This is a genomic window from Pseudomonas silesiensis (genome assembly GCF_001661075.1).
Lineage (GTDB): Bacteria > Pseudomonadota > Gammaproteobacteria > Pseudomonadales > Pseudomonadaceae > Aquipseudomonas > Aquipseudomonas silesiensis.
The window spans coordinates 2947895-3178580 of the sequence record NZ_CP014870.1; the positions used below are offsets into that span (position 1 = coordinate 2947895).

The window sequence follows — 230686 nt, forward strand, 5'->3', positions numbered from 1 at the left end:
TGCTCCAGCCAGGCGAGGGTTTGATCGAAGAACGCCCGGCGTTGACCCAGTTCGGGCTGGCAACGCTGGCCGTCATCCGTCCAGGCGACGTTTTCGGGAGATAACAGCAGGTGCAAGTCGTAGCGTCTGGCCAGCAGTGCCTGTTCGATCCAGGCGGGGCAGTCACCAAACAGGGTCTGGCTCCAGAGGATGTTGCTCAGCAAGTGAGTGTCGAGCAGCAGTAACCGCGGCTGTCGGGCACGGGCCTCGTCCTCCCATTGCAGCTGTCCGCGGGCTATATGGGGAATATCGGCCAGGCAGGTGTCGCGCGGGTTCTGCTCGATGAACCAGCGGACATATTCGTCCACCAGGACGCCGCCGAAATGCGCTTGCAGCTGCGCCGCGAGCCAGCTCTTGCCACTGGATTCGGGCCCGGTGAGTACCAGGACTTTCATGTGCGCAATACCGGGTCGGCGCGCCATTCCCGCCAGCCTTGCACGGCGATCAGCAAAAACAGCGCGTAGAGGCCGGCGGTCAGGTACATCCCCTTGTAGACAAAAAGGCCGACGAAAACCACATCGAGGGTGATCCACAGTGGCCAGCATTGCACGCGCTTCTGCGCCATCCAGACTTGGGCTACCAGGCTGAAACCGGTGAGCGCCGCATCGAGCCAGGGTTGGGCGGCATCGGTCCAGTGGGCCATGGCAGCACCCAGCAGCAGGCTGCCCATCGCGCCGACGGCCAGGCTGAGCGTTATGGATTGACCATCGAGCTGGCTGATTTGCCGCCCTTGACGGGTTTCGCCCGCGCGCGTCCATTGCCACCAGCCGTACAGTTGCAGGGCGGCATAAATCACTTGCAGCAGCATGTCGGAATACAGCTTCACTTCAAAAAAGATCCAGCTGTAGAGCAGCACCATGACCAGGCCGATTGGCCAGCACCAGGGGTTCTGTTTGACGGTCAACCAGACGGCAATGACACCGAGGGTGGCGGCAAACAGTTCAAGCCCGGACATGGGGGTTCCTTGGGGAAAGTTGGGGAGGGGGATTGTAACGGGTAGGCGTGGGTGGCGGGTTGTTCGATCGTGTACATATCCGTTGCGGTTTCTGGTTTCTTTGATCGTGGGCATATCCGGTGCGGTTGCTGGTTTCTTTGATCGTGTACATATCCATTGCTGCGGTAACGGCTACTTAGGGTTTCGCCCTTACGGCGACTCACTTTTTTTTCAAACGCCAAAAAAAAGTAAGCAAAAAAAGGCTCGCCCCAAGCGTCCGGCCCCTCGCTAGGGCTCGGCGTTCCTTCGCTCCGGTGTCCATCCGGGGACACAGCCCGCAGGTTGGCTTCGCTACGACCTACATGCAGCGTGTTCGACTGCGTCGAACGGCGCTGCGCGCCACTCCCCGGATGAACACCTCCACTCAGCCTCCCGATATAGGTGCGGGTGGATCAAGATCAAGAGCTGCAGGCGAGCTAACGCTCGGCCTGATGAGTGGTGATAAGCGCTAGTGTACCCGGACCCCTGTAGGAGCGAGCTTGCTCGCGATGGTCGTTAACGATAACGCGTGTTTACTGGTTAAACGCGGCGCTCTTGGGTCCATCGCGAGCGAGCTCGCTCCTACAGGGGGACGCGTACGCTTCAAAGGATAGGCCGGCCGGTAGGCCGCCTCGCTTTGGCTTTGGCGGTGCACGCCCCATCGAGAGGCCGAGTGGAGGTTCTGCGTAGTGGGCAACCCGGCATGGATGCCGGGTTAGCCGCCCCCGGCCATGGATGGCCGATGGCGGCGGGCCCACGGAGCAGGACCGGAGCGAGGGCATGCCGAGCCTAGGCGAGGCACCGAACGAAAGGGGCAAGAGCGCTTGGTTACTTGGCGCTCTTCCAAGTGACCCGCTGTAAGAGCGGAACCATCAGCGGCCGTTACCGCAGCAACGGATATGTACCCATCAAAAGCCAGCAAAAAGCGCTACACCCGAAACTGCCTGAGCAACCCGTTCAACTGCTCACTCAGTTCCTTGAGATGCACACTGGCCAGGCTCGATTGTTCCGCCGCCAGCGCCGTGCTGTGGGACAAGCCGGCCGCCTGGGTAACGTTCTGGTTGATGTCCTCGACCACATGGGCCTGCTGCAGGGTTGCGCTGGCGATGGAGGCGTTCAGTCCGTTGAGGTTGCGCAGCGCCTGGCCAATGGCATTGAGGCTCGCACCGGCCAGTCCGGCCTGTTCGATGGTCAACTGCGAGGCGCGACTGCTGTCACCGATCACCTTGACCGCCGCTTCGGAATGACTTTGCAGACGCTCGATCATCGACTGGATTTCAGCCGTGGATTTCTGCGTTCGCTGGGCCAGCAGCCGCACCTCATCGGCCACCACCGCAAACCCGCGCCCTTGCTCGCCGGCCCGGGCCGCTTCGATGGCGGCGTTGAGGGCCAGCAGGTTGGTTTGCTCAGCGATGGAACGGATCACTTCCAGGACGCTGCCGATCTGCGTGCTTTCGGCGGCCAGGGTGCGAATCACGTCTACCGCCTGATCGATAGTGGAAGACAGCTTGTCGATCTGTTGCAGACTGCTATCGATGTTGACCTGGCCCTGCTGCGCCTGAGACTCGGCATCGCGCATTTCGCTGGCGGCGTGCTCGGCATTCTTGGCCACGTCCTGCACGCCGTAGGTCACTTCGTTGATGGCCGTGGCCACCTGTTCCATCTGTTGGGACTGCTGCTGGCTGCGTTGCTGGGCCTGAGCGGCATCGTTGCCCAACTCGTTGGAAGACTGGCCCAGGGCGTTGGCAGAGGCCTGCAGTTCGCTGATCACCTGGCGCAGTTTGGCGGTGAAGGCATTGAAGTGGCGAGCCAGTTGTGTGACTTCATCCTGGCCGTGGGTGTCGAGGCTGCGGGTCAGGTCGCTTTCGCCGCTGGCGATGTTGGCCATGGCGTTCACGGCTTGCTGAAGCGGACGCACGATGCTGCGGGCAATCAGGATCACCAGCAGCGTCATGATCAGGGCGATCACCAGGCCCATGAACGAGGCCTTCCAGGCCTGGGCGTAAAATTCGTCCTGCATGTCATCGATGTACACGCCCGAACCGATCACCCAGCCCCAGGGTTCGAACAGTTTGACGTAGGAGGTTTTCTCGACCGGGGCGCTGGCACCCGGTTTCGGCCAGCGATAGTCGATCGTCCCGGCACCCTTGGCCTTGGCCACGGCGACTATTTCGTTGAACAGCGCGAAACCGTCCGGATCGCGAATCGTCGAGAGGTTCTGTCCATCGAGTTTCGGATTGGTCGGGTGCATGACCATGACCGGCGTGAGGTCGTTGATCCAGAAATAATCGTTCTGGTCATAACGCAGGCCGCGAACGGCCGTCAGCGCCTGCTTCTGCGCAGCTTCCCGGGTCAGGGTACCGGCGGTTTCCAGGCTTTGGTAATAACTCAGAATACCGCTGGCGGTCTGCACCACATGCTGGGTTTTCTGTGCCTTGGCGTGATACAGGTCCTGGTGAATCTGTTTGAGCATCAAGGTGCCCAGCGTCATCAACATCAGGACGGCCACGATCAAAATGAGCCACAAACGTCGGCTGATCGACAAATTGCGCAAGCTGTTCATAACGCTGTCACTCCGGTTTCTTGTTCTTGTCATAATTGATCGCCAGCCTTCAACCACGCGATGCCGGACAGGCCTGGAAGCCTCAATCCTTATAAAGGCGGCAGCGTTAATCGGGCTTGTCTGATAGGATTTCGGCCCCGCGCGGAAAAACCTGAGTCTAAGTTGATTTTTCACGGAATTTTTATGGTTTTGTGGGGGAATTGCGCGCGCGGGACTTCATCTGCACTGATCACAGTGGCGTTCTGAAAATATTAACGGGGCATGCCGTGGCGCATCGCTTCTTGGGGGATTGATGGATCTTTGGACCGCCTTTCAGGCATTGATACTTGGCGTTGTTGAGGGACTAACGGAATTTTTGCCCATTTCCAGTACCGGGCACCAGATCATCGTGGCCGACCTGCTCGATTTCGGGGGTGAGCGGGCCATGGCCTTCAACATCATCATCCAGCTCGGCGCGATCCTGGCGGTGGTGTGGGAGTTTCGCCGCAAGATCTTCGATGTGGTCGTCGGCTTGCCGACCCAGCCAGGCGCTCGACGCTTTACCGCGAACCTGCTGATCGCCTTCATGCCGGCGGTGGTATTGGGGGTGATTTTCGCCGACCTGATCCACCATTACCTGTTCAACCCGATCACGGTGGCCACGGCGCTGGTCGTGGGCGGCGTCGTCATGCTGTGGGCTGAACAGCGTCAGCATGAAGTGCATGCCCACACCGTCGACGAAATCACCTGGAAAGACGCCCTGAAAATCGGCTTTGCCCAGTGTCTGGCGATGATTCCTGGCACCTCGCGCTCCGGCTCGACGATCATTGGCGGTTTGCTGTTCGGCTTGTCGCGCAAGACCGCCACCGAGTTCTCGTTCTTCCTGGCGATGCCGACCATGGTCGGCGCAGCGGTGTACTCGGGCTACAAATACCGCGACCTGTTCGTGCCGGCTGATTTTCCGGTGTTCGCCATCGGCTTCGTCACCGCGTTCATCTTCGCGATGATTGCCGTACGCGGCCTGCTCGTGTTCATCGGCAGTCACAGCTACGCGGCGTTCGCCTGGTATCGCATCGTGTTCGGCCTGTTCATCCTCGCCACGTGGCAATTCGGCTGGGTCGACTGGACCGCCGTCACGCCATGAACGACGCCAGCGCGCGCAACAAACCCGGACGCGGGTCCGGGGGCGAGCTTCGCCGTCCCCGGCTGAAGCTGCTGGTGTTTGCGATCCTGTGCGCGCTGCCGCTGTCGGGTTCGATGACGATGTGGCTGGGTGGCATTTCGCGGGTGCCCCTGGCGGCCTATGGCATTGTCAGCGGGCTGGCGTTCCTGCTGTATTGGAGCGACAAGCGCAAGGCTCGGCTCGATCGCTGGCGCATACCGGAAAACCTGTTGCATGCAGTGGAACTCGCCGGAGGCTGGCCAGGCGCCTTGCTGGCCCAGCAGGTGTTTCGGCACAAGACGCGCAAGCTTTCGTTTCAGCTGCTGTTCTGGATGATCGTGCTGCTGCACCAGGTGTTCTGGATCGACCAGTTGTTCCTTGGCGCACATCTTTTCGCGTTGCTTTAAAGCAGCAGTCCGACCTGGGTGCGCTTGGGTAACTTGCGCACCACCAGTTGATGGGAGCGTTGCAACAACGCTTGCAGTTCTTGGGCGCCGAGCGGGTAGGGCGTCGCCATGATGATCCACTGCGCTCGCGCCAGATAAGGCGCCGGATGAATCCCCGGACGGTCGCAATGACCGAGAAACAGATCCTTGTCGACCTTGAACGCCAGGGATTCGCCCCGCAGGTTCTGCAAGGCGAACATCTTGTTCCCGGCAATCGAAAACACCCGCACGCCGCCCCACTTGTAGTCTTCCCGCGCACCGGGCAATGCCAGGCAGAACTTCGCCACATCCTCTTCGCTCATGCGTGCGGCTTTCATAACAATCGTTCCCCACAGGCGTTGAATGATTCGATCAAATGGTCGATCCAGGCGCGCACCGCCGGCATCACCCCGCGCCGATGAGGGTAGACCGCTTGCAGCCAGCCGCCAGGCAACGACCAGTCAGGCAGCAACTGCACCAGTGAGCCGTCTGCCAGCGCTTGCTCGCAATACATCATCGGCAACATGGTAAAACCCTGGCCCGCCAGGGTGCAGGCCTTGCGCACGATGAAATCGTCGATACCCAATCGTGCTTCGAGGGTCAGGTCGACGCTGTTGCCCTGTTGGTCGAGCAGGCGGATGTGCACCATGCGATCGGCTTCCAGCGCGCCAAGTACCGGGAGATTTTTCAGATCTTCAGGGTGGTTGATCTCACGGCCGTGCAGGAAGGCGGGGCTGGCGACCATCGCCATTTGCGCCTGACGCAGGCGTCGGGTGACCAGCAAGGGGTCTTCGTCGCCCAACTCCCGCACGCGCAGGGCGACGTCGACGCCCTCGGTCACCAGGTCGACCCGACGATTGAGCAACATGACCTCCAGTTGAACTTTCGGGAACTTTGCCAGGAAATCGCTGATCACGTTCGGTAGAATTTCGTGAGCCAACCCTACGGGACAGGACACCCGCCAATTTTCGAATTTTGCCTAACAATGAACAGGTTAGGTTGATCCGTGATTTGATAAATTGTCAAAAAGTCGAATTTAACGCAAAGAAATCCGGCTTTTCTCGGGCACCTAAACCCTAGTCAAATCCACGATAGCGGATCGTGTCATCTATCCCACAAAGCTGCTTCGGCGACGCACGTCAGATTATTTTCCCGCAACATTATGTGGAATGTTTTGTGGCTACGCGAAAGAAATCACCCTGTTTTAGACGCTCCCGTAGCCGTCAAACCGCGCGTTGAAGCAGGCGTAGCGAGGAGACCAACATTTCAAACTAGTTTATCTGAGTGCACACGTTCATTCGTCCTTCCGCTCTGCATTCTTTCCGTGGCTGATTACAAAGTTCGATCTCCACACTTATTGAAGGCCTGCTCTAGATGATCTAGCCATGCTCGAATTGCGGGTAGCACACCGCGTCGATGTGGATAGGCGGCCTGTAGCCAGGCCGGCGGGCAGTGCCAATCAGGTAGCAGGCGTACTAACGCGCCACTAGCAAGTTCAGCTTCACAATACATCATCGGTAGTACAGTGAACCCCAGCCCGGCCAAGGCTGCTTCTTTGCGCATTTCGAAGTCCTCCACGCCCAGCCGCGCGGGCATTACCAACTCGAAGCGTTCGCCTTTTGAATTGTGCAATCGAGTACGGGCAAGACGATCTGAGTCAAGAGCACCAAGGAAAGGCAAAGTAGTCAGCTCTCTTGGATGACTAAAGTTGTGCGCTTTAGCAAATATTGGAGAGGCCACCACTTCAGTGTGGGCTTCTCTCAGGCGGCGGGTCACGAGATTTGGCTCTTCGTCTCCGGTCTCCCGTACCCGCAGTGCAACGTCAATGCCTTCGTTGATCAAATCTACACGACGATTAACTAAGAGCAAATCTAGTTGTACCTGCGGGTATTGCAGCAGAAAGTCTCGTACAAGCGGACTAAGAAATTGACTGGCTAAGCCCACGGGACTGCTGACTCGCAGCGGCCCTCGTGGCTCAGCTGTGACGCTGGCAACCACCTCATCGGCCAACTCAGCCTCAAGCAGCATCGCCTGGCAGTGGCTCAGATAGCGCTCACCCAGTGCGGTGAGTTGCATCTTGCGGGTCGTGCGTTGTAGCAGTCTGGCGTTCAGGCGCGCCTCAAGCTCTGCGATGCGTCGCGACAGTCGGGATTTAGGTACACCCAAAAGGCGTCCGGCGGCCGCGAATCCGCCAGCTTCGACGACTTTGGCGAAATAAAATAGATCGTTCAGATTCTTGGGATCGCCGACTGTCACTTGAGTTAAACCTATCCGAATCAGTAGGGGGTGATAGTACGATGAAAAGGCGGGCTTCCAATTCAGAATTCAAAGCTTGAAGTCGAATAACGACGAGGGCGACCGGATCCCGTAAATTCTGCTTCGATCGTACTTCACGCGTCACGCCTCTCGACCAGATCAATCATTTCCATAATCAGGCTCATACTCCGATACCAATAAACACGTTGTCACTCATCGATGAGCATCCTTGCCAGCCTAGGGCCGGTAACACCACACTACGGGCGTGTCAGCGCTACCGACTGTGCCAAATCGAAAACGATACGGGCACGCCAAAACCCGGCACCCTGGTTTTCGGCCTGTATCAATGCTTGATTCAGCAGCTCATTCACATATTTGCGTGATGACGGCGTAGCGTCTTTGAGCAGCAGTTGTCCCTTGACTCTCAGCAGTTCTGGCAGAAACCATCGCTCATCACGCGACGAGGCAATACGTATGGTTTCATCGATCGTCGCCAGGGCCTGCTGGTTCAAGCCCAGCATCGCCATCCCTTGCACACCTTCGCAACGCAGCAGGCTATAAAACGGACTGGCGCCTTGCTGGTCCATTTCGCTCAATGTTTCACTCAGTCCGCGTAAACCCTCCTCTGGCTTATCCTGACGAATCAGGAGAATGCTTTCGAAGCATCGAGTGAGTTGGCGCCAGATCGGCAGGTCATGCCGAGCGATGCTTTTCTGCATCGTGGCGAGATGAATACTCACCCTGGATAGATCGTCGGCGATCAGCGCCATTGGCAAGGCACTAAAGCATAGGGTGTACCAGAGGGTTGCGGGGTGATTGAGGGTGATGGACTTCGCTACATTCTCGTCGATATGCAATAGAGCCTGGTTAACCTCACCTTGCAGCAGCTCAATATGCGCCTTGATACCGTGCGCCCCTGACTATGTCCTCGTACCGCGATCGAGACTCGACGATTTCACAACGGCTTACCGGGAAGCAATACAGCGTTTATTCCCAAAGCTTGAGGACAATCTGGACTATACGAGCATCATCAATGATCGACAGCTGCAGCGACTCACCGGCTATATCCTCGATGCGGAACAGAAGGGCGCCGAGATTATTCCGCTGTTCCCGGCTCTTCAGGGGAGGCGGTTACCACACACGCTCATTTTGAATCCCTGCGACGACATGGACGTCATGCGCGAGGAAATATTCGGCCCGCTCCTGCCCGTTGTGACCTATGATCGGATCGAAGAGGCCTTGCACTACGTAACAGAGAGGCCCCGGCCACTGGCTCTCTACTATTTTGGCCATGACAGGAAGGAGCAGGAGCGAGTGCTTTACCAAACACACTCAGGCGGTGTATGCCTGAACGACACGCTGATGCATGTAGCGCAGGACGACTTGCCTTTTGGTGGTGTCGGGCAGTCGGGAATGGGGCACTATCACGGGCACGAAGGTTTCCTCACGTTCAGCCACGCAAAAAGCGTGTTCAGCAAGGGCGGAATCAACTCTGCGCGATTGATATATCCACCCTATGGGAAAACCATCCAGAAAATTATCTACTGGCTGTACCTGCGATGATTGACCTAGCAATATGGAATTTGACCATTCCTGTCGGAACACCTTCCAAGGTTATTGATACCCCGCGTTTGGTAGGCGGTTATTCGGATCGTTACTTTCGATCCGGCAACACCCTTTTTTTCTGGTCACCGGTGACGGGGTCTACCACCTCCAAGTCAGAGTTTCCGCGCAGCGAGCTACGTGAGACGTTTAATGATGGACGTTTACGCAACTGGACCTATCCGGAAGCCGACAATGCGCTGAAAGCTACATTAGCCATCAACCAGATGCCTTCTTCCGGCAGGGTTATCATTGGGCAGATCCATATTTACCAGGGCAAAGGTCCGTTGCTGAAGGTCGAGTACCTGTACGACGCAGGTAAGAAAAGGGGCGATGTTGTCGCCAAATATCGGCAAAAACCCGGCAGCGACGACATTGCCGTCACCATCGCCAAGGACATTGCCCTTGACGAGCGTTTCTCTTATAGCGTGAATTTGAGTTCCGCCGGTTATCTGAAAGTCAGCGCCGAAAACTACAGTTGGGGTCAGCAGTTGAGTTCGAGCTGGAAGAACAAAAAGCTATACTTCAAGGCCGGCGTCTATACCCAAGACAACACCGGCTATAACGATGAAGGCGCCAAGGCGACTTTCTATAAACTGGATGTTGGCCATCAGAAAAAATGAGCGCGCTCGTGATTGCTGCCCGTCACCACAGGTAGCTCGCTACTCAGTGAGGCTGGAGAGCTTCTATCTCTGGTCGCTGGTTTCAGGGACATGCGGAGCCAAAGGATGACGGCATTAAGAGAGTTGGGTTAGGGAGCAGGCAGAGAAGGCAGAGAAGGCAGGGTAGGGCACTGAACGTGACCTGCTATCACTCACGCAGGAAGGGCATTCTGCTAGCTTGACAACTTTTTGGGTTTTTTGGTCTTTCTAGGAAAACATTGAGGTCTTGCATGCGGGTCACTCGATTGTTCTATCAGTGGGACGAACTATCGCATTGTTGCCATCTAATCAGCTATTGGTTTCGCCTGTAGGATGATCTCCATCAGATCGCCATGAGCGGTCCTCACTTGGAGATCCCACATGAAATTGCTGCATATCGATTCGAGCATTCTTGGTGACAACTCGGCTTCCCGTCAGTTGAGCAGCGAAGTCGTCAAAGCCTGGCAAACCGCCGAGCCGAGCGCCGTGGTGACTTACCGTGACCTGGCTGCCGATGCCATCAGCCATTACTCTGCCACCACCCTGGTGGCTGCCGGCACCACGGCTGAACTGCGCAATGCCGCACAACAGCACGAAGCCGAGCTGAGTGCCCAGGCGCTGGCTGAATTCCTTGCCGCCGATGCCGTGGTAGTTGCAGCCCCGATGTACAACTTCACCATCCCGACCCAGCTCAAGGCGTGGATCGACCGCATCGCCGTTGCCGGTCAGACCTTCCGCTACACCGAAGCCGGCCCTGAAGGCCTGTGCGGCAACAAGAAAGTGGTGATCGTGTCGACTTCCGGCGGTCTGCATCTCGGTCAGGCCACTGGCGTTGCCCACGAAGAGTACTTGAAGGTGATGTTTGGTTTTCTCGGCATCACCGACATCGAGTTCGTCCGCGCCCATGGCCTGGCGTACGGTGATGAAGTACGCACCAAAGCCATGAGCGATGCACAGGCGCATATCAGCGAGCAGCTGTTCGACGCCGCATAAGGCGCAGGCAAGCGGCCTCAAACAGCTCGGGCAACAGGCAAAAAACTCTGTATTCTGATCACGCAAGTGCCAGATGCGGAGTTTTTTGTATCTGGGTGTTGCAGGTTCTGGCCCGGGATATGCAATCCAAGGTTGCCGTTTCCGGTCACGTAACAGGGTGGGGCACCCTATGAAGCGTCTTTGTGCAAGTTTACTGATGTGTCTGCTCGGCAGCCTGAATCCAGTGCACGCCGCCCCTGCGCCGCATCCGCACTGGAGCGTCGGTTTCCATGAGATGAGCTTTCTCGATCCGCTGGATCAACAGCCGATGCGCGCCATCGCTTTCTATCCTTCCAGCGACAAGGAACACACCAGCACACTCGAGGGCTATACCGTCGAAGCCGGCGAAGACACTCGCGTGGCCATCGGTCGTTTCCCGATGCTGATGCTGTCCCATGGCAACACCGGAACCCCGCTGGCCCTGCACGATCTCGCCACCTCGCTGGCGCGCAAGGGGTTCGTCGTGGTGGCGGTGATCCATCCTGGCGACAACTCCAGGGACCACAGTCGCCTGGGTACCTTGAGCAATCTGTACGGCCGGCCGATCCAGGTTTCCCAGGCCATCACAGAGGCCCTGGGCGATCGCATGCTCGCGCCCTTCGTCAACGCCAACCAGGTCGGCGTGATCGGTTATTCGGCAGGTGGGGAAACCGCATTGATCCTCTCCGGTGCGACGCCTGACCTGGACCGTCTGCGCCGCTACTGCCAGGAGCGGCCGGATGATCGCGATGCGTGCAACACTCAAGGCGAATTGATCGTTGACCGCGATGACCTGCAACCGGTGGCAGACCCTCGGGTGCATGCCTTGCTGCTGATGGCGCCGCTGAGCCTGAAGTTCGGGCGCCATACCCTGGCCGACGTGCATGTGCCGGTACTGCTGTACAGCGGCGACGGCGACAAACTGGTGGCATTCGACAAGAACGCCGCAGCGCTGGCGCGCAAGCTGCCGATCGCGCCGGACTTCAAGTTGCTGGCCGGGGCGGGGCACTTCGTGTTCATGGCGCCTTGTACCGAAGAACAACTGGCGGCGATGCCTGCCTTGTGCACTGACGCTGACGGCGTCGATCGCAAGGACATTCACCGCACCATGATTTCTGAAGCGGGGCGGTTCTTTTCCCATGCGCTGGGCAAACCGGACAGGGCCGGCATGCAAACCGCCGATCAATAAGGTACACGCTGTCCCCCTGTAGGAGCGGGCCGCGTCTGTCAGGCCATTGCGCGGCGTTTCAGCAGCAAGGTCAAACCGAGTCCGCTCACCGACAACAGCGCCGCACTGAAGAAAATCCACGAATACCCCAGGTTCAAGGCGATTGCCCCCATCAATGGCCCGGCAATCGCCAGCGCCAGGTCGAAGAACACCGCATAGGCGCTCAACCCTGCGCCGCGACTGGAATTGGGCACCTGCTTGATCGCCTCCACACCCAGTGCCGGGTACACCAACGACAAGCCGAAGCCGGTCAGCCCTGCGCCGATCAACGCGTAAGTGGTCGAGGGCGCAAGCCATAGCAGCCCCAGGCCCAGGGTTTCAATGCTCATGCAGGCAATGGCCGAGGTGAATCCACCAAAGCGGCCGATGCTGGAAATGAACAACAGCCGCGCCAGGATGAAACAGACGCCAAACACCGTCAGGCAGTAAGCCGCGCCGACCCAGCCGCGGCTGACGTAATACAAAGTGATAAAAGTGGTCAGGGTGCCGTAGCCGATGGAGGCCAGGCTCAGGCTCGCGCCAAACGGCGCAATGCGCCCGAACACCGCCCAGAATGGCAGGCGTTCGCCGCGAATCACCGGTACCGAGGGTTTGTTGCGGATCAGCAGCAATGCCGCCAGCGCCAGCAGTGACAGTGCGATACCCAGGCTGGCGAACCCCAGCTCACCGACCATCACCACCCCCAACGGCGCACCGATGGCGATGGCACCGTAGGAGGCGATGCCATTCCAGGAGATCGAACGGGCAGTGTGCTCAGCGCCGACCTGGCCCATGCACCAGCTGATGGTGCCGACGCCGATCAGGCCCTGGGCGACCCCCAGCAACAAGCGGCCGGCAATCAGGATCAACAGGCTCGGCAGGGGAAAACTTTGCAGCAGCGTTGAGATCAAGGTCAACACGCCACTCAACACAATCCCCGAAAGCCCGTAAACAATCGCCCGCTTGGTGCCGATGTTGTCCGACATGCGCCCGGCCATGGGCCGGCTGAGCAGGGTGGCGAGATACTGGCAGCCGATGGTCATTCCCGCCACGACGGCGCTGAAGCCCAGCTGTTCGTGCACATAGCCCGGCAAGACGGCGATCGGCAGGCCGATGCACAGGAAGGCAATGAAGGTATAAAAGACGATGGAGACGATCTGCAGGGTGATCGCCAGGGAGCTTTGCGGGGGCAGTTGCTGCACAGACATAGGGCTCGTTCGCGGGCGGCGGTAGGAGAATTGCATCATGGCTTGGGTCGGGAATAAAAGGAAGCAGGCTAACGATGTTGATTGAGATCCGGGCTGCGTCTTCAGTATTGGCTGTCAGGGCCTCTTCGCGGGCAAGCCCGCTCCCACAGGGTTTTGTGCTGTACACGGGCTTTGTGTACGACATAAACCCCTGTGGGAGATTCTATGGTTGAGGGGAAGCCTCAACCTGCTTTCGGTTGGTATTCGCTCTGCCCTTTCAGCAGGGCGAATACGATTCGAGCGAGTTTGCGAGCCAGTATCACCAGCGCTTGCGTGGTACTGAATCCTCGATCCCTTTGCTCCTGGTAAAACCCGTTCCAGGTTGACGTACGGCTGGCCGACATGGCCGCGTTGTGCAGAAGTCGGCGTGCCTCGGGATCTCCACGTTTGGTCAAGCTCCTTCGACCGTCTTTCTGTCCTGATTTCGAGACTCGCAAATCCATTCCTAGAAAAGCGATGAATGCGTCCGCGTTTCTGAAGTCGCCTCGTTGAAATGCCGCGATCAGGCGAGCGCCCGTCAGAAATCCGATCCCTTCAACTTTCATGCAGCGCTTTAACTGAGCGAGTAAGCCAGCCTCTTTCAAGTGATCATTGATCATCTTTTCAACCAGCACCTCAAGCTTCTGCATTGATGCTACTTGCGCGGCAAAGGCTGTTTTGAGGAGCGGTTCATTCGACCAGCTTTGCACCAAGCCAACTCGGGCCTGAACCAATGCAGAACGACGGCGAAAAAGACTCAAAAGCCTGCGATACAGGGGGGAAGGCGGGATCCATGGATGCAACTCTTCGTGTTCGTTCTTCAGGTAGCGAGCGAGCAATTTGGCATCCAGCGCATCGGTCTTCGCACGAATTTTCACGCCTTTGCGGTAATGGCTCAGCTCATAGCCATCCACCATGTAGATCGTGCAGCCGGCCTCATGGGCCAGATCGGCAAACTCTAAGTGATAGATATTGGTGGACTCAATGGCGACTTCGACAGCCCCTGGCAAGCCCTTCAGCCATTGCTTGATCGCCGTCTTGTTGTTGGGAATCGTCTCAAGCAGATCCAGCTCAGCTTGAAAGATCACCAACTCATTCTTGGCGACATCGACGCCAACGATTGGCATCAGGACAGAAACTGGCATTGCCATTGAAATTCCCCCGAGATATGGTTTTGAACACTTGAAGGGCTCACCCAGGGGCGCAGGCTTGTTCCTATCGTCGGTCTTAGCCTGATGCATTCTTTATCGGCGCTTGAGTGAAAGGAGGAGGGGCGAAATCTCCCACGGATCTGTACTGCGTCAACAGTCAGAATCGGGCTTTGTCCCTTCTCCTCCCTTCAAGTCCTAGCATACAAGCGGGCTTGCCCGCGAAGAGGACCTCAGCACCGGCAAAATCATCGGCCATGAAATGCAAAAAGCCCCGTCACAAGGACAGGGCTTTTACTTGCATCTTGCAGCTTGAAACTAATCGCTGCTGTTAGAACACCACACCCTGACTACGCAGGTAGTCATCATAAGTACCGCTGAAGTCGATCACGCCGCTGGCGCTCAATTCGATGATGCGGGTGGCCAACGACGATACGAACTCACGGTCGTGGCTGACGAAGATCAGTGTGCCCGGGTAGTTCTCCAGCGCCAGGTTCAGCGCCTCGATGGATTCCATGTCCAGGTGGTTGGTCGGTTCGTCCATGATCAGCACGTTCGGCTTTTGCAGGATCAGCTTGCCGAACAGCATGCGACCTTGCTCACCACCGGAGATCACCTTGACCGACTTGAGGATCTCATCGTTGGAGAACAGCATCCGGCCGAGGGTGCCGCGAACGATTTGCTCGCCGCCCTGGGTCCACTGACCCATCCAGTCGAACAGGTTGCAGTCGTCTTCGAAGTCGTGTGCGTGGTCCTGGGCGTAGTAGCCCAGCTCGGCAGCGTCGGTCCATTTCACGGTGCCGGCATCCGGAGTCAGTTCATTGACCAGGGTGCGCAGCAGGGTGGTTTTACCGATACCGTTCGGGCCGATGATCGCCACGCGCTCGCCAGCTTCAACCTGGAAGCTGAAGTCCTTGAACAGCGGCTTGCCGTCGAAACCCTTGGCCATGCGCTCGACGATGACCGCCTGACGGTGCAGCTTCTTGGTTTGTTCGAAACGGATGAACGGGCTCACGCGGCTCGAAGGCTTGACCTCGGCCAGCTGGATCTTGTCGATCGCCTTGGCGCGGGAAGTGGCCTGCTTGGCTTTCGAGGCGTTGGCCGAGAAGCGGCTGACGAACGATTGCAGCTCCGAAATCTGCGCTTTCTTCTTGGCGTTGTCCGACAGCAGTTGCTCGCGGGACTGGGTCGCCACGGTCATGTACTCGTCGTAGTTGCCCGGGAACAGGCGCAGCTCGCCGTAATCCAGGTCAGCCATGTGCGTGCACACGCTGTTCAGGAAGTGACGGTCGTGGGAGATGATGATCATCAGGCTGGAGCGCTGGGTCAGGATGTTTTCCAGCCAGCGGATGGTGTTGATGTCCAAGTGGTTGGTCGGTTCGTCGAGCAACAGCACTTCCGGATCGGAGAACAGCGCCTGGGCCAGCAACACGCGCAGTTTCCAGCCCGGGGACACTTCGCTCATCGGGCCGAAATGCTGCTCGATGCCGATACCCAGGCCCAGCAACAATTCACCGGCACGGGATTCGGCGGTGTAGCCGTCCATTTCGGCGAACTCGGTTTCCAGCTCGGCCACGGCCATGCCGTCTTCTTCGGTCATTTCCGGCAGCGAATAGATGCGATCGCGCTCGGCCTTGACCTTCCACAGCTCCTCGTGGCCCATGATCACGGTATCGATCACGGTGAATTCTTCGTAGGCGAACTGGTCCTGGCGCAATTTACCCAGACGCACGTTCGGCTCGAGCATGACCTGGCCGCCGGACGGCTCGAGGTCGCCACCGAGGATTTTCATGAAAGTCGACTTGCCGCAACCGTTGGCGCCGATCAGGCCGTAGCGGTTGCCCGCGCCGAATTTGACCGAAACGTTTTCGAATAGCGGCTTGGCGCCGAACTGCATCGTGATGTTAGCTGTAGAGATCAAAGGTTTTTCCTGCGAAGCATTCAGAGTAGCTAGGGGTGCGGCAGTACCGATTCAGTACCCGTTTCCGGTATTCAAACCACGGGAAATGCATCCCGGTCAGAAGCGGAAGGTCCATCTGGCAATAAGTGGACAGCAGCATATGGAGCGCTTGGCCCGAGTCGAAGTGCGCTGATACGGCTTCATTTCCGTCATCAACCAAGGGGGGCGCGTAATGTTTGGCGGCGATTGTACTGGTCTGGCTCTTTAAACGATAGGGCGTTGAGGCCATACGGCTACTTTGAGGCCATCGGGGGACAGATTTTCACCCCTGAATGCTAACAGCTTGTTACAGTCGGTGGCTAAAATGCCATCTTTGGTCCAGAGGCCGACAGTCGGCCTGCGCTCAGGGACGCGCCGCCGGCACCGCCGTTTCGATATCAGACGCTGCACAAGGCCCCTCGCCGCAACGCATCCAGGGGACGCAGTTTGTTCACTTCTGACGTGTGACGATTTCCCGTGAAGCTCATCATTGCTGTGATTTATGTTGTATCGATTGCATACGTTCACTTGCGCGGACGCGTGCGGCACAAATTGGGCCGCCAGCTGAGTGATCACTCGACGTTTCTGGCACCGGTCAATTGCGTCCTTTACCTGTTCTCGAAAACCCCCGACAGGCCTTATCTCGACACCGCCGATTTCCCTGACTTGAGTCCGTTGCAGACCCATTGGCAAGACATTCGCGCCGAAGGCCTGCACCTGCTCCGCGCCGGCGAGATCAAGCGCTCCAGCCAGTACGACGATGTCGGCTTCAACTCGTTCTTCAAGACCGGCTGGAAGCGCTTTTACCTGAAGTGGTACGGCGACAGCCACCCTTCGGCCATGAAGCTCTGCCCGCGCACCACTGAACTGGTGCAGAGCATCGGCTCGATCAAGGCGGCGATGTTCGCCGAGCTGCCGCCGGGCGCCAGGCTGGTCCGCCATCGCGACCCGTATGCCGGTTCCTATCGTTACCACTTGGGGCTGGACACGCCGAACGACGCCGGTTGCTACATCAACGTCGATGGCGAAAGCTACCACTGGCGCGACGGTGAAGCGGTGATCTTCGACGAGACCTTCATTCATTACGCCGAAAATACTACCGATCAAAACCGCATTATTCTGTTCTGCGACATTGAGCGGCCAATGAAGTATCGCTGGGCGGCTGCGTTCAATCGCTGGTTCAGCCGCACTGTGATGGCGGCGGCGGGCTCGCCGAACGATGTGGGCGACAAGACCGGTGGTATCAACCGCCTGTTCGGCAAAATCTACAAGTTTCGCCTGCGGGCCAAGGCGCTGAAGAAGCGCAATCGCAAGCTTTATTATCTGGAGAAGTGGGCGATTCTGGGAGGGTTGCTGGCAGTATTTGTGCTGATCTGAGTTCAGCGTTGTTGCATACGGCCCCATCGCGGGCAAGCCCGCTCCCACAGGTCCAGTGTCTGCCGCCGAATATGTAGCTAACACTGAACCCTGTGGGAGCGGGCTTGCCCGCGATGGGGCCGGCACATCAGCCGAAAAACTGTCGGGTACCTGATAATCGGTCAGCCACTGGAACGCTTTGAAGTTTTTTTGGCCGGCGCCGGCTTGTCGCTCGATTTCGCTTTCGCTGCAGGTTTGGCAGCCGCCTTGCCCCCCAGACTACGCTTAAGCAGTTCAGTCAAATCAATCACATCCGCAGTTTTGCGCTCCTCTTCACCCGTCGCCGTTTCCACGTCCTCGATCTTCCCTTCATGGGCCTTTTTCTCCACGAGCGCCATGATCTTGTCTTCGAAACTGTCGCGATAGTCTTCAGGGCTCCACTCGGCGCTCATGTCTTCGACCAACCGTTTGGCCATGTCCAGTTCGCCCTTGACCAGCTTCGCACTGGTGACGTCGCTGCCCAGTTCGAGCGTTTCCAGGCTGCGCACTTCGGCCGGCCAGCGCAGCATCACCAGAACCATGGCCGACTCCAGAGGCATCAGCGCTGCCAGGTGCTGGCGAGTATGCAAGACCACATGGGCGAGGGCGACCTTGTTGGTTTTGCTGAGTGTTTCGCGCAACAGCGCGTATACCTTGCCGCCGCGTTTATCAGGTGCAAGGTAGTAAGGTGTGTCGATGTTTTGCAAAGGGATCTGATCACTGTCGACAAAAGAAAAGATGTCGATGGTTTGCGTGGACAGCGGGTGCGCCGACTTGATTTCCTCTTCGCTGAGTACCACGTAGCGACCCTTTTCGTACTGCACACCCTTGACGATGTGCTCTTTGGTGACTTCCTTGCCGGTGACCTTATTCACGCGCTTGTAGCCGACCGGCTCCATGCTGCGGCTGTCGAGCCAGTCGAAATCCACCCCTTGGGAAGACGTCGCCGAAACCAGCGCGACAGGGATATGCACCAGCCCGAAACTGATTGCGCCTTTCCAGATTGCCCGTGCCATCGTTGTCTTCTCCCAAGTGATGATCAGGTGACCCGTAGCCCGGCGCAAAAGTTTCAGCCGCTTCAGGCCGCGTCTCGTGGGCGGATCAGCGGTACGGTCAAAGGGTGTTACATCTTGCCGGGGAGGTTTTGATTAACAAATGCGAACCCCGGGCGTAGCGTGCTATCGAAGACTCTATCCACGCTGACCTTCAGAGGCCTCCCGATGAACCGATTAATGCTTGGCATCGCCGCGTTGGCATTGAGTGGTGTGCTGAGCCATCCGGCCCAGGCAGACGCATCATCATTACGGCTGGCACAGAGCCCGACGGGCCATTCAGGCAATCCCTACAACAGCCCGATTCGCCGTGCCAACCCCAACAGCATGCAGGGCACCCAACCCGGCGCTCCGATCATACGCGGGCCAAACACCGTACCAGTTCCGCGACCACCGACCCTGGACAACGGCGGGATTGGCAACCGCTATCCCCAGGACAGAACGGTTCCCTCCAGCCCACCGACATTCATACCCAATCCGCCTCATCGAGACGCAGGCACCAGCAACCGTTGAACGGCAAGACGCAGGTCTGCCAGCCATTCTGACGACAAAAGGAATCGTGCATGTTGCGTAAAACCTTCCTGGCCACACTCTGTGCCAGCACCTTGATCACGGCGATCGCACCGGTGTATGCCGCGCCCATTCAAGAACTGAAAAGTGAACAGGGCACCCTCGAAGTCACTCCGATCGTCGAGGGCCTGGATCACCCGTGGGCCCTGGCGTTTCTGCCCGATCGCCAGGGCATGCTGGTGACTGAACGTCCCGGCAACCTGCGGCTGGTCAGCGCTGACGGCAAACTGTCGGCCCCGCTCGACGGCGTGCCGAAGGTCTGGGCCAAGGGGCAGGGCGGCTTGCTTGATGTGGTGCTGTCGCCCGACTTCAAGCAGGATCGTACGGTCTACCTGTCATACGCCGAAGGCGGTGGCAAGGGCGACAAGGCCGGAACAGCGGTCGGCCGCGGACAATTGTCGCAAGACCTGAAGACAATCAACAACTTCAAGGTGATCTTCCGCCAGGAGCCCAAACTGTCGGTGGGCAACCATTTTGGATCGCGTCTGGTGTTCGACCGCGACGGTTATCTGTTCATCACCCTGGGTGAGAACAACGACCGGCCGACGGCCCAGGACCTCGACAAGCTGCAGGGCAAGGTCGTGCGCATCTATCCCGATGGCAAGGTGCCGGACGACAACCCCTTTGTCGGTCAGACCGGCGTGCGCCCGGAGATCTGGTCCTATGGCCAGCGCAATCCACAAGGCGCGGCGCTCAACCCCTGGACCGGCGTCTTGTGGGAAAACGAGCACGGCCCCCGGGGCGGCGACGAGATCAACATTATCGAGCGTGGCAAGAATTACGGTTGGCCGCTGGCAACCCACGGCATCAACTATTCCGGCCAGCCAATTCCGGAAGCCACGGGCAAGACTGCCGAAGGCACCGTTGCGCCACACCATGTCTGGGAAAAATCACCGGGCCTGAGCGGCATGGCGTTCTACGACGCCGATCGCTTCCAGGCCTGGCAGCACAACGTGTTTATCGGCGCGCTGGTCACTCAGGAGCTGATTCGCTTGCAGTTCGACGGCGACAAGGTGGTTCACGAAGAACGGTTGATGGGTGAACTGAACAAACGCATTCGCGACGTGCGGCAGGGGCCGGACGGCTATTTATATGTGTTGACCGATGAGGATGACGGGGTGCTTTACAAGGTCGGTCTGAAGTAAAGATCGTTCGTCGTGTCCGTGAGCAAGCCTGACCCACAGGGTCTGGGCCAATGCAATCAGCCCGACGGTAGTGATATGGGTCAAAGAACTCGTTTTTTAGTCTTGCGTGTGGGTGGGGTCGGCAGATACTGAATCAACGTCGTTACAAATTTTATGCCGTGAATCTTGCAAATTGCAGGGTCGCCATCAGCCTTTATTGCATTTTGCATGAAAAGGCCGGCTGACAGAGCAGCTAATTCATTGAATTTACCGATGAGCTGCACGGCGAAATTCGCGGCATGTTTTATGCTGTAGCTGGCCATGAGCTGACCGGCTTTTTATTTGAGTCAGCGGCTAAACCGGAAAACACTCAGATGAGGACTTGATAAAGCCCGCAGGGAACATGAGCGGGGGATTGGTACTGATCGACGTGGATGTTTGATTGGCATTCTCATATTAAGGAGAGGGTCGTAATGTTTCTTTCTGCCTTGGAACTTCGAAACATCATCGAAAGCAGTTTTCTTCCGAAACGTTGTCAATGTACGCTGACACCGGAACTGTCGATGACGATTAAAGTGTATTCCGATCGTGAAACCGATCACCTCGATCTGATAAAGACGGGTATAGATGCTAAACATCTCAATGGCTGCAGGGAAATCAATGAGTTGATTACCGAGTTGCGGGAAGACATGCAAAAAAGGGCCGATGTGCAGCCTCTGCATCCTGACAGGAAAGCGCTTTAACCCACGGCTTCAAGACTTGCGCCGGGTCTGGAGAGCAGCCAGACCCGACGCCATCTTACGATTGGATAGCATGCCCGAACCGATATGGCGAGCGAGCCATTCGCCGAGAAAATCTGGTTGCCTGATCAGCTTTGCATACTGCAAGCGTCGGATAGTTTTCGATAAGTGATTTGAGCAGGCTGGCCTGACGTGTCGATGTATTTCATTTCGGCTGTAATGACTTCGCAATACAAAGTCGTGGGCTCGGTCAAGGAGATGACCTTGGCGATGTGCAATGGCATCCCGTAGTGATACGCAGGGACTTGGGTTTGGGTCGAGGACGTATCGGCGGCCTGAGCAAGACCGGCGAAGGCGGTGCAGGCGAGGGCAACTGTCGACAACAATGTGCGCGTGTTCATGAACGGTCTCCAATGCAGGCGAAGAGTCAGCTCGACGTAGCGTCGAACCTGCCGCACTGGGCGTCAGAGAGATCTGAGGGCGTGCGGTCCAGTAAAGTTTTGGACCGCAGCGTTAACAAATGGTTAAGCCGGCTGAATGCCACCTGTCGGCGGTTTCCTTTTCTTTAAAGCGTTGCGACTTGCCGTCGATAGCGTTCGTAGGCCAGCTGACTGGCCGCCACATTACCTGCAATCGGCAGGGTTTCGCTGGCCGGATCGAGCTTCACGCAGCGCTCGCACACGTCCGCCAGGCTGTGTTCATGGCCGTTTGCCCAAGACGTGCACCACGCCGCCTGAATCGCAGCGCCCAGCGCCGCGGCTTCGCTTTGCCCGGTGCAGATCACTGGCGTGTTCATGATGTCCGCGACGATCTGCCGCCACACCGCGCTTTTCGAGCCGCCGCCGATCAGGCAGATGCTGTGGCTTTGCAGGCCATTGCGGCGCAACACGTCCAGCCCATAACGCAAACCGTAGGTCGTGCCCTCTACCACGGCGCGACACAGGTTGGCCTGGGTCAGGTTGGTCATGGTCAACCCCAGCAGGCTGCCCGTGGCATGGGGCAGGGCCGGCACCCGTTCACCGTTGAGAAACGGCAGCATGCACACGCCTTCGGCACCGATCGGCGCTAGTGCGACAAGCTCGTTGAAGCGCTCGATATCCAGTTCGAACAACTCGCGAATCACCCCGGTGGCATTGGTCAGGTTCATGGTGCAGATCAGCGGCAGCCAGCCACCGCTGGACGAACAGAAGGTCGCGACCGAGGCGTCCGGACTGACCTTCGGCTGATCGGCATAGGCGTAGACCGTTCCCGAGGAACCAAGGCTCATGGTGATTGCGCCGGGCTTGATGTTGCCGGTGCCGATGGCGCCCATCATGTTGTCGCCACCGCCGCTGGACACCAATGCCAGCGGGTTGATACCCAAGTGTTCGGCGATGTGCGGCAGGACGGTGCCAACGGCCTGGTGGGCGTCGATCAGCTCCGGCAACGCGGCTTGCAGGCGGCCGCTGGGGTCGATGTCGCGCAGCAGCTGTAAGTCCCACTGCCGGGTGCGAACGTTGAAATAGCCCGTGCCCGAAGCATCGCCATACTCGCTGCAACTGCGGCCGGTGAGCCAGTAGTTGAGGTAGTCGTGGGGCAGCAGGATGCGGGCGATGCGGGAAAACACTTCCGGGTGCTGTTCTTTGGTCCAGAGCAGCTTTGACACCGTGTAACCCGGAGCGATCACCACGCCGAGGCGTTCCAGCGAGCCTTCTTCGCCGCCCAGATGGGTCAGCAGGCAGTCGTTCTGCGCCGTGGATTCGGTGTCGCACCAGAGTTTGGCCGCACGCAATACCTGGCCTTTATCATCGAGCAGGACCAGGCCGTGTTGCTGGCCCGAGACGCCGATCCCGAGGATGTCCAGGCCGTCGACGCCGGCCGCGAGCAGCGCTTGGCGAGTGGCGCAAGTGAATGCTTCCAGCCATTGCGCCGGGTCCTGTTCGCGACGGCCATTGGCGCCGCTGATCAGGCTGTGCGCCGCGGCGCCCTGGCCGAGCACCTCACCGCTGTGCGCATCGAGGATGAGGGCCTTGGTGCCTTGGGTGCCGCAGTCGATGCCGAGGAAGAGTTGTTGGTTTGCCATGGAGGATCCTTTGGATCGTCAGGTCGATATCAGTACACATTCAACATTTATGTTGTTTGTCAGTCAGCCATCGCGGGCAAGCCCGCTCCCACAGGTTTCTCTGGTGTACACGGGATTTGTGTACGACATAAAACCCTGTGGGAGCGGGCTTGCCCGCGATGACGATAGCAACTTCACTGCAGGACTCAGGCGAGTACTCGCTCGAGGGTCTTGGTCACTCCAACCTCCCGCAAACTGTTACAGCACCACTCGAACGCCGCCACAAACTCCGGCGAGTTAGGTATCGCCGCACCAAAAATCTCCTCAACCGCCAACAACCGCTGGGTGATCAACGCATCATCGGCCACCAATGCCTGGCAAAACGCCGCGCGTGGATCTGGAATCGAGTACGTATCGCCCTGCTCATCCACCCCCTTCAAATACAACGCCCAGGCCGCCACTACCAGCGCCGCACGCTTCGTCTCGCAGTCAGCGGCAATCAAACCATTGATGGTCGGCACGGTGAACTTGGGAAACTTAGACGAACCGTCCGAGCACACACGCTCCAGCTGATCGGCAATCGCCTGATTGGAGAAGCGTTCGACCAGGGTGTTCTTGTAGTCGGCCAGGTCGATTCCCGGCACGGGCGACAGCTGTGGCGTCACGTCCAGATCCATGTAGGCGCGCATGTACCGGACAAACAGCGGGTCGTTCATGGTTTCGTGGACGAAGCGGTAACCCTTCAGGAATCCCAGGTACGTCAGGGCCAGGTGGCTGCCGTTGAGCAGTTTGATTTTCATGTCTTCGTATGGCGTGACGTCGTCGGTAAACTGTACGCCGACCTGTTCCCAGGCCGGACGCCCGTTGACGAACTTGTCTTCCAGCACCCATTGCGCAAAGGGTTCGCAGACCACCGGCCAGGCATCATCGACGGCATGCCTGTCCGCCAGTTGCAGGCGATGTCCGGTGCTGGTCATCGGGGTGATGCGGTCCACCATGGCGTTAGGAAAACTGACGTTGCTGTCGATCCAGTCGCGCAGCTCGGCATCGCGCAGGGCAGCAAAAGCCAGGAGCGCCTTGCGGGTGACCGCGCCGTTGTGCGGCAGGTTATCGCAGGACATCAAGGTGAATGCCCGCGTGCCGGCGGCACGGCGCTTGACCAGGGCGGCGCAGAGAAAGCCGAGCACGGTTGTCGGTGCATCCGGATGCGCCAGGTCATGTTGGATCTGCGGCAAATGGGCCATGAATTCGCCGTTGCTGTCGTCGATGCAGTAGCCACCTTCGGTGATGGTCAGAGAGACAATGCGAATCTCGGGGCTAGCCAGCTTGTCGATCAGCGCCTGGGCGCCGTCTTCGGCCAGCAGCATGTCGCGGATCGCGCCGATCACCCGGACTTCGGTGTCGTCGGTGTCGCCCAGCTCAAGCAGGGTGAACAGGTAATCCTGCGCCTTCAGGTCATCCCGGGCGCGACGGTCTTCGGCGCGCAGGCCGACGCCGCAAATGGCCCAGTCCAGATCCTTGCCGGTGTTCATCAGGGCGTCGGTGTAATACGCCTGGTGCGCGCGGTGGAAACCGCCGACGCCGATGTGCGCGATGCCCTGGCGGGTGTCGCTCAGGGTGTAGGCGGGCAGGCGCACCTCGGAGGCGAGGTGATGCAGATTCTGTTTGTTCAGTTTCATCACAGGCTCTCTGAGTTCAGGCGGCAACGCGCAACGGACGGGTCAGCGCCACGCCGTCGGCATCGAATAAATGGCAGTGTCCGGCGTCCAGGTGCAGGCTCAGGGTTTCGCCATAGCGGCTGGCCAGGTCGCCGCGCACGCGCAGGGTCAAGGCTTCGCCGGACGCGGTCACGACGTGGCAGAAGGTGTCGCTGCCCAGGCGTTCGCTGACGTCAGCGGTGACCTGCAGGCTGCAGTCGCCGGGTTGCGCCAGCTCGAGGTGTTCCGGGCGGATGCCCAGGGTCACGGCGCCGCCGACGTTCAGGGTGGCGCCGGTGAACGGCAAGGTGATGCGGGTGCCGGCATCCAGCAGCACTTCGCAGCCGTGGCGCTCGACGCGGGTGACCTTGCCTTTGAGGAAACCCATCTTCGGCGTGCCAAGGAAGCCAGCGACGAACAGGTTGGCCGGCTGGTGATAGAGCTCCAGCGGCGAGCCGACCTGTTCGACCCTGCCGCCATTCAATACGACGACCTTGTCGGCCAGGGTCATGGCTTCGACCTGGTCGTGGGTCACGTAGATCATGGTCGCTTGCAGTTCCTTGTGCAGCCGCGACAGTTCCAGGCGCATTTGCACCCGCAGGGCGGCGTCGAGGTTGGACAGCGGTTCGTCGAACAGGAAGATTTTCGGGTTGCGCACGATCGCCCGGCCGATGGCCACGCGCTGGCGCTGGCCGCCGGAGAGTTGCTTGGGTTTGCGCTCGAGCATCGGCCCGAGTTCGAGGATGCGCGCGGCGTCGTTGACCTTTTTCTCGACCTCGGCCTTGGGCACGCCGGCCAGGTCGAGGGCGAACGACATGTTCTTGCGCACGCTCATGTGCGGGTACAGGGCGTAGGTCTGGAACACCATGGCCAGGTCGCGCTTGGCCGGGCTGACTTCGGTGATGTCGCGGCCATCGAGCTCGATGGTGCCGCCGCTGACTTCTTCCAGGCCGGCGATCAGCCGCAGCAGGGTGGACTTGCCGCAGCCCGAGGGGCCGACGAAGACCACGAATTCCTTGTCGCGCACTTCCAGGTCGATGCCCTTGATGATGGAAAAGCCTTCGAAGCCTTTTTGCAGGTTCTTGATTTTCAGGTTGGCCATGGTGGTGGGCCTCCGTTTGTTGTTATTCAAATTGTGCCGGGCCGGGCTATTCCTGTAGGAGCGAGCTTGCTCGCGAAAAACCCGCAGGCACCGCGTTCTTCTGGGCAGTGCGCGTTATCGTTCACGTTTTTCGCGAGCAAGCTCGCTCCTACAGGGGGCGCGTTCTTCCAGGCAGTGCGCGTTATCGTTCACGTCCATCGCGAGCAGGCTCGCTCCCACAGGGAGGGCATCTCCCACAAGGGGGCTATCTTCATTTCACCGCGCCAAACGACAGGCCGCGCACCAGTTGTTTCTGGCTGATCCAGCCGAAGATCAGGATCGGTGCGCAGGCCAGGGTCGAGACCGCCGACAACTTGGCCCAGAACAGCCCTTCGGGGCTGGAGTACGAGGCGATCAGGGCGGTCAGCGGGGCGGCCTGGGACGAGGTCAGGTTCAGCGACCAGAAGGCTTCGTTCCAGCACAGGATCAGCGACAGCAACACCGTGGAAGCCAGGCCGCCCTTGGCGATCGGCAGCAGCACCCGGACCATTTCCTGCCACAGCTTCGCCCCATCCAGGCGCGCGGCTTCGAGGATGTCCCGGGGAATGTCCTTGAAGTAGGTGTAAATCATCCAGACCACGATCGGCAGGTTGATCAGGGTGTAGATCACGATCAGCGCGATGCGCGTGTCCAGCAGGCCGAAACTCTTGGCCAGCAGGTAGATCGGCATCAGCACGCCCACCGGCGGCAGCATCTTGGTCGAGAGCATCCACAGCAGCGTGCCCTTGGTGCGCTGGGTTTCGTAGAACGCCATGGAGTAGGCGGCCGGCACCGCGATCAGCAGGCACAGGGCGGTGGCGCTGAAGGAAATCACCACCGAGTTCCAGGCGAAACTGACGTAGTCGCTGCGCTCGTTGATGTGCAGGTAGTTCTCCAGGGTCGGGGTGAAGATGAACTGCGGCGGCGTGGCGAACGCATCGATTTCGCTCTTGAAGCTGGTCAGCACCATCCAGAAGATCGGGAAGAAGATCAGGATCGCGATGGCCCAGGCCAGGGTGCCCAGCAGCAGGCTTTGCAGACGACGGGAGTGTTGAAGGGTCATGGCAATGGCCTCAGGCTTTGTCGGTCAGGTTTTTGCCGATCATCCGCACCAGGACGATGGCCGCGATGTTGGCGATCAGCACCGCGATCAGGCCGCCGGCGGAGGCCATGCCGACGTCGAACTGCACCAGCGCCTGGTTGTAGATCAGGTAGGCGAGGTTGGTCGAGGCGTAGCCGGGGCCGCCGTTGGTGGTGGTGAAGATTTCGGCGAACACCGAGAGCAAAAAGATGGTTTCGATCATCACCACCACCGCGATGGGGCGGGCCAGGTGCGGCAGGGTCAGGTGCCAGAAAATCGCGATGGGACCTGCGCCATCGAGGCGCGCGGCTTCCTTCTGCTCCTGGTCGAGGGACTGCATGGCGGTCATCAGGATCAGGATCGCAAAGGGCAGCCACTGCCAGGAGACGATGATGATGATCGACAGCAGCGGGTAATGCGCCAGCCAGTCCACCGGCTGCGCGCCGAACAGTTTCCAGACGTAGGCGAGAATCCCCGACACTGGGTGGAAAATCAGGTTCTTCCAGATCAGCGCGCCGACGGTGGGCATGATGAAGAACGGCGAGATCAGCAGCACCCGCACCAGGCCGCGACCGAGAAACTCACTGGCCTCCAGCAAGGCACTGATCAACACGCCGAACACCACGCTGATCAGCAGCACGCTGCCCACCAGCAACAGGGTGTTGGTGGCGCCGGGCATGAACCCCGAATCGCTGAGGAAGTAGCTGAAGTTTTCCAGGCCGACGAACTGGTTTTCCCCGGGGTAGAGCAGGTTGTAGCGGATCAGCGAAAAGTAGACGGTCATGCCCAGCGGCACGATCATCCACAGCAGCAACAGCGCCACCGAGGGGCTGACCAGGAACCAGCCGGGGTTGGCCAGGCGGCTTTTACGCAGGGGTTGGGGAAGGTCGATGTGAGCTTTGGCGGTTGAAATATTCATGGTGATAGAACCAATAAGGAACAGACAAATGAAGATCTACTGTAGGAGCGAGGCTTGCCAGCGAACAGACAAATGAAGATCTACTGTAGGAGCGAGGCTTGCCCGCGAAGGCGGCTTGTCTGACACACCGCCTTCGCGGGCAAGCCTCGCTCCTACAGGGGGGGGCGGGCGGGGGTTATTTGGGATACCCGGCGCGCTTCATTTCACGTTCGGTGGTTGACTGGGCGGCAGTCAGGGCCTGGTCGACCGTGGTCTGGCCGATCAGCGCCGCGGAAAACAATTTGCCGACCTGGGTGCCCACGGCCTGGAACTCGGGAATGGTCACCAACTGAATACCGATGTACGGCACCGGTTTGGCGCTCGGCTTGCTCGGGTCCGCCGCTTTCAGCGACTCTAGCGTCACCTTGGCGAATGGCGCGGCCTGCAGATAGGCCTCGCTATAGGTCGAGGCCCGGGTGCCTGGCGGCACGTTGGCGATGCCGTCTTTTTCCGCGACCAACGCCCCGTACTCCTTGGAAGTGGCCCAGGTGCTAAAGGTTTTCGCCGCGTCCTTGGCCTTGGAACTGGTCGGAATTGCCAGGGCCCAGGAATACATCCAAGCCGAGCCCTTGTCGGTGGTTTCGTGCGGTGCGTAGGTGAAGCCGACATGTTCGCTGACTTTGCTCTGGGTCTTGTCGGTGACGAAGGAACCGGCCACGCTGGCATCGACCCAGATCGCGCACTTGCCGCTGTTGAACAGCGCCAGGTTTTCGTTGAAACCGTTACTCGAGGCGCCCGGTGGGCCGGATTTCTTCATGGTGTCGACGTAGAAATTCAGCGCGTTCTTCCATTCCGGGCCGGTGAATTCCGGCTTCCACTGCTCATCGAACCAGCGCGCACCATACGCATTGGCGACGGTGCTGATGAGCGCCATGTTCTCGCCCCAGCCGGCCTTGCCGCGCAGGCAGATGCCGTACTGTTCCTTATCCTTGTCGGTGAGCTTGCCGGCGAATTCGCCGATCTGGGTCCAGGTCGGACGTTCGGGCATGGTCAACCCGGCGTTCTTGAACAGGTCGGTGCGGTAATAGGTGATGGAGCTTTCGGCGTAGAACGGCAACGCGTAAAGCGTCCCCTTCACCGAGAGGCCGTCACGTACGGAAGGGAAGACATCGTCGAGCGCGTAGCTGGCCGGCAAGTCCTTCATCGGCTCCAGCCAACCCTTGGCGCCCCAGAGTGCGGCTTCGTACATGCCGATGGTCAACACATCGAACTGGCCACCTTGAGTGGCGATGTCGGTGGTCAGGCGTTGGCGCAGGACATTTTCTTCCAGCACCACCCAATTGAGCTTGATGTCCGGATGCTCGGCCTCGAAGGTTTTCGAGAGCTTTTGCATGCGGATCATGTCGCTGTTGTTGACGGTGGCGATGGTCAGGGTCTGGGCGCCGAGGCTGACGCTGCTGAGGGTCATGCAGGTGAGGGCTAGCAGAGCGTTTACAGAAGGTTGCATCGTGCACTCCTTTTCTGCACCTGGCGGGTTGCAGAAGGATGGTTATTGTTTTTGTGTCTTCCGAAGGCAGGAAGAATGTGCACTGATTACAACGTTCAATTGATGGCGTGACAAATCATCGGTCACACTTGAGTTGATACTATTTTGCACTGGGCGTGAGGGCGAGAGGTGCTGGGGACGGGTTTTGTGCGCTCGTTCTCGATCGAATCCGTACAGGTTTTAGCCGGAAAAGTTGACTTGCACCGCCGCTCCCACAGGGATAGGTGTTAACCCAGATTCTGTTCGGTCAAACGCTGCACCGCCAACTTGCGATAGTGCGACGGCGTCATGCCTTTGAGCTGCTGAAACCGCCGATTGAAATTGGAAATATTGTTGAACCCCGACTCGAAACACACATCGGTCACCGGTTTGTCGCCGTCGGCCAATAATTCGCAGGATTTGCTGATGCGCAGGCGATTGACGAATTCGATGAAGCATCGCCCGGTGGCTTGTTTGAAAACCCGGCTGAAGTAGGTCGGCTTCATGCCCAGGTGCTCGGCCACTTCCTCCAGCGGCAGATCCCGGGCGTAGTGGGCGAAGATGTAGTCCACGGCCCGGTTGGTGCGATCGATGTTGTGCTCGTCGGCCAACTGGGGCGTCGTGGCGCCGGAAAGCGTTTGGTAATCGTCGCAGGAGGCCAGCAGTTCCAGCAGAATGAAAAAGTGCCCAAGCCGGGTCACACCCGTCGAATCGGCGATACGCTGCATTAGGTCCATCGCCTGGCGGATGGTGCGTTTGCAGCGGAATTCGATGCCGTACTGCGCACGCTCAAGCAGCGGTATCAGGGTCTTGAACTCAGCGAACACCAGGTGCCCGCTGTCGAACAATTCGTCCGTAAAGTTGACCAGCATGTCGCGCTTGGGCACTACTTCGTCTTCGGCGACCTGGCTGATCCAGTTGTGGGGCAGGTTGGGGCCGGTGAGGAACAGGGATTCGGGATAGAAGTTGCCGATGTAGTCGCCGATGAACACCTTGCCGGAGCTGGCGACGATCAGGTGCAGTTCGTATTCCTTGTGGAAATGCCAACGCACCAGGGGGCAGGGAAAGCCATGCTGGCGATAGATGATGGACAACCCGTTGTGGTCGTCCATCAGCTCGTAGGAAGGGTCGGTAACTCTGGCAGTCCGGGTCATTTCAGTGCGCTTTTGTTGTTATCGCCCGCTGATCATGCCTCGTTCCAGCCGGTTAATGCTACCCGGTGGTTCGTCAAGTGATCAGACGGTTTTTCGCTTCAATCCATTGCGACATGTATTGAGTGCTCTTGTGCTGATGATGGCGCAGCATGCTGCCGGTGAAGTTATCCCTTCTGATGGACGAGAGGTGCAGGCGGCATTCGTTGATTCGGGCAATCAATGCCGGGCCGTGGCGGGTGCGCTGATAACGACTGGCCAGTAGTTGCAATCCTTGCGCTTGTGCATCCAGCCAGCGGGTCTTGTCCTTATAAAGTTGCACGGCGTTATCGGCGAACGCCTGGGCCGTCCGGGTCACCGCCCCTGGCCACGGCTCGTCGCCGTGCATGGCTTCTGCGCCGATCGGCGTGGTGACATTCGGCGTCCCGCACAGCATCGCATCAACGAGCTTGCCTTTGATGCCCGCCCCAAAGCGCAACGGTGCCAGGCACACACGCGCCGCCGACATGACTTGCAAGGCATCTTCCGCCCAGTTCATCACATGAAACCCTTGGGCCGCATTGTGCAGCGCAGTGGCCTTGGGCGGTGTATAAGCGCCGTAGATGTGCAACTGAGCACTTGGCAGCTGCTCGCGGATCAGCGGCCACAGGGTGGTTTTCATCCAGAGCACCGCGTCCCAGTTCGGCGCATGGCGGAAATTGCCGATGCTGAGAAAGTGCGCCCTTTCCTCAAAGGCCGCTGGCGGCGCGCTCGGCAGGTCGACCATCAGCGGGCACCCGTGCAGCAAGTTGCGCGGCACCTTGAATTGTTCGACCAGCAACTCGATTTCCACATCGGAAATCATCAGGTTCAAGTCACAACGATAAATCGCGGCGATCTCCCGTTTGGCCAGATCGGTCCCGGCCATGAACTCGAACTCTGCACGCAAAGCCTTGGCGAACAACTCGCTGAAATCATCGGCGTCGTCACTGGCCTTCAAACGCTCCTTGAGCCGTAGATGGCGGGCATCGCGCAGGCTTTGCAGATCGGAAGTCTCCAGTACACGCAAAGCATCAGGACACTGTTGTTCAACGCGCCAGCCGAATTGTTCTTCCATCATGAACCGATCGAACAGCACGACATCCGGCGCCAGTTGGCTGATGAAGCTGTCGAAACTGCTGTTGTTCAATTCGATCGGCACTTCGCGTATGCCCAGGGCCGCCAGGTCTGCCCGGTGTTCGCCAGTGCCCGCCGGACTGCTGAAGGTAATGTCCCAGCCTTGCTCCAGGAACGTCTCGAGAATTTGCATCATATGCCCGCCAGCCGCCGAAGAGCGGGGCTCGGGCCAGACGTAACCAATGACCAGGACTTTGGTTGCGCGGGGCTGACTCATGAATGGACATTCCTTGAAACGAGGGCAGGGGACAAAATCGGGGTGCGATTAAACCACAGGCCATGGCAAACCCCGTTGCCGTGTCGGTGCAGATCAGGCGTTGTTGAGCATAACTCTGACCTTGTCGCGCAGCTGCTCGATGGAGAACGGCTTGCCAATTACCTGCATCCCATCAGGTACCTCAATGCTTTCGGCATAACCACTGGCGAAAAGGATCGGCAGATCCGCACGCAGCATCCGCGCCTGCGTGGCCAGTTCACGGCCATCCATGACCGGCAGACCGACGTCGGTCATCATCAGGTCGATGTGCTGATCTTCGTCGTTGAGAAATTCCAGTGCCTGTTCGCTGCCATCGGCCTCGAGCACCTTGAACTCCAGTTCCTCCAGCACATCGACGATCAGCATGCGGACGATGGCATCGTCTTCGACGACAAGGATGATGGACGCATCAGGGGACATAGTAAGGGATCTCAAAGGTTGAAAAAGGCGGTGGCCGGTCGATCGAAATCGCCGGGCTCTTGCATGAGTAAGTAGCGGATCCCGACAAGTTCCCGGCGCTGATGAAAAAAGGATGGCTGGCAAGGATAACCGCTCCTTCGCGCCGGAGCAGCTGAATGTAGGATTTTGCGCGAAAACCTGTCAGAAAGTTGGATCGTCGTGGCGGTTTTGGGGCAAACTCCGTGGTTTTCAACAGATCGACAAGGCTTCCCCATGACCTCCGCGTCTTCGGTTGACGAGCAACGATTTCGTAAACTCCTGAGCCGCAACGTGAGTCTGCCCTTGGGTGTCGGCGTACTCAGTGCCGTGTTCTTCGTTTCGCTCATCGCCTATCTGCTGTCGGTGATCCAGTGGGTCGAGCACACCGACCGGGTGATCAATAACGCCAATGAATCGATAAAACTGACCGTCGATCTGGAAACCGGGATGCGCGGCTTCCTGCTCACGGGCGATGAGCAATTCCTTGAACCCTACGAAACGGCGAAGCCGCGAATCGCGGTCGCCCTCAAGACCTTGCTCGATCTGACGGCGGATAACCCGGTGCAAACCGACCGCCTGCACCGGTTGCAGGCTTTGCAGGATGAATGGGCCGCATACGCCACGACCATCATCGAGTTGCAGCGCTCACGTGGGGACTATCGCGCCGCAGTCAAGGCCGGGCAGGGCAAACGCCTGACCGATGAGATCCGCAAACAATTCGAAGACGTGATCGACATGGAGCAGCAGTTGCGCACCGCGCGCAACGAGGAAGTACGGCGCACCACCGTCTGGAGCATCGTCCTTTATATGCTGTTCATCGCAGGGATCAGCGCATTGCTGGCCTACATCGGCCGCCGGGATCTGCTCAACCTTTCACAAAGCTACAGTGCCAACCTCGCCGCGCAACAGGCCAGCGCCCGTCGCCTGGAACAGCAGGCCTGGCTGCGCAACGGCCAGACCGAACTGGCCGAACAAGTGCTGGGGCAGCTGTCGCTCAATGTGCTCGGGCGCAACATTCTGCAGTTTTGCGCGCAGTACCTCGGTACGGCGGTCGCCGCTATTTATGTCCGTGAAGAACACGGCGGTCTCAAGCGCATTGCCTCTTATGGCCTCTCCCGGGAACAGGAGGCGCTTGACCAACAGATCCACAGTGGCGAAGGCATTGTCGGCCAGGTCGCGGAACAGGCTCGCTTGATCCGCCTCGACAACGTACCAAGTGACTATTTCAAGGTCAGCTCCGGCCTCGGCGAAGGCTTGCCCCATAGCGTGCTGGTGGTGCCGACCAGTGACGATGACCGGATCAACGGGGTGATCGAACTGGGTTTCCTGCGTCCGCTCGACGAGCGCGATGTCGAACTGCTTGAACTGATTGCCGGCAACATCGGCACGTCCATCGAAGCCGCGCGCTATCGCCAACGCCTGCAGGAAGTGCTGGCCGAAACCCAGCAGCTCAACGAAGAGCTGCAGGTCCAGCAGGAGGAACTCAAGACCGCCAACGAAGAACTGGAAGAGCAATCGCGGATTCTCAAGGAGTCCCAGGCACACCTGGAAACCCAGCAGGTCGAGCTTGAGCAGACCAATGAGCAACTCGCGGATCAGGCGCAGATCCTGGCCGATCAGCGCGACGCCATGGACCTTAAGAACACGGAACTCAATCAGGCGCAGATCCAGCTCGAAGAACGCGCCGAAGAGCTGCAGCGTTCGAGCAAGTACAAGTCCGAATTCCTCGCCAACATGTCCCATGAGTTGCGTACGCCGCTGAACAGCTCATTGATCCTGGCCAAGTTGCTGGCGGAAAACCCTCAGCAAAACCTCAGCGCCGAGCAAGTCAAATTCGCCGAGTCGATCTACTCCGCCGGCAATGACTTGCTCAACCTGATCAACGATATTCTCGACATTTCCAAGGTCGAGGCCGGCAAACTCGAGGTGCGTCCGGAGAACACCAGCGTCGCGCGTCTGGTGGAAGGGTTGCGCGGGATGTTCCAACCGCTGGCCGCAGACAAGAGGCTGGACCTGCAAGTCGAATTGCAGCCGGGCGCGCCGACGATGATCTATACCGACCGCCAGCGCCTGGAGCAGGTCATCAAGAACCTGCTCTCCAACGCGGTGAAATTCACCGAAAAAGGCTCGGTCAGCCTGACAGTGGCCAACCAGCCTGGCGACGGTATCGCCTTTGTCGTTCGCGACTCCGGGATCGGCATTGCCGCGGACCAGCAGGACAGCATTTTCGAAGCCTTCCGCCAGGCCGATGGCACCACCAACCGCCGCTACGGCGGCACTGGCCTGGGCCTGTCGATTTCCCGCGACCTGGCGGCATTGCTCGGCGGTTCCATCAGCGTCACCAGCGAGCCAGGGCAGGGCAGTGTATTTACCCTGGTCTTGCCTCGGCAATACGTTGAACCGGGGGATGAGCCGGTCGAACCGATGAAGGCCTCACCGGTGGCCATGACCCCGAGAGTCACGCCCGCCGCGCCGGTGCCGCTGATCGCCGCTGTGGATATCCCGCGTTTCGACGACGATCGCGCAAAGGCGCCCTTCACCACGCGTTGTATCCTGGTGGTAGAAGATGAGCCCAACTTTGCGCACATCCTCTACGACCTGGCCCATGAATTGGGTTATCAATGCCTGGTAGCCCACGGGGCCGACGAAGGCTACGACCTGGCCAGGGAGTTCATCCCGGACGCCATCCTGCTGGACATGCGTTTGCCGGATCATTCCGGATTGACTGTCTTGCAGCGACTGAAGGAACACGCGCAAACCCGGCACATTCCGGTGCATGTCATTTCGGTGGAAGATCGCGTCGAAGCCGCCATGCACATGGGCGCCATCGGGTATGCGGTCAAGCCGACCACCCGCGAAGAACTCAAGGACGTGTTTGCCCGCCTCGAAGCCAAGCTGACCCAGAAGGTCAAGCGTGTGCTGCTGGTTGAAGACGACGACGTGCAACGCGACAGCATTGCCCGCCTGATCGGCGACGATGACATCGAAATCACCGCCGTTGGCCTAGCGCAGGAAGCGCTGAACCTGCTGCGCACGACCGTTTTCGACTGCATGATCATCGATCTCAAACTGCCGGACATGCTTGGCAACGATCTGCTCAAGCGCATGTCCACCGAGGATATCTGCTCGTTCCCGCCGGTGATCGTCTACACCGGGCGCAACCTGACCCGGGACGAGGAAGCCGAACTGCGCAAGTATTCGCGTTCGATCATCATCAAGGGCGCGCGCTCGCCCGAGCGTCTGCTGGATGAGGTCACACTCTTTCTGCACAAAGTCGAATCCGGGTTGTCCCATGAACGGCAGAGGATGCTCAAGACCGCGCGCAGCCGCGACAAGGTCTTCGAGGGCCGCAAGGTGCTGCTGGTGGACGACGATGTGCGCAACATCTTCGCCCTGACCAGTGCGCTGGAACACAAGGGTGCGGTCGTGGTCATTGGCCGTAACGGCCGTGAGGCGATTGAACGCTTGAATGAAATCGAGGATATCGATCTGGTGTTGATGGATGTGATGATGCCGGAGATGGACGGCTTCGAAGCCACCAGCCTGATCCGCAAGGACCCGCGCTGGCGCAAGCTGCCGATCATTGCGGTGACGGCCAAGGCCATGAAGGACGATCAGGAGCGCTGTTTGCAGGCCGGCTCCAACGATTACCTGGCCAAGCCCATTGACCTGGATCGCCTGTTCTCGTTGATTCGCGTGTGGTTACCGAAGATGGAACGCATTTAGTGGAAAGCATTTATTCCGGGGAGCGCAATAGCGAAATCGAATTGCGCTTGCTGATCGAGGCGATTTACCTCAAGTACAGCTACGACTTTCGCGATTATTCCGGTGCGTCGATCAAGCGTCGCGTCCACCACGCGTTGACCCAGTTTGAATGTGCCACTATTTCGGCGTTGCAAGAAAAGGTGCTCCACGATCCGACAGCGTTCATGCAATTGCTGCAGTTGCTGACGATTCCGGTCAGTGAAATGTTCCGCGACCCCTCGCACTTCCTCGCCATCCGCCAGGAAGTGGTGCCGTTGCTCAAGACCTATCCTTCGATCAAGATCTGGATCGCCGGTTGCAGCACCGGTGAAGAAGTCTATTCGATGGCGATTCTGTTGCGCGAAGAGGGCCTGCTCGATCGCACCATCATCTACGCCACCGACATCAACCCGCGTTCGCTGGATAAAGCCAAGCAGGGGATTTTCTCCATGGAGAATGTCCGCGCCTACACTCACAACTACCAGCAGGCAGGTGGCCAGCAGTCGTTTGCCGACTACTACACGGCAGCCTATGGCTACGCCATTTTCGACAAAACGCTGTGTGACAACGTGACCTTCGCCGACCACAGCTTGGCGACCGACAGCGTCTTTTCAGAAACTCAATTAATTTCATGTCGTAACGTATTGATTTACTTTAATAAAAAGCTTCAAGATCGCGCTTTCGGTTTGTTCCATGAGTCCCTTTGCCATCGGGGATTTCTGGTGCTGGGCAGCAAGGAAACCCCGGATTTCTCAGCGTATGGCAACCAGTTCGATCCCCTGATCAAACAAGAACGGATCTACCGCAAATCATGAACAGAGCAAAGGAATTGCCTTGTATGGAAGCGATTGTGATCGGCGCCTCGGCGGGCGGCGTGCAGGCGTTGCTCACGCTCCTCGGCCCGCTGCGCAAAGGTTTCGTCCTGCCGATCATAGTGGTGCTGCACCTGCCTGAAGCAGGTCGCAGCCAACTCGCCGAAGTCTTCGCGCGAAGAGTGGCCCTGCCGGTGCTGGAAGCCCGGGACAAGACGCCGATCCAAGCGGGGACCCTGTACTTTGCCGGGCCCGGGTATCACTTGTCGGTGGAGCAGGACCGCAGCTTTTCCTTGAGCCTGGAGGACCGCGTGCATTATTCGCGTCCCGCCATCGATTACCTGTTCGAGTCGGCTGCCGATGCGTATGGCCAGGCGCTGGCCGCGGTGTTGCTGACCGGCGCCAACCGCGACGGCGCGCACGGCCTGGCCAAGGTCAAGCATCGTGGCGGCCTGACCATCGTGCAGGATCCTGACGAAGCCCAGGTCGCGACCATGCCCTTGGCCGCGCTGGATACTCTGGCGCCAGATCACATCCTCCCCCTGCGCGGCATCGGCCGTCTGCTTGTCGAGCTGGAACGAATAGCATGCTAAGTAATATCCAAGCCAAACTGCTGATCGTCGACGATTTGCCGGAAAACCTGTTGGCGCTCGAAGCGTTGATCAAGCGTGAAGACCGTATCGTCTATAAAGCCTTGTCCGCTGACGAAGCCTTGTCCCTGCTGTTGCAGCACGAATTCGCCATCGCCATTCTCGACGTGCAGATGCCCGGCATGAATGGCTTCGAACTGGCCGAGCTGATGCGTGGCACGGAAAAGACCCGGAACATTCCGATCGTGTTTGTCAGCGCTGCCGGGCGCGAATTGAATTACGCATTCAAAGGCTACGAAAGCGGTGCGGTGGACTTCCTCTACAAGCCGCTGGACATCCACGCGGTCAAGAGCAAGGTCAACGTGTTCGTCGATCTGTTCCGCCAGAGCAAGGCGATGAAGCAACAGGTCGAAGCGCTTGAGCGAAGCCGGCGCGAGCAGGCAGCACTGCTCGAGCAGTTGCAGAGCACCCAGCTCGAACTGGAACAGGCGGTGCGCATGCGCGATGACTTCATGTCGATCGTCGCTCATGAAGTCCGCACGCCGCTCAATGGCCTGATTCTCGAAACCCAACTGCGCAAGATGCACCTGGCCCGGGATAACGCTGCGGCGTTCACCCTGGAAAAGATGCACGCAATGGTCGATCGCGACGAGCGGCAGATCAAAAGCCTGATCCGACTGATCGAAGACATGCTGGATGTGTCGAGAATTCGTACCGGCAAGCTGTCGATCCGGCCAACGCGCTTCGACTTGTCTGCGCTGGTTGAAGATTTGTTACAGAACTTTGCTCCACAGATCGAAGCCGCAGAGTCCTCGGTCACCCTGCAGGCCGGGCATCCGGTGGTGGGGCACTGGGACGAGTTTCGCATCGAACAGGTCATTTCCAATTTGTTGACGAACGCTTTACGGTACGGCGCCAAGAGTCCGATCACCGTGAAGGTGTACAGTGAGAACGGCCAGGCGCTGGTGGAGGTGCAGGATCTTGGAATCGGCATTGGTGAAGAGAACCAGAAGCGCATTTTCCAACAGTTCGAGCGGGTCTCGGCTAAACATGCCGTCGCCGGGTTGGGCCTGGGGTTGTTTATTTCAGAACAGATAGTGACCGCCCATGGCGGTTCCATTACCGTCCAGAGCCGGATTGGCGAAGGCGCCTTGTTTCGCGTTTGTCTGCCGCTGTAGGAAAACAGCCAGCTAAACGCAACCTCTGATCGACCCCACGGTCGTATCAGCAGCTATTGACCGAACAAAGGCTTCCCATGAGTGAAGATGCACAAGACGTCGTACTGATCGTCGAAGATGACCCCTCGATATTGATGGTGCTATCGGCCTATCTGTCGGGTGAGGGCTACCGGGTGCTGCAGGCCGAAAACGGCGAGCAGGCCTTCGAAATCCTGGCGAGCAAGCCGCACCTGGACATGATGATCACAGACTTCCGCTTGCCTGGGGGGATCTCGGGCGTACAGATCGCCGAACCCGCGGTGAAGCTGCGACCTGAGCTGAAGGTGATTTTCATCAGCGGCTATCCACAGGAAATCCGCGAGACTGACAGCCCGATCACCCGAAAGGCGCCGATCCTGGGCAAACCGTTCGACCTGGATGTGCTGCAGGAGCTGATGCAGGAAATGCTTTCGTAGGAGCGAGCGGTGCGGCGATCCGACTTGCCCGCGAAGAACGATAACGCGGTGTGTCAGACGTGACGCCTTCGCGAGCAAGCTTCGCTCCTACAAGAGAGGGGGGTCAGATCCGGATCATCTCCCGCACCTTCGCCGTCAACAGGTCAAAGGTGAACGGCTTGGTGATCATCTGCATGCCCGGGTCCAGGAAACCGCCGCGCACCGCGGCGTGTTCGGCGTAGCCGGTGATGAACAATACCTTGAGTTCAGGCCGGTACTGCCGGCCGATTTCCGCCAGCTGCCGGCCATTCATGCCGGGTAAGCCGACATCGCTGATCATCAGGTCGATCCGTTGCGCCGAATCCAGGATCGGTACCGCACTGTCGGCATCCGCGGCCTCGACAAAGGCGTAACCCAGCTCGCTCAACACGGTACTGACCAGCACCCGCACCGCCGGGTCGTCTTCGACGATCAACACCGTTTCGCCGTTTTGCGCGGACGGAGCGTGATGGACGTCTGCCGGAACATCCCGGGGCAGATCGCCACCGAAGCGCGGCAGGAACAAGCTCACCGTGGTGCCGTTGCCCACTTCGCTCTGGATGGCGACGTGGCCGCGGGATTGTTTGCTGAAACCATAAATCATCGATAACCCGAGGCCTGTGCCCTGGCCGATCGGCTTGGTGGTAAAAAACGGGTCGAAGGCCCGGTTGATGGTGCTTTGCGGCATGCCACAGCCGGTGTCGGTGACGCTCAGCATCACATACTCGCCCGGGTCGAGGTTGCTGTGGGCCTGGGTGAAGGCGCGGTCCAGATGCCGATTGCTGGTTTTCACCACCAGTTGGCCACCATCGGGCATGGCATCCCGTGCATTGATCACCAGGTTGAGCAGGGCGCTTTCCAGTTGGTTGGGGTCGGCCTCGGCCACCCACAGCTGTTCACTGAGCTGCATGTCCAGCTGAATGCTTTCGTTGATGCTGCGCTGCAGCAACTCACCCATGGAAACCACCAGGGTGTTCATCTGCACGGGTTTGGAATCGAGCGACTGGCGCCGGGAGAAGGCCAGCAGGCGGTGGGTCAGGCCGGCCGCGCGGTTGGCGGAGGTCACCCCCAGATCGATCAGGCTGTCCAGGTCGTCTGTACGGCCACGGGCCAGGCGCCGGCGCAGCAACTCCAGGCTGCCGATGATACCGGTCAACATGTTATTGAAGTCATGGGCGATGCCGCCGGTGAGTTGGCCGACCGCTTCCATTTTCTGTGACTGGCGCAGGGCTTCTTCGTTGTTGCGCAGCTGTGCGGTGCGTTCCTCGACCTGCTGTTCGAGGGTTTCGAGGGTGTTCTGCAACCGCAGCTCGCTTTGACTCAGGTCGATCAACCGATCCCTGGCTTCGTACTGTCGTCGTCGCCCGCGCAACGCGGTGGTCACCAGGCTGATCAGGGTCACGGGATGAAAAGGCCGCTCGAGAAAGGTGACATTGCCCAATTGTGGACCGAAGCGCGAGGCGGGGTTCTGTTCCGGGCCGCCATGATAGGTCAGCAAGACAATCGGCAAGTCCGACCAGGCCGGCTGTTGCTCGATCAGGCCGAGCAACGGCTCAAGATCGCTGCCCAGCAACGCCTCGGAAGAGATCAACAGCAGGCCTGCGCCTTGCGTCAACTCGCTGCAAAGGCCCGCCAGATCGCGGGTGATGACGCCGTCGAAACCCGCTTCGTTGAGCATCATCAGGGCAATCTGGCTGTCACGTCCCAGCGGTGCCAGAATGATCGCGCGCTCGGACATTGCTTCCATGACCGTCACGGGAGGTCTTCCCCGAGCAACGGATTGCTCGCACCCATATAAGTCGGGACTCCGCGCAATACGCCCTGGAACGCGTCCAGCGGTTCGCCGATCGTCATGCCCTGGCCGCTGATGCGGTATTCACGAATGGTCGATTCATGGCTGCCGGTACGTTTCTTGATGATCGAAATCGCTCGGCGAACCTTGCCCAATGCTTCGAAGTAACGCAACAGGATGACCGTATCGGCCAGGTAGGTGATGTCTACAGGGGCTTGCATGTCACCGACCAGTCCGTGCTGGGCGACGGTCATGAAGGTCGCGGCGCCCCGGCGATTGAGGTACAGCAGCAACTCGTGCATGTGCAGCACCAGGGCGTTTTCTTCAGGCATTGCCGCCTGATAGCCATTGATGCTGTCGATCACTACAGTCTTGATATCACGCTGGTCGACGCAACGGCGGACCCGGTGGGAAAACTCGCCGGGGGACAGTTCGGCGGCATCCACTTGTTCGATCAGCAGGTTACCGGTGTCTTGCAGGGCTTTCAAATCGATGCCCATGTTGTTCATGCGTTCGAACAGCAACCCCAGTTCTTCGTCAAAAATGAATAGGGCCGCTTTCTCGCCCCGTGCCACGGCCGCCGCGGCGAAGATCATCGAGATCAGCGATTTGCCGGTACCGGCCGGGCCGAGGATCAAGGTGCTGGACCCGGTCTCGATGCCGCCGCCGAGCAGGGCATCCATTTCCTTGATGCCGCTGGTCAATTGCTGACGGGAATATACGCCGCGATGTTCGGCGGCGACCAGGCGCGGGAACACGTGGACGCCATCGCCCATGATGGTGAAGTCGTGGAAGCCGCCGCGGTACTTCTGGCCACGGTACTTCACTACGCGGATCCGCCGGCGCTCGGCGCCATAGTTGGGGGTCAGTTCTTCCAGGCGAATCACGCCGTGGGCAACACTGTGCACGGTCTTGTCGAGGGATTCGGTGGTCAGGTCATCGAGCAACACCACCGTGGCGTCATAGCGCACGAAGTAGTGTTTGATCGCGAGGATCTGGCGCCGGTAGCGCAGGGAGCTTTGGGCCAGCAGGCGGATCTCGGACAGGCTGTCGAGTACCACGCGAGTCGGCTTGACCCGCTCGACCACTTCGAAAATCTGCTTGGTGGCTTCGCCAAGTTCCAGGTCCGAGGAGTACAGCAGGCTTTGCTGATGTTCGGCATTGAGCAGGCTTTCCGGGGGTGTCAGCTCGAAGATGTGGATGTTTTCATCCAGCTCCCAGCCATGGGACAACGCGCCCTGGCGCAGTTCGCGCTCGGTTTCCGACAAGGTGATGTACAACGAGCGTTCGCCGGCTCGCGCACCGGCCAACAGAAAATGCAGGGCAACAGTGGTTTTACCTGTGCCGGGTTCACCTTCGAGCAAAAACACATGGCCGCGGGACAATCCGCCGGCCAGGATGTCATCCAGACCTTCGATGCCGGTGGCGGCTTTTGCACTGAACAACTCGTTAGACGTAGACAAATAATGCCCTCTCAAGATCAGGGGAGACGAGGCAGCAGGCCTGAAGTGCCTGAATGGACTGCCTGATCACTTGACCTTTTGCCGCGAAGAGCGTTCAACACTTTTTGCTGTGGGTTGGCACGGGACTCGTTTACGCGGTCGCGGTCGGACGAACTTTTATAGCCCCTGCTGCAACGCCGGGTCGTCGGGGTTGAGCTGTTCCAGTTGCGCCAACAGAATCTGCACGTTCTGCAGTTGTCCGCTTTCCTTCCAGTAATTGATCAACAACACCCGGGCCCTGCGGTCGGCCGGGTGGCGCTGGACGATTTCCTGCAGCTGTTTCTGCGCCGCTTCCAGCTCCAGTTCGCCGTGCAGCGTGGTGGCCAGGTCGTAGCGGTAATCGCTGTTGTCCGGCTCCAGTTCCACCGCCTTGGACAGGCCGAGCAGGGCGAATTCACTTTGCCCGTGATGCAGCAGCCAGAGCCCCAGGGCATGTTGCAGGTAAGCCGAATCGGGTTGCGCCTTCAACTGTTTGGCCAATAGCAACCGGGCGGCTTCGCTCTGGCCTTGTTTGTCCAGCACTTCAATTTGCATCACCAGCGCGGGGAGGTTGCCGGGGGCAAGCCGCAAGACGTGCTCCAGCGCCTGTTGCGCTTCTTTCAACTCGGCATTGTGCAGGTGCAGTCGAGCCAGTTGGTAGTGATTGTCGGCGCTTTCCGGCTGGCTTTTCAGGTCCTGCTCCCAGGCGTCGATGGCGTGTTGCAGCGGCCCGAAATACAAACCGAGATCGTCTGGCGAAAGCCCCAGCAAGGCGTTCACGGCGGCATAGCGCACGCGCTGGTCGCTGTCATCGAGCAGCGGGCCCAACAGCAGGCTGCGTTGGCCGCCGGGCACCAGGCCGCTGATGCTGTTGATCGCCGCCACGCGCACGTCCGGCGATTCATGCTGCAAGTCCGCATCCGCCAGTTTCAGGGCCACGGAGCTGGGGTAGTTGGGCAATTCGGCATGCAGCCAGATGCGTCGCTTCGGTGAAAGGTCCGGGCGCGCCAATTGCTGGTACAGCACCCGGGCCGCACCTGGTTGACCCGCGCGCGCCTGGTCGAGGGCTTCGGTGTAGCCGCGCTTGATCGCAGCCGGCACCGCGGGGGTGGTGCTGCGCAGAAAAAACCAGGCAAGGCCGATGGCGAACAGAACGCAGAGGCTGATGATCAGATAGCGGCGGGACTGGGGCATGCAGGAATCCGGGAGCTGGCAAGCTGTTGCAGAGCCGCCAGCTTCGGTCAGGAGGGGCCGTGAGTCAATTCCTGACGCCAACATCCTGACTGAAATCTGTCGAGGCAACACAGCAATGACTACGCTTGCTGGAGATGACCCAACGGGCATTCCCATGCAAGCGCTGCTTTTATACTTCAAGGCGATGCTGAACCCCGGGCGCGGGGTGCTGCTGTTCGCCTTGCGGACGATCGCCGCCGGGCTGTTGACCCTGTACCTGGCCTTCCTGTTCGACCTCGACCAACCCAAGTGGTCGATCATGGCGGTGGTCATCGTCAGCCAGCCGTTGGCTGGCATGGCCCTGGCCCGCAGTTTCGGCCAGGTCATCGGCACCACCCTCGGGGCCGTCGTGGCGGTATTGATCATGGCGATCTTTCCCCAGGCGCCGTTGCCTTTCATCCTCACGCTGGCCCTGTGGCTGGCACTCTGTACCGCCGGCGGTACCTTGTATCGCTACACCAGTTCCCAGGCGTTTGTGTTGAGTGGCTACACGGCGGTGATCGTGGCGCTGCTGGCGGTGCCTGACCAGGACGGCACCTTCCTGCTGGCCGTGACCCGTGTGACCGAAACCCTGTTGGCGGTGGCTTGCGTGTGCGTGGTCAGCTTGCTCACGGCGCGACCGGAAGCCGTGGCCCGGGATTATTTCGCCCGGATCGATCAAGTGATCAAGCTGCTCGCGACCCATGCGGCCGCCGTCATTCGCACCGAGGAAAGCGAGGCCGACTTCCGCCGGCGGCAGATGAAGCTGTTGGGCGAGATCAGTGCCCTTGAAGGGGTACGGCGACATTTGTACTTCGATGCGCCTCGCCTGCGTAGTGCCAACGGTCTGGTGCAGTTGCTCGGCAATCAATTGGTGCTGCTGACCTCGCGGCTGATGGCGTTGCGTCACCAGCGGGAACTGCTATTAGAACGCTGGAAAGGTGCACTGCCCGTCGACTCACAGCGCCTGCTTGCCGAAGAACTGGTGTTCCTCGATGAAGTGGCCCGACAGGGGCGCTCGTTATCGACCGAGGCCCGCCACCATTTCACTGCGCTGCAACAACGTTTCGATGAACTGGCCTACCGCTCTGAACGACTGGCCGAAACGATGCCGGCCACGTTGCGCTCCCTGGCGTGGTCGCTGCGTTGGGAGCAGGCACGGATGTTGGAGCAGCTGAATCAGATCCTGGACCTGAGCGACGCGATTCAGGAGGGGCGTGAAGCCAGTTGCGTATTTCGCGGCCAGGATAATCCGTTGCATCTGGATTTCACCCTGGCGGCGATGAATGCGATCCGCGCATTTACCGCGCTGCTGGTGGCCGGTCTGATCTGGATCGAGACCGCGTGGGACGGCGCGAGGGGTGGAATGATCGTGGTAGGGGTTCTGTGTTCCTTGATGGCGACTTTTCCGCGACCGCTACTGGCCGCCCAGAGTTTTGCCAGGGGGCTGGCCCTGGCGCTGGTGGTCTCGGCGCTCTATCAGTTCATGTTGGTGCCCATGATCAGTGACTTCGAGTTGCTGGCCTTGCTGCTGGCGCCGTTGTTGTATGCCGTCGCGGTGGGATTGGCCAGTCCGGCAACCACGGGCACGGGCATTGGTCTTGGGCTGTTGACGTTCCTGTTGCTGGGGCCGCAAAACGTGGGGACAGGCCAGAACACCGCGATCCTGTGGTTCGAATTTGCGGGCGCCTATGTCTATGCCGTCACGCTGGCGTTGAGTGTCTACGTCCTGATCTTTCCATTCAGGCCCGATTTGCGCATACGCCGGCTGTTTACCGAGAACCGCGAGCAGGTCTACGCTTTGCTGAAGACACCCGCCGCCGATGAGCAACAATTTGCCTTTGAAAGCCGCATGGTCGATCGCCTGACCATGATGTTGGGACTGTTGCCGGCTACCCCTGACAAACAGTCCGGCGAGCTGTTCGAAGTCAGCCTCGGGTGCATGGCACTGGGTGTTGCCTTGAACCAGCTCAGACAACAGGGTCAAAGCAATACGTTGCTCAGTACCGATCAACAACACCGGTTGCTGGCAGCTGTGCGTGAAACAGGACGATGGGTCGCCGGGCGCCCCGGAATTGACCTTGAACAGCTGCTGGAAACCTTGCGTGTCCTGGGCGATGAAATGGACGACCTGCATACAGACGTGCATGAACACCTGTGGTCGGTATTCAGGATGCGCGTGGCGCTGCTGATCGTGGTGTCGTTCCTGCAGCGATACCCCGGCTATTTTCAACCCGCAGGCGTGGAAGGAGTACCCGTCCTTGCCCATTGATCTGGAAGTAGGTGGCGTCTACTTGCCACCGATCGCTCAGGCCTTGCTGCTGGCCTTGCCGATTTTCCTGCTGCTGGACTGGACCTTGCGCCGCCTGGGGGTGCTGGGTTTCGTCTGGCACGAGGCCTTGTTCGAAGGCGCGTTGTACGCCTGCGTGTGCGCGACGCTGATTCTGCTGATGGGAGCCTGACGCAGTGAAGAAGATTATGCCCCGACTGGTGACGGCGGCGGTGGTCGTGCTGGCCTTTGTGCTCGGCTGGTTCGCCTGGGAGCATTACACCCGTGCGCCCTGGACCCGGGACGCGCGAGTACGCGCCGATGTGGTGACGCTATCGGCGGACGTCGCGGGTCGCATCGTCAGCCTCGCTGTCCAGGACAATCAACATGTGGAGAAGGGGCAGTTGCTCCTGGAAATCGACCCGGCGCGCTATGTTCTGGCGGTGGAGCACGCCAGGCGCTCGGTGGAGGTGGCGAAAGCGGCCCTGGGTCAATCCGAAGCGACGATCGTCGCCAGCGGCGCACTGCTCAGGCAGCGGCAGAGCGAAGAGCGCCGGCGTCGCACCCTCAAGGATCGCGCTGCAATCTCCGGCGAGGAGTGGGAGAAATCCAGCACGGACGTGGCGGTGGCGCAGGCTGAGTTGCTGCGCAACCAGGCCATCCTGGGGCTGGCCCAGGCCAACGTGCAACTGTCCATCGCGGCATTGACCCAGGCGGAACTGGATTTGCAACGCACCCGGGTCGAAGCGCCTGTCACCGGGTACGTCACCAACCTGCTGACCCGCCAGGGCGACTATGCCACCGCCGGTGGGGCGCTGTTGGCGCTGGTGGACAGCGACTCGTTTTATGTCAGCGGCTACTTTGAAGAAACCAAGTTGCCGCGAATCGAGGAGGGCGACCGGGTCCGGATCGAATTGATGAGCGGGGAAACCTTCGGCGGCACGGTGAAAAGCATTGCCTTCGCCATCGCCGACCGGGAAAACCTGCCCGGAGGCCGATTGTTGGCCAACATCAATCCCAGCTACACCTGGGTCAAACTGGCGCAGCGGGTGCCGGTGCGGATACAGATCGATGCCGACTATGCGGGTAAAAACCGCCTTCGCGCCGGGACCACGGCCACCGTCACCGTCCAGGAAAACCACACTGACGCAGGCACCCATAACCCCCTGTAGGAGCTGTGCGCAGATTCTGTGACTGGCGCAGAACCTGTAGGAGCCCGGCTTGCCGGCGAAGGGGCCCGAACAGACACCACAAAACCTTCAGAAAAAAAACCCCGCGACCGAATGAGGCGCGGGGCTAAAAGTCTGGTTGGTTGCGGCCAACCAAAGGAACTCGTTGCTAAGTTACTTGCTAGCGACTGTCTCTGGTTGCCAGCCACCGCCCAATGCCTTGTAAATCGCGACAATCCCGCGATACAGATCGACTTCCGCCTGGGCCTGGGTGTCTTCCGCGGCCAGGCGCTCACGCTGGGCATCGAGCAGGACGAGGAAGTCCGCCGTGCCTTCGCGGTAACGGATTTGTGCCAGGTCGGCGGCGGCACGGCTCGATTCACTCTGGCGAATCAGCGAAATCAGGCGTTGCTGACGCTTGCCGTAGTCGCTGAAGGCGTTTTCCGATTCTTCCAGTGCCAGCAGCACTTGCTGTTCGTAGGTCGCCAGCGCGCCTTCGGCTTCGGCATCGGCGCCGCGCAAACGGGCGCGCACACTGCCCAGGTCGAACGCCGCCCAGGTGATGCTCGGGCCCAGCGCCCAGGCGTTGGCCGCCGAGGAACCGATCTGCGAACCGCGCCCGGCGGTGAAGCCGAGGAAGCCGCTGAGGCTGACCCGCGGGAACAAGTCAGCCTTGGCCACGCCGATACGCGCCGTGGCCGCAGCCAATTGGCGTTCGGCGCTACGGATGTCCGGACGACGTTGCAGCAGTTCACCCGGATCACCGATCGGCAGGGCTTTGGCAATCGCCGGCAAGTCCTTGGGACTGAGGTCGACGCTCAGCTTGTCCGGACGTTCACCCAGCAGCGTGGCGATGCGGTTTTTCTGCCGGACCTGTTCCGCCTGCAGTTGCGGCACGCTGGCTTCCACAGACGCCAGGCGCGCATCGGCACGGACCACATCGAGCTGATCGCCCACGCCGGCATCACGCAGGCTTTCGGTGATCTTGCGCGATTCCTGCTGGTTGTTCAGGTTGGCCAGGGCGATCTTTTCCCGCAGTTGCGCACCGCGCAGTTGACCGTAGGCGTCCACCAGTTCGGCAATCATGCTGACTTGCAGCTGGTACAGATCGGCTTCGGCGGCCTGCTGCCCGGCGTCGCTGGATTCCAGATTGCGCTGGATGCGACCGAACAGGTCCAGCTCCCAGGCCATGTCCAGCCCCAGGTCGTAGCGTTCGCTGTTGACCCGGTCGGTGGTCTGGCCGGGAATCTGTCCCTTGCCCAGATTACTGCTGGCGCGACTGGTGATGGTCGGCATGGCGTCATTGCTGGCGTCGTCGCGGATCGCCCGTGCCGCTTTCCAGCGGGCGAAGGCGACGCGCAGATCACGGTTGCCTTGCAGCGATTGCGTCACCAACCGGTTGAGGGTCGGGTCTTCGAACTGCTGCCACCAGATGCCTTCGAAGCGAGCGCGGTCGAAGTTTTTCTGCCCGGCGGCGCCATCGGTAGCATGAGTGATGTTGGCCGGCTCGGTGGCCGGGGTCTTGTAGTCCGGGCCGACGGCACAGGCACTCAGGGCCAGCACCAGCAGGCTCGGCAGAAAGGCTTTCAGGCTCATTGTTGCGCCTCCAGTTTCAGCGCCTTGGCCGCTTTGCGTTTCTCGCCGCGCTCCACGAAATTACGAATCAACACGTAGAACACCGGCGTCAGCAACAGACCGAAGAAGGTCACCCCGAGCATCCCGGAGAACACCGCCACACCCATTGCGTGACGCATCTCGGCACCGGCACCGCTGGAGAACACCAATGGCACCACACCCATGATGAACGCGAAGGAGGTCATCAGGATCGGCCGCAGACGCAGGCGGCACGCTTCGAGTACTGCTTCGAGCGGGCTCATGCCTTCGTCCTGCTGTTTATCCTTGGCGAACTCGACGATCAGAATCGCGTTCTTGCAGGCAAGCCCCACCAGTACGATCAAACCGATCTGGGTGAAGATGTTGTTGTCGCCTCCCGATGCAATCACCCCGGTGATGGCCGACAACAGGGTCATCGGTACGATCAGGATCACCGCCAGTGGCAGGCTCCAGCTTTCGTACTGTGCCGCGAGTACCAGGAACGCCAGCAATACGCAGAGCGGGAACACGAACAGCGCAGTGTTGCCGGACAGAATCTGCTGGTAGGTCAGGTCGGTCCATTCGTAGGTCATGCCGTTGGGCAGTTCTTCTTTGAGCAGTTTCTCGATGGCTTTTTCCGCCTGGCCGGAGCTGTAGCCCGGGGCAGCGGCACCGTTGATTTCGGCGGTGATGAAGCCGTTGTAGTGCATCACGCGATCCGGGCCCGAGGTGTCGCTGACCTTGATGAAGGTCGCCAGCGGGATCATTTCGCCCTTGTTGTTACGCACTTTCAGCTGACCGATCTGGTCCGGCTCGAGACGGAACTGTTGCTCGGCCTGAACGTTGACCTGATAGGTGCGACCGAAGCGGTTGAAGTCGTTGGCATACAGCGAACCCAGGTAGATCTGCAGGGTGTCGAAGATGTCGCTGACGGCCACGCCATGGGTCTTGGCTTTTTCCCGGTCGATGGCGGCATCGACCTGGGGCACGTTCACCGTGTAGCTGGTGAACAGGGCGGCCAGTTCCGGTACGTTGTGGCTTTTGTTGATGATGTTCATGGTTTCTTTGTACAGCTCGTCATAGCCCAGGTTGCCCCGGTCTTCGATCTGCAGGCGGAAACCGCCAATGGTGCCCAGGCCTTGTACCGGCGGCGGCGGGAAGATCGCCATGTAGGCTTCCTGAATCCCGGCGAACTGGCCGTTCAACGCACCGGCAATCGCACCGGCAGACATGCTCGGGTCTTTACGCTCGTCGAAGGGTTTCAGGGTAACGAAGACGATGCCGGCGTTAGGGCTGTTGGTGAACCCGTTGATCGACAGGCCGGGGAACGCCACCGCACTTTCCACGCCAGGCTGTTTCAAGGCCAGGTCGGACATGCGCTTGATCACGTCTTCGGTACGGTCCAGGCTCGAGGCATCTGGCAGTTGCGCGAAGGCCACCAGGTATTGCTTGTCCTGGCCGGGGACGAAACCGGTCGGGGTGCTGGAGAAACCGAAGAACGTCAGCACCATCAGGCCGGCGTACACCAGCAGGGCGATACCGCTGCTGCGGATGACCCGGCCTACCGTACCGACATAACTGTGGCTGGCCTTGTCGAAGAAGCGGTTGAACGGACGGAACAACCAGCCACCGAAAATCTTGTCGAGGACCTTGGAGAAGCGGTCTTTCGGCGCGTCATGGCTCTTGAGCAACACCGCTGCAAGGGCTGGCGACAGGGTCAGCGAGTTGAAGGCCGAGATCACGGTCGAGATCGCAATGGTCAGGGCGAACTGTTTATAGAACTGCCCGGTCAAGCCGGAGATGAAGGCCGCCGGGATGAACACTGCACACAACACCAGCGCCGTCGCTATGATCGGACCGGTCACTTCGCGCATCGCACGCTTGGTCGCTTCGACCGGCGTCAGGCCCAGTCCGATATTTCGCTCGACGTTCTCCACCACCACGATCGCATCGTCGACCACGATACCGATCGCCAGTACCAGCCCGAACAGCGACAGGGCGTTCAACGAGAAGCCGAACAGGTGCATCACGGCAAAGGTACCGATCAGCGACACCGGCACCGCCACCAACGGAATGATCGAGGCGCGCCAGGTCTGCAGGAACAGGATCACCACCAACACCACGAGGATCAGTGCTTCGAACAGGGTGTGAACCACCGCCTCGATGGAACCGCGCACGAAGATCGTCGGGTCATAGACGATGCTGAAGTCCATGCCTTCCGGGAAGCTCTTCTTCAGCTCCGCCATCTTGTCGCGCACTTCGTTGGAAATCTCGATCGCGTTGGAACCCGGACGCTGGAAGATCGGGATCGCCACCGCCGGCTGGTTGTTCAGCAAGGAGCGCAGGGCGTATTGGCTGGAGCCCAGTTCGATGCGAGCGATGTCTTTCAGACGCGTGATTTCACCGTTGTCGCCAGAGCGAATGATGATGTTCTCGAACTCTTCTTCGGACACCAGGCGACCCTGGGTGTTGACCGACAGCTGGAATGCCGTGGCATTCGGTGCCGGCGGGGCGCCCAAGGCACCGGCCGCCACCTGCCGGTTCTGCTCACGAATCGCCGTCACCACATCGGTGGCGGTCAGGTTGCGCGAAGCGGTCTTGTTCGGATCGAGCCACACCCGCAGCGAATAATCGCCCATGCCGAACAGCTGCACGTCACCGACACCGCCCAGGCGCGCCAGCTCGTCCTTGATGTTGAGCAAGGCGTAGTTGGACAGGTAGAGCATGTCGTAGCGTTTGTCCGGCGAGGTCAAGTGCACAACCATGGTCAGGTCGGGCGATGCCTTGTCGACGGTGATACCGATGCGCGTCACTTCCTCGGGAAGCTTGGGTTCGGTGCGGGTCACACGGTTCTGCACCTGCACCTGCGCGTTGTCCAGGTCAGTGCCCAGGGCGAAGGTGATGGTCAGGGTGATCTTGCCGTCGGCGGTGGACTGCGAGGACATGTACAGCATGTTCTCGACACCGGTGATGGCTTGCTCCAGGGGAGCGGCCACGGTTTCACCGATGACTTTGGGGTTGGCGCCCGGGAAGTTGGCGCGGACCACCACGGTCGGTGGCACCACTTCGGGGTATTCGCTGATCGGCAACTGGAACAGCGAGATGGCACCGGCGATCAGGATCAGCAGCGACAGCACCGCTGCGAAGATCGGCCGTGAAATGAAGAATTGGGAAAAATTCATCGTAGGGATCCCTTAACCGCGTGGTGTCGCAGCAGCCACTTTCACAACCGCACCCGACGCGACCTTGGCAGGTGCGACTTGGGGCAGGTTGCTGGCTTCCAGCGCTTGTCGTTGTTGAGCCAGAGCGGCGAGGGTTTCCTGGCTGGCCATCGGGATCACTTCAGGGGTGACCGGCGAACCAGGACGTACACGTTGCAGGCCCTTGACGATGACGGTGTCATCCTTGTTCAGGCCGTTGCGCACGATGCGCAAGCCTTCGATCTTCGGACCCAGCTCGACCGAGCGATACACGGTCTTGTTGTCGGCATCCATCACCAGCACGAACTTCTTGCCCAGGTCGGTGCCGACCGCTTCGTCGTTGATCAGCACGGCGGAGTAGGTGCCGCTGCCGACCAGTTTCAAGCGCGCGTAGAGACCCGGGGTATAAGTACCGTCAGTGTTATCGAACACCGCGCGGCCACGGATGGTGCCGGTCTTCGGGTTGACCTGGTTGTCGACGAAGTTCATCACGCCCTGGTGCGGGTTGCCGTCTTCGTTGGACAGGCCGAGGTAAACCGGGGTGGTGGCGCCACGTTTACCCTCGCGGGCGAGGGCGGTGTACTTGAGGAACACGCGCTCGTCGGCGTCGAAGTAGGCATAGACCTTGTCGGTGGACACGACGCTGGTCAGCGCGGTGGTATCGGCGGTCACCAGGTTGCCCGCGGTGATTTCCGCACGGCTGACACGGCCACTGATCGGTGCGGTGACGCGGGTGAAGCTCAGGTTCAATTTCGCCAGATCAAGCTGCGCCTGGAGTGCGCCGACGGCGGCGCGGGCTTCCTGGGCAGCGCTGGTGCGCGAATCGGCCAGCTCGGCGGAAATCGCGTTGCTGGTGCGCAAGCGTTCACCGCGGCGGGCTTCGTTCTCGCTGCGGGTCGCGTTGGCGCGGGACTGGGCAACCAGGGCTTCGAGTCGGCGGACCTCAGCCTGGAACGGACGCGGGTCAATCTGGAACAGCAGGTCGCCTTTCTTGACCAAGGCGCCTTCGGTGAAAGCCACTTCATCGATCTGGCCGGAGACCCGAGGCCGGATCTCCACGGTTTCCGGGGCTTCGAGGCGCCCGGTGAATTCGTCCCATTCGTTGACTGGTTGTTCCAGTACCTTGGCCACACTGACCTTGGCCGCGGGCAGCGTGGCGGCGGTGTCCGGAGCCTTGCCGCAGGCGCTCATCACCAACATGGCCAACAGGGCCAAGGGGAAGCGCATATGTTTGAGAGATTGTTCCATGGATGCATCCGCCAATGTATTGAGAATGGACGGATGATGCTCGGCGAGCTGGTATCTCACGAATCGAATGAGGCAAAGGTAACTATCATTCGGAATGATATAAGCGCGAAGTGAGCCCTCTAGTCTGCACCTTTCGTTAGGGGGCTATCAATTGGAATGATGACAAATCACTGTTGCGGGGAACGCAAAAGACGGGTTCAAAACTGCATGGCGTTTTTCTCGGGCAAGGTGGATCGCCGCATTGCTCGTGTCCCGCAATGATATAACCGGTTTAGTCGCAGACCTCGCGAACGGCCTTCCTGGCAGCCTCGAGCTCCGCTGATCGCGGTGCCCGCTCCTCGAGCACTTGCGCATGTGACAGCGCTGCGTCACACAGTGCCTCCTGGTTCCGGCTCTCCTGCTGCGACCAGCCGTAGTACCCGCACACCGCCAGCACGGCGAACGCGAGCTGCGCTCCACGGCCCGCCCAATCCATCCAGTCGACGCCCGCCAGGGCCTTTCTGATGTTCATCGCGGTCCCTCGTTGTGCTGTGCTCCAGTCTCTTTTGGCCACTCGCAAGGGGGGCGAGCGACCTCGAAAGGGGAACCCTGAAAGATCCCAGTATGGCGCTGGCTGGCTTTCGATGTACCTCCATATTGGGATCGGATGTAAAGCAGGGCTCCTGGTTGGAGGGGCAATCTGAAGTTGTTCGCAGGCGGCGCCTGCGACCGACCGCAGATTCAGCGCAAGTGCACGTAGGTACCCGGCGCAGCCTCAGCCGCAGCATAAGCCCTGTTGCCCAGTTTACGGGGAGCCTTTTTATGAGCGCCCGAGCGTGCCTGCAGCCAGGCCAGCCAATGGGTCCACCAGGAGCCTGCCTGTTGACTGGCAGCTTCCATCCACTCCTGAGCCTCGACTGGCAGCTCGCTGCCGGTCATGAAGCGCGCCTTGGGGTTGCCCGGCGGGTTGAGGACGCTCTGGATATGCCCGCTGTTGGACACCACGAACTCGCCCTGACCGCCAAACAGATGCATGGAGCGGTAGCAGGCGTCCCACGGGGTGATGTGGTCGGTCAGGCCTGCAACGCAGTAGAAGTCACTGGTGACCTGACTGAGGTCTATCGGTGTGCCGCAGACCTCCAGAGCACCGGCGCGGGCGAGGGGATTGGTCTGGTACATGTCAATGAATTCGCCGTGCAGCGTGGCCGGCAGGTTGGTTGTGTCGTTGTTCCAGTAGAGGACATCGAATGCCGGCGGCTCGTTGCCAAGCAGGTAGTTGTTGATCCAGTAATTCCAGATCAAGTCATTGGGGCGCATCCAGGCGAAGACTTTGGCCAGCTCGCGACCTTTCAGCACGCCAGCCTGAGAGGAACGGCGCTTGGCGGCCACTAGCGACTTCTCGTCGGCGAACAGCCCGACCTGGGTGTCGGGGCGTATGTCCAACATACTGACCGCCAGGGTAAAGGCATTGACCTTTTTCTCGTCCAGGGCAGCGTAGTGGCCCAACAGCGAGGACAGGGTGCAGCCACCGGAGCAGGCTCCGAAGGTGTTCAGGTCGGCGCTGCGGGTTATCGCAAGAACCGCGTCGATCGCTTCCTTCAAGGCTTCCACGTAGCTGGACAACCCCCATTCACGCTGTGCCTTGCCCGGATTGCGCCAACTGACAGCGAAGGTCTGGATACCGCTGTCGAGGAGAAAACGGATCAGGCTCTTCTCCGGCGTCAGATCAAACAGGTAGAACTTGTTGATCTGTGGCGGTACCACCAACAATGGACGCGCCTGCACCTGCTCAGTACGGGGCTTGTACTGGATCAGCTCCAGCACCTCATTGCGAAACACCACCGCACCTTCGGTGATGCCCAGATTGTGGCCCACCTCGAAAGCCGTCTTGTCCACCTGGCTCGGCATGCCGCCGTTTTCGATCAGGTCCCGGGTCAGCTGCGAGAAACCATCCAGAATGCTCTTGCCGCCGGTTTCAAAGAAGCGCTTGAGCGCTGCCGGGTTGGCCAGGGTGTTGGTCGGCGCCATCGCCTCGGTCAGCAGGCCAATGACGAACTGACCACGATGAGCATCCTGCTCGCTAAGGTTGCTGGTGCTGATCCAGTCGTTCATCTCCTGACACCAGGCCAGGTAAGTCTTCATGTAGCGACGGTATAGCGGGTTGCGCTGCCAGGTCTGCTCGTCGAAACGTTTGTCTGCCGCTGCCGGCTTGAGCTGCGAGCGGTCGAGCAGGACATTTTTCAGCTCGACGCCGAATGCCGCCATATGCCGAGCGCTGTGCACGGGTTGCTTCAACACTTGTCGCAGGACCATGCGGGCGGTGCCGAGCAGATCGCGCCGGCGAGGACCGAACGCCGGATTCAGGCTCAGCGTGTGCATCGCAGTTTGCTGGGAGAGGTCTTTATTTTTCTTGTTCATTCATGACACCCGGTAAGGCACCCAAGACGGGCGCCCGGAAGTTGTATGGCTGCGGGCAAGCGGCCGAGCCGTGTGCCGGCCGGGCGAGCCGCACAAAGGCAGGGTTTGCCACGCAGATTTTGTGAAGTTTATAGACGGGGGGGCGGCCAGCATTTCATTGGGCGACAACGTTTTTTCAATTCATGACAATCCATGACCTTTGATCCGGGATTGTGCACGGCGTTGCCTGAGTGCAGCTTTTGGCCGTTCTCTGCCAGTTGTCACTACGGCGTGTGCTGGTCGGCACGGATGCAATTCGGGGGCTGAAGTGGTCGTCAGGCCCGCGGAGCTCATCGAAATGGGCCCCGCAGGTGCTTATGGATGACCAGATGCCCCTGAATATTAAGCGGGACGCGGTGCCTCAACAGGCGGGGTGCCGTCGTGAAACATCGTCTTCAGTTGAGCGCGCAGTTCCGGTGAGTCGGTGTGCTTGTGAACGCTGACTGCATGCTGTGCGGCGGCCTCGAGCAGTTCGCTTTCAGAGTCCGCGGACAGTGCGACTGAGCATTGGGAATCGCTCGGAAACTCGCGGCAGTCGATGTATTTACGCGCCATGATAGGTTCCTCCCTATGACGAAGGCAGGCCGTGGCCTGCGTGAACGATCGCTCGAAGCGTCACCCCATGCATCAAAGGCAATTGCGTGTCACATCGAGTGTGCCGACCCTTGAAGTATAGGCCCACCCGATGTCAGGGTAGTTGTGCCAGGCATGGAAAACGGTCGTGCGCAAACAGGTAGCGGATCACGCTGGACCGGTACCCGTCCGGGTCAGACTCCAGTGGGGCATTGATGGCATCCAGGTGTATATTGATAGTGTCGATCCAGATGGTTGAGGCGCTCGCAAATCGTCGGTGACGTGAAAGGCGAGAGCGCTGGGGGAGCTGGATATCCCGGAACGTTTGGAGGTGTTACATGAGCCAATATCAACGACTCTTCTTGATAGCCGGTCCAGCCATGCGTCACACGCCGGCGTTGGAGCGAGCGGTCGCCATTGCCGAAGCCACCGGCGCAGCGCTGCACATCACGGTGTTTATCGAAGACTCCAACCTCTTGGGCCTGATGAACGCCGGTGCGCGTTTTCGTGAGGCCTGTCAGAAAGAGAACGAAACGTGGCTCAAGGATGAGGCCGATCTGATCCGCGGGCGCGGGGTGATGGTGAGTACCGAAGTGATTGTTACGCGCACCGCGCTGCAAGAAATACTTCGGCATGTGGCAGAAATGCAGCCGGACCTGGTGATCAAGGACGTGCACCACGAGTCGGCGCTCAAACGCGTTTTCATTACGCCGCTGGATTGGCACCTGTTGCGCGAATGTCCGGTGGCTGTGCATCTGGTCAGCGAAGTCAGGTGTCCACTTCCGCGGGTGGTCGTGGCGGCAGTCGATCCGTCACAACCCGAGACTCAGATCACTGGCATCAACGACCGCATCATCCAGGCGGCGAACGGATTGTCGATGCAATGCAGCGCGGAGCTGCATCTGCTGCATGCCTACGATCTCTCGCTGACACATATCTCCGACGCAGGCGCCGGGGCAGTGACGATGCCAGGCTTCAGCAGCGATGTGCGCAAGTCACTGCAAAAGTCATTTATCGCATTGGCCGCCCACTACGGCGTGCCCACTGAGCGACAACACTTCGTTGAAGGGCCGCCTGGCAAAGCGCTGGCCGACTTTGCAGCGCATCACCGGGCCGATGTGATCGTCATGGGAAATGCGCATCGCAAGGGACTGGGCAAATGGGTGGGCAGCACGACGGAGCATGTTCTGTATCAAGTGCCCTGCAACATTTTCGCCGTTACCGGGTCTGCGGATCAGTGAATGGATTCGCTATCGGACAAAACAGGAGACTGCGGATATTGCGCCAAGAATGGCTTACTTGCCCTTGGTCGGCGAAAACCTGACTAAAGTTCCGTTATTATAAATCGCTATTAACTTACGAGCGATTCGTAATTGCCGGCTAAAACCTCGTACCCACTGCACAAGCTCACTCTAAAAAAGTTCAATTAAACATTTTAAATATCCAATTAGTGAACTATACCGAAAAGTGCAATCGCTCCTGGCTCTTTGAAAAACAGCGTCGGCATTGTCTTGCCGGGGGTCAACACTTTGAACAGGGCAAGGAGTGTGCGATGGCTGATTCGAGCAAGAAAATGGGCCTGATGGGGCTCACCACCCTGGTAACGGTCAACATGATGGGGTCGGGCATCATCATGCTCCCCACCAACATGGCCCAACTGGGTGCCGTCTCGCTGTTGTCGTGGATTTTCACAGCGATCGGCTCGATGGCCATTGCCTACTGCTTCGCCCAGTGCGGGGTGTTCTGCTCGCGTTCCGGCGGCTTGTCCGCCTACACCGAAGAGGCTCATGGGAAGTCGGGGTTCTTCCTCTGCTCGTACCTGTACTTCCTGTCCCTGGCGATCGCCAACGTCGCCGTCGCGATCTCGGCGGTGGGCTACATGAGCGCCTTCCTGCCCTGGCTGAGCAGTGGTGCCATCCCGCTATTCGTCGGCACGGTCGGGCTGATCTGGATCACCATCATCGCCAACTTCGGTGGCCCAAGCATCACCGGCAAGATCGGCGCGATCACCGTGTGGGGCGTGATCATTCCGGTGGCGGGCCTGAGCATCATCGGCTGGTTCTGGTTCGACGCCAACGTGCTGGAGGCCGCCTGGAACCCCAACAACCTGGCCATCTCCGAAGCCATCGGCAAGGCCATTCCCCTGACCCTGTGGGCCTTCCTCGGCATGGAATCGGCAGCCCAGGCCACCGATGCGGTGGAGGACCCCAAGCGCAATGTGCCGCTGGCCTGCCTGTTCGGCACTCTCGGTGCAGCCACTGTCTACGTGCTGTCGACCACGGTCATCCAGGGCATCATTCCGAACGCCGAACTGGCCAACTCCTCGGCGCCTTTCGCGCTGGTCTACGCCAAGATGTTCAGCCCGCTGGTGGGTAATATCGTCATGGCCCTGGCGGTCATGGCTTGCGTGGGCTCGCTGCTGGGCTGGCAGTTCACCCTGGCCCAGACCGCGAAGATGACCGCCGACCAGAACCTGTTCCTCAAGCTGTTCAGCAAGGTCAACGCCAGCGATGCGCCCGTGGTCGGCATGATCGTCTGCGGTGTGCTGCAGACGCTGATGGCGGTGTCGACCATTTCTCCCGATGCCGCTGCCCAGTTCAGCAAACTGGTCAGCCTGGCGGCCGTGACCAACCTGATCCCTTACATCACGGCGCTGACCGGTTTGCTGGTGATCATGCACAAGGCCCAGGTGGGGCCCGCGGTGTACTCGCGCAACCTGGTGGTGCTGCTGGTGGCGGTGGCCTACTCGTTGTATGCGCTATACGCCTGCGGCAAGGATGCGGTATTGGGCGGCACGCTGGTGCTCGCCTTTGGTTACCTGCTCTATGGCTTCCTCGCCAAGCGTTTCGTCGACGCGCCAACCGTCACCCAGGCCAGGACCGGCAATGTTTAGGCATGGCAATCAGGACTGCTCAGACTTGTACACGGGGAACCGGACATGAACGTACCACTTGCAAAAACCATTCGCCTGCTGCTCGCCCTGGTGTTCACCGCGCTGCCGATGGTGGCGAGTGCCAACACCCTGGAGCGCATCCGCACCAGCAATGCCTTTACCCTGGGCTACGTGCCCGACCTGTCGCCCTTCAGCGTTCAGGATGGCGACAAAGCCAGCGGTTATGCCATCGACCTGTGCCTGAAGATCGCCGACAAGCTCAAGACCGAACTCAACCTGCCCAACCTGCAGTTGCGGTACCAGCCCGTCACGGTCGCGGAAGAGACCAGCGCGGTGAAACTGGGCAAGGTCGACATCCTCTGCACGCCGACCCCGCCAACCCTCGAACGGCGCAAGACCATCAGCTACTCGATACCGGTGTATACCGCCGGCCTCTCGGTACTGGTGCGCAAGGATGCCGCCGAACCGCTGCTTAACGCGCTCAACGGCAAGGAGGCCAACCCCGGCCCGACCTGGCGGGGTACGATCAACCGCGGCCTGGCCAACCAGACCTACGCCACCATCGAGGGCGGTGTGACCGAAGACTGGATTCGCGAGCGGATGCGCATGCTTGGCGTGATCGCTTCACTGGTGACCGTGGCCAACATCAACGAAGGTGCCAGCCTGGTGGCCGCGCGCAAGGCCGATGCGTTCTTCGCCGAGCGCATGCTGCTGAAAAACCTGGTGGCCAAGGGGGATGCCAACAATGACCTGATGGTCCTGGACCGCATCTTCGAGTTCGCCCCGGTGGCGATGATCGTCGAGCGCGGTGACGAAGACTTCCGCCTCCTGGTCGATATGGCCCTGAGCGAGGCTTATCGTTCCGGTGCCATCGAGCAGGAGTACGACAAGTACCTGGGCGGGATCGACGCGACGATGAAAAAGCTGTTCCGGGTGTATGCATTGCCCTGAACAGCGTTCAGGAAAAACAAGGAAGGGAAGTCCCGCACGATTGGTTTTGGATCAAGCAGGGTGATTTGATATATATCAACATCAGTCACATTCCAGCGGAGCAACCTGAGTTAACGCTGGTGCTTGATCCGGCGTGGACGCAACGGCCGAGCCCTGCGATGAGCAGCGACAGGCGTTGAAATCCCTCTGCCTGGAGTCAGATCGTGAGCCAGTATGAACGGTTGTTACTCATCACCCACCTGGCCCTGCGCCATTCTCCGGCGATCGACCATGCAGCAGCGCTGGCCAAGGCCAGTGGTGCAAAGTTGCATATCATGGCGTTGATTCCTTCGTTAAAACTGTTGTCACTGCTCGAAGAATGCGATCGGAAACCAGTTCGCGAGCGTTACCTGCAGGACCATCGCGACTGGTTGAAGGACCAGGTCAGAAAATTCCATGGCAGAGGGATCGAGGTGACCACCCAGTTGGCTTGGGCTGATGACATGGAGCAAGACATCCTTGAACATGTCAGGGAACTGCAGCCCAACGTGTTGATCAAGGAAATCCAACACGACGCATCACTCAAACGCGCGTTCTTCACTCCGCTGGACTGGCACTTGCTGCGCCACTGCCCGATACCGGTTTATCTGGTGGGCGGCGTTCGTCATGCCTTGCCGCGCAAGGTCGTCGCGGCGGTTGATACGACGGCGGGCGACTCTGAAAACAAAGAACTGAATGACCATATCGTCCAACAGGCTTCCAGTCTCGCGCAACAGTGTGATGCCGAATTGCATTTGCTTTATGCCTATGACATTTCGCAAGACTATCTGGAGGAATTGGGCGGTGGCTTGAAACTGTCGGAGCTGACCAATTGGCGGCGCAAAAAGTTGGAGAAATCGTTCCTGGAACTCGCCGGCCGATACGGTGTTCCCGCGGACCGTAGGCATTTCGTACTGGGGCATCCTGTTACGGCGCTGAGCGAGTTCGCCAACAAGCATCAAGTGGATGTGATCGTGATGGGCCGGGTCCAGGACCAGGGTCTGGTCAAGCTTCTGGGCAGCACGACTGAACATATTCTGTACCAGGTGCCTTGCAGCGTTCTGGCAGTCTAGCGCGGACGCTTCCTATAACAGCTGGTGTGGTAGTGAGGATTTGATATGAACGTCTTGCTTAATGAACTGCACGCTTATCATCATGAGGTTGCTACCAAAATTACTCAGATCAAAGCATTGGTGGGTAGGCTGAAGCATGAATCTGCTGGTGCCGATGACTTCAAGCAGTTGTTCAAGATGCTGGAAGCCTTGCATGGTGACGCAGAGCGACGCCATCATGAAAATGAAGAGCTTATTCGGCGGGCACTGCTAGCGACTGATGCACCGATCCACCAACGGGTCAAGGATATCGAGCGAGATCATCTGGCATTTGGGCGTATTGCTGGACAGCTCAAGATGTTGGAAGACTCAACTCAGGAGGCAAGAGTGATCGCTGACACTATCGAAGACTTCATCAGGAAATACTACGATCATATGGAAGCTGAAGAGAGCATTTTCTTTCCGATGGCTGATAAGTGGTTATCAGACATCCAGTGGGAGGAAACAAAGCGTCAATGGCATTAAGAGGGGGATGACGGCGCCCATGTCTAAAGGGAACAAAATGTGTTGGGTTCGTTGCGGCCAAAGATAATTCATGAAATCCGCCTACGAGACCCTACGTTACGACTAACCTAATTGATCAAAACTCCTGTTATACAAAAATAACAATGAGGCTAGTCGATGGAGATCTCGCGTTGGGCATTACTTTGTTTTTTACCCGGTGCATTTACGACACCCGCTTTTGCAGCAGACGCACAAAAAATATTCTCCCAAGGTGGGTCTAATCCAGGAGCCATCGCCTGCTCAACCTGTCATGGTGCGGATGGCTTAGGGATGCCTTCTGCGGGTTTTCCAAGGCTTGCAGGCCTACCTGCTGATTACCTGACGAAGCAAATCTCTGATTTCCGCTCAGGTTCAAGGAGCAATCCAATAATGCTTCCAATCGCTCAGGCGTTGAGCGAAGACGAATCAAAAGCCCTCGCAGTTATGCTCGCCAAGATGCCAAGTCCAGCAGTAAAACCAGTGAATCGTGCGCACGTAGCGAAAGGACCAGGGGAAATCCTGGCTTTGAGAGGCGCATGGGATCGGAATATTCCCGAGTGCGTAGCGTGCCATGGTCCAAGTGGTATCGGTGTCGGTGCCACCTTTCCGCCACTCTCCGGTCAGTCGGCTCAGTACCTCAAATCACAATTGAATGCCTGGCGGCAAAATACTCGAAAAAATGATCAAGACGATCTCATGGGCCACATTGCGCGCTCACTCACCGATACCGAGGTCGAGGCTGTTTCCCAATATTTTGCTGAGCTCAGTAAATAGAGGCCTAGCCATGAAATCCGTCATTGTTGCACTTATTACTTTCAACATTATATCAATGGCTTGTGCTACTGAAATTGTAGAACCAACCGCACCACCCAAAATCCCGAATCCAACTCAGAATCAAGCTCCCACATTTCTCCCTCCCGCGGAGGAGACGCTACCTGACAATGCTTTTGGTCGATTAGTCCAGCAAGGCCACGCGATCTTTGTAGATACGAAAGCCAACGCATCCGAGTTCGTAGGAAACGGATTAAATTGCACCAACTGTCATTTAGAGCAGGGAAGAAAAGCCGACTCTGCCCCTCTTTGGGGGGCTTACACAATGTACCCGGCCTATCGAAAAAAGAACGACAAGGTCAATACCTACGCTGAGCGCTTACAAGGGTGTTTTCAGTTCAGCATGAACGGGAAACCGCCTCCAGCTGACAGTCAAGTCATCTCTGCTCTTACCGCATACTCATATTGGCTCGCAACTGGCGCACCTACAGGGCAAGAGCTGCCTGGACGTTCTTACCCCGAGATTCCTGAACCTACCGGAGGTTTCGATCTCGCCAAGGGAAAGGCAATCTACGCTAGGCAGTGTTCTGTATGCCACGGAGATGAAGGTGAAGGCCAGAAAGCCGGGGGCGACTATGTGTTTCCACCGCTATGGGGTAAAGATTCATTCAACTGGGGTGCGGGGATGCATCGAATCAATACCGCAGCCGGCTTCATAAAATCGAACATGCCCTTGGGTAAGGGGGGAACGCTTTCCACCGATGAGGCATGGCACGTTGCAGCCTATATGAACAGTCACGAACGACCAAAAGACCCAAGGATGATTGCCGGCTCTGTCGAGCAGACCAGATTAAAATTTCACGCGAATGATGGGGTCAATCTCTATGGGCAAAAGGTGAATGGAGTGATAGTCGGCCAAGGTACTGAGTGAGTCAGTACTGGCCCACACCTATTGCGCCTTGCGGTAGGCATTATTTGCTCTGCACTACTCGAACATGTGCATGGCTTATAGCTTTGTAGACGCGAATCGATCTTAAAATCGGCCACCAGTCATATAGAAAAATCTGCAGCGGTCGCCACATTGCCACCCAGCCAACGATCATCAGACTTTCGCGCGCTATGCCGACTACGGCGCTAGCACTAAGTTGGCCGATGACATCGGCTGCAACCAGGCAAAGGGTAACAAAGCCGATGCCGATCAACAGGCTAATGCGGCCTTCTCGAAGGAGGCGCTTCAACTCGCTGCGCGCGAGACCTGCTTTATGATCAAAGTAGTTGTGGATTGCCTCGACCATGATCGTACTTGGATCGCCTTCTGTTGGCAGGTGCTCAAGGTGGATTGTGATACGAAGCAGGCTATCCGACGGAAACTCTGCTGCCCAGGTCTCGATGAACGCTTCAGCTTCGCGATCAAGATCCTTGTTAAGAAAAGGTGTCGGATCCATCGAGTTGAACAACTGTCCAAGTTCGCTTACCCGGAGTTGAAGGTGATGCTCATGGTGATGTTTTTTTTTCATGGCATACTCGATTATCATGCATTGACAGTTTCGAGTCGCGCGACTCGTTTGCGCGGCGCCTCTGTTCTAGCACAGCGCACTGACCGCCGCTGGCATCACCCTCAAATTCCAACTCCAATTTACACTACAGCCTGCCGGTGAACGGCGAGCTAGAGAGAACGTGATTGGCGCGGGCGGATTATCCGAGGAGGACAGCCATGAACGAGGAATTGAGAGGGATCGTATCAGCTGATGAGATTCAGCATCAGCTGATACGTCTGGATACCCTCGTGCGACTGCACTTTGATCAGGACGACGGCACGTTGAGCAGTCGCTAAGGTGGCTCGAGTTGATTCAAAACGATCTCAGTCGAGCTCGGCAACGCGCCGCAGCGCAGGTGCCCATTAGTTTTTCTTCTTGATTAGCTTTCCTATGTAGTACTTGAGGCTAAAACGATCTTTAGGCCTTGGCTTGTAGTGTGTTTTGTTTCTTTGTGCAGGGTCGGCCACCACGGTTGCTGCGGTGTAGTAATAGAGCGCTATGGATCTACGAGTGATGTGTGGCGGAGTCGTTAATGGTTCAGGATGCCCGTGATTGCTGTCCTTGTCTGTGTTGAAAATTACACAGCGGTTATAAATCGGCAGGATTTTTTTAAGGCAAGTCTTCATGTCGACATCCCAAAGCTCCAAATTTCCGCCGTATTCTTCTTGCCAGTCTTTGTTCAGATAGATAATGGCGTTCAGTCTTCGGTGGATATTGAGTTTCTTGTTGAGTCGGAAGTCCGAGTGAACGCCAAGGTAGCCACCACTTTTTGTTTCGTGCAGCCCGCCACCGGTGAAATAGGGGTCGGGTATCAAGCCCTCAATGCCCGTCAGTTTTTCAAGAAACTGCAACATGGGCGCGGAGTTAAAGGCGTTGAAAACAGCCTTCAGATAGGGCGTGCATTCGTTGGGGCTGATTTGGCGTTTATTTTGACCTTTATAGCCACGTTCGTAGAGCATTTCGTTGGCGGTGGGCTCGACTGGAAAGTTCGAACAAATATTTGCAATCAGGTCTTCCGGTAGAAAGTTATCGATGACGATGTGTGGAAATGGGGTGGCCTGGACGTAGCTATTTGCTAGCGATTGACCGAAAGCACTGGCCGCTTCTTGGTCGAAATCAAGCTCGGGGGAATGGGTGATGGATAGCCTGTTAATGTCGGGTGTCATCGCAACTCCAACGAGAAAATATAAAAATCTTTAAACGCCTTCAGGCAGCATAGCAAACATTACTCATTGCGTGCTTTGGGTGTTTGGCTTTTGCTTTTTTCATTTGTCAGGCGCTGAAGGATATTGTTGTACATAATGGTTCGTCGATGCGTCGTTTCATAACCACCCGCCGCTGCGACAGTGCCCGACTGGATGTGATCAAGATAGTTGAATATCTTGCGTGGCGACAAACGCTCAACAACATAACCAAGTTCGGTCATACGGTCTTGGAGGGTATAGCCAGGCACTCGATCATCCATCAAAAAATTCATGCCGAGCTGTTTGATCAGCTTGCAGTTCCATAATGTACAGAAGCTTTTAAGATAAACCTCCCTGTACGGTTTTGGCTCTCTGGAGCGTAGCCCCATGGAAAGCTTCATACGTCTGAAGTGATGTTTTAACAGTCGCGAACTGAATCGCCAAAGCGTTCTAGCGGTGCCGCGATTTAATTGTTCTACGCATCCAACGGCTACGACATTCGGATTAGATATGCACTTGTTTAACATCATCGAAAACACATTTTTATCGAAAATAAACGTATCAGTGTGCAGCAGGAATACATAGTCAGTGTCGATACGTTCCAACGCCATGTCGAGTGCTTTGCCATGCGCGATATGGCCAAATTCCTTTTCCGGAGTGCTTCGCTCGATCAGATTGATCCAGTCAAGTTCGCGTAAATACGTTGTGCTTTCATCGGCAGAGTAGTTATCAACCACCCATACTGGAATGCCGGTATCGATCGCATATTGGTGCAATAGATCCAGGCAGATTTTGGTAATTTCTGGTGTTTTGTAGTTGACAATGACAATGCTGAATGGCTTTTTGTCTTTGGTGGAAAAATCAGTGCCTTCCATTATGTATTTGCTCGATAGGGTTTTAAAGATAAGTGCGGATAATAGTCGCGCCTGTACAGAGCTGTCGCTTGTTATTATGCTCGCCAAATTAACCTGATCAGAAATCATACCTTTATTAAGTCGCTGGGCAGCTGATGAATGTTTATCGCTAGTATAGCCCCATGGCGAGTAGCGAATACGACTTTAATCGTACAAGATAGCCACTATGTAAGTAAATGTTTTTGAAAGGTTTTTTTACACTTGTAGGTCTGTTAGAGAAATATTCTTGAATGGAAGTGAGTTGGGTTACCGTGCAGCGTCAGATGCATGGTTACTTCATGCGGCGTATCGCATCTGTATAGACTGAAAACGTCATGAATGGAGGTGAGTGACGCCATCAATTCGACTTCCTGATTGTGACATATTTTGAAACAAGCCAACGTCTCAATCGGTTGATCCTCCGGCATGGCAATGCACGAAACGTGGGGGGCGGGCAGGGGAACGCACGCTTCATTAGGTGTTTTTGGAGAGGTGTTTTTGGAGGACGCCCCCGCTAGACCACTGCGCCAAACAAGTGCCCCACCAAGGCCGTAATGCCCATGGCCAGAGCCCCCCAGAAGGTCACGCGCCAGGCGCCGGTCATGACGTTGGCCCCGCCAGCCTTGGCGGCAATGGCGCCCAATATCCCGAGAAACACCAATGACATGCCCGATATCCAGGGCACCACGCTGTGCTCCGGCGCGACAAACGTCACCGCCAGAGGCAGCGCGGCACCCACCACGAAACTGGCGGCGGAGGCGAGGGCAGCCTGCAAGGGTTTTGCGGTGAGGGTGGCGCTGATGCCCAACTCGTCCCGGGCGTGAGAGCCCAGTGCGTCATGGGCCATCAATTGATCGGCCACTTGATGCGCCAGTTCGGGTGATACGCCGCGATGCATGTATATGTTGGCGAGTTCGATGTGCTCGGCTTTCGGGTCGCTTGCCAGTTCTGCCCGTTCGCGGGACAGATCGGCCCGCTCGGTATCGGCCTGGGAATGCACGGAAATGTACTCACCAGCGGCCATGGACATGGCGCCGGCCATCAACCCCGCCATACCGGTGACCAGCAAAGTGGCGTGGCTGGCGTTGGCGGCTGCGACGCCGATCAGCAGGCTGGCGGTAGAGACAATCCCGTCATTGGCGCCCAGGACGGCGGCGCGCAGCCAGCCGATACGATCGCTTCGATGTGCCTCGGTGTGCCTGTGCATGAATTTCATTGTTTAAGGGGACTCCCTGTCATTAGGCGGTTCACGTCGGACGGGTTCCGAGCGGGCCGGCAATCGGCCGTCAGCGGGCTTCAATTTGCGCCTGCAACTGGCCGCCGACAATGGATATTTCTTTGAACTGTTGCCCTTCGCGCAGCACGAACAAAGCATCCATCCCGCGTTCCTGAGCCAGGCGTGGGCCCTCGGTTTCCCCCAGGACCATCAGCGCCGTGGCCCAGGCATCGGCGAGCATGCACGAGGCCGCCACCACGGTGACGGCGGCGAGCGGGTTGCACAGCGGCGCGCCGGTGGCCGGGTTCATGGTATGAGCATAGGAATGACCGGCCACATCGACCCAATGTCGATAGTCCCCGGAGGTCGCGATAGCGGCATCGCCAAGTTCCATCACGCCCATGACTTCACGCACGTCCCGGCTGGGCTTTTCCAGGGCCACGACCCAGCACTGGCCGTCAGGTTTGACGCCCCGGGCGCGCATTTCGCCATCGATGCCGACCAGGTAGCGGGTGATGCCCAAACCCTCCAGGCAACGGGCCAGTTCATCCACGCCAAAACCTTTGGCGATGCCACTCAAATCAAGGTTCAGCGGCACGCGCTTGCGCACCTGATTGCCTTGCGGCTCAACCACTAATGCGGCGCTGGCTAACAGCCGGGCGCGCGGCGCAATCGTGCCGATCGCCTGCTCTGTGACCGTTTGCTCCCCTGGGCCGAAGCCCCAGGCGTTCACCAGGTCACCGACAGCGATGTCGAAGGCGCCGCCGGATTGCTGACTGACGCGCAATGCAGCAGACAGCACCGTGGCCAGATCCTTGGGCACCGACACCCATTCCTGCTCGGGGGCGGCATTGAGGCGGTTGAGGTCCGAGTCGGGTTTCCAGGTGGACATTTGCTGGTCCACCCGGGCCACGGCGCGGGCCAGGCGCTGGCCAACTTCGTCGGTATCGATCCCGGCCCCGGCATAAAACAGGGCGGTGTAGCGGGTGCCCATGGTTTCGCCGTTCAGGCTATAACGCTGCAACTCAGTAGACATCTTCACGGTAGCGTCCTTGTGCCTTGAGGGTCAGCACACTCAGGTTGAGAGGCGCCAACACTTCATCAAGGGCCTGCATCACGCCTTTGGCCATTTCGCGACTGCCACACACCAGCACTTGGGCACCTTTTTCAATCAGCCGGCGCAAGGCCAGGGCATCGCCGATCAGCCGGTCTTGCACGTAGCTGCGGTCCTGGACCTGAGAGAAGGCGGCGCGCAGAGCCGTGAGGCGACGGTCCGACAAGTATTGGTTGAGCTCCGGTTCATAGAGAAAGTCCGAGGCGGGGTTGCGCCCGCCCCAATACAAGTGCATCGGGTGTCGGGCCTTGTTGTTGCGGATAAAACCGGCCAGAGGACCGATGCCGGTACCGGCGCCGATCAGGATCACCGGGTGCGTGCCCGAAGCCGGACGAAATTGCGGATTGGGCTGGATAAAAGCTTCGATCTGCGCGCCGATGTTCAGGCCATGAAGGAATTCCGAACACACGCCACCGTTGTGTTTACGCACACAGATCTCCAGCACTCCGTCCTGGGAGCCGCTGGCCAGCGAGTAGAAACGCGGGACCGGGCTGCCGGGGGGCACAATCCCGACCAGGTCGCCGGCCAGAAAACCCGGCAGCTCGCCGCAGGCTTTGAAGCGCAGGATGTGGGTCGGCGCATTTACCTGTTCGCCATAGGCAATCCGCTCTGTCAGCTGCAATTGATGGGTACGCGGCTGCTGCGGGGTGTGAACCAGCGCCAGCTCCTGCCCCAACACGTCGCCCAACGCATGACCCCAGCGCGCAAACTCCTGAGAGGACTGGCGGTTGACGGTTTCCAACCCCAGCAATGGCGAGCCACCGGCCTGCAACATCGCGTCCTGCACCTGATGGGCGTACTGACAGAACTGCGCAAACTGGCGGTCGCCCAGACCTAGCACAGCAAAGGGCAGGCCGGGTTTGAGGCCGGTTTTGGCCAGCCGCGTCAGGAACTGCGAAGCCGAGGCCGGCGCATCGCCGTCACCGTGGGTCGCGGTGAGGATGAACACCCGTTGGGCATTGCGGTAATCGCCTACCCATTCATTCATTGCCGCGCTATGCACTTGATGGCCACTCTGGTGCAAGGCGTCGTGCAAGGTTTTGGCAAAGCCCCAAGTGCTGTTGTTTTCACTGCCCACCAGAATCACGCTGTCGGCGGAGTGGGCAGGGCTGTTGTGGCGAATGTTCGGGCCAGCCTTGCGGCGACGCCACCACAACAGGATGCCGGTCACGCTCATCAACGGCACGCAGAGGGCGCAGAGCCCCAGCGGCAGGCCCAGCCACCACAGGCCTTCGCCGGTGTGCAGCTGATAGATCCATTCGTAGAGGTTTTGCATCGAGTCGTGGGCTTGATAGGACAACAAGGCGCCGCTGGCCTGATCCACGTAGCCGTCGCCCTGGGCCGTGCGCAGGGAAAACACATCGTGCGGGTTGCCGGGGCTCGGGAAGACCAGCTCGCGCAGGTCGTTCAGGTCGGTGGCCTGTAAGGCTTGCAGCTTCGCCACCGGCAAGGCCGGGCCGGCGCTGACGTGGGCGGGGAAGGCGGGCTCACTCTGACTGCCGTCGGCGATAAAGCCAAAAGTGGTGGCGGACATGTAGAGCCCGCTCAATGCCGACAGCAGCAGCCCGAGCAAGGCCAGTCGCCCGACTTCAGCATGCCAGCGCTGGCTGAAGGTGCCCCGCAGTGGCCGCAGCAGGTTGCGCCAGCCGCCCAGGCGCCGGGCCAGCAATAGCGCACCGGACACCGACAGCATCAGCATGAACAGCGCGCCGACACCCGACACCCCATGGCCCGGCGTGCCAAGAAACAGCGAGCGGTGCAGGTCTTTCACCCACCGTGAGAACGTGGATGGCTCGTAAGGTCCGAGGCTTTTGCCGGTCAATGGGTCGACCTTTTCAGCCCCGGCCTGACCGTTCTGGTTGTAGTAGACGATCACCGTGCCGGACGCTGTGCGCTGGATCTGCTCCACGCCCGGAAAGTGGCTGGCAACGCGCCCGGCCAGTTGGCCGACGTTGAGTTGTCCGGCAGGAGTGGACGTGCTGTGCAGGCGTTCCAGGGCCGGGTCGACAGACAGGATCGCGCCGCTGATGGCCAACAACATGACCAGCAGGGCGGCGATCAGGCCAGGTAGGGAATGGAACTGACGAAGCATGTTCAGCCTCCAGAAATGGCGGGTGCTACAGATCGTAAGTGAAGGACTCGACGTAGGTACTGCCGGTCGCCGGCTTGCCGGCGCCCTTGGATGTCAACGGCACGCTGACATCGGCGCGAGCGTCGCGTTTGTCCTCGACGGCGCTGTCGATGCGGATCTGATACCCGGCATCAATCAGGGTGTCTGCCAGTTCGACGCTGACTTTAAGCGTGCGCCCACTGCCGACACTGGCGCCGCTGACCCCGTCAAACTCGCTCGGGTTCATCCCGCTGCCACGGGCCCAGTCGCCCAGGTGCTTGTAGTACTTGGCTTTCTTGCCGGCCACCCAAAGGGTTTTCTGGTATTGGCCATTGGCGTCGGTCACGTAGATCGCCAGATAGGCATCATTGCCGTTGTAGTCCTTGAGCTGTGTGGTCAAGGTCACTTCACGGGCCTGGGCCAGACCCGGCAGGGCAATGGCGCCGGCAAGGCAGGTGGCTGCGATGATCTTTTTCATGAGGGTGTCCTTTTGATCGTTAGGTCGAGAGCCTGGACCTGCTTGCTGACAGCAACCTGAAGCGCAGGGAAAACTCATCGACAGGTGAGGCGTCATTCGGTGAGCGGGCTGCCGAGGTAATCCCTGGCATCGCCGTCGTCGCGAAAATGGATCTCGAGTGTGCGCAAACGCAGCGAGGCCGGTGAGTAGCTGGCTTCGATGGCGTTGCCTTTTCGATCCAACCCCTTGAGCTCGTAACAACCGTCGTCGACCTTGATGCGTTGCACGCTCCAGCCGTATTGCCGCTCGACCTGCTGACGCAAGGTTTCGCGCGGTTGCCAGTCGCTCACCGGGTCGCTGCAATCGTCATCGGCCAGGGCGTAAGCACTGAGCAGCAGGCTCAACAGCGTGGCACTGGCAATAAAACCTGATTTCATGATCTGTCTCCTGCCGAGGTCGGCGTCTGTGGCATACCCTAAGGTGCATTCCTGACAACCAGCTGAATCTTCAGATTCACGTCAGGTAAGGCGATTAAGGTGCTGCACGACAACCATCACAGGGGGTGCCAGATGCGGGTTTTATTGGTCGAGGACGCAGCAGGGTTGGGGGAGGCGGTGCGCGAACAGATCGCTGATGATGGCCACGCCGTCGATTGGGTGCAGCGCCTGGATCATGCGCGCAATAGCGTGCGCACTACGCCTTACGACCTGATCCTGCTGGACCTGATGCTCCCGGATGGTCGCGGGCTGGATTTTTTGCGTCAACAACGCTCGGCAGGAGACGTGACCCCGGTGATTATCCTGACTGCGCAAGACCAGATTTCCGATCGTATTGCTGGCCTCAATGCTGGCGCCGACGACTACCTGGTCAAACCGTTCGACTTGTTTGAACTCTCGGCCCGTGTGGCGGCGGTGGCCCGGCGTTACAGCGGCAATCCCAATCCGCAGATCAAGCTCGGTGATTTGCAGGTCGACATGAGCGCCCGCACAGTGCAGCGGGCCGGCGCAACGGTGGACCTCACGGCGCGAGAATGGGCGCTGTTCGAGGCCTTTGTGCAGCGCCCCAGCGCGCTGCTGTCCAAGTCGCAACTGGAAGAGCGGCTGTATGCTTTCGGCGCCGAAATCGAGAGCAATACCATCGAGGTCTATATCAGCCGTTTGCGTAAAAAACTCGGGCGCGACCTGATTGAAACCGTGCGGGGCATGGGCTACCGGTTGATGTCCGCATGAAGCCGTCGTCAAGCCTGCAAAAACGTCTCGGCCTGGGATTGACGCTGGGCACCACCTTACTGTGGCTGGCGGCGACCGTCGGTGCCTGGCTGGTGGTGCAACATGAATTGAACGAGGCGTTCGACAGCGCGCTGGAAGAAACCGCGCAGCGCATCCTGCCCCTGGCCGTGCTGGAAATCAGCAACCGGGAAAATCCCCGTGAGGCGCAACATGTTGCCACCCTGAAAATGCACAAGGAATACCTGACGTACCTGGTGCGCGATGCCCAGGGCCAAATCCTGATGCAGTCCCACGACGCCAACCCGAAGATCTTCAACCAACATCCGGCCGAAGGCTTTTCAACCACAAAAAAATACCGTCTGTACGGCGCCAGTGCGCTACGTGAAACAGTGTTTATCGAGATTGCCGAACCTCTGGAACACCGCCGTGAAGCGGCACGTGAAGCGTTGCTTGCCTTGTTGTTGCCATTATTGGCGCTGATTCCCATCAGCCTGTTGGGCACGTGGTTGTTTGTGCGCATCAGCTTGCGCAGTGTATTGGCCTATCGTCGTGCCGTGGAGGCTCGAGGGGTAGGTGATCTGTCGCCGATCAGCGGGGCGCGATTGCCGGCGGAAATCGCACCACTGGCGGAGGCGGTCAATCATCTGCTGGAGCGCTTGCGCAAGGCCTTGGAGAGCGAACGCAGCTTTACTGCCAACAGCGCCCATGAACTGCGTACGCCACTGGCGGCGACCCTGGCGCAAATCCAGCGACTGCACCATGAGGCGCCCGAGGGCCCGTTGCGAGTACGTGCGGCGAAAATCGAAAACGCGTTGCGCGACCTGGCGCGACTCTCGGAAAAACTCATGCAACTGGCCAAGGCCGAAGGCGGTGGCCTGTTGTCCGAAACGCCTCAGGACCTGATTCCGTTGCTGGCCCATGGGGTCGACGAATGGAACCAACGCAGCGGCCAGCGCATTGCGCTGCAGTTGCCCAACCAGGCTTGCGTTTACTCGACCATCGACCCGGACGCTTTCGGCATTTTGCTGCGCAACCTGATTGAGAATGCGCTGAAGTATGGTGCAGCGGATCAACCGGTCGAAGTCAGTCTCACCGAACAGGCCCGACTACGGGTGATCAATGGCGGCCCAGCGGTGCCGGCGCCGGTTTTGCAGCACCTGACCGAGCGCTTTGTGCGAGGTCACAGTGAGATCAGCGGTTCAGGCTTGGGCTTGGCGATTACCAAAACCATTGTGCAGGGAGTCAATGCGAGAATGAATTTGGTCTCGCCAGCAACAGGTCGTCGCGACGGTTTCGAGGTATGCGTCTGGTTACCGCTCGCATCAACTATTGAAGTCTGAGGTCACCTTGGCAGCCGCTCGCGTGCTCGACGCAACCCGCTCTCCACGTTCAACCCTTCACGCACGGACGCCGGAACCTTGGGATTGCTCACAACGGCCTTGCCCAGCGCAGCGTCGGTGGGAGCCAGAAGAGTCGCCAGTATTGCCAATTCCAACGGCGGTACCTGTGGGAACAGCCAGATGCCGACCAGCCAACCACTAAGCATGGCAGCCCTATCATCAATAAGCGCAGCGGCAATCCTTCGTGCGCTCTTAGGACTTTAAGGTTGGCGTTGGCTGCATCTAATAAAGCTCAGGAATTCAGTGGACTTTGACGGAAGGCAATGGACTGTTTTTTCTGGTAATTTATTGTTTTTAAACGATTTAATGGAAGTCTGTGGAATTCACTTGAAGACTATCCGGATCCCCAAAAAACATTTTGACTGGGCTCTAGGGCGGTGGTTTCAGGCTGTAAAAAATTAGTGATGCCCCCATTTTTGCCCCCAATGAAACGGAAGGCCTGCGCGGCCCCGGGAAGAAGCTCGGCCCAGGGCCTGATTACCCTGGCCACCTACGGCGTTGGCATGCTGATCGGTTTCTGGGTCGCGGGCCATGTCTCTGATTACTACGCCACCCCTGCGGGTCACCAGTGGCAGAGCATCTGGTTGTTCCCGGCGTTCTTTTCCCTGGGTGTGGTGCTGGTGTTCATGTTTGCCTTTCGCGATGCGCGGCGGTCTGAGTTGGCGCCTGCCAAGGCTTGAGCGGTTATGACTTGATAACAACCCACCATGAAATGGCGATGCGCGGGGCGGGCGAAAACTGAATGGCGAACCGAATGCCTTTCAGAGCCCCGCGTTGGACAGTGCGATATCAGTCGTGAGCGAGTGACACCGAGAGATCACGCCACGCCGCCAGTTCCTCATGACGCTTCTGAAGTTCGTCTTTAAAAGTCACGTGTAAGCCCAAGGGGGCAACCTCAAGTGCCAGGCATTCAGTGATGCCCTCGACCCCATATCTGGTCGCACAATAGGCCGAGGCAACTCACCCTCTGTAAACGACCGCGTGGTCCGCTGACTGTCTGAAATGCTCAGAAGAATCCTTGGAATAGGCAGTGATGCCGACAAAACGGGCAAATGATCCCGGCAGGTGCGCCGCATACTGAAACCAGGATTCACCCGGGGTATCGACGGGTTTAACCAACGTCTATCCCATGGCAGCAATTTACAGATAGGACCCGATCATGCAGCAGGATAATAGAGGCACATCAGAAAACGCATTCCAGGATCATCCAGGCTTCAGTCGCCGTAACGTTTTGATTGGCGGGGCGGTCGTTGGGGCCGGTTTGAGTGTTGCACCGCTGTCCTGGGCAGCCTCACCGGATAGCGCAAAAGGCGCTGGCAGCTCAGTGAGCGGAGTGCGAGTCACAAATAAGCGCAAGCTTGGTTCGCTGGAAGTCTCGGAACTCGGTGTCGGGTGCATGAACATCAGCGCCAATTATGGGGCGCCTGCAGACAAAGAGCAGGGCATCAAGGTCATCCGAACGGCCCATGAACAGGGCGTCACTTTTTTTGATACGGCCGAAGTGTATGGGCCGTACACCAATGAAGAATTGGTAGGTGAGGCGCTTTCCCCGTTTCGTAACGAGGTAGTAGTCGCGTCAAAATTCGGTTTCGACATGGATGCCGGCGGCGCACTCAATAGTCGCCCGGAACATATCCGGAAGGTGCTTGAGGGCTCGCTGAAGCGGCTGCGCACCGACCGTATCGATCTTTACTATCAACACCGAGTCGATCCAAACGTACCGATCGAGGATGTTGCGGGTACGGTCCAGGACCTTATAAAAGAGGGCAAGGTGTTGCACTTCGGTCTCTCGGAGGCAAGTGCAAGCACCATTCGCCGAGCGCATGCCGTTCAGCGTGTGACTGCGGTCCAAACCGAATACTCCGTCATGGAGAGAAGCGTCGAGCACAACGGAGTACTTGATACCTGTGAACAACTGGGTATCGGTTTCGTGTGCTGGGGCCCGCTGGGCATGGGCTTTTTACCCGGCACACTGAATGGCAGTACACGGTTCGACGCCAACACCGATTTACGTTCCGGGTTTGAACGATTCACGCCTGAGAACCTGTCAGCAAACGAGCCGATCATTACTTTGCTCAGGAAGTTCGCACAGGAAAAGCATGCCTCTCCTGCCCAGATATCGCTGGCGTGGTTGCTCGCGCAGAAGCCCTGGATCGTCCCGATTCCAGGCACGCGCAAGCTCGATCACCTTCAAGAGAACCTGGCATCCGTCAGCGTGAAGCTGACGGCCGCCGAACTGATGGAAATGGATGCAGCTCTGGCAAAGCTAAAAGTGCACGGTGGTCGAATGAGCCCAATGCATATGCGTGCCGTCGACGTCACCCAGTGACCGTCAGAATGTGAAAGCCGCTGAAGGCGTCCAGTAGCGATTTTCCTCCACCCGGCGCGTTTTGGCGCGGGGTAGAGAAGGGCGTCATTGATCAACCCATTTGTATCAGGTACTCAAATGAATCAGGTTACGCGTAAGGTGTTCGAGCCGTTTGTGTTCGACAACGGAATCGAGTTGCGCAATCGCGTGGCAATGGCCCCCATGACAACGTGGGCCGGCAACGCGGACGGTACTGTTTCCGACGAGGAAATTGCTTACTACCAGCGTCGGGTAAACGGTGTCGGTCTGGTGATCACCGGTTGCACGCACGTGCTCGCCAACGGTATTGGATTCACCGACGAATTTGCAGCGTTCGACGATACATTCGTTCCCAGTCTCAAGCGATTGGCCAAGGCCGCGAAGAGCGGTGGTGCAACGGCAGTGCTGCAGTTGTTCCACGCAGGTAACAAGGCCGTTTTGGAGTTGGTGCCGGACGTTGTCAGCGCCAGTGCAGTGAGCATTGACGCAGGGCCGTTCAGCGTTAGCGCTACCCCACGCGCAATGACCCAGGAAGAAATCCACGACGTTATCCTGGCGTTTGGTGAGGCGACACGTCGTGCCATCGAGGCTGGATTTGACGGCATAGAACTGCATGGCGCCCACGGATTTCTGATCCAGAACTTCTTTTCTCCAAAGTTCAACCAGCGCGATGACGAGTGGGGCGGCTCACTAGAGAACCGTCTGCGTTTTCCATTGGCGGTTGTGCATGAGGTTCATCGAGTCATCAAGGCACACGCTGATCGACCGTTCCTGTTCGGCTATCGCATTTCGCCAGATGAATCTGGCGAAAATGGATTGCGCATCGACGACACCTGCGTGCTTGTCGATGGACTGATCGAAAGCGGTATCGACTATCTCCACGTCTCGTTGGGAAGCGTGCTGGAAACGGTGACTGTCGACGGACAGGGCGACCAGACCACGGCGAAGGTGATTCTGGATCATGTCGACGGACGCATTCCAGTGATTGCCGCCGGGCAGATCAAGACGCCCCGCCAAGCCGAGTAAGCGCTTGAACTCGGCCTGTCGCTCGTCGCGGTTGGACAGGGCCTTGTCATAAATCCTGACTGGGTGGAACTGGCAGAAAAAGGCCACGACGATCAGATTCAAAAGGCGCTGAACCCGGCACGCGTTTCGCAGATCGCAATTCCGCCAAAACTGTGGGGCGTAATCGTGGCCACCACGGGTTGGTTCAAGCTCCAGGGCGCACCGTAACGTAGATTTGGCCGTGGTGCGCAGCTGCGAACCTCAGTCAGCGTGCCTCTGCCACATGGGCTCTAGGCTCATTTCTGACACCAGCCCCACCCTGAGAAAGGCAATCCCGCCGCTCCTCAATCTCCCGTATTTGAGATCGCTTGAATCTAGCAAAGATGCCACTCGATCGAGCAAACACAACCGCTCTGCATTTCACATACTCCCAAGGTGCCTCAAGACCTGCCTGCGCTGTAGGCCGGTGGCGGGTGTTTCTGTGGAAAGTCGAACATACAGGCGAGTAGCGATATGCAAAACAACAGCATCCGGTTTGCGTGCAATGGCTGCGGGATCTGCTGCAAGGGGCGGTTGGTTCCACTGACGTTGAACGAGACAAGGCAGTGGCTGGAAAGAGGGCATGAGGTCGCGATCATACTGGAGGCGTTTGAGCAATCCATCTGGACTGCTGGGCCGCAACAGTTTGCCCACGCCGCAGGACGCGCAGTCGAGGTGCCTTGCGGTAATTCCCATGTGCGGGCCGTTGCAGTGTTTGCGGGCAATGCGCTGGTGCAATGTCAAAGCCTCGGTGATGACGGTCGTTGCGGTATCTACGAAGAGCGGCCGCTGGTGTGCCGTATATACCCGGCGGAAATCAATCCGTTCATTGCCCTTGATCCGGAAAACAAGATTTGCCCGCCCGAAGTCTGGGAGGAGGGTGAAGTGTTGTTTACAGATCGGATCGTTGATCCGGTTCTTGCTGATCAGATTGAACGCTCCCGCCAGGCTGACAGAGAGGATGCGCAGGCAAAAATTGCGCTGTGTGAAACCTTGGGGCTGAACGTGGCTGCATGGAAAGGAAATGCGCTGGCGGTGTACTTGCCAGATCGCCAGCAGCTCGCCGAGGCGATTGCCCGCTACGATGCTGGAAAAGTGGGACCTGCTCGTTCCAACTGGAAGGTCCGCGTCGATGCTCCGGCGTTGCGCCAGCAGCTTCACCAGGTGGGCTTGGCGTTTGATGACCAACTGCCAACTGACTACATTTTTCATGCGCTGTAGGTACCAGCCGTTCTGATTGATTCGGGCAGCTTTCATTTCTGAAATATATTGAAATATCTAGGTCTGCGGGGTTGATGCTGCTTGATAAGCGTTGAATCAAGCAATCAATCGCGTTGATCGGGCAAGAAGTGAGGCTCGTTGGCGCAGCATACTGAGGTCATGGAGCTCGATCTGTTTCACATGGCGTGCCAACCGTCGGCCAAAGCGCTGCTCTTCAGCTCCTTCAATGTCGTCGCGCAGGTGCAAGCGCAGCGCTTGTCGACGTGAGCAACACGAATGATTTTCAGGGGGGGGGGCTGTGTTCATTGCCTTCAGTATTGCCGGGCTTAACGCGTGACAATGATGTTCGGGATGCACAAATGGGTAGATGTATTGCCGAGCGAGCGGGCCGCGCTGCGCCTGGGGTTCGCCTTTCATTTTTGCGTGCTTGCCAGCTATATTTCCCAAGGCGGATGCCACGCAGCGACGGCTATTGTCGCCTTGACTCATGATCCTCGACTTGACGACCTGACCTTGCTCGAAGCCGTCAGGACACCCGCATTTTATATCGGCGCCATGGGCTCCCGGCGCACCAGTGAAAAGCGCATGGAAAGGGTCAGACGAATCGGCGGGCTGGACGACGATGCGCTTGATCGCATCCATGCGCCGATCGGACTCAAACTGGGAAGCAAGACCCCGGCAGAGATCGCACTTGCGGTCATGGCCGACATTGTTCGGGTGAGTAACGGCGTGAGCCGTGCCCATCTCTAAGTCTGGTTTTTTTGGGATTTGAATGTGAATAGCGATGTGTCAAACGACCAAGTCATGACTGACATCACGCGTCTCGCTAAATCGGTCAGCCAGTTGGTTCCTTGCGATGGTGACCGCATTACCGACATTCCCGGTCTGAGCCTGCATCGGCGTAAAGCCGTTACGGCGCCCATGCATTGTATCTACGGCCTGGGAATTGGCGTGACCTTGCAAGGCGGCAAGCAGGTGATCGTCGGCAGTGAAGTCCTCTCCTATACACCCGGCGAGTCGATGGTGACCAGTGTCGATCTCCCGGTCACTTCCCATGTTACTCAAGCCAGCGTGCTCAAGCCATTCCTCGGCATGATGCTGGCACTCGACAGCACCACCGTGATGCAGGTCGCCGAGCGCATGCGGTTATCGCAGCGTATGCGAGATGACGCGTTTCGTCCCGTGACCGTACAGCCTTTGGATGTGGGGGTGCTGGATGCGCTGAGGCGCTTGGTGGACCTGCTCAAAGAGCCCCACTGGATTGAGACCCTCGCTCCGCTGATCAAGGAAGAGATCATTGCCCGGCTGTTGAACGGAACCCATGGCCCGCAGTTGCTGCATGTGATTGCCGCCGGTTCACCCAGTCAGCAAATTGCCAAGACATTAGCCTGGCTCAAAGTTAATTTCCGTCAGACGTTGCGCATGGATGATCTGGCGGCACAAGCGCATATGAGTCCTTCCACGTTTCGCCAACACTTTCGGGCCGTGACCGGGATGAGCCCGCTGCAGTATCAGAAGCAGTTACGGCTACAAGCAGCTCGACAGTTGATGCTCAGCCAGAATATCGATGCAAGCAGTGCGGGCGGGCTGGTGGGGTATGAAAGCTCATCGCAGTTCAGCCGCGAATACAGTCGCCTGTTCGGAGAACCACCTCAGCGCGACATCAAGCGGATTCGCCTGTGACGGAATCAGTGGCGTGTGAGAGGAGCCTCTAACCAGGACGTTTGCAGCGTCCTGTTCGGCTCCCTCGCACGTATCCACTGGCAGGCACATAACCCCCCTCATTTCTCCCGGCCAACGCCCCACCTCGAACCGCTGGGTGACGTTGACGGGGTCTGGCTTCGCTTCGTCGATTTATGTCAGCTTGAAAGGCAGTTCGCGTATTGGCTTACCCGTCAGACTGGCAATGGCGTTTGCAAAAGCGGGGGCCAGGGCCGGCAAGCCGGGCTCACCCATGCCGGTAGGCGGTTCGGCGCTCGGTACGACATGGACCGCGAACTCGGGCATGTCGGTGATGCGCGGAACGCTGAAGTCTGCAAAGTTGCTTTGCTGCACGACGCCGTCTTTCAAGGTGATGGCATTGCCTGGCAAACACATCGACAAGCCCATCAGCGCCGCGCCTTGCACTTGGGCCTCAACGCTGCGTGGGTTGACGACCAGGTTGCAATGGACACCGGCGGTCACGTGGTGCAGTACCGGGCGACCGTTCTGCACTGAGGCTTCCACCACATAAGCCACTACCGAACTGAAACACTCATGGACCGCAACGCCCCACGCGTGTCCGGCAGGCAGTTGACGTTTGCCATACCCGCTCTTGTCCACCGCTAATTGCAGCGCTTCGCGATGGCGCGGGCTTTGCTCGCCAAACAGCTTCATTCGGTATGCCACCGGGTCTTGCTTCGTCGTTCGCGCAATCTCGTCGAGCAATGTCTCCATCACAAAGGCCGTGTGGGTAGAGCCCACGCTGCGCCACCACAGCACGGGTACGTTGAGCTTGGGATGGTGGACTGTCAGCCGCATCGGTAGGGGATAGGGGTCACGCATGCCTTCTGTCGCCGTCGGGTCAATGCCGTTCTTAATCTGTCCTCCAAACATCGTGTCGGTAAGGATCGATTGCCCGATCAAGACATGGTCCCACGCCACCACCGTGCCGCTGTCGTCAAAGCCTATACGCGCGCGATGCAGGTGCATGGGGCGGTAATAGCCGCCCTTGATATCGTCTTCGCGGCTCCAGAGAGTCCGTATGGGAACATTCAGCCCAACTGACCGTGCGGCTTTAGCGACTTCACACGCCTGCACGATGAAATCACTGGTGGGCACACCACGCCGGCCAAAACCACCGCCGGCCGTTTGCACGTTGATTTGAATGTGCTCGGGTTTCAGATTCAGTACCTTGGCCGCTGCGGCACTGTCACCCCCCGGAAACTGAGTGCCAACCCACAGTTGTGCGCCCTTATCGGAAATCTGCACGGTGCAGTTCAGCGGTTCCATGGGCGCATGAGCCAGGTAGGGAAATACGAACTCTGCCTCCAATTGATGCTTGGCTGTAGCAAGCGGTGCCATGTCGGCGTCAAAGTGGACCAAGCCCGGTTGCCCCGCTAACGCCCGGTACTGGATCAGTTGCTGTTCGCTGTCTACCTTCTCGACGGTGGCCAGGTCCCATTGCAGCTTCAATGCGTCGCGTCCAAGCTTCGCCTGCCAGTAGCCATCGGCAATCACCGCGACACCTTCGGCGCCGCCGTCCAGAGGTACTCGCAACGCGGCTTTTACCCCTTTAATTGCGCGTGCGGCGCTGTCATCCAGGGAGGCGATTTTTGCACCGAACACCGGTGGGCGCGCAACGACGGCAGTGAGCTGTCCGGGCAAGTGCATGTCGATGCCGAAATCCTGCTGGCCACTGCTCTTGGCCTTGGCATCGATGCGCGTAGTGGCCTGGCCAATGATGCGGAAATCCCTGGGATCCTTGAGCGTGACCTTGTCGGGCACGGGCAACGCCATCGCAGCCTCTGCCAGTTCCCCGTAACTCGCTTTAAGGCCTGCCGGGCCAAGCACCATGCCCGCTTGAGTGCTAAGGCGCGTGACCTCCACGTTCCAGCGTGCGGCCGCTGCAGCGAGCAGCATGGCCCGAGCGCGCGCACCCAGTTCGCGGTACTGGGTGTAGCTGTTTTTGATCGAATTGGAGCCGCCGGTGAGGTGCATGCCGAAGACCGGGTCCTGGTAGGCCGTGTTGTTATTGCCGTTGCGGCTACGCACGAGACTCCAGTCGGCATCGAGTTCCTCAGCGAGAATCATCGGCAGTCCGGTCTGAACGCCCTGACCGAACTCCAGCCGGTTGATCGTTACAGTGACCTGACCGCTGGAGTCGATCTGCACGAATGCAGAGGGTTGCTGACTCGGTTTGAGCAGCGCAGCGTCACCGCCAGTGGCTTCCTGCGCCAGCGCCAAGTGCGGAAAGGCACCCAGAGCCAGGCCGCCAATCCCGACGATTTTGAGGAAACTGCGGCGTGGAAGTGTGAAGGCACCGTCGGCTTGGTCGCGTTCGAGTAGGTGTTGCAGGGAACGCGGAAGCTCTTGGGAAAAGATGTCGTTCAGCATGGTGAGCTCCGGTCAGGCAAGGACTTTAGCGGCATCCGCCACCGCCGCGCGAATACGGGCGTAGGTACCGCAGCGGCAAATATTGCCCGCCATGGCTGAATCGATCTCGGCAGCGGTGGGTTGCTTGCCTTTGGGTTGGACTTTTAGAAAAGCCGTCGCGCTCATGATTTGACCGCTCTGGCAGTAGCCACATTGCGCCACGTCGTGCTTGACCCAAGCCTCATGCACGGCAGCACCGACCGGGTCGCTGCCATTTGTCGCCGCTTCGATGGTGGTGATCTTGCGACCCTCGGCCGCTGCTATTGGCGTCACACAGGATCGAATGGCCTGACCATCCAGGTGAACAGTGCAGGCGCCGCACAGCGCCGCGCCGCAGCCAAACTTAGTGCCGGTCATCCCCAAGGTGTCACGCAGGGTCCAGAGAATGGGGGTGCTGGGATCTACGTCAACCGTGTATTCACGGCCATTGATGGTGAGGACGCTCATGATAGGACAGCTCTCCGGAATGTGTGAGCAGCAGCTTGCTCTTAATAACGGCTAACTATAGAGCTGTGCCTGCGGGCCTGATTGCACAATCCGAGCAAATAATTGCCCAATCATTGACCTTGCTGTGCGCTGAGTTGCACCGGGTCGGTTTCGATAAGCGTTCTGGACACGATCATCGACTTTGTCGTATTCACGTATTTCTGAAAATGGGCAGATGCGATGTGGCTTTTGTAGGCCGCTTCGTTTGCATAGATTTCGAAGAAGTGAAGGCGGTTCGGGTGGTCCTTTTCCGCCACCGAATAAATCGCGAGCACGCCTGGCTCAAGGCGAACAGAGTCAGCTATTTCCTCCTTGACCGCCGTTTGGTAAGCCGCCAATTGAGCAGGGTCTATCACGAGTTGTGCAATCCGCACGACTTTTTCGGTCGGCTCCGCGGCCAACACCGAACCTACCCAAATGCATCCAACTACAACAGCTATACGCAGGACCGACATGTGCATTTATTCCAGATAGCTACTAATGTGGCATTCTCGGGACGTTGAGCAAGCCCTGGGGGCATCCTTTTCAAACCATCCAATGCATGCCCTCAGATGTGCCCCCAATGTAGCAATCCACTGGAAGTGAATGGAGCTCCATGGTTTGTGGAAAGGCAGAAGTGATCAGCCGAACAGCCTGCCAGACGACGCCTAAAGACTTTCAGGGTCGCCAAAAAACATCTGAATCCGCGACCTCAACCATCGCTCCCCCGGATCATTGTCCTGGGACCCGCGCCAGGCCATGTGCAACTCAAAACTGCGCACCGGCAATGGCGGATCTTCAGCCCGCACACCGCCGGCCGCCGTCAACGCTTCTGCTGTGTAATCCGGCACGGTGGCGACAATATCGGTGCCGCTGAGCAGGGTGCTCAGCCCGTTGAACTGCGGTACCGCGAGCACCACATGGCGTTTGCGCCCGAGCTTTTCCAGTTCTTCATCGATAAAGCCGCTCAGGTCGCCGGCGAACGACACCAGCGCGTGGGGCCGCGCGCAGAAATCATCCAGGCTCAAGGGCCCCGGCACGGTGTCGGCGCGTAGCAGCTTGGGCATGCTGCGGCGCAGCACTTTGCGCTTGGCGTTTGCCGGCAGGTCCGCGGTGTAGCTGACGCCGATGGAAATCTCGCCCGAGGCCAGCAGGCTCGGCATCAGGATGTAGTTGGCCCGCCGCACCACCAGCACGATCCCCGGCGATTCGGCGCGCAGGCGCTTGAGCAGCATCGGCAGCAGGGCGAATTCGACGTCGTCCGACAGGCCGATGCGGAAGACCGCGGTACTGGTCGCCGGGTCGAATTCCGCCGCACGGCTGACGGCGGTGGAAATCGAATCGAGTGCCGGGGAGAGCAGGGCGAAGATTTCCACCGCGCGAGCGGAGGGCTCCATGCTGCGGCCCGTGCGCACGAACAATGGATCATCGAACAGCCCGCGCAGGCGCGAGAGCGCCGCGCTGATGGCCGGCTGGCCGAGGAACAGCTTCTCCGCAGCGCGGGTCACGCTGCGTTCGTGCATCAATGTTTCGAATACGATCAACAGGTTCAGGTCGACACGACGCAGGTCATTACGATTCATCTGGAGTCCTGGCAGAGTCCGGGCTTGACGGGAGCGGCCATTTAAGAACAATGACCGGCATGAATCTTACGGGGAAAGGCTGCTACTCTGCACCGAATAATTCAGTTTCACTGGAACGGAGCCGCCAACCGTTGATCCTTTCGATGGTGCGGAATCAATGACAGGCATGTCGACTATTAATAGCCACTGATGGTCTTGGGTCCAAAGCCCGGATAGAGTTCAGGGCATTAGAGGTTTCTTTGACGAGGTTTGCGATGTCACGCACGATCCGTTTTCACAAGTTTGGTCCAGCCGAGGTGCTCAAATGCGAAGAGCATGCGGCCGCTCTGCCTGCGCCGGGCGAAGTGCAGGTGCGCGTCGAGGCGATTGGCATCAGTTGGTACGACATCCTCTGGCGCCAGAACCTGGCATCGTCCCATGCTCGCCTGCCTTCTGGGCTTGGCCATGAGATGGCCGGCGTAGTCACCGCGCTCGGCGAGGGTGTCGATGACCTGGAAATCGGTGACAAGGTCGCCAGCTTCCCGGCCGAGAGCCCCAACGATTATCCGGTTTATGGCGAACAGATCGTGCTGCCGCGCTCGGCGCTGACCCGTTACCCGGACGTTCTGACCCCGATCGAAGCCAGTGTGCATTACACGCCGCTGTTGATCGCCTATTTCGCCTACGCCGATCTGGCACGGGTCAAGCCTGGGCAATTTGCCCTGGTCACCGACGCCAGCCACTGCGCCGGACCTTCGTTCGTCCAGTTGGGCAAAGCCTTGGGTGTGCGGGTGATTGCCGCGACCAAGACGGCGGATGAACGGGAATACCTGCTGTCGCTCGGCGCCGAAAAAGTCATCGTCACCGAAGAACAGGATCTGCTGATGCAAATCAACAAGATCACCGATAACCGTGGCGTGGACGTGGTGTTCGACGGACTCGGCGGCCCACAGATGTCGCTGCTTGGCGATGTGCTCGCGCCTCGTGGCAGCCTGGTGCTCTACGGCCTGCAAGGCGGTAACCAGACGCCATTCCCGGCCTGCGCAGCGTTCCAGAAGAACATTCAGTTCTTTGTGCACTGTATCGGTAACTTCACCGGCAAGCCGGAGTTGGGCATCATTCAGGACCAGGCTGCGCTGCAACGGGCCTTGCGCGATATCAACCAGCTGACCGCGGACCGTGTGCTGCTGCCGCTCAAGACCCGGGTGTTCCCGTTTGCCGAGTTTGTCGAAGCACACCGCTACATGGACGAATGCCCTTGTCGCGAAAGGGTCGCCCTCCAGGTCGAACCTGCATAAGCTCCTCAAGAGTCCGTGCCCTCCACGGACTCTTTCGTTTCTGCCACACGCCCTTCACATGAGACGTCCCATTGCCCTGGCAGTGGGTCAGTTCAGCAACTGAGCTGGTTTTTGCTCTCAATCTGTATCTTCTAATCAGCTAATAAGCCCTGATAATTGAATGATTACTTTCATCTCAAGGAATGAGTCATGGCCGGGTCTCAGGCTGATACTTTTCAATACGCCTCATTGATGCATGTTCGAGCACTAGCGGCTCGTAAAGCCGTTGCCCAAAAAACAGGGGTAACTTCCTTCCTTATTTCTTGTACTCAATGTCTGTGGGACGCTGTCGGACATTTCCTAGGACGTCCAGTATTGCCCCATGGCGCCGTATTTAGCGGGCTTCGCGGCGGCCTGTGCTTGGTCAACGTTGAAGCAGCCGTGACCCATTCCAATTAATTACCAAAAATTTAAGTGTTAGCATTTTGCAATAAAGACCGGCTTTCAGGCACGGGCTGGCGATCCATTGCACGGTGCCTATGTTTGTTTATGCACTGTTGAACTTACGCGTACCAGGTAAATGAAGATGACCAATATCCATGAACAAGCGATGACCTATGTCTATCAACAAGTACTGCAACGACTGCTGAGTTTCTTCTCTCGCGCCGAACGCACGGCATTGCAGCTGCTGATTCAACGCCTGGTGGTGGCGGCGGGGGGGATGGAGCGAATTGGCGACTACAAGGTGCTGGCGATCCAGTCCGGATCGCGTGACAGTTGCTATACCTTGGCACTGCTGCGAGCTGCACAATTGAGTATCGCCGGCCGCGCGCCCGCCACCTTCCGGTTACGCGTCGCTACCCTGCGCTTGAACGGCGACAGCTCCACGGCCCTGGAGAACATCCACCGCAGCCACAGTGCCTTGTTTCTCTATGACGATCCACGGGTCGAAGTCCTGATGGTCGAGCATCGGGAGGTCCTGCCGTTCGATCACCTGGCGCCGATCTCCGAGGCCGGCCGGGAATTCAATCGGCTCAACTTGTTGATGGTCGGGCATCGTCGAATCTGGAACGGGCCGCTTGATCTGTGGGACGACGGGTATCTGGCCACCGGCGAGTTCTACGGGCAAATCGCCCGCTGGGACAGCGGTGTCGATGCACTGCTCAGCAGCGACAGCCCTCGCCAGCAGAAGCGCTTTATCGAGGGGTTGAGGCGTGCGGCAGCGAAGGCCGGGCTCAGACCCTCGAATCACCATGAACCCGGCTACGAAGGGTTGTTCTCGCTGCTCGATGAATTGGGTAGCGACAGCTATCGCCGGTTGTATCCCGAAGACGACCGCGCTGCGTGGCGTCCTGCCGAGCGTTTTGAAGCCTGCCGTCGTACGACGTATATCGACATTCACGACCTGCTGGTCACCAACCTGGAAGAGCGCTGGCCGCTGTTGACCGAGTTTCTCGGTTTTCAACCGGACGAACTGTCGGCTCAGCTGCGGGACAACGATTACGTCAGCCTGCCTGTCTGCGCACACCTGCAGGGGTTGCAAGCGTGCTTCGTGCACGGCCATAGCTACGAGGCGGGCGTGGCCGACTACCTGCAATGGGCCCTGGTGATGATGCGTCGCAAGCAACTTCCCCAGCGATTGGGCGAGCAGGCGGTGGCGGCATTTGGCAACCCGGCGACCTCGGCCGAGCAGCGCGCACGGGCAGTGGCCGAGGTACAGAAGAGTCTTGGCTTGAGCGAGGCGCAGCTGGTGTGTCTGCTGTTCGCACCTTTTGGCGACAGCGGAGCAGCCCTTGAGCGCTTCCTGCGTCAGTGCCACCCCGGCATGCTCGTGGCGTTGCCTGAGTTGCACCGGGCCATGCAAGGCAATCCGGTGCCGGAGCAAATCGCGCAATGGATGGTCGACGTCAGCGGGCTGCCGGTCAATCTGATCGGCACGCTGTATCGCATGGGCCCGGTACCTGCCCCGGCGTTGCCGATGCAGGCCACCCTGTATGACGATGACTGCGCCGTGGGGGGCGAATGGTCGGCGGGACAGTGAAAGGACCAAGAGAAACCGACTTCGCCTATCAGGCGGTGTACCGCTACCTGACCAACCTGATCGAGGAACCGGCCAGCGACTCTCGAGTGCGCTTGCCATCGTTGCGCCAGTTGGCGGACCGCTTGAGCGTGTCGATCTCGACGATTCAGTACGCTTACTCACTGCTGGAGAAGGAAGGGCGCGTGTACTCGATCGCCAAGTCGGGTTATTACGCGCTACCCGTGTCCTCCATCACGGTGCCCGGCAGTGGCCATGACTTGCTCGAAACGGTCTATGTGAATGCCAGGCGTCCCGGCATGCTGGTCTTGAGCGCCGATGAGCCGGCGTTGTTGCAACCCCTGGACCGGCCATTGCTGCTGCTGGAGAGGGAATTGCTGCGCCAGTATCCGCGCCAGCCACAATCGTCTTCGCAGCCTTGCGGAGAGCTGGAACTGCGTGCGGCGCTGGCCGCGCGGTATACCACCTCGCCACTGCGTTGCTGGCACGCCGATGACGTGTACATCGGCGCAGACCTGCGTGGTGTGCTGGAAATATTGATCGCCGTGCTGTGCCTCAAGGACGCCACGGTGCTCGTCGAGTCGCCCTGCGACTGGGTGATTCTGCGCCTGTTGCAGGCTGCGGACGTGGAGGTGATCGAGCTGCCGCTGCAAGCCTGCGGCGGTCTGGACGTCGAGCGCCTCAAGGAGTTGCTGGAAACCAGGCCGGTACGCCTGGTGATGCTCTCATCCTCAGTGAACATGCCACGGGGCAGCCTGGCGCCCGACGACAACCGACACCTTGTCGCGCAGTTGCTGGCGCAGCATGACAGTTGGGTCCTGGAAAACGACTGCTACGGTGAGCTCGGATTCGAGCCGGACGGGCTGCGGTTTCGCGACCTGCTGGACCCTGAACGGCTGATCGTGTTTTCCACGTTCGAAAAGGTCATCGGGCCCGAGGCACCCTACGGTTACCTGCTTTCGCGGCATCTGCGGGTTGAACTGCAACGACAGTTTTTGTTGCGCTCCTTTCGCCTGTCACCGATTCGACAGAAAGCCATCGCCCGCTTGTACGGCAATGGCCGTATCGACCATCACCTGCAGGTGTTGCGGCGGTTACTCAAGGATCGAAAAGTGCAGATGACCCAGCTGCTGCAGGAGCGTCTGGGCGATGCCTTGCAGTTCGTCGATCCCCAGGGCGGTGCGACGATCTGGGCCCGTTCACTGCGCCAGGTCGATGTGCATCGAGTGTTTCAGCGTCTGCTCAAGCACCAGGTGGTGATCGCGCCGGGAGAACTGTTCAGTCTTCAGGGGTTGCACTCGCAACATCTGCGCCTGAGTCATACGTTCGGCGGCGATCATGATCTCGCTGCCGTACTGGGTCTGCTGGGGGATGCGTTGCGTCTGGAAGCGATCGACTGATCCGTTCGCGAAGCCGTCGCGTTTTATCGCGTCGCTTCGGGGATCGTTAATATCGCGCTGCGGTCAAACTGCCAGTAAACTGCGTCCCTATTCCTGACCACTCTATTCCCGAGGTTTTGCAATGACACTCAGTCCTTTTGCGGGCAAACCGGCACCGGCAGAACTGTTGGTCGACATCCCGCGACTGGTAACGGCCTATTACACCGGCCAGCCTGATGCCGCCATCTCCACCCAGCGCGTAGCCTTTGGCACGTCCGGGCACCGAGGCAGCTCGTTCGACTTGAGTTTCAACGAATGGCACGTACTGGCGATCAGCCAGGCCATCTGCCTGTACCGCGAAGCCCAGGGCATCGATGGCCCGCTGTTCGTCGGCATCGATACCCACGCGTTGTCCACGCCGGCCGGGGCCAGCGCCCTCGAAGTGCTGGCCGCCAACGGCGTGACGGTGATGATCGCCGAAGGTGACGAATACACCCCTACGCCTGCCATATCCCACGCCATCCTCTGCTACAACCGCGGACGCACGTCGGGCCTGGCGGATGGCATCGTGATCACGCCGTCCCACAATCCACCGCAAAGCGGTGGCTATAAATACAACCCCACCAACGGTGGCCCGGCCGATACCCACATCACCAAGTGGATCGAAGCCAAGGCCAACGAACTGCTCGGCAACAAGCTGGCCGGCGTCAAGCGCATCAGCTACGAGCAGGCGTTGAAGGCTGGCACCACCCATCGTCACGATTACCTCAACACCTATGTGGCCGACCTGATCAACGTGATCGACTTCGATGCCATTCGCGATGCCAAGCTGCATTTGGGCGTCGATCCGCTGGGCGGAGCAGGGGTGCGCTACTGGTCGGCGATTGCCGAGCATTACAAGCTGGACCTGGAAGTGGTGAACAAGCAGGTCGATCCGACCTTCCGTTTCATGACGGTCGATTGGGATGGCCAGATCCGCATGGACCCATCGTCCCCCCATGCGATGCAAGGTCTGATTGGCTTGAAAGAACGCTTCGACGTAGCGTTTGCCTGCGACCCGGATCACGACCGCCATGGCATCGTGACCCCGTCCGGCGGCCTGCTGGCGCCGAACAATTACCTGGCGGTGACCATCGATTACCTGTTCCAGAACCGTCCGCAGTGGCGCGCCGATGCCGCCGTGGGTAAAACCGTGGTCAGCAGCGGCCTGATCGATCGCGTTGCCAAGCGCCTGGGCCGTCGTCTGTATGAAGTCCCGGTCGGCTTCAAGTGGTTTGCCGATGGCCTGTTCGACGGTTCACTGGGCTTTGGTGGCGAAGAAAGCGCCGGCGCTTCGTTCCTGCGCAAGGATGGCAGCGTCTGGTGCACCGACAAGGATGGCTTGATCCCGGCCTTGCTGGCCGCTGAAATGACTGCTCGTACCGGGCGTGACCCAAGCCAGGCCTATCGCGCCCTGACCGATGAACTGGGCGAACCGTTCTCGGTGCGGGTCGACGCCAAGGCCAACCCGGAACAGAAAGCCTTGCTGAGCAAGTTGTCGCCGGATCAGGTCACCTCCACTCAACTGGCGGGCGAAGCCATTCAGAGCATTCTTAGCCATGCACCAGGTAACGACCAGGCCATCGGCGGCTTGAAAGTCATGACCGAAAATGGCTGGTTCGCGGCGCGGCCGTCGGGTACGGAAGACATCTACAAGATCTACGCCGAGAGCTTTGTCAGTGACGAGCATCTCAAGCAGTTGGTGGCCGAGGCCCAAACCCTCGTGGATGGCGCTATTTCCGCGAAGTGACTGAGTACGCCATCGTCGGAACGCCGCCCGGAGCCAGCTCGCTCCTACAGTTTCCTTACTGACTGGCACTACCCAATACGGTCGCCCCCTTTTTTACCCCGCACTCACACGATCAAGCCAGATCCACCAGCACGATTTCACTGTCCTCGATCGCCGTCACCCGCAACACCTGCTCATCGGCCACCGCCACACCGTCTCGAGCTTGTGCGCGCAACCCATTGATTTCAATGACTCCAGTCGCCGGTACCAGGTAGGCACGACGGCCATTGTCCAGGCGATACTCGGCGGACTCCCCGGCTTTCAGATTAGCGGCCACCAGTCGAGCATCAGCCCGAATCCGCAGGCTCTGATCGTCGCCGGACTTGCCGCTGGCCAGGGTCACGAAACCTTCGCGCTGACCTTTCGGGAACGGCTTGGCGCCCCAGGACGGTGCCAGACCCGATTCGTTCGGGATGATCCAGATCTGGAAGATCCTGGTCTCGGTTGCCTCCAGGTTGTACTCGCTGTGGGCGATCCCGGTACCGGCGCTCATGACCTGAACGTCGCCCGCTTCGGTTCGACCTTTGTTGCCCAGGTTATCCTGGTGGGTGATTGCACCTTCACGTACATAGGTGATGATTTCCATGTCCCGGTGGGGGTGTTGCGGGAAGCCCGTGCCGGGGGCAATCACGTCATCGTTCCATACCCGCAGGTTGCCCCAGTTCATGCGGTCCGGATCGTGGTACTCGGCGAATGAAAAGTGGTGGTGGGCATCCAGCCAGCCATGGTGGGCGCCGCCCAGGGAGTTGAAGGGTCTGAGTTCGAGCATGATCGTCTCCGCAAGGGGTGATTGATGACGAGCATCATCTGCCAGCTACCGATCGATAAAAAGCGTAAAAAATGCCTAAATACAATCGAATTAGTCGATGATTTAAGGGCTTGAGCCTTTCTCATCCAGCCTTCACTTCAGCGCATAAGCCAATGACCTGTAAGCATTTCACTAGAACTCAATGGAAAATGCAGACACCATAGCGCTCAACAGCCTCACACCCTGGAGTCAGTCCGCGTGCCGCAACACACCCCCGATCTTCCTCCTGAACTTCGTCCGCTGGCCGAGATGCCATTGCTCAAGCGTCTGGCCGCCCGGTTTTTTGGCCATGGCCTGACGCGTCTGCGCGCTCAACATCGCGCGTCCTGGCTGCATGGCCAGGCGGACGGCTTTCGCAGCGGGCATAGCGCCGGCGTCGATTACGGTTATAAGGAAGGCAAGCTTGAAGGGCTCGAGGAGGGCCGGCAGGTATTGCTGATCCGCGATTCACGTTCCACCGAGCACCGTCCACCCGCTGTCGATGACCATCTCTTCGACGATTGGCGCCTGCCGCTGAGTGCCGAGCTGAAGAAGCGCATGAAGGCTGACGTCGCCCGGCTGTTGCCGCCTTACGCCCAGCCCAGCACCGCGCAGTGGAAGATGATTTTCAGCGACACCCCCTCGACCTCGGTGATTGCCGGGGCGGGCGCGGGCAAGTCGACAACCCTGGTGCTGCGGATTTTGCTGTTGAACCACTATCTGGGCTTCGAGTTGAGTTCGATGACGGTGGTGACCTTTACCCGGGAATCGCGCAAGGACTTCATCAACAAACTGGTGGAACTGTTTGCGCTCTGGGGGCGGGCGCTGAGTCTCAAGGAGGCGCGGGACCTGGTGCGCACTTTCCACTCGCGCATCCTGCCGATGGTCCGCAGCCTGGCGGGCTTCGAGCGGCTGCAAGCCTTTGAAAACCTCAGCCACCGTGTACAAGCAGGCGATGAGGAAGTCGACAGCAATCCGTTCGACCTGCGCATCAACGACGCCCAGCGCCAGCAGCTCAACGCCTGCTATCACAGCCTGCACACCCGGGATGAGCGTTTTCGTGAACTGATCAAGCCTTTGTCGCGTCACGCCTTGCAACTCAAGGAGCTGGAGCGTGATCACCCGGACGTGCAAAAACGCATGGCCGTGACCGAGCTGGCGGCCAAACGTGATGAAGAGCTGTGCGATGTCATTGAAGACCTGTGGTTTCGCGCCGGTGCCTGGCCGATTCAGGGCATCGAGCCCAATCGCCAGACGTTCGATATCAATGGCGCCACCTTCCATTGTCACGGCTATATTCCGAGCCTGGACGCCTGGGTGGTGCTGGGATTCGACTCACGGGAAAACCCCCAGGTCAGCCGGCCGAACGCCAAGCTTTCCGTACGCGCGGAGTGGGCGGTAAAGCGCACCCTGTTTCAAGCTTTCTGTCGCAAGCCATTGATATGGCTGGACAGTTATGAGTCATCAAGACGTGTGTTGGCCTCGCTTGCAGGGGATGCCAGCGCAGGGCCCGGCTTCGATTACAAGGTCAAGGGCGAGCTTGCTTCGGCGCCGTTGCTGGACTGTTTCGTGGCGGCAGCGGGGTTTATCGAGAATCTCGGCCTGGATGTTCCCGGCGCCGTGGGGCAGATGAGTTTTGCCAAGGACGACCCGGACCGGTTTTTCTTCGAGGCCTTGAGCCTGTACTGGCGAGCGCTGGAAGATCATCTGCTCGACCAGAAACCACCGGTGATGACTTACAACCGGATGTTCGCCTTGTTCAGCGAGCATTCGCCGGAAAACCTGAAACTGTTGAGCGATGAGCTGTTGCGGCCGATGTCGCACCTGATGATCGATGAGTTCCAGGACGTTTCGCCGCAGATCGTCTCCTGGATTCGCGCCAGCCTGGCCGAGATCCGCAGTCGCGGGCCAGCCATGCATGTGGGACGTGGTGCGCAACGTTCGTCGTTGCTCTGTGTCGGCGATGACTGGCAGTCCATCTATGGCTGGCGCGGCAGTTCGCCGACCTATTTCATGGAGTTCAGCAAGGAATTTCCGTCACCGGGCACGACCAGGGTCATGCTCAGCGACAACTACCGCAGTCACCAGCACATCATCGATGCCGCCGAACATATAGTGCGCGCCGCTCCGGCGATCGCGGGCAAGAAGGCCAAGGCCAGCGGCGAGCCGAAGGCGTTGCTGCCGGTCAATGTGCTGGATAGGGACGATCAGGGGATGGCCGCGCGCTTGATGGAACACTATGGAAAGGGCGATTCAATCTTGATGCTATATCGAAAAAGTAGTGATAAAGCATTGATAGAGCAGCATATTCAGTCTGTAGTTAATGTGGATTCTAGCTTGCCGTATGAGGCGCGGCGGCTGAAACAATTGACCTACCACAGTGCCAAGGGGCTGCAGGCGGACGCGGTGTTTCTGCTGGGGGATTGTCAGCACCTGACCAGTTCACCCTACAAGAACCAGGTCTACCGCATGGCGGGTCTGGGGAAGGCGGGCGACAGCGAAGCGTATGACAACGCGCAGAAAGACGAGATCCTGCGGCTGGCTTATGTCGGCATCACTCGGGCGGTGAGTCATTGCTACTGGTATGTCGACGGTCAGGACACCCAGGCGGCCAACCTGCCCAAGGCCTCCGACCGGATAGGTAAGGGCAAGGCGTTCTTCGTCGATCATCGGCAGGGCAAGACATCGGCGTGAACCTCAAAAGCGGCAGCTCCAGGTGGACGCAAATCCCTTGTAGGAGCGAGCTTGCTCGCGATGGTCGTTAACGATGACGAGGGCTGCCTGGATGAACGAGGTGCCCTCGGTTTTTTCGCGAGCAAGCTCGCTCCTACAGGGGCTTGTTGTCTAGGTAATCAGCCTTCAGGCATAACTCCTGAGTGCCATCGGTGGAATGAAAGCCTCCAGCTCATCCTCCACCGCTTCGATAATTCGCTCTACATCCGCCGCATTCATGACCGTCGCGCAGGGAATACCGGCGATGGCGATCATGGTCTCACCACTCGCACGGTCAAACAGACGGGCAATCATACTGCCCGGCGCATCCATGCTCGCCTCGAAACCCATGGGATGAAAATGCCAGCGCATCAGCTGGCAGGCATTTGGAAAGGTGACTTTGTTATAAAACCCTTTGTTCATGTGTAGCCCGCCTTCTTCATCGAGCGCTTCCGTTAGCTCATGTTAGGAGGGAAGAGCCTTCATTGGCTCAACCGGTGACTGCCATTAAAAGTAGCATCTGCATGTGAAAATACTGTGGATTTCTCAGGCCGTTTAGCGATTGGTTCAGTTTTTTTTGACGCAAGTCACTCTTGGCTGGTTTTTTCGGTCAAGGTCACTATGGATTGGTCATTGTCGCCGAGGTGGAATTTCGGCAAGCTCGGCTTTTTTCCTCGAGTCGCTTATGCACGCCGATGATGATGGTCCGTTGCAAACCCAGGCTACGGGCGAGACGGTGATGCGTTACCACCTGCGCTGGAAACACCGGGATCTGGACGGTGTCCTGGCGCTGTTTCACCCCGATGTTCAATACAACGATTTTTTCCAGAACCGGGTGATGGGCCTGGACGAATTGCGTGAGTACGTACGCAGCAGCATGCCCCGCGATCCCGATGAAGCCCTGGAGCACTCCGACCGTATTCGCCTGGACGGCAACACCGCGTTCATTCAATACCGCATCACCCTGCGTGGCGGCGAAGGCCTGGTGTCGTTCCGGGCCAGCGAGGCGATTACCGTACGTGACGGGCTGATCTGGCAGGTCAACGAATACGCCTCCCTGGTGCATGAGCAGCCCGCCAGCAAAGCCGCCGGCAGCCAGCGCCCGGCTGTCAGCCGGCTCGGTCTGTCGCCACGGCAGCTGAGTTTCATGGCGCAAGACCTGCAGCAGTACTTCCAGAAACGCCAGCCCTATCTCGATCCCGAACTCGACCTGCAGCGGGTGGCCGGGGAATGCGGATACAGCCGCAACCAGATTTCCTATCTACTGAATCAAGTGCTCGGCCAGAGCTTCTACCGCTACGTCAACCAGGCGCGACTGCAGCATCTGCTCACGGCGCTGGAAGGCGCCACGCCGCCGCTGCGCATCGACGAACTGGCCTTTGCCGCCGGCTTCAATTCACTGTCGGCGTTCTACAAATGCTTCCGCCAGCACACCGGCCTCTCGCCCAAGGCCTATGCCAAACAAATTTCTTTGCGTGCACGCGCGCAAGACATCCTCTAGCTCCACGCAATAGGATCGACGCCATCGAAGTTTGAGTGGCGGAGTCTGGCATGTCGGCGTGGCGCACTATCAGTTTGTGGATGGATCAACTCGACGAGCCCTTGTTGGCGCGTCCGGCGCTGGAACGGGATCTGGACGTCGACGTGGCGATCATTGGCGCGGGGTACACCGGCCTCTGGACCGCGTATTACCTCAAGCGCCAGGCGCCCGAGCTGAACATTGCCATCGTCGAAGCGCAGACCGCCGGCTTTGGCGCTTCGGGCCGCAATGGCGGCTGGTTGATGGGGAACCTGTTGGGCGAGGATCGCTTGCTGGCCGACCTGTCGTCCGAACAGCGCCGGGCTTCGTTTGATCTGTTGCACAGCATCGCGGACGAAGTGGCGATTGTCCTCGAACGCGAAGGCATCGACTGCGATTACCGTAAAGGCGGAGCCTTGTATTGTGCCGCCCGTTATCCGGAGCAGGAAACCAGCCTGCGCCATTATCTGGACGGACTGTACCGCCAGGGTCTAACCGAAAACGATTATCGCTGGCTCAGCCCCGAGCAGCTGGCGCAACAGGTCCGGATCGCCAAACCTTACGGGGGGATCTACGCACCGCACGTCGCGACTCTTCACCCGGCCAGGCTGGTGCGGGGGCTGGCCCGGACAGTCGAGCGCATGGGCGTGGCAATCTACGAGAACAGCCCGGTCACCCACTGGCAGTCAGGTGGCCTGCGCACGGCGAAAGCCGGGGTTCGCTGCCATTGGATCGTGCCGGCGGTGGAAGGCTACGCGGTCACGCTGCCGCCGTTGGGACGCTATCAGTTGCCGGTGCAAAGCTTGATCGTCGCCACTGAACCGCTGTGCGCGGCGACCTGGGATGAAATCGGCCTGAGTCGCGGCCAGGCCTTCAGCGAAAGCAGCCGTCAGGTCACCTATGGCCAGCGCACGGCAGACAACCGCCTGGTGTTCGGCGCGCGCGGCGGTTATCAGTTCGCCGGCAAACTGCGCCACGACTTTGACCTGACCCACAGCGAGGTCGAGTTACGGCGCTATCTGTTCGGCGAACTCTTCCCTCAACTCAAGAGCGTGCGAATCACCCATGCCTGGGGCGGCAATCTGGGCATGTCCCGGCGCTTTCAGCCGCACATGCTTTGTGACCGCACGAGCGGCATTGCCTTGTCCGGTGGTTACGGCGGGGAGGGGGTGGGTGCCAGCAACCTCGGCGGGCGGACGCTGGCCGACCTGATTCTGCAACGGGACAGCGAGCTGGTACACCAGCCGTGGGTCATCCCCCAGGGCGGTCTCGAGGCGCTCAAGGCCTGGGAGCCGGAACCCTGCCGCTGGCTCGGTTACAACGCGATCATCCGCAGCTTCGTCCACGAAGACCAGACCCTGGCCAACCCGGCCACCGCGCCGTGGCGGCGCAAGCTCGCCAGCGGCGTGGCGGGTTTCATGGAAGGTTTCATGCAGTAAACGGCGCGCTCTTCATCTATATAGGCTTTATCGACAGGTACCCCCATGGGCATTACTCAATTCAAGAACACCGCAACCCTGAAGCTGGACGAGTCGAACCCGGTCGCCGTGCCATTGGGCACACCGGTGGCGGTGGCCTCGACCACCAGTGTCGAACGCGACGACGGCGTCGAAACCGGCGTCTGGGAATGCACCCCAGGACGCTGGCGGCGCCAGATCGTCGCCCAGGAGTTCTGTCACTTCATCCAGGGACGCTGCACCTTCACCCCGGATGACGGTGAAACCCTTTTCATAGAAGCCGGCGATGCACTGATGTTGCCTGCCAATAGCCTCGGTATCTGGGACATCCAGGAAACCGTGCGCAAGACCTACGTCCTGATTTTTTGATCCTCTGATTGCCTGCAAACACTCCAATAAAAAGAACAATCCCTAGAGGAATTGACTCATGATCCGAAAGACCCTGACTCTGGCCCCCTTGGCACTTGTCGCGACCCTCGGCCAGGCGGCCGAAACCGTCAAGATCTACAACTGGTCGAGTTACATCGCCCCGGACACCACGAAAAACTTCCAGAAGGAAACCGGTATCGGGTTCAGTTACGACGTCTACGACAGCAACGAAACCCTCGATGGCAAGTTGATGACCGGCAACTCCGGCTACGACGTAGTGTTCCCGTCCAATCACTTCATGGCGCGGCAGATTCAGGGCGGGGCGCTGAAGACGCTCGACAAGAGTCAGTTGCCGAATTGGAAGAATCTCAATCCGGTGCTGCTCGACGCCTTGCAGACCAACGATCCGGGCAACGAACACGGATTCCCGTACCTGTGGGGCAGCACGGGCATCGGCTACAACATCGCCAAGGTCAAGGCGGTATTGGGTGATGACGCGCCGGTGGATTCCTGGGACCTGATTTTCAAGCCTGAGTACATGGAAAAACTGCAGAAGTGCGGCGTGGCCATCCTCGACAATGGCCCGGAACTGCTGCCAGCAGCGCTGAACTACCTGGGACTGCCGCATCACAGCAAGAACCCGGATGACTATAAAAAGGCTCAGGCGCTGTTGCTCAAAGTCCGGCCGTACGTCAGCTATTTCCACTCGTCCAAGTACACGGGCGATCTGGCCAATGGTGACATCTGCGTGGCCGTCGGTTTCTCCGGGGACATCCTGCAAGCGGAAAGTCGTGCCAAGGAAGCCAACAACGGCATCGAGATAGGCTATTCGATTCCCAAGGAAGGCTCCGCGATCTGGTTCGACATGGTCGCCATGCCTGTTGATGCGCCGGATGAAAAGGCCGGTTATGCCTTCATGAACTACCTGTTGCGGCCGGACGTCATGGCCGGCATCAGTAACCATGTGCGTTATGCCAACGGTAACCAACAGGCTGACAGCCTGATCGACCCGGTGATCAAGAATGACACCAAGGTCTACCCGAGCCCGGAGATGATGGGGAAATTGTTTGCGCTGGAGGCGATGCCGCTGAATGTCGACCGGGTTCGCACGCGGGTGTGGAACAAGATCCGGTCGGGGAGCTGACGAACACGTCGCCTGATACACAGCCTTCGCCGGCAAGCCGGCTCCTACAGGGTTCAGCGTTGACCACAAACCATCGGTACGCCACTGATCGTGTAGGAGCGAGCTTGCTCGCGATGGACGTTAACGATAACGCTGGATGCCTGGCACCCCGCGGTGTTCTCAGGTTCTTCGCGAGCAGGCTCGCTCCTACAGGGACCCAATCAACGCCGATCCAGCCACACCGTCTGGGCATTGCAGAACTCGCGGACGCCGAAATGCGACAGCTCCCGGCCAAAGCCGCTTTTCTTCACGCCGCCAAAGGTCACCCGCGGGTCGCTGGCACAGTAACCATTGATGAACACGCCGCCGGTTTCCAGTTCGCCGGCCATCTGCTGCGCCAGTTCGACGTTGCGCGTGTAGATGGTCGAAGCCAGTCCGAACTCACTGTCATTGGCCAGCGCCAGGGCATGGGCGGCATCTCGTGCGGTGATGATCGAGGCGACCGGGCCGAACAGTTCCTGCTTGAACGAGGTCATCTGGTCAGTGACATCGGCGAATACCGTAGGCTCGTAATAGTTGCCAGGACCTTCAGCCTTCTTGCCGCCCAACAGCAAGGTCGCGCCTTCTTCCAGGGTGTCGCGGACTTGCTGGTCCAGTTCATCACGCAGATCAAAGCGGGCCATGGGACCGATGTAGGTGTCTGCAGCCAGTGGATCGCCGACGACCAGTTGGCGGGTGGCTTCGACGAACTTGCGCGTGAATTCCTCGACGATGCCCTGCTCGACGATCAGGCGCTTGGCTGCCGCGCAGACTTGCCCGGTATTCTGGTAACGGCCAATGACGGCGGCTTTGACTGCTTCGTCCAAGTCGGCGTCGTTGAGCACGATGAACGGGTCCGAGCCACCCAGTTCCAGTACGCATTTCTTCATGGCAGCACCGGCCTGGGCGCCAATGGCCATGCCGGCGCGCACGCTGCCGGTGAGGGTCACCGCAGCGATGCGTGGATCGGCGATCGCCGTGGAGACGCCGTCCGGAGTGACATTGATCACCTCGAACACGCCTTCCGGGAAGTTGGCACGCTGCAAGGCATCGCGCAGCAGGTAGGCCGATCCCATTACATTGGGCGCATGCTTGAGGACGTAGGTATTGCCGGCAATCAAGGCTGGCACCGCACCGCGCAGCACCTGCCAGATCGGGAAGTTCCACGGCATCACCGCGAGAATCGAACCCAGCGGGCGATATTCGATGCGCGCCTTGCCACCTTCGACCAGTGTCGGCTCGGCGGTCAGCATGGCGGGGCCGTGTTCGGCATACCATTCGCACAGCTGTGCGCACTTTTCGATTTCGCCGCGGGCCTGGGTGACCGGCTTGCCCATCTCCACGCTAATCATGTTCGCCATCGTCGCGGCGTTGTCGCGCAGTGTCCGGGCGAGGACGACCAGGGCCCGGGCACGTTGCTCGACCGGTGTACGGCGCCAGACCGAAAACCCGGCAGCGGCGCGGGCGAGGGCGGCATCCAGGTCTGATGCGGACTGGAAAGGGTAGTGGCCGATCTGCTCGCCAGTGGCGGGATTGATCGAAATGGCATGGGTGACGCTGGAAACCTGGGTCATGGCACCGTCCTGCTGGGTGGGTATAGGCTCAGATTAAGCTGGCGGACGAATTCTGGAAACTGAATAATACTGAGCACATCGTTCACGTTTGGAGAATGACTTGGATCTGGTACAGCTCGAGATTTTCAAAGCCGTGGCCGAGCACGGCAGTATCAGCGTGGCCGCCCAGCACATTCACCGGGTGCCTTCGAACCTGACGACGCGGATCAAGCAGCTGGAGCTGGATCTGGGCGTGGACCTGTTTATCCGCGAGAAAAGCCGTCTGCGGCTGTCTCCGGCCGGCTGGAGTTTTCTCGATTACGCCCGGCGCATCCTTGACCTGGTCCAGGAAGCCCGGGCCACGGTGGCGGGCGAGGAACCTCAGGGCTCGTTCCCCTTGGGTTCGCTGGAGAGCACCGCGGCGGTACGCATTCCCGAGCTGTTGGCCGCCTATAACCAGCGCTACGCCAAGGTCGAACTGGACCTGTCCACCGGCCCTTCCGGGACCATGATCGACGGTGTGCTGTCGGGCCGGCTGGCCGCCGCCTTTGTCGACGGTCCGGTGTTGCACCCGGCACTGGAAGGGGTGCCCGCGTTCGAGGAAGAGATGGTGCTTATCGCGCCGCTGAACCATGGCCCCATTCTTCGCGCACAGGACGTCAATGGCGAGAGCATTTATGCCTTCCGCTCCAATTGTTCCTATCGGCATCATTTCGAAAGCTGGTTCGCCAAGGACGCCGCGGTGCCTGGGCGGATTTTCGAGATGGAGTCCTATCACGGCATGCTGGCCTGCGTCAGCGCCGGGGCCGGCCTGGCGCTGATGCCGCGCAGCATGCTCGAGAGCATGCCGGGGTGCGCCACGGTGAGTGTCTGGCCGTTGTCGGAGTCGTTCCGGTTCCTGCGCACCTGGCTGGTGTGGCGCCGGGGTACGGTGTCGCAAAGCCTGACCATGTTCGTGCGCCTGCTGGAGGAGCGAGGGGTGGTGCAGGAGAACGCGTAGCAAACGGGAGCAGGTTGCTGCTCCCTTTGCATGCCCGGCGCTGAAAAAGCTGGTGGCAGTTCGCGAGTGCGGATGGCTTGGGCGGCGGGTTATCGGGTCGCGGCTAGATCACCCCGGCTGCACGCATTTGTTCGATGCGGTCCGCCCCCAGACCCGGTTTCCTCATGTGGGGTATCTCTCTTGTTATTAGAAAGAGCGCGGCAGCCCGAGCAGGTGTTCGGCGACGTACGACAGGATCAGGTTGGTGGAGATGGGGGCGACCTGGTACAGCCGGGTTTCGCGGAACTTGCGCTCGACGTCGTATTCGCAGGCGAAACCGAATCCGCCGTGGGTCTGCAGGCAGGCGTTGGCGGCCTCCCAGGAGGCTTTGGCGGCCAGGTACTTGGCCATGTTGGCGCTGGCCCCGGCGTTCTTGCCGCTGTCGTATTCCTCACAGGCGCGCCAGCGCATCAGGTCGGCGGCCTCGATCTCGATATGGGCTTCGGCAATCGGGAATTGCACGCCCTGGTTCTGCCCGATCGGGCGCCCGAAGACCACGCGATCACGGGCATAGGCGCTGGCTTTTTCGATGAACCAGCGACCGTCGCCAATGCACTCGGCAGCGATCAGCGTGCGTTCGGCGTTGAGGCCGTCGAGGATGTAGCGGAAGCCTTTGCCTTCCTCCCCGATCAGGCTGTCGGCAGGGATTTCCAGGTTGTCGAAGAACAGCTCGTTGGTCTCGTGGTTGACCATGTTGGCGATGGGTTGCACGGTCATGCCGTTGCCGATGGCTTCACGCAGGTCGACCAGGAAGATCGACATGCCTTCGGACTTTTTCTTCACCTCGGCCAAGGGCGTGGTGCGTGCCAGCAGGATCATCAGGTCGGAATGCTGGACCCGCGAGATCCATACTTTCTGGCCGCTGATCACGTACTTGTCGCCGCGCTTGATGGCGGTGGTCTTGATCCTGGTGGTGTCGGTTCCGGTAGTCGGCTCGGTGACACCCATCGATTGCAGGCGCAATTCACCGCTGGCCAGTTTCGGCAGGTAATAGCTTTTCTGCGCCTCACTGCCGTGACGCAACAGGGTGAACATGTTGTACATCTGCCCGTGAACGGTGCCGGAGTTGCCCCCGCACGCGTTCACTTCCTCAAGGATCACCGAGGCTTCGGCGAGACCGAGGCCGGAGCCGCCGTATTCGACCGGGATCATCGCCGCGAGCCAGCCGGCGTCGGTCAGGGCCTTGACGAAGGTTTCCGGGAAGCCTTTGTCTTCGTCGACCTTGCGCCAGTAAGCCGCATCGAATTCGGCGCACAGGGCGCGTACGCCCTCGCGGATGGCCGTGAGTTCTTCAGAGTTGCGGGCAGTCATTATTATTCTCCTCAGCGCGTCACGCACGGCATCTGCCCTGCGTGACCGGGTCCGGGCAAAGAGCAATCAGATCGGGTTGAAACCCAGGGCAGCACGAAAGCGATTCTTGACGTAGTGACCGTCACGGGGTGGCAGCACCCGTGGCGGGTTTTGCGCCTTGATCTTGATCGTCGCGAGCTTGACCCCATCACGGGTTGCAAAGCGCTCGCGCAGGTCGTGCACGCCTTCCATGTCGCGGATTTCATCGGTCCAGCTGAAGCCGCACGTCTTCGCCACCTGGTCCAGGGAGATACCAAAACCGGCGTGACTGACCTGCATGCCGGTTTCACCAAAGTGACCGTTATCCAACACCGCGATAGTCAGGTTGGCGGGTTTTTGCAGCGCTACTGTGGCCAGCGCCCCGAACCCCATGAGCAGCTCGCCGTCACCGGTGACCACCACCACCGACTTGTCCGGCTGGGCGTTGGCCAGGCCGAGGCCGACGGTGATGGCGCTGCCCATGGCCGCCCACAGGTAATAATTCAGATCGTTGTCCCCGGCAGCCATGACGTCGTAGGACGCCGAGCCCAGGCCGGTCACCACCAGCACGTCTTTACGGTCGGCCAGCAAAGCCTTGACCACTTCGCGGCGGCACAGGCTGTGGTTTGCGCTTACTTGACCCATTTCTTTTCTCCAATCAGGCGCTGACCGAGCAGCAGGGCAGTGGACGAATCACCGTTGAAGGCCATGGTCGCGGCACCATGCAGCAGCGGGGCGACATCTTCCGGGACGTCAGCGCGCCAGGTCATGACTTTCATCAGGTTCAGGGAGGCTTCAGTGGCTTGGCCCATGGGGTTCTGCCAGGCGTTGAACTCGGCCCAGTCGCCGCGCATGGTCACCACCATCAACAACGGGAAGCCGGCGCAGACTTGCAGGGCCAGGGTGTTGATGCAGTTGCCGACGCCGCTGGACTGCATCAACAGCGCGCCGCGTTCTCCACCCAGCCAGGCGCCGGCGAGGTAGCCGATGCCTTCTTCTTCGGTGGTGAGGACGACCGCCTTGATGTCAGGGTCTGCGTACGACATGCGGATGGCCGCCGAGTGACCTGCATCCGGTACGAAGACCACGTGTTTGACGTCGTGGGCCTTGAGCACGCGAAACACGTCCTCCTGCCAGTCTTGTCCTACGGTGTGTTCGGCTTCTGTTGACATGCCAATCTCTCCCAAGCAGTGCTGCTTTTGTGTTTTCACACATTCTGGGAGTGCTGGAAGTGAACTGCGACTACCGTTTTTGTCTTTGAGATATGCCCGATTGGTATAGCTTGGCTGACCCCGGATCAACGCTGGCTGTAGGAGCAAGCTTGCTCGCGATGGACGTTAACGATAACGCGGGTTTCCTGGATAAACACGACGCACTCAGGTTCTTCGTCGGAACGCCGCCCGGAGCGAGCTCCTACTTCAAGGGGGCGCGGTATCCGTTATGCATTGTTTCAGTCGATCCGAATCCGTGCCGCTGCCTTCGCTGTGATCAATGTCGCCGTTGGCATCGAGGTAGATGTGTGTGTTGGGCCATTTCGGGGTTATGTTGACGCAGTGTCGGAGATCGCCATCGTTCCACCAGGAAATTTCCATGAAGAACTTCTCATCTGGAGACAAGAAGCCGTAATCACGTGTGCCGCCCCCAGGTTGCATCCGTCCTTTGAATATCCGGTGCTGTACGTTCCAGATGTACTTAAGTTGCTCCTTCGCGTCTTTGGAGTAGTGAACGGTCACAGTAGGCAATGCAATATCCCAATGGGTGATGGCCAGAAACAAAGCCGGGATCCACAGCCATCGCATGTACCGAGTTCGGGGTTTACTTGCAGATGTGGACACGAATTCCATCCCCCCAGTTCACGGGTGCAACCGCAAGCACTTCATTCATGATCATCTTCGCGGTGATCCCCCCGTTGGGGTGCTGCTTGTAGAGTTTAATGCCGATACTGATTGAGACTCTGTCAGCAACATCGTCCCATGACCGAAGCTCCGTCCATGGACTGGCCGTTGGGCGAGGGCCGGGGAGTTTTCTCTCCTGGTTGGGCTTTGCCAGTTCGGCAACCTTTCTCGCAGAGTCCGAAACTATCTGTTCAGCTCCAGCGCCATCCAGCAGCACACTTTCCGAGAGCCCACCTGCAATACCGACGTATCCATAGTGAATGTTCGACCAGATATCGTAGTAGTACTCGTACTTCCCTTGCTTATGTCGCACGACACCGTTGTACATTGCCTCCAGCTTCGGCTTGTGATCCCACTCCATATTTTGACCCACTTGCTTAGTCCAGATCGCCATCGCCTCCAGCTTTTTCGCCAATGCGATGCTATTGAAATTCGGTGGTCCGGCCAGTCTGGCGTACCAGGGTAACGCCCGAAACTCCCTGGCCTGCGCGCTGCTGTCGTAGTCGATCAGCTCCTTCATTTTCAACACGGCTGGATGCTGGATGTTTCGATTCATCTCGCCTGCGATGTAGGCGGCAAGCTCTTCCATCTGGTCAGGATGATTGCAGCCCGCAGGACTACTAGTAGCTGCGCTGGAGTTGGCGAAAGGAGTAGCGGCTTTTTCTGCAAGCTTTGAATTGGCCGATTGGGCCCTTGTCATTGGGGTGCTATCTGGCTGGGCTGCTGACCGAGCACCTGTTCCGGAAGCTCGCGATCTTTCGATCGGTGCAATAAGCCGGTTGCTGCCCGGCGGGCAATCGCAGCGGATTTCCGCCCCGTCCAGCACGGTCGGTATCCCATTCCATTTCATGGCGGGCAGGCTGTCGATGATGACGCCGGCTTTGCCGCATTGCTTGCACGGGGTGGTTTTATCCCCGAGCCGCAACACCCCGCGTCCGCCTTGTGTCGCATTGGGCAAGCTACTGATGCACACCGCTCCGGTGGTCGTCAGGTCACCGTGCAGCCCTTGTCCAGATCCGTTGGCAGTGCCACGTCCCATCATTCAATCCTCGATGGGAGCTGTTCGCTGAAGCCGGCAAGCGGCTGCTGCGTGAACGGTGATTGATTCAGAGTGAGGAGAAATGCAGAGGAGGGTTCGTTGGTATACGACAGTTGCGAGAGTGAGCTCATTTCCATGATCCTGATCCTTGGGTGTTTTGGCTGCTTCTCCCTTATCGCCTGGGCAATGACATCGATAAGAGGATGGAAAATCAGCAGGCCGTACCCTAGAAACATGGATATCGGAAGTAAGCAGGGCATTTCCCAAAATAACGTAATACCAATGAATTTAGCGGGTAGGAATTTTCAGTGCGCCAAGGCGTTGTCACACGGTGACGCAAGAAAGGGCCCCTGGATGACAGGAGCCCTTTTAAACGACCTATCGGTCATCGTCAGACCCTGGCAGCGTCCGGCCTTACTGAACCCTTCAACCCGGTCCGCTCTTCGATCTCTCCGGAACCGCTGATGTACCCATAACGCGACAGGTTCGGCATCAGCATCGAGGCGATGAACGTGATGCTCACAATCGCCGCGACGTAGAAGAAGAAATACTCCTCGACCCCCTGTGAACGAAGCGACAAGGCCACATATTCCGCTGTGCCGCCGAACGCCGCATTGCCGACGGCATACGGAAAGCCCACTCCCAGAGCACGCACCGCAGGCGGGAACAGTTCGGCTTTGACGATCCCGGCAATCGGGGTGTAGAGCGACGCGATGGCCAGGCCGCCGAACACCAGCAGGAACGCCATGAACGGGCTGCTGACCGACTGCAGCGAATAGAGCAGGGGGATCACCAGCAGCATGGCCAAGCCGGAAAACATCAGCATGTGCGCCTTGATCCCGATACGGTCGGCAAGCAGGCCAAACAACGGCTGGCAGAACATGAAGCCGACCAGGGCGGCGGTCATGATGAAGCTCACCGTTTCCGGACTGAAGCCGGCGGAGATCACCAGGAACTTCTGCATATAGGTGGTGAAGGTATAGAAGTACAGCGACCCGCCGATGGTGAAGGCCACCACCAGGGCGACAGCGCGCTTGTGCTTGAACATGCCGCGCAACGAGCCGGCATCCTTGCGGTTCATGTCTTTTTTGGTCGCGGTTTCATGCATGGCGCGACGCAGGTAGACCACCACGATCGAGCTCAGGGCGCCGATGAAGAAAGGAATCCTCCAGCCCCACTCGCGTAATTCCTCGCCGGTGAGGGTTTGCTGGAGAATGACCACGGTCATCAAGGCCAGCAGTTGTCCGGCGATGATGGTGAAGTACTGGAAGGAGCCATAGAAGCAGCGCCGACCCGGTGTGGCGATTTCACTGATATAGGTCGCGCCGGTGCCATATTCCGCACCTACAGACAGTCCTTGAATCAACCTGGCGACTACCAGCATCACTGGCGCGGCGACGCCGATCGTTTCATAGGTCGGCATTACCGCGATCAGCAGCGAGCCGGCGCACATCATGAACACCGAAATGATCATCGAGACCTTGCGGCCGCGAGTATCGGCAATCCAGCCGAAAATCCAGCCGCCCAGAGGGCGCATGAAAAAGCCGACGGCGAACACGCCGGCCGTTGCGAGCAGCTGGCTGGTGGTGTCGCCCTTGGGGAAAAACGAAGCCGCAAAGTAGATGGCGGTGTAGGCATAAATGAAAAAGTCGTACCACTCCACCAGATTGCCTGAGCAGGCACCCATGATGGCCCTGACGCGATTCGGGCTTTTGTAATGAGAGGCGTGATGAACCATGGCGCAAACCCTCGAATCTTATTCTTGTAGTGAGTCGAGCGCTTGGGCGCCGACGTTGACTGCAAGCTACCCCAGAGTCCCGAGGTGAATAAGCCGTCAGCCCGGCCTAACTGATATACCGAAATTCTATAGCTCGCCCTGCAGCCCGACGGGCCGGGGGCAAGCTCGTCTCCACCAGCGCCAGGCCCCCGGCGGCAAGGGCCTACAGCATTCCAAGAGGCGCCGATGCGTTTACACTGGCAGCACGCTCGGCGCATTTCGCGCCGGGCCCGACTTTGACTGGCCTGGCAATGGATGTCGTTCAACTCAAGACCCTGATTCACGTGGCCGAACTGGGCAGTCTCAGCAAGGCCTCCGACCGGCTGCACATCGCGCAACCGGCGCTCAGCCGCCAGATTCGATTGCTGGAAAAAGAACTCGGCACCTACCTGTTTGACCGACATGGGCGCGGCATGGAAATTACCGATGCCGGTCGGGAAGTGTTGGCGCATGCCACCCGGATCATGGAAGAAATGGAGTCCATACGAAGCTCAGTGGTGGGGGGCAAGGCGTCTTTTCGCGGAACGGTGGTCATCGGTACGACACCGACAGTCGCCGAAATCGTCACCGTGCCCCTGGTGCGCAAAATCAAAGAGGCTCATCCGGATCTCGCCATCAGGTTTTCCTCGGCCTACAGCGGTTACCTGCTCGATTGGGTGCAACGTGGCGAACTGGAGCTGGCGATCTCCTACGATCCGCAACCCCTGCATACGCTGCGGATCGTGCCGGTGATGATGGAAAACCTGCTGCTGATCGGTCCCGCCAGTGCCAACCTGTGCCTGGATACGCCGGTGTCGTTCGAGTCACTGGCCGAGCAGTCGCTGGTGTTGCCGAGCGCCAAACACAGCCTGCGGGTGATCCTGGATAACTGTGCGCGGGAAGTCGGGATCAAGCTCCAGACCAGCGTCGAAGCCGACTCCTTCGGCGCCATGATCGATCTGGTCCGCAATGGCTTCGGTTTCACTGCGTTGCCTTTGGCATCGATTTACCGGCAAGTCGAAGCAGGCGTGCTCAGTGCCGCGCCCCTGGTCGATCCCGTACCGATGCGCAAACTGGTCCAGGTCTTTCCCGCTGACAGGCGAGTCAGTCCGGCGGCGAAATTTGTTGGGGATGCGTTTATCGAGATAACCGCCGATCTGGTCAATCGCAAGATATGGGCCGGGCACCTGCTTTGAATTGGTGTCGATCAACTGATAGCCATGTAATGGCATTTACACTAGCCAAGTCCGAAAAAAGCAACTTGTTCAACAAAAAACAACTTGCCGATATTTAATATTTAAATTGCTGATTGTCGGACAATTACTTGAATCGGCTAATCCGGAAATTATATTTCGGCAGCGCATGCGTTGTTCTCGGGCGTTTGCGGGCGCAACTCGATTTGACGTCAAAAAAACACTAGACGGTTGATTTCAAATTGTGTCAGTTTTCTTTCGCCTTCACTGGGCGAGTGACAGGACGATCTCGCCAGAGATTGTCGTTATCCGAAAAAAACTGCTCCATAGCCAAACAAGGAAGTGTGTTTATGTCGAAAGTAAAAAACACCGCTATTGATTCCGCCGAACAGGGATTCCAGCCATTGCAATCACTGGCTGTCCCCAGTTCCGCGTTCAACCAGGTCAATAGTTTCAGCCACCAGTATGATCGAGGCGGCAACCTCATGGTCAATGGCAAACCCTCGTTCTCCGTTGACCAGGCCGCCACCCAACTGCTGCGCGACGGCGCGGCCTATCAGGACAAGGATGGCAGCGGCAAGATCGAGCTCACCTACACGTTCCTGACCTCGGCATCGTCGAGCACCATGAACAAGCACGGGATCACCGGGTTCAGCCAGTTCAGCGCGCAGCAAAAAGGCCAGGCGGTGCTGGCCATGCAATCCTGGGCCGACGTGGCCAATCTCACCTTTACCGACAAGGCCAGCGGTGGCGACGCTCACATGACCTTCGGCAACTACAGCGGCGGCCAGGACGGCGCGGCGGCCTTTGCTTACCTGCCAGGTACGGGGGCGGGATATGACGGTACTTCCTGGTACCTGACCAACAGCAGCTACCCGGTGAACAAGACGCCGGAGCTGAACAACTACGGCCGTCAGACCCTGACTCACGAAATCGGCCATTCCCTGGGCCTGGCTCACCCTGGCGACTACAACGCCGGCGAAGGCGCACCGACCTACAACGACGCCTCCTACGGTCAGGACACCCGCGGCTACAGCGTCATGAGCTACTGGAGCGAAAGCAATACCAGCCAGAACTTCAGCAAGGGTGGCGTCGAAGCCTATGCGTCCGGCCCGTTGATGGATGATATTGCGGCCATTCAAAAGCTCTACGGTGCCAACGCCAGCACCCGAACCGGGGACACCACCTACGGCTTCAATGCCAACGCCGGTCGCGATTTTTTGAGCGCGTCTTCGTCGTCGGACAAGGTCGTGTTCTCGGTGTGGGATGCGGGCGGCAAGGACACCCTGGACTTTTCCGGATTTACCCAGAACCAGAGGATCAACCTCAATGAGGCCTCGTTCTCCGACGTTGGCGGTATGGTAGGCAACGTGTCCATCGCCAAGGGAGTCGCCGTCGAGAACGCGATTGGCGGTTCGGGCCATGACCTGCTGATCGGTAATGGCCTGTCCAACGAATTGAAGGGCGGTGCCGGCAACGACATCCTGTTCGGCGCGGGCGGTGCCGACAAGCTGTGGGGCGGCGCCGGTTCAGACACCTTTGTGTTCGCGGCCCGCAGCGATTCGAAACCGGGCGCAGTCGACCAGATCCTCGATTTCGTCAGTGGCCTGGACAAGATCGACCTGACCGGCATTACCAATGGCTCGGGCCTGCATTTCGTGAACGCGTTCACCGGTGCGGCCGGCGATGCGGTGTTGACTTCTTCGGGCGGCAACAGCCTGTTGTCGGTGGACTTCTCCGGGCTGGGCGTGGCTGACTTCCTGGTCAGCACCGTGGGCCAGGCGGCTTACTCCGACATCGCTGCGTGATGTGAAGTGAAAAGGAGAGCGGCGCACACGCGCTGCACTCTGCCCCTTGATCGGAGCCAAGTGCCTCATGATCCTTTACAGCTTCACCGACCGCACAATCGCGTTGCTATTGGCGACGTTCATCATGTTTTTTGGAGATTCAACCATGGCGAGCAGCCTGAAACTGGCGGACCCGTCGGAACTGGCCGGCAAATGGCAGGCGACCCTGTTCGCCAGAGAGGACTCGCCGCAATCCCCGGCGTTGCAGGACACCCCGGCAAACCTGTGCATCCTTGAGCTTAAAGCGAACCAGACCCTGGGTGAGGGCGCCGGTTGCCTGAGCGTCTGGCTGGGCGAGCAAGTAGCCGGTTGGTTCACCGAACCCGACGGCATTGCAATCACCGGGACAGAAGGCTCAAAGATACTGTTTTTCAGTCGGCAGCGCGTTGGGCTTTATCGAGGCACTTTAAAATCCGGGCTAGTCATTACGCTCTCGCCAGAAGTGCATTAAGTCCATCCGCCGATCGATAGCGTTACAGACCGCAGAATAATAAGTTGTTATTAAGTTGTAAGCAGTACTCACAATAAAAAGATCCGGCAGACCTCGCCAGCCATGGCAAGGGCTGACACCTCAGGAAGACCCCATGAAGATGGCAAAGAGCACGGCTACTACGCCGTTAATCAAGGCGCTGGGCGACTATAAGAGCATCCTGATCAGCGTCGGTTGTTTTACCGCACTGATTAACGTGCTGATGCTGGTTCCGTCGATTTATATGCTCCAGGTGTATGACCGCGTATTGTCGTCGCAAAACGAAACGACGCTGGCCATGCTGACTTTAATGGTCGTCGGGTTCTTTGCGTTCATCGGCCTGCTGGAGAGTGTGCGCAGCTTCATCGTCATCCGTATCGGTAGCCAACTGGAGCGCCGTTTCAACCTGCGGGTCTATCAGGCCGCGTTCGAGCGCAACCTGTTCAAGGGCGAAGGCAACGCCGGGCAAGCCTTGGGCGACTTGACTCATATTCGCCAGTTCGTCACCGGCCCGGCATTGTTTGCCTTCTTCGATGCGCCGTGGTTTCCGGTCTATCTGTTGGTGATTTATCTGTTCGATGTCTGGCTTGGCGTGTTTGCCACGGTGGGTGCAGTGTTGCTGATCGGCCTTGCCTGCCTCAACGAATCGATGACCAAAAAGCCCTTGGGCGAAGCCGCCGGCTTTTCCCAGAAGTCCAGCCAGCTGGCCACCAGTCACCTGCATAACGCCGAAACCATTCAAGCGATGGGCATGCTCGGAGCGCTGCGCAAGCGCTGGTTTGAGGTGCATTCACGCTTTCTCGGCTTGCAGAATCAGGCCAGTGACACCGGCGCGGTCATCAGTTCCCTGAGCAAGACCTTGCGGCTGTGCCTGCAATCCCTGGTGCTGGGCCTCGGCGCGTTGCTGGTGATCAAGGGCGACATGACCGCCGGGATGATGATTGCCGGCTCGATCTTGATGGGGCGGGTACTGAGCCCCATCGATCAGCTGATCGCCGTGTGGAAACAGTGGAGCGGCGCCAAACTCGCTTACCGCCGACTTGATGACTTGTTGCGCGCCTTCCCGCCGAGTGACGAGGCCATGGCGCTACCAACCCCGAAAGGCCAGATCACGTTCGAGCAGGTCAGCGCCGGTCCACCGGGACAACGGGCGGCGACCTTGCACCTGGTCAGTTTCAGCCTGGGCGCCGGTGAAGTGCTGGGGGTGCTCGGAGCGTCCGGTTCCGGTAAATCGACCCTGGTCCGGGTGCTGGTTGGCGTCTGGCCGACGCTGGGCGGCACCGTGCGGCTGGACGGCGCGGATATTCATCGCTGGAACCGCGACGACCTCGGCCCCTACATCGGTTATCTGCCGCAAGACATCGAGCTGTTTAGCGGCAGCATCGCCGAAAACATTGCGCGCTTCCGTGAGGCAGATCCACAACAAGTGGTCGAAGCCGCGCAACAGGCCGGTGTCCATGAATTGATCCTGCGCATGCCCCAAGGCTACGACACCCTGCTCGGCGAAGACGGCAGCGGTCTGTCCGGCGGCCAGAAACAGCGTGTCGCCTTGGCCCGCGCCCTGTACGGCAAGCCACGGCTGGTGGTGCTGGATGAACCGAATTCCAACCTCGACACCGTCGGCGAGGCCGCATTGGCGGGGGCTCTTGCGCAAATGAAAGCCCAGGGCACCAGCGTGATTCTGGTGACTCATCGCTCCTCGGCACTGGCCCAGGCCGACAAGCTGTTGGTGCTCAACGAAGGGCGCCTGCAAGCCTTCGGTCCGGGTCAGGACGTGCTCAAGGCCCTGTCCGGCGCTCAGGAACAGCCGCGGGAGAAAACCGCGCAGGCACCGGGCGGGCTCAGCATGAGCCGGCAGTACCAGCCCTCGACCAGGATTTCGGGTGTATGAGTCAAATCAGTGAAGCCAGCATGGAACACGACTACATCGCAGAACGCCCCGAGCGTGACGCGCACTTTTTTGCACGCCTGGGCTGGATGCTGGCGATCGTCGGCGCCGGCAGTTTCTTCACCTGGGCCAGCCTGGCGCCGCTCGATCAGGGCATCCCGGTGCAAGGCACCGTCGTCGTCTCGGGCAAGCGCAAAGCCGTGCAAGCGATGAGCAGCGGTGTCGTCAGCCAGATCCTGGTACGCGATGGGCAGGTGGTGAAGCAGGGCCAGCCACTGTTCCGGCTCGATCCGACCCAGGTCGCGGCGGACGTGCAATCGCTGCAAGCGCAATACCGCATGGCCTGGGCCAGTCTGGCCCGCTGGCAGAGCGAACGGGACAACCTCGAGCAGGTGAGCTTTCCTGCCGAACTGAGCAATGATCCGGATCCACGCCTGGCCCTGGTGCTGGAAGGTCAGCGGCAATTGTTCAGCAGCCGCCGCGAAGCGTTTTTCCGCGAGCAGGCCGCCTTGCGCGCCAGCATCGAAGGCGCCGGTGCGCAATTGGCCGGCATGCGCCGCGCCCGCGCTGACTTGAGCGCCCAGGCCAGCTCCCTGCAACAACAGTTGAGCAATCTTCAGCCGCTGGCGGATAACGGCTACATCCCGAGCAACCGGCTGATGGAGTACCAGCGCCAGTTGTCGCAAGTCCGGCAACAGCTGGCAGAGAACAGCGGCGAAAGCGGTCGGGTGGAGCAGGGCATTGTCGAATCGCGTCTCAAGCTGCAACAACAGACCCAGGAGTATCAGAAAGAGGTCCGCACTCAGTTGGCCGACGCCCAGCTCAAAAGCGTCACCCTGGAAGAGCAACTGACCTCCGCCGGGTTCGACCTGCAACACAGCGAGATCATCGCTACCGCCGATGGTATCGCGGTCAACCTCGGGGTTCACACTGAAGGCGCGGTGGTACGCCAGGGCGACACCCTGCTGGAAATCGTGCCCCAGGGTACCCGCCTGGAAGTGGAGGGACGCCTGCCGGTCAACCTGGTCGACAAGGTCGGCACGCACCTGCCGGTGGACATCCTGTTCACTGCGTTCAACCAGAGCCGCACGCCGCGGGTGCCCGGCGAAGTCAGCCTGATCTCCGCCGACCAGATGCTCGACGAGAAAACCGGTGCGCCATATTACGTATTGCGCAGCAGCGTCAGCGACCAGGCCATGGAAAAGCTCAACGGCCTGGTGATCAAGCCCGGCATGCCCGCGGAAATGTTCGTGCGCACCGGTGAACGTTCTCTCCTCAACTATTTGTTCAAACCGTTGCTCGACCGGGCAGGTTCCGCGTTGACCGAGGAATAAGGATGTTCGGCTGTATGAATAAGCTTTCGATGCTCGCCATGACCCTGGCGTTGCTGACGTGGGACAGTGCGCTGGCCATGGGACCGTTCGACATTTATGAACAAGCGTTGCGCAACGACCCGCAGTTCCTCGGCGCGATCAAGGAGCGCGACGCCGGCCTGGAAAACCGCGCCATCGGCCGTGCCGGGCTGTTACCGAAGCTGGGTTACACCTACAACAAGGGCCGCAACGCCTCGAAGGTCACCTACCTCAACGATCGCGGTCGCAGCCAGAGTGATGATCGCAACTACAGCAGTTACGGCTCGTCATTGACCCTGCAACAACCCTTGCTCGACTACGAGGCCTACGCGACGTATCGCAAAGGGGTGGCGCAAGCGCTGTTCGCCGACGAAGACTTTCGCGACAAAAGCCAGCAATTGCTGGTGCGCGTGCTGGAAAGCTACACCCAGGCGCTGTTCGCCCAAGACCAGATCGACATTGCGTTGGCCAAAAAGAGCGCCTTCGAACAGCAATTCCGGCAGAACGAGCACATGTTCCGCCAGGGCGAGGGCACGCGTACCGATATTCTCGAGGCAGAGTCACGTTACGAACTGGCCACCGCCGAGGAAATCGAGGCGCGCAACGAGCAGGATGCGGCCTTGCGTGAACTGGGCGCGCTGATTGGCGTGCCGGCCATCGACATCAACGACCTCGCGCCGCTGGACCAGCGCTTCCAGACCTTCACCCTGCAACCGGCCAACTTCGATACCTGGCACGAGATGGCCGTGGCCAACAACCCGAACCTGGCGTCGCAGCGCCAGGCCGTGGAAGTGGCGCGTTACGAAGTTGAACGCAACCGCGCCGGACACCTGCCCAAAGTCAGCGCCTACGCTTCGGCCCGCCAGAACGAATCGGAAAGTGGAAACACCTACAACCAGCGCTACGACACCAACACCATCGGCATAGAAGTCAGCATGCCGCTGTACGCCGGCGGCGGGGTTTCGGCCTCGACGCGTCAGGCCAGTAGAACCATGGAGCAGGCCGAGTACGAACTGGACGGCAAGACCCGGGAAACCTTGATCCAATTGCGTCGGCAATTCAGCGCCTGCCTGTCGGGCGTGAACAAATTGCGCGCCTACCAGAAAGCCCTGAACGCTGCCGAAGCGCTGGCGGTGTCAACGCGGCAAAGCATTCTGGGCGGTGAACGGGTCAACCTCGATGCGCTGAACGCCGAACAACAGCTCTACACCACGCGCCGCGACCTGGCCCGGACCCGATACGACTATTTGATGGCCTGGATCAAATTGCACTACTACGCCGGGACCTTGAGCGAGCAGGACCTGGCCCGGGTGGACGAGGCGTTTGGCCAGGGGCCGACGACTCGGTAGCGCCTGAAAATCTCTGACAATTCCAACAACAAGAGAGGCAAGACCCATGGGTGTGTATGACTATAAAAACCTCGGCACGGCAGACGCCAAAGCGTTGTTCAGCGACGCCATGGCGATCACGCTGTATTCCTACCACAACCTCGACAACGGCTTTGCCAGCGGTTACCAGCACAACGGGTTCGGCCTTGGTTTGCCGGCGACCCTGGTCACGGCGCTGATTGGCGGCGCGGATTCCCAGGGCGTCATCCCCGGGATCCCCTGGAACCCGGACTCGGAAAAAGCCGCCCTGGATGCCGTGCAAAAGGCCGGCTGGACGCCGATCAGCGCTGCGCAACTGGGCTATGACGGCAAGGTCGATGCGCGCGGAACCTTCTTCGGCGAGAAGGCCGGTTACACCAGCGCCCAGGTGGAGATCCTCGGCAAGTACGACGCCCAAGGCCAACTCAGTGAAATCGGCATTGCCTTTCGTGGCACCAGCGGGCCTCGGGAAACCCTGATCAGCGATTCGATCGCCGACGCGATCAACGACCTGCTGGCAGCAATGGGGCCGAAGGACTATGCGAAAAACTACGTGGGTGAAGCCTTTGGCGAGTTGCTCGGCGACGTCGCCGCGTTTGCCCTGGCCAATGGCTTGTCGGGCAAGGATGTGCTGGTCAGCGGTCACAGCCTCGGCGGGCTGGCGGTCAATAGCCTGGCAGACCTGAGCAACGACAAATGGTCGGGGTTCTACAAGGATGCCGATTACATCGCCTACGCCTCGCCAACCCAGAGCAACACTGACAAAGTGCTCAATGTCGGTTACGAAAACGACCCGGTGTTTCGGGCACTCGACGGCTCGTCGTTCAACCTGTCCTCGGTGGGCGTACACGATGCCGCCAAAGCCTCGGCGACTGACAACATCGTCAGTTTCAACGATCACTACGCCTCGACGGTGTGGAACGTCTTGCCGTTTTCGATCCTCAACATCCCGACCTGGATCTCGCACCTGCCCACCGCTTATGGCGACGGCATGAACCGGGTGCTGGCGTCGACGTTCTACGACCTCACTGGCAAAGACTCGACGATCATCGTTGCCAACCTGTCGGACCCGGCCCGGACCAACACCTGGGTCCAGGATTTGAATCGCAACGCCGAATCCCACAAAGGCAGCACCTTCATCATTGGCAGCGAGGGCAACGATCTGATCCAGGGCGGCCAGGGCAATGATTATCTGGAAGGCCGTGCCGGCAACGACACCTTTCGCGATGGCGGCGGCTACAACATCCTTTTGGGCGGGCAGGGCAACAACGTGCTGGACCTGCAGCAGTCGGTGAAAAACCTCGATTTCGCCAATGACGGTGCCGGCAACCTGTATATCCGCGACGCCCATGGCGGTATCAGTATCACCCGGGACATCGGCAGCCTTGTCAGCAAGGAATCGGGATTTCTGTGGGGGCTGTTCAAGGATGACGTGACCCACAGTGTGACCGCCGATGGCCTGGCGGCCGGCAATGACCTGACCCGGTACGCTTCATCGCAAAAGGGCGGGGCAGGTGCCGATACGCTCACGGCTCACGCTGGCGGCGACTGGTTGTTTGGCCTTGAAGGCAACGATCACTTGATCGGTGGCAAGGGCAACGATGTGTTTGTCGGCGGGGCGGGTAACGATCTGATGGCAGCGGGAGGCGGGAGCGATACGTTCCTGTTCAGTGGCGGGTTTGGGCAGGATCGGGTGGTGGGTTACCAGGCGGACGACCAGTTGGTGTTTCTGGGGGTTCAAGGGGTGAAGCCGAACGATGATTTCCGGGCGCATGCCACGACGGTGGGGCAGGACACGGTGCTGACGTTTGGCGGGGATTCGGTGACGCTGGTCGGGGTCGGGCTGGAGAGTTTGGCTGGTGGGGGGATTGTTATCGCCTGAAGCTGATGCGGCGCCTGTAAGGGCCACTTCGCCTGCAAGCCGGTCTCGCTTCCACAATGGAACACCGATTTGTGAACGACGGTGATCCCTGTGGGAGCGAGCTTGCTCGCGTAGAACGATGACTCGGTTGTCAGTCTTGCTTGGAAGATGAACGATAACGCGGTCTTCAGTCTTCCTTGCGCACGTTAGCCACCTCAGCAGCCCTGACCTTCACCTTCGCTCCGGAGATATCTTCAAACTCGTAAAAACCGTCCCTGGTCTCGGTGTCCGGCATGTCCTTGGTCAAATACTGGGTGCCGTTCTGCAGGGTCACCACCGTTGCCGTCGAGCAACCAGCCAGGGCCAGAAAGGCCGCCACTACCAAGGGCAAACCCAGAGTCTTGATATTCATAACCACCTCTCTTCCTTAAAAAAACAATACGGCTGCTTCGATCGAGCCTTATCGCCACTGTACCTCTAAGGCGGTTGGTGCGAAGGAATGGCAGAAAGTTCGACAGACGGCAAAAAAATAAGCCGATTGACCGCCGCTTATCCTTTTCCGTTTGCACCGCACCGGGAGTAGCTGGTATCTGTACGCATAACCAGTACTCGCTCGCCATGGCCCTTTTTCCAGTGACCGCAAACCCCCTCGATGACCCGTTCTACTACTTGAACAACTTTATGCAAGTGCTTGATTGGCTTGAGCATCGCTATGCCGATGTGTTGAGTGTTGAGGAGAAGCGGTTCATCCACGACTTCAACCAGCTATCCCGGCCGTCCAGAGCGCTGCTGGTGCGGATGGTGATGCGCAGGGGCATACACTTCCGGGCGAGCAAGCTGCAGTACCCCGAGATCGGCGACACCGCGAGCGCTGCCGGCCCGTTGTTGGCGCTGGGCTGGATCGACGAGCAGGCGCCGCTGTCGGTCGAAGCACTGTTCGAGGTGCTGCTCAAGGCAGAAATTCTCCAGTGCCTCGGCGCGGCCATCGATCTGCCCAAGGGCAAGAAGACCGATTGGCTGCCGGCATTGAGCGTGCAGTTTCCCGAAACCCGATGCTTCAGCCAGTGGTGCGTGCCATTGGATGATCGGCTGTTCAGCCTGACCATCATGGGTCTGTGTGATCGCCTGCGCCTGATGTTCTTTGGCAATCTTTATCAGGACTGGTCGGAGTTCGTGCTGGCCGACCTCGGCATCTTTACCTACGAAAAAGTCGAGTTCTGCGCTGACTCCCGGGGCTTGCGCAGTCGCGAGGACGTGGACGCCTGCGTGTTCCTGCATGACTGTCAGCAGCGCTTCGAAGCCGGCGAAGCGCTGGCCGGCATTGTCGAGCAGGTCAACGGGCTGGCGCTGGGCAATCCCTGGCTGCAACGCCGTCGCGACAAACTGTTGTTCCAGATGGGGCAATATTGCGAACGCACCGCCGATTTCGCCACGGCCCTGAGCATCTACCGCGAGTGCGCCTGGCCCGGCGCGCGGTGGCGCCTGATCCGCGTGCTGGAGCGCTGCGGCGAGTATCAACTGGCGCTGGACCTGGCCAGCCATGCCGAGCAAACAGCGCAAAGCGCCGCCGAACAACAGCAGTTGCTGCGGGTATTGCCCCGCCTGCGGCGCAAGCTCGGCGGGCCGCCCATCAAGCGCGCGTCCCGCCGGGACATGCTGCGCCTGGACCTGCAACTGCCCAGGACCGATCCGGCGCTGTCGGTGGAATATCACGTCCAGGCACACCTGGCACAGGAGTCGGCACCCGTGCATTACGTGGAGAACAGCCTGGTCAACTCGCTGTTCGGGCTGCTGTGCTGGCCGGCGATTTTCGCGCCGTTGCCGGGCGCGTTTTTTCACCCCTTCCAGCGGGGGCCGGTGGACCTGCTCAATGAAGATTTTCATCTGCGCCGGGCCGACCTGTTCCAGGCCTGCCTGGCCGAACTCGACGACGGACGTTACCGCCAGACCATCCGTGACCGTTATGCCGCCAAGTGGGGCGTGCAATCGCCGTTCGTGTTCTGGGGCGTATTGAGCGAGGAGTTGCTCGACCAGGCCCTCGATTGCCTGCCGGCCGACCACCTCAAGCACTGGTTCCATCGTCTGCTGCTGGACATCAAGGCCAATCGCGCTGGCATGCCGGACCTGATCCAGTTCTGGCCGCAAGACAAGACCTACCGCATGATCGAAGTCAAAGGCCCCGGCGATCGCCTGCAGGACAACCAGTTGCGCTGGCTGGAGTTCTGCCATGAGCACCAGATGCCGATTGCCGTCTGTTACGTGCAATGGGCGGAGCAGAGCGCGTGAGTTATAGCATCGCGGTACGTGCGTTGTGCGAGTTCACCGCCAAGGTCGGCGACCTTGACCTGCGCTTCACCCCGTCGCCGACTGCACTGGAAGGCATCGTCGGGCACCGCACCGTGGCGTCCCGGCGCAGCGAGGGTTACCAGAGTGAAGTCGCGCTCGAAGGCCGGTATCAAACGTTGGCGGTCAAGGGCAGGGCGGACGGCTACGACCCGGGGCAAAATTGCCTGGAAGAGGTCAAGACCTATCGCGGCGACTTGAGCAAGCAGCCCGCCAACCACCGTCAGCTGCACTGGGCACAAGCCAAGATCTACGGCTGGCTGATGTGCCGGAAGCTGGCGCTTTCGCAGATCAACCTGGCGCTGGTGTACTTCGACATCGTCAGCGAAAAGGAAACCTGCCTGGTCGAGGCCTTTGACGCGCCAGAGCTTGAGCTGTTTTTCCAGCACCATTGCCGTCTGTTCCTGCAGTGGGCCGAGCAGGAAATGGCCCACCGCGAAGCACGCAATCGTGGGGCGCAGCAACTGGCGTTTCCCCATGCCGACTTTCGTCCGGGGCAGCGTCATCTGGCTGAATCGGTGTTCAAGGCGGTCAGTACCGGTCGCTGCCTGATGGCCCAGGCGCCCACGGGGATCGGCAAGACCGTCGGCACCTTGTTTCCGATGCTCAAGGCCCTGGCGCCGCAGCAACTGGACAAGGTGTTCTTCCTGACTGCGAAAACCCCGGGCCGCAAGCTGGCACTGGACGCCGCGCAAGTCATTCTCGACAGTGCCGAAGCGCCACCCCTGCGGGTGCTGGAAATGATTGCCCGGGACAAGGCGTGCGAGCATCCGGACAAAGCCTGTCATGGCGAGTCCTGCCCGTTGGCCCGGGGTTTCTATGACCGATTGCCCGCTGCGCGCCAGGCCGCCAGCGAGCTGACCCTGTTGAACCAGGGCGCCTTGCGCGAGGTGGCGCTGGAACACGACGTTTGTCCGTATTACCTGAGCCAGGAAATGGCCCGCTGGGCCGATGTGGTGGTTGCCGACTACAACTACTATTTCGATTTCAGCGCGCTGCTGTTCGGGCTGGCCCAGGCCAACAACTGGAAAGTCGCGGTGCTGGTGGACGAAGCGCATAACCTGGTGGAGCGCGGGCGGCAGATGTACAGTGCCAGCCTCGACCAATCGACCTTCAACGCGGTGCGCAAAACCGCCCCGCCAGCGCTCAAGACCGCCTTGCAGCGGGTCAACCGGCAGTGGAATGCCCTGCATGACCTGCAGCCCGGAGCCTATCAGGCGTACGACAAGGCGCCGGAAAAACTGCTGCAGGCCCTGTCATCCTGCAGTGCCAGTATCGGCGACTACCTGAACGATCATCCCCAAGGCCTGGACAGCGCCTTGCAAAGTTTTTACTTCGACATGCTGCAGTTTTGCCGGGTCGCCGAACTGTTCGATGAACAGTTCCTGTTCGACATCAGCAAGCGTGACCTCGAGCGCAAGAAACACCTCTCGCAGCTGTGCCTGCGCAACGTGGTGCCCGCCGGCTTCATCCGCCCGCGCCTGACAGCGGCGCGCAGCACCGTGTTGTTTTCCGCGACCCTGAGCCCGCGGCATTACTACGCCGATCTGTTGGGCTCGCCAGCGAACACGGTATGGATCGATGTCGAATCACCCTTTCACGCCGATCAGCTGCAAGTGCACATCGTCAGCCAGATCTCCACCCGGTTCGTTCATCGCCAGTCGTCCCTGGCGCCGATCGTCGAGCTGATCGCCCAGCAATTCAGCCAGCGCCCCGGCAACTACCTGGCATTTTTCAGCAGCTTCGATTATTTGCAGCAAGTGGCGCAGTTGCTGGCGCAAAGACATCCCCATATCAACCTGTGGGCGCAGTCTCGGGGCATGGCGGAAGGGCAGCGCCAGGATTTCCTCGATCAGTTCACCGCCGACAGCCAGGGCATCGGTTTTGCCGTGCTGGGCGGAGCGTTTGGCGAAGGCATCGACTTGCCCGGCGCGCGCCTGATCGGTGCGTTCATTGCCACCCTCGGGCTGGCGCAGCTCAACCCGGTCAACGAGCAATTGAAGCATCGTATGGCCGCGATTTTCGGCGCCGGGTATGACTACACCTACCTGTTCCCGGGGGTGCAGAAAGTCGTCCAGGCGGCGGGCCGGGTGATTCGTACCCAGCAGGACCAAGGGGTCGTCATGCTGATCGATGACCGGTTTGGCGACAGCAAGGTCAAGCAACTGCTGCCGCGCTGGTGGACGATTGCGCCCGCGAAACGTATCGCGCGGCAACCCCCTGAGCAGGCCGTCATCCAAGGCACAGGCCAGGGTTGCGCACAGCCCGCGTTGTTTTGAGCTTTTCAAATTTTCCGTTTGTCCCATACTCCACAGAAACATCCATGACGTGAGAGATCGATGAGCGAAGATCGAAGCAAAGCCACCAGTATCGATGACAGTCGTTTCCGTCTGTTGATCGATGCTGTGATTGACTATGCGATCTACATGATTGATCCCGATGGCATCATCACCAGCTGGAACGCTGGCGCCAGGCGTTTCAAGGGGTACGAGGAGGCGGAGATTCTCGGCCAGCACTTCTCGCGTTTCTACACCGAAGAGGATCGACGCGCGGGTATGCCCCAGCGCGCTTTGAACACGGCTATCACCGAAGGGCGTTTCGAGGGCGAAGGCTGGCGGGTGCGCAAGGACGGTACGCACTTCTGGTGCCACGTGGTCATCGACCCGATTATCGATCCGTCGGGTACGTTGCTGGGATTCGCCAAGATCACCCGGGACCTCACCGACCGCAAGATGGCCGAAGAAACCCTCAAGCAAAGCGAGCAGCAATTTCGCCTGTTGGTGCAAAGCGTCACGGATTACGCGATCTATATGCTCGCCCCGGACGGACGCCTGACCAACTGGAACCTCGGGGCCCAGCGGATCAAGGGCTACTTGCCCGCAGAGGTGATCGGGCAACATTTTTCGATGTTTTATACCCCGGAAGACCGCGAGGCTGGCGAACCGCAACGGACCCTGTCCATTGCCATCCGTGATGGGCGGTTCGAAAACAAAGGCTGGCGCGTACGCAAGGACGGGACGCGGTTTTTGGCGCACGTCGTGGTCGATCCGATCTGGGGCGATACCGGCACGTTGCTCGGCTTTGCCAAGATCACCCGTGATATCACCGAAGTGACCCAGGCTCAGCAGGTGCTCGAGCAGACCCGCGAGGCGCTGTTCCAGGCGCAGAAAATGCAAGCCATCGGCCAGCTGACGGGGGGCATTGCCCACGACTTCAATAACTTGCTGACGGTGATCCTCGGCAATCTGGAAATCGTGCGCAAGCGCTTGGGGGACGACCCGCGCATTACCCGGTTGGTGGATAATGCCACTCAGGGCGCCATGCGTGGCGTATCGTTGACCCAGCGTATGCTGGCATTTGCCAGGCGCCAGGAACTCAAGGCCGAACCCGTCGAGATCCCGACGCTGGTGCAAGGGATTTCCGGTTTGTTGCGCAGCTCCCTCGGACCTTCGGTGGTCCTCGAAACCCACTTTTCACCCGAGCTTGAACCGGTCCTGGCCGACATCAATCAGCTTGAACTGGCAGTACTCAACCTGGCGACCAACGCCCGGGATGCCATGCCCCATGGCGGGAAAATGGTGATCAGTGCCCGAACGGTCGAGGTTTGCGACCAGCTCCAGTTCACCCCGATGTCAGGCCGCTATGTCTGCCTGAGTATCAGTGACACGGGGGAAGGCATGGATGAGGCCACCCTGGCGCTGGCGATGGATCCGTTTTTCACCACCAAGGGGGTGGGCAAAGGCACGGGCCTGGGGCTGTCGATGGTGCATGGTTTTATCGAACAACTGGGTGGACGATTCATACTCAAGAGCCAGATAGACAAGGGCACCACCGCCGAACTGTGGATACCTGTCGCCACGACCGGTTCGGTTGCCATGCCCGCAACCGAGGAGGACACCGCAACCACGGTTCCTCGCCTGTGTGTGCTGGTGGTGGACGACGACAGCCTGGTGTTGACGAGTACCAGCTTGTTGCTCGAAGACCTCGGGCATCGGGTGGTCAGTGCAGTGTCCGGGGCGATGGCGCTGAAAGCGATAGAAGTGGAACCTGCCATCGACCTGGTCATTACCGACATGGCCATGCCGCAGATGAATGGGGCGCAACTGGCGCAGGCCATTCGAACCCTGAAACCAGACTTGCCGATCATCCTCGCGACCGGCTACGCCGAACGGCTGGAAGGCTTTGCCATGGAACTGCCGCGGCTGTCCAAACCCTATACCCAGCTCAATCTGGTGGAGATCATCGCCTCGACCATGAAATGATCACCGCGCCTTTGTAGGAGCCGGCTTGCCGGCGAAGGTGTTTTCATAGGCGCTACAAGGCTCGAAACTGCCTTCGCCCGCAAGCCGGCTCCTACATGATCACCTGTGCAATGAAATCATCAGGTCGTGGAGTGAGCATTTTTCCTGAAGCCACGCAGATTCATGGCGCACAGGCAAAATTGCAATACGATCAGGGCATAGGCCTGAGTGTGGTACCCCCATATCACCCACAACACGTTGCTCACGATAAAACAGATGAAGCCCGAGACCCGGCGTTCAGGGTTTTGCGAACCGATCAGCCACGCCGCCAGCACTGTGACCAGCATGGCTGGCCATTGCACCCAATCGAGATAATCCATTGCTGTCCTCTTGTGTGGTCAATCCAGATGAACTTGTCAGCAGCGGTTTCTTCTAAAGGTCTTTGCAGCCCTTGTGTGATTCCTGTGCCAAGAATACTGACCGAGGCCCCGGCCGAAGAAACCCTCACCGAACACAATGCCAAAATGTTTGGTTCGCCCAAGGAGCGTCTGGATTTCTATCGCAGGGAGATCCAGTACGAAACCAGCATTCTGGCCAATCGCACCGACGCCTACCTTGCCGCGCAATCGTTTTTGCTGATCGCCTTTGCCTCCTGCATGTCCAACCTCAACCCGGAATGGGGCAAGCTCTTTACCCTGGTGGTGCCTCCATTCCTGGCATTGTTGGGGGTGCTCAGTTCGCTCAACGCGTGGCCGGGTATTCGCGCGGCATACGACATTATTGATCATTGGCATTTCAAGCAGAGTGAGTTGTTGCGCAGCGAGCCTTTGATGGGCCTCGCCTATGATGAATCGCCGTTGTTCAGTGAGATGGAATCGTCCCATAAGGGCTACCGCAAATCCTTGTTGTTTTCGGTGCGTACGCCGTGGATTTTTGCCACCTTCTGGGTGTTGCTGGGTACCTATGCGGTTTATATCCAGGTGACGAATCCCGGGGGATGAACCGGGCGGAAAAAGGTCGGCGGGTCACGTGGAAAAACCCCTGTGGGAGCGAGCTCGCTCGCGATGGACTGAAGAACAGCGCGTTCATTCAGACAGCACGCATTATCGGTGACGTCCATCGCGAGCAAGCTCGCTCCTACAGGTGTCCGTCCGCTTTGCCAGCGGTAGAACGCACCATCAAGCCGCCATGTTGCCCGCGCTCATTTCTTTCTTGTACTGGGCCTTCAAGGTTTCCATTTGCGCCCCCAGCTCTTCCAGGGTGGCTTTGCCCAGCAGCTTTTTCGCCTGAGGAAACATTTCCGTCTCTTCCTCTTCGATATGATGCTCCAGCAGTTCCTTGACCACTTTCACCCGACCGGCGAATTCGGGCGTCGAGGGGTCGGTGACTTTCAAGTCGGGCAGCACCAGTGAATCGACCGTGCGATGTTCTTCCTTGGCTTCGTAATACATCACGTCCTGTTCCTTGCCCCCGGCTTTCTTGTACGCCGGGTACAAGACTTCTTCTTCAAGACGGGTATGAATGGTGATCTCCATCTCCAGCTTGGCCAGCAGTTCGCCGCGTTTTTTGATACCACGCTCGGTGGATTCGCTTAATTGGGTCAGGATGCCCTTTACGCGTTCATGGTCGGCTTTCAACAGGTCTATGGCGTTCATGGTCGAGTCTCTCAACTAGTCAGGGGATGAGCGCGAACGGTCTCAAGGCCGAAGGTCGCTCCTGGTACTGGAGCATTTGTCGTGCCCGTTATCGATCTCTTTTAACCTGCATATAAATCAATAAGATAAGTCAGCTGATGGCAAACTGAAGTCGTGCAGGCTGCATGAGTCTGGAAATTGACTCATGCACTTCGCGGCGTCGCCTTTTACCCTGTTGATAGTGTGATTTTCAGCCTTGACCGCTGATCTGATTCGCCAATCATGCAACTGAACTCGAGCTGCCGCATGCACCTGCTGTTACACCCTGGATTCGGCTTCCCGGTGCAAACGTTGCGCGTTTTGCGTAGACGGCGAAACCGGAGGGAAATCCGCGTTCAGCACGCGCAAGTGTTCGATCGCTTCCTGGAACTTCAGGTTGGCCTTCCTGCGTATGTCCAGATAACGATCGAACAGCTCCCCATCCATCTCGCTGTCCTCGAGCAACTCGAAGGCGCTGCGGCTGAGCGCCTGGGCTTCGGCGAACATCTGTCTATTGCGTTCCAGGGCGAACGCCCGGCAGGCTTTGATTTCTTCGCAAGTTGAATAGTGAATCATGACCAGCACCTTATTTCTCGAGGTTCCTTTTTCTAGGCTTGGGGCCACAGGGGGACCGAACCTGAACCATCCCGCCGTCCAGAATCCGGGGGGATTAAGCGTGTGACCTGCCGGATTGCCCAAGGATTTCAAATTTATGCAGGCGAAAATTCGATGATTCCAGCGATAAAAGCTCAGCAGTAAATCAAATATCCTGTTTTTTACGCCGTTCATATCGAGCCAGGATCGGCTGGGTGCTGATTCCGTGAACCAGGATGCTCAGCGCGACCACGGACAAGGTCAGATCGATGCACAGCGTTGCGATGGACGGCGCCAACCCATGGTTCAATGCATAAAACAGATAGAACAAACTGCCGATACCGCGAATGCCGAACCAGCCGATCAGCAGGCGCTGGCGCATGTCCAGCAAACCACCCCAAGGCATGGCGACCACGCTCAACGGTCGAATCAGGCAGAACAACCCGCCGGCAATCGCCAATGCGCGCCAATCCCAGTGAGCGACCAGCACCACGCCGAGCAGCGTCACCAGGAACACTTCCATGGCCCGCTCCACCAACCCCCCGAAGGCGAGCATGTCGCTCATCATGATGCCCGCTGCAACCTGAGTGTCTTCAAGGAGTGCGGTGTCACCGTGCACGGCATGCTGCGGCTCGACGTTCTGATGCCCGACAACGGGTTGAACCAGGTGCTCGGCGGGAAGCTCGTCCGTACCCGTGGACTTGACCTCTTCCTGACGCAGACCCAGGCCCGCCGCGAACACCGACAGGAAGCCGTAGCCATGAATCGACTCGGCCACCACATACGACAGGGCGATCAAGGCCAGGGCCAGGTAATCGTTCGGTGAAAGGGTGCTGTCGTCATTGTGGATCCGCAGCGACAAGGTCACCCGGCCAATACCGCGTCCCATCCAATAGCCGGTGAGCAGGCCGGCAGGCACTGCCCATAGCACACTGCGCAGCACCCAATCGCCCAGCCAGCCAGGATTGCCATCGTGCTGCACCAGCAGCAGACCAAGGATCACGAAGGGAAAGGCAATGCCGTCATTGAGCCCGGCCTCACCCGACAGGCCGAAGCGCACCCTGTCATCATCCCGGGCGTCGTTGACTTGCACCAGGGAGGCAAGTACCGGGTCGGTGGGGGCCAGGATCGAGCCGATCAGCACCGAAGCCCCCCAAGGCAGCTGGAAGGCGTAGTGCAACAACAGGCAGACGCCAGCGATGGTCAACAGCATCACCGGACCGGCCAGCCCAAATGCAATCCGCCAGTTTTTTTCCCTGAGTGGCGAGCGCAACTTAAGGCCGCAGACGAATAGCGAAAACAGCACCGCGACTTCAGTCAGGTGCTCCATCCAGATGGACGCGTCCGTGGTATCCAGTTTCAACAGCCCGAGTCCCGCCGGGCCGATCACCACCCCCAGTACCAGGCACACGGCGGAGGTGGTCACCGGCATCCAGCGCAGGTACGACGAGGTCAGTGCCAGCGTCAGCAGCACTGCCCCTAATACCGCCACCCAGACAATGAAACTCATGATTGGTGTTCACTGCGGGCGGCGTGGGCCTCAAGGGCGGAAGTCATCAACCGACAGTCGCGCGCAGGTATTCAGGCGTCAACAGGTTGAACCAGATCAGGATCATTTCCACCAGGATGGTGACCAGCACCAACAACCCGACCCCCCAGACGCAAGCCGCATTCAACAGGCCTTGTTCCTTGCGCTCGTGCATGAAGGTCGGCAGGCCGACGAACAGCAGGAAGGTCGAATACAGCGAGGCGGCGCCCAGCACGGCGATCGCCAGCCAGCGGCTCGGGTACAGGCCGGCAATGCCGGCGAGGAAAAACGGGGTCACGGTATAGGCCGCAAACCCGATGCATTGATTGACGGTCGGCCGCGAGTCGAACGTGCGCGACATCCATCTGATGAACAATCCCATCAGCGCCACGCCGGCGACGATGGTCACGTAGAGCAACCCGCACAGTTGCAGGGCACTGCCGGCGCTGAGCTTGACGATTTCATTTTCGGCCAGGCTCCAGCCGACATAGGTGGTCCCGATAAACAGGCACACGGGGGGAATCAAGGCCAGCAGCAACAAATGAGCGAGGTAATGGCGCGGATGCGCTTCTTCTTCCTTGCGGATATCCGTCCACGCGAAGTTCGGTTGGGTGAACAGCTTGACGATAGGTGCGGACATGACGACCTCCTGGGCTGGAGCGGCCCGTGACAGGGGCCCTTAGTGTATTGAGGGGGAAGTTTTGCCACGGGTTCATTTTTTCTGCGCAAGCGTAGGGCGGGCTCCGATAGAGGGAATGTTTGCAGGTGGTCAAGGTCAACCGAGCAGTTCCCAGCCTGGATAATTTGCCATGAACGTCAGCCAATCGGTGGTCGAGTACCTGCGTCAAAACGACTTGCTGCTGAGCACCGCCGAGTCCTGTACGGCCGGCAAGATCATCACGCTGCTCGCAGAAGTGCCGCACAGCGGGGAACTGATCGAAAGCGGCTACGTGGTCTATTCCCCCGAGGCCAAGCAACGATTGCTCAACGTCAGCCCTGAGACCATCGAAACCTTCAACCTGACCAGTTGTGAAGTTGCCCGGGAAATGGCCTCGGGTGCTCTGCGCGACAGCACGGCCAATGTCGCGGTGGCGACCACCGGCATCCTTGGGCCGGAAGACGTCGATGGCATTCCGGCCGGCACCATTTGTTTCGCCTGGGCCTTCCAGACGCCGCAGGGGCGTAGGGTTTTCAGCCAGCAATCGCGGTTCTTCGGGACACGTTCAGAGGTCCAGTTGTTGGCCGCCGAGCATGCCTTGAAGCTGCTGCCGCATTTCCATCAGCGGGCACTGGCCGGCGAGCAGGACCCGGGAGCACTCGATGAACGATGAGTCCGGCCATACCGATTACCGCAACCGCGACTATCCCGTACGTGAAGATATGGCGTACCAGGTCAAGGTCTGGCGATTCGAGCGTTGGGGCTGGTACACCTTGGTATTGCTGGTGGTGCTGGCGTTGCTCGGGCTGTTTTCGCGCGGGCCGCTGAGCACCCGGGATGTGCAGGGCGGTGACGGCAAGGTCCGGGTGCAATACGAGCTGTTCCATCGCAATGGATCGACAAACCCCATGCAGCTCAGCGTGATCGGTACGCCCGATGCCATGGTCGAACTGGAACTGTCCGGAGCGATGCTGGATGGCTTCAGCATCGAGAGCCTGCAGCCGGAACCCATCCGTGCCGTCAGTGCCGGAGAAGGCATGAAGTTGTGGGTCCAGACCGACGCGCAAGGCCGGGCCAACCTGCATCTGACCTTGCGCGGAGATGGGCTGGGGCTGTTTCACAGCCGTATCGCTTCACCGGGCGCCACCGCGGTGGACTTCGATCAATTCATTTTCCCATAGGTGACCTTATGGACTCGGTATTGCGCGCGACTGTGATGTATCTGGCGCTGATGGTGCTGTTCAAGATCGCCGGCCGGCGCTCCCTGGCCGAGTTGACGACATTCGATTTCGTGCTGTTGATGATCATTGGCGAGGCGACGCAGCAGGCGTTGCTGGGTGATGACTTTTCCATGACCAACTCGATGCTGGTCATTGTCACGTTGATTGCCATAGACGTCGGCCTGTCGCTGCTCAAACAGCGCTCGCAATGGGTTTCGCAGTTGATCGATGGCGGGCCGACGATCATCGTCGAGAATGGCAAGCTGTTGCACAAGCGCCTGCGCCACGCGCGATTGATCGAGGCCGACGTCATGGAAGCCGCGCGTTCCAGCCAGGGCATCGAAACCCTGGATCAAATCAAGTTCGCGATCCTGGAACGCAACGGCAAGATATCGGTGATTGCCATGTAGGAGCGAGCGGTGCGGCGGTCCGACTTGCCCGCGAATCGGGCGCTTCGGTGTCTCTGTTGTACCGCGTTATCGTTCTTCGCCTGTAGGAGCGAGGCTTGCCCGCGAACCAGGCGCTGCGGTATATCTGTTGTACCGCGTTATCGTTCTTCGCCGGCAAGCCTGGCTCCTACAGGGCCAGGCGTGCGTTGGCATTCAAAGCATCGGTTTACCGCCGGTAATACCATAACGCTGGCCCGTGATGTAACTGGCTTCGTCCGAGGCCAACAGCACATAGATCGGCGCGACTTCAACAGGCTGCCCCGGCCGCCCGAGAGGCGTCTGCCCGCCAAAGTTCTGCACTTCTTCATCGGGCATGGTCGAGACGATCAACGGCGTCCAGATCGGCCCCGGTGCCACGCAGTTCACCCGGATGTTCTTCTCGCCCAGCATCTGCGCCAGGCCCGCGGTGAAGTTGGCGATTGCGCCCTTGGTCGTGGCGTAGGGCAGGAGCGTCGGTTTGGGCATGTCCGAATTGACCGAACTGGTGTTGATGATCGAACTGCCGGGTTGCATATGCTTCAGCGCGGCCTGGCAGATGCGGAAAATCGCGGTGATGTTGACATCGAAGGTCATGACCCATTCGTCGTCGGGAATGTCCTCGAAGTTTTCGTGGGTCATCTGGAACGCGGCGTTATTGACCAGCACATCGATCCGGCCGAAGCGTTCGACTGTCTTGTCTACCAAGGCCTGGCATTGTTCCTTTTGCGCCAGGTCGCCGGGCAGCAACAGGCATTGCCGTCCGGCCTGCTCGACCCAGCGTGCGGTTTCCTGTGCATCTTCATGTTCGTTGAGGTAGGCCACCACGACATCCGCACCTTCACGGGCGAAGGCAATGGCGACGGCGCGACCGATGCCGCTGTCGGCGCCGGTGATCAGGGCGATCTTGCCCTCCAGCCGGCCCGAACCTTTGTAACTTTGCTCGCCGCAGTCCGGGTAGGGGTCCATTTTCTTCTGGGAGCCAGGGACTGGCTGGCCTTGTTTGGGGAAGGGTGGTTTTGGATAGTCATTCATTGGGAAATCTCCGTTCTCGAGGTAGCAGAGTCAGAGGGTTGACCCTGGTGTTTTGCCTTGAGTTCGGTTGGATTTCGGAGGCTGTCGAATCTCTCAATCCCAACAGATAACCCTGTGGGAGCGAGCTTGCTCGCGATGGCGGCCTTACAGTCAACAACTGTGTTGAATGTGATGGCCTCATCGCGAGCAAGCTCGCTCCCACAGGGGGGGGCGCTGCCTTGAGGGGCGTGTCAGGCCTTGCGATTGCGTAAACTGCGCTCCATCCGCGCAATGCCTTCTTCCAGCAACGCCCGCGGGCAGCCGAAATTCAGGCGCACGAACTGTTGGCCGTCATCGCCGAAATCCAGGCCGGCACTGAGCCCGACCTTGGCCTGTTCGAGGAAGAATTGCTGCGGGTTGTCCAGCCCCAGCGCTGAACAATCGAGCCACGCCAGGTACGTGCTTTGCGGCACATTCATGGTCACGCCCGGCAACCGGGTGCGAACGGCGTCGACCAGGTAATCGCGGTTGCCTTGCAGATAAACCATGAGCCCGGCCAGCCAGGGGCCCGCTTCGCTGTAGGCGATGCGGGTGGCTTCCAGGCCCAGCGGATTGACGCTGTCGACCAGGCCGCAGCGCGCGTGGTTGACGCGCTCGCGCACGGCTTTGTCCTGAATGATCATGAACGAGGTCTTCAGCCCGGCAATGTTATAGGCCTTGCTTGCCGACATCAGCGTGATGGTGCGCCTGGCAATTTCAGGACTCAACGTGGCGATCGGCAGGTGCACGCGCCCATCGAAGCACAGTTCGGCGTGGATCTCGTCGGAGATGATCCAGGCGTCCTGTTCCAGGCAGATGTTCGCCACGGCTTGCAGTTCTTCCCGTGGGAACACCTTGCCCAGCGGGTTATGCGGGTTGCTCAACAGCAGGGCGCCGCCGCCTTCCAGGGACTGGCGCAAGGCCTGCAGTGGCGTGGCATAGGTACCGTCAGGCAGGGCGTCGAAACCCAGTTCGACCTTGTTCAGCCCCCAATGCCCCGGCGCATGGCGCAACGGCGGGTAGTTGGGGGTCTGGACCACGACATTCTGTTGTGGCTGCACCAGTGCATGCAGGGCCATGTTGAAGCCCGACTCCACGCCCGGCAGGAAGATCAGCTCCTGGGGCTCGACGCGCCAGGCGTACTTCTTCCACAGGTCGGCAACGATGGCATTGCGCAAGTCGTCCTGCGCCACGCTGTAGCCGAGCAACGGATGCTCAAGACGTTTTTGCAGGGCCTGGATGATCACCGGCGGCGCGGCGAAGTCCATGTCGGCGACCCACATCGGCAATACGTCGGCCGGGTAACGGCTCCATTTGGTACTGCCGGTGCCGTGGCGGTCGAACACCTGATCAAAATCGAAAGTCATGCTCATCTCATAAAGGCCGGGATTAATTCGGCAGACATGATAAGCGCCAAGCCACTGTAGGAGCGAGACCGGCTTGCTCGCGAAAGCGGTGAATCAGGCGACATCAATACCGACCGGCACGCCGCCAACCCCTGTAGGAGCTGGCTTGCCAGCGAAGACGGTGGCACAGGCAACGAAAATGTCGGATGTGAAGACCCCTTCGCCGGCAAGCCAGCTCCTACATTCCGGGGGTGTGACAGAAAGATGGAAATTGCCCGACTGTCGGTTTTCACACAATCGACCAAAGCATTGTCTACAGTTTCAAATGTCGGTAGCCACGCTGCCGTCACCGTGATCGTCCAGAAAAACCCGGCAAAGTACCGGGTCTCCACCTGATCAGGAGTGCACGATGGACCTCAACCGTCGTCAGTTCTTCAAGGTCGCTGGTATCGGCCTTGCGGGCTCGAGCCTCGGCGCGCTGGGCATGGCCCCCGCGACTGCCTTCGCCGAGCAGGTGCGCCACTTCAAGCTTGCCCACACCCATGAAACCCGCAACACCTGTCCGTATTGCTCGGTCGGCTGCGGGTTGATCATGTATAGCCAGGGCGATGCCGCCAAGAACGTCGCGCAAAACATCATCCACATCGAAGGCGATGCCGACCACCCGGTCAATCGCGGCACCCTGTGCCCCAAAGGCGCCGGCCTGCTCGACTTCATCCACAGCCCCGGTCGCCTGCAATACCCCGAGGTGCGCAAGCCGGGTAGCAGCGAGTGGACGCGGGTCTCCTGGGACGAAGCGCTGGACCGCGTGGCCGACCTGATGAAGGCCGACCGCGACGCTAACTTCGTCGAGAAGAACGACGAGGGCAAAACAGTTAACCGCTGGCTGACCACCGGTTTCCTGGCGGCCTCGGCGGCGTCCAACGAAGCGGGTTATATCACCCACAAGGTCATTCGCAGTCTCGGCATGCTGGGGTTCGACAACCAGGCGCGTGTCTGACACGGCCCGACGGTGGCAAGTCTTGCCCCGACGTTTGGCCGTGGTGCCATGACCAATACCTGGACCGATATCGCCAACGCGAACCTGATCCTGGTGATGGGCGGCAACGCAGCAGAAGCGCACCCGTGCGGCTTCAAATGGGTCACCGAAGCCAAGGCGCACAACGCCGCCAGGTTGATCGTGATCGACCCGCGATTTACCCGGACCGCTTCGGTGGCCGACTATTACGCGCCGATTCGCACCGGCACCGACATCGCCTTCATGGGCGGGTTGATCAATTACCTGCTGACCGAGGACAAGATCCAGCACGAGTACGTGCGCAACTACACCGACCTGTCGTTCCTGGTGGACCCCGGTTTCACGTTCGAGGACGGGATCTTCAGCGGCTATGACGCGGCCAAGCGTCGTTATACCGACAAGACCACCTGGAACTATCAATATGCTGCAGACGGATTCGCCATGGTCGATCCGACCCTGCAAGACCCGCGCTGCGTCTACCAGCTGCTCAAGCAGCACTACAGCCGTTACAACCTGGAACTGGTGAGCCAGATCTGCGGCATGCCAACCGAATCGATCCAGAAGATCTGGGAAGAAATCGCCACCTGCTCGGCACCGGGCAAGACCATGACGATTCTCTATGCCCTGGGCTGGACCCAGCATTCGATCGGTTCGCAGATCATCCGCAGCGCGGCGATGGTGCAACTGTTGCTGGGCAACGTCGGCATGCCCGGTGGCGGGGTCAATGCCTTGCGCGGACACTCCAACATCCAGGGCCTGACCGACCTCGGGTTATTGTCCAATACCTTGACCGGCTATCTGACCCTGCCCAGCGACAGCGAACAGGACTACGACACCTACATCTTCAAACGGGCCCTCAAGCCCCTGCGCCCCGGGCAGATGTCCTACTGGCAAAACTACGGCAAGTTCCACGTCAGCCTGATGAAGTCCTGGTACGGCGCCAATGCCACGGCAGACAACCATTGGGGCTACGACTACCTGCCCAAGATCGACGTTCCCAGCTACGACATCCTGAAAATGTTCGACATGATGGGCCAGGGCAAGGTCAACGGCTACATGTGCCAGGGCTTCAACCCGATCGCCGCGCTGCCGGATAAAAACCGGGTGACGGCGGCATTGGCCAAACTTAAGTGGCTGGTGATCATGGACCCGTTGGCCACCGAAACCTCGGAGTTCTGGAAAAACGTCGGGCCGTACAACGATGTGAAGAGCGCCGACATCCAGACCGAAGTGATTCGCCTACCCACCACCTGCTTTGCCGAGGAGGACGGCTCGCTGGTCAACAGCAGTCGCTGGCTGCAATGGCACTGGAAAGGCGCCGACGGCCCCGGATTGGCGCGGACCGACATCCGCATCATGAGTGAATTGTTCCTGCGCCTGCGCCAGCGTTATCAGGCCAATGGCGGTGCCTATGCCGAGCCGATGATGAAACTGTCGTGGCCCTACAAGGTGCCTGAAGAACCGTCGCCGGAAGAACTGGCCAGGGAAATCAACGGCAGCGCCACCGCCGACTTCACTGACGCCACGGGCGCGACGATCAAGGCCGGCGCGCAACTGGCCGGGTTCGGTCAGCTCAAGGACGACGGTAGCACCGCGTCAGGTTGCTGGATTTTCTGCGGCAGCTGGACCGAGGCGGGCAACCAGATGGCCCGGCGCGACAACAGCGACCCGTATGGCACGCACCAACACCAGGGCTGGGCCTGGGCCTGGCCGGCGAACCGACGGATTCTCTACAACCGCGCCTCGTGCGATCCGCAAGGCAAACCCTGGGCCGAGAACAAGCGCCTGGTGTGGTGGAACGGCAAAACCTGGGCCGGCACCGACATCCCGGACTACAAGGCCGATTCGCCACCGGAAGCCGGGATGAATCCGTTCATCATGGCGCCCGAAGGCGTCGGGCGGTTTTTCACCCGGGACAATATGGCCGAAGGCCCCTTCCCGGAACACTACGAACCCTTCGAAACGCCGATCGGCATCAACCCGCTGCACCCCAACAACAAGGGCGCCACCAGCAACCCGGCGGCGCGGATCTTCGATTCGGTGTGGGACACCCTCGGCGTGGCCAAGGACTATCCGTACGCCGCCACCAGCTACCGGCTGACCGAGCATTTCCACTTCTGGAGCAAGCATTGCAAGCTCAACGCCATCACCCAGCCCGAGCAGTTCGTGGAGATCGGCGAGGTACTGGCCAAGGAGAAAGGCATCGTTGCCGGTGACAAGGTGCGAGTCAGCTCCAGGCGCGGCTTCATCGAAGCGGTGGCGGTGGTGACCAAGCGCATCCGGCCGCTGCAGGTCAACGGTCAGGTGGTGCACCACATCGGCATTCCGTTGCACTGGGGCTTCACCGGCCTGACGCGCCACGGTTACCTGACCAACACCCTGGTGCCGTTCCTCGGCGATGGCAATTCCCAGACCCCGGAATCCAAGTCATTCCTGGTCAACGTGGAGAAAGTCTAAATGGCCAGCCAAGACATCATCGCCCGTTCGGCCACCACCACGGTTTCGCCTTCGGTGCGCATTCAGGACGAAGTGGCCAAGCTGATCGACACCACCAAGTGCATCGGCTGCAAGGCCTGCCAGGTCGCCTGCTCGGAATGGAACGAACTGCGTGACGACGTTGGCCATAACCTCGGCACCTACGACAACCCCCATGACCTGAGCGCAGACACCTGGACCCTGATGCGCTTTACCGAGCATGAAACCGATGCCGGCAACCTCGAATGGCTGATTCGCAAGGACGGCTGCATGCACTGTGCCGAACCGGGTTGCCTGGCGGCGTGCCCGAGCCCGGGAGCGATCATCAAGCACGCCAACGGCATCGTCGATTTCGACCAGGACCATTGCATCGGCTGCGGTTACTGCATCACCGGTTGCCCGTTCAATATTCCGCGTATTTCGCAGAAAGATCACAAGGCCTACAAATGCACCCTGTGCTCGGACCGGGTGGCGGTGGGCCTGGAACCGGCCTGCGTGAAAACCTGCCCGACCGGGGCGATCGTGTTCGGCACCAAGGAGGACATGAAAGAACATGCTGCCGAGCGCATCGTCGACCTCAAGAGCCGTGGCTTCGAAAACGCCGGCTTGTACGACCCTGCCGGTGTCGGCGGTACGCACGTCATGTATGTGTTGCATCACGCGGACACGCCGGTGCTTTACGCCGGCTTGCCGGATCATCCGACGATCAGTCCCTTGGTCGACCTGTGGAAAGGCGTGAGCAAACCCCTGGGGTTACTGGCCATGGGCCTGGCGGTGCTGGCCGGGTTCTTCCACTACGTGCGAGTCGGGCCGCAGCTGGTCGAGGAGGATGAGCTCCCGGGCGTCGTCGATCCGGCGGTGCATGAGGTCGATCCGTCGGTGCATACCTTTGATCCGCGCGGGGAGGACAGATCATGATCCGCAGACAGATCCTGCGCTACACCGCGAACCAGCGCACCAATCACTGGCTGGTGGCGATCTTCTTCTTCCTGGCGGCGCTGTCGGGACTGGCCTTGTTTCATCCGGCGCTGTTCTGGCTCAGCCACCTGTTCGGCGGCGGCCCCTGGACGCGCATTCTGCATCCGTTCATGGGCGTGGTGATGTTCGTCCTGTTCCTGGGCCTGGTGCTTCAATTTTTTCGGGCGAACTTCTTTATCACCAATGACCGTCTGTGGCTGCGCCGTGTCGGGCCGGTGATGCGGAACGAGGAGGAGGGCGTGCCAGCGATCGGCAAGTACAACCCGGGGCAGAAGCTGCTGTTCTGGACCTTGCTGCTGTGCATGCTGGTGTTGTTGTTCAGCGGCCTGGTGATCTGGCGCGCGTATTTCAGCCAGTACTTCGGCATCACGGCGATTCGCTGGGCGATGCTGCTGCACGCCGTGGCCGGTTTGATCCTGGTGCTGAGCATCATCGTGCATATTTACGCCGGCATCTGGATCAAGGGTTCGGTCAGCGCGATGACGCATGGTTGGGTCAGTCGCGCATGGGCGAAAAAACACCACGAACTCTGGTACCGGGAAGTGACCCGGGACGAACACCCCGAGCGACCGGTCAACAGAAAAGGATAACCCCTTGGCGACGATTCTTGAGCCTGGCGACATCGAAGCGGCGGCGAGTTCTCCGCCGTTTCTGCACCTGCCACCGAACAACCTGTTCACGTTGCGGGCGCAGCGCCTGGAACGGCTCGCCGATGGGCATCCATTGGCCGATTACCTGCGGCTGGTGGCCGGCCTGTGCCATGTTCAGCAGCAACTGATGGACGATCCACCCGCAACCGCACCGACCGACCCCGAACGCCTGCGGGTCTGTCAGCAACATGGCCTGCCACCGTTCGCCGCCGACAGTCTGGTACGGGAGGGCGTTTGGTTGCCGTTCCTTGACGCGTTGTTGCAGCGCTACCCGCCACCGGCACGACCTGCGGTCGAGAAAGCCCTGGCATCGTTGCGCAATGCCAACGTCGGGCAGCTCAAGGCCTGGGCGGTTGCCCTGGTCAGCGGCCAGTTCACGTTGCTGCCAGCGGCACTGGTGCCTTTTCTCGGCGCTGCGTTGCAGGCAGCCTGGAGCCATTGGTTGTTGGGCACACCGAATCTGCACCTGAAACCCGGCGACAGTCTCAGCCAATGCCCGGCCTGTGGTTCACCGGCCATGGCCGGGGTCATTCGCCATCGTGGCAAATACAATGGCCTGCGTTATCTGGTGTGCTCGCTGTGTGCCTGTGAATGGCACGTGGTGCGGGTCAAATGCGTGTACTGCGAGCAAAGCAAAGGCCTGGAATACCTGAGCCTGGACGATGACCGCCACGCCGCCGACCAGGCACCGTTGCGCGCGGAAACCTGCCCCGGCTGTCATAGCTATCTGAAGCTGCTGTACCTGGAAAACGACGCCGAAGCCGAAGCGCTCTCGACCGACCTGAGCAGCCTGATGCTCGATATGCGCCTGGAGCAGGAAGGCTACCAGCGCCCCGCGCCGAATCTGTTGTTAGCCCCCGGAGGCGATTGAGGTTGTCTGGCCGGGGCATCAGACGTTTTTGCGGTGCCAGTCAGATCGCCTTTGCGAGCAAGTCGAATCGTCGCACCGCCGCTCCACAATGGACCTGTGTTCACAAATCCAATGTGCGGGCTTGCTCGCGAAGAGGTCATCACAGTCAGCTTCATTGCTGACTGACCCACCGAAGAGTCTCAGCGGCTACACTCAGGCGGTCAGCGTTCGCGGGAGCCCTTGATGCCCTCCAGATCCGCCAGCCAGACCTTGCGGCTACCTTCCATCGACAGTTTGCTGCGTCATCCGGCGTGCCAGCCACTGGCCCAGCGCTATGGGCGCGACGCGCTGCTGGCCAGCTTGCGGCAATTGCTCGATGACCTGCGCGAGGCGGTGCACGACGGGGCGGTGGAGGGTGTGGAGATCACCCCGCAGGTATTGGCGGGACGGGTCGGCGAACGTTTGGCGATCCAGCACCGCAGCCATGTCCGCCGGGTGTTCAACCTCACTGGCACCGTGCTTCACACCAACCTCGGTCGAGCGCTGTTGCCCGAGGAAGCCATTGACGCCGTGCAACTCGCCGCGCGCTACCCGCTCAACCTCGAATTCGACCTGCACAGCGGCAAGCGGGGCGACCGTGACGACTTGATCGAAGGCCTGGTCCGTGAATTGACCGGCGCCGAAGCCGTGACCGTGGTAAACAACAATGCCGCTGCGGTGTTACTGACGCTCAACAGCCTGGGCGCCCGCAAGGAAGGCATCATTTCCCGGGGCGAGCTGATCGAGATCGGCGGCGCGTTCCGGATTCCCGACATCATGGCCCGGGCCGGGGTGAAGCTGCACGAAGTCGGCACCACCAATCGCACCTATGCCCGGGATTATGAAGCGGCCATCGGACCGCGCAGTGGCCTGGTGATGCGGGTCCACGCGAGCAACTACGCCATCGAAGGCTTCACCGCCCGGGTGCCGACCGCCGAGCTGGCACAACTGGCCCACCGACACGGCTTGCCACTGCTTGAGGACCTCGGCAGCGGCAGCCTGCTGGATCTGACGCGCTGGGGGTTGCCCGCCGAACCCACGGTGCGTCAGGCGCTGCTCGATGGCGCGGACATCGTGACCTTCAGCGGCGACAAGTTGCTGGGCGGCCCGCAAGCCGGGTTGATCGTCGGCCGCAAGGACCTGATTGCGCGTATCAAGAAGAACCCGCTCAAGCGCGCCTTGCGGGTCGACAAACTGACCCTGGCTGCCCTCGAAGCCGTGTTGGGTCTGTACCGCGATCCGGACCGGCTGGCCGAACGCCTGCCGACTCTGCGCCTGTTGACCCGGCCACAAGCGGACATCCTGGCCCAGGCCGAGCGCCTGCAGCCCGCATTGGCGAGGGTGCTCGGCGACGGCTGGAGCGTGGGCGCCGTGACGGCACTGGGCATGATCGGCAGTGGCAGCCAGCCGGTGGCGCGCTTGCCGAGTGCCGCGTTATGCATCCGGCCCGACACGTCCAAACGTCTGCGCGGACGACGTCTGCACGGTCTGGAAACCGCGCTGCGCGGCTTGCCGATCCCGGTGCTCGGACGCATCGATGACGACGCCTTGTGGCTAGACCTGCGGCAACTGGACGACGAGGCGGCGTGGCTGGCGCAACTCGAGCAATGGCCGCGGGAGGGCGCATCAACGTGATAGTCGGTACCGCCGGGCATATCGATCATGGCAAGACCGCCTTGCTCCAGGCCTTGACCGGCCAGGCCGGCGATCGTCGTCGGGAAGAACGCGAGCGGGGCATGACCATCGACCTGGGTTACCTGTACGCGGCGCTGGAACCCGGAGCGGCCCTGACCGGCTTTATCGACGTGCCCGGTCATGAGCGCTTCACCCACAATATGCTGGCCGGGGCGCAGGGCATTGATCTGGTGCTGCTGGTGGTGGCGGCCGACGACGGTGTCATGCCGCAGACCCGCGAACATCTGGCCATCGTCGAACTGCTGGGCATTCCTCGGGCATTGATCGCCATCACTAAATGCGACCGGGTCGATCCCGCCAGAGTGCAGGCCGTGGACGAACAGATCGAAGCGTTGCTGGTACCCGGACCCTATGCCGGTGCGCCGCGGATTGCGCTGTCGAGTGTGACCGGGGCGGGGGTCGAGACCCTGCGCCAGGCCTTGCTCCAGGCGCAACATGAAGTGCTGCAACGCAACACCCACGGCGGTTTTCGCCTGGCCATCGATCGCGCTTTCAGCGTGGCCGGCGCCGGTATCGTGGTGACCGGTACCGCGTTGTCCGGGCAGGTTGCGGTGGGTGATACGCTGATGCTCGGTCCCCAGGGAAAACCGGTAAGGGTGCGGGGCTTGCATGCGCAAAATCAAGCCGCGGCCAGCGCCTGTGCCGGCCAGCGCGTGGCGTTGAACCTGAGTGCCGAGCGCCTGGCACTGGAACAGATTCGCCGGGGGCACTGGCTGTTGGCCGAGTGGCTGTATGCGCCTACCCAACGCCTGGATATCGAGCTGCGGTTACTGGCCGGTGAAGACCGGCCCCTGGAGCACTTTCAATCGGTGCATGTGCATTTGGCGACCCATGACGTGATGGGCCGGGTGGCGTTGCTCGAAGGCACAAGCCTCGTCCCCGGTGGGCAGATGCTCGCGCAACTGCTGCTCAACGCACCGGTGCAGGCCGTGAGGGGCGACCCGCTGATTCTTCGCGACCAGAGCGCCCAACGCACGCTTGGCGGCGGGCCTGTGCTCGACCCGTTCGCGCCGAACCGACACCGCCGCAGTCCCGAGCGTTTGGCGCAGCTGCAGGCACTGGCCAGCAGCCAGAGCCTGGAACAGGTGCTGCCAGTGTTACTGGCCAACAGCGACACTGGCCTCGATCCGCAGCGCCTGGAGCGTCAGTTCAACCGCCCGCGTGATAGCTGGACGTTGCCAGGCGATGTGCGTCTGGTCGACACGCGCCAAGGCTCATTGCTGTTCAGTGCGACCCGCTGGGAAGCCCTGAAAATATCGGTACTGGAACACCTCGCACGCTTTCATCGACTTGAACCGGATCAAATGGGCCCGGACCGGGATCGCTTGCGCCGATTCACCGGCACGGTACTGAATCGCCCGACGTTCATCAGTCTGCTGGAAGCGTTGTTGGCCAGCGGCGAAATGGTGGCCAGCGGTCCGTGGCTGCATCTGCCCGGGCATCAGGCGCGCTTGAGTGAAGAGGACGAAGCCCTGTGGCAACAATTGCAGCCGGTGTTCGAGCAGGCCGGCTACGATCCGCCGTGGGTACGCGACCTTGGCCATGACCCGGTCGCGGTACGCTTGCTGCTGCGCAAGATGGCGCGGCTGGGGATGCTGCACCAGGTCGTGCCTGATCTGTTCTACACCGATGCGATGCTGCGTCGATTGGCAGCTATGCTGGTGCAACTGGCTGCCGAGAACCCGCCGATCCAGGTCACGGCGTTTCGCGATAAGGTGGGCTTGGGGCGTAAACGCAGTATCCAGATTCTCGAATATTTCGACCGCATCGGCCTCACCCGGCGGTTCGGCGACAAACGTCATCTGCGACTCGACAATGCACTGGCTCAACCGAACGAGCCCTGAGTTCAGGAAGGCAATCGCGCCCGGTGGCGCGGCCGGGCTTCAAACCCGGTTGGGGACGGCATCCGTTCCCGGGCAGGTTCGACTCCCGCTGCCTTCCGCCATTTTCAAATCTCCGGCACCCCAACCCCTGTAGGAGCTGGCTTGCCAGCGAAGGCGGCCCATTCAACATCTCAGCGACTGACACACCGCTATCGCGAGCAAGCTCGCTCCCACATTGAGACGGTGCCAGGCACACATCTCCCGGACACCAAAATCCCCTGTGGGAGCGAGCTTGCTCGCGAAGGCGGCAGCCCATTCAGCATCGCGCTCAGCTTAAAGCGCGGGGCTGAAGATCACTGCTTCACATAACTCCCAGGTGCCGGTTCCAGCGGCGGGTACTGCTCGTTACCGGCGTGCGAAACCGCAGGCTGGCGTTCCCCGGCCTGATCGGCCAGCCAGACGAACCAATCGTTCCACCAGCTGCCCGGATGCTGTTTGGCATTGCTGAACCAGCTTTCCGGGTCCTGGTTGACCTGGTCGTTGGTCCAGTAGTGGCGTTTTTCCTTGGCCGGTGGATTGATCACGCCGGCGATATGCCCTGAAGCGCCAAGCACGAAACGCTTGGTTCCGGAGAGCAAATCGGTGCTGGCGTAAGCGCTGCGCCATGGCACGATGTGGTCGTCATGGGTGGCGAGGATGTAGGCCGGGGCGTCGATGGCGCGCAGGTCCAGCTTGACCCCGCAGCAATCCAGGTCACCGGATTTCAGGTCGTTCTGCAAATAGGTATGGCGCAGGTACCAGCAGTACATCGGCCCCGGCAGGTTGGTGCTGTCGTTGTTCCAGAACAGCAGATCCAGCGGGATCGGTTTCTGACCCTTGAGGTATTTGTCGACGTTGTAGTTCCACCACAGGTCGTTGGGGCGCAGCAGCGAGAAGGTATTGCCCATGTCCTCGCCCTTGAACACACCGATGGGGCCATTGACGCCGCCAATGGTGCGCTCGCGGTAGGCCACCAGTTGCTCGTCGACGAAGATATCGATCGGACCGGTATCGAGGTAATCGAGGAAAGTGGTCAGCAGGCTGACGCTGGCGATGTCCTTGTCGCCGCGGGCCGCCAATACGGCCAGCGCCGAACCCAGCAGCGTGCCGCCGATGCAGAAACCAACGCAGTTGGGCCGTTGCTCGCCGCTGATTTCGCGGGTCACCTGCAGGCCTTTGATAATGCCGGTTTCGACCAGGTCATCCCACGTGGTGCCGGCATGTGCCTGGTCAAAGTTGCGCCAGGACATCAGGAACACCGGGTGGCCCTGCTGCAACAGATGGCGAACCATCGAGTTGTCCGGGCGCAGGTCGAGGATGTAGTACTTGTTGATCGCTGGCGGAACGATAAACACCGGGCGCCGGTATTGGGTTTCGCTTTGCGGATAGTACTGGAGAAGCTGGAACAGTTCGTTCTCGAACACCACTTCACCAGGGGTATTGGCCAGGTCGACACCCACTTTGAAAGCAGCGGCGTCGCACTGGCGCATCTTGCCTTCCTGCAGGTCGGCTGCCAGGTGCATCAGGCCGGTGACCAGGCTGCTGCCCTGGGTATCGACCAGCCGTTGCAGCGCGTCGGGATTGCTGGCCAGGAAATTGCTCGGGGCAGCGGCGGCGATCGCTTGCTCCACCAGATACAACAGACGCTGACGTGGTTTCTTGTCGTTGATCGGCAGCAGGTCGACCAGCTTCAGCAGAAAACTGGCATTGAGCAGGTAAAACGCGGCGAGGGAACCAAACAACGGCTGGCTCCAGTTACCGCTGGCGAACCGGCGGTCGTCGAAGGTAAAGGCCTGTCCGGTCAGTAAACGCTGGCCGAGTTCAGCCCATTGCTGATGATAATCCGACTGAAGGCTGTCCAGGGTGCTGCGTGGCACGTCGAACCAGGCGTCGTGGTCTTGCCCGGTGAACCACGGATTGGTAGCGACCCACAGACGTAACTGTTGCACTGCAAAAGAGGCAGCGAACGGAACCTGGCCGGACCAGAAAGTGTTGAAAGTGTGTGCGTTATTGTCCATGGAACTCCTTGCCCACATGAAAAAAACCAGACAGAAAAAAACCGCGGCGCCGGAATTCGGCGCTGCGGCTGCAGCCAAGAAAGCAGTTCGGTGTGTCTAGCGCTCGATGGCCAGGCTGACGCCCTGGCCGCCACCGATGCACAAGGTGGCCAGACCTTTTTTGCCATCGCGACGAATCAGTTCATGCACCAGCGAGACCAGGATTCGCGCGCCCGATGCACCGATCGGATGCCCGAGGGCAATCGCGCCACCGTTGACGTTGACCTTGTTCATGTCCCAACCCAGTTCCTTGCCGACGGCCAGCGATTGCGCGGCGAACGCTTCGTTGGCTTCGATCAGGTCCAGGTCGTCCAGGCTCCAGCCGGCCTTGGTCAGGGCCAGGCGGGTGGCAGGCACCGGGCCGATGCCCATGATCGACGGGTCGACACCGGCACTGGCATAAGCCTTGATACGCGCCAGCACTGGCAAGCCGAGGGCTTGGGCCTTGGCGGCGCTGGCCAGCATCAGTACGGCGGCGCCATCGTTGAGCGTCGACGCGTTGCCGGCGGTGACGGTGCCGGTTTTCTGGAACGCCGGCTTGAGGTTGCCCAGGGCCTGGAGCGTGCTGCCCGGGCGCGGTTGTTCATCGGTGTCGAAGACCAGCGGATCGCCCTTGCGCTGGGGAATCAGGATCGGGGTGATCTCAGCCTTGAAAAAACCGCCTTCGATGGCTGCAGAGGCTTTCTGCTGCGAGGCCGCGGCAAAGGTGTCCTGGTCTTCGCGACTCAGCTCATACTTGCTGGCCAGGTTTTCAGCGGTGATGCCCATGTGGTAGTCGTTGAACGCATCCCACAAGCCATCCTGGATCACGCTGTCCTGCAGTTGCGCATGACCCATGCGCAGGCCGGTGCGTGCCTTTGGCAACACATAGGGGGCCAGGCTCATGTTTTCCTGGCCGCCGGCAATCACCAGTTCGGCGTCGCCGCAACGGATTGCCTGGACCGCGAGCTGGACCGCCTTGAGGCCGGAGCCGCAGACTTTGTTCAGGGTCAGGGCAGGGACGGTATGGGGCAAGCCGGCCTTGATCGCCGACTGGCGTGCCGGGTTCTGCCCGGAGCCTGCGGTCAGCACTTGGCCGAGGATCACTTCATCGACCTGTGCAGCATCGACACCGGTCTGTTCGAGCAGGCGACGAATCACTGCTGCGCCCAGTTCGGTGGCGGGAATGGCGGACAGGGAACCTTGGAAACTGCCAATGGCGGTACGCGTAGCGGCAACGATTACGACTTCGTTCATGCAAAACCTCATAGAATTGTGTCAAGCGGGAGCAGGGCGTCCATGCCCTGACAGGCTTATTGCATGTTCATGCCGCCATTGACCGAGAAGTCGGCGCCGGTGCTGTAGCCCGATTCATCCGATGCCAGCCAGGCGACGATCGAGGCGATTTCTTCGGGTTGGCCGAGACGACCGACCGGAGTGGCCGCGATCATGGTGTCGAGAATGTCCTGGCGGATGGCCGCGGTCATGCTGGTCTGGATGTAGCCAGGGGAGACGGTGTTGACGGTCACGCCCTTGCCTGAGACTTCACGGGCCAGGGCCATGGTGAAGCCGTGGATGCCGGCTTTGGCCGCACTGTAGTTGGTCTGGCCGAACTGGCCACGCTGGCCGTTGATCGAGGAGATGTTGATGATCCGGCCCCAGCCCTTGGACAACATGCCTTCAATCACCTGTTTGGTGGTGTTGAACATGCCGTTGAGGTTGGTGTTGATGACGGCGTTCCAGTCTTCCGGAGTGATTTTGCGGAAGGAGGCGTCACGGGTGATGCCGGCGTTGTTGACCAGTACATCCACCGCGCCGAATTGTTCACGGGCCATCTCGAAAGCCTTGCGGGTGGACTCCCAATCGGTGATGTCGCCGTAGATGAATTCGAACTGATAACCCGCCGCCAGCTGGCTCGCTGCCCATTCATTCTTGCGGGCGGAATCGGAGCTGCAGCCCACGATGACTTTGAAACCTTCGTTGTGCAGGCGCTGACAAATCGCCGTGCCGATCCCACCCATACCGCCAGTAACCAACGCAATACGACCAAGCGATTTCATACAGTCTTTCCTTTCTATATTTTGCGTTGCAGGATGGGGGGTGATTGTTCGGTATTGGCGAGGGATGCGGAAGTGTTGGGAGGTGACTGTCTGGTGTCCAACGGCGCCATGCAGGTTTTTTATATCCGCTGGCAAAAGATGAGCAGGACCTATACTGAGATCAATTCTGCACATTGAGCCGCCGGGTAATATTTTGTTTGAACGCAGATCAGTTATGGCTCCGGACAGGACGTTCGGTTCCACAGGTCAATGAGGACGCCATGTATAGAATGAGTTCCGGTTACGCCAACGTGCTGGTCAATACGCTGTCAGCGGAAGGACTGGATGTCGCCCACCTTTGTCAGGAGGCTGGACTGGATTTGAACATTGCGCACACCCCGGGAGCATCGTGCGAGCGAAGGGTGATCTATCGGCTTTGGCAACTGGCGGCGCAGGCCAGCGGCGATCCGGACATCGGTTTGAAAGCCTACGGCCATTTTCATCCCGGCAGTTTTCAGATTGTCGGTTACACCATGATGTCGAGCCTGAACCTGAAAAGGGCGCTGGAACGCCTGGTGCGATTCAGCCCGTTGATCGGCACCGGGTTCAGCCTGTTTTTTGTCCCGGAGCGGGAGCACTACCGCATGGCCTCGCTCGATCATCAACAGTCCGGCTCGATCAAGCCTCGGCAATATGCCGATGCCGGGCTGGCTTCCCTGCTGGGCTTCTGCCGCTGGCTGGGCGACGGCACGTTGCCGCAGCCCCTGAGTGTGGAATTCAGCTATCCCGAACCGCGAGACACGTCCGAGCATCAGCGGCTGTTCGGCTGCGACCTGCAATTCGGTTCGGCCTACGACAGCATTCTGTTTGACGGCCAGGAACTGCTGCACCCGTTGAGCATGGCCAATGAGGCGCTGGCGGTCCTGCACGACAGTTTCGCCGAGGCGCAGCTGGATTCGCTGTGTGGCTTCTCCATTGTCGGCAAAATCCGCGCACTGCTCACCGAGCGTTTGAGTCATGGCCAGGGGCAATGCGACATGGAGTCGATCGCCGCGGCATTGAACCTCAGCAAGCGCACCCTGCAACGCGCGCTGGAAAAGGACGGGACCCAATTCAAGGACGTGCAGAACGCGGTGCGCCGACAACTGGCCGATTTCTACCTGCGCCATTCTCACTTCAACATGAAGCATGTGGCGTATCTCCTTGGTTTCCATGACCACAGCAGCTTCAACAAAGCCTGCAGCCGCTGGTTCGGCATGACACCGGGTCAGTACCGGGCCGATGAATCCTTCGAGATCCAGGAGACCGCGCGGATGTGACGCGGCCTCTCATCGGTGATCCAGCTATTTGGTTGGAGGTTTTTTTACGCCTTTTTTGGAGGTGCGCACCGGCTTCACAGCTTTGGCGGCCTGTTTAGGAAGCACTGACGGTACTGTTGGCTCGGTCGGCTTGGTGGGTTGCGGCTTGGTCGCCACGACCGGGACTTGCTGCTTGATCGGCTCAGGTGTTGCCACCGGGGCTTTTGGCTCGACTGGCTGTTGTGTGACCACGGGAGCTTTTTGCTCGGCTGGCTGAGGTATTACCTCCACGGCTTTTTGCTTGATCGGCTCAGCGATTGCCACGGGATCTTTTTGCTTGATCGGCTCAAGTGTTGCCTCGGGAGCCTTTTTCTCGACAGGCTGCGGTGTTGCCAGGCTAGCTTTTGGTTTGATCGGCTCAGGTGTTACCACCGCAGGTTCCTGCTTGACGACTCGGGTTTGCGCTTTGGCTTCACTTGACGTCTGGATTGCGCTGAAACCGGGCAAAGGCACATTGAGCAGCGTGTGCAGCTCACGCCAGACCGGATGTTCAGCACCGGTCAGCAGTGCCGGCAGCAGATTGGCCACCGCCGCCAACACTTGTTGGCGTTCCACGGCTTCGGGCAGCATCAACGGCAGGCTTTGTACGCTTTCCTGCGGATAGGTGGCGACCAGCAGTTTTTGCAGGCTCAAGGTTTCGCGCAGGTCAATTGGCGCAGCACCTTTATCCTGCAGCGGCACCTGCAATTTGCGGATCAGTTTCTCGACGCTTTGCTGGCCGGGCTCGTCGCTGTCGCGGCCCAGCAGAAACAGGATGCGGATCAAGGCTTCCATCAAGCCGCCAACGGGCAGCGCGTCCTGCAGGCGTTCGAACACAAGCTTGTCGTGCTGCTCGGCATGTGCCTGCAGATTGCGTCCGGGTGCATTACCGGTGAGGCTGTTCAATACCCCATAGATTCCGTAGAAACACAGCTCCTGGGTGGCATCGCGCAGATCGCGGTAACTGTCCAGTGCATCCTGAATCTGGTTGGAGAACAGCGCCTGCCAGGCCAGGAGGGGGTTGTCCGGGGCGGCAGGCTGACGATCCTTGCTCACCTGGGAGGCGCTGGCGGATAGCCACCACAAGGCCGGATTCATGCTGCTCCACATCACTTGTTGCTGATGGAAGGGGTGCGAGCGCCGGATCGCTTCGGCGGCCGGTTCGTTGATCCACTGCCGCAACCATGGGCGTATGAAGCCGTCGTAGAGGTTGTTGTTGAAAGCGGATGCGCGTTCGACCAGGGCAAATTCGCGATCGTCGTCACGGCGCGGCTTCTCGTCGCCATGAATGTCGGCGATGCGCCGCGGTTCGAAACGCACGGCATAGGCTGTCGCCGAGTTTTCCGGCAAATCTTCGATCAACATTTCATAGAGTCCGGCCGGCAAGGCATTGATGGTGTCGACCGCACCGAGCAGTTCCCGGTGTTCGCGCCGGGCCACGTCACCGGACACGAAGATACCCAGGTGGCCGATGCTGGCATGGCGCAGGTAAACGATGGTGCGCCCGGCATGTTGCAGGGCGAGATCGCTGGGGTAGACGTCGCTGATCCAGTCCAGCGCCTGTTGCGGCGGCGTGATGTTGTCGCCATAGGAGCAGAACACCACCACCGGCACTTCGATGCGTTTCAGGTCCAGTCCGCTGCTCTTGCGCCCCAGGCCGCCGGACAACTGGTTGCCGATGAACAGGTCGTCGACAATCATTTCGATTTCTTCGCCGTTGAGCAGCGTCGGGCTGCCCCACCAGCGCTCGAAGTCCAGAAAGCGCGGGGCCTCGCTGTCGACCTCGCTGAACAGGTGGTAGTACTTGCCCCACCAGCTGTGCGCCGGGTCGAGGCTTTCGAAATTGCTCACCAGCCAGGTGCCGTCGAAACGGTCGTTGCCCAGGTCGCTGCCCAGGCGCGCCATCCAGCCGCCCCCCAGCAAGCCGCCGGTGTAGCGCATCGGATTTTTTCCATTGACGCCGGCCCAGTAGGACAGCGGCGCGCCATTGACGATGATCAGCCCCGGCAATTCCGGCCGGGAGGCTGCCAACCCCATCAAGGACCAACCCGCCTGACAGTTGCCGATCACCACCGGTTTGCTACTGGCCGGATGCCGGGCACTGACGACTTCGATGAACCGGGCTTGGGCGGCGGAAATGTCCGCCAGGGTCTGCCCCGGTCTTGGCGAGTGACTGAAGGAAATGAAATAGGTGGGATGACCGGCCCGCAGGCTTTCGCCGATGACCGAATCCTGTTTGAAACCGCCGATGCCCGAGCCATGACCGCCCCGTGGATCGATGATGATCACCGGCGGTTTAGTGCTGTCTATCGCTTTGCCGGAGCCGCCGAAAACCTGCAACAGCGAGTAATTGACCGGGCGGGGCAGGTCTGCACCGGCGACCACAGTTTCATGATCGAACTTGAGCAGCAGCGGATATCCGGCCCGTTCGTGCGCCAGGGTGTTGTCGCCGCGCTGACGCAAGGTGTCCCAGAACAGCACGGTGCGCTGGCCCAGATCAGTGAAATATTCCTGCCATTGCTGTGCGGTAGGCTGTCTCAGTTGCCCGAGACTTGAAGGGTCGAAGGTTTTTGCCTGGCGCTTTTGCACGGCGTCGAGCACGTTGCGGGTATTGAGGCGTTGCAGGTGATTCAGGTGTTCGAACAACCCTGAGCCTGGTGCAAGCCTTTCATCTTGCAACGCAATATGTTGTTCCTGACCCATCGTGATCTCCTGATGCCTTAATAAGGGAAGCGACGCATCCAGCCCTTTATTGAACAAGGCTGGGCCGGCCGTCTGATGGTAAGGAGTTTAGACCTATTAAGGGCAGCGCTGACAAGGTTTATTTTGCGCTGCACAAAATAAGGGTTGCCAAAATGTTTTGTGCACTGCAATATCAAGGCTAACGCGATGTCTGGCAGGATCGCTATCGCGTCCTCTGGCCCATTTGGGCCTTCCAGTACCAGGAGATTCAAGCATGTCTTTTTTCAACTCGGAAAAACTGCAAGCCACTCAGAAAGCCAACCTCGACCTGATCCAGCAAATCAGCGGCAAGGTCTTCGCCAGCGTTGAACAGCTCAGCCAGTTGCAGTTCAAGGCCCTGCGCGAGTCTTCCGAAGAGCAGTTCGAAGGTGTTCGCAAGCTGCTGGCCGTTCGTGGTCCACAAGATTTCGCCGAGCTGCAGGCTTCTTTCACCCAGCCGAACAAGCAAACCGAACGCCTGACCGAGTTCAATCGCCAGGTTCAGGCGCTGATCGCAGAAACTCAGTCGGACATCGCCAAGCTGGCCTCCAGCCAGGTCGAAGCCGGCACCCAGCAAGTACAAGAGTTTGTTGAAGCGATCAGCAAGAATGCACCTGCCGGCTCCGAGCCAGTAGTGAACGCGTTCAAGTCGGGCCTGGCAAGTGCCGGCACTGCATTTGAAAACGCACAGAAAGCCGCAAAGCAGGCTTCCGAAACGGCTCAGACCAGTTTCGCCGAAGCGACTGCCGCAGCCACCAAAGCAGCTCCGGAAGCAAGCACCAAGACTGGTAACAAGTAAGTCTTAGCAAGCCGGCTGTACCGATGGCGATGGGTTTACTCCCCATCGCCATTTTTTTCGCCTGGAACAAACTGATCGGCAGGGCTCAGGCCGACAGCAGGCGCTTGATCCACTCGAGCAGTACGCCGGGCAACAGTTCAGGTTGGGGCAGCAAGGCATATTGCCGCGAGCCGAATACCGCCGGCAGGTAACTTGCGGCCTGACGGTCGATGGTCAGACAGAACGGATAGATACCTTGCAGCCTGGCTTCGTTCACGGCCTGGCGCATGTCTTCCACGCCATAGCGGCCTTCATACAGGTCGACATCGTTGGGCTTGCCATCGGAGAGCAGCAAGAGCAGCCGGTGGGTCGCCGCTTGTCGCATCAACAAGGTACTGGCGTGGCGAATGGCTGCACCTGCCCGGGTATAGCGCTCCGGTTCCAGTGCGGCAATGCGCCGACCCACGGCAGCGCTGTAGCGCTCGTCGAAAGCCTTGAGGGTGCGGATCGTCACCCGCTGCGGCCCCTCGCCGGAAAACGCCAGCACGCTATAGGGTTCGCCCAGGCTTTCCAGCGCCAGACAGACCAGCAGCAACGCCTCGCGCTCGACATCGATGATCCGGCGATGGCGCGACAGCCAGCTGTCGGTGGAGCCGCTGACGTCAATCAGCAACATGATCGCCATGTCGCGCCGACTGCGCCGCTGGGACTGATACAACGCCTGGGGCATGCTCAAGCCGGCGCGGGCCTCGGCACAACCGTCGATATAGGCTTCCAGGTCGATGTCATCGCCGTCCATTTGTTTGCGCAACCTGATGCGTTGAGCACGCAGCTTTTCAAAATGCTGGCGGATGGCAGCGAGCATCGACCGGTGGCTTTCAAGGGTTTGGTCGACCCACTGCTGCGGGCCTTCATGGGTGGGGCACACCTGCAAGGTTGTACCCGGATCACGGTAGACCTGAGTGCGATAGTCCCATTCGGGGTAGCTGATTGCGTTTTCGGCAAGCGCAGGTGCCAGGTGTCGTACGCGGGTCTGAGGTGGATCGTCGCTCAGCAACACCTCTTTGGGGCTGCCTGCTGCGACCACCAGTCGGGCTTCGTCGAGTTCGGACAATCCGTCGGCAAAATCATCTGCCGGGATGTCCGTATCCCGGTCGACCGGGCGTTGCATGCCCATGGGGTCTTCGGCCTTTTCCAGGGGCTCGGCGGATTGCACCATCCACGGGCCTTGTTCCTGATCGTTGTCTTCGTCGGCCCGGGCCTCGCGCACCTTTGGCTGGCGTTCGAGACGGGCGCTGCGTGGCAGCGTGTCAGTGATGTCGATGGCGCCGGGCAGCGTCGGCACCTCTTGTTGGGCCGACGGCTCGCGCAAGTCGCCGGTCCAGGCATCGAGCAGCAACAGATGTGCGCAATGCCGGTGAGTTACGTCGGCGGACAAGAGGCTTGCCGCGAGGGTTTGTGCCTGACGCAGCGAATCGGTGGCGGTGGCGGGTATTGCCAGCCCCTCCACAGATTCGCCGCATTCAGTGGCCAGTATTCGACGCAGCAGGTTTTCCAGGGGCCGTCGATGCTCGGCAAAGGCCTGCAGCGGCGGGCGCATGGCCAGCGCCTGCTGGCGCATCCCCCGGATCGGTGCCGCCAGCCCCGGCAGCAATCGCACCAGATCCCGGTCGGCAGCCCAGGCTTCGAGCAGCAGATAGACGCTGCGTTGCATCGGATCGGCAAGCTCCGGCAGATGGGCGGCACTGCCCCTTTGCGCGCGCATCGCCTGTTGCAAGGCCTGGGTCCTGAAACGTTGCGTGGTGAGCAGTCCATCGTCGCAACCCGAAGACTCCGGCAACCAGATAGACGCACCGTCGGTCGCCGGCACGGCGCGTTGTCGACACGGGTTCTCACCCCGCAGAAAAAGCTTTTTCAGCAGCGTGGGGGGCGAGGGCGGTTGTGCGACGCGCAGCGGATAGTGGGTGCCAAACAGAGCCTGGATCAGTAAATCAAGGTGTTGTGCGATATCCGCCAGGGTGACGACTTTTGCACGTGTGGCGGGGGCCCGGTGGCGGCGCCATAGCGCCTGGGCGTACACCGTTGCATGGCGTGCGACATCGGTGATGAGGTCCTCGGCTTCGGCCATCTAGATAAAAGTCAGGTCAACCAGGTCGCGCATGGCCGCCACCAGCACCGCGTCGTCGGACAGCGGTGAGATCAACGCGGCCCGGCAGGCGGCCTGAGCGGCAATGCCGCTGGTGATCAAGCGGGCGGTGGCGATCAGCAGGCGCGTGCTGGGAACTTCCGCCAGGCCCCGGTCTTGCAAGGCGCGCAGCCGATGGGCGAGGGTGACCAAGGCGTGGGCGGTAGCGTAGTCGGTTGCGCCCTCATGGATAACGATGGCGATCTCGCGCTCGGCCGGTGGGAAGTCGAAATCCAGCGCCACGAAGCGCTGGCGCGTACTCGGCTTCAGGTCCTTGAGTATCCGCTGGTAACCGGGGTTGTAAGACACCACCAGTTGAAAATGGGGCGAGGCTTCGAGGATCTCGCCGATCTTGTCCAGTGGCAGGATGCGCCGGTGGTCGGTCAGCGGGTGCAATACGACCACTGTGTCTTGCCGCGCTTCGACCACTTCGTCGAGGTAGCAGATCGCGCCTTCGCGTACCGCTCGTGTCAGCGGGCCTTCCGCCCAATGGGTGCCTTGATGACCGATCAGGAAGCGCCCGACCAGGTCGCTGGCGCTTAAATCGTCATGGCAGGAAATGGTGATCAACGGCCGTTTCAGTCGCCAGGCCATGTGCTCGACAAAGCGGGTCTTGCCACACCCGGTGGGCCCTTTGAGCATGATCGCCAGTTGCCGGGCGTGACACTGCTCGAAGATCGCCACCTCGTCGCCGCAGGGCTGGTAGTAGGGTTCGACCGGCGGCGCTACGGACGCCATGGCTGACAAAGTGTGCTGCACAGGTGAGCGCTCCATCACAACGCTGCGCCTGATGTTCGAGGCTTATCCAGCACCGGGTCGGCTTCATCGACATTGAATTGCGGCGCATGGCGGAAAAAATCGAAGATGAACAGCCCTACACCCAGGCTGAACATCGACGCTGTCGCCACCAGCATCAGGAAATGCACCTGGATTTTCAGCTGCACATCCAGGTAGCCCATGCCGAGAATACGTTCCAGGTACACCTGGGCGATACCTGCGGTAGCAAATGACAGGGTCATGCCGAACATGCCGCCCAACTGCAACCAGAATGCCCAATAACCGATGCTGCTTTCCTCCACGGGACGACGGGTCATGCCCGGTAGCGCATACGTGATCATAGCCAGGACAATCATGACGTAGGCTCCATAAAAGGCGGCATGGCCGTGCATGGCGGTGATCAGGGTGCCGTGGGTCCATTTGTTGACATCGGGAAAGGTGTGGGCCAGCCCCAGGAGACCGGCGCCGAACATCGTGAACACGGCACTGCCCATGGTCCAGTGCAAGGCCAGTTTGTTGGGGTGGGAGAGACCGGAGCGGCGCATCGCGTTGTAGGCGTAGATCGCCATGCCGACCAGCGCCATGGGTTCGAGCGCACTGAAGAAGCCGCCCAGTGGCAGCCAGTAATGGGGCACGCCGATCCAGTAGTAATGGTGGGCGGTACCAAGGATGCCGGCAATGAACACCAGGCCGACAATCACGTACAGCCACTTCTCCATGACCTCACGATCAGCGCCGGACAGTCTGATCAGCAGATAGGCGAGGAAGCCGCCCTGGATCATCTCCCAGACGCCTTCGACCCACAGGTGGATCGTCCACCAGCGGTAGTAGATCGACACCACGTAATTTTCATAATGCAGCAACGCCGGCAGGTAGAGCACGGCGGCGCTGGCCAGGCCCAGCAGCAGCACGCCTTCGGTGGCGGTGAAGCGTCCGGCTTTCCTGATGGTCATGCCGATGTTGTAGAGAAACATCAACATGCAGATCACGATCACGATCTTGTGCGGGAGCGGCTGTTCGAGCAGTTTGTTCCCGGTGCCGTACCCGAACAGATAGCCCAGGACAGCGGTGACGCCCATGGCCGTCCACAACCCGAGCTGGATGTAGGCCAGTCGGGTGCTGTGCAACTCGCCACGGGATTCGTCCGGCACCATCCAGTAGGTCGCGCCCATGAACCCGGTCAGCACCCAGACGATCAACAGATTGGTATGAATGGCCTTGGTGACATCGAAGGGCAACAGGTCCAGCAGCGGGTCGGGTCCGAGGTATTTGGCCGCCGAGAGCAGGCCGAATACCAGTTGCAGGCCAAACAGCACCATGGCCACGGCGAAGTACCAGTAGGCGACGGATTGAGATCTGTAGCGCATGGTCATCCCCTTGGGTTACTGGAACGACGCCAGGTAGGCGACCAGTTGATCGACCTGTTCGGGCGTTAGCGATTTGGCGAAGGTGTCCGGCATGAAGGACATGCCGCTGGCGGAATACATGTCGCCCGGATGCAGGTAGGCGCTCGGCGCGACGATCGATTCGCGGATAAAGCTCTCGACGTCCTTGGCCTTGCCCTTGTAGTCAGGCGAGGCGATGACCTGCCTGGCCCGAACGGCCAACCCGGCCAGTGTCGGACCGGCGAGATTGACCCCCGGTGCAATCGAATGGCAAGCGCTGCACACGGGTGTGGCGGTGGTTCGAAACAGTGCCTCGCCCAGGGCGATCGGGTCTTCCTTGTCGGACACCGGGCGTGCGGCGGGTGGCTGGTTGCCGGCGCCGGTGGCGTTCTGCTGCGCCACGGTGAGGTCCATGCCGGGGATCGAAGTACCGGTCACCAGAATCGGCCGCGGCGGCCAGCCTTGATTGTCGACCTTGCTCACCCAGTCCATAAAGGCGATCAGGGCGGCGATTTCTTCATCGGAGAGGTTCAGGTTCGGCATCAATCGGCGGTGCCGTTGCTCGTCATAAAACTTTGAGGGATCTTTGAGAAACGCCGTGAGATAAGGGGCGCCGCGCAGCTGGGTGATTTTTGTCAGGTCCGGGGCGTAATACGCGCCTTCACCAAACAGGGTGTGGCAATTGATGCAGTTGTATTCATGCCAGACATCCTTGCCGCGGGTAACCTGGGGCGTGATCTGCTGGGCGTTGGTCAGTGTCGGGAATTGTCGATGGCTATCGACCGTCATTCCCAGGAAAACCACCGCGGCGATGGCAGTCGATATCAGCGCGAACGAGCGTGTCTGACGTTTGTTCATTGCGATCTCTCTATACGCCGATGCCGGTCCAATAGGTGATGCCGATGATTGCGGCATAGACGACCGCGCTGGCCATCAGCACGAGCACTGCATAGCTGACAAGCTTCAAGACTTTTTGCACGACTGCCTCCCAAGGTGAAAGTGCAGTGGAAAGTGGCGGTTCAGTCGCGTGGCGTACTTGAGAATCAACGCGCGCGAAAGAGCGTCAGCCCTCTGTGCCGGGGATGCCGGATGTCTGCATGCGAACAGCAACGGACAGGCTGTATAAATTGATGACCTCACCAGGCCTTGCGTTCGAAGTGCCGTGGTTCGGTTGGGGAGGCAGGATGACTGTGAGCCTAGTCGACGTCGCGCTACTGTCAATGACCAGGCCGTGCTTCACTCATCGTCTTTCTTTGGCGGCTTGGCACCAAACAGGCCGAACATGTTCTGGGTGTTGAGATACAGCGCCTTCGATTGATCGACATACTGGCGCATCAGGTCCTGCATCACCGGTGCCTGTTGGTGCATGAACGCGGTCCAGGCTTCCGACGATTGCGCGCCGGTCTGGGACTGGACGTCGATCACGGTCTGAATGCTCTTGTCCAGGTAGCTGCCAAGCACGCCCTGATAAGGACCGTAGAACTGGATGATCCCCATCAGCATTTCGCTGGAGAAGATCGGCTCGCCGCCGCTTTCAGCCTCAAGAATCACTTGCAGCAGGATACTGCGAGTCAAATCCTCGCCGCTCTTGGCATCGACCACCTGGAACGGAACCTTGTCGACGACCAGTTGACGGATGTCGGCCAGGGTCAGGTGACTGCTGGTATGGGTGTCATACAGTCGGCGATTGGGGTATTTCTTGATCAGGCGGGGGGTGGTATCGGTCATGCGGGCGTCTCGCGGCGGGCCTGTTAAGCGCGCATCTTACTCTACTATGGGTACGACCGCGGATTGGTGTCGGGGAGGGGAACCCGGGGCCGACATCTTTGTTGCATTTTAGGCCGCCTTCGCGAGCAAGCCCGCTCCCACAATTAGACCGTGTTTATCTAAACAACTCGGTCAACTGTGGGAGCGGGCTTGCTCGCGAAGAGGCCCGCCATAACACCGCAAATCCATCAGCAAAAAAAGGGACTGCGCCACCCAGCGAGTCCCCCCTCATGCAGCCAGGATCGACTTACCAGATCGGCAAGCTATAACTGACAATCAACCGGTTCTCATCCAGATCGCTGCCAAAGTTGCTCGAGCGCACCGTCGCATTGCGCCATTTCACCCCGACATTCTTCAACGGCCCGCTCTGCACCACGTAACCGATATCGGTATCGCGCTCCCATTCCTTGCCTTCCGGGCGGTTGTTGCCCAGGTCGATATCGGAACCGGAGAGGTAGCGGGTCATGAAGGTCAGGCCCGGAATGCCAAGGGCCGCGAAGTTGTAGTCGTAACGGGCCTGCCAGGATTGTTCGTCCTTGCTGGCGAAGTCGCCGATCTGCACAAAGTTGACCAGGAACGCATCGGTACCGTTGATGTAGGCGTAGCCGGTGTCACCGCTCATGCCTTGATAGCCAAGGCCGAACGCATGCCCGCCGAGGCTGTAGGTGAACATCGCGCCAATCGCGTTGTTATCGACATTGCTGCCGCCATCGTCCATGGAGCGGGCGTAACGCAGGTCCGTCTTCAGCGACTGGCCGGTGGTGACCGGCAGTACGTAGGTCAGGTTCACCAGGTGCTGGCTGTAGAGGTTATCGAGGTGACCGTAGCTGTAGCCGGTGGCCAGGTTGCCGGTCCATTTGTAGTTGACGCTGGCGAAATCGAAGCGGTCGCTGGTCGCATGCCGGGTAATGATGCTCTTGGCCCCGGTGCGGGTGATGCCCATGTCCTCGTAGTCCGAGGAGTCACGCTGGTTGACCTGGGTCAGGCGCCCGGCGTCCAGGGTCAGGCCTTCGAATTCCAGGGAGGTCAACTGACCGCCTTCGAAGGTTTGCGGCAACAGCCGCGAATCGTTGGCCAGCACCGTGGGCAGCTTGGGCAACAGGGTGCCGAGTTTCAGCGTGCTTTTGGAGGCGCGCAGTTTGGCCGTGAGACCCAATTCGCCGTACTCGTCCTGTGCGCCCTTGCGGGTGTCGCTATGGCGCTTGAGCAGGCCGGAGCCGGCGCGGTCGGGGCTGGAGTCGAGTTTGACGCCGAGCAGGCCGATGGCATCGAAGCCGACGCCGATCATGCCTTCGGTGAAGCCCGATTCGTAGCGCAGCAGAAAGCCCTGGGCCCATTCCTCTTGTTTGGATTGCGCAGCGTTGTCCTGGCGATAATCACGGTTGAAGTAGAAATTACGCAGCTCGAGGTTGGCCTTGCTGTCCTTGATAAAGTCAGCAGCGGCGGGGGCCGAGAGGCTGATGACGCCACCGGCCAGCAACAGTCGGGTCGTGAGATTGCGGGTGTTACGGTCCATGGTGAAGCCCCTTTGTTTTTATTATGCAAAGACAGGTCCCGCAGCCCTCGCCGGAGGGGCGAGGGCTTACCGATAAAAAACGCAGGCGCCGAAAAGAGAGGAGCGTGGCGCCGCGTGGGCTCAATCGTTAAAACTGTTCGGCAGACAGGCCGTAGAGGGAGGCACTGCCGGCACGGATGGATTGCTCCAGGCTCAAGATGCGCGGCAGCAGGCGATGGATATAGAAATCGGCGGTGGCGATCTTCGCGCCGTAAAACGCTTCGTCTTCGCCGCGTTTGTGCCCGGCGACCTGAGCCATGCGCGCCCACAGCCAGGCGTAGGCGACATAGCCGAACAGGTGCAGGTATTCCACCGAGGCGGCGCCGATTTCGTTGCGGTTGGTCGCGGCCTTGTCCTGCAGCCAGTCGCTCAGGTCTTCCAGGCGCTGCACGGCATCGAACAACTGAGCGCTGTAGGGCGCGTCGGGCTGCTGGGCGAAATCAAGGATCTGGCCGGTGAACTGGCGCAGGGCGAAACCGTTGTCGGCCAGCACTTTGCGACCGAGCAGGTCCAGCGCCTGAATGCCGTTGGTGCCTTCGTAGATCTGCGCGATGCGCACATCGCGAACCAATTGTTCCTGGCCCCATTCGCGGATATAGCCATGGCCGCCGAACACCTGTTGGCCGTTGATGCAGCTTTCCAGGCCGGTGTCGGTGAAAAACGCCTTGGCCACCGGCGTCAACAGCGCGACCAGGGTTTGCGCGGTGTCGCGTTCCCGGGCGTCATTGGAAAATTTCGCCAGGTCCAGTTGCTGCCCGACGTAGCTGGCAAACGCACGGCCGCCTTCGGTCATGGCTTTCATGCTTAGCAGCATGCGGCGGACATCGGGGTGGACGATGATCGGGTCGGCCGCTTTGTCCGGGGCGACGGCTCCGGTCGGTGCACGGCTCTGCACCCGTTCACGGGCGTAAGCCACGGCGCTCTGGTAGGACGCTTCGGCGCAACCGATGCCCTGGATACCGATGGACAGGCGTTCATAGTTCATCATGGTGAACATCGCCGCCAGGCCTTTGTTGGCCTCGCCGACCAGCCAGCCGCTGGCGCCGTCGAAGTTCATCACGCAGGTGGCCGAGGCCTTGATGCCCATCTTGTGTTCGATCGAGCCGCAGCTCACGGCGTTGGGGTTGCCGAGGGAACCGTCGGCATTGACCAGCACTTTGGGCACCACGAACAGCGAGATGCCTTTCGGGCCAGCCGGCGCGTCCGGCAGCTTGGCCAGCACCAGGTGCACGATGTTTTCGGTCAGGTCCTGGTCGCCACCGGTGATGAAGATCTTGCTGCCGGTGATGCTGAAGCTGCCATCGGCCATGGGTTCGGCCCGGGTACGAATCAGCCCCAGGTCGGTGCCGGCGTGGGCTTCGGTCAGGCACATGGACCCGGCCCAGCGGCCTTCATACATCGGTGGCAGGTACAGGCTTTTCAGGGTCTCGCTGGCATGGGCGTCCAGGGCCAGGCAGGCGCCCGAGCTCAAGGCCGAATACAGGGCGAAGCTGGAGTTGGCGCCGTAGAGCATTTCCTCGAATTGCACCGCGAGCATCTTCGGCATGCCCATGCCGCCGAAATCGGCGTTGCCGGACAAGCCGACCCAGCCGCCTTCGATGTAGGTGGCGTACGCCTGTTTGAAACCGATCGGCGTGCTGACCTGGCCGTCTTGCCACTGGGCGCCTTCCTCGTCGCCGCTACGATTCAAGGGGGCGATCAGGTGCGAAGTGACTTTGGCGGCCTCCTCGAGAATCGCCTCGGCGGTGGCGGCGTCGACACTGTCGGCCAGGGCCGGCAGGCGCGCCCAGAGGGCCGGGGCGTCGAATAGTTCATGCAGCACAAAGCGCATGTCGCGCAGCGGGGCGTTGAATTCGGGCATAACGTGAACCTCAATGGGACGGTTGGGCACGGCGCCGCCGGGGCGGGCCGTGCCTTGTCTGTCAGTGGCTGGAAGCGCTGGCGGCACCGAGGCCGGTCTGGGCGCGAACGAACTGATCGGCGTAGGCGTCACGCTCCTTGTCGGCGCGCACGCTGCGGTCAAGCCGGGAGACGACCACGATCACCAGGAACGCCAGGGGCATGGAGAACAATGCCGGGTGGTCGTAAGGGAAGATCGCGTGGGCATTGCCGAGCACGGTGACCCAGACGGCTGGCGACAGGATCACCAGCACCAGCGCGCAGATCAGGCCGGAGAAACCGCCGATGATCGCGCCCTTGGTGGTCAGGCCTTTCCAGTACATGGCCATGATCAGCACCGGGAAGTTGGTCGAGGCGGCGATGCCGAAGGTCAGGCCGACCAGGAATGCGACGTTCATCTTCTCGAACAGGATGCCCAACAGAATCGCGATGATGCCCAGGCCGACGGTGGCCATGCGGGTTACGCGCATTTCCTGCTTCTCGCTGGCCTTGCCTTTCTTGAACACGGTGGCGTAGAGGTCGTGGGAAATCGCCGAAGCACCGGCCAGGGCCAGCCCGGAGACCACCGCGAGGATGGTGGCAAAGGCCACGGCCGCGAGGAAACCGAAGAACAGGTTGCCGCCGACCGCTTTGGCCAGGTGCATGGCGACCATGTTGCCGCCGCCTATCAGGGCGCCGCCGACTTCACCGTTGACGTAGTACTGCGGGTCAGTGCCGATGATCACCATCGCGGCGAAACCCAGGGTGCACACCACCAGGAAGAAGAAACCGATGAAGCCGGTGGCGTAGAACACCGACTTGCGGGCTTCCTTGGCGTTGGGCACGGTGAAGAAGCGCATCAGGATATGCGGCAGGCCGGCGATGCCGAACACCAGGCCCAGGGACATCGACGCGGTGTTGATCGGGTCGGCGAGCATCGAGCCGGGGCCCATGATGTTCCAGCCGCTGGCGTGAGCCTCGACGGCCTTGGTGGCGAGTGCTTCATAGCTGAAACCGAACTGCGACATGGCCATGACGGCCAGGGTCGTGCCGCCGGCGAGCAGCAGCACGGCCTTGATGATCTGCACCCAAGTGGTGGCGATCATGCCGCCGAAGATCACGTACACCAGCATCAACGCGCCGACGATCACGACGGCTACCGGGTAGTCGAGGCCGAACAGCAGCTTGATCAACTGACCGGCGCCGACCATCTGCACGATCAGGTAGCAGCACACCACCGTCAGCGAGCCGAAGGCGGCGAAGATCCGCACTTTGTTCTGGTCCAGGCGATAGGACACGATGTCGGCGAAGGTAAAGCGCCCCAGGTTGCGCAGGCGCTCGGCCATCAGGAAAGTGATGATCGGCCAGCCGACGAAGAAGCCGATGGTATAGATGAAGCCGTCGTAGCCCTTGGCGAACACCAGGCTGGACAGCCCGAGCAGCGTGGCCGCGGACATATAGTCACCGGCAATCGCCAGGCCATTCTGAAACCCGGTGATGCCACCGCCAGCGGTGTAGAAGTCCGAAGTGGATTTGGTCTTGCTCGCCGCCCACCAGGTAATGGCCAGCGTGCCAAGGACGAACACGAAGAACATGCCGATCGCATGCAGGTTCAGCGGTTGTTTTTCCACGACGCCCAGGGCAGGTGCCGCGAGCGCCATGGAGGCCGGCAGCAGGCAAGCCGCGGCGAGCATGAGTTTACGTAGCTGAGTCATCACTTGCTCTCCTCGAGAATGGCCGCGCCCAGGGCGTCGAAACGGGTGTTGGCGCTGTAGACGTACCAGCCGGTCAGCAGCCAGGAAAAAATGATGATCGCCGCGCCCACCGGCATGCCCAGGGTCAACATCCGATGCTCGGCAATCGGTGCATGCAGCCATTGCGGGGCGAACGCGACCACCAGCATGAAGGCGTAGTAAGTCACGAGCACCGCGGCACTCAGCGACCAGGCCAGGCGCGAACGGCTGCTCACCAGTTGAAGGAACTTCGGGTTGGCCCGGATACGTTCACAGCGTTGGGTATCGGTTGAATGGATGTCGATCATGGGTGGCTCCACCTTGTTTTTGTTATCGGTGCATGTGGGTTGGGCAGGACAGGGCCGAATTCGGCCTGCACGAGCCCGAAGCGGCAGGTAAAGGCACCTGCCGCCTGGTGGTTACAACGTCGGTTCGGTTAGAGGGCTTTAGCCCTGTCGCGCAGGACGTACTTCTGGATCTTGCCGGTGGACGTCTTCGGCAACAGGGTGAAGACCACCGTGCGCGGGACCTTGAAACCGGCCAGGTGTTCGCGGCAGAAACTGATGATGTCGGCCTCGCGCACGTCCTGGTGATCGGCCTTCAAGGTGATGAAGGCACAAGGGGTTTCTCCCCATTTTTCATCGGGACGGGCCACGACGGCCGCTTCCATCACGCCCGGATGGCGATAGAGCACGCCTTCGAGCTCGATGGTGGAAATATTCTCGCCGCCGGAAATGATGATGTCCTTGAGCCGGTCCTTGATCTCGACATAACCGTCGGGGTGACAGACCGCCAGGTCGCCGGTGTGGAACCAGCCGCCTTCAAACGCTTCGGCGGTGGCGGTCGGGTTTTTCAGGTAGCCCTTCATCACGGTATTGCCGCGCATGAAGATCTCGCCGATGGTCTGACCGTCCCGCGGGGTCGGTTCCAGGGTCTTGGAATCCGCGACCATCACGCCTTCGAGCGTCGGGTAGCGCACGCCCTGGCGGGATTTGACCTGCGCCCGTTCGTCCAGCGGCAGTTTGTCCCATTCGGCATGCCAGGCGCAGAGGGTCACCGGGCCATAGGTTTCGGTCAGGCCATAGACGTGGGTGACCTTGATGCCCATTTGTTCCACGGCACCGATCACCTTGGCCGGCGGTGCGGCACCGGCAACCATGGCGTTGACCGGGTGATCGATGGCGGCCTTCGCCGACTCCGGCATGTTGACCAGGGCATTGAGCACGATCGGCGCGGCACAGAGGTGAGTGACCTGATGCTCACGGATCAGCGTGAGGATTTTCTGCGGATCGACCCGGCGCAGGAACACATGCACGCCGGCCAGCGCGGTGATGGTCCAGGGGTAGCACCAGCCGTTGCAATGGAACATCGGCAGCGTCCAGAGGTACACCGGATGGTTGCCCATGGCCCAGGTCATCTGGTTGCCCAGGGAATTCAGGTACGCACCGCGATGGTGATACACCACGCCCTTGGGGTTACCGGTGGTGCCGGAGGTGTAGTTCAGCGCGATGGCTTGCCATTCGTTCACCGGCCAGTGCCAGTCGAATGCCGGGTCGCCCTCGGCCAGCAGCGCTTCATAGTCCAGGTCGCTGACGGCCTCGCCTTCACCGTACTCGGGATCATTGACGTCGATGACCAGCGGCGGGTGATCGAGCATGCCAATCGCCGCGTGAATCACGCTATGGAACTCGCGGTCGGTGATCAGCACCTTGGCCTCGCCATGCTGCAGCATGAAGGCAATGGCTTCGGCATCCAGGCGCACGTTGAGCGGGTTGAGCACCGCGCCGATCATCGGCACGCCGAAATGCACTTCCAGCATCTCGGGAATGTTGGGCAGCATCACCGCCACCGTGTCGTTCTTGCCGATGCCGCGACCGGCCAGCGCCGAGGCCAGGCGCCGGCAGCGGGTGTAGGTTTGCGCCCAGGTGCGACGGATCGAACCGTGGATCACGGCAGGGTAGTTGGGGTAAACGCTGGCGGTGCGCTCGATGAAGCTGAGCGGAGACAGGGCAATGTGATTGACAGCCGCAGGGCCTAGCCCTTGTTCATAGATCGACATGTGCGGGTACTCGGTGGCTGATTGTTAGCTCTATGGTGGCCTTGCAGCGTCGCCGCTGAAGTCACCTTTTATGTCCGGTGTGCTTTATATAACATTCAGCCACTGATATGGAAGTACAACCTATAGCTTATAGTACATATACTATAGCTTGTTGCAGAGGCTCTAAATGAATGCGGCCTGACACCCAAGGCCGGTATATCCTTGGTTTCCCTGACGAAGGACCCGAGATGACCCTGACCCCCGTTCGATTGCACAGTTGGTTGCGCCTGCAGCGCGAAGGTGTGTCCCTGGCCGCCCGGGCCGATGCCTTGTGCCGAGCGCTGCAGGATTGCCCCGAGGTGCGCCGGGCGGTCTACCTGAGCTGGCAAGCCAAATCGCGGATCTACAGTCACGAAGGTTCAGCCCAGCATTTCCCCCCGGGCCTGGGTGACCCTTCGCAAGCCAGCGATCAACGGCTGTTCGAGCGCCTGGTCGAGGCGGGGCGGCTGGATCTGGCGCAAGTGCGGCAACTCGATTGCTGGCTGGCAGGCCGGCTGCGCCGGGCCGCCATCAGCCACGGCCAGGTATTTGACCTGGCCTTGCAGCCGGACCAGCCGGGGTTGTTGCTGGTGGAAGTGTGCGAGGGCGTGAGCCTTGGCTGGCTGGGTTGGGTGCAGGATTTGCTGACGACCTTGCTCAGCAGTGTCAACGGCATGCTGCGCGGATCGCCGCTGCTGGGCCACGATCCGCAGCCCAGCCTGTTGCTCGATGCCCAAGGCAGGCCGCTGGAGTTCAATGCGGCGCTGCTGGCGCTGCTCGCGGAAAAGCCGCTGACCGAGCTGTCGGGCTTTCTGCCGGTGAATCATCGGGTGCTGGTGCGCGCCTGTCTCGACCAGCAACGCGCCATCGAAGGGGTCGAAGCCCGGTTCGAAGCGCAGATCCTGATCTGGACCTTTATCCCCGATCCCCAGGACAACCGCGTACTTGCCCGTTGCCGCGACGCCACCACGCAAGTGCTGGCCGAGCGCGAAGCCACCAAGGCACGGCGGCTGTACCGGCTGATCATCGAGAACACCACCGACCTGATTTCCCGACACACCCCGGACGGGCGCTTTCTCGATGCATCGCCGGCGTCCTGGACCTTGCTCGGCTACTGGCCCGAAGAGTTGCGCGGGCAAATGGCCCAGGGCCTGTTCCATGGCCAGGACCTGGCCAGCCTGGTGCAGCGTGCGCGCGATGCCCTGGAGCAGGACGGCTACCACACCATGACCTATCGCATTCGCCATCGGGACGGGCACTACCTGTGGTTCGAAACCGCCTGCCGCGCGATCCGGGAAACCTATACCGGTGCGGTGGTCGAAGTGGTCAGCGTCTCCCGGGACATCACCGCCCGGGTGCAGGCCGAGGAGAACAAGCGACGCCTGGCCGAAGTGGTCGAGGTCAACACCGATCCGGTGCTGTTCATCGACCCCGAGGGGCAAGTCACTTATCTCAACCCGGCGGCCCGGCGCATCCTCGGGGTCGACGAGCAACAGCCTATGCCGACCCTGGCGCAGTTGTTCGCCAGCAGCGACCTGGCCCGACTGCAACGCGACGGCTGGAGCGGCGCCGAGCGCAATGGGGTGTGGAGCACCGATGCCCGTTTGCAACCCCCGGGCGGTGGCACGTCGGTGCCGGTCTCGCTGGTGCTGCTGGCGCACCGTTCCGCCGGCGGCGAGCGCTATTACTCATTGGTGGCGCGGGACATGACCGAGCGCGAACTGCGCGAAGTGCAACAGCGCCGCCATCAGGATGAACTGGCGCACACCGCGCGGCTGGTGACCCTGGGGGAACTGGCCTCGGGCATCGCCCACGAAATCAATCAGCCGTTGGCGGCCGTGGTCAATTATGCCAACGCCAGCCAGCGATATCTGCAGACGCTGGACTCCAACCCCCAGGCCGCCGCCAGAGTCGCCCAAGGCCTGGAACGCATCACCCACCACGCGACCCATGCCTCGGAGGTCATCCGGCGTTTGCGGGCGTTTCTGCGCAAGGGCCAGCGGCGCATGCAAGCCCTGAATTTTACCGATGTCGCCCGCGAGGCCGTGCGCTTGTGCGCCTGGGAAGCGAACAATTGCCAAGTGACAATCGAGGATCGACTGCCGGATAATCCGCCGCCGGTTTACGCCGACCGGGTACTGCTGGAGCAGGTCTTGCTCAATCTGCTGCGCAATGCGATCGACGCCAACCGCGAACAGCATCCGGGGCAGCCTTCACTGATCGTCATGGCGGCCCCGCAGGGCAGTGGCGCGACGGTGGAAATCAGCGTGCAGGATCAGGGCCCCGGCGTCAGCGAGCCGGAGCTCGAGCAGATATTCACCCCGTTCTACACCAGCAAGCCCGATGGCCTGGGCCTTGGGCTGTCCATGAGCCGCAGCATCATCGAAGGTTTCGGTGGCGAGTTGCAGGCCCGCCGCCAGCCGGCCGGGCTGCTGATGTGTTGCCGCTTGCCGCTGGCCGGTCCGACAAAACAACAACAGGAATAGTGCAATGGCAGGTGCGACTGAGCACGTGGTGTATGTGGTCGACGACGATCAAGGCATGCTCGATTCAACGGTCTGGCTCCTGGAATCGGTGGGGCTCAAGGCCTTGCCGTTTACCAGTGGCGCGGAGTTTCTCGGTGCCTGTGATGCGAGTCTCGATGCCTGCGTGCTGCTCGATGTGCGCATGCCCGGCATGGGTGGCTTGAACGTGCAGGAAGAAATGCGTGCACGGGAGCTGAACCTGCCAATCATTTTCGTCAGCGGTCACGCCGATGTGCCGATCGTGGTTCGAGCGTTCAAGGCCGGCGCCCATGACTTCATCGAGAAACCCTACAACGAGCAATTGCTGCTGGACAGCGTGCACCAGGCCCTGAGCAACTGCGCGCAAAACCGCTCGGGCAATCAGGGCCACGACGCCTTGCAGGCGCGCCTGCTCACCCTGACGCCACGGGAGCGCGACGTCTTGCTGCCGCTGGTGCAGGGCTACACCACCCGTGAAATCGCCGAGCAACTGGGGGTGAGCGCCAAAACCGTCGACCTGTATCGCTCGCGGGTGATGAAGCGCATGCAGGCCAGCACCTTGCCGGACCTGGTGGGCATGGCGATTGCCGCGCAACTGGTCGATCCATTGAAGCTGCGTTGAGGCCGCAAGTTTTCCATCGAGGGTCTATGCTGGGCTAACCGATCCCCTACCTTGCAGTGACCTGCAAAGAGGCCTCCATGGAGCCCACGTCCATCTCCGAAAAGACGTTCACCCGCAGTATGCTCGATGTACTGATTCGATTCGGGCTGATTCTGGTCCTGGTGCTGTTCTGCTTCGAGATATTCAGCCCGTTCCGCGACCTCATGCTGTGGTCGGTGATTCTTGCAATCACCCTTTACCCACTGCAAGTGCGGCTCAGGGGGCCACTCGGCGACAAGGACGGGGTGATCGCCACGCTGATCGTGCTGGTTGCCATCATGATCCTCGTGGTGCCGATCTACCTGTTGGGGGTCTCGATTGCAGATTCGGTCGAACACGCCATGGCGATCGTCAAGGGGGGCAATTTCCATATCCCGCCACCTGCCGAATCAGTCGCCAGTTGGCCGTTGATCGGCGAGCCGCTATCGGCCCTCTGGCTACAGGCTTCCACCAACCTTCCCGACCTGGCCGCGAAGTACCTGCCGCAGATCAAACACGCCAGCCTGGGCCTGTTGAGCAAGCTGGCCGGCGTCGGCATGGGTTTGCTGATGTTTATGTTCGCCTTGATCATCGCCGGGATCGTCATGGCCTATGGCGAGAGCGGGCACCGCAGTTCGGTGCAAATTGCATCGCGCCTCAGCGGGCCGGAAAGGGGCCGGCAAATTGCTGCACTGTGCACCTCCACGATCCGTGCGGTGGCGCTTGGGGTGGTCGGCATCGCCTTCATCCAGATGCTGCTGGTGGGCCTGGGATTTGTCTTCAAAGGTGTACCGGGTGCCGGGCTGCTGGCGTTGGCCGTGCTGTTGCTGGGCATCATGCAACTGCCGGCGACCCTGATCACGCTTCCCGTGATTGCCTTCGTGTTCGCCACCGAAGGCGCCAGCACGGCGACGATCGTCTTCGCCATCTATGTCTTCGTCGCAGGCCTTATCGATAACGTGCTCAAGCCATTGCTGCTGGGCCGCGGCGTCGATGTACCGATGCCGGTGATATTGATCGGCGCGCTGGGCGGCATGGTCACCAGCGGCATCATCGGGCTGTTCATCGGTCCGGTGGTCCTGGCGGTCGGGTATCAATTATTCTGGCAATGGGTGCAGGACAAGCCGCAGGCGTGAGGAGGGCAGTCACCATGAGCGGGCCGCATCAGGATCTGCTGGACGAGGTACTGCGCGCCCATGGCGGCCTCGAACGCTGGAGGGGCTTCAGTCAGGTGCGCGCCACCCTCGTGACCGGTGGCTCGCTCTGGCCCATGAAAGGCCTGACCCAGGACAGCGCACCCCGCCAGATGACCGTCTGGTTGCATGAACAGCGCGCCTCGGTGACGCCCTTCGGCGGCCCCGATCAATTGACCGCCTTCTCACCGGACCGAATCGCCATCGAAAAAACCGACGGCACGGTGATCGCCGAGCGGTCGGCGCCCAGGGAGTCCTTTCGCGACCATGGTGAAAACAGCCCTTGGGACCCGCTGCACCGCGCGTACTTCAATGGTTACGCGCTGTGGTCTTATCTGACCATGCCTTTCCTGTTCACCTGGCCGGGCGTGGCCACCGCAGAAATCGAACCCTGGCAAGAGGGGGCGCAGCACTGGCGCCGCCTGCGGGTGACCTTTCCCGAGCACATCGCCACCCACTGCGCGGTGCAGGATTTCTACTTCGGCGAGGATTTCCTGCTACGTCGCCACGACTACAAGGTGGACATCAGCGGCGGTTTGCCTGCGGCCCAGTATTTAGGTGACTACCTCGAGGCAGACGGGCTGCGCATGCCAGGCAAGCGGCGCGCCTATCGACGCGGGCCTGATGGCCAGGCCGATATGGGGGCCTTGCTGGTGGCGATCGACCTCAGTGACATCGGCTACTCGTAGCGCAACGCGGAGGAATGAACCATGACCCTGCATGCCTGGGAAAAACTCTACCTCGATGACCTGAGACTGGGTCAGGAATTTGAAAGCGACCCTGTGCGCGTCGAGCGCGAGGCAATGTTGGCGTTTGCCCGCGCATTCGATCCGCAACCCTTCCATCTCGATCCTGAAGCGGCCAGCCTGAGCCTGTTCCGCGGCCTGGCGGCCAGCGGCTGGAACACCGCGGCCCTGACCATGAAAATGCTGGTGGCAAGCGTGCCGCTGGCAGACGGGATCATCGGCCTGGGGATCGAACTGAGCTGGCCGACACCGACCTATCCGGACGACGTATTGCGCCTCAAATGCACCGTGCAGGCCATCGAGCCGTCCGCATCGAAGCCGGATCGGGGCGTGGTGACGATGTTGATGGAAACCCTCAATCAGAACGACAAGGTGGTGCAGCGGGCGACGGGCAAATTGCTGGTGTTCAATACCCCGGCGCCGGATTGAGCAGGCGCTTCACAGGTGTTGCTTGAGGTATTGGGCAAATTCCCGTGCCAGTTGCGAGGGCTCTTCCTGGGTGGGTAGCAATAGCGCGATCTGGTAGTGGATGGCCGGTGAGAACGGCCTCAGGACCAGCTCCCTGGTGAAAGGCCGACTGACCACCGGATCGACGATCCCGACCCCCATGCCCGAGCGGACCAGCTCGCAGGCCGTGGAAAAGAATTCGGTCTCGGCCACCACGTTCCAGGCTGAACCGTACGCCGAAAAAGCCAGTGCCAGCTGCTGGTAGATCGGGTCGCCCTTGAACAGCGAAACGAAGGGCACGCCGTCCAGGTCCGCCGGGGTAATCACTTCCCGTGCGGCGAGGGGATGCCCGATCGGCACCATGCACTGGCATTCATAGGACATCACCTGCATGTTCGAAGTCGGGTAGTCCAGGGGCAGCTCGGCAATGGCCAGGTCAAATTGCTGGGTCGTCATCAGCTCACGCACCGACTGTGAGTTGCGGGTGATGATCTTCAGCTCGAGCCCCGGACGCTCTTTCGCGAATTCGGCCATCAACCGGGGCAGCAGGTTGATCGAGATGCTGGCGTAGGCGGCGATCGCCAGATGGCCACGTTTGCCGGTTCGAATTTCCTTGGCGATGCGGTTGGTTTTCTCCACCGCTTCCAACGCCCGCTCCGCCTCGACGAAAAACAGCCGCGCTTCGGGGGTGGGCTGCAGGCGACCGCCCTTGCGCACGAACAGCTTCAAGCCCGTCTCGTGCTCCAGGTTGGCAATGGTGCTGCTGATGGCGGGCTGGGAAATGCTCAATAGCTCCGCTGCACGGGTCATGGTGCCGTGGATCATCAAGGTTCTGAAGCACTCGAGCTGGCGGATTCGCATGGGCCACCCTATAGATTTAGCTTATACCGAGGCCATTTTATATTATTGGTTTGCGCTTTTCCCCTGTGTTTTCCTTGGTAGCAGGCACTCAGCCCCTGACAAAGAGGAGAACAAGGCATGAATACAATGACGTCGATTCAACCCGGTGAACGGATCCGCCTGCCGGCCCGGCGCGGTGTCGCGATCAGGCTTGAACAGGGGCAAACCCTCACGCTGATCAATACCCATGGCCAGCAGGTCGTGGACACCTGGGCCTTTAACCCGCATGACCTGCGCGAAGCCATGTCGATGGAACACAGTCGGCCTTTCTGGTTGAAGCTCAACCCGCGCCAGGGTGACAGCCTCGTCACCAACCAACGGCGCAAAATCCTCACCCTTACCGAGGACACCACCCCCGGCGTGCACGACACGCTGGTCGCCGCTTGCGACCCGACTCGTTACCGGCAACTGGGAGTGGTCGGCCATCACGACAGCTGCAACGAAAACCTGTTCCTGGCCCTGGATGCCCTTGGCCTGGCGGTTACCGAGACACCGAGCCCCTTGAACCTGTTCATGAATGTTCCGGTACATCAGGATGGGCGGATCGAGTTCGCGGCGCCGGTCAGTGAGGCCGGGCAGTACGTCTGCCTCAAAGCGGAAATGGACGCCATCGTCGTACTCTCCGCCTGTCCCCAGGACATCACGGCGGTCAACGGGATGTCCCCCCAGGATGTTCACTACAGCATCAGCTGATGTTGAAGGCCAGCACCACGTCAGAAGTCCGGAGAATGCCATGCGCAAGATACCCCCCTTGAATTCCGTGCGAGCCTTCGAGGCTGTGGCGCGTCACCAGAGTTTTTCCGCTGCGGCGAACGAGCTCTCCGTCACGGTCGCCGCAGTCAGCCATCAAGTCCGGCAACTGGAAGACGGATTGGGACAAAAGCTCCTGGAACGGGGCCGCACGGTGACCCTCACCGGCGCAGGCAAAGCCATCTACCCGCTGTTGCGCGACGGTTTCGACCAGATTGCCCAGGCGTTTGCCCAGCTCGGTGCGCCAAAGGCGGGTGATGCCATTGCGGTGTCCACCACGCGTGCTTTCGCCGAGCGCTGGCTGATGCCGCGCCTGGCCAGGTTCAATGCGGTCTATCCGAACATAATGGTGTCGATTCATGCCTCGGAGAAAGTCGTGGACCTGCGTGAGGAGGCCGTCGACCTGGCAATTCGCTACGGTCCCAAGGATGCCGACGGGCGCGGGCCAGTATTGTTCGAGGACAGGTACGTCGCGGTAGCGGACAACAGCCTCTGCCCGCCCGGGCGCACCCCGACGATCGACGACTTTCACAACCGCTCGCTGCTGGCATTCAAATGGAAGAATCAGGCGCTGCAAGTACCGTCGTGGTCAACCTGGCTGGCTCGGGTCGAACACGATAACTCGCGGGATTTGCGCACCTCCTGGTACAGCGAGGAAACCCTGGCGCTGCATGCCGTCGAGCAAGGACTGGGGCCGTTGCTGTGCAGCAATGTGCTGATCGACGACGAGCTTCGCAGCGGACGAATGCGTCGAGTGGATGGCCCGAGCTTGCCCGGGTTCACTTACCATCTGATCGAAGACACAAGGTCCGTTCCACGCCGCAGCCTGGTGCTGTTCAGGGACTGGTTGCTGGACGAGGCCAGGTCATTCCGGGAGACCACCCGGGATGACCTGGCCGGACAGCAGATGGCGCTTACCTCCTGATACCGGCTGAGCACAGGCTCCTTTCTATAGTCAGGCAGGCACTGAGCAAGTGATCGTCGCGCCCCCGGGTCGTCGAGAACAGGGTGGAGGTGGCAAGCCCGGTGCTGTCCTTGCCAGACGGGATTGCCACCCCCGGCATATCCAGCAGGCTGCCGATCATGGTCAGTGACAAGGTCTCGAGGTTGACGCTGGCAAACAGCGCGTCGTCAGTCGCCAGCGGCGCCATCGGTGGGGCAACATGCTTGACCGTCGGCATGACCAGAATGGCACCGTCCAGCTCGCGCTCGATGGCCGACATCAGTTCCACCCGCAGGCTTCGAATCCTCATTTCGACAGCAGGGTCGATATCCCTGGCCGAGCGCAGGCGAGTCCGCACGCGCCTGTCCATTCGGTGTCCCTCAGGGCCTTCCACCACCGGGGCCAGCAGGCGCCAAGCCTCTATCGCACCCAGCCAGCCCGACCGGGCAATCAGCTCACGGGTACGAGCAACGGCGACCACCGGCCGACGATCCACCTGCGCGCCGGCCGCCCTCAGCCGTTCCATCATCGAGAGCAGGTTCTGTCGTACCGCGGGCTGCAACGTCGGGTCAGACATCACACCGTCGTCAACGACAAAGCGCAGGCTTGAAAGATGGCCGGCCTCGATGACCACCTCCTTGAAACCACGCATCGCCGCATCCAGCGCTACGCAATCGACGACAGAATGGGCAAAAGGACCGAGGCTATCCAGGGTGATGGCCAGCGGGTGAACGCCTTCCATGCTGTAACGCCCCGTGGACGCCTTGAACCCGACCAATCCGTTGAACGCCGCTGGAATCCGAATCGACCCCGCGGTGTCGGTGCCGATGGCGCTGCTGACGATCCCCCGTTGCACCGCGATCGCCGAACCCGAAGAGGAGCCACCAGGAACGCGGCTTTCGTCGACCGCGACATCGGCGGTCGGCGTACCGAAATGAGGATTCAGGCCCAGGCCGGAATAAGCAAACTCGGTGAGATTGGTTTTACCCAGCGGGATCATCCCCAGTGCCGAGAGCGCTGCAATGACCGACGCATCCTTGAGCGCCGGCGCAGCCTCGGCCCGGGTAATGGAACCGGCGGTGGTTCGGCTGCCGGCGACGTCCAGCAGATCCTTGACGGCGTAGGGGATGCCGTCGAAGGGGCTCAATTGAGCCCCTTGTTGCCAGCGCCGGGTCGACGCTGTCGCCTCATCGATGGCGCGCTGTTCAAGCAGGCAAATGAACACGTGCTGCGATTCCCTGGCAGCCGCCAGTGCGGACCCGATCAACTCGTCCGGTGTCGTAAGGCCTTGTCTCAAGCGTTCAGCGGTCTGCAGCAGGGTGATCATGATGGCTCCCATCGGTGGCGGCGCTCGGGGTGGTCAAACCAGTGAAAACCGGGTTTGTCGGGCTTCGATCAACTGCCTGGCCAGGACCGGGACGGCATCGAAAGCATCGGCGATCGAGGCTTCGTGGCGCGCGTCGCCAAATTCCTGGTAGTCGATGGCGATGACGTGGGTCTCGTTGACGCCCAGGTAGTGGGCGCAGGTCTGTATGTGGGTGTCCAGGTGGTTCATCTTTTCGCGAACGCCGCCGGGGCCGAAGCCGAATTCGCCTCGGGAAGACAAAACGACCAGCTTCTTGCCGCCCAGGACCGGTTCCAGAGGGTAGTCACCGCGGTCCAGATCGAAGGTGAAAGTCTTGCCGATCCGAATCACTTTGTCGAACCAGGATTTGAGCGCGGCCGGCATCCCATAGTTGTACATCGGGGTGCCCATCACGATGACGTCGGCGCGCTCGATCTCATCGATCAGTTGATCCGAGAGCCGCAGCTCTGCGCGTTTTTCGGCGGTCATGTGTTCTTCGGGAGTAAAGGCCGCGGCAATCCAGTCTTGCGTCACGAAAGGCGGAGGGTTGAGCCCGACGTCGCGAACAATGACCTGTGTCCGGTGATCGCGCTCGACCCAGGCCTCGACGAATGCCCGGGACAATTTACGGCTCAGGGAACGATCGGATCGAGCGCTGGCATCAATATGAAGAAGGGTGGTCATGAGCAGATTCCTGTTAAGCCCGAGGCCCGATTGCCTCAGTGACTGCAACAAGTTGGCCACGACCCTGGAGGGTCCGGCTATTGACATTTAATTGAGCGACGTCAAATAAAACTCAACGAGCGAGTTTAATTTGCCGGGGCGGGTTAAAACCTCTGTTATTTAATGCCTTGGCGGGATGCTGCCTATTCGGGCAAGTTGCACCGTTGAGTAATACTTGAAGTGACAATTTTTCTAAAGAGCGGTTTAGTTATTATCAATTACCTAAACCGACAGTCCTCGCTTTAATGACTCGGGGCGATTCACGGGGTCGCCGGTCAGCGAGGAAAACAATAATGTCTATGCGTCGCAAGTCTGAAAAAAGTTTAATCAACGAGGCCAACTATGATGCCCTGGGCATTGAGCCGGTGCCCGATAGTCAACGCATTTCAACGCCGCTGGACCAGTTCTGGATCTGGGCCGGCGCGAATGTGGCGCCGATCAACTGGGTGCTGGGAGCAATCGGTATACAGCTGGGGTTGAGCCTGATCGAAACCCTGCTGGTGATCGTGGTCGGCAACCTGCTGGGCGCCGCCTTGTTCGGCGCCATCTGCATCATGGGGCACCGCACGGGCGTGCCGCAGATGGTGCTGTCCCGGCTGGCGTTCGGCCGCCGCGGTGCCTACCTGCCGACGATCATGCAGGTGCTGATGCCCATGGGCTGGGTGGCCACCAACACTTGGATCGTCCTGGACCTTGCGGTGGCCGCCCTGGACAGAATCGGCATCAGCGGCGGCATGGAGCTCAAGTACGGCATCGCGTTGATCGTCATGCTGCTCCAGGTCGGCATCGCCGCCTGGGGCTTCAACGCCATCAAGTGCTTCGAGCGCTACACCATGCCGGTGATCCTGCTGATCATGGTGGTGATGACCGTGCTGGCGTTCACCCATGTCGATATTCAATGGCAGGCCTCGACGACCGCCGGCATCGGCAAGCTGTCGGCCATGAGCAGCCTGATGACGGCCATCGGCATTGGCTGGGGCATTTCCTGGCTGGTGTACGCCTCGGACTACACCCGGTTCACCCAAACCACACTGTCCGACGGCCAGGTGTTCCGCTCAACCTTTCTCGGCATGTTCCTGCCCACTGCCTGGCTGGCCTTTCTCGGTGCGGCGATCGCCTCGGCCGGAGCGGGCTCGGACCCTGCGCAATTGATCATTGCGGTCTTCGGCACGATGGCGCTGCCGGTGCTGCTGGTGCTGTTACATGGCCCGGTCGCCACCAACATCGTGGTCATCTATTCGGCGGCACTGGCCACGCTGTCACTGGACCTGCGGGTGCCACGCTGGATGGTCTCGACGGTCTCGGGGGTGGTGGCGCTGTTCATGCTCTATCTGTTCCTGCAATCGGGCGAGTTCGTGCACGCCTTTGAAAACCTGATGGTGTTTTTCGTGGTGTGGATCAGCCCGTGGGCCGGCATCACCCTGGTGGACTTTTTCCTGATTCGCCGTGGCCAGGTCGATCTGCAGTCGCTGTATTGCCATCACTCGGACAGTGCCTGCACGGATATTAACTGGAGAGGAGTATTTGCCCTTGCAACAGGCGTACTGGCGGCATGGTTATTTCAAGTGGGCACCATTAAATCGCTACAAGGCCCCATTGCAATGGCACTTGGCGGGATTGACTTGTCCTGGCTGGCCGGGTTTGGTGTGGGCGGTGGGATTTACTACTTCTTGCACCGTTCACGGCGAACGGAAGTTGTTCGTTCATCGCTGATGGCCAAGTAATTGTCAGCGTTGTTTAACCATTAAACGATTGAAGAGGTAAATACCCCATGTTTCATCTTGAACAAACCAATGTACTGACAGCGTTGAATGCCGGAGCCGAAGTCGATGGGTTCCTTGGTAACGTCGTGGAGATCGCGATCGTCACCCGTGATCACCAGCGCACCATGGACGGCTTGCTCAAGCTGGGGATCGGCCCATGGCGGGTCTACACCTTCAGTCCGCACAACACCGACAACCAGACTTACCATGGCGAACCCGCCGAATTCGTCCTGAAAGTCTGCTTCGCCCAGTCCGGCAACATGGTCTGGGAGTTGATGGAGCCGGTATCCGGGCCGACGATTTTCGCCGATTTCCTTGAGCAACACGGCGAAGGCATCCAGCACGTCGCCTACGACTGCAACAACATCCCGTTCGAAGATCGCATCGCTGAACTGACCCGTCGCGGCTTCAAATGCGTGCAGTCGGGTTCCTGGATGGGGGTGAATCATTTCGCGTTCTTCGGCACCGAGGCGGATACCACCACGGTCTTCGAAACCTATGCGTTTCCTGCCGATTGGGACTACCCGGAACCCGAGTCCTGGTATCCGCCGCGAGCCTAGTCAACGCCGCATCGTCTCGGCGCTGATGGCGCTGAGACGCAGGACGTCTGCAATCGACATCGGGAGTACTGCTTCATGAACACTGTACGGATGGACAATCTCAGTTGGGTCGACTACGAGCGCCGGGTGCAATCAGGCGCGGTGGTCTTTCTGCCCATCGGCGCGACTGAACAGCACGGACCGCATTTGCCTCTGGGTACCGACGCCTTGCTGGCCAGCGCCATCAGCGAAGATGTGGCCAGGGCCATCGACGGCGTCGTCGCCCCGGCGCTGGCCTATGGCTACAAGTCCCAGCCCAAATGCGGAGGAGGGCAGCACTTCTGCGGCACCACCAGCGTGGATGGCGCCACCCTGATCGCCATGGTCCGCGACGCCGTGCGCGAATTCCATCGCCATGGCGTGAAGCGCCTGGTGCTGGTGATCGGTCATTATGAAAATCAGTGGTTCGTCACCGAGGGCATCGACCTGGCCCTGCGTGATATCGGCCCGGATGCCGACCTGCAAGTCATGCGCCTCGAGCACTGGGAATTCGTCCGGTCACGAACCCTGGACAGGATCTTCCCGGACGGTTTCCCCGGCATCGCGCTGGAACATGCCGCCGTCATCGAGACCTCGATGATGTTGCACTACCACCCGCATCTGGTGGCGCTGGACCAGATCCCGGACCACGGGCCAGCGCAATTCCCCGTTTACGATATATACCCGACGCGAACCGAATGGGTGCCGGACAGCGGCGTGCTGTCATCGGCCCGGGGCTCCAACGCCGACAAGGGCCAATGGCTGGTGGAGGATGTCATCGGCGGGATCGTTCAGGCGGTACGGTTTGAGTTCGGGCTCGAGTCATAGGGCTAAAGGGGGGAGTTGGCACAAGCCTGGAGGCCTGACTGCGTCCAGGCTTTGGTGTAGCAATCAATCGCTGCCGAGTGGCAGTATCGTCGAGCATCGAGACAGCCTATACTTCATTTGACTGAAAAAATAATTCATTTGAATGGAGTGCTCATGAACGCTTCGACCGCTACTCGGCGTCCGGCTGCAAAGAAGGATGAATCCAGTGAAATCGGGATCGCTGCGTTTTGGCGTTTCAGTTTCAATCGAGAACTGCTCAAGGACTCGGAGCGCTTGCAGCAGATCAAGGTGGGTTTTCCAGCGTCTCTGGTCCAGGCTCTGCGCCAGACCTTCGACCTGCAGGAACGCAGTGTGGAAACGCTGCTCAATGCCTCGATCTCTACGCTCGAAAGGCGTCGGCGTGAGCAGAAAAACCTGGATTCTGTCGCTTCCGAGCGTATTGATCGCATTGCCACGGTCTCTCATCTGGCCGAAGAGGTGTTCGAGGACAAAGCCAACGCTGCGCACTGGATGTCGACGCCGAACAAAGCCCTCGGTGGAATCGCCCCCATTATGCTCTGCGAAACCGAGATCGGCGCCAGGCAGGTTCGGCGTGTGCTTCATGCCCTGGAGTGGGGCGGCGCCGCCTGATGCGGGCCTGGCGCATCGCAAAGGCGAAACGTGCGACCGATCTGTCGGGTATGGGGGCCGCTATCGAGGGCGGGCGCTGGAATGATCAGGATGTACCCGCCGTCTACATGGGGCTGACGCCGGCCATCTGCTGTCTGGAAACCTTCGTCCACGCCGGGGGCGAACCGACATTCCCGATGAAGATCACCTGCTTCGAACTGCCCGACGATCCCGCGCTGTTTTTGCAGCCGGATCCGACGACGTTGCCGGAGGGTTGGGCGAGCCTTCCCGCCGACCGCCCAAGCATGGATTTCGGTACCGCCTGGCTGAGGACGAACTCGCACCTGGGGTTGATCATTCCATCTGCCGTGCTGGTTCTGGAACGCAATGTGGTGATCAACCCCAATCACCCGGCGGTGAACGAGATCAAAGTGGTCGAGGTGTACGATTTCATGTACGACCCTCGCATGTTCGCGTAGGCGCCGATTGTCGAGTCGTCGCACCGCAGTGAAGGCAGTGTGTCAGTCAACTACGATGCCGGATGTCAATCCGCCTTCGTCGGAGCGCCGCCCGGAGCAAGCGCGCTCCCACAGGGATCGCGGCCATGCACGAATATGATACCCGGCGCAAAACCCTGTGGGAGCTGGCTTGTCGGATCGCCGCATCGCAGCGAAGGCGGGTGTCAGTCGACTACGATGCCGGATGTCAGTCCGCCTTCGTCGGAGCGCCGCCCGGAGCAAGCTCGCTCCCACAGGATCGCGGATATTCACAAATAGTGTGCTTAGGGGACCACCTGATAACCACGCTGCTGCATGCAACTGGCATAGGCGGAAGAAGCGGCGGCCGTGTTCTGCTCGGTGCTCCGGCGATCCTGACGACGATCCTGACGTTGCCGGGAACCGCCGACAACCGCGCCGGCCACCGCCGCATCCTTGGCCTTGTTCTGCCGATATTCCTGTTTGACATCGTCATCGACCTGATCGTAAAACTCGTCATGCTGACGACCGCGCGCCCCGGCCACCGCCGCGCCCGCGACTGCGCCGGTCGCGGCACCACGGGCCCGTCCACCTGTTTGAGGGCTGGTGCTGGTGCTGGCGGTACCGCCGGCCTGAGCCTGGCAGGCGCCTATGTCCTGCTGGATGATTTCCGGGGACTGCCCTTTGAGCGGCGTCACGGTCTCGGCCGTCGCGCACAGGCAGACCATGGAAAAAACCGTCGCGACGCAAGGTAAGATGGACTTGTTCATAAGGACTCCACTGCTGACAAAGTGCTTTGGCATTGCGGCCCCTGGAAGGACATGCCGCAACCTGATTCGCACCCCCTCATCAGATTTCCCACGTCAGATGGCTTCTGCATTGGCGACCCGCGCTTTTCGAATGAACAGCGCACGCACTTTCTCCCAGAAATTCCCTCCCAGCACGAAGAAGCTTGCGATCAGCATCAAGTCGCCCAGTGCCTGCAACTGCCAGAGGTTGGGCCTGAGGCCCGGCCAGATAGTGTCGACGTAGGGTTCCAGAAAGGCCGAGACCAGCGGCACGAAGAACATGACGATGCCGACTCGATGCCGCCACGGACCCACTTCGGCATCCATGCTGGGTGTGATCGAGGACACATAACCAAACACGGTGCGCTTCAACTGTTGAAACCCGGCTTTGCCCATCACTGCTATGACGATGATCAGCAGGACCTTGTTACTGATGAACAGCACACCGGTCAGCGCGGCGATCCTCGAACCCGCCACACCGAATATCGCGGCTAGGGGCACCAACAGCCAGGAGCCCAACATCACACAGAGAATGATGATTCCCAACTTGAAGCGCCAGCCGGCTGAATGAGGTTCAACAGGAGCCTGGGTCGTATTCATAAGTGTCGTACCTTCAACCGGTCGCTGCAGATTTGGGGATGTTAAAAAAGCTTAGCAGCCGTTTGCCCGTTTGGGCGTCTATGCTCCAGTGAACTTCGTCGGTCGGGAACAGCGTAAATGCAGTCACGTAGAGCCTTGCTGTGTCGGCCAGGCCGGCTCCTGCTGCTTGGTGCGCTGGGTCTTGGCGGCTGTGTACGGCTCGGGCCGGATTTCCAGGCGCCTGGCGAGGCATGGATTAAGCAGTGGGATAGCCCGGCCCTCGAGCAAGCCAGTCAACGCAGCCTGAACCCGGACCTGCGGCAGTGGTGGCAGGTGTTCGCCGATCCGGTCCTGGATCGGCTGATTGCCGAATCCGACGCGCACAATGCCGACCTGAAAATCGCCGGTCTGCGGGTAATGGAGGCCCGCGCCCAGCTGGGTATCGCCCAAAGCGGGCGCTACCCGCAACTGCAGCAGGCCAGCGTTGACAGCCTGTACTTCAACCGTCGGCAATCCGGCGGCAACAATCCCCAGGACAGCCATTTCTGGCAACACAGCGCCGCATTCGACATTGGCTGGGAGCTGGATTTCTGGGGCCGCTTCAGTCGCGCCATCGAGTCGTCCGATGCCAGCTATTTCGCCGCCCAGGCCAACTATGAAGACGTGCTGGTGCTGCTGCGCGCGCAAGTGGCCGAGACTTATTTTTTGCTGCGCACCACCCAAGCCCGTCTGCACGTTGCCCGGGAAAACGCCGAACAGCAAAAGCGCAACTTCGAGATCACCGAAAAGCTGTTCAACAGTGGCCAGCAAGCCGAACTCGACCTGCAACAAGCCAAGACCCAATACCTGGGCACCTTGAGCACCATTCCCGAGTTCGAAGATCAGTTGCAGCGCACTCGTAATGCCTTGGCCGTGCTGATAGGGCAACCGCCGGGCGCACTGCCGCAGCTGATGGAGTATCAAGGACTGATTCCGCTGGTCGATCGCGCGGTGTTGCAGGACGTGCCGGCCAACCTGTTGCTGCGCCGGCCCGATGTGCGCGCCGCCGAGCTGAATGTCGCCGCCCAGTCCGCGCTGGTCGGCGTGGCCGTCACCGACTTCTATCCATCGCTGACATTGCTCGGCAGCATTGTCTGGTCGGCCGACACCCTCAGTGGCACCTCGCGCAACCTGGATTTGATCGGTGGCCCCAGCCTGCGCTGGAACCTGTTCGATCATGGCCAGATCAGCAACAACGTGCGGGTGCAGGACGCGCGGTTGCAGCAGCTGATCGAGGCCTACCGCGACAAGGTCCGCCAGGCCGCACGGGAGGCGGACGATGCCGCCTATGGCCTGATCAAATCCCTGGAGCGCGAGCGGATTCTCGGTGAAGCCGAAACGGCCGCCAAGCGTTCGCTGGTGCTGGCGAACGCGCAGTATCGGGAAGGCTACTCGGACTTTCAGCGGGTGCTGGATGCGCAGCGGGCCTTGCTCGAGCAACAGGACAATTACCTGGTGGCCCGCAGCAACGCGGTGAGCAATGCGATTGCCCTGTACAAGGCCCTGGGCGGTGGCTGGTACAGCCCGCTCCCTAAAGTCGATCCGGCCACTCGCCAACAGATGGAACAACGCACCGACTGGGGCGATGTGCTGGAGGAGTCTGCCACCCCGGCGCCAGCCTTTCCGATGTCTTACCAGGAACAAGAACCATGAGTGAAGCGCCCAAGCCCGCGTCCGAGAAACCAGTCAGCCCGGCACCGGCACCCGCCGCCGACCCGACGAAAAAAGGCATCAAGTGGGTGCTGCTGGTGATCCTCCTGAGCCTGGCCTGGTACCTGTTGGCCGACCGATACACGCCCTATACGCAGCAAGCCCGGGTGGGGGCTTTTGTGATACCGGTGGCTTCGGAGGTGGCGGGGCGGGTGACCCGGGTCAACGTGCGCAACAACCAGGACGTCAAGGCCGGCGAACTGCTGTTCGAGGTCGACCCGCAGCCGTACCGGATCGCCGTCGACCGTGCGCGCGCTGACCTTGAGTCCACCCGCCGGCAGATCGGCGCCAGCACCGCCGGTATTGCGGCGGCGCAAGCCAACCTGCGCGCCGCCCAGGCCAATGAACTGAAGGCGCGCCAGGACAATCAGCGCCTGGAAGGCTTGTACCGCGAAGACCCCGGGACCATTTCCGTGCGCCTGCTGGAAGTGTCGCGCTCCACCCGCGAGCAGGCGGTCAGCCAGGTCGCCGCCGCCCGTGCCGAAGTGCAGCGCGCGCGTGAACAGGAGGGCGGCAGCGACGAAGACAACGCCATCTTGCGCAGCGCCGCGACAGCGCTGGAAAAAGCCGAACTGGACCTGACCAACACGCAGATCCGCGCCCGCTCGTCCGGCCTGGTCACGGACCTGCGCACCGATGTCGGGCAGTTTGCCGGGGCTGGCAGCCCGGTGATGACCCTGATCGCCATCCATGATGTGTGGATCAGCGCGGACATGACCGAGAACAACCTCGGCCTGGTCAGGCTCGAGACGCCGGTGGCGATTGTGCTGGACGCGTTGCCGGGCGAGATTTTCGAGGGGCGCGTGCGCAGTGTCGGCTATGGCGTCAGCGTCGGCCAGCCCCCCGCGCCCGGCACGTTGCCCAGCGTGCAGAACAGCCGTGACTGGCTGCGCCCGGCGCAACGTTTTCCGGTGATCATCGAGTTTTCCCAAGAGTCGTGGGCCCGGCTGCGCGACAGCGGTGCCATCCGTGCCGGTGGGCAGGCGGAAGTCATGGCGTTCCCCACCGAGGGCAATCCGCTCAATCCCCTGGGCCGCTTGTTTGTCGGCCTGATGAGTTGGCTATCGTATGTCTACTGAGCGCTCGCCCCGGGCGCAGCGGGCACTGCGCCTGGCCACGGGCACGGCGCTGAGCCTCGCCGCCAGCTTCGGCCTGGGGTTGCCGATTCCCTTTTTCGCCCCGGTGCTGGCCGTTCTGCTACTGGCTACCCTCGTTCGGCCGCTGCCGTTCAAGGCCGGCGTGGTGCTGGCCCTGGCCGCCTTGTTAACCACCGCGATCGGGCTGTTGTTGATCCCGATCCTGCGCTATTACCCGGTCAGCGGCGTGCTGTTGGTCGGGGTGTGTCTGTTCCTGGCCTTCCGCTATGGCCTGCGTGGCGGTAACAACCTGATCATGACCTTTCTGGTGATCGGCCTGACCATGATCTCGTCGGCCGGCGTCGCCGATTTCGAGCTGGGAGCCTTGGTCATCGGTGCGCTGGTCAAGGGGTTGGTGCTCGCGGTGGGAGTGCTGGCGTTGAGTCACTGGCTGTTTCCCGAGCCGGCCAACGCCCCGTCACCCCCGGCCCCACCGGTCATGCCCGCCGACGAGGTGGGCCGGGTGGCGCTGCGCACCACCCTGATCGTGCTGCCGACCTTCCTGTTGGCGCTGATCGATCCGGCCAGTTACATGCCGATCATTCTCAAGGCGGTCAGCCTGGGTCAGCAGAGCTCGACCGCGACCGCCCGCAACGCGGGGCGAGAATTGGTCGGCTCGACCTTGTTCGGCGGCCTGCTGGCCATCCTGTTGTGGTGCGCCCTCAGCCTGTTCGTGCACCTGTGGATGTTCTTTTTGTGGATGCTGCTGTTCGGCCTGGTGCTGGCGCGCAAGTTGTATGCCCTGAGCCCGACCCGCTTCAGCCCGGGATTCTGGCTCAACAGCCTGATCACGATGATTATTTTGTTGGGGCAGTCGGTGCAGGACAGCGCGGCGGGCAAGGACGTCTATACCGCCTTCGCAGTGCGCATGGGGTTGTTCATCGTGGTGACGCTGTATGCCTGCCTGATGGTCAATCTGCTCAGTCAGCGTCGTGGCGGATTGATCGCCGGGTAGCACCTGCGTCAACCCGATGTTGAGCGTGAAATCATCGACTAGACTCACCCCGTTGGTCATGGAGAGCTGTAGGGCTGCCCACCCTGTAGGAGCGAGCTTGCTCCGGGCGGCGTTCCGACGATGGGCTCAAGAGCGCCGCGTTCCGCCAATAAACACGCGTTATCGTTAACGACCATCGCGAGCAAGCTCGCTCCTACAATGAGGTCTTTTCAATGGCAAAGGACAAGAAGAAAGCCCCTAAGAGCAAGCCCGCTGAAAGCTCGAAACTGAAGAACAAGGATTATCTTGAACAGTTGCGCGGCCTGCACGTCGAACTGGTCAAATTGCAGGAATGGGTAAAGGCCAAGGGCGCCAAGATCTGCATCATCTTCGAGGGGCGCGATGGCGCCGGCAAGGGCGGGACGATCAAGGCGCTGACCGAAAGGGTCAGCCCGCGAGTCTTTCGCGTGGTGGCGCTACCGGCACCGACCGATCGCGAGAAAAGCCAGATGTATGTCCAGCGTTACCTGCCGCACCTGCCCGCGGCGGGCGAAGTGGTGATCTTCGACCGTAGCTGGTACAACCGCGCGGGCGTCGAGCGGGTGATGGGGTTCTGCACCAAGGAGCAGGTGGCCGGGTTCCTGAAAACGGCACCCAACGTGGAGCGGGCCATCGTCGATTCGGGCGTCATCCTGCTCAAGTACTGGCTGGAAGTCAGCCCGCAGGAGCAGACCCGCCGGCTTGAAGCGCGGATCAACGACGGCCGCAAAATCTGGAAGCTGACCCCGATGGATCTCAAGTCGTACAGCCGCTGGTATGACTACTCGCGGGCGCGCGACGACATGTTCATGACCACCGATACTGAACATGCGCCCTGGCTGGTGGCCAACTCGAACGATAAACGCCGGGCACGCCTCAACATCATCAGCGACTTGCTCAGCCGCATTCCCTACGAGGAAGTCGCGCGCGAGAAGGTGATATTGCCCAAGCGGCAGAAACCCGGTGGTTATCGCGAGCCGGATTATCCGCTACGACGAATTCCCGAAAAATTCTGACGGTTCGTCCAGGCCTGTCTGCTTAGCACACCCGAGGGTCGCGCTGTTATGAGCCAATCGGATAGTTCGCCCCCCGTCCCGGAACCGGGGCGGATTACGCGCCGCGGTTCGAGCGAAGATCAGCCCGGCTGGAGTCGCTGGCTGCCGGGACTGCAAACCCTGCGCGGCTACAAAATAGCCTGGTTGCGGCACGACATCGTGGCCGGACTGGTGCTGACCACGATGCTGGTGCCCGTCGGTATCGCCTACGCGGTGGCTTCCGGCGTGCCTGGCATTTATGGTCTCTACGCGACCATCATCCCGTTGCTGGCTTATGCGTTGTTCGGACCGAGCCGGATTCTGGTGCTGGGGCCGGACTCGTCGCTGGCGGCCGTGATCCTCGCCGTCGTCCTGCCACTGTCCGGTGGCGATCCGCAACGGGCCATTGCCCTGGCGGGCATGATGGCCATCGTATCGGGGGCGGTGTGCGTCCTGGCGGGCATCGCGCGCCTGGGGTTCGTCACCGAGCTGCTGTCCAAGCCGATCCGCTACGGCTACATGAACGGTATCGCGCTGACGGTATTGATCAGTCAACTGCCCAAGTTTTTTGGTTTTTCGATTGAGTCCGACGGCCCACTGAGAAACATCTGGGCAATCGCTACGGCGGTGATGGATGGGAAAACCAACTGGACCACGTTCATGGTTGGCGCAGCCACCCTGGCAATAATCCTGTCGCTCAAGGGCTACAAGCGCGTGCCGGGCATTCTGATCGCCGTGGTCGCCGCAACGGTTGCCGTGGCTGTACTGGATCTTGCAGCGCGGGGCGGGGTTAAGGTCCTGGGCTCGCTGCCCCAAGGCCTGCCGGCCTTCGCCATTCCCTGGATCACCACCGCCGATATCGTCCCCGTCCTGATCGGCGGTTGTGCCGTCGCTCTGGTTTCCTTCGCCGACACCAGTGTGCTCTCACGTGTCTACGCGGCGCGCACCCGTACCTACGTGGACCCGAACCAGGAAATGGTGGGGCTGGGCGTCGCCAACCTGGCCGCCGGTTTGTTCCAGGGGTTTGCGATCAGCAGCAGTTCATCCCGCACGCCCGTGGCCGAGGCCGCAGGCGCTAAAACCCAGCTGACCGGCGTCGTCGGCGCGCTTGCCGTGGCCTTGCTGCTGGTGGTGGCGCCGAACCTGTTGCAGGATTTACCCAATAGCGCATTGGCGGCAGTGGTGATTGCATCCGCCATCGGCCTGATCGAGGTGAGCGACCTGCGACGAATCTATCGCATCCAGCGCTGGGAGTTCTGGCTGTCGATCGTCTGTACCGTGGGCGTGGCCGTGTTTGGCGCGATCGAAGGCATCGGCCTGGCCATCGTCATCGCCGTCATCGAGTTTCTGTGGGATGGCTGGCGGCCTTATTCGGCGGTGCTGGGCAGCACCGATACCGTCAAGGGCTACCACGACATCAAGCGCTACCCCGAGGCGCGCCTCATACCCGGTCTGGTCCTGTTCCGTTGGGATGCGCCGCTGTTCTTCGCCAACGCCGAGCTGTTCCATGACCGGGTCCTGGACGCCGTGGCGACGTCGCCCACGCCGGTGCGCTGGCTGGTCGTTGCGGCAGAACCGGTGACCAGCGTGGACGTTACCTCTGCGGACATGCTGGCGGAACTGGACGAGACCTTGCACGGGGCGGGCATCAAGTTGTGCATTGCCGAAATGAAGGATCCGGTCAAGGACAAGCTCAAGCGATTCGGGCTATTCGCCCGGCTGGGTGAAGCGGCATTTTTTCCAACCATGGATGATGCAGTCGACAGCTACCTCGCGATCCATCCGCAGGATCCGCCAGCTTCCCTGGACCATCATCAGCGTTGATTTCCCGTGAAAGCGCGCCTGCTCCCGGAGGCTGCGCTTTCAAGGGAAACGTGATTACTCCAGATGTTCCGGCTTCACCGGATCCCCCGATTTCATATCCAGTTTCTCCCTCATGTCTTCGAATATCTTGTCGTAGAATTTGTGAGTTGAACCGATTTGGCTATGCACCTTGGGAATACCGTACTTCTCAACAATTTTCGTGAAATTGCTGGCGAAGTTATAGGCCTGGTCCTTGGGCAGGAAGAACGTTTCGCTCATGTCCTTGCCCAGGATCGAACCATGCAACTTGAACTGCATGCCTTTGCCTTCCTTGGGATCCTGCGCGACTTCATAGTCGAAACACAGGTCGTAGCTGACGTCGTCCTTGTTCAGCGCATGGCGCTCGATATGCAGATGTCCGGGTTCGAACGTTGCCATTGCCGTCTCTCCTCACAAATAAGTAATGCCGGCTTTCTCGGTGCTGATCCGGGTACCGGCCGTGCCTTGAACGATAGCTTCGATGTCCGAGAGTGAACCGATCACCGCGACTTTTCCAGTGTGGCGGGCGAATTCGCAGGCTGCCTGAACCTTCGGCCCCATGGACCCCGCCGCGAAGCCGAGTTTTTCCATTTCGTCGGGGTGGGCCTGGGCGATGGCTTTCTGGGTCGGTTTGCCGAAATCGATGTAGGCGGCATTGACGTCGGTGGCAATCACCAACAGATCGCTTTCCAGTTGTTCGGCCAGCAGCGCCGAGCACAGGTCCTTGTCGATCACCGCTTCCACGCCCTGCAGTTTGCCGCTGGCGCCGTACATCGTGGGGATGCCGCCACCACCGGCGCAAATCACGATGCTGTCTTTTTCCAGCAGCCACTTGATCGGACGGATTTCGAAGATGCGTTTGGGGCGGGGGCTGGCGACTACCCGGCGGAACTTGTCGCCATCCGGTGCGATTGCCCAGCCTTTCTCGGCGGCGAGCTTTTCCGCTTCGGCCTGGGTGTAGACCGGACCGATGGGCTTGGTCGGGTTCTGGAACGCCGGGTCATTGGCATCGACTTCGACCTGGGTGAGCAGGGTGGCGAAGGGCACTTCGAAGTCCAGCAGGTTGCCCAGTTCCTGTTCAATGATGTAGCCGATCATGCCTTCGGTTTCGGCACCGAGCACGTCCAGCGGATAAGGCGAAACCGAGGTGTAGGCGGCCGCTTGCAACGACAACAGGCCAACCTGGGGACCGTTGCCGTGGGCGATCACCAGTTGATTGCCCGCGTGGATCTTGGCGATCTGTTCAGTGGCGATCCGGATGTTGGCGCGTTGGTTGTCCGAGGTCATGGGTTCACCACGGCGGAGCAGGGCGTTACCGCCCAGGGCAACGACGATACGCATGATGCAGTCCTTCTAAACAGAGGAGTAACGGGCGACACAGTTCCCTGTGGGAGGGGGCTTGCTCGCGAAGGCGGTGTATCAGGCAAAGATGATGTTGCCTGTTAATCCGTCTTCGCGAGCATGCCCGCTCCCACAAAGAGCCGACCGCATCGGTCTTCAGATATCCGCCAACGCCGCCACCAGGATCGCCTTGATCGTGTGCATGCGGTTCTCCGCTTGCTCGAAGGCAATGTTGGCCGGCGATTCGAAGACCTCTTCCGTCACTTCGACGCCATTGGCCAGGTGTGGATAGCGCGCGGCGATGTCCTTGCCGACCTTGGTTTCGCTGTTGTGGAAGGCTGGCAGACAGTGCATGAATTTCACGCGCGGGTTGCCCGAGGCTTTCATCATCTGCGCATTGACCTGGTACGGCAGCAGTTGCTCGATGCGCTCGTCCCAGGCTTCCACCGGTTCACCCATCGATACCCAGATGTCGGTGTGAATGAAGTCGACGCCCTTGACTGCGGCCTTCGGATCTTCAGTGATGGTGATGCGTGCGCCGCTGTCTTCGGCAAACGCCTTGCATTGATCGATGAAATCCTGATGCGGCCACAGCGCCTTGGGCGCGGCGATGCGCACGTCCATGCCCAGTTTGGCGCCGATCATCAGCAGCGAGTTGCCCATGTTATAGCGGGCGTCGCCAAGGTAGGCGTAGCTGATCTCGTGCAGCGGCTTGTCGCTGTGTTCGCGCATGGTCAGGGTGTCGGCGATCATTTGCGTGGGGTGGAATTCGGCGGTCAGGCCGTTGAACACCGGAACACCGGCGAACTCGGCCAGTTCTTCGACGATTTCCTGTTCGAAGCCGCGGTATTCGATGGCGTCGAACATCCGCCCCAGCACGCGGGCGGTGTCTTTCATGCTTTCCTTGTGACCGATCTGCGACGACACCGGGTCGATGTAGGTGACGTGGGCGCCCTGGTCATGGGCCGCGACTTCGAAGGCGCAACGGGTGCGGGTCGAGGTTTTTTCGAAAATCAACGCGATGTTCTTGCCTTGCAGGTGCGGACGCTCGGTGCCGGTGTACTTGGCGCGCTTGAGGTCACGGGACAGGTCCAGCAAATAGTTGAGTTCGCGCGTGGTGTGGTGCATCAGCGACAGCAGACTGCGGTTGCGCATATTGAAAGCCATGACGGGTCTCCTTAATAGTCGATAGGGTCGCGAATGATCGGGCAGGTCATGCAGTGGCCGCCGCCACGGCCGCGACCGAGTTCGCCGGCGCTGATGGTGATGACTTCCACACCGGCCTTGCGCAGCAGGGTGTTGGTGTAGGTGTTGCGGTCGTAGCCGATCACCACCCCCGGCTCCACGGCCACCACGTTGTTGCCGTCGTCCCATTGCTCGCGTTCGGCGGCGAAGCTGTTGCCGCCCGTTTCCACCACGCGCAACGCCTTGAGGTTGAGGGCCTGGGCCACGGTGTCGAGGAAACTGGTTTCTTCACGGCGAATGTCGATGCCGCCCGGCCTGCTTTCGTCAGGGCGCAGGGTGAACGCCACGATTTGCTTCACCACTTCCGGGAAGATGGTCACCACATCCCGGTCGCAGAAACTGAACACCGTGTCCAGGTGCATCGCCGCACGGGATTTGGGCAGGCCGGCAACAATCACTTTCTCGACCGCCTTGTGCTTGAACAGACTGACCGCCAGTTGGCCGATGGCCTGGCGCGAGGAGCGTTCACCCATGCCGATCAGGACCACACCGTTGCCGATCGGCATCACGTCACCGCCTTCGAGGGTGGCGCTGCCGTGTTCCTGGTCCGGATCGCCGTACCAGATCTCGAAGTCGGCGTTGGTGAATTGCGGGTGGAATTTGTAGATGGCGGTGGTCAGCAGGGTTTCCTGACGCCGTGCCGGCCAGTACATGGGGTTGAGCGTCACGCCGCCGTAGATCCAGCAGGTGGTGTCGCGGGTGAACTGGGTGTTGGGCAGCGGCGGCAGGATAAAGCTGGAGTGACCGAGGAAATCGCGAAACATCTCGATGGTCTTGCCGCCGAAGCTGTCCGGCAGGTCGTCGGCAGAAACACCGCCGATCAGGAACTCGGCGATCTTGCGCGGCTCCAGGCTGCGCAGCCAGGAACCGGTTTCGTTGATCAGCCCCAACCCGACCGAGTTGGCGGTGATCTTGCGTTCCAGAATCCAGTCCAGTGCTTCGGGGATGGCGACGATGTCGGTCAGCAGGTTATGCATTTCCAGCACATCGACGTTGCGTTCGCGCATTTTGGTGACGAAGTCGAAATGGTCGCGCTTGGCCTGGGCCACCCACAGCACATCATCGAAAAGGAGCTCGTCACAGTTATTCGGGGTCAGCCGCTGGTGGGCCAGGCCTGGGGAACAAACCATGACTTTACGCAGTTTTCCGGCTTCGGAATGGACGCCGTACTTAACTTTTTCGGTGGTCATTACAGTAATCCTCCAGATGAGGTGCTACAGGGTCAGGAAGCCGTCATACAGCCCATAGGCCGCCACCATCGCGCCCACGACAACTGCGGCGAAAATCAGCTTCTCGACGTTGGTGAAAACCGGTTTGTCGACTTCAAGTTTAGCTTTTGCAAACAGAATCACACCGGGGGCGTAGAGCAGGGCGGAGAGCAGCAGGTATTTGACGCCGCCGGCGTAGATCAGCCAGATCGCGTAAATCACCGCCAGGCCACCGATGAACAGGTCTTTCCTGCGCTCGGCCAGGGCGTTTTCGTAGCTTTCGCCGCGTACCGCCAGCAGCAGGGCATAAGCCGCCGACCACAGGTACGGCACCAGGATCATCGAGGTGGCGAGGTAGATCAGCGACAGGTAGGTACTGGCCGAGAACAGCGTGATGATCAGGAACAGCTGCACCATGGCGTTGGTCAGCCACAACGCATTGACCGGCACCTGGTTGGCATTTTCCTTGCGCAGGAAGGCCGGCATGGTGTGATCCTTGGCGGCGGCGAACATGATCTCCGCACACAGCAGCACCCACGACAGCAATGCGCCCAGGAGCGAGATGATCAGGCCGACACTGATCAGCACCGCGCCCCATTCGCCGACCACATGTTCCAGCACGGCGGCCATCGACGGGTTCTGCAGCTTGGCCAGTTCCGGCTGGGTCATGATCCCCAGCGACAGCACGTTCACCAGCACCAGGAACAGCAGCACCGTGATGAAACCGATCACCGTGGCTTTACCCACGTCGCTGCGTTTTTCCGCCCGGGCTGAAAAGATGCTCGCGCCTTCGATGCCGATGAACACCCAGACGGTGACCAGCATCATGTTGCGCACCTGGTTCATGACGCTGCCCAGGTCCGGGTTTTTCAGGCCCCAGATGTCGGCGGTGAAGATATCCAGTTTGAAGGCGAAAATCGCGATCAACACAAACAGCAGCAACGGCACGACCTTGGCGACCGTGGTCACCAGGTTGATGAATGCCGCTTCCTTGATCCCCCGCAGCACCAGGAAGTGCACGCCCCAGAGCAGCACCGATGCACCGATGATTGCCGCCACCGTGTTGCCTTCGCCGAAGATCGGGAAAAAGTAACCGAGGGTGCTGAACAGCAGCACGAAATAACCGACGTTGCCCAGCCAGGCGCTGATCCAGTAACCCCAGGCGGACGAGAACCCCATGTAGTCGCCGAAACCGGCCTTGGCGTAGGCGTAGACACCGCCATCCAGATCCGGCTTGCGATTGGCCAGGGTCTGGAACACGAAGGCCAGGGTCAGCATGCCGACAGCGGTGATGGCCCAGCCGATCAGTACGGCGCCGACGTCGGCACTGGCGGCCATGTTTTGCGGCAAGGAAAAAATCCCGCCGCCAATCATTGAGCCGACGACCAAGGCAACCAGAGCGCCGAGCTTCAGTTTTCCGGGGGATTCAGACATTGCACGACTCCATTGCAGGGAAAGAAACGACGTTTATTTTCGTTAGCTATGCAATATTTCCTTGAATCAATGCATGTAAGGCTTCTGTGCCGTTAAAACGTAGGGGCCCTTGGTTTCTTAAATGGCCGTAATGACGCGAAAGCGGTCAAAAGTTACCGGATTGACACTAGTTGATTTCCGTATTTTGGCAAACTTTAAGCTTTCAATCGTTGATGTGAATCAACCAATTAAAGTGTCAACAATAATTAGCTGATTCGCTATTTTTTGCCGGCAATTTAATTGCTATCGGCTATAAGAAAGTCCGTGTGGGTGATAGTCGGCAACCGCTATTACCCTGTTTTCATTGGTCAAGGTCAACTATTTCAGTTCTTGCGACAAGTGAGGGCTCAATATCACAGCCGAAGCAAAAGCTGCGCTTGAATGTACTCGCGGCTTATGGCTTGTACAGTGGGTTGCTGTCGTTATGAGAACGCGCCCGGAATGGAGGCACTGGCGTCGGCTTCATGCTCGTCTGCAAACGCCATGAGCACCTCCAGGTCGAGCACATCCAGCTTGATCCGGGCGATAAAGGCGGAGAACGCCAGGTTGGCGGCGAGCCGACTCAGATCCGCGGCCCAATCCGGAACGTGGACCGGCCCCTTGAGCCAGCCGGACTCGAAGAGCGGGGCCAGGCGCACGGTGTCACCCAGGCTGAGGCGTCCGGCGAACAGATGACCCACCAGGTCCGGCCGGTTGTCGCGGATCGCAATGCGCAGCAGGGTATGGACCCCGAGCAAACCGGTGAGGTAGGCGGCATCCTTGGTGAAGGCCGCCCCCCCGTGCAGGTCGGCACCGCGGAATACCCGTTGGCTCGAACGAAAGGACTCCTCCTGGGACTGACCGGCAGCGACAAAACCTTCGAATACCTGAATGAAGTCGGCACCTTCCAGCGCCTGCTGGACTGCGAGCACGCGCAGGGCGAGGCGGCGCAGGCGGTTGATGTCCATGCTGCCGGTGAACAGCTCCGCCAGCGTGGCGATGCCTTCCTGGGTCTGGGTCGTGCGTGGCGCCCCCAGGCCCAGGCTTTTCAGGTTGGGCTGGAGCGCACCGTTTTGCGCCGTGGCGACATGCACAAAGGCCTCATGCTGCAACAGCTGGTTCTTGTCCAGTTCCGAGAACAGGGCGCTGGCACGCAGGCGGATGCGGCTCGCCCCGGCGATGGCCTTGGCGGCCAGGGTCGGATCGAGCACCACCGTGATCCGGCCCGGGCCGAAGAAACGATCCAGCTCCGGCTGCATCCAGGCAGCGAACGCGTCGGCCGGGATGTCGGCCTTGCTCACTGGAATCCGCGCACCGCCCAGCAGGGCATCCGTGGTACTGAGGAAGAACCGGGCCGCGTCCAGCATGCTCAAGTTCAGGCGTGGGTAGTAGAAATCCGGGCGCCGGTACAGCGCTGACGAATACCGGGTAAAGTCGGGTGTGCCAATGGCCCCCAGCATGCGTCCGGCCGTGGCATAGCTACGCGCCGTCATCGCCAGGTAGTGCCCCGCCGGATGCCCCTCGTCACAACGGCCGCTAAAGTCTTGCAGGGCCGCGATGTCGGCACTGTGGTCGCGCGGGCGTAGCTCGACCCTGGGCAGCTCTGCCTGCCCGGCGCGCCAGCGTTGCAGAAATACTTCCTCGACCCCGTCGGGCCAGGCCAGGGCATCCAGCACGCGGATCTTGCGGACCAGACCGGGCAGGGCGGCATCGAGTTCGGACAGGGGCGCGATGCTCACGGTAATTTCCCTGGCTCGGCCGAACAACTCATCTCCCCTGAGCCTGGCTTCTGGAACAGGGCCGCATCGCCGTCGTGCCAGAAGCTGTAGTTCCCCAGGGAATCCTTGCCCGTGTATCGGGTTCCCGAATCGTTCGGCACCTGGCTCAGGGTGATCGAGGTGTTCGCCCATTTCAGGTACACCAGACCCGGCTGCGTGGTAAAGAAGGTGGCGGCAATCGGTGCGTTCAACCCCGGGCAACGAAACACCAGGGGGCCTTCGGTGAGTCTGTCCGGATCCTTGGTTCTGACAATGGCCGAGCCTTGACGCAGCTGGTGCGCGCGCTCGGCATAACTGCGGATCGTGCAGGCCTTGAGCTCTGGTCCGGACGCACATTGATTGCGGGTTTCGATCCAGAACTGCTGGTCGATCATGACGCTGTCCGGAGGCGGTACCGAGCGTTGATCGGTGAGGGCCAGGCGATACAGTCGCATCAGTTCGACATCCATCCGGGCCAGCTGCGGATCGCGACAAACCAGTTTTTCGGCGGCCGCCCTGGCCTGGGCGCAGTCGAAGCTGGTCTCGAACGTGGGTGAAGGGGGCGCGGCTTGTGCACAGTTGCTCGCTGCCAGGCTCACGCCGGCAGCGAGCAAACAGGTGAAAAAGGCCGTGACCGTTTTCATAGAGGCTTTACCCAGATCATGACGTGATGCCCGGATTGCCGTGGACCCATCGATCCCTCAGGTGTTTTGCAGTGTAAGTCGAGTTTTTTATTAACGCACTCTTTGTGTCTAAAGCATTTGCCGATAGTGCCGCCGATTAAAATCGAGTCGGGCGAACCGAGCCGGCGCCCTGCGGCTCTGAGTCACGCAGCATCGCCCGCGCCGGATCGTGTTGGTTCGAGCTGGCACTTGGGTGGTTGGAGGCGTCAAGTCTGGACACCCGTTTGCTGACCTCGTCGATATCGACAGGGCTCAACGTGATATAGGCATTGTTGACCCGGAACGTTGCAGGTACGCCCTGTTTGTAAAACTCAAGGCGTTTTGCGTTGCCTACTGCGAACCATCCATCAGCGCGCAAGGCCTTTTCCAATGCCTCACGTTCTTCGGGTTGAAATTCCAGGCGAATGGATCGGTAAGTCAGTTTGTCCCGTGGGACGCTCGAGATCTTGGCCCCCCCCATAGGATCCGCCACGCTGGAAAAGTTGTCGGTGACGTCCAGGGTGATTTCCGCGCTACTGGCCGTTGCGCCATAAACTTCCATTGGCTTGTTGTGCGTACACGACAGGTAGTTATAGAAATCGACGCACTCCGTAAATCCCTGCGCTTTCCCCAGCGCCTGGGTTCCGGGAACGGAAAGTCCCGACACCTGAACGGTTGTCAGACGTTCAGCCGCATGGGCAGTACCTGCCACGAGTAAAAGAAAGATCGCTCCCAGCTTGTTCATATCACAGCTCCTACAGATCTCTTGGATTTGAAATGATCGTTGGGTCGCCGGTCGGTCCCTGGTGCGCAACGCGCGTTATCGGAACCGTGCTGGCATTTTGTGTACGAGGGGGATGTTAGTCGTTAAAACAGCTTTCGGGAGCGGCGTGACACATTAGTTCAGAATCTACGCAAACGAAGCAATTCTCAGTTCTTTTCAGTCTGGAAGGGTAGCGACAGTAGCCAGGCACTGAAGGCCTTCAATGACGGCAGGTTCTGGTAGCGATTGGCGTAGACAAGGTAATAGTCACGGCCGCTTTCCATCGGTTCAAACAATGCGACGAGGTCTCCATTCTTCAGTTCATCCTGGACAAGAATTTCCGGAACCAGGCCAAGCCCGATCCCCGCGGTCACCGCTTGAATCAGGTGTGCCGTGAGCTCGAAGCTCGGGCCCGCCCGCAGGTTGGCGTGGTCGACGTTGTGCTGGTCAAACCAGTCGGACCAGGCGCTCGGTCTTGAAACGACGTTCAGCAATGCATGTTCGGCAACGTCCGCCGGTGACAGGCCAGGGTAATCGGGCAGTGCTGCCGGACTGGCAACCACCACCAGTCTTTCCGTGAGCAACTTGTGCGAAATGTAGCCCGGCCACGCTCCGGAGCCCGCGCAGATGATTGCAGTCATGTCGTGGGTGGCCGATTGAACGTCCTCCCGAATGATTCTCGAATGTATGTGAACCAATATTTGCGGGTGCTTGGCATAAAACTCATGCATCCGAGGCAGCAGCCATTTGGAGCCCAGGGTCGGCAATACCGCCAGGTTCAATGGGCCACCGTCGTTCTTGTACGAAATGGTCTGCAGGGTTGCACTTCGAATGCGCCCCAAAGCCGCCGCCAATTCGTGCTGGTACACCGCGCCGGCCGCCGTCAACTCAATCTTTCGGCCCTCACGCCTGAACAGTTCGATTTCAAGTTGTGCTTCCAGGGCTTGTACCTGGCGGCTGACCGCGCTCTGGGTCAGTGCCAGTTCTTCCGCGGCCTTGGTGAAGCTGCAATGGCGCGCGGCCGCCTCAAAGGCCACCAGCAGCGACATCGAGGGGGTCAGTCTTCTAGGGTTCATTCATAAAGCTCATGCAAAACCAGCAGGAATTACGTTTGTTTCAAGGGAGCATAGGCGCAAAAATCAACAAAACCCCATGCAGCTGCTCGGTGCGCCGTGTACCGAGCATACGAAACGTGAATGCATAGATTAGCTTTTTAGCCTGTAGGAATTCCATCATGATTGCCCGGCTGTTGCCTCCCGATACCCACAAAACCGCCTATGACGCTTTTCTCGACGCGCTCCAGGTGGCGGGATTTCAAGGAGAGATTGCCCGCAACCATGGCGACCGCACGGTATTGGCCACCGACAACTCGATTTATCAGCGCCTGCCCCAGGCAGCGGTGTTTCCCCGTGATGAACGGGACGTGGCGATCCTGTCACGGCTGGCCGCAGAACCCGCGCACAGTGCGGTAGTGCTCACGCCACGAGGTGGAGGTACGGGCACCAATGGGCAATCGCTCACCGATGGTCTGCTCGTCGACCTGTCCCGGCACCTGAACAGCATCCTGGAAATCAACGTCGAGCAGCTTTGGGTCCGGGTGCAGAGCGGCGTGGTCAAGGACCAGCTGAACGCGGCACTCAAACCCTACGGTCTGTTCTTTGCACCCGAGCTCTCGACGTCGAATCGCGCCACCATCGGCGGCATGATCAACACCGATGCCAGTGGTCAGGGCAGCTGTACGTATGGCAAGACGCGCGATCACGTGCTCGAGCTTTCGACGGTATTGCTTGGCGGTCAGCGTCTCACCAGTTCGTCTGTCGGCACCGAGCATTTGTCCGCGCTGACCAGCCGCAAGGATCGGGTGGGTGAGGTCTACCAGTGCGCAGTGGATATTGCCGACACCCACGCCGATCTGATCAAGGCCACCTTTCCCCAACTCAATCGCTGCCTGACCGGTTATGACCTGGCCCATCTGCGTGAAGCGGATGGACGCTTCAACCTCAACAGCGTGCTGTGCGGTTCTGAAGGCTCGCTTGGGTTCATCGTCGAAGCAAAACTGAACGTCCTGCCTATCCCCGGGTACTCCATCCTGGTCAACGTGCGTTATGCCGGATTCATGGACGCATTGCGTGATGCAAAGGCCTTGATGGCAATGAAACCGCTGTCGATCGAGACCGTCGACTCCAAAGTGCTGCTGCTGGCGATGCAGGATATCGTCTGGCACGGCGTCGCCGAGTATTTCCCTGAAGACCCTGACAGGCCGACACTCGGGATCAACCTGATCGAGTTCAGTGGCGACGACGAAGAGGCTGTTCAGCAGCAGGTTCATGATTTCGTCCTGCACCTGCAGCGCGATACGTCGGTGGTGCGGTTGGGCCACACGCTGGCGATCGGCGCGGATGCGCTCAAGCGTGTCTATGCGATGCGCAAGCGCGCAGTCGGGTTGTTGGGCAACGTCAAAGGCGAGGCCCGGCCGCAGCCATTTGTCGAAGACACCGCTGTTCCGCCGGAAAACCTGGCTGATTTCATCCAGGAGTTTCGAGCGCTTCTGGATAGCCATGACTTGCAGTACGGCATGTTTGGCCACGTCGACGCCGGTGTGCTGCATGTGCGCCCGATCCTCGACATGAAGGATCCTGTGCAGGCGGCCCTGATCCGGCCGATTTCCGATGCCGTCGCGGCCTTGACGCAAAAACACGGGGGCTTGTTGTGGGGCGAGCATGGCAAGGGCTTGAGATCGCAGTACGTGCCGGATTACTTCGGTGAGTTGTACCCGGCCCTGCAAGCGCTCAAGGCAGCCTTCGATCCGCACAACCAACTCAATCCAGGCAAGATCGCCACGCCCGATACCGTCCCCGGCGCTCGACTGACACGCGTCGATGAAGTGCCGTTGCGCGGCGATTCGGACCGGACCATCGATGAGCGTGTCTGGCAAAGCTACGACACTGCCGTTCATTGCAATGGCAATGGCGCCTGCTACAACTTCGATCCCGATGACGCCATGTGCCCGTCCTGGAAAGCCACGCGCAATCGTATCCACTCTCCGAAAGGTCGCGCGTCGCTGATACGGGAATGGCTGAGAATGCAGGGGGAGCAGGGCGTTGATGTGCTGGAGGCCAGCGACCGTGTCCGATTGTCTGCCGGGTCGCAAAACGTTGCGCGCCGAGCCGTCAACAGCCTCGCACAAAAGATGGGGCAGCAAGATTTTTCCCACGAAGTCTACGAAGCCATGACAGGTTGCCTGGCCTGCAAATCCTGCGCCGGCCAATGCCCGGTCAAAGTCAATGTGCCTGAGTTTCGATCGCGTTTTCTCGAGCTTTATCACAGCCGGTATTTGCGCCCGCTCAAGGACTACCTGATCGGTTCGTTGGAATACACGGTGCCCTACATCGCCAGGATGCCGCGACTCTACAACTTCATGATGAGCGCTCGGCCGGTGCGCTGGACGCTCGAACGAGCCGCCGGGATGGTCGACAGCCCGTTGCTCAGCCTGGTGGATTTCGCGGCTGTCTGTCGGCGCTGGAACGTCGAGGTGGCAACGCCGGAGCGTCTCGCGGCGCTTGCGGACGAGCAGCGTGGGAAAAGCGTCATTCTGGTTCAGGACGCCTTTACCCGCTTTTTTGAAACCCCCTTGCTCGTTGACTGGGTGGAGCTGATCTCAAGGCTGGGTTACAAGGTCTACCTGGCCCCCTATGCGCCTAATGGCAAACCGCTGCAGGTGCAGGGCTTTCTCAAGGCATTCGAGAAGGCGGCCAGCTTCAATGGACAGTCGTTGCTCAACCTGCAGCAATACCGGATTCCATTGGTGGGGCTCGACCCGGCGATGACCCTAGTCTATCGACAGGAATACCCCAAGACGCTGCAAGCCGGCAAGGCGCCCCTGGTGATGCTTGCGCAGGAGTGGCTGATGGATGCGCTGCCCAAAAGTGAAGCCGTGAAGGAAGACGAGCCTTACCACTTCTTGCCCCACTGCACGGAAAAAACCAATGAGCCTGGCAGCATCGGCCAATGGCAGAACATTTTCCAACGGGTGGGCCTGACGCTCCAGGTGCAAGCCAGCGGCTGCTGCGGGATGTCGGGAACCTACGGGCACGAGACGCGAAACGCCAGGACGTCGGACACCATCTACGGGCAATCCTGGAAGCGGCTCATCCACAAGTTCAACCAGTCGGGGCGAGTCGTCGCCGATGGCTATTCCTGCCGCAGCCAGGTCAAGCGCCAGGAGGGCGTGACGGTGCTCCATCCGCTGCAGGTGCTGCTGGCGCGGGTGAAAGAGGCGACAGTCGAGTCGCCCCTCGACGTCATCCTTTAAATGAACAACCGAGCCTGCTGTTTTCCTGCGGCCATCGGCGAGGGCTGGGTTCGCCAGGCCGATGGACTGCAAGCGAAGAGCCGACTGAACCAGCGGGAGAAGGCGCTCAATTCGGAAAAGCCCAGCACGCCGGCAATTTCGCCCAAGGGATGATGGGGATTGGCCAGGTACCGCGTCGCCAGTTCCGTGCGTACCTGATCCAGCAGCGAAGAAAAGGTTTCGCCTTCACGGGTCAATTGCCGATGCAGCGTCCGTCTGTCACGTCCCAGGTGGGCCGCCACCTGCTCTACCGAACAGCGTCCGGTGGGCAACAGGGTCCAGATCATCTGATGCACCTGTCCCGGCAAGGCCGTCCTGGAATCTTCGCGAATACTTTTCAGGTACTGATTAACGTGGCGGGCCATTTCCGGGTTGGCACTGGGCAGTGTCCTGTCGAGGTCGCTGCTGCGGCAGATGATGCCATCCATCAGGCAGTTGAATTGCACCGGGGTGCCGAACACACGATGGTGCCGGCTATCATCCCGCGCGGCGCAGTGACGAAAACAGACTACTGAAGGATGCCAGTGGTTTCCCAGCAAGGACTTGATCAGGCGGTGGGTAACCGCTACCGCCAACTCCACCGACTGGCGCACAGACAACTGGCAGACGGTTACCAGCTCCAGCCGCAGCACCACCACGCCACCACTCTCCTCGATATCCAGTACCAGACCCTGGTTGTGCAGGTAGAGAAACTCCTGGAGCGCCACCAACGCCGCGCGCAGAGTGGGTTCGCGCCATAACAAGGCCAGCGGGCCGAGATTGGAGGCATCGCGGGTCTCAGCAAGTCGCAAGCCGAAATCTTCCACGCCGGCCACACGCGCCGAGGTGTCCAGCAACCGTGCAGTTGCTTCAACGGAAATCTTCAGGTCCGGCTGTAGCAAGCAGCGCGGATCAAGACCGACAAGACGCAATTGCTGCAAGGGGTCAACGTTCAACGAGCGGGCGATTTCCGCGTAGTTGGTGAGGCAGGCACTGCGAACCAGACCTTTCATTGAGCATTTACCCCTGTTATGCACGTGTCCCGAGATGTCATGCCGGTGCCCCCTACAGTCAATACCGACGGCGTCGACAGGTTTAGAGTTGAAAGCAACCACTGACCCCCGAGGAACTGCAGATGAATGAAGACCAGACTCAAGCTGACACCCCTACCTGTGATGCCATGCGTGAAGCTGGCAGCTGGAATACCGCCTGGGATTCGTTGGCCGAACTGGATGCCGAGTGGACGGAAAAGTTTCTCGGCATGGCCACTCACCCGATACGCAAGGGGATTCTTGACCCCAAGACCTTCGAACTGATCGCCATCGCCGTCGATGCCTCCTGCACTCATCTGTATGCCCCCGGTGTGCGTCGCCACATCCGCAAGGCACTGGAAATTGGCGTCAGCGTCGAAGAAATACTGGCGGTGTTGCAGTTGACTTCGATTCTGGGCATCCACAGCATGGCACTGGGCGCCCCGATACTCATCGAAGAAGCGCAGAAGCTGGCCAGCGACGGTCCGGTACAAGGCACTTATTGAATTCATCACGTCACTCTTCATTTGGTTGCGGAGGCCATATCGGCCTTCGCAGATCTGCGCTCTAGAATCCCCAATGCAGCAACAGCAGCACCAGGCCAACGAGAAACACGGTTTCGCCCACCATCAACAGGATGGGCTTGATGCCGATCGTGGCGAGCTCCCTGAGCTGGGTCTTCATACCCAGGGCACTGATGGAGATCACCAGGCACCAGCGCGACAGCTCGTTGACGAAGCCCTGCACTGCCGGCGCTATCCAGCCGGTGCTGTTGATACAGGCCAGGACCAGGAAGCCGACGGCAAACATCGGTAGCAGCGGCGGGCGCTTGCCGGTCGGGTCCGCACCCTGCAGGCGCGTGATCAGCGTGGCGCAGAGGATGACGGGCAGGAGCATGGCCACCCGCATCAGCTTGACCACGGTGGCGGTATCGCCGGTTTCGGTGGACATGCTGTAGCCGGCGCCAACCACCTGGGCGACGTCATGGATGGTCGCGCCGAGGAACACTCCGGCCTCCTGCGGTGACAAGGCAAACCAGTTCGCGATCATCGGGTAGAGGATCATCGCCACGGTGGACAATGCCGACACGCCTATTACAGTGAACAGGGTCGCGCGTTCCTTTTGCGGATGGTTGGGCAGGGCGGCAGCCAGGGCCAGTGCCGCCGAGGCGCCGCAGATAGCCGTGGCACCCCCCGTGAGCATGCCGAAGATGCGTTTGAAGCCCAGGACCTTGGCCGCCACCACCGACACGGCAATGGTCGCCACCACGACGATCACTACCAGGGCGACCGGCTTCCAGCCCAGCGTGGCGATCTGCTCCAGGGTGATCCGCATCCCCAGCAGGGCTATGCCAAGGCGCAAAACAGCGCGCGCGGTGAACTCGATACCGGCCTTGCACTTGCCATCGGCGGCTAGAAAATTCATTGCAATACCGAGCAGCAAGGCGAACAGCATCACCGGCGCACCGTAGTGCTCAGAGAGGAAGGTCGCCGCGGTGGCAACGATCACGCTGACGAAAAAACCCGGCGCCAGTTCGAGCGCGCGAGTGTGAATGTTGACGAGAGCGATCGAGCTCATGGAGTGAAGTCCTCGCAGGCGATGCCATCAGGAAGCAGGAACGGGCAGATGCCAGTGCGGCAGTTGATTCACTCTAGTGTGATGGTCAGCGCAAAACTTCTCATTTGGTGCCAGGCACCTTTCAATTGATGCCAAACGCTGGCAGCGCTTTTTGCCCGACTGACTGCACGCTCCTACAGTGCGTCTCAAACCGCCATGGACGGTCCGGTCGGACTGCCCGAGGTCGCCAGTGCGCGCAAATCCCGGCGCAAGATCTTGCCCACCGTGGATTTGGGCAACGCCTCCAGGAACCGCACCTGGCGGGGCACTTTGTAGGCCACCAGATGCGCGCGGCAGTACTCGATCAAACCGGCTTCGTCGAGCGTGGCATTGGCGGCCTTGACCACGTACAGGCATACGGATTCACCACTGCGTTCATCCGGCATGCCGATCACGGCGCATTCGCTGACACCGGAGCAACTGGCGACAACCACTTCCACCTCGTTGGGATAGACGTTGAAGCCCGAGACAATGATCATGTCCTTCTTGCGATCGACGATCTTGAGCAAGCCGTCGGCGGCAAAGATGCCGATGTCGCCGGTGCGAAAGTAACCATCGGCGGTAAACGCGTTTGCGTTGGCAATGGGCTTGTGCCAGTAGCCGGACATGACCTGCGGCCCCTTGGCGCAAATTTCTCCGGCCTCGCCGAGTGCGGCCGGTTGATCATCGTCCTTGAGCAGCACGATGTCGGTCGAAGGCAATGGCAAACCCACGGCGGCAGAGAAATTGCTGCGGCCCATGACGTTCAGGCACAGGATGGCCGAGGTCTCGGAGAGGCCGTAGCCTTCGAGGATTTCCTGGCCGGTGATGGTCTTCCACTGCATCGAGGTAGCCGGCAGCACCGCGGCGCCACCGCCAATGGCCAGGCGCAGGCGCGAGAAATCCACCTCGCCGATGCGCGGATGACGCACCAGCGTGCCGTACAGGGTATTGACCCCCGTCAGCAGCGTCGGCCGGGCCTTGATCAGCGTGTCGAGCAGATCATCACTGTTGCGCGCATCGGGGATCAGCCAATTCTCGGCCCCGGCGCAAAAGCAGATCAGCAGATTGATCGTCAGCGCGAACACGTGGAACAGCGGGAGCGCCGTGACCACGACGTTGTCACCGACCGTGTCGAACATGTCAGGGAGAAACGCGCGCGCCTGCAGGATGTTGGCGATCAGGTTGCGGTGCGACAGGGCGGCACCTTTTGAAGGGCCAGTGGTACCGCCGGTGTATTGCAGGAAGAGCAAGTCATCGCCCATCAGCTCGACGGGTGTAAACGCCAGTGTTTCGCCCTCGCGCAAGGCAACGACGAAGGGAGTCAACGGCAGGTCAAGCGCTGCCTGTATGTAGATGTCGTGCAAGGCCGCAGGCGTACCCAGTGTGTCGCCGGGCTGTACCGTGATGACTTTTTTGATCGAGGTGCGGTCCAGTATCGTTGCCAGTGTCGGCAGGGCACTGGCGACGATGACGATGGTCTCGACCCCGGCGTCGTTGAGCTGGTGTTCGAGCTCCTGCGCGGTGTACGTCGGGTTGACATTGACCTGAGCGGCGCCGGCTCGGAGGATGCCAAACATCGCCACGGGAAATGCCGCAATATTGGGCAGCATGACCGCGATGCGATCGCCACGAATCACGCCCTGATGCTGCAACCAGGCAGCGAAGGCGCAGGACTGCATGTCGACATCGGCATAACTGAGTGAGCGCCCGAAGCTGCGAAAGGCTGTGCGGCTGGCATGACGCTGCATGGCTTCTTGCGCCATCGCCACCACCGAGGGCCAGGCATCGGGGTTGATGTCAGTCGGTACGCGGGCATCGTAACGCTGTTGCCAATGACGGCTGTGGTTGAATGCTGTGGTCATGATCAACCTGCTTTCGAAGTTAGTGTTGATGGATGGGTACATGGCTGAAGGCTTACGCGCGCAAGATCATTGCGATAATTGCGAACCCCCACCAGCAGCGCCAAGGCGGCTGCAATGCCTGCCAATGGCAGCAGTTGCAGGGCCGAGGCCAGGCCAATGCGATCGGCGAGCAAGCCGGTGACAAAGGGGCCCGGCGCCATGCCCAGCAGATTGTTGGCAATGGCCAGGGTGGCCATTGCGGTGCTGTGCAGAGCGGGCGGCGTGAGGTCGGCGACCATGGTGCCGCAGGGGCCGACAATGCCACCGCCAACGAACATTGCCAGGCCGATCATGACCAGTTGCGCCATGCCCACCGGGAGCTGAAAAGCCACGGTCAACAGCACGCTGCAGAGTAGGCAGTAACCCATGGTCAACCTGATTTTGCGGGTTGGCGAACCCTGGCACAGGCGGTCGGCGATGGCGCCGCACAGTGGCATGCCGACCGCGGTGCAGAGCATGAAGATGGCGGTGATCGCACCGGCCTGGGTCAGCGGCATGTCGTAGAAGCGATTCAGATAGCTGGGCAGCCAGGTCAGCAGGGCGCCGATGGCGAACAACTGCAAGCCACTGCCGATATAGATGCTTAGTACCGAAGACGTCGAGAACAGACTACGCAGTGGCGGATGAGCCTTGTTCTTGCTCGAACCCGCGTTCCGCACAGGCGATTCGATGCGACCAGGCCTGACCACCAGCGCGTAGAGCACTGTCAGTGCCATGCCATAGACCGCCATGCCAACGAAGGATGCACGCCAGCCGAAATGGGTGGCGAGGACTCCGCCCAGGCTGATGCCAAGCACGGAACCCACCATGCTCCCCGCCAGAAATGCGCCGGTGACCGTAGACCGCTGTTGCGGCGGGAAGATGCTCAGCACCACGGCAAGACCGACGCTGCCGTAGGCCGCCTCGCCGACGCCGATGAAGAAACGTGCGACGAACATCTCCTGGTAGTTGGAAGCGAATCCACATACCAGCGTGGCCACGCTCCAGATTGCGGCCATGAGCACCAGGCTGCGGATGCGCCCCAAGCGATCGGCGAGCACCGACAGCGGAAAGGCCAGCACGCCGACGGCGATGGCGACGACGCTGGACAGCGCGCCCAGCTCGGAATCGGAGAGGCCCCATTCGGCCTTGAGGTGCGGAAAAACGACCGTCAGCACCTGCCGCGACATGAAGTCTGACAGCAGCAGGCCGAAGGTCAGGGCAAAGACCACCCAGGCGTAGGGTCGGGCGATACGTCGCCAGGTGTCACCGGGTACTTCAATCGGGGCGTGCAAAGTCACGGAGACTCTCCTCTCGTTACGGCCGCGTTCATTGCGCAGCTCTTGGAAATTGGGTGCAGCGCTACGTGCGGAGCGCGCATGTACAAGGACGTGCGCCCCCGCAAGTCTGACTCAGCCGAATTGTGTAAAGCCTTTCTGGCCGGGTTTGCGGTTGGGCGCAAAACCGTTTTCGGCCAGGGTCTGATCGGCGTCCTGGTAGAAGGTGCCGATCTTGTAGATCTCGCGAGCTTCTTTGCCATTGGCCACTTCACGCCCCATTTCCCGGGAAATGCGCACCAGTTGCTCGATCTGCTCGACATTGCTCATCTTGCGATCACGGCCTTGGGTCCAGAGGTTGTCCTCGGTACCGCAACGTACATGCATGCCCATGGCAATCGCCATCACGTTCAGCGGCAAGACATTGAGCATGGCGGTTTCCAGGGTCAGCACGGCGCCGTCCGGGCAGGCCCGCACGAAGTTCGCCAGGTTGTAGAGGTTGGGGGCGTCGGAGCCACCACCAATCGCCACCCAGGTCAGGACCAACGGCACATTGCACACGCCGCGGCGCATCATGCGCTCGACCGTTTCGAACGAAGGGATGTTGCCCAGCTGGAATTGGGTCTGGATGCCACTGGCCGAGAGACGCTTGATGTGTTCCTCCACCCACTCGGGGCCGGCCGGAATGGTCATCTCGCGGTAGGCGCGATAGATCTCCGGCGTGGCAATGCTGGTACCGGCGAGATCGGCTTCGCACATCTGCTCGACGATGTTCATCTGGTTGCTGTTGATGGCGATCGTCACCTGGTCCGGCGCCGGCGAAAGCTGGGCGAGCATGTGGCGCGTGTCATCGGAGAGCCATTTTGCGACGTCGCTGTCACCCTCCGGGGCGAAGGAAATCGAGCCGCCGACCTGGATGATCATGTCCGGTACCGCTTCGCGGACGCCGGCGATCAGCTCGTTGAACTTGGACAGTCTCTTGGAGCCCTTGCCGTCCAGTTCGCGGACATGCAGGTGAAGCACCGTGGCACCGGCGTTGTAGCAGTCGACTGCCATCTGCACCTGCTCGGCCATGGTCACCGGAATGTCTTCCGGGAAATCCGAAGGCATCCACTCGGGAGCGTAGGGTGCAACGGTGATGACCAGCTTCTGTTGATTTTCGGGGTGCAGCGATCCGTCAAGAAAGTTCATGCATGTCTCCGGTCTGTTGTTGTTTTTGTGCGTTGAGGGTTTCAGGTGGTGCATGGCGATTACTTTGGGGCAGTCCACAACGTGAAACCTCTCATTACGTGCCAAAAACCTTTCAATACGTGTCAAACCAGCGAGCTGTTTTTTGCCGGTTTGCTCGTTGCGCGAATTCTCAATCGGTGCCATACAGTCGATTGCAGGCTTCGCCGCAGCATGCAGTCGACACCACGGGAGGAGGGGCGATGGAAGCGTTTGTACGGGCTGCAACCCTCAAGAACTACACCGAGGTCGCTCAGAGCCTTGGTCTTAATCCGGGCGAGATGCTGCGTGGCGTCGGCCTGACGCCTGTCATGCTCAACGACCCGGAATGCATGCTGCCGCTGGAGGCGGCGCTCAAGCTGCTGGAGAGCTCGGCTGCTCGTTCATCCTGCCCGACCTTTGGCCTGCGCATGGCAGAGGCCCGACGACTGTCGGACCTGGGCGCCATCAGCTTGCTGTTCAGTCATCAGCGCACACTGCGCGACATGCTGCTCACCAGTATCGAGTATCGGCACCTGCTCAACCGGACACTGGCCATGAACCTGGAAACGGTGGGGAACACGGTGCTGATCCGCGATGAAGTCATGGCCGAGGCGGGCGTACCCAAGCGTCAAGCCGCTGAACTGGCCATCGGCATCCTGCACCGCACCTGCAAATCGCTCATGGGCAGTCACTGGCATCCGCGCAGTATTCATTTCAGCCATGAAGCACCGGCAAGCCTGGAGGACCACGCGCGATTCTTTCGTTGCCGGGTGGTCTTCGACGCCGAATTCGATGGCATCGTCTGTAATGCTGCGGATATCGATCAACCCAATCCGCAAGCCGACCCGACGATGGCCGGCTACGCTCGCCAATTCATGGACTCGATGGCGGGCGCCAGCGAACCCTCGGTGATTTTCGATGTGCGCAAGGCCATCTATCTGTTGATGCCAGTCGGGCGCGCCACCATCCATCAGGTCGCCTATGCCCAAGGCGTCAGCGTGCGAACCCTGCAACGCGAACTCGATGAGGTCGGCCTGACCTTTTCCGAACTGCTGAACGCTGTACGTCGCGAACTGGCGTTGAGTTACATGGAAAACAAAAACTATTCCCTGCAGCGTGTGGGCATGATGATCGGTTATGCGGTTCCGACTTCGTTTACTCGCTGGTTTTACACTGAGTTCGGTTGTTCGCCACGGGCATGGCGAAACCGCAGCAAACAGGTAGGCAGCGATTTGTCCGCCTCGCCGGTGGATGTCCCGCCAGGTCAAGGCTGATGCACAAATCCGGGCAACACTGCGTCCTTCTCTAAGACGGAGTGTTCCCCATGAAAATGAATGGTCGAGTGGCCTTGATTACCGGTGGCGCAGGCGGGTTGGGGCAAGCCATTGCCCTTCGCATGGCCAGCGAAGGCGCCTGCGTGGTCATCTGCGATGTCAACGAAGAGGCGCTTGAAACCACCCGTGGCATGATTGAGCAGCGCGGCGCGCAGTGCCTGGCGCTGCGTTGCGATGTCTCGTCGAGTGCTGAAGTGAACGCCATGTTCGACCGCATCGACGCGCGTTTCGGCACGCTGCACATCCTGGTCAACAACGCCGCCCTGGTGCCGGATAAACCCCATGATGATGAGCGACGCAAGCGTCATTACGCGTTGGTGACCCAGCCGCTGCCCCGTCAGTCGCTGGAGATCACCCGCAACATGGACGATGGGGAATGGAAACGCTTCTGGGCAGTGAACGTCGACGGCGTCTTCTATTGCACCCGCGCCGCCTTGCAGCGCATGGAGCCACAGGGCTACGGCAAGATCATCAACATCGCCAGCATTGCCGGTATTTCCGCGATGGGTGCCCATAGCCCGCACTACTCCGCGGCCAAGGGCGCAGTGATTGCCTTCACCCGCGCGGTGGCCTACGAGGTGGCCGGCGCCAATGTCCAGGTCAATGCCATCTGCCCCGGTGGCGTACAGACCCCGGCCTTCGAGCGCTACCTCGAGCAGCAATCACCCGAGCAACTGAGCGTATTCCAACAGGTCATGCCGCTGGGGCGTCTGGGCAAGGGCGAGGAATACGCGGCGCTGGTGTCCCATCTGGCCTCTGACGAGTGCTACCTGGTCGGCTCGATCATCAACGCCGGTGGTGGCACCTACATCTGAGGTATTTCGGGACGGCCGGTTCGACAGTCTGTCGGACGTCCCGAAATGTCAAACCGATGCCCCGAAAGGTCAATCCGGATTGCCGCGCTGATCTTAGAGTGAGTTCAACAAAAACAATAAAGGTGTATCACCCGATGAAGAGTCGCAATCTCCTGCCCGTGCGGCGCCAGTTGCTTGCCACGGCTATCCTGGTCACGAGCCTGCCGGCCGCCCACGCTTTCGAGTTGGACACTGGCAGCGAAGACTGGTCCGTGCGTTTCGACAACACCGTCAAGTACAACTATGGCGTGCGTACCGAGAGCGCGGACCAGCGCATACTGGGCACGCCCAACAGTAACGACGGTGATTACAACTTCCGCAAGGCCGGCACCAACATCACCAACCGTGTCGACCTGTTGTCCGAACTGGATGTGGTCTATCAAAGCAAGATGGGCTTTCGTGTCAGCACCGCCAGCTGGTACGACAAGGCCTACGAAAATACCGGCTCGAACTCCAACCCGTTCGTCAACGGCAACGATGAATACTCATCGATTTCCGGATTTGGCGGGCGTCCGCCAGCGCCCGCCATCTTTGGCAGCCCGCACCTGAGCAACTATGCCCAGCGTTATTACAACGGGCCATCCGGCGAAGTCCTCGATGCTTTTGTGTTCTACAGCACCCAGGTGGGCGAGGAGTCCTTACTCAACATCAAGGCCGGCCAGCACAACGTGTTTTGGGGCGAGACCGTACTCAACCCGGTGCACTCGCTGAGCTACGGCCAGGCGGGCCTCGACCTGGCCAAGGCGGCCGCGTCTCCAGGCACTGAAGCCAAAGAGCTGTTCATTCCGCGCAACCAGATTTCCACCACCTTGACTGTCACCCCCGAACTAACGGTGGGTGCCCAGTATTTCCTCGATTGGGATGCCGCGCGCTTGCCTGAGGCAGGCACCTTCTACAGCGGCTCCGACGTGGTGGGCTTCGGCGCGCAGTCGTTTCTGCTGGGGCATACCGGCGGTGCGGGTCTGGCCGGGCCGAACGGCACCCTGACGACCGTGCGCCGTGGCGATGACTACACCCCGGACAATCGGGGTGACTGGGGCCTGATGGCCAAATGGTCGCCCGAGTGGCTCGACGGCACCTTGAGCGCCTACTACCGCAAGACCTCGGACATTCTGCCGCAAGCCGTGCTGGACACGCGAGGTTTGAGCAGTGTTGGCGGGGTAGCCGGGCTGCGCAACTCGATCGGCACCGCCACCTATGAATTCGCCTATGGCGATGACATCGACATCTATGGCCTGAGTTTGTCCAAGGAAGTGGGCGGTGTCAGCGTCGGCAGCGATCTGAACATTCGTCACAACATGCCCCTGGCGAGCATTCCGGCAATCATCAGTGCCTCAGGTGCTGGTGGGTTGCAGGCCGGCCTTGGCTTGCTCCCTGCGCGCAGTCCGAGTACGGGCGTGATCACGGATGTGCCCCGCGACGGTGACAGCCTTGCCGCCACCGGCGACACGCTGCACTGGACCATCAATGGCCTGGTCGCTATCGGCGACACCCCGTTTTTCGATTCGGCCAACCTGTTGGGCGAGCTGTATTACAGCAACCTGTTGAGCCTCGATAGCAAAAACAAGGCGCTCTACAAGGGCGAAGACACCTACCGCGGCATCGACAAACCTACCCGTGACAACTGGGGCATCGCCGTCAACTTCACGCCGACCTGGTACCAGGTGTTTCCCGGCGTGGACCTGAGTGCACCGATGTCGGTCAACGTCGGCATCGACGGCGTTTCGCCGGTGGTCGCCGGTGGTGCGGAAGACGCCGGCAACTACGCCGTCGGGGTGAGCGCTGCGATCTACAACCAGTACTACGTCGACCTCAAGTACGTCGACGCTTTCGGCAAAACCACCAACTGTGACGATGGTGCAACCGACGGTTCGACCCCCAACGCCCTTGATGGCACCCAGCGTTACACCTGCTATGGCGGCGGTCTTGCTTCCGCCTCCGGCGCCGGTGCCACCGAGGATCGGGGCGCCCTTTACCTGACCCTGAAAACCACTTTCTGAACCACCCATTGCCAAGTGCATGCAGGAGAACAATAAGATGAAATTCGCCTATACCCTGATCGCCGCTTCGATGGCCCTGGTCGCCGGGCCGACCTTCGCCGCGGTCGACGCCGCTGAAGCCGCCAGACTGGGCAACCAATTGACCCTGATCGGTGCCGAGAAAGCCGGTAATGCCGACGGTTCCATTCCCGCTTACCAAGGCGGCTTGACCACCCCGCCAGCCGGTTTCAAGGCGGGCGACAGAGCGCGCCCCGATCCTTTCGCGGCGGAAAAACCGCTGCTGGTGATCGACGGCAAGAACGTCGACAAGTACAAGGGGCAGCTGACAGCGGTGACCGCCGAGCTGGCCAAGCGTTATCCGAGCTTTCGCATCGAGGTCTACCCGACTCACCGTACAGCCGCGCTGCCTAAAGGCGTGCTGGACAATACGGTAAAAAATGCCACCGCGGCGCGCTCGACCGAAGGCGGCAATTCCATCGAAAATGCGCTGCCAGGCATTCCATTCCCGATCCCGAAGACCGGCGCCGAGGCCATCTGGAACCACTTGCTGCGCTATCAGGGCGTCAACATCCAGAGCAAGTACGACAACTGGAACGTCGACGCTGCCGGTGTCGCCAGCCTGGCCACGACCGGCAGTGCGCAGATCAACTATGCCGCCTATGACGACCTGTCCAAACCGCTCGTGGCCGCAGACACCTATTACCAGACCAAGTTGGTCTTCACAGGTCCCGCCCGTCGTGCCGGTGAGGCGGTAATGGTGCGCGACTCGGTCAATCCGCTGGAGCAACCGCGCCGTGCCTGGCAATACCTGCCGGGGCAGCGCCGGGTGAAGCTGGCACCGAGCCTGGCCTACGATACGCCTAACCCGGGCGCCGCCGGCGCCTCTACCTGGGACGATTCTTTCGTCTTCAACGGTGCGCTGGACCGCTATGACTGGAAGCTGGTGGGCAAGCAGGAAATGATCGTTCCGTACAACACCTACCGTGTGACTTATCAGAACGATTTGAAGCCGATGATGACCCCGAACCACTTGGCGCCGGAGTTCGTTCGCTGGGAGAAACATCGGGTCTGGGTGGTCGAGGCGACCCTCAAGGCGGGCGCTCGTCACATTTACGCCAAGCGCCGTTTCTACCTGGATGAGGACAGCTGGGTCGCTCTGGCATCCGATCAATACGATGCGAACGGCCAGCTGTACCGCGGCGTCTACACCTTCCTCAGCCAAAGCTATGACCAGCAAGTTCCGGATGCCACGCCTTATCTGTCTTACGACCTGATTGGCGGCACCTACAGCGCCGTCGGCTTCCCGGGCCCATACGGCGGCATCAAGTACAGCGAGGGGTTGAGCAAGACCCAGTGGGCACCGGAATCGCTGGCGGGTGCCGGTATCCGTTAATGGCCTCGTTGTTGTTCGCTACTGCCGATTCCTGATCGAACGGCTTTTGCGCCGGGTTGTATTCGCGTACATACCGGCGCCTTTTTGCCACGAGGCCGCACTATGGGCTCCTATAACAAAAAAATCGCGCTGTTGATGATGGGTACGCTACTGACGTTGCTGCACGGCGGCGCGCAGGCATCGACCTACGTCGACGTGCTGGAACTGCCGGCCCGGCACAGTGTCCTGGCCGCGCGCAACCCCTTGCTCGATGTCGCGAGCGCCGGGCGGCGCCTGGTTGCCGTCGGGCAGCGTGGCCATATTCTTTATTCCGATGATGCCGGCCAGAACTGGCGGCAGGCTGACGTGCCGGTCAGCTCCGACCTGAACGCCGTGCATTTCCCCACCACCGAGCAGGGTTGGGCAGTGGGCAACGATGGCGTGGTGTTGCACAGCAGTGATGCTGGCGCCACCTGGAACAAGCAGCTGGATGGCCGCCAGATCGGCGACTTGATGTTCAAACACTACAGCGCCTTGGCCAGCGCCGAGCCGGACAACGAACAATGGGCATTGCTGGCCGCCGAAGGCCAGCGGCTGACCGAGGAGGGCGCCGACAAGCCGTTTCTCGACGTCTGGTTCGCCAATGAGCGGCTGGGTTATGTGGTCGGGATGTTCAACCTGATCCTGCGCACCGAGGACGGCGGTCGGCACTGGGCGCCGTTTCAGGATCGCACCGAGAATCTACAGGGTTTTCACCTCAACGCCATTGCCGCGACGGGTGATGCGCTGTACATCGCGGGCGAACAAGGCCTGTTGCTGAAATGGGATGACGCCCGGCAGCGCTTCATGGCACTGCAGACACCGTATCAAGGCAGCTTTTTCGGTGTGGTCGGCAAGCCTGGCGAAGTCCTGGCCTACGGCTTGCGCGGGAATGTGTTTCGCAGCACCGATGGCGGTGCCACCTGGCACCCGCTCGATAGCGGTGTGCAGGCCAGCATCACCGCTGGCGTTGTCGGCGCCGACGGCCGTTTCCGGATGTTTACCCAGGTGGGGCACATGCTCGTGAGCGGCGCTGGCGACGCCCCGCTGCAACTGCTGCCACAAGCGCAACAATCACCGGTGGCCGGTGCCGCCCTGGCTGCCGACGGCGCGCTGTTGCTGGTCGGCAGTCGTGGTGTGCGTGCGCTGCCCATCGAATAACAATAAGAACCAGAGCGAGTACCCAGACATGGGCAATTTGAAACAAGACACCATGCCGGTGATCCGCGAACTGCCGGACTTCGACCGGCGCTCCGGCAACCTGCTGGAACGGCTGGTGTTCAACTATCGACCGCTGTTCATGCTGTTCATGACCCTGGTTACCCTGGTGCTGGGCTACATGGCCGTGACCCGTCTGGAGTTGCGCCCCAGCTTCGAGAAAATGATCCCGCAGAGCCAGCCGTACATCCAGAACTACCTGGAAAACCGCCAGTCGCTGCGGGGGCTGGGCAATTCGGTGCGGGTGGTGGTGGAAAACACCGAGGGCGACATCTTCGATCCGCAGTACCTGACGGTCCTCAAACAGGTCAACGATGAATTGTTCCTCACCCAAGGCGTCGATCGCGCCTGGATGAAGTCGTTGTGGAGTTCGGCCGTGCGCTGGACCGAAGTCACCGAGCAAGGCTTCCAGGGCGGCCCGGTAATGCCCGACAGTTATCAAGGCTCGCTATCGGACATCGAACAGCTGCGGCAGAACATCAACCGGGCTGGCATCGTCGGCAGCCTGGTGGCCAGCGATTTCAAATCGAGCATGCTGATCGTGCCGCTGCTGGACAAGACCTCGGCCACCGGCCAGAGCCTCGACTACCACGAATTCTCCCGTCAGCTCGAAGAGCGCTTGCGCGACAAGATCGAGTTCGCCGGCCATGGCGCCACGCGCGAGGCCGCAGAGGAGGGCACGGGCAAGTACAAGGTGCGGGTGATCGGTTTCGCCAAGCTGATGGGCGACCTGATTGACGGCCTGATCCAGGTGATGATGTTCTTCGGGCTGGCGGTGGGAACCTCGCTGGTGATCATCTACCTCTACACCCGCTGTGTGCGCAGCACGCTGTTGGTGGTTGGCTGTTCGCTGATCGCGGTCGTCTGGCAGCTGGGTATCGTCGCCTGGCTGGGTTATGCCATCGACCCTTATTCAGTGCTGGTGCCGTTCCTGATCTTTGCCATCGGCGTGTCCCATGCCGCGCAGAAGATGAACGGGATCATGCAGGACATCGCTCGCGGCACTCACCGATTGATCGCCGCACGCTACACCTTCCGCCGTCTGTTCATCGCCGGGGTCACCGCGCTGCTGGCCGATGCGGTGGGCTTTGCCGTGCTGATGCTGATCGACATCCCGGTAATCCAGGACCTGGCCATCACCGCCAGCATCGGCGTGGCGGTGTTGATCTTCACCTCCCTGCTGTTGATGCCGGTGGCGCTGTCCTACATCGGTGTCGGGCGCAAGGCCGCCGAGCGCGCGCTGAAAATCGACACCCGGGCGGACGGGCATAAAGGCTTTGGCAAACTGTGGGACATGCTCGATCGCTTCACGACCCGCAAGTGGGCCACCGGGGCGGTACTGGTGGCGGCGCTGATGGGCATCGGCGGCTTCATGGTCAGCCTGCAGCTGAAAATCGGCGACCTCGACAGCGGCGCTCCGGAGCTGCGGGCGGACTCGCGCTATAACCGTGACAACGCCTACATCACCAGCCACTACGCACTGTCGAGCGACCTGTTCGCGGTGATGATCAAGACCCCGGCGGAAGGCTGCCTGAACTACCAGACCCTGGTCCTGGCCGACCGCCTGGCCTGGGAGCTGCAGCAGTATCCCGGCGTGCAAGCCACAACATCGCTGGTCAACGCGGTCCGCCAGATCACCGCCGGCACCTACGAAGGCAACCCCAAGCTCAACAACATCCAGCGCAACCAGGACGTGCTGAACTACGCGGCGCAACAGGCCTCGGTCAACGCCCCGGAGCTGTTCAACACCGATTGCTCGCTGATGCCGGTGATTGCCTACCTCAAGGACCACAAGGCCGAAACCCTGGACGCCGTGGTGGCCATCGCCGACCGGTTCGCCCGGGAAAACAGCAGCGAGGAGCGTCAGTTCCTGCTGGCCGCGGGCAATGCCGGCATCGAGGCGGCGACCAACATCGTGGTGCGCGAGGCCAACCGGACCATGCTGCTGTACGTCTACCTGGCAGTGACGCTGTTCTGTCTGATCACCTTCCGCAGCTGGCGGGCAACGGTGGTGGCGCTGCTGCCACTGGTGCTGACCTCAATCCTCTGCGAGGCCTTGATGGTCGCCATGGGCATCGGCGTCAAGGTGGCGACCCTGCCGGTGATTGCCCTGGGTGTCGGGATCGGCGTGGATTACGCGTTGTACCTGCTCAGCGTGCAGCTGCAATACCAGCGTCAAGGCCAGTCGTTGTCGCAGGCTTACCGCAACGCGGTCGCATTCACCGGCCGGGTGGTGGGGCTGGTCGGTATCACCCTGGCTGCCGGGGTCATTTGCTGGGCCTGGTCGCCGATCAAGTTTCAGGCCGACATGGGCATCCTGCTGACCTTCATGTTCCTGTGGAACATGCTCGGCGCGTTGATCCTGATCCCGGCGCTGTCGTACTTCCTGTTGAACGCCGAACGGCGCAAGCCGCAAACCGCAAACCGTGCCGCTGCCTGCGGTCTCGGTGCATTAGCCGCTCCGGGATCTGAGAAAAGACGCTGTCAATAACAAACTCCAAAATTGGGCGATGCCCCTCTACATCCGAGCGATTCGATTATGGCTGACTACAAAGCTCCCCTGCGCGATATGCGCTTCGTACTCAATGAAGTGTTTGAAGTCTCCAAACTGTGGAGCCGATTGCCGGCCCTGGCCGAGGTGGTGGACGAAGACACCGCCAGCGCCGTCCTCGAAGAAGCAGGCAAACTCATAGCCGAGACCATCGCACCGCTGAACCGTAGCGGCGACGAGCAAGGCTGCACCTGGAGCAACGGCGCGGTGAAGACCCCGACGGGCTTCCCCGAGGCCTACCAGGCCTACGCCGAAGGCGGCTGGGCCAGTGTCGGTGGTGACCCGCAGTTCGGTGGCATGGGGATGCCCAAGGTGATTTGCGCCCAGGTCGAGGAAATGCTCAACTCGGCCAACCTGTCATTCGGCCTGTACCCGATGCTGACCGCCGGCGCCTGTCTGTCGATCAACGCGCATGCCAGCGAAGCGCTGAAAGCCGCCTATTTGCCGAACATGTACGCCGGCGTCTGGGCCGGTTCCATGTGCCTGACCGAACCCCATGCCGGTACTGACCTGGGGATCATCCGCACCAAGGCCGAACCCCAGGCCGATAGCAGCTACAAAGTCAGCGGCACCAAGATTTTCATCACCGGTGGCGAGCACGACCTGACCGAAAACATCATTCACCTGGTGCTGGCCCGCCTGCCGGATGCACCGCCTGGCCCGAAGGGTATATCGCTATTTCTGGTGCCCAAGATCATGGTCAATGCCGACGGTTCGTTGGGTCAACGGAACAGCCTCTCCTGCGGTTCGATCGAGCACAAGATGGGCATCAAGGCCTCGGCCACCTGTGTCATGAACTTCGACGGCGCCACCGGCTGGATCGTCGACGCGCCGAACAAGGGCCTTGCCGCCATGTTCACCATGATGAACTACGAACGCCTGGGGGTCGGGATCCAGGGCCTGTCTTTGGGTGAGCGCTCCTACCAGAACGCCGTCGAGTACGCCCGCGACCGTATCCAGAGCCGCGCGCCGACCGGCCCGGCCGATCCGGACAAGGCCGCCGACCCGATCATCGTGCATCCGGACGTGCGCCGCATGCTGCTGACCATGAAAGCGTTGAACGAGGGCGGCCGCGCCTTCTCCAGCTACGTGGCCCTGCAACTGGATACCGCCAAGTACAGCGACGACGCCGCCACCCGCGATCGCGCACAAGAATTGGTCGTCCTGCTGACGCCGGTAGCCAAGGCCTTCCTCACCGACATGGGGCTGGAAACCACGGTCCATGGCCAGCAAGTCTTCGGCGGTCACGGCTATATCCGCGAGTGGGGCCAGGAGCAACTGATCCGCGACTGTCGCATCACCCAGATCTACGAAGGCACCAACGGCATCCAGGCACTCGACCTTTTAGGTCGTAAAGTGCTCGGCAGCGGCGGGGCGTTCTACAAGCACTTCGCCGACGAGATCAAGGCATTCACCGACAGTGCCGACGCTTCACTGGCAGAGTTCATCGAGCCGCTGAAGGCTGCCATCGCTAACCTGGAGCTGATGACGATCGATCTACTGGAGCGTGCCAAGGACGACCCGAATGAAGTCAGCGCGGCTTCGGTCGAATACCTGCATGTGTTTGGCTATACCGCTTATGCCTACATGTGGGCGTTGATGGCACGTACCGCGCTGTCCAAACAGGATCAGGACGTTTTTTACCAGACCAAACTGGGTACTGCGCGCTTTTTCTTCGCGCGCCTGTTGCCGCGGATCCATTCATTGATCGCTTCGGTCAAAGCCGGCAGCGCAAGCCTGTACCTGCTGGATGCCGATCAATTCTGATGCGATTACCCGTGAACCTGGCCTCTGAATATCAAGGAAACCCCATGAACGTTTTAATCGTGCATGCCCATCCCGAACCGAAATCCTTCACCGCCGCGCTGCGTGACCAGGCCGTCGAGACCCTGCAATCCCAAGGGCACGACGTTCGGGTCTCCGACCTGTACGCGATGAATTGGAACCCGGTGGCCAGTGCCGAGGATTTTTCCCTCAGGGAGAATCCCGAGTACCTGGTCTACGCGCTCGAGCAACGGCACAACAGCAAGGCGCAGACCCTCGCCACCGATATCCAGCAAGAGCTGGACAAGCTGCTGTGGGCGGACCTGCTGATCCTCAACTTCCCGATCTACTGGTTCTCGACTCCCGCCATTCTCAAGGGCTGGATTGATCGGGTGCTGGTGTCCGGCATCTGCTACGGCGGCAAACGCTTCTACGATCAAGGCGGTCTGCGCGGCAAGAAAACATTGGTGACGGTGACCCTGGGCGGGCGTGAGCACATGTTTGGCGAGGGGGCGATCCATGGTCCTCTGGAAGACATGCTGCGCCCGCTGCTGCGCGGGACATTGGCCTATGTCGGCCTGGAGGTGCTGCAGCCTTTTGTCGGCTGGCATGTACCGTACATCAGCGCTGACGCCCGGCAGCAATTCCTGGTCAGCTACGGCCAGCGGCTGCAGAACATCGAGGCCGATGAGCCGATCGAGTACCCACGTTTGGGGCAATTTGATGATCGGCTTTATCCCCTCGATCCGAGCCTCACCGAAAGACAGATTTAAATCGAAAAGGCGTTGTCGTTGTCGATGTATTGCGGTGTGACAGTTCAAGTCTGAACTAAGCTTTTCCATGTGCTTCCAGTCTTTGCATCCCCATGGTTGATCGTCAGGGATGAATCCGCTTGAAACACTCAGACGAACACCGTGTGGAGCACTGACCATGTTTGGCGCGAGCTACCTGGCAATTCGACCTGTGGTTCGTTCGCCTGCTCGCTCCGCACCGATCATCCGCGTCGTTGCGGCGCTCGCGCTGGCTCTGTTCACCGGCGCTGCCCAGGGCGCCGCCGAAGAAAAACCGTCCCCCCAGGCACCACAGCGCGAGCAACTCACTCTCTCGCTCGATGCCGCAATGAAACCGTGGACCGGCGATCTCGACGGGATGATCGATCGACGGATCATTCGGGTGCTGACGGTTTACAGCAAGACTTTTTATTTTGTCGACAGAGGTGCCCAGCGCGGTACGACTTACGACTTTTTTCGGGTTTTCGAGGAGGATCTAAACAAGAAACTGGTTAAGGGTAGCAAGCTCAAACACAAGGCTCTGAAAGTGCGGATGGTGTTCATTCCGGTCGCACGGGATGAATTGCTGCCGGCGCTGGCCGCTGGAAAAGGCGATATTGCGGCGTCAAACCTGACTGTGACTGAGGAACGCAAGCACCTGGTTGATTTTTCGTTACCTGTTTATCGCAACGTCAGCGAAGTAGTGGTCTCCGGCCCCGACTCGCCCGCGGTGTCCAGCGTAGACGAATTGGCGGGGCAGGTGGTCTTCGTTCGCAAGTCCTCCAGTTACTACGAGAGCCTGATAGCCCTCAATCAGCGCTTCGCCAACGAGAATAAAGCGGCGGTCATCCTCAAGGAGGCACCGGAGGCCTTGGAGGATGAGGATCTGATCGAGATGCTCAACGCCGGCATGATTCCGCTCATCGTGGTGGACAAGCACAAAGCGGACTTCTGGAAGAAAGTGTTCCCGACTATCAACGTGCACGAGGACATCGTCATACGCTCCGGCGCAGACATTGCCTGGGCGATGCGCAAGGGCAGCCCGCAGCTCCGGGCGGTCGCCGACGATTTCATTGCGCGCCACGGCCAGGGCACCACCGTCGGCAACATGATTCTGGCGGGTTATTTTAAGAACGATAAATATGTGAAAGCCGCCGTCTCCGAGTCGGAACGCAAGAAATTCAGCGCATTGGTTAAGTATTTTCAGCGCTACGGTGACCAGTACGATGTGGACTGGATACTGATGGCGGCTCAGGGATACCAGGAATCCCGGCTGGACCAGGCTGCCAAGAGCAAGGTGGGCGCCATTGGCGTCATGCAGGTCATGCCCGCCACCGGCAAGGAGCTTGGCGTCGGCAATATTGCTCAAGTCGAGCCGAACATCAACGCCGGCATCAAGTACATGCGCTGGATGATCGACCAATACTATGGCAAGGAGCCCATGACCAATCTGGACAAGGCCCTGTTTGCCTTTGCTTCTTACAACGCGGGAGCGGGCAGGATATCCAGACTGCGCAAGGAAGCCGCTATCCGTGGGCTGGACCCCAACATCTGGTTCCACAACGTCGAATACATTGCCGCCGAGAAGATCGGTGCTGAGACGGTGACCTACGTCAGTAATATCTACAAGTATTACATTGCCTACCAATTGCTCATCGAAGCCCAAGCGGCAAAAGACGAGGCTGCGCAGAAGCTCAAGGATCAGAGCGATGCAGCGTTGTGACGGGGCCGTGAGGTCTGCAACGTTGGCCGCCTTGTTTGAGTGCAGTCTTCCTGCGTCCAGGTGGCGCGGCTTTTTTGCTATCGAGCCTGAGCTCTCGCCTCGATCACCCATAATCCCAGTAACGCCAGGACAGCAAAGCCTGCGCCCATCAGGAAGGTGCCCTGGAAGCCCACCGTGTCCCACAGCGCCCCGGCGATGACACTGGCCAGCAGCAAGGTCAATCCGGTCAACAGATTGAACATGCCGAATGCCGTCCCGCGCAGTTCAGGCGGCGCGCGGTCGGCGATCAAGGCGGCGAATATCCCCTGGGTAAACCCCATGTGCAGCCCCCATAGCACGACGCCGACGACCAGACCGCCGATCCCCGGCGCGAAGGCCAGTGTCAGATCGGCAGCGACCAGCAGCAACAGGCCTGCGCCGAGCACTACCACGCGGCTGACACGATCGGACAAAGCCCCGGCGGGGTAGGCTGACAGTGAGTACGCCACCCCCATCAGCACCAGCACCGCTGGCGCCCACATCGGCTCAAGCCCGACGGCTTGACCGCGCAAGATCAGAAAGGCTTCGCTGAAACGCGCCAGGGTGAACACCGAAGCGACACCGACCACCCACCAGTAGCCTGCGCCCAGCCGGGCCAATTCCCGTCGGCTCAAAGGCGCACGCACCCGGCGCGTGCCTTGCGCTTGCCTGGGTTCATGCACGAACACCAGCAGCACCGCGACGGCAAGGAATGCCGGGATGACAGCCACCCAGAATACCGTCTGGTAGTGGTTCGCGGTCAGCCACATCAATCCGATCGCCAGCATGGGACCCAGGAATGCACCCACGGTATCCAGCGTCTGACGCAGGCCAAAAGCCGCCCCCCGAATGTCCGGCGGCGTGATATCGGCGACCAGTGCATCGCGTGGGGCGCCGCGAATGCCTTTGCCGATACGGTCGATAAAGCGGGCACCGGTCAGCCAATCCAGCGACCCCGCCAAAGGAAAGATCGGTTTGGACAGCGCCCCCAGCCCATAACCCAGGGCCGCGAGCAGTTTACGCTTGCCCAAGCGATCACTGAGTGCCCCGGAGAATACTTTCGTGATCGAGGCCGTTGCCTCGGCTATGCCCTCGATCAGGCCTACGGCCAGCACGGAAGTACCCAGTACTGTCACCATATAGAGCGGCAACAGGGCATGGATCATCTCCGAAGAGATGTCCATCAACATCGAGACGAAGCCCAGCGCCCAGATTCCACCAGGCATGCTGCGCCAACCGTTGCGGGTTGACGTTTCCTCGACCGGTGCGGTAACCGGCGTGTCGCCCGACGGGTCAGTGGTTTTCATCATGGGCCTTCCAACGGGAGCTGGGGTGACAGCGCCTACAGATCGATGACCAGGTCCGACGTCGGTTTACTGCAGCAGAGCAAGCGCAGCCCTTTGTCGATTTCACGCTGGCGGATACCGCCGTTATGGTTCATCTCCACCGTGCCCTGCAACAAGGCCGTCTTACAGGTACCGCACACCCCTTGGCTGCAGGAGGACGGTACGATAGCGCCGGCCTTTTTTGCAGCGGACAGCACGGTCTGGTTGCCTGGCATGCTGAAGGTTTTACCCGAGCGAGACAGCGTGACCGTAAATACACCCGCCTGTTGATCGAGGACGGGTGCCTGCTCTAACAGGGGGGCTTCGTCCAGTACGGCAATATCGAAGCTCTCCTGATGATAATGCCGAAAATCAAAATTTCCCTGTTTGAGCAAGGATTTGATTGCATCCATGTAGCCTTGAGGCCCACAGGTAAACACCTCCCGCTCCTTGAAATCGGGCACCCGTTCCTGCAGCAGGGCCAGATCCAGGCGACCGATCGGCCCGGCCCATTGCGTATCCACACCGGGTCCTTCGCAGATATTCAGGACCCGCAGGCCAGGCATCCGGGCCTGCATCCGATTCAGTTCGGCATGAAAAATAATGTCGACGGGTGTCCGCGCACTGTGCACGAAGACAATATCCAGCCGGGCAGCCATATCGAAACTGGCCCGGGTCATGGACATCAGCGGTGTCACACCGGAACCTGCCGACAGGTACAGCAGCTTGGCGGCTGGACGGCCGACCGGGGTGAAGCTGCCAGCAGGACCGGAGGCAAGCAGCGTATCCCCTGCGTTCAAGTGATCGTGCAGCCAGTTCGACACCGTCCCGCCCGGAACCCGTTTGACCGTGATTGAAAGCGCAAAAGGCCGAGTCGGGGATGACGAGATCGTGTAGCAGCGAGAGACGCTTTGCCCCGCGATTATCGGCGACACCGTGATGAACTGTCCGGGTTCAAAACTCAATGCACGCCAATCCGCGCATCGGAAGACGAAGGTTTTTACGTCGTGGGTTTCGTCGATCACGGCGCAGCATTGCAAGGTCTTCTGTTCGCCGCTGTTCCACTGGGCGCCGTAGGCAGTCCAGATGTCAGGATCGGTGAATGACACGTGCGCGGGCTCAGCGCCGGCGAGTGTCGGCAGTTTGGCATAGGTGGTCATGGTCACACCTCCTGTGCGGCAAGCCGTGCGGCGTACCAGCGAGAGAATTGATCGACGTAGGATTCGGTGAACGCCGAGAAAGGCCCGGGGATGTAGCCGGGATCCTGGGTGCCGCTGTGAGTGATGGCAACCAGGGCGGCATCTTGCTGATTGGTCGCTTTCCACACCTCGGTCAGCTTGTCGATGTCGTAATCCACGCCCTCGACGGCGTCGGCATTCACCAGCCACTTGGTGCGCACCAGGGTCTTGTCCGGTGCCAGAGGGATGATGTACGAAATCACGGCGTGATCGCTCATCACATGCGTCCAGGAGTTGTGAGTCCACAGGTGCACGTCGCCGAGGTCGCGGCGGGTCAGGTCACCGAACAGGCGCGTACAGGCCACCCGGGTGTCGAGGGTCTGAGACTCGCCATGACCGGCGATGACCAGCCGCTGGGTGCGGAATTGGGTCACTGCGTCTACGTCCAGGTACTCCACTGCGTCGCAAAAGAAGCCGTCGTCTTCCCAGCTGCGCCTTGCAGCCGCATTGCGTTCTTCATACTCACTCAGCGCCTGCAGCGATTCCTGGTTCAGGCCCTCGGCGCAAAAACCGAAATCTTCCGGAAGGAAAGAGGCAGTCAGTTCCGGATGCGTCGCGGAACAGTGATAGCACTCGCGATTATTCTCGATCACCAGTTTCCAGTTGCCGTTCTCGATAATGTCCGCTTCATGGGCAATCCTGGTATAGGTCAGATCGTAAGGCGCCAGCCGAGGCATCATGGTGGCTTCCAGATGGGCGATATCTTCCGGCGGCTGCTCTCCCAGGCAGACGAATACATGGGTGCCGACAATTCTCGTGTGAACCGGAATCAGGCTTTTACACTTCGGATCGAAATCCTTACCCATGTGCGCGGCGTGTTTCAGGCTGCCATCAAGGTCATAAGTCCATTGATGGTAAGGGCAGACCAGCATGCCGACCGTGGATTTGCCGGCTGTTTTCAGGCGTGCGCCGCGATGCCGGCATACGTTGCGAAAGGCCTGCACCTGCTCGTCGTCGTCGCGGACCAGGATGATCGAAGACTTGCCGATGTCGATGGTCGAAACATCCCCGGGCTCGGGCACATCCGCGGTGACCCCAACCAGGATCCAGTGCCGGGTGAAAAAGATATCGATGTCTTTTTCGAAAATATCCTGGCGCCCGAATAACGCCCCCGGCATGCCGTGGCCCGGGATGCGTGCGGTGGCTGAGTCTGGTTGGGACTTCACGGCGATCGTTGTCATTATGGCCTCACGAGGTTGATCTTGATCATCAGCGGGTGACTGTGAGGCCAGTATTGAAATGGGCAGGATTTGCGTCAACGCCCTTTATTTTCACCCTGGTATATCTAAAAGTTATGCGACATTTCACCCCTGTTCAGTTGATTGTTTCAATGGGCCAATATGGACTCGTCTCGCAGCCAGTCGACCAGGTGTTGAACCAACGGCGTTACCGTCCGACCATTCGGGACAACGAGGTAATAAGCATCGTTGGGTTTGACCGCATAAGGGCCGATTCGAATCAATTCTCCGCTGAGCAGCAAAGGGCCGATCAACCTGCTCCAGCCCAGGGCGATTCCATGGCCTTTCAACGCGGCCTGCACCGAGTCGTTGTAACTGCTGCAACGCAGGCTGTACCTCATCTTGGGGCGACTCTCCCCCAGTTCTTTGAACCAGCTGTTCCAGGTCATCCAGCCTTCGAGTGTGGCTTCCGAATCGATGAGATCCAGGTGCAGGAAGTCGTCGACAGACAGGGGCGCGGGGTGACTGCTCAACCAGGCCGGAGAACACACCGGGAATACTTCTTCGTCAAACAGGAAAATCGCTGTGCCGTCGTCCCATTTGCCATTGCCGTAGCGAATGGTGACATCGACGTCCCGGCTCACGTCAGCGTTGAGTACGTGCGTCATCAAGTGCAGGCGCAGTGAGGGCTGTGACAGGCGCAGTGCGGCTAATCTGGGCAAGATCCGTAACTGTGAAAACGACGCCGTGCAGGCAAGCACCAGTTCCTGTTCGGGGATGCCCTCGCAAATCTTGTCAAAAACGCTGGCCATGCGTTGCATGGATTCGGCGACCACGGAGTACAGCACGTAGCCCTCGCTGGTCAATTTGATGGCGCGGTGCAGGCGATGGAACAACCGGGTGCCCAGTGTTTCTTCCAGGTATTTGACCTGCTTGCTGACGGCGGCCTGGGACACGCCCAGTTCCTGGGCCGCCAGCGTGAAACTGCTCAACCTCGCAACCGCTTCGAACTCCATCAATGCCGTCATGGAAGGGATCAGCCGGCGGTACCCCTTGGCTTTTTTGCTGGTTTCTTCATTACCGGTCATGGTTGATCCTGAAAGGAGCACGGGCGTCGCAACCGCTGGCGACATGGGGTGATTCGATGTTGTTTTCTTCCACATCCTTCAGGGCAGCTTACAGAAACGCAGCGGGTTTGAATGCGTCCTCCAGGTCAAAAACGAGCAGTGCGCCCGGCTCATCCACCGCTGACTTTCCAGTGTTTGACATCATCGGCGAACATCATTTGCTTCATCTCATGAGCAATGCCGTAGGCCAGGGATTCATGGGCGGCGATGACTTTTTCTTCCGCGGAAAGGCAATGAAAAATATCGAGTTTGGTCTCTGCGTCAGCCGTTTCGATGTTGAAAATCTGCACGTAACGCGCCAGGTCGTTGTCGAGGCTCGACAGGTATTCGCGCAGGCGCTGATGGTCGACCGATTTTTGGCTGAAGTACCAGTTCATCGGGTGAATCAGGAAGCGTGAATGGGGCGAGGTGATACGCCGGCCTGCCGCCAGGAACATGATGATGCCCATGGATTCGATGTTGCCCGCGTTGATAGCGCACAGCGGCACCGGCAATGACTTCAGGAAGGTGTAGAGGGTGAAGCCAAAGTTGGTGCTGCCCCCGCTCGTAGACAGATTGAGGAGCAAGGAGGTGGCGCCTTGATCGATGGCCTCCAGGCAACAGTCCCGGAAGCGTTCAGTGGTCCCCTGATCGATCTGGCAATGAAAGTGGACGATGTGTTCGGTCATCGGCTTGCCCTTTTTGACGGGACGGCTGGAGTACCTTTTATCTCTATTTAAGGATCGACCTCTTTTGAGGAAAAGCCAATCGGTACGACAGTCTGGGCTGGCTCTGCCGCCAGTCGATTCGTAGGCATTTTTCCGGAACTATTAGACGAAATCCGCTTGTCGTGAGAGGCGAATATCTGTTCAAACTTTCGACTTTTGCAAACCTCCGAATTAAACGAGCCACCGGGCTCGTAACTGAAATAAGAGGTGACTAGAGATGGCTAACACCGGAAAAGACAAACCCGGCAATTTTGCCAATGACCGGGACAAGGCCTCGCAAGCCGGCAAGAAAGGCGGAGAAGCCTCAGGCGGCAATTTTGCCAACGACCCACAACGCGCTTCAGAAGCCGGTCGCCAAGGCGGTCAGGCTTCGGGTGGCCAGCAGTCGAGCGATGCGAATCGTTCGATGGGTGGCGGACAAGGAACGGGGCGCACAGGCAACATGACCGAAGACCAGGAAAAAACCCCTGGATCTGGCCAGAAAGGTGGCCAGGCTTCGGGCGGACGCCAGTCCCGCGACGCTGATCAATCGACCAGCGGCGGACAAGGCGCCGGTCGCGGCGGTAACTTTGCCGATGACATGGACAAAACCTCGGGGGCTGACCGTAAAGGAGGTGACCAAGGCCCTGGCGGCGGACGCAAGTCCTGATGCCGTGTAAGTCATATCAAGCCCCGACTGTTTTCGGGGCTTGATTGCTTCACAGAGCAGTTCTCACCGATAAACACTGCGTTGCACAGGTCTCACGCCTATGCCCGCCATCCTCTTGAGCTACCGGTGCAACCCTTGATCCATTCAATCAGAGAACAACTCAAACATGAGCTGACGTAACCAGCGATTGGCCGGGTCCTTGTTGTATCGCGCATGCCAGAATAGATTGATCTCTATTTTCGGCAGTTCCATAGGCGGCGCCAGGACGGCGAGGCCGAACGGTTGTTCGCAACTTCTGGCAAATCGTTCGGGCACTGTTGCCAGCAAGTCCGTACTTTGGAGTATGTGGCCGATCGCGACGAAATGCGGAACCTCCAGGCGTATGTTTCGCTCGATGCCTTCCCGTGCGAGGAAGGTATCGACGACGCCGTGCCCGGTGTTCGCCGCCACCACACGAACGTGGTCATAGCTGCAAAAACGCTCGAGCGTCAACGGTTCGCGGGTGGCTGGATGGCCCTTGCGGCATAAGCAGACGTAGCGATGGTGGAACAGGCGTTGTTGAAAAAAACCCGCTTGCAGGTGAGGAAGCAAGCCGACGGCAAGATCGATCGCGCCGTTCTGCAGACCTTCCGCCAGGGTATCGGTGTTGTTGCGCAGCGTACTGATCGAGCAACCCGGAGCGCGTTCAGCCAGAGCATCCATTAGCCGCGGCATGAAGTAGATTTCACCAATGTCCGTCATTGCCATGGTGAATCTGCGATTGCAATTGAGCGGGTCAAACCTGTCCTGTCGACCGAGTGCATCGCGTAACGTCTGAATGGCTAGCGCAACCGGCTCGGCCAGTTGTCGGGCATAAGGGGTGGGTTCCATTCCCTGGTAGGTGCGCACGAAAAGCTCGTCGTTCAAGGTGGTGCGCAACCGCTTGAGCGCGTTGCTCACCGCTGGCTGGGTCAGTTCAAGATTATCCGCCGCAGTCGAGACCCTGCGGTCGATCAGCAGTTGGTTGAATACCAAAAGAAGATTGAGATCCAGCTCCCGTAATTCCATAACGCCTCGTGCAGGTTGGCTCATGCCAGGGCAATAAACCCGTTGCCCGACGTTGGGTCTGCACCGCTCTGAAAGGGCCGCTGCAAGAGCCGCAAGCCTATCAATTGCCATAGCGTCGCGTCCATCGCAATGGCTGCGTGGCAGGTGCTCGTCCCTGATCTTTATTCACACTCGAAATAACAGGTATGTGGATCACTGCATTTATCCCGCTTGCCGCCTTGGCCATGATCGCTGCAATGCCCAAACTCTGAACGGTATACGTCACTCAAGAACGACACGCCTATCGATCAGGCGTTGGGCAGCGCGCAACCTCCGCAGGTCTTTGAACCTGCGGCTCTATAACAATGACAAAAAGAGCGATGCCATGCGTACGATCGATGTATCAGCCCTGATTGACGGGGCACGTTTCAATGCCTTCCACGCGCGCGTACTGTTCTGGTGCGCGCTGATTATCATCTTCGACGGCTATGACCTGGTCATCTATGGCGTTGTCTTGCCTTCACTGATGGCCGAATGGGGGCTGAGCTCACTGCAAGCTGGAGCCTTGGGTAGCTGTGCGCTGGTAGGCATGATGTTGGGCGCGCTGTTTTTCGGATCAGTGTCTGACCGGATAGGCCGACGCAAAACCATCATGATTTGCGTCACCCTGTTCAGCGGAGTCACAGCGCTCAACGGCCTGGCGCAGACTCCGGAGGCGTTCGCGCTCTGCCGGTTTGTGGCCGGCCTGGGTATCGGCGGGGTCATGCCGAACGTTGTCGCGTTGATGAACGAGTACGCGCCCAAGCGGTCGCGCAGTACCCTGGTTGCACTCATGTTCAGTGGTTACTCGTTAGGGGGGATGTTGTCTGCCGGCCTGGGTATGGTGCTGATCCCCCTGTGGGGCTGGCAAGCGGTGTTCTATGTGGCCTTGGTTCCGCTGTTGGCATTGCCATTTCTGATACGGCAATTGCCCGAGTCGATGGATTTCCTGCTGCGCACCGGGCAGACGATCAAGGCCCAGTCACTATTGGCGCAGGCCGTACCGGATTATGTGCCAGGCGCAGCCGACCAGTTGAACCGCATCGCCGCCAAAGGCTCGAACGTGTCGATTTCACAGCTATTCCAGGAGGGACGCAAGCTGAGCACCTTCATGCTCTGGCTGGCGTTTTTCTGTTGCCTGCTGATGGTCTATGCACTGAGCTCCTGGTTGCCAAAACTCATGAGCGCCGCCGGGTACGGATTGAACTCGAGCCTGGCGTTCCTGGTGGCGCTGAATCTGGGGGCGATCATCGGCGCGGTAGCCGGTGGATGGCTGGGCGATCGAATCGGCATTGGCAAGGTCTTGTTCGTCTTCTTCTGTTGCGGAGCGTTGGCCCTGAGTCTACTTGCGCTCAAGGCGCCATTACCTGTGCTCTATTTGCTCATTGCCGTCGCCGGTGCGTGCACCATTGGCACGCAAATCCTGGCCAACGCCTGTACCGTCCAATACTACCCGCCGCAGATACGGGCCACCGGCCTCGGTTGGGCGATGGGCGTGGGTCGCACCGGTGCAATCATTGGTCCGCTGCTGGGCGGCGCCTTGCATGCCTCTTCGCTGCCGTTACAGGCGAGCTTCCTCATCTTCGCCATTCCGGGATTGGTCGGGGCCATCGCCATTCTGGTTTTTCTGATGCAGAACGCTTCGAGTCGCCAGGGCACGGCGTCCCGGCAATATTCACATTGATGATGCCATGTATTGGAGTTGCGCTATTTATCAATAGCACTGCACTGGCGATGATTGCCCGACTCCAATAACAATCAGCCTCATGGGTACCTTGCTATGCATACTTCTCAATCTACTTTGCACATCGGTATTGTCGGCGGTGGTATCGCTGGTGTGGCATTGGCGCTGGATCTGTGCCGTCATTCCCATCTCAGCGTGCAGTTGTTCGAAGCTGCATCGGCCTTTGGCGAGGTCGGTGCAGGTGTTTCCTTCGGTGCCAACGCGGTTCGTGCCATCGCCGGCCTGGGCATTGCCGAACCCTATCGGCAGATCGCCGACCGCACGCTTGATCCCTGGCAGGATATCTGGTTCGAATGGCGCCGTGGCGAGGATGCCGGCTACCTTGGCGCCAGCCTGGCCGAAGGGGTGGGGCAGTCCTCGGTGCACCGTGCGGATTTTCTCGACGCGTTGGCCCGCCAACTGCCGGAGGGAATTGCGCAATTTGGCAAGCGCGCGGTTAGCGTCGAGCAGGATGACCAACAGGCCCGCGTGTTGTTCACCGATGGCAGCGAACATCGTTGCGATTTATTGATCGCCGCTGACGGCATCAAGTCTTCGATTCGTGACCACGTTCTTCAAGGCCTTGGTCACCCCCTCGCGGCCCCCCGTTTCAGTGGCACCTGTGCCTACCGCGGGATGATCGACAGTCAACAGTTGCGCGCGGCCTACCGGGCCCGTGGTGTCGATGAGCACTTGGTCGACGTCCCGCAGATGTACTTGGGACTTGATGCCCACATCCTCACATTCCCGGTCAAGCAAGGCCGACTGATCAACGTAGTGGCTTTCACTTCCGACCGCAGTCGGCCTGACCCCGCCTGGCCGAGCGACTCCCCTTGGGTGCGTAATGCCAGCCAGGAAGAGATGCTTGCAGCCTTCACCGACTGGGGCGACGCGGCGCGTGTGCTGCTCGAGTGCATCCCGTCACCCACCCTTTGGGCTCTGCATGAACTCGAAGAGCTGCCAGGTTACGTACACGGCCGCGTAGGGCTGATCGGCGATGCTGCCCACGCAATGTTGCCGCATCAGGGGGCCGGCGCAGGGCAGGGGTTGGAAGACGCCTGGCTCCTGGCCCGCTTGCTGGCGGACCCACAAGTGCTGGCAAGCCGGCCGCATTCTGTGCTGGAAGCCTATGACGCTAGTCGCCGTCCACGCGCCTGTCGTGTGCAGCGCACCTCCTGGGAAGCCGGTGAACTCTACGAACTGCGTGATCCTGTCGTCGCCGATAACGAACAGCTGCTGGGTAAAACCCTCGCGGAGCGTTTCGAGTGGCTGTGGGATCACGACATGCAGTCCGACCTGCAACAGGCTCGCAACCAACTGGGTTGGAAAGTACTCGCCTGAAATTTGAACTCGCATGCCAGATCCGCCGGAGT

191 protein-coding genes, 1 tRNA gene and 5 pseudogenes (1 of these 197 only partly in view) are annotated in these 230686 nt (G+C 60.0%); 97 read left to right on the forward strand and 100 right to left on the reverse strand.

Going from position 1 to position 230686, the window contains the following annotated elements:
• The 3 genes from PMA3_RS13260 to PMA3_RS13270 all read right to left on the reverse strand — a co-directional run.
• A protein-coding gene (locus PMA3_RS13260; protein WP_064677576.1) for an AAA family ATPase crosses the window boundary here: on the reverse strand, window positions 1-434 show its 5' portion. The gene continues 91 nt to the left of window position 1, outside the view; 434 of the gene's 525 nt are visible here — the first part of the coding sequence; the start codon lies at window positions 432-434; its stop codon lies beyond the left edge, outside the window.
• Window positions 431-994, reverse strand: a complete 564-nt coding sequence (pnuC, locus tag PMA3_RS13265) for a nicotinamide riboside transporter PnuC (RefSeq protein WP_064677577.1) — start codon at window positions 992-994, stop codon at window positions 431-433. The genes PMA3_RS13260 and pnuC overlap by 4 nt, the downstream gene beginning before the upstream one ends.
• 946 nt (window positions 995-1940) lie before the next feature.
• Window positions 1941-3575, reverse strand: a complete 1635-nt coding sequence (locus tag PMA3_RS13270) for a methyl-accepting chemotaxis protein (protein WP_064677578.1) — start codon at window positions 3573-3575, stop codon at window positions 1941-1943.
• A 292-nt stretch (window positions 3576-3867) separates the two neighbouring features.
• Between PMA3_RS13270 and PMA3_RS13275 the strand changes: the two genes are divergently transcribed.
• Both PMA3_RS13275 and PMA3_RS13280 read left to right on the forward strand, forming a co-directional pair.
• Complete coding sequence (locus PMA3_RS13275) at window positions 3868-4698, forward strand: undecaprenyl-diphosphate phosphatase (protein WP_064677579.1); 831 nt, start codon at window positions 3868-3870, stop codon at window positions 4696-4698.
• Window positions 4695-5123 (forward strand): DUF1294 domain-containing protein, encoded by a 429-nt coding sequence (locus tag PMA3_RS13280; protein ID WP_064677580.1) that lies wholly within the window; start codon window positions 4695-4697, stop codon window positions 5121-5123. The genes PMA3_RS13275 and PMA3_RS13280 overlap by 4 nt, the downstream gene beginning before the upstream one ends.
• Here the strand turns inward: PMA3_RS13280 and PMA3_RS13285 are convergent.
• From PMA3_RS13285 to PMA3_RS13300, 4 genes and pseudogenes are all read right to left on the reverse strand, one after another.
• A complete protein-coding gene (locus PMA3_RS13285) occupies window positions 5120-5479 on the reverse strand; it encodes an MmcQ/YjbR family DNA-binding protein (protein WP_064677581.1) in 360 nt (119 codons plus the stop codon). The genes PMA3_RS13280 and PMA3_RS13285 overlap by 4 nt on opposite strands.
• A pseudogene (locus tag PMA3_RS13290) lies at window positions 5476-6102 on the reverse strand (LysR substrate-binding domain-containing protein); the annotation flags it as partial. The pseudogene PMA3_RS13290 and the gene PMA3_RS13285, both read right to left, overlap by 4 nt.
• Window positions 6103-6473: 371 nt before the next feature.
• Window positions 6474-7397 (reverse strand): LysR substrate-binding domain-containing protein, encoded by a 924-nt coding sequence (locus PMA3_RS13295; RefSeq protein WP_064677582.1) that lies wholly within the window; start codon window positions 7395-7397, stop codon window positions 6474-6476.
• Between the two features lie 257 nt (window positions 7398-7654).
• Window positions 7655-8167, reverse strand: coding sequence for a hypothetical protein (locus tag PMA3_RS13300; protein WP_064677583.1), 513 nt, complete (start codon window positions 8165-8167; stop codon window positions 7655-7657).
• A gap of 142 nt (window positions 8168-8309) precedes the next feature.
• On the opposite strand from PMA3_RS13300, the pseudogene PMA3_RS13305 reads away from it, so the two are divergent.
• The 4 genes and pseudogenes from PMA3_RS13305 to PMA3_RS13320 all read left to right on the forward strand — a co-directional run.
• Window positions 8310-8960, forward strand: a pseudogene (locus PMA3_RS13305) (aldehyde dehydrogenase family protein); the annotation flags it as partial.
• Window positions 8957-9622, forward strand: coding sequence for a polysaccharide lyase family 7 protein (locus PMA3_RS13310; RefSeq protein WP_064677584.1), 666 nt, complete (start codon window positions 8957-8959; stop codon window positions 9620-9622). The pseudogene PMA3_RS13305 and the gene PMA3_RS13310, both read left to right, overlap by 4 nt.
• A gap of 399 nt (window positions 9623-10021) precedes the next feature.
• Window positions 10022-10633 (forward strand): FMN-dependent NADH-azoreductase, encoded by a 612-nt coding sequence (locus PMA3_RS13315; RefSeq protein WP_064677585.1) that lies wholly within the window; start codon window positions 10022-10024, stop codon window positions 10631-10633.
• Between the two features lie 169 nt (window positions 10634-10802).
• Complete coding sequence (locus PMA3_RS13320) at window positions 10803-11840, forward strand: alpha/beta hydrolase family protein (RefSeq protein WP_064677586.1); 1038 nt, start codon at window positions 10803-10805, stop codon at window positions 11838-11840.
• Between the two features lie 38 nt (window positions 11841-11878).
• Here PMA3_RS13320 and PMA3_RS13325 read toward each other — a convergent pair whose 3' ends face one another.
• From PMA3_RS13325 to PMA3_RS13335, 3 genes are all read right to left on the reverse strand, one after another.
• Window positions 11879-13066: an MFS transporter gene (locus tag PMA3_RS13325; protein ID WP_064677587.1), complete on the reverse strand. Its 1188-nt coding sequence runs from the start codon at window positions 13064-13066 to the stop codon at window positions 11879-11881.
• 221 nt (window positions 13067-13287) lie between these two features.
• The gene (locus PMA3_RS13330) at window positions 13288-14235 is read right to left on the reverse strand and encodes an IS110 family RNA-guided transposase (protein WP_064680598.1); all 948 of its coding nucleotides are present in this window, start codon (window positions 14233-14235) and stop codon (window positions 13288-13290) included.
• Between the two features lie 328 nt (window positions 14236-14563).
• The gene (locus tag PMA3_RS13335) at window positions 14564-16153 is read right to left on the reverse strand and encodes an ABC-F family ATPase (protein WP_082930319.1); all 1590 of its coding nucleotides are present in this window, start codon (window positions 16151-16153) and stop codon (window positions 14564-14566) included.
• A 495-nt stretch (window positions 16154-16648) separates the two neighbouring features.
• On the opposite strand from PMA3_RS13335, the gene lpxO reads away from it, so the two are divergent.
• Window positions 16649-17548, forward strand: a complete 900-nt coding sequence (gene lpxO / locus PMA3_RS13340) for a lipid A hydroxylase LpxO (protein WP_064677589.1) — start codon at window positions 16649-16651, stop codon at window positions 17546-17548.
• Between the two features lie 161 nt (window positions 17549-17709).
• Here lpxO and ku read toward each other — a convergent pair whose 3' ends face one another.
• Window positions 17710-18582 (reverse strand): non-homologous end joining protein Ku, encoded by an 873-nt coding sequence (ku, locus tag PMA3_RS13345; protein ID WP_064677590.1) that lies wholly within the window; start codon window positions 18580-18582, stop codon window positions 17710-17712.
• Between the two features lie 204 nt (window positions 18583-18786).
• Here ku and PMA3_RS30740 point away from each other — a divergent pair, with 204 nt between their 5' ends.
• The gene (locus PMA3_RS30740; protein ID WP_082930320.1) at window positions 18787-19131 is read left to right on the forward strand and encodes a hypothetical protein; all 345 of its coding nucleotides are present in this window, start codon (window positions 18787-18789) and stop codon (window positions 19129-19131) included.
• Window positions 19132-19181: 50 nt separating this feature from the next.
• Window positions 19182-20333: a PQQ-dependent sugar dehydrogenase gene (locus tag PMA3_RS13350; RefSeq protein WP_064677591.1), complete on the forward strand. Its 1152-nt coding sequence runs from the start codon at window positions 19182-19184 to the stop codon at window positions 20331-20333.
• A gap of 80 nt (window positions 20334-20413) precedes the next feature.
• Here PMA3_RS13350 and PMA3_RS13355 read toward each other — a convergent pair whose 3' ends face one another.
• The gene (locus PMA3_RS13355) at window positions 20414-20635 is read right to left on the reverse strand and encodes a hypothetical protein (RefSeq protein WP_064677592.1); all 222 of its coding nucleotides are present in this window, start codon (window positions 20633-20635) and stop codon (window positions 20414-20416) included.
• 150 nt (window positions 20636-20785) lie between these two features.
• On the opposite strand from PMA3_RS13355, the gene PMA3_RS13360 reads away from it, so the two are divergent.
• Window positions 20786-21055 (forward strand): DUF1652 domain-containing protein, encoded by a 270-nt coding sequence (locus PMA3_RS13360; RefSeq protein ID WP_064677593.1) that lies wholly within the window; start codon window positions 20786-20788, stop codon window positions 21053-21055.
• Between the two features lie 125 nt (window positions 21056-21180).
• Here PMA3_RS13360 and PMA3_RS13365 read toward each other — a convergent pair whose 3' ends face one another.
• The 10 genes from PMA3_RS13365 to PMA3_RS13410 form a co-directional block, all read right to left on the reverse strand.
• Window positions 21181-21453, reverse strand: coding sequence for a DUF2790 domain-containing protein (locus PMA3_RS13365; RefSeq protein WP_064677594.1), 273 nt, complete (start codon window positions 21451-21453; stop codon window positions 21181-21183).
• 164 nt (window positions 21454-21617) lie between these two features.
• Window positions 21618-23114 carry a xylulokinase gene (gene xylB, locus PMA3_RS13370; protein WP_064677595.1) on the reverse strand — a complete coding sequence of 499 codons (1497 nt, stop codon included), beginning with the start codon at window positions 23112-23114 and terminating at the stop codon, window positions 21618-21620.
• 185 nt (window positions 23115-23299) lie between these two features.
• A complete protein-coding gene (locus PMA3_RS13375) occupies window positions 23300-24772 on the reverse strand; it encodes a mannitol dehydrogenase family protein (protein ID WP_064677596.1) in 1473 nt (490 codons plus the stop codon).
• Window positions 24773-24788: 16 nt separating this feature from the next.
• The gene (locus PMA3_RS13380) at window positions 24789-25892 is read right to left on the reverse strand and encodes an ABC transporter ATP-binding protein (RefSeq protein WP_064677597.1); all 1104 of its coding nucleotides are present in this window, start codon (window positions 25890-25892) and stop codon (window positions 24789-24791) included.
• Between the two features lie 250 nt (window positions 25893-26142).
• Window positions 26143-26973, reverse strand: a complete 831-nt coding sequence (locus PMA3_RS13385) for a carbohydrate ABC transporter permease (protein WP_064677598.1) — start codon at window positions 26971-26973, stop codon at window positions 26143-26145.
• Between the two features lie 10 nt (window positions 26974-26983).
• Window positions 26984-27910 (reverse strand): carbohydrate ABC transporter permease, encoded by a 927-nt coding sequence (locus tag PMA3_RS13390; RefSeq protein ID WP_064677599.1) that lies wholly within the window; start codon window positions 27908-27910, stop codon window positions 26984-26986.
• Window positions 27911-28085: 175 nt separating this feature from the next.
• Complete coding sequence (locus tag PMA3_RS13395; RefSeq protein WP_064677600.1) at window positions 28086-29396, reverse strand: ABC transporter substrate-binding protein; 1311 nt, start codon at window positions 29394-29396, stop codon at window positions 28086-28088.
• 266 nt (window positions 29397-29662) lie between these two features.
• On the reverse strand, window positions 29663-30568 hold the full coding sequence (locus PMA3_RS13400) for an AraC family transcriptional regulator (RefSeq protein WP_064677601.1): 906 nt from the start codon (window positions 30566-30568) through the stop codon (window positions 29663-29665).
• A 73-nt stretch (window positions 30569-30641) separates the two neighbouring features.
• Window positions 30642-31937: a glycosyltransferase gene (locus tag PMA3_RS13405; protein WP_064677602.1), complete on the reverse strand. Its 1296-nt coding sequence runs from the start codon at window positions 31935-31937 to the stop codon at window positions 30642-30644.
• A 93-nt stretch (window positions 31938-32030) separates the two neighbouring features.
• Entirely contained in the window at window positions 32031-32396 is a 366-nt protein-coding gene (locus PMA3_RS13410; RefSeq protein ID WP_064677603.1) for a response regulator, read from the reverse strand.
• A gap of 252 nt (window positions 32397-32648) precedes the next feature.
• Between PMA3_RS13410 and PMA3_RS13415 the strand changes: the two genes are divergently transcribed.
• From PMA3_RS13415 to PMA3_RS13435, 5 genes are all read left to right on the forward strand, one after another.
• Window positions 32649-36140 carry a response regulator gene (locus tag PMA3_RS13415; RefSeq protein ID WP_064677604.1) on the forward strand — a complete coding sequence of 1164 codons (3492 nt, stop codon included), beginning with the start codon at window positions 32649-32651 and terminating at the stop codon, window positions 36138-36140.
• Complete coding sequence (locus tag PMA3_RS13420; protein ID WP_064677605.1) at window positions 36140-36973, forward strand: CheR family methyltransferase; 834 nt, start codon at window positions 36140-36142, stop codon at window positions 36971-36973. The genes PMA3_RS13415 and PMA3_RS13420 overlap by 1 nt, the downstream gene beginning before the upstream one ends.
• Window positions 36970-37563 (forward strand): chemotaxis protein CheB, encoded by a 594-nt coding sequence (locus PMA3_RS13425; protein WP_064677606.1) that lies wholly within the window; start codon window positions 36970-36972, stop codon window positions 37561-37563. Before PMA3_RS13420 ends, PMA3_RS13425 begins: the two co-directional genes overlap by 4 nt.
• A complete protein-coding gene (locus tag PMA3_RS13430; protein WP_064677607.1) occupies window positions 37557-38738 on the forward strand; it encodes a hybrid sensor histidine kinase/response regulator in 1182 nt (393 codons plus the stop codon). Before PMA3_RS13425 ends, PMA3_RS13430 begins: the two co-directional genes overlap by 7 nt.
• Window positions 38739-38815: 77 nt before the next feature.
• Entirely contained in the window at window positions 38816-39193 is a 378-nt protein-coding gene (locus PMA3_RS13435; RefSeq protein ID WP_059405185.1) for a response regulator, read from the forward strand.
• Window positions 39194-39296: 103 nt separating this feature from the next.
• Here PMA3_RS13435 and PMA3_RS13440 read toward each other — a convergent pair whose 3' ends face one another.
• The 3 genes from PMA3_RS13440 to PMA3_RS13450 all read right to left on the reverse strand — a co-directional run bounded on the left by PMA3_RS13440 (window position 39297) and on the right by PMA3_RS13450 (window position 43678).
• Window positions 39297-40967 (reverse strand): response regulator, encoded by a 1671-nt coding sequence (locus PMA3_RS13440; RefSeq protein ID WP_064677608.1) that lies wholly within the window; start codon window positions 40965-40967, stop codon window positions 39297-39299.
• A complete protein-coding gene (locus PMA3_RS13445) occupies window positions 40964-42466 on the reverse strand; it encodes an ATPase domain-containing protein (RefSeq protein WP_064677609.1) in 1503 nt (500 codons plus the stop codon). Before PMA3_RS13445 ends, PMA3_RS13440 begins: the two co-directional genes overlap by 4 nt.
• Before the next feature lie 156 nt (window positions 42467-42622).
• Complete coding sequence (locus PMA3_RS13450; protein ID WP_064677610.1) at window positions 42623-43678, reverse strand: tetratricopeptide repeat protein; 1056 nt, start codon at window positions 43676-43678, stop codon at window positions 42623-42625.
• A gap of 154 nt (window positions 43679-43832) precedes the next feature.
• Here PMA3_RS13450 and PMA3_RS13455 point away from each other — a divergent pair, with 154 nt between their 5' ends.
• Genes PMA3_RS13455 through PMA3_RS13465 form a run of 3 tightly spaced genes read left to right on the forward strand, consistent with a single transcriptional unit; the run spans window position 43833 to window position 47137 of the window.
• Window positions 43833-45968, forward strand: a complete 2136-nt coding sequence (locus PMA3_RS13455; RefSeq protein ID WP_064677611.1) for an FUSC family protein — start codon at window positions 43833-43835, stop codon at window positions 45966-45968.
• Window positions 45958-46158 carry a DUF1656 domain-containing protein gene (locus tag PMA3_RS13460; protein WP_064677612.1) on the forward strand — a complete coding sequence of 67 codons (201 nt, stop codon included), beginning with the start codon at window positions 45958-45960 and terminating at the stop codon, window positions 46156-46158. Before PMA3_RS13455 ends, PMA3_RS13460 begins: the two co-directional genes overlap by 11 nt.
• A 4-nt stretch (window positions 46159-46162) precedes the next feature.
• Window positions 46163-47137 carry an HlyD family secretion protein gene (locus PMA3_RS13465; RefSeq protein ID WP_064677613.1) on the forward strand — a complete coding sequence of 325 codons (975 nt, stop codon included), beginning with the start codon at window positions 46163-46165 and terminating at the stop codon, window positions 47135-47137.
• A 171-nt stretch (window positions 47138-47308) separates the two neighbouring features.
• Here the strand turns inward: PMA3_RS13465 and PMA3_RS13470 are convergent, their stop codons facing one another.
• The 6 genes from PMA3_RS13470 to PMA3_RS13495 form a co-directional block, all read right to left on the reverse strand.
• Window positions 47309-48730 (reverse strand): efflux transporter outer membrane subunit, encoded by a 1422-nt coding sequence (locus tag PMA3_RS13470; protein WP_064677614.1) that lies wholly within the window; start codon window positions 48728-48730, stop codon window positions 47309-47311.
• Window positions 48727-51909, reverse strand: coding sequence for an efflux RND transporter permease subunit (locus PMA3_RS13475; RefSeq protein ID WP_064677615.1), 3183 nt, complete (start codon window positions 51907-51909; stop codon window positions 48727-48729). Before PMA3_RS13475 ends, PMA3_RS13470 begins: the two co-directional genes overlap by 4 nt.
• Window positions 51910-51921: 12 nt before the next feature.
• A complete protein-coding gene (gene mexE / locus PMA3_RS13480) occupies window positions 51922-53175 on the reverse strand; it encodes a multidrug efflux RND transporter periplasmic adaptor subunit MexE (RefSeq protein WP_064677616.1) in 1254 nt (417 codons plus the stop codon).
• Between the two features lie 271 nt (window positions 53176-53446).
• Complete coding sequence (locus PMA3_RS13485) at window positions 53447-53686, reverse strand: hypothetical protein (RefSeq protein WP_064677617.1); 240 nt, start codon at window positions 53684-53686, stop codon at window positions 53447-53449.
• Window positions 53687-53895: 209 nt separating this feature from the next.
• The gene (gene phaC, locus PMA3_RS13490; RefSeq protein WP_064677618.1) at window positions 53896-55572 is read right to left on the reverse strand and encodes a class II poly(R)-hydroxyalkanoic acid synthase; all 1677 of its coding nucleotides are present in this window, start codon (window positions 55570-55572) and stop codon (window positions 53896-53898) included.
• A gap of 381 nt (window positions 55573-55953) precedes the next feature.
• Window positions 55954-56166, reverse strand: coding sequence for a DUF1059 domain-containing protein (locus PMA3_RS13495; RefSeq protein ID WP_020795174.1), 213 nt, complete (start codon window positions 56164-56166; stop codon window positions 55954-55956).
• A gap of 356 nt (window positions 56167-56522) precedes the next feature.
• Between PMA3_RS13495 and PMA3_RS13500 the strand changes: the two genes are divergently transcribed.
• From PMA3_RS13500 to PMA3_RS13530, 7 genes are all read left to right on the forward strand, one after another.
• Window positions 56523-57425, forward strand: coding sequence for a universal stress protein (locus PMA3_RS13500; protein WP_064677619.1), 903 nt, complete (start codon window positions 56523-56525; stop codon window positions 57423-57425).
• A 311-nt stretch (window positions 57426-57736) separates the two neighbouring features.
• On the forward strand, window positions 57737-59077 hold the full coding sequence (gene potE / locus PMA3_RS13505) for a putrescine-ornithine antiporter (protein WP_064677620.1): 1341 nt from the start codon (window positions 57737-57739) through the stop codon (window positions 59075-59077).
• A gap of 45 nt (window positions 59078-59122) precedes the next feature.
• Window positions 59123-60028: an amino acid ABC transporter substrate-binding protein gene (locus PMA3_RS13510; protein ID WP_064677621.1), complete on the forward strand. Its 906-nt coding sequence runs from the start codon at window positions 59123-59125 to the stop codon at window positions 60026-60028.
• Window positions 60029-60231: 203 nt separating this feature from the next.
• Window positions 60232-61119 (forward strand): universal stress protein, encoded by an 888-nt coding sequence (locus PMA3_RS13515; RefSeq protein ID WP_064677622.1) that lies wholly within the window; start codon window positions 60232-60234, stop codon window positions 61117-61119.
• Between the two features lie 45 nt (window positions 61120-61164).
• Window positions 61165-61623 carry a hemerythrin domain-containing protein gene (locus PMA3_RS13520; protein ID WP_064677623.1) on the forward strand — a complete coding sequence of 153 codons (459 nt, stop codon included), beginning with the start codon at window positions 61165-61167 and terminating at the stop codon, window positions 61621-61623.
• Between the two features lie 156 nt (window positions 61624-61779).
• Complete coding sequence (locus PMA3_RS13525; RefSeq protein WP_064677624.1) at window positions 61780-62415, forward strand: c-type cytochrome; 636 nt, start codon at window positions 61780-61782, stop codon at window positions 62413-62415.
• A gap of 10 nt (window positions 62416-62425) precedes the next feature.
• Window positions 62426-63343, forward strand: coding sequence for a c-type cytochrome (locus PMA3_RS13530; protein ID WP_064677625.1), 918 nt, complete (start codon window positions 62426-62428; stop codon window positions 63341-63343).
• Between the two features lie 40 nt (window positions 63344-63383).
• On the opposite strand, the gene PMA3_RS13535 is transcribed toward PMA3_RS13530, so the two are convergent.
• The 8 genes from PMA3_RS13535 to PMA3_RS13570 form a co-directional block, all read right to left on the reverse strand.
• Window positions 63384-63929, reverse strand: a complete 546-nt coding sequence (locus PMA3_RS13535) for a hypothetical protein (protein WP_064680698.1) — start codon at window positions 63927-63929, stop codon at window positions 63384-63386.
• Between the two features lie 383 nt (window positions 63930-64312).
• Window positions 64313-65116: a 2OG-Fe(II) oxygenase gene (locus PMA3_RS13540; protein WP_064677626.1), complete on the reverse strand. Its 804-nt coding sequence runs from the start codon at window positions 65114-65116 to the stop codon at window positions 64313-64315.
• Between the two features lie 59 nt (window positions 65117-65175).
• On the reverse strand, window positions 65176-66009 hold the full coding sequence (locus PMA3_RS13545) for a glycosyltransferase (RefSeq protein WP_064677627.1): 834 nt from the start codon (window positions 66007-66009) through the stop codon (window positions 65176-65178).
• A gap of 532 nt (window positions 66010-66541) precedes the next feature.
• Window positions 66542-67243 (reverse strand): VIT1/CCC1 transporter family protein, encoded by a 702-nt coding sequence (locus tag PMA3_RS13550; RefSeq protein WP_064677628.1) that lies wholly within the window; start codon window positions 67241-67243, stop codon window positions 66542-66544.
• A gap of 70 nt (window positions 67244-67313) precedes the next feature.
• A complete protein-coding gene (locus tag PMA3_RS13555; protein WP_064677629.1) occupies window positions 67314-68279 on the reverse strand; it encodes an FAD:protein FMN transferase in 966 nt (321 codons plus the stop codon).
• Window positions 68269-70449, reverse strand: a complete 2181-nt coding sequence (locus tag PMA3_RS13560) for a PepSY domain-containing protein (protein ID WP_064677630.1) — start codon at window positions 70447-70449, stop codon at window positions 68269-68271. The genes PMA3_RS13555 and PMA3_RS13560 overlap by 11 nt, the downstream gene beginning before the upstream one ends.
• A 25-nt stretch (window positions 70450-70474) precedes the next feature.
• Entirely contained in the window at window positions 70475-70945 is a 471-nt protein-coding gene (locus tag PMA3_RS13565) for a DUF2271 domain-containing protein (RefSeq protein ID WP_064677631.1), read from the reverse strand.
• Between the two features lie 92 nt (window positions 70946-71037).
• Window positions 71038-71361, reverse strand: coding sequence for a PepSY domain-containing protein (locus tag PMA3_RS13570; RefSeq protein ID WP_064677632.1), 324 nt, complete (start codon window positions 71359-71361; stop codon window positions 71038-71040).
• 132 nt (window positions 71362-71493) lie between these two features.
• Between PMA3_RS13570 and PMA3_RS13575 the strand changes: the two genes are divergently transcribed.
• Together PMA3_RS13575 and PMA3_RS13580 are read left to right on the forward strand one after the other, a co-directional pair.
• Window positions 71494-72153, forward strand: a complete 660-nt coding sequence (locus PMA3_RS13575; RefSeq protein WP_064677633.1) for a response regulator transcription factor — start codon at window positions 71494-71496, stop codon at window positions 72151-72153.
• Window positions 72150-73493 (forward strand): sensor histidine kinase, encoded by a 1344-nt coding sequence (locus tag PMA3_RS13580; RefSeq protein ID WP_064677634.1) that lies wholly within the window; start codon window positions 72150-72152, stop codon window positions 73491-73493. Before PMA3_RS13575 ends, PMA3_RS13580 begins: the two co-directional genes overlap by 4 nt.
• Window positions 73494-73495: 2 nt before the next feature.
• Here PMA3_RS13580 and PMA3_RS13585 read toward each other — a convergent pair whose 3' ends face one another.
• Window positions 73496-73699 carry a hypothetical protein gene (locus tag PMA3_RS13585; protein WP_064677635.1) on the reverse strand — a complete coding sequence of 68 codons (204 nt, stop codon included), beginning with the start codon at window positions 73697-73699 and terminating at the stop codon, window positions 73496-73498.
• A 309-nt stretch (window positions 73700-74008) separates the two neighbouring features.
• On the opposite strand from PMA3_RS13585, the pseudogene PMA3_RS13590 reads away from it, so the two are divergent.
• The 6 genes and pseudogenes from PMA3_RS13590 to PMA3_RS13615 form a co-directional block, all read left to right on the forward strand.
• Window positions 74009-74233 (forward strand): annotated as a pseudogene (locus tag PMA3_RS13590) (MFS transporter); the annotation flags it as partial.
• 479 nt (window positions 74234-74712) lie between these two features.
• The gene (locus PMA3_RS13595) at window positions 74713-75882 is read left to right on the forward strand and encodes an aldo/keto reductase (protein WP_082930322.1); all 1170 of its coding nucleotides are present in this window, start codon (window positions 74713-74715) and stop codon (window positions 75880-75882) included.
• 117 nt (window positions 75883-75999) lie between these two features.
• Entirely contained in the window at window positions 76000-76926 is a 927-nt protein-coding gene (locus PMA3_RS13600; RefSeq protein WP_237140715.1) for an NADH-dependent flavin oxidoreductase, read from the forward strand.
• Window positions 76927-77418: 492 nt separating this feature from the next.
• Window positions 77419-78165, forward strand: a complete 747-nt coding sequence (locus tag PMA3_RS13605; protein WP_064677638.1) for a YkgJ family cysteine cluster protein — start codon at window positions 77419-77421, stop codon at window positions 78163-78165.
• 429 nt (window positions 78166-78594) lie between these two features.
• A pseudogene (locus PMA3_RS13610) lies at window positions 78595-78915 on the forward strand (XdhC family protein); the annotation flags it as partial.
• Window positions 78916-78969: 54 nt separating this feature from the next.
• Window positions 78970-79848 carry an AraC family transcriptional regulator gene (locus PMA3_RS13615; protein ID WP_064677639.1) on the forward strand — a complete coding sequence of 293 codons (879 nt, stop codon included), beginning with the start codon at window positions 78970-78972 and terminating at the stop codon, window positions 79846-79848.
• A 171-nt stretch (window positions 79849-80019) separates the two neighbouring features.
• On the opposite strand, the gene PMA3_RS13620 is transcribed toward PMA3_RS13615, so the two are convergent.
• The 4 genes from PMA3_RS13620 to PMA3_RS13635 form a co-directional block, all read right to left on the reverse strand.
• Window positions 80020-82260, reverse strand: a complete 2241-nt coding sequence (locus tag PMA3_RS13620; RefSeq protein ID WP_064677640.1) for a xanthine dehydrogenase family protein molybdopterin-binding subunit — start codon at window positions 82258-82260, stop codon at window positions 80020-80022.
• A gap of 12 nt (window positions 82261-82272) precedes the next feature.
• Complete coding sequence (locus PMA3_RS13625) at window positions 82273-82746, reverse strand: (2Fe-2S)-binding protein (RefSeq protein WP_064677641.1); 474 nt, start codon at window positions 82744-82746, stop codon at window positions 82273-82275.
• Window positions 82747-82856: 110 nt separating this feature from the next.
• On the reverse strand, window positions 82857-83240 hold the full coding sequence (locus PMA3_RS13630; RefSeq protein WP_064677642.1) for a putative quinol monooxygenase: 384 nt from the start codon (window positions 83238-83240) through the stop codon (window positions 82857-82859).
• 192 nt (window positions 83241-83432) lie between these two features.
• On the reverse strand, window positions 83433-84347 hold the full coding sequence (locus PMA3_RS13635) for a LysR family transcriptional regulator (protein WP_064677643.1): 915 nt from the start codon (window positions 84345-84347) through the stop codon (window positions 83433-83435).
• Window positions 84348-84601: 254 nt separating this feature from the next.
• Between PMA3_RS13635 and PMA3_RS13640 the strand changes: the two genes are divergently transcribed.
• The 4 genes from PMA3_RS13640 (at window position 84602) to pgm (ending at window position 90809) form a co-directional block, all read left to right on the forward strand.
• Window positions 84602-85624: a zinc-dependent alcohol dehydrogenase family protein gene (locus PMA3_RS13640; RefSeq protein WP_064677644.1), complete on the forward strand. Its 1023-nt coding sequence runs from the start codon at window positions 84602-84604 to the stop codon at window positions 85622-85624.
• A gap of 565 nt (window positions 85625-86189) precedes the next feature.
• On the forward strand, window positions 86190-87644 hold the full coding sequence (locus PMA3_RS13645; RefSeq protein WP_064677645.1) for a hypothetical protein: 1455 nt from the start codon (window positions 86190-86192) through the stop codon (window positions 87642-87644).
• Complete coding sequence (locus tag PMA3_RS13650; protein WP_064680699.1) at window positions 87641-89041, forward strand: aminotransferase-like domain-containing protein; 1401 nt, start codon at window positions 87641-87643, stop codon at window positions 89039-89041. Before PMA3_RS13645 ends, PMA3_RS13650 begins: the two co-directional genes overlap by 4 nt.
• Before the next feature lie 121 nt (window positions 89042-89162).
• On the forward strand, window positions 89163-90809 hold the full coding sequence (gene pgm / locus PMA3_RS13655) for a phosphoglucomutase (alpha-D-glucose-1,6-bisphosphate-dependent) (RefSeq protein ID WP_064677646.1): 1647 nt from the start codon (window positions 89163-89165) through the stop codon (window positions 90807-90809).
• A 112-nt stretch (window positions 90810-90921) separates the two neighbouring features.
• Here the strand turns inward: pgm and PMA3_RS13660 are convergent, their stop codons facing one another.
• On the reverse strand, window positions 90922-91617 hold the full coding sequence (locus PMA3_RS13660; RefSeq protein ID WP_064677647.1) for a pirin family protein: 696 nt from the start codon (window positions 91615-91617) through the stop codon (window positions 90922-90924).
• Window positions 91618-91854: 237 nt separating this feature from the next.
• Between PMA3_RS13660 and PMA3_RS13665 the strand changes: the two genes are divergently transcribed.
• Window positions 91855-94329 (forward strand): UvrD-helicase domain-containing protein, encoded by a 2475-nt coding sequence (locus PMA3_RS13665; protein WP_064677648.1) that lies wholly within the window; start codon window positions 91855-91857, stop codon window positions 94327-94329.
• Between the two features lie 165 nt (window positions 94330-94494).
• On the opposite strand, the gene PMA3_RS13670 is transcribed toward PMA3_RS13665, so the two are convergent.
• The gene (locus PMA3_RS13670; RefSeq protein ID WP_064677649.1) at window positions 94495-94770 is read right to left on the reverse strand and encodes a DUF1652 domain-containing protein; all 276 of its coding nucleotides are present in this window, start codon (window positions 94768-94770) and stop codon (window positions 94495-94497) included.
• 262 nt (window positions 94771-95032) lie between these two features.
• Here PMA3_RS13670 and PMA3_RS13675 point away from each other — a divergent pair, with 262 nt between their 5' ends.
• The 4 genes from PMA3_RS13675 to PMA3_RS13690 are packed head-to-tail and all read left to right on the forward strand — an operon-like array spanning window position 95033 to window position 98836.
• Window positions 95033-95848, forward strand: a complete 816-nt coding sequence (locus PMA3_RS13675) for a helix-turn-helix domain-containing protein (RefSeq protein WP_064677650.1) — start codon at window positions 95033-95035, stop codon at window positions 95846-95848.
• Between the two features lie 50 nt (window positions 95849-95898).
• Window positions 95899-97305 carry an NAD(P)/FAD-dependent oxidoreductase gene (locus PMA3_RS13680; RefSeq protein WP_064677651.1) on the forward strand — a complete coding sequence of 469 codons (1407 nt, stop codon included), beginning with the start codon at window positions 95899-95901 and terminating at the stop codon, window positions 97303-97305.
• Window positions 97306-97350: 45 nt separating this feature from the next.
• Window positions 97351-97692, forward strand: a complete 342-nt coding sequence (locus PMA3_RS13685) for a cupin domain-containing protein (RefSeq protein ID WP_064677652.1) — start codon at window positions 97351-97353, stop codon at window positions 97690-97692.
• Window positions 97693-97750: 58 nt separating this feature from the next.
• Window positions 97751-98836, forward strand: a complete 1086-nt coding sequence (locus PMA3_RS13690; protein WP_064677653.1) for a polyamine ABC transporter substrate-binding protein — start codon at window positions 97751-97753, stop codon at window positions 98834-98836.
• A 200-nt stretch (window positions 98837-99036) separates the two neighbouring features.
• Here PMA3_RS13690 and PMA3_RS13695 read toward each other — a convergent pair whose 3' ends face one another.
• Window positions 99037-100428: an aldehyde dehydrogenase family protein gene (locus PMA3_RS13695; protein WP_064677654.1), complete on the reverse strand. Its 1392-nt coding sequence runs from the start codon at window positions 100426-100428 to the stop codon at window positions 99037-99039.
• A gap of 100 nt (window positions 100429-100528) precedes the next feature.
• Here PMA3_RS13695 and ptrR point away from each other — a divergent pair, with 100 nt between their 5' ends.
• A complete protein-coding gene (gene ptrR, locus PMA3_RS13700; RefSeq protein WP_064677655.1) occupies window positions 100529-101407 on the forward strand; it encodes a putrescine utilization regulator PtrR in 879 nt (292 codons plus the stop codon).
• Between the two features lie 186 nt (window positions 101408-101593).
• On the opposite strand, the gene PMA3_RS13705 is transcribed toward ptrR, so the two are convergent.
• The 6 genes from PMA3_RS13705 to PMA3_RS13735 all read right to left on the reverse strand — a co-directional run bounded on the left by PMA3_RS13705 (window position 101594) and on the right by PMA3_RS13735 (window position 107447).
• Window positions 101594-102757, reverse strand: a complete 1164-nt coding sequence (locus PMA3_RS13705) for an acyl-CoA dehydrogenase family protein (protein ID WP_064677656.1) — start codon at window positions 102755-102757, stop codon at window positions 101594-101596.
• Between the two features lie 66 nt (window positions 102758-102823).
• The gene (locus tag PMA3_RS13710) at window positions 102824-103420 is read right to left on the reverse strand and encodes a thiamine pyrophosphate-dependent enzyme (RefSeq protein WP_064677657.1); all 597 of its coding nucleotides are present in this window, start codon (window positions 103418-103420) and stop codon (window positions 102824-102826) included.
• Window positions 103408-103947 (reverse strand): thiamine pyrophosphate-binding protein, encoded by a 540-nt coding sequence (locus tag PMA3_RS13715; protein ID WP_003442221.1) that lies wholly within the window; start codon window positions 103945-103947, stop codon window positions 103408-103410. The genes PMA3_RS13710 and PMA3_RS13715 overlap by 13 nt, the downstream gene beginning before the upstream one ends.
• A gap of 246 nt (window positions 103948-104193) precedes the next feature.
• Window positions 104194-104574: a hypothetical protein gene (locus PMA3_RS13720; protein ID WP_064677658.1), complete on the reverse strand. Its 381-nt coding sequence runs from the start codon at window positions 104572-104574 to the stop codon at window positions 104194-104196.
• A gap of 16 nt (window positions 104575-104590) precedes the next feature.
• A complete protein-coding gene (locus PMA3_RS13725) occupies window positions 104591-105712 on the reverse strand; it encodes a polymorphic toxin type 44 domain-containing protein (protein ID WP_420848675.1) in 1122 nt (373 codons plus the stop codon).
• 388 nt (window positions 105713-106100) lie between these two features.
• Window positions 106101-107447 (reverse strand): MFS family transporter, encoded by a 1347-nt coding sequence (locus PMA3_RS13735; protein ID WP_064677660.1) that lies wholly within the window; start codon window positions 107445-107447, stop codon window positions 106101-106103.
• 290 nt (window positions 107448-107737) lie between these two features.
• Between PMA3_RS13735 and PMA3_RS13740 the strand changes: the two genes are divergently transcribed.
• The 7 genes from PMA3_RS13740 to PMA3_RS13770 all read left to right on the forward strand — a co-directional run bounded on the left by PMA3_RS13740 (window position 107738) and on the right by PMA3_RS13770 (window position 117463).
• The gene (locus PMA3_RS13740) at window positions 107738-108661 is read left to right on the forward strand and encodes a LysR family transcriptional regulator (protein ID WP_064677661.1); all 924 of its coding nucleotides are present in this window, start codon (window positions 107738-107740) and stop codon (window positions 108659-108661) included.
• A 347-nt stretch (window positions 108662-109008) separates the two neighbouring features.
• Window positions 109009-110466, forward strand: a complete 1458-nt coding sequence (locus PMA3_RS13745; protein ID WP_064677662.1) for a serralysin family metalloprotease — start codon at window positions 109009-109011, stop codon at window positions 110464-110466.
• A gap of 67 nt (window positions 110467-110533) precedes the next feature.
• The gene (locus tag PMA3_RS13750; RefSeq protein WP_064680701.1) at window positions 110534-110956 is read left to right on the forward strand and encodes an AprI/Inh family metalloprotease inhibitor; all 423 of its coding nucleotides are present in this window, start codon (window positions 110534-110536) and stop codon (window positions 110954-110956) included.
• 133 nt (window positions 110957-111089) lie between these two features.
• Window positions 111090-112865, forward strand: a complete 1776-nt coding sequence (locus tag PMA3_RS13755; RefSeq protein ID WP_064677663.1) for a type I secretion system permease/ATPase — start codon at window positions 111090-111092, stop codon at window positions 112863-112865.
• Window positions 112862-114196, forward strand: coding sequence for an HlyD family type I secretion periplasmic adaptor subunit (locus tag PMA3_RS13760; RefSeq protein WP_064677664.1), 1335 nt, complete (start codon window positions 112862-112864; stop codon window positions 114194-114196). Before PMA3_RS13755 ends, PMA3_RS13760 begins: the two co-directional genes overlap by 4 nt.
• Before the next feature lie 2 nt (window positions 114197-114198).
• Window positions 114199-115563, forward strand: a complete 1365-nt coding sequence (locus PMA3_RS13765; protein ID WP_064677665.1) for a TolC family outer membrane protein — start codon at window positions 114199-114201, stop codon at window positions 115561-115563.
• Between the two features lie 46 nt (window positions 115564-115609).
• Window positions 115610-117463, forward strand: coding sequence for a polyurethane esterase (locus tag PMA3_RS13770; protein WP_064677666.1), 1854 nt, complete (start codon window positions 115610-115612; stop codon window positions 117461-117463).
• A gap of 166 nt (window positions 117464-117629) precedes the next feature.
• Here PMA3_RS13770 and PMA3_RS13775 read toward each other — a convergent pair whose 3' ends face one another.
• Complete coding sequence (locus PMA3_RS13775; protein ID WP_064677667.1) at window positions 117630-117854, reverse strand: YgdI/YgdR family lipoprotein; 225 nt, start codon at window positions 117852-117854, stop codon at window positions 117630-117632.
• A 206-nt stretch (window positions 117855-118060) separates the two neighbouring features.
• Between PMA3_RS13775 and PMA3_RS13780 the strand changes: the two genes are divergently transcribed.
• From PMA3_RS13780 to PMA3_RS13790, 3 genes are read left to right on the forward strand one after another with little or no spacing between them, the layout of a single operon-like run.
• The gene (locus PMA3_RS13780) at window positions 118061-119728 is read left to right on the forward strand and encodes a VRR-NUC domain-containing protein (protein ID WP_064677668.1); all 1668 of its coding nucleotides are present in this window, start codon (window positions 118061-118063) and stop codon (window positions 119726-119728) included.
• A complete protein-coding gene (locus PMA3_RS13785) occupies window positions 119725-122064 on the forward strand; it encodes an ATP-dependent DNA helicase (protein WP_237140716.1) in 2340 nt (779 codons plus the stop codon). Before PMA3_RS13780 ends, PMA3_RS13785 begins: the two co-directional genes overlap by 4 nt.
• Window positions 122065-122124: 60 nt before the next feature.
• On the forward strand, window positions 122125-124047 hold the full coding sequence (locus PMA3_RS13790; protein ID WP_064677669.1) for a hybrid sensor histidine kinase/response regulator: 1923 nt from the start codon (window positions 122125-122127) through the stop codon (window positions 124045-124047).
• 119 nt (window positions 124048-124166) lie between these two features.
• Here the strand turns inward: PMA3_RS13790 and PMA3_RS13795 are convergent, their stop codons facing one another.
• Window positions 124167-124406 (reverse strand): hypothetical protein, encoded by a 240-nt coding sequence (locus tag PMA3_RS13795; RefSeq protein ID WP_064677670.1) that lies wholly within the window; start codon window positions 124404-124406, stop codon window positions 124167-124169.
• Between the two features lie 84 nt (window positions 124407-124490).
• Here PMA3_RS13795 and PMA3_RS13800 point away from each other — a divergent pair, with 84 nt between their 5' ends.
• Window positions 124491-125027 (forward strand): hypothetical protein, encoded by a 537-nt coding sequence (locus PMA3_RS13800; protein ID WP_064677671.1) that lies wholly within the window; start codon window positions 124491-124493, stop codon window positions 125025-125027.
• A 177-nt stretch (window positions 125028-125204) separates the two neighbouring features.
• On the opposite strand, the gene PMA3_RS13805 is transcribed toward PMA3_RS13800, so the two are convergent.
• The 4 genes from PMA3_RS13805 to PMA3_RS13820 all read right to left on the reverse strand — a co-directional run bounded on the left by PMA3_RS13805 (window position 125205) and on the right by PMA3_RS13820 (window position 128461).
• Window positions 125205-125681, reverse strand: coding sequence for a hemerythrin domain-containing protein (locus PMA3_RS13805; RefSeq protein WP_064677672.1), 477 nt, complete (start codon window positions 125679-125681; stop codon window positions 125205-125207).
• A 297-nt stretch (window positions 125682-125978) separates the two neighbouring features.
• Entirely contained in the window at window positions 125979-126275 is a 297-nt protein-coding gene (locus PMA3_RS13810) for a hypothetical protein (RefSeq protein WP_064680702.1), read from the reverse strand.
• A gap of 184 nt (window positions 126276-126459) precedes the next feature.
• Window positions 126460-127803: a cation:proton antiporter gene (locus PMA3_RS13815; protein WP_064677673.1), complete on the reverse strand. Its 1344-nt coding sequence runs from the start codon at window positions 127801-127803 to the stop codon at window positions 126460-126462.
• A gap of 46 nt (window positions 127804-127849) precedes the next feature.
• Window positions 127850-128461: a Yip1 family protein gene (locus PMA3_RS13820; RefSeq protein ID WP_064677674.1), complete on the reverse strand. Its 612-nt coding sequence runs from the start codon at window positions 128459-128461 to the stop codon at window positions 127850-127852.
• Between the two features lie 169 nt (window positions 128462-128630).
• On the opposite strand from PMA3_RS13820, the gene PMA3_RS13825 reads away from it, so the two are divergent.
• The 3 genes from PMA3_RS13825 to PMA3_RS13835 are packed head-to-tail and all read left to right on the forward strand — an operon-like array spanning window position 128631 to window position 130109.
• Complete coding sequence (locus tag PMA3_RS13825; RefSeq protein WP_064677675.1) at window positions 128631-129152, forward strand: CinA family protein; 522 nt, start codon at window positions 128631-128633, stop codon at window positions 129150-129152.
• A complete protein-coding gene (locus tag PMA3_RS13830) occupies window positions 129142-129660 on the forward strand; it encodes a hypothetical protein (RefSeq protein ID WP_064677676.1) in 519 nt (172 codons plus the stop codon). Before PMA3_RS13825 ends, PMA3_RS13830 begins: the two co-directional genes overlap by 11 nt.
• Window positions 129661-129668: 8 nt before the next feature.
• Window positions 129669-130109, forward strand: coding sequence for a DUF421 domain-containing protein (locus PMA3_RS13835; RefSeq protein WP_064677677.1), 441 nt, complete (start codon window positions 129669-129671; stop codon window positions 130107-130109).
• 192 nt (window positions 130110-130301) lie between these two features.
• On the opposite strand, the gene PMA3_RS13840 is transcribed toward PMA3_RS13835, so the two are convergent.
• Together PMA3_RS13840 and PMA3_RS13845 are read right to left on the reverse strand one after the other, a co-directional pair.
• Window positions 130302-131159 (reverse strand): SDR family oxidoreductase, encoded by an 858-nt coding sequence (locus tag PMA3_RS13840; RefSeq protein ID WP_064677678.1) that lies wholly within the window; start codon window positions 131157-131159, stop codon window positions 130302-130304.
• A 230-nt stretch (window positions 131160-131389) separates the two neighbouring features.
• A complete protein-coding gene (locus tag PMA3_RS13845) occupies window positions 131390-132544 on the reverse strand; it encodes a MalY/PatB family protein (protein ID WP_064677679.1) in 1155 nt (384 codons plus the stop codon).
• A 388-nt stretch (window positions 132545-132932) separates the two neighbouring features.
• Between PMA3_RS13845 and fdnG the strand changes: the two genes are divergently transcribed.
• The 7 genes from fdnG to PMA3_RS13885 all read left to right on the forward strand — a co-directional run bounded on the left by fdnG (window position 132933) and on the right by PMA3_RS13885 (window position 142173).
• Window positions 132933-135998 carry a formate dehydrogenase-N subunit alpha gene (fdnG, locus tag PMA3_RS13855; RefSeq protein WP_152032260.1) on the forward strand — a complete coding sequence of 1022 codons (3066 nt, stop codon included), beginning with the start codon at window positions 132933-132935 and terminating at the stop codon, window positions 135996-135998.
• Complete coding sequence (fdxH, locus tag PMA3_RS13860; RefSeq protein WP_064677682.1) at window positions 135999-136934, forward strand: formate dehydrogenase subunit beta; 936 nt, start codon at window positions 135999-136001, stop codon at window positions 136932-136934.
• Complete coding sequence (locus PMA3_RS13865) at window positions 136931-137584, forward strand: formate dehydrogenase subunit gamma (protein WP_064677683.1); 654 nt, start codon at window positions 136931-136933, stop codon at window positions 137582-137584. Before fdxH ends, PMA3_RS13865 begins: the two co-directional genes overlap by 4 nt.
• A 4-nt stretch (window positions 137585-137588) precedes the next feature.
• A complete protein-coding gene (fdhE, locus tag PMA3_RS13870; RefSeq protein WP_064677684.1) occupies window positions 137589-138515 on the forward strand; it encodes a formate dehydrogenase accessory protein FdhE in 927 nt (308 codons plus the stop codon).
• Window positions 138516-138737: 222 nt separating this feature from the next.
• On the forward strand, window positions 138738-140168 hold the full coding sequence (gene selA, locus PMA3_RS13875; RefSeq protein WP_064677685.1) for an L-seryl-tRNA(Sec) selenium transferase: 1431 nt from the start codon (window positions 138738-138740) through the stop codon (window positions 140166-140168).
• Window positions 140165-142072, forward strand: coding sequence for a selenocysteine-specific translation elongation factor (selB, locus tag PMA3_RS13880; protein WP_064680703.1), 1908 nt, complete (start codon window positions 140165-140167; stop codon window positions 142070-142072). Before selA ends, selB begins: the two co-directional genes overlap by 4 nt.
• 5 nt (window positions 142073-142077) lie before the next feature.
• Window positions 142078-142173, forward strand: a tRNA-Sec gene (locus PMA3_RS13885).
• 231 nt (window positions 142174-142404) lie between these two features.
• On the opposite strand, the gene phaC (PMA3_RS13890) is transcribed toward PMA3_RS13885, so the two are convergent.
• From phaC (PMA3_RS13890) to phbB, 3 genes are all read right to left on the reverse strand, one after another.
• The gene (phaC, locus tag PMA3_RS13890) at window positions 142405-144108 is read right to left on the reverse strand and encodes a class I poly(R)-hydroxyalkanoic acid synthase (protein WP_064677686.1); all 1704 of its coding nucleotides are present in this window, start codon (window positions 144106-144108) and stop codon (window positions 142405-142407) included.
• A 96-nt stretch (window positions 144109-144204) separates the two neighbouring features.
• On the reverse strand, window positions 144205-145383 hold the full coding sequence (locus PMA3_RS13895; protein ID WP_064677687.1) for an acetyl-CoA C-acetyltransferase: 1179 nt from the start codon (window positions 145381-145383) through the stop codon (window positions 144205-144207).
• A gap of 56 nt (window positions 145384-145439) precedes the next feature.
• Window positions 145440-146186: an acetoacetyl-CoA reductase gene (phbB, locus tag PMA3_RS13900; RefSeq protein ID WP_064677688.1), complete on the reverse strand. Its 747-nt coding sequence runs from the start codon at window positions 146184-146186 to the stop codon at window positions 145440-145442.
• Window positions 146187-146446: 260 nt separating this feature from the next.
• On the opposite strand from phbB, the gene PMA3_RS13905 reads away from it, so the two are divergent.
• Window positions 146447-147484, forward strand: a complete 1038-nt coding sequence (locus PMA3_RS13905; protein WP_064677689.1) for an AraC family transcriptional regulator — start codon at window positions 146447-146449, stop codon at window positions 147482-147484.
• A 24-nt stretch (window positions 147485-147508) separates the two neighbouring features.
• Here PMA3_RS13905 and PMA3_RS13910 read toward each other — a convergent pair whose 3' ends face one another.
• The gene (locus PMA3_RS13910; RefSeq protein ID WP_082930324.1) at window positions 147509-150205 is read right to left on the reverse strand and encodes a DUF3141 domain-containing protein; all 2697 of its coding nucleotides are present in this window, start codon (window positions 150203-150205) and stop codon (window positions 147509-147511) included.
• Between the two features lie 253 nt (window positions 150206-150458).
• Between PMA3_RS13910 and phaP the strand changes: the two genes are divergently transcribed.
• Entirely contained in the window at window positions 150459-151022 is a 564-nt protein-coding gene (phaP, locus tag PMA3_RS13915; RefSeq protein ID WP_064677690.1) for a TIGR01841 family phasin, read from the forward strand.
• Between the two features lie 85 nt (window positions 151023-151107).
• Here phaP and PMA3_RS13920 read toward each other — a convergent pair whose 3' ends face one another.
• The 10 genes from PMA3_RS13920 to PMA3_RS13965 form a co-directional block, all read right to left on the reverse strand.
• Window positions 151108-153129 carry a nitric oxide reductase activation protein NorD gene (locus PMA3_RS13920; protein ID WP_064677691.1) on the reverse strand — a complete coding sequence of 674 codons (2022 nt, stop codon included), beginning with the start codon at window positions 153127-153129 and terminating at the stop codon, window positions 151108-151110.
• Window positions 153130-153924, reverse strand: a complete 795-nt coding sequence (locus PMA3_RS13925; RefSeq protein ID WP_102136415.1) for a CbbQ/NirQ/NorQ/GpvN family protein — start codon at window positions 153922-153924, stop codon at window positions 153130-153132.
• A 35-nt stretch (window positions 153925-153959) separates the two neighbouring features.
• Window positions 153960-155330 (reverse strand): cbb3-type cytochrome c oxidase subunit I, encoded by a 1371-nt coding sequence (locus PMA3_RS13930; RefSeq protein WP_064677692.1) that lies wholly within the window; start codon window positions 155328-155330, stop codon window positions 153960-153962.
• A 15-nt stretch (window positions 155331-155345) separates the two neighbouring features.
• Window positions 155346-156206, reverse strand: a complete 861-nt coding sequence (locus tag PMA3_RS13935; protein WP_064677693.1) for a c-type cytochrome — start codon at window positions 156204-156206, stop codon at window positions 155346-155348.
• A gap of 378 nt (window positions 156207-156584) precedes the next feature.
• Window positions 156585-157076, reverse strand: coding sequence for a polyhydroxyalkanoate synthesis repressor PhaR (phaR, locus tag PMA3_RS13940; RefSeq protein WP_064677694.1), 492 nt, complete (start codon window positions 157074-157076; stop codon window positions 156585-156587).
• Between the two features lie 286 nt (window positions 157077-157362).
• The gene (locus PMA3_RS13945) at window positions 157363-158631 is read right to left on the reverse strand and encodes an OprD family porin (RefSeq protein WP_064677695.1); all 1269 of its coding nucleotides are present in this window, start codon (window positions 158629-158631) and stop codon (window positions 157363-157365) included.
• Between the two features lie 127 nt (window positions 158632-158758).
• Entirely contained in the window at window positions 158759-160531 is a 1773-nt protein-coding gene (locus PMA3_RS13950; protein WP_064677696.1) for an acyl-CoA dehydrogenase C-terminal domain-containing protein, read from the reverse strand.
• 61 nt (window positions 160532-160592) lie between these two features.
• The gene (locus PMA3_RS13955; RefSeq protein ID WP_420848692.1) at window positions 160593-162242 is read right to left on the reverse strand and encodes a cation acetate symporter; all 1650 of its coding nucleotides are present in this window, start codon (window positions 162240-162242) and stop codon (window positions 160593-160595) included.
• Window positions 162243-162262: 20 nt separating this feature from the next.
• Entirely contained in the window at window positions 162263-162589 is a 327-nt protein-coding gene (locus tag PMA3_RS13960; protein ID WP_064677698.1) for a DUF485 domain-containing protein, read from the reverse strand.
• Between the two features lie 128 nt (window positions 162590-162717).
• Window positions 162718-164340, reverse strand: a complete 1623-nt coding sequence (locus PMA3_RS13965; protein WP_064677699.1) for an acyl-CoA synthetase — start codon at window positions 164338-164340, stop codon at window positions 162718-162720.
• A gap of 227 nt (window positions 164341-164567) precedes the next feature.
• On the opposite strand from PMA3_RS13965, the gene PMA3_RS13970 reads away from it, so the two are divergent.
• From PMA3_RS13970 to PMA3_RS13990, 5 genes are all read left to right on the forward strand, one after another.
• Window positions 164568-166844 (forward strand): PAS domain-containing sensor histidine kinase, encoded by a 2277-nt coding sequence (locus PMA3_RS13970; protein WP_064677700.1) that lies wholly within the window; start codon window positions 164568-164570, stop codon window positions 166842-166844.
• A 4-nt stretch (window positions 166845-166848) separates the two neighbouring features.
• Entirely contained in the window at window positions 166849-167484 is a 636-nt protein-coding gene (locus PMA3_RS13975) for a response regulator transcription factor (RefSeq protein ID WP_064677701.1), read from the forward strand.
• Window positions 167485-167561: 77 nt separating this feature from the next.
• Entirely contained in the window at window positions 167562-168638 is a 1077-nt protein-coding gene (locus PMA3_RS13980; protein ID WP_064677702.1) for an AI-2E family transporter, read from the forward strand.
• A 14-nt stretch (window positions 168639-168652) separates the two neighbouring features.
• Window positions 168653-169384, forward strand: a complete 732-nt coding sequence (locus PMA3_RS13985; RefSeq protein WP_064677703.1) for a hypothetical protein — start codon at window positions 168653-168655, stop codon at window positions 169382-169384.
• Between the two features lie 21 nt (window positions 169385-169405).
• Window positions 169406-169870, forward strand: a complete 465-nt coding sequence (locus PMA3_RS13990; protein WP_064677704.1) for a MaoC family dehydratase — start codon at window positions 169406-169408, stop codon at window positions 169868-169870.
• A gap of 9 nt (window positions 169871-169879) precedes the next feature.
• Here the strand turns inward: PMA3_RS13990 and PMA3_RS13995 are convergent, their stop codons facing one another.
• Entirely contained in the window at window positions 169880-170749 is an 870-nt protein-coding gene (locus PMA3_RS13995; protein WP_064677705.1) for a LysR substrate-binding domain-containing protein, read from the reverse strand.
• A gap of 117 nt (window positions 170750-170866) precedes the next feature.
• Here PMA3_RS13995 and PMA3_RS14000 point away from each other — a divergent pair, with 117 nt between their 5' ends.
• Together PMA3_RS14000 and PMA3_RS14005 are read left to right on the forward strand one after the other, a co-directional pair.
• Window positions 170867-171481, forward strand: coding sequence for a DUF1989 domain-containing protein (locus PMA3_RS14000; RefSeq protein WP_064677706.1), 615 nt, complete (start codon window positions 170867-170869; stop codon window positions 171479-171481).
• A 40-nt stretch (window positions 171482-171521) separates the two neighbouring features.
• Entirely contained in the window at window positions 171522-172463 is a 942-nt protein-coding gene (locus PMA3_RS14005) for a LysR substrate-binding domain-containing protein (RefSeq protein WP_064677707.1), read from the forward strand.
• On the opposite strand, the gene PMA3_RS14010 is transcribed toward PMA3_RS14005, so the two are convergent.
• Together PMA3_RS14010 and PMA3_RS14015 are read right to left on the reverse strand one after the other, a co-directional pair.
• The gene (locus PMA3_RS14010; protein ID WP_064677708.1) at window positions 172453-173808 is read right to left on the reverse strand and encodes an amidase family protein; all 1356 of its coding nucleotides are present in this window, start codon (window positions 173806-173808) and stop codon (window positions 172453-172455) included. The two genes, PMA3_RS14005 and PMA3_RS14010, sit on opposite strands and share 11 nt — an antisense overlap.
• 33 nt (window positions 173809-173841) lie before the next feature.
• Entirely contained in the window at window positions 173842-174510 is a 669-nt protein-coding gene (locus PMA3_RS14015; protein WP_064677709.1) for an FMN-dependent NADH-azoreductase, read from the reverse strand.
• Between the two features lie 332 nt (window positions 174511-174842).
• Between PMA3_RS14015 and PMA3_RS14020 the strand changes: the two genes are divergently transcribed.
• The 5 genes from PMA3_RS14020 to PMA3_RS14040 all read left to right on the forward strand — a co-directional run bounded on the left by PMA3_RS14020 (window position 174843) and on the right by PMA3_RS14040 (window position 178806).
• A complete protein-coding gene (locus PMA3_RS14020; protein ID WP_064677710.1) occupies window positions 174843-176273 on the forward strand; it encodes a purine-cytosine permease family protein in 1431 nt (476 codons plus the stop codon).
• A 47-nt stretch (window positions 176274-176320) separates the two neighbouring features.
• Window positions 176321-176872 carry a VOC family protein gene (locus PMA3_RS14025; RefSeq protein ID WP_064677711.1) on the forward strand — a complete coding sequence of 184 codons (552 nt, stop codon included), beginning with the start codon at window positions 176321-176323 and terminating at the stop codon, window positions 176870-176872.
• Between the two features lie 75 nt (window positions 176873-176947).
• The gene (locus tag PMA3_RS14030; RefSeq protein WP_064677712.1) at window positions 176948-177718 is read left to right on the forward strand and encodes a creatininase; all 771 of its coding nucleotides are present in this window, start codon (window positions 176948-176950) and stop codon (window positions 177716-177718) included.
• Between the two features lie 153 nt (window positions 177719-177871).
• On the forward strand, window positions 177872-178348 hold the full coding sequence (parS, locus tag PMA3_RS14035) for a type II RES/Xre toxin-antitoxin system antitoxin (RefSeq protein ID WP_064677713.1): 477 nt from the start codon (window positions 177872-177874) through the stop codon (window positions 178346-178348).
• Entirely contained in the window at window positions 178348-178806 is a 459-nt protein-coding gene (locus PMA3_RS14040) for an RES family NAD+ phosphorylase (protein ID WP_064677714.1), read from the forward strand. Before parS ends, PMA3_RS14040 begins: the two co-directional genes overlap by 1 nt.
• Before the next feature lie 302 nt (window positions 178807-179108).
• On the opposite strand, the gene PMA3_RS14045 is transcribed toward PMA3_RS14040, so the two are convergent.
• Window positions 179109-179573, reverse strand: coding sequence for a YMGG-like glycine zipper-containing protein (locus PMA3_RS14045; RefSeq protein WP_064677715.1), 465 nt, complete (start codon window positions 179571-179573; stop codon window positions 179109-179111).
• A 93-nt stretch (window positions 179574-179666) separates the two neighbouring features.
• A complete protein-coding gene (locus PMA3_RS14050; RefSeq protein WP_064677716.1) occupies window positions 179667-180191 on the reverse strand; it encodes a transporter suffix domain-containing protein in 525 nt (174 codons plus the stop codon).
• 117 nt (window positions 180192-180308) lie between these two features.
• Here PMA3_RS14050 and PMA3_RS14055 point away from each other — a divergent pair, with 117 nt between their 5' ends.
• The 5 genes from PMA3_RS14055 (at window position 180309) to PMA3_RS14075 (ending at window position 186886) form a co-directional block, all read left to right on the forward strand.
• Entirely contained in the window at window positions 180309-181862 is a 1554-nt protein-coding gene (locus tag PMA3_RS14055) for an efflux transporter outer membrane subunit (RefSeq protein ID WP_102136416.1), read from the forward strand.
• Window positions 181859-182998 (forward strand): HlyD family secretion protein, encoded by a 1140-nt coding sequence (locus PMA3_RS14060; RefSeq protein WP_064677717.1) that lies wholly within the window; start codon window positions 181859-181861, stop codon window positions 182996-182998. Before PMA3_RS14055 ends, PMA3_RS14060 begins: the two co-directional genes overlap by 4 nt.
• Window positions 182988-184010, forward strand: coding sequence for a DUF2955 domain-containing protein (locus PMA3_RS14065; protein WP_064677718.1), 1023 nt, complete (start codon window positions 182988-182990; stop codon window positions 184008-184010). The genes PMA3_RS14060 and PMA3_RS14065 overlap by 11 nt, the downstream gene beginning before the upstream one ends.
• 212 nt (window positions 184011-184222) lie before the next feature.
• Window positions 184223-185044, forward strand: coding sequence for a polyphosphate kinase 2 (ppk2, locus tag PMA3_RS14070; RefSeq protein WP_064677719.1), 822 nt, complete (start codon window positions 184223-184225; stop codon window positions 185042-185044).
• 48 nt (window positions 185045-185092) lie between these two features.
• Window positions 185093-186886, forward strand: coding sequence for a SulP family inorganic anion transporter (locus tag PMA3_RS14075; RefSeq protein ID WP_064677720.1), 1794 nt, complete (start codon window positions 185093-185095; stop codon window positions 186884-186886).
• A 54-nt stretch (window positions 186887-186940) separates the two neighbouring features.
• Here the strand turns inward: PMA3_RS14075 and PMA3_RS14080 are convergent, their stop codons facing one another.
• The 9 genes from PMA3_RS14080 to PMA3_RS14120 all read right to left on the reverse strand — a co-directional run bounded on the left by PMA3_RS14080 (window position 186941) and on the right by PMA3_RS14120 (window position 196408).
• Window positions 186941-187303 (reverse strand): DUF5064 family protein, encoded by a 363-nt coding sequence (locus PMA3_RS14080; protein ID WP_064677721.1) that lies wholly within the window; start codon window positions 187301-187303, stop codon window positions 186941-186943.
• A gap of 12 nt (window positions 187304-187315) precedes the next feature.
• Window positions 187316-188245 (reverse strand): carbamate kinase, encoded by a 930-nt coding sequence (gene arcC / locus PMA3_RS14085; protein WP_064677722.1) that lies wholly within the window; start codon window positions 188243-188245, stop codon window positions 187316-187318.
• Window positions 188246-188401: 156 nt separating this feature from the next.
• Entirely contained in the window at window positions 188402-189412 is a 1011-nt protein-coding gene (locus PMA3_RS14090) for an ornithine carbamoyltransferase (RefSeq protein ID WP_064677723.1), read from the reverse strand.
• 11 nt (window positions 189413-189423) lie between these two features.
• On the reverse strand, window positions 189424-190680 hold the full coding sequence (gene arcA / locus PMA3_RS14095) for an arginine deiminase (protein WP_064677724.1): 1257 nt from the start codon (window positions 190678-190680) through the stop codon (window positions 189424-189426).
• Window positions 190681-190704: 24 nt separating this feature from the next.
• Complete coding sequence (arcD, locus tag PMA3_RS14100) at window positions 190705-192132, reverse strand: arginine-ornithine antiporter (protein WP_064677725.1); 1428 nt, start codon at window positions 192130-192132, stop codon at window positions 190705-190707.
• A 461-nt stretch (window positions 192133-192593) separates the two neighbouring features.
• Window positions 192594-193889, reverse strand: coding sequence for a peptidase MATCAP family protein (locus tag PMA3_RS14105; RefSeq protein ID WP_064677726.1), 1296 nt, complete (start codon window positions 193887-193889; stop codon window positions 192594-192596).
• Window positions 193886-194551, reverse strand: a complete 666-nt coding sequence (locus tag PMA3_RS14110; protein ID WP_064677727.1) for an MliC family protein — start codon at window positions 194549-194551, stop codon at window positions 193886-193888. The genes PMA3_RS14105 and PMA3_RS14110 overlap by 4 nt, the downstream gene beginning before the upstream one ends.
• Before the next feature lie 136 nt (window positions 194552-194687).
• Window positions 194688-195314 carry a hypothetical protein gene (locus PMA3_RS14115; protein WP_064677728.1) on the reverse strand — a complete coding sequence of 209 codons (627 nt, stop codon included), beginning with the start codon at window positions 195312-195314 and terminating at the stop codon, window positions 194688-194690.
• A gap of 185 nt (window positions 195315-195499) precedes the next feature.
• Window positions 195500-196408 (reverse strand): LysR substrate-binding domain-containing protein, encoded by a 909-nt coding sequence (locus PMA3_RS14120; RefSeq protein WP_064677729.1) that lies wholly within the window; start codon window positions 196406-196408, stop codon window positions 195500-195502.
• Between the two features lie 158 nt (window positions 196409-196566).
• On the opposite strand from PMA3_RS14120, the gene ydiJ reads away from it, so the two are divergent.
• Window positions 196567-199644 (forward strand): D-2-hydroxyglutarate dehydrogenase YdiJ, encoded by a 3078-nt coding sequence (gene ydiJ / locus PMA3_RS14125; RefSeq protein WP_064677730.1) that lies wholly within the window; start codon window positions 196567-196569, stop codon window positions 199642-199644.
• Here the strand turns inward: ydiJ and PMA3_RS14130 are convergent.
• Window positions 199641-200675 (reverse strand): AraC family transcriptional regulator, encoded by a 1035-nt coding sequence (locus tag PMA3_RS14130; RefSeq protein WP_064677731.1) that lies wholly within the window; start codon window positions 200673-200675, stop codon window positions 199641-199643. The two genes, ydiJ and PMA3_RS14130, sit on opposite strands and share 4 nt — an antisense overlap.
• 122 nt (window positions 200676-200797) lie before the next feature.
• Between PMA3_RS14130 and PMA3_RS14135 the strand changes: the two genes are divergently transcribed.
• On the forward strand, window positions 200798-201199 hold the full coding sequence (locus PMA3_RS14135) for a carboxymuconolactone decarboxylase family protein (RefSeq protein ID WP_064677732.1): 402 nt from the start codon (window positions 200798-200800) through the stop codon (window positions 201197-201199).
• A gap of 61 nt (window positions 201200-201260) precedes the next feature.
• On the opposite strand, the gene PMA3_RS14140 is transcribed toward PMA3_RS14135, so the two are convergent.
• The 4 genes from PMA3_RS14140 to PMA3_RS14155 form a co-directional block, all read right to left on the reverse strand.
• Entirely contained in the window at window positions 201261-202271 is a 1011-nt protein-coding gene (locus tag PMA3_RS14140) for a YeiH family protein (protein WP_064677733.1), read from the reverse strand.
• Between the two features lie 185 nt (window positions 202272-202456).
• Window positions 202457-204154 (reverse strand): AMP-binding protein, encoded by a 1698-nt coding sequence (locus tag PMA3_RS14145; protein WP_064677734.1) that lies wholly within the window; start codon window positions 204152-204154, stop codon window positions 202457-202459.
• A gap of 2 nt (window positions 204155-204156) precedes the next feature.
• Window positions 204157-205473 carry an MFS transporter gene (locus PMA3_RS14150; RefSeq protein WP_064677735.1) on the reverse strand — a complete coding sequence of 439 codons (1317 nt, stop codon included), beginning with the start codon at window positions 205471-205473 and terminating at the stop codon, window positions 204157-204159.
• Between the two features lie 111 nt (window positions 205474-205584).
• Window positions 205585-206640 (reverse strand): beta-keto acid cleavage family enzyme, encoded by a 1056-nt coding sequence (locus PMA3_RS14155; protein ID WP_064677736.1) that lies wholly within the window; start codon window positions 206638-206640, stop codon window positions 205585-205587.
• Window positions 206641-206879: 239 nt separating this feature from the next.
• Between PMA3_RS14155 and PMA3_RS14160 the strand changes: the two genes are divergently transcribed.
• The 9 genes from PMA3_RS14160 (at window position 206880) to PMA3_RS14200 (ending at window position 220283) form a co-directional block, all read left to right on the forward strand.
• On the forward strand, window positions 206880-207932 hold the full coding sequence (locus PMA3_RS14160) for an AraC family transcriptional regulator (RefSeq protein ID WP_064677737.1): 1053 nt from the start codon (window positions 206880-206882) through the stop codon (window positions 207930-207932).
• A gap of 50 nt (window positions 207933-207982) precedes the next feature.
• Window positions 207983-208807 (forward strand): SDR family NAD(P)-dependent oxidoreductase, encoded by an 825-nt coding sequence (locus PMA3_RS14165; RefSeq protein WP_064677738.1) that lies wholly within the window; start codon window positions 207983-207985, stop codon window positions 208805-208807.
• A gap of 134 nt (window positions 208808-208941) precedes the next feature.
• Window positions 208942-210846, forward strand: coding sequence for a DUF1302 domain-containing protein (locus PMA3_RS14170; RefSeq protein WP_064677739.1), 1905 nt, complete (start codon window positions 208942-208944; stop codon window positions 210844-210846).
• A gap of 37 nt (window positions 210847-210883) precedes the next feature.
• Window positions 210884-212239 (forward strand): DUF1329 domain-containing protein, encoded by a 1356-nt coding sequence (locus tag PMA3_RS14175; RefSeq protein ID WP_064677740.1) that lies wholly within the window; start codon window positions 210884-210886, stop codon window positions 212237-212239.
• 102 nt (window positions 212240-212341) lie between these two features.
• Window positions 212342-213418, forward strand: coding sequence for a WD40/YVTN/BNR-like repeat-containing protein (locus tag PMA3_RS14180; RefSeq protein ID WP_064677741.1), 1077 nt, complete (start codon window positions 212342-212344; stop codon window positions 213416-213418).
• 28 nt (window positions 213419-213446) lie between these two features.
• Entirely contained in the window at window positions 213447-215966 is a 2520-nt protein-coding gene (locus PMA3_RS14185; RefSeq protein ID WP_082930325.1) for an efflux RND transporter permease subunit, read from the forward strand.
• A 48-nt stretch (window positions 215967-216014) separates the two neighbouring features.
• Entirely contained in the window at window positions 216015-217793 is a 1779-nt protein-coding gene (locus PMA3_RS14190) for an acyl-CoA dehydrogenase C-terminal domain-containing protein (RefSeq protein ID WP_064677742.1), read from the forward strand.
• Between the two features lie 44 nt (window positions 217794-217837).
• Window positions 217838-218563 carry an NAD(P)H-dependent oxidoreductase gene (locus PMA3_RS14195; protein ID WP_064677743.1) on the forward strand — a complete coding sequence of 242 codons (726 nt, stop codon included), beginning with the start codon at window positions 217838-217840 and terminating at the stop codon, window positions 218561-218563.
• Window positions 218564-218720: 157 nt separating this feature from the next.
• Entirely contained in the window at window positions 218721-220283 is a 1563-nt protein-coding gene (locus PMA3_RS14200; RefSeq protein ID WP_082930326.1) for an MltF family protein, read from the forward strand.
• 77 nt (window positions 220284-220360) lie between these two features.
• On the opposite strand, the gene PMA3_RS14205 is transcribed toward PMA3_RS14200, so the two are convergent.
• The 5 genes from PMA3_RS14205 to PMA3_RS14225 form a co-directional block, all read right to left on the reverse strand.
• Window positions 220361-221527: an MFS transporter gene (locus tag PMA3_RS14205; protein WP_167355131.1), complete on the reverse strand. Its 1167-nt coding sequence runs from the start codon at window positions 221525-221527 to the stop codon at window positions 220361-220363.
• A 116-nt stretch (window positions 221528-221643) separates the two neighbouring features.
• Window positions 221644-222786: an FAD-binding oxidoreductase gene (locus PMA3_RS14210; RefSeq protein ID WP_064677745.1), complete on the reverse strand. Its 1143-nt coding sequence runs from the start codon at window positions 222784-222786 to the stop codon at window positions 221644-221646.
• 2 nt (window positions 222787-222788) lie between these two features.
• Complete coding sequence (locus PMA3_RS14215) at window positions 222789-224045, reverse strand: aromatic ring-hydroxylating oxygenase subunit alpha (RefSeq protein ID WP_064677746.1); 1257 nt, start codon at window positions 224043-224045, stop codon at window positions 222789-222791.
• 146 nt (window positions 224046-224191) lie between these two features.
• Window positions 224192-225130 (reverse strand): LysR substrate-binding domain-containing protein, encoded by a 939-nt coding sequence (locus tag PMA3_RS14220; protein ID WP_064677747.1) that lies wholly within the window; start codon window positions 225128-225130, stop codon window positions 224192-224194.
• A gap of 149 nt (window positions 225131-225279) precedes the next feature.
• On the reverse strand, window positions 225280-225837 hold the full coding sequence (locus tag PMA3_RS14225) for an ATP-dependent Clp protease proteolytic subunit (protein WP_064677748.1): 558 nt from the start codon (window positions 225835-225837) through the stop codon (window positions 225280-225282).
• Between the two features lie 256 nt (window positions 225838-226093).
• On the opposite strand from PMA3_RS14225, the pseudogene PMA3_RS33090 reads away from it, so the two are divergent.
• Window positions 226094-226255: pseudogene (locus tag PMA3_RS33090) on the forward strand (con-10 family general stress protein); the annotation flags it as partial.
• A gap of 414 nt (window positions 226256-226669) precedes the next feature.
• Here PMA3_RS33090 and PMA3_RS14235 read toward each other — a convergent pair.
• Window positions 226670-227572 carry a LysR family transcriptional regulator gene (locus PMA3_RS14235; protein WP_064677750.1) on the reverse strand — a complete coding sequence of 301 codons (903 nt, stop codon included), beginning with the start codon at window positions 227570-227572 and terminating at the stop codon, window positions 226670-226672.
• A gap of 364 nt (window positions 227573-227936) precedes the next feature.
• Here PMA3_RS14235 and PMA3_RS14240 point away from each other — a divergent pair, with 364 nt between their 5' ends.
• Both PMA3_RS14240 and salA read left to right on the forward strand, forming a co-directional pair.
• Window positions 227937-229274, forward strand: coding sequence for an MFS transporter (locus PMA3_RS14240; protein ID WP_064677751.1), 1338 nt, complete (start codon window positions 227937-227939; stop codon window positions 229272-229274).
• Between the two features lie 96 nt (window positions 229275-229370).
• Window positions 229371-230654, forward strand: a complete 1284-nt coding sequence (gene salA, locus PMA3_RS14245) for a salicylate 1-monooxygenase (protein ID WP_064677752.1) — start codon at window positions 229371-229373, stop codon at window positions 230652-230654.
• Window positions 230655-230686: the final 32 nt, after the last annotated feature.

Coding starts and splice junctions, on each gene's coding strand:
- PMA3_RS13725 (WP_420848675.1), bottom strand. CDS start 105,712: ATGATGGGACGTGGCACTGCCAACGGATCTGGACAAGGGCTGCACGGT.
- PMA3_RS13950 (WP_064677696.1), bottom strand. CDS start 160,531: ATGCCCGAATTCAACGCCCCGCTGCGCGACATGCGCTTTGTGCTGCAT.
- PMA3_RS13905 (WP_064677689.1), top strand. CDS start 146,447: ATGTATAGAATGAGTTCCGGTTACGCCAACGTGCTGGTCAATACGCTG.
- PMA3_RS13670 (WP_064677649.1), bottom strand. CDS start 94,770: ATGAACAAAGGGTTTTATAACAAAGTCACCTTTCCAAATGCCTGCCAG.
- fdxH (WP_064677682.1), top strand. CDS start 135,999: ATGGCCAGCCAAGACATCATCGCCCGTTCGGCCACCACCACGGTTTCG.
- PMA3_RS14170 (WP_064677739.1), top strand. CDS start 208,942: ATGAAGAGTCGCAATCTCCTGCCCGTGCGGCGCCAGTTGCTTGCCACG.
- PMA3_RS13780 (WP_064677668.1), top strand. CDS start 118,061: ATGGCCCTTTTTCCAGTGACCGCAAACCCCCTCGATGACCCGTTCTAC.
- mexE (WP_064677616.1), bottom strand. CDS start 53,175: ATGGAACAATCTCTCAAACATATGCGCTTCCCCTTGGCCCTGTTGGCC.
- PMA3_RS13600 (WP_237140715.1), top strand. CDS start 76,000: ATGAATCAGGTTACGCGTAAGGTGTTCGAGCCGTTTGTGTTCGACAAC.
- PMA3_RS13580 (WP_064677634.1), top strand. CDS start 72,150: ATGAAGCCGTCGTCAAGCCTGCAAAAACGTCTCGGCCTGGGATTGACG.
- PMA3_RS14090 (WP_064677723.1), bottom strand. CDS start 189,412: ATGGCTTTCAATATGCGCAACCGCAGTCTGCTGTCGCTGATGCACCAC.
- PMA3_RS13270 (WP_064677578.1), bottom strand. CDS start 3,575: ATGAACAGCTTGCGCAATTTGTCGATCAGCCGACGTTTGTGGCTCATT.
- PMA3_RS14160 (WP_064677737.1), top strand. CDS start 206,880: ATGGAAGCGTTTGTACGGGCTGCAACCCTCAAGAACTACACCGAGGTC.
- PMA3_RS13635 (WP_064677643.1), bottom strand. CDS start 84,347: ATGAATCGTAATGACCTGCGTCGTGTCGACCTGAACCTGTTGATCGTA.
- PMA3_RS13970 (WP_064677700.1), top strand. CDS start 164,568: ATGACCCTGACCCCCGTTCGATTGCACAGTTGGTTGCGCCTGCAGCGC.
- PMA3_RS13965 (WP_064677699.1), bottom strand. CDS start 164,340: ATGTCGATCTATGAACAAGGGCTAGGCCCTGCGGCTGTCAATCACATT.
- PMA3_RS14020 (WP_064677710.1), top strand. CDS start 174,843: ATGTCTATGCGTCGCAAGTCTGAAAAAAGTTTAATCAACGAGGCCAAC.
- PMA3_RS13390 (WP_064677599.1), bottom strand. CDS start 27,910: ATGAATATTTCAACCGCCAAAGCTCACATCGACCTTCCCCAACCCCTG.
- phaC (WP_064677618.1), bottom strand. CDS start 55,572: ATGAACAAGAAAAATAAAGACCTCTCCCAGCAAACTGCGATGCACACG.
- PMA3_RS13350 (WP_064677591.1), top strand. CDS start 19,182: ATGTTGCGTAAAACCTTCCTGGCCACACTCTGTGCCAGCACCTTGATC.
- PMA3_RS13735 (WP_064677660.1), bottom strand. CDS start 107,447: ATGGTTCATCACGCCTCTCATTACAAAAGCCCGAATCGCGTCAGGGCC.
- PMA3_RS14185 (WP_082930325.1), top strand. CDS start 213,447: ATGGGCAATTTGAAACAAGACACCATGCCGGTGATCCGCGAACTGCCG.
- PMA3_RS13715 (WP_003442221.1), bottom strand. CDS start 103,947: ATGTCAACAGAAGCCGAACACACCGTAGGACAAGACTGGCAGGAGGAC.
- PMA3_RS13845 (WP_064677679.1), bottom strand. CDS start 132,544: ATGACTTTCGATTTTGATCAGGTGTTCGACCGCCACGGCACCGGCAGT.
- PMA3_RS14210 (WP_064677745.1), bottom strand. CDS start 222,786: ATGACCACCTATGCCAAACTGCCGACACTCGCCGGCGCTGAGCCCGCG.
- PMA3_RS13935 (WP_064677693.1), bottom strand. CDS start 156,206: ATGAACAAACGTCAGACACGCTCGTTCGCGCTGATATCGACTGCCATC.
- pgm (WP_064677646.1), top strand. CDS start 89,163: ATGACACTCAGTCCTTTTGCGGGCAAACCGGCACCGGCAGAACTGTTG.
- PMA3_RS13315 (WP_064677585.1), top strand. CDS start 10,022: ATGAAATTGCTGCATATCGATTCGAGCATTCTTGGTGACAACTCGGCT.
- PMA3_RS13475 (WP_064677615.1), bottom strand. CDS start 51,909: ATGAATTTTTCCCAATTCTTCATTTCACGGCCGATCTTCGCAGCGGTG.
- ppk2 (WP_064677719.1), top strand. CDS start 184,223: ATGGCAAAGGACAAGAAGAAAGCCCCTAAGAGCAAGCCCGCTGAAAGC.
- PMA3_RS13750 (WP_064680701.1), top strand. CDS start 110,534: ATGATCCTTTACAGCTTCACCGACCGCACAATCGCGTTGCTATTGGCG.
- PMA3_RS14135 (WP_064677732.1), top strand. CDS start 200,798: ATGAATGAAGACCAGACTCAAGCTGACACCCCTACCTGTGATGCCATG.
- PMA3_RS14165 (WP_064677738.1), top strand. CDS start 207,983: ATGAAAATGAATGGTCGAGTGGCCTTGATTACCGGTGGCGCAGGCGGG.
- PMA3_RS13605 (WP_064677638.1), top strand. CDS start 77,419: ATGCAAAACAACAGCATCCGGTTTGCGTGCAATGGCTGCGGGATCTGC.
- PMA3_RS14015 (WP_064677709.1), bottom strand. CDS start 174,510: ATGACCACCCTTCTTCATATTGATGCCAGCGCTCGATCCGATCGTTCC.
- PMA3_RS13805 (WP_064677672.1), bottom strand. CDS start 125,681: ATGAACGCCATAGACCTGTTGAAAGCCGACCATGAACGCGTAAAGGGC.
- PMA3_RS14065 (WP_064677718.1), top strand. CDS start 182,988: ATGTCTACTGAGCGCTCGCCCCGGGCGCAGCGGGCACTGCGCCTGGCC.
- PMA3_RS13640 (WP_064677644.1), top strand. CDS start 84,602: ATGTCACGCACGATCCGTTTTCACAAGTTTGGTCCAGCCGAGGTGCTC.
- PMA3_RS13680 (WP_064677651.1), top strand. CDS start 95,899: ATGTCGGCGTGGCGCACTATCAGTTTGTGGATGGATCAACTCGACGAG.
- PMA3_RS14050 (WP_064677716.1), bottom strand. CDS start 180,191: ATGAATACGACCCAGGCTCCTGTTGAACCTCATTCAGCCGGCTGGCGC.
- PMA3_RS14130 (WP_064677731.1), bottom strand. CDS start 200,675: ATGAAAGGTCTGGTTCGCAGTGCCTGCCTCACCAACTACGCGGAAATC.
- PMA3_RS14025 (WP_064677711.1), top strand. CDS start 176,321: ATGTTTCATCTTGAACAAACCAATGTACTGACAGCGTTGAATGCCGGA.
- PMA3_RS14200 (WP_082930326.1), top strand. CDS start 218,721: ATGTTTGGCGCGAGCTACCTGGCAATTCGACCTGTGGTTCGTTCGCCT.
- PMA3_RS13695 (WP_064677654.1), bottom strand. CDS start 100,428: ATGACCCAGGTTTCCAGCGTCACCCATGCCATTTCGATCAATCCCGCC.
- PMA3_RS13710 (WP_064677657.1), bottom strand. CDS start 103,420: ATGGGTCAAGTAAGCGCAAACCACAGCCTGTGCCGCCGCGAAGTGGTC.
- PMA3_RS13660 (WP_064677647.1), bottom strand. CDS start 91,617: ATGCTCGAACTCAGACCCTTCAACTCCCTGGGCGGCGCCCACCATGGC.
- PMA3_RS13360 (WP_064677593.1), top strand. CDS start 20,786: ATGTTTCTTTCTGCCTTGGAACTTCGAAACATCATCGAAAGCAGTTTT.
- PMA3_RS13300 (WP_064677583.1), bottom strand. CDS start 8,167: ATGGCGCTGATCGCCGACGATCTATCCAGGGTGAGTATTCATCTCGCC.
- PMA3_RS14240 (WP_064677751.1), top strand. CDS start 227,937: ATGCGTACGATCGATGTATCAGCCCTGATTGACGGGGCACGTTTCAAT.
- potE (WP_064677620.1), top strand. CDS start 57,737: ATGGCTGATTCGAGCAAGAAAATGGGCCTGATGGGGCTCACCACCCTG.
- PMA3_RS14030 (WP_064677712.1), top strand. CDS start 176,948: ATGAACACTGTACGGATGGACAATCTCAGTTGGGTCGACTACGAGCGC.
- xylB (WP_064677595.1), bottom strand. CDS start 23,114: ATGGCAAACCAACAACTCTTCCTCGGCATCGACTGCGGCACCCAAGGC.
- PMA3_RS13760 (WP_064677664.1), top strand. CDS start 112,862: ATGAGTCAAATCAGTGAAGCCAGCATGGAACACGACTACATCGCAGAA.
- PMA3_RS14000 (WP_064677706.1), top strand. CDS start 170,867: ATGAATACAATGACGTCGATTCAACCCGGTGAACGGATCCGCCTGCCG.
- PMA3_RS13380 (WP_064677597.1), bottom strand. CDS start 25,892: ATGGCCAACCTGAAAATCAAGAACCTGCAAAAAGGCTTCGAAGGCTTT.
- PMA3_RS13615 (WP_064677639.1), top strand. CDS start 78,970: ATGACTGACATCACGCGTCTCGCTAAATCGGTCAGCCAGTTGGTTCCT.
- PMA3_RS13625 (WP_064677641.1), bottom strand. CDS start 82,746: ATGAGCGTCCTCACCATCAATGGCCGTGAATACACGGTTGACGTAGAT.
- PMA3_RS13825 (WP_064677675.1), top strand. CDS start 128,631: ATGAACGTCAGCCAATCGGTGGTCGAGTACCTGCGTCAAAACGACTTG.
- phaR (WP_064677694.1), bottom strand. CDS start 157,076: ATGACCGATACCACCCCCCGCCTGATCAAGAAATACCCCAATCGCCGA.
- PMA3_RS14045 (WP_064677715.1), bottom strand. CDS start 179,573: ATGAACAAGTCCATCTTACCTTGCGTCGCGACGGTTTTTTCCATGGTC.
- PMA3_RS13325 (WP_064677587.1), bottom strand. CDS start 13,066: ATGTCTGTGCAGCAACTGCCCCCGCAAAGCTCCCTGGCGATCACCCTG.
- PMA3_RS13560 (WP_064677630.1), bottom strand. CDS start 70,449: ATGCTTCGTCAGTTCCATTCCCTACCTGGCCTGATCGCCGCCCTGCTG.
- PMA3_RS13925 (WP_102136415.1), bottom strand. CDS start 153,924: ATGGCGTCCGTAGCGCCGCCGGTCGAACCCTACTACCAGCCCTGCGGC.
- PMA3_RS13985 (WP_064677703.1), top strand. CDS start 168,653: ATGAGCGGGCCGCATCAGGATCTGCTGGACGAGGTACTGCGCGCCCAT.
- PMA3_RS13930 (WP_064677692.1), bottom strand. CDS start 155,330: ATGCGCTACAGATCTCAATCCGTCGCCTACTGGTACTTCGCCGTGGCC.
- PMA3_RS14080 (WP_064677721.1), bottom strand. CDS start 187,303: ATGGCAACGTTCGAACCCGGACATCTGCATATCGAGCGCCATGCGCTG.
- PMA3_RS14040 (WP_064677714.1), top strand. CDS start 178,348: ATGCGGGCCTGGCGCATCGCAAAGGCGAAACGTGCGACCGATCTGTCG.
- PMA3_RS14195 (WP_064677743.1), top strand. CDS start 217,838: ATGAACGTTTTAATCGTGCATGCCCATCCCGAACCGAAATCCTTCACC.
- PMA3_RS13450 (WP_064677610.1), bottom strand. CDS start 43,678: ATGCCCCAGTCCCGCCGCTATCTGATCATCAGCCTCTGCGTTCTGTTC.
- PMA3_RS13645 (WP_064677645.1), top strand. CDS start 86,190: ATGACCAATATCCATGAACAAGCGATGACCTATGTCTATCAACAAGTA.
- PMA3_RS13500 (WP_064677619.1), top strand. CDS start 56,523: ATGAGCCAATATCAACGACTCTTCTTGATAGCCGGTCCAGCCATGCGT.
- PMA3_RS13775 (WP_064677667.1), bottom strand. CDS start 117,854: ATGAATATCAAGACTCTGGGTTTGCCCTTGGTAGTGGCGGCCTTTCTG.
- PMA3_RS14155 (WP_064677736.1), bottom strand. CDS start 206,640: ATGAACTTTCTTGACGGATCGCTGCACCCCGAAAATCAACAGAAGCTG.
- PMA3_RS13770 (WP_064677666.1), top strand. CDS start 115,610: ATGGGTGTGTATGACTATAAAAACCTCGGCACGGCAGACGCCAAAGCG.
- ydiJ (WP_064677730.1), top strand. CDS start 196,567: ATGATTGCCCGGCTGTTGCCTCCCGATACCCACAAAACCGCCTATGAC.
- PMA3_RS14225 (WP_064677748.1), bottom strand. CDS start 225,837: ATGACCGAACACATCGTCCACTTTCATTGCCAGATCGATCAGGGGACC.
- PMA3_RS14060 (WP_064677717.1), top strand. CDS start 181,859: ATGAGTGAAGCGCCCAAGCCCGCGTCCGAGAAACCAGTCAGCCCGGCA.
- PMA3_RS13795 (WP_064677670.1), bottom strand. CDS start 124,406: ATGGATTATCTCGATTGGGTGCAATGGCCAGCCATGCTGGTCACAGTG.
- PMA3_RS13570 (WP_064677632.1), bottom strand. CDS start 71,361: ATGAAATCAGGTTTTATTGCCAGTGCCACGCTGTTGAGCCTGCTGCTC.
- PMA3_RS13565 (WP_064677631.1), bottom strand. CDS start 70,945: ATGAAAAAGATCATCGCAGCCACCTGCCTTGCCGGCGCCATTGCCCTG.
- PMA3_RS13910 (WP_082930324.1), bottom strand. CDS start 150,205: ATGGGTCAGGAACAACATATTGCGTTGCAAGATGAAAGGCTTGCACCA.
- PMA3_RS13425 (WP_064677606.1), top strand. CDS start 36,970: ATGAACAGAGCAAAGGAATTGCCTTGTATGGAAGCGATTGTGATCGGC.
- PMA3_RS13995 (WP_064677705.1), bottom strand. CDS start 170,749: ATGCGAATCCGCCAGCTCGAGTGCTTCAGAACCTTGATGATCCACGGC.
- PMA3_RS13895 (WP_064677687.1), bottom strand. CDS start 145,383: ATGAACGAAGTCGTAATCGTTGCCGCTACGCGTACCGCCATTGGCAGT.
- phaP (WP_064677690.1), top strand. CDS start 150,459: ATGTCTTTTTTCAACTCGGAAAAACTGCAAGCCACTCAGAAAGCCAAC.
- PMA3_RS13745 (WP_064677662.1), top strand. CDS start 109,009: ATGTCGAAAGTAAAAAACACCGCTATTGATTCCGCCGAACAGGGATTC.
- PMA3_RS13385 (WP_064677598.1), bottom strand. CDS start 26,973: ATGACCCTTCAACACTCCCGTCGTCTGCAAAGCCTGCTGCTGGGCACC.
- PMA3_RS13430 (WP_064677607.1), top strand. CDS start 37,557: ATGCTAAGTAATATCCAAGCCAAACTGCTGATCGTCGACGATTTGCCG.
- PMA3_RS14235 (WP_064677750.1), bottom strand. CDS start 227,572: ATGGAATTACGGGAGCTGGATCTCAATCTTCTTTTGGTATTCAACCAA.
- PMA3_RS14120 (WP_064677729.1), bottom strand. CDS start 196,408: ATGAACCCTAGAAGACTGACCCCCTCGATGTCGCTGCTGGTGGCCTTT.
- phbB (WP_064677688.1), bottom strand. CDS start 146,186: ATGAAATCGCTTGGTCGTATTGCGTTGGTTACTGGCGGTATGGGTGGG.
- selA (WP_064677685.1), top strand. CDS start 138,738: ATGCCCTCCAGATCCGCCAGCCAGACCTTGCGGCTACCTTCCATCGAC.
- PMA3_RS14190 (WP_064677742.1), top strand. CDS start 216,015: ATGGCTGACTACAAAGCTCCCCTGCGCGATATGCGCTTCGTACTCAAT.
- PMA3_RS13310 (WP_064677584.1), top strand. CDS start 8,957: ATGATTGACCTAGCAATATGGAATTTGACCATTCCTGTCGGAACACCT.
- PMA3_RS13275 (WP_064677579.1), top strand. CDS start 3,868: ATGGATCTTTGGACCGCCTTTCAGGCATTGATACTTGGCGTTGTTGAG.
- PMA3_RS13405 (WP_064677602.1), bottom strand. CDS start 31,937: ATGAGTCAGCCCCGCGCAACCAAAGTCCTGGTCATTGGTTACGTCTGG.
- PMA3_RS13330 (WP_064680598.1), bottom strand. CDS start 14,235: ATGGCAATGCCAGTTTCTGTCCTGATGCCAATCGTTGGCGTCGATGTC.
- phaC (WP_064677686.1), bottom strand. CDS start 144,108: ATGGACAATAACGCACACACTTTCAACACTTTCTGGTCCGGCCAGGTT.
- PMA3_RS13575 (WP_064677633.1), top strand. CDS start 71,494: ATGCGGGTTTTATTGGTCGAGGACGCAGCAGGGTTGGGGGAGGCGGTG.
- PMA3_RS13365 (WP_064677594.1), bottom strand. CDS start 21,453: ATGAACACGCGCACATTGTTGTCGACAGTTGCCCTCGCCTGCACCGCC.
- PMA3_RS13945 (WP_064677695.1), bottom strand. CDS start 158,631: ATGGACCGTAACACCCGCAATCTCACGACCCGACTGTTGCTGGCCGGT.
- PMA3_RS13720 (WP_064677658.1), bottom strand. CDS start 104,574: ATGCGATGGCTGTGGATCCCGGCTTTGTTTCTGGCCATCACCCATTGG.
- PMA3_RS13510 (WP_064677621.1), top strand. CDS start 59,123: ATGAACGTACCACTTGCAAAAACCATTCGCCTGCTGCTCGCCCTGGTG.
- PMA3_RS14205 (WP_167355131.1), bottom strand. CDS start 221,527: ATGCCTGGTGGAATCTGGGCGCTGGGCTTCGTCTCGATGTTGATGGAC.
- arcC (WP_064677722.1), bottom strand. CDS start 188,245: ATGCGTATCGTCGTTGCCCTGGGCGGTAACGCCCTGCTCCGCCGTGGT.
- PMA3_RS13675 (WP_064677650.1), top strand. CDS start 95,033: ATGCACGCCGATGATGATGGTCCGTTGCAAACCCAGGCTACGGGCGAG.
- PMA3_RS30740 (WP_082930320.1), top strand. CDS start 18,787: ATGAACCGATTAATGCTTGGCATCGCCGCGTTGGCATTGAGTGGTGTG.
- PMA3_RS13525 (WP_064677624.1), top strand. CDS start 61,780: ATGGAGATCTCGCGTTGGGCATTACTTTGTTTTTTACCCGGTGCATTT.
- PMA3_RS13955 (WP_420848692.1), bottom strand. CDS start 162,242: ATGCTCGCCGCGGCTTGCCTGCTGCCGGCCTCCATGGCGCTCGCGGCA.
- PMA3_RS13690 (WP_064677653.1), top strand. CDS start 97,751: ATGATCCGAAAGACCCTGACTCTGGCCCCCTTGGCACTTGTCGCGACC.
- PMA3_RS13470 (WP_064677614.1), bottom strand. CDS start 48,730: ATGAGCCTGAAAGCCTTTCTGCCGAGCCTGCTGGTGCTGGCCCTGAGT.
- PMA3_RS13280 (WP_064677580.1), top strand. CDS start 4,695: ATGAACGACGCCAGCGCGCGCAACAAACCCGGACGCGGGTCCGGGGGC.
- PMA3_RS13740 (WP_064677661.1), top strand. CDS start 107,738: ATGGATGTCGTTCAACTCAAGACCCTGATTCACGTGGCCGAACTGGGC.
- arcD (WP_064677725.1), bottom strand. CDS start 192,132: ATGTCTGAATCCCCCGGAAAACTGAAGCTCGGCGCTCTGGTTGCCTTG.
- PMA3_RS13355 (WP_064677592.1), bottom strand. CDS start 20,635: ATGGCCAGCTACAGCATAAAACATGCCGCGAATTTCGCCGTGCAGCTC.
- PMA3_RS13810 (WP_064680702.1), bottom strand. CDS start 126,275: ATGATTCACTATTCAACTTGCGAAGAAATCAAAGCCTGCCGGGCGTTC.
- PMA3_RS14115 (WP_064677728.1), bottom strand. CDS start 195,314: ATGAACAAGCTGGGAGCGATCTTTCTTTTACTCGTGGCAGGTACTGCC.
- PMA3_RS13550 (WP_064677628.1), bottom strand. CDS start 67,243: ATGAAATTCATGCACAGGCACACCGAGGCACATCGAAGCGATCGTATC.
- PMA3_RS13400 (WP_064677601.1), bottom strand. CDS start 30,568: ATGACCCGGACTGCCAGAGTTACCGACCCTTCCTACGAGCTGATGGAC.
- PMA3_RS13535 (WP_064680698.1), bottom strand. CDS start 63,929: ATGAAAAAAAAACATCACCATGAGCATCACCTTCAACTCCGGGTAAGC.
- PMA3_RS13410 (WP_064677603.1), bottom strand. CDS start 32,396: ATGTCCCCTGATGCGTCCATCATCCTTGTCGTCGAAGACGATGCCATC.
- PMA3_RS13375 (WP_064677596.1), bottom strand. CDS start 24,772: ATGAAACTGAACAAACAGAATCTGCATCACCTCGCCTCCGAGGTGCGC.
- PMA3_RS14005 (WP_064677707.1), top strand. CDS start 171,522: ATGCGCAAGATACCCCCCTTGAATTCCGTGCGAGCCTTCGAGGCTGTG.
- PMA3_RS13545 (WP_064677627.1), bottom strand. CDS start 66,009: ATGGAAGGCACTGATTTTTCCACCAAAGACAAAAAGCCATTCAGCATT.
- PMA3_RS13840 (WP_064677678.1), bottom strand. CDS start 131,159: ATGAATGACTATCCAAAACCACCCTTCCCCAAACAAGGCCAGCCAGTC.
- PMA3_RS13595 (WP_082930322.1), top strand. CDS start 74,713: ATGCAGCAGGATAATAGAGGCACATCAGAAAACGCATTCCAGGATCAT.
- PMA3_RS13920 (WP_064677691.1), bottom strand. CDS start 153,129: ATGGCCGAAGCCGAGGACCTCATCACCGATGTCGCACGCCATGCAACG.
- PMA3_RS13865 (WP_064677683.1), top strand. CDS start 136,931: ATGATCCGCAGACAGATCCTGCGCTACACCGCGAACCAGCGCACCAAT.
- PMA3_RS13435 (WP_059405185.1), top strand. CDS start 38,816: ATGAGTGAAGATGCACAAGACGTCGTACTGATCGTCGAAGATGACCCC.
- PMA3_RS14175 (WP_064677740.1), top strand. CDS start 210,884: ATGAAATTCGCCTATACCCTGATCGCCGCTTCGATGGCCCTGGTCGCC.
- PMA3_RS13830 (WP_064677676.1), top strand. CDS start 129,142: ATGAACGATGAGTCCGGCCATACCGATTACCGCAACCGCGACTATCCC.
- PMA3_RS14110 (WP_064677727.1), bottom strand. CDS start 194,551: ATGAAAACGGTCACGGCCTTTTTCACCTGTTTGCTCGCTGCCGGCGTG.
- PMA3_RS14140 (WP_064677733.1), bottom strand. CDS start 202,271: ATGAGCTCGATCGCTCTCGTCAACATTCACACTCGCGCGCTCGAACTG.
- PMA3_RS13980 (WP_064677702.1), top strand. CDS start 167,562: ATGGAGCCCACGTCCATCTCCGAAAAGACGTTCACCCGCAGTATGCTC.
- PMA3_RS13820 (WP_064677674.1), bottom strand. CDS start 128,461: ATGTCCGCACCTATCGTCAAGCTGTTCACCCAACCGAACTTCGCGTGG.
- PMA3_RS14215 (WP_064677746.1), bottom strand. CDS start 224,045: ATGACAACGATCGCCGTGAAGTCCCAACCAGACTCAGCCACCGCACGC.
- PMA3_RS13790 (WP_064677669.1), top strand. CDS start 122,125: ATGAGCGAAGATCGAAGCAAAGCCACCAGTATCGATGACAGTCGTTTC.
- PMA3_RS13620 (WP_064677640.1), bottom strand. CDS start 82,260: ATGCTGAACGACATCTTTTCCCAAGAGCTTCCGCGTTCCCTGCAACAC.
- PMA3_RS13415 (WP_064677604.1), top strand. CDS start 32,649: ATGACCTCCGCGTCTTCGGTTGACGAGCAACGATTTCGTAAACTCCTG.
- ku (WP_064677590.1), bottom strand. CDS start 18,582: ATGGCACGGGCAATCTGGAAAGGCGCAATCAGTTTCGGGCTGGTGCAT.
- PMA3_RS13285 (WP_064677581.1), bottom strand. CDS start 5,479: ATGAAAGCCGCACGCATGAGCGAAGAGGATGTGGCGAAGTTCTGCCTG.
- PMA3_RS13530 (WP_064677625.1), top strand. CDS start 62,426: ATGAAATCCGTCATTGTTGCACTTATTACTTTCAACATTATATCAATG.
- PMA3_RS13540 (WP_064677626.1), bottom strand. CDS start 65,116: ATGACACCCGACATTAACAGGCTATCCATCACCCATTCCCCCGAGCTT.
- PMA3_RS13395 (WP_064677600.1), bottom strand. CDS start 29,396: ATGCAACCTTCTGTAAACGCTCTGCTAGCCCTCACCTGCATGACCCTC.
- PMA3_RS13630 (WP_064677642.1), bottom strand. CDS start 83,240: ATGTCGGTCCTGCGTATAGCTGTTGTAGTTGGATGCATTTGGGTAGGT.
- PMA3_RS14180 (WP_064677741.1), top strand. CDS start 212,342: ATGGGCTCCTATAACAAAAAAATCGCGCTGTTGATGATGGGTACGCTA.
- PMA3_RS13990 (WP_064677704.1), top strand. CDS start 169,406: ATGACCCTGCATGCCTGGGAAAAACTCTACCTCGATGACCTGAGACTG.
- PMA3_RS13455 (WP_064677611.1), top strand. CDS start 43,833: ATGCAAGCGCTGCTTTTATACTTCAAGGCGATGCTGAACCCCGGGCGC.
- PMA3_RS14145 (WP_064677734.1), bottom strand. CDS start 204,154: ATGACCACAGCATTCAACCACAGCCGTCATTGGCAACAGCGTTACGAT.
- PMA3_RS14055 (WP_102136416.1), top strand. CDS start 180,309: ATGCAGTCACGTAGAGCCTTGCTGTGTCGGCCAGGCCGGCTCCTGCTG.
- PMA3_RS13585 (WP_064677635.1), bottom strand. CDS start 73,699: ATGCTTAGTGGTTGGCTGGTCGGCATCTGGCTGTTCCCACAGGTACCG.
- arcA (WP_064677724.1), bottom strand. CDS start 190,680: ATGACCACCGAAAAAGTTAAGTACGGCGTCCATTCCGAAGCCGGAAAA.
- PMA3_RS13755 (WP_064677663.1), top strand. CDS start 111,090: ATGAAGATGGCAAAGAGCACGGCTACTACGCCGTTAATCAAGGCGCTG.
- PMA3_RS13320 (WP_064677586.1), top strand. CDS start 10,803: ATGAAGCGTCTTTGTGCAAGTTTACTGATGTGTCTGCTCGGCAGCCTG.
- PMA3_RS13685 (WP_064677652.1), top strand. CDS start 97,351: ATGGGCATTACTCAATTCAAGAACACCGCAACCCTGAAGCTGGACGAG.
- PMA3_RS13485 (WP_064677617.1), bottom strand. CDS start 53,686: ATGAACATCAGAAAGGCCCTGGCGGGCGTCGACTGGATGGATTGGGCG.
- PMA3_RS13835 (WP_064677677.1), top strand. CDS start 129,669: ATGGACTCGGTATTGCGCGCGACTGTGATGTATCTGGCGCTGATGGTG.
- PMA3_RS13520 (WP_064677623.1), top strand. CDS start 61,165: ATGAACGTCTTGCTTAATGAACTGCACGCTTATCATCATGAGGTTGCT.
- PMA3_RS13960 (WP_064677698.1), bottom strand. CDS start 162,589: ATGATCGACATCCATTCAACCGATACCCAACGCTGTGAACGTATCCGG.
- PMA3_RS14220 (WP_064677747.1), bottom strand. CDS start 225,130: ATGACCGGTAATGAAGAAACCAGCAAAAAAGCCAAGGGGTACCGCCGG.
- PMA3_RS14075 (WP_064677720.1), top strand. CDS start 185,093: ATGAGCCAATCGGATAGTTCGCCCCCCGTCCCGGAACCGGGGCGGATT.
- PMA3_RS13765 (WP_064677665.1), top strand. CDS start 114,199: ATGTTCGGCTGTATGAATAAGCTTTCGATGCTCGCCATGACCCTGGCG.
- PMA3_RS13815 (WP_064677673.1), bottom strand. CDS start 127,803: ATGAGTTTCATTGTCTGGGTGGCGGTATTAGGGGCAGTGCTGCTGACG.
- PMA3_RS13975 (WP_064677701.1), top strand. CDS start 166,849: ATGGCAGGTGCGACTGAGCACGTGGTGTATGTGGTCGACGACGATCAA.
- PMA3_RS13495 (WP_020795174.1), bottom strand. CDS start 56,166: ATGGCGCGTAAATACATCGACTGCCGCGAGTTTCCGAGCGATTCCCAA.
- PMA3_RS13705 (WP_064677656.1), bottom strand. CDS start 102,757: ATGACTGCCCGCAACTCTGAAGAACTCACGGCCATCCGCGAGGGCGTA.
- PMA3_RS13555 (WP_064677629.1), bottom strand. CDS start 68,279: ATGTCTACTGAGTTGCAGCGTTATAGCCTGAACGGCGAAACCATGGGC.
- parS (WP_064677713.1), top strand. CDS start 177,872: ATGAACGCTTCGACCGCTACTCGGCGTCCGGCTGCAAAGAAGGATGAA.
- salA (WP_064677752.1), top strand. CDS start 229,371: ATGCATACTTCTCAATCTACTTTGCACATCGGTATTGTCGGCGGTGGT.
- pnuC (WP_064677577.1), bottom strand. CDS start 994: ATGTCCGGGCTTGAACTGTTTGCCGCCACCCTCGGTGTCATTGCCGTC.
- PMA3_RS14010 (WP_064677708.1), bottom strand. CDS start 173,808: ATGATCACCCTGCTGCAGACCGCTGAACGCTTGAGACAAGGCCTTACG.